This is a genomic window from Capnocytophaga cynodegmi DSM 19736 (assembly GCF_000379185.1).
GTDB classification, from domain to species: domain Bacteria; phylum Bacteroidota; class Bacteroidia; order Flavobacteriales; family Flavobacteriaceae; genus Capnocytophaga; species Capnocytophaga cynodegmi.
This window is the reverse complement of the sequence record NZ_KB900704.1, coordinates 57,672-246,458: the sequence shown is the minus strand read 5'-3', so window position 1 is coordinate 246,458 and position 188,787 is coordinate 57,672. Positions and strand designations below refer to the sequence as shown.

The 188,787-nt window shown below is 34.4% G+C and carries 168 protein-coding genes, 1 other RNA gene and 1 pseudogene (1 of these 170 cut by a window edge); 93 read left to right on the top strand and 77 right to left on the bottom strand.

All coding sequences use genetic code 11. The features are described from left to right. Positions 1–347 precede the first annotated feature (347 nt). The 20 genes from YW9_RS0102270 to accC all read left to right on the top strand — a co-directional run bounded on the left by YW9_RS0102270 (position 348) and on the right by accC (position 25,992). The gene (locus YW9_RS0102270; RefSeq protein ID WP_026193753.1) at positions 348–2,576 is read left to right on the top strand and encodes a TonB-dependent receptor family protein; all 2,229 of its coding nucleotides are present in this window, start codon (positions 348–350) and stop codon (positions 2,574–2,576) included. A gap of 158 nt (positions 2,577–2,734) precedes the next feature. Beyond that, entirely contained in the window at positions 2,735–2,833 is a 99-nt protein-coding gene (locus tag YW9_RS13240; protein WP_081615883.1) for a GIY-YIG nuclease family protein, read from the top strand. Between the two features lie 78 nt (positions 2,834–2,911). Then, a complete protein-coding gene (locus tag YW9_RS0102265; RefSeq protein WP_155848700.1) occupies positions 2,912–3,883 on the top strand; it encodes a leucine-rich repeat domain-containing protein in 972 nt (323 codons plus the stop codon). A 530-nt stretch (positions 3,884–4,413) separates the two neighbouring features. Continuing rightward, a complete protein-coding gene (locus YW9_RS0102260) occupies positions 4,414–7,776 on the top strand; it encodes a SusC/RagA family TonB-linked outer membrane protein (RefSeq protein ID WP_040353621.1) in 3,363 nt (1,120 codons plus the stop codon). A gap of 118 nt (positions 7,777–7,894) precedes the next feature. Continuing rightward, positions 7,895–8,023, top strand: coding sequence for a hypothetical protein (locus YW9_RS13770; protein WP_018278556.1), 129 nt, complete (start codon positions 7,895–7,897; stop codon positions 8,021–8,023). 155 nt (positions 8,024–8,178) lie between these two features. Beyond that, the gene (locus tag YW9_RS0102250) at positions 8,179–8,805 is read left to right on the top strand and encodes a class I SAM-dependent methyltransferase (protein WP_018278555.1); all 627 of its coding nucleotides are present in this window, start codon (positions 8,179–8,181) and stop codon (positions 8,803–8,805) included. 57 nt (positions 8,806–8,862) lie between these two features. Continuing rightward, positions 8,863–9,918 (top strand): LLM class flavin-dependent oxidoreductase, encoded by a 1,056-nt coding sequence (locus YW9_RS0102245; protein ID WP_018278554.1) that lies wholly within the window; start codon positions 8,863–8,865, stop codon positions 9,916–9,918. Between the two features lie 88 nt (positions 9,919–10,006). Continuing rightward, positions 10,007–10,411: an endonuclease domain-containing protein gene (locus YW9_RS0102240; protein ID WP_018278553.1), complete on the top strand. Its 405-nt coding sequence runs from the start codon at positions 10,007–10,009 to the stop codon at positions 10,409–10,411. Positions 10,412–10,689: 278 nt separating this feature from the next. Continuing rightward, positions 10,690–12,207, top strand: a complete 1,518-nt coding sequence (locus YW9_RS0102235) for a RagB/SusD family nutrient uptake outer membrane protein (RefSeq protein WP_018278552.1) — start codon at positions 10,690–10,692, stop codon at positions 12,205–12,207. Positions 12,208–12,262: 55 nt separating this feature from the next. Continuing rightward, positions 12,263–13,393 (top strand): putative zinc-binding metallopeptidase, encoded by a 1,131-nt coding sequence (locus YW9_RS0102230; RefSeq protein ID WP_040353637.1) that lies wholly within the window; start codon positions 12,263–12,265, stop codon positions 13,391–13,393. A gap of 3 nt (positions 13,394–13,396) precedes the next feature. Then, complete coding sequence (locus YW9_RS0102225) at positions 13,397–14,428, top strand: DUF4302 domain-containing protein (protein ID WP_018278550.1); 1,032 nt, start codon at positions 13,397–13,399, stop codon at positions 14,426–14,428. A gap of 25 nt (positions 14,429–14,453) precedes the next feature. Next, positions 14,454–15,047, top strand: a complete 594-nt coding sequence (locus tag YW9_RS0102220) for a hypothetical protein (RefSeq protein WP_040353634.1) — start codon at positions 14,454–14,456, stop codon at positions 15,045–15,047. 106 nt (positions 15,048–15,153) lie between these two features. Further along, positions 15,154–16,326 carry a DUF4856 domain-containing protein gene (locus tag YW9_RS0102215; RefSeq protein ID WP_018278548.1) on the top strand — a complete coding sequence of 391 codons (1,173 nt, stop codon included), beginning with the start codon at positions 15,154–15,156 and terminating at the stop codon, positions 16,324–16,326. A gap of 679 nt (positions 16,327–17,005) precedes the next feature. Further along, complete coding sequence (locus YW9_RS0102210; RefSeq protein ID WP_040353618.1) at positions 17,006–18,049, top strand: carbohydrate binding domain-containing protein; 1,044 nt, start codon at positions 17,006–17,008, stop codon at positions 18,047–18,049. A 126-nt stretch (positions 18,050–18,175) separates the two neighbouring features. Then, positions 18,176–19,090, top strand: a complete 915-nt coding sequence (locus tag YW9_RS0102205) for a hypothetical protein (protein ID WP_026193749.1) — start codon at positions 18,176–18,178, stop codon at positions 19,088–19,090. A gap of 238 nt (positions 19,091–19,328) precedes the next feature. Then, on the top strand, positions 19,329–20,828 hold the full coding sequence (locus YW9_RS0102200; RefSeq protein ID WP_018278545.1) for a leucine-rich repeat domain-containing protein: 1,500 nt from the start codon (positions 19,329–19,331) through the stop codon (positions 20,826–20,828). 16 nt (positions 20,829–20,844) lie between these two features. Then, entirely contained in the window at positions 20,845–22,575 is a 1,731-nt protein-coding gene (locus YW9_RS0102195; protein ID WP_231555512.1) for a leucine-rich repeat protein, read from the top strand. A 462-nt stretch (positions 22,576–23,037) separates the two neighbouring features. After that, entirely contained in the window at positions 23,038–24,027 is a 990-nt protein-coding gene (locus tag YW9_RS0102190; protein ID WP_018278543.1) for a beta-ketoacyl-ACP synthase III, read from the top strand. Between the two features lie 46 nt (positions 24,028–24,073). Continuing rightward, the gene (gene accB, locus YW9_RS0102185; protein WP_018278542.1) at positions 24,074–24,571 is read left to right on the top strand and encodes an acetyl-CoA carboxylase biotin carboxyl carrier protein; all 498 of its coding nucleotides are present in this window, start codon (positions 24,074–24,076) and stop codon (positions 24,569–24,571) included. Positions 24,572–24,642: 71 nt separating this feature from the next. Next, positions 24,643–25,992, top strand: coding sequence for an acetyl-CoA carboxylase biotin carboxylase subunit (accC, locus tag YW9_RS0102180; protein WP_018278541.1), 1,350 nt, complete (start codon positions 24,643–24,645; stop codon positions 25,990–25,992). A gap of 54 nt (positions 25,993–26,046) precedes the next feature. On the opposite strand, the gene YW9_RS0102175 is transcribed toward accC, so the two are convergent. The 6 genes from YW9_RS0102175 to YW9_RS0102145 all read right to left on the bottom strand — a co-directional run bounded on the left by YW9_RS0102175 (position 26,047) and on the right by YW9_RS0102145 (position 36,634). Then, positions 26,047–28,956, bottom strand: coding sequence for a glycoside hydrolase family 3 N-terminal domain-containing protein (locus YW9_RS0102175; RefSeq protein WP_018278540.1), 2,910 nt, complete (start codon positions 28,954–28,956; stop codon positions 26,047–26,049). 48 nt (positions 28,957–29,004) lie between these two features. Beyond that, a complete protein-coding gene (locus tag YW9_RS0102170) occupies positions 29,005–31,044 on the bottom strand; it encodes a hypothetical protein (protein WP_018278539.1) in 2,040 nt (679 codons plus the stop codon). 250 nt (positions 31,045–31,294) lie between these two features. Continuing rightward, on the bottom strand, positions 31,295–32,482 hold the full coding sequence (locus YW9_RS0102165; RefSeq protein ID WP_018278538.1) for a PNGase F N-terminal domain-containing protein: 1,188 nt from the start codon (positions 32,480–32,482) through the stop codon (positions 31,295–31,297). A gap of 190 nt (positions 32,483–32,672) precedes the next feature. Continuing rightward, positions 32,673–33,068: a DUF4112 domain-containing protein gene (locus YW9_RS0102155; RefSeq protein WP_052456961.1), complete on the bottom strand. Its 396-nt coding sequence runs from the start codon at positions 33,066–33,068 to the stop codon at positions 32,673–32,675. A gap of 120 nt (positions 33,069–33,188) precedes the next feature. Further along, entirely contained in the window at positions 33,189–35,633 is a 2,445-nt protein-coding gene (gene lon, locus YW9_RS0102150; RefSeq protein WP_041997365.1) for an endopeptidase La, read from the bottom strand. A 203-nt stretch (positions 35,634–35,836) separates the two neighbouring features. Then, positions 35,837–36,634: a Mur ligase domain-containing protein gene (locus YW9_RS0102145; RefSeq protein WP_018278534.1), complete on the bottom strand. Its 798-nt coding sequence runs from the start codon at positions 36,632–36,634 to the stop codon at positions 35,837–35,839. A 326-nt stretch (positions 36,635–36,960) separates the two neighbouring features. Between YW9_RS0102145 and YW9_RS13765 the strand changes: the two genes are divergently transcribed. The 4 genes from YW9_RS13765 (at position 36,961) to YW9_RS0102130 (ending at position 40,446) form a co-directional block, all read left to right on the top strand. Continuing rightward, a complete protein-coding gene (locus tag YW9_RS13765) occupies positions 36,961–37,092 on the top strand; it encodes a methyltransferase (RefSeq protein ID WP_081615882.1) in 132 nt (43 codons plus the stop codon). A 106-nt stretch (positions 37,093–37,198) separates the two neighbouring features. Then, positions 37,199–37,666 carry a hypothetical protein gene (locus YW9_RS0102140; RefSeq protein ID WP_018278533.1) on the top strand — a complete coding sequence of 156 codons (468 nt, stop codon included), beginning with the start codon at positions 37,199–37,201 and terminating at the stop codon, positions 37,664–37,666. Between the two features lie 364 nt (positions 37,667–38,030). Next, positions 38,031–39,674: a hypothetical protein gene (locus YW9_RS12405; protein ID WP_018278532.1), complete on the top strand. Its 1,644-nt coding sequence runs from the start codon at positions 38,031–38,033 to the stop codon at positions 39,672–39,674. A 22-nt stretch (positions 39,675–39,696) separates the two neighbouring features. Further along, positions 39,697–40,446 carry an LEM-3-like GIY-YIG domain-containing protein gene (locus YW9_RS0102130; protein ID WP_018278531.1) on the top strand — a complete coding sequence of 250 codons (750 nt, stop codon included), beginning with the start codon at positions 39,697–39,699 and terminating at the stop codon, positions 40,444–40,446. A gap of 74 nt (positions 40,447–40,520) precedes the next feature. Here the strand turns inward: YW9_RS0102130 and YW9_RS0102125 are convergent, their stop codons facing one another. Beyond that, the gene (locus tag YW9_RS0102125) at positions 40,521–40,916 is read right to left on the bottom strand and encodes an RNA-binding S4 domain-containing protein (RefSeq protein WP_018278530.1); all 396 of its coding nucleotides are present in this window, start codon (positions 40,914–40,916) and stop codon (positions 40,521–40,523) included. An 89-nt stretch (positions 40,917–41,005) separates the two neighbouring features. On the opposite strand from YW9_RS0102125, the gene YW9_RS0102120 reads away from it, so the two are divergent. Further along, positions 41,006–41,821 carry an FKBP-type peptidyl-prolyl cis-trans isomerase gene (locus tag YW9_RS0102120; RefSeq protein WP_026193748.1) on the top strand — a complete coding sequence of 272 codons (816 nt, stop codon included), beginning with the start codon at positions 41,006–41,008 and terminating at the stop codon, positions 41,819–41,821. Between the two features lie 69 nt (positions 41,822–41,890). Next, complete coding sequence (locus YW9_RS0102115; protein ID WP_018278528.1) at positions 41,891–42,610, top strand: CDP-alcohol phosphatidyltransferase family protein; 720 nt, start codon at positions 41,891–41,893, stop codon at positions 42,608–42,610. Here the strand turns inward: YW9_RS0102115 and YW9_RS0102110 are convergent. Both YW9_RS0102110 and bshC read right to left on the bottom strand, forming a co-directional pair. Beyond that, a complete protein-coding gene (locus YW9_RS0102110; protein WP_018278527.1) occupies positions 42,605–43,207 on the bottom strand; it encodes a SprT-like domain-containing protein in 603 nt (200 codons plus the stop codon). The genes YW9_RS0102115 and YW9_RS0102110 overlap by 6 nt on opposite strands. 29 nt (positions 43,208–43,236) lie before the next feature. Beyond that, positions 43,237–44,838, bottom strand: coding sequence for a bacillithiol biosynthesis cysteine-adding enzyme BshC (gene bshC / locus YW9_RS0102105; RefSeq protein WP_018278526.1), 1,602 nt, complete (start codon positions 44,836–44,838; stop codon positions 43,237–43,239). Between the two features lie 211 nt (positions 44,839–45,049). On the opposite strand from bshC, the gene YW9_RS0102100 reads away from it, so the two are divergent. Both YW9_RS0102100 and secA read left to right on the top strand, forming a co-directional pair. Continuing rightward, positions 45,050–45,271, top strand: a complete 222-nt coding sequence (locus YW9_RS0102100) for a DUF2795 domain-containing protein (protein ID WP_026193747.1) — start codon at positions 45,050–45,052, stop codon at positions 45,269–45,271. A 173-nt stretch (positions 45,272–45,444) separates the two neighbouring features. Beyond that, positions 45,445–48,804 (top strand): preprotein translocase subunit SecA, encoded by a 3,360-nt coding sequence (secA, locus tag YW9_RS0102095; RefSeq protein ID WP_018278524.1) that lies wholly within the window; start codon positions 45,445–45,447, stop codon positions 48,802–48,804. A gap of 58 nt (positions 48,805–48,862) precedes the next feature. Here the strand turns inward: secA and glyA are convergent, their stop codons facing one another. Further along, positions 48,863–50,137 carry a serine hydroxymethyltransferase gene (gene glyA / locus YW9_RS0102090; RefSeq protein ID WP_018278523.1) on the bottom strand — a complete coding sequence of 425 codons (1,275 nt, stop codon included), beginning with the start codon at positions 50,135–50,137 and terminating at the stop codon, positions 48,863–48,865. Between the two features lie 222 nt (positions 50,138–50,359). Here glyA and fahA point away from each other — a divergent pair, with 222 nt between their 5' ends. The 5 genes from fahA (at position 50,360) to YW9_RS0102060 (ending at position 54,307) form a co-directional block, all read left to right on the top strand. Next, positions 50,360–51,655 (top strand): fumarylacetoacetase, encoded by a 1,296-nt coding sequence (fahA, locus tag YW9_RS0102080; RefSeq protein WP_018278521.1) that lies wholly within the window; start codon positions 50,360–50,362, stop codon positions 51,653–51,655. Between the two features lie 91 nt (positions 51,656–51,746). Beyond that, positions 51,747–52,601 carry a YicC/YloC family endoribonuclease gene (locus YW9_RS0102075; protein WP_026193746.1) on the top strand — a complete coding sequence of 285 codons (855 nt, stop codon included), beginning with the start codon at positions 51,747–51,749 and terminating at the stop codon, positions 52,599–52,601. A gap of 32 nt (positions 52,602–52,633) precedes the next feature. Further along, complete coding sequence (gene gmk, locus YW9_RS0102070) at positions 52,634–53,203, top strand: guanylate kinase (protein WP_018278519.1); 570 nt, start codon at positions 52,634–52,636, stop codon at positions 53,201–53,203. 6 nt (positions 53,204–53,209) lie between these two features. After that, the gene (gene nadD, locus YW9_RS0102065) at positions 53,210–53,800 is read left to right on the top strand and encodes a nicotinate (nicotinamide) nucleotide adenylyltransferase (protein ID WP_018278518.1); all 591 of its coding nucleotides are present in this window, start codon (positions 53,210–53,212) and stop codon (positions 53,798–53,800) included. A 96-nt stretch (positions 53,801–53,896) separates the two neighbouring features. Further along, positions 53,897–54,307 carry a DUF2147 domain-containing protein gene (locus tag YW9_RS0102060; RefSeq protein ID WP_018278517.1) on the top strand — a complete coding sequence of 137 codons (411 nt, stop codon included), beginning with the start codon at positions 53,897–53,899 and terminating at the stop codon, positions 54,305–54,307. Positions 54,308–54,371: 64 nt separating this feature from the next. Here the strand turns inward: YW9_RS0102060 and YW9_RS0102055 are convergent, their stop codons facing one another. The 4 genes from YW9_RS0102055 to YW9_RS0102040 all read right to left on the bottom strand — a co-directional run bounded on the left by YW9_RS0102055 (position 54,372) and on the right by YW9_RS0102040 (position 58,620). Next, entirely contained in the window at positions 54,372–55,184 is an 813-nt protein-coding gene (locus YW9_RS0102055) for an undecaprenyl-diphosphate phosphatase (protein WP_018278516.1), read from the bottom strand. Next, entirely contained in the window at positions 55,184–55,426 is a 243-nt protein-coding gene (locus YW9_RS0102050; protein WP_040353614.1) for a DUF3098 domain-containing protein, read from the bottom strand. The genes YW9_RS0102055 and YW9_RS0102050 overlap by 1 nt, the downstream gene beginning before the upstream one ends. Before the next feature lie 24 nt (positions 55,427–55,450). Further along, a complete protein-coding gene (locus tag YW9_RS0102045; RefSeq protein WP_026193744.1) occupies positions 55,451–56,329 on the bottom strand; it encodes a cell division protein FtsX in 879 nt (292 codons plus the stop codon). A 197-nt stretch (positions 56,330–56,526) separates the two neighbouring features. Then, the gene (locus tag YW9_RS0102040) at positions 56,527–58,620 is read right to left on the bottom strand and encodes a carboxy terminal-processing peptidase (RefSeq protein WP_026193743.1); all 2,094 of its coding nucleotides are present in this window, start codon (positions 58,618–58,620) and stop codon (positions 56,527–56,529) included. Between the two features lie 349 nt (positions 58,621–58,969). Here YW9_RS0102040 and gldA point away from each other — a divergent pair, with 349 nt between their 5' ends. Then, positions 58,970–59,863, top strand: coding sequence for a gliding motility-associated ABC transporter ATP-binding subunit GldA (gene gldA, locus YW9_RS0102035; protein WP_026193742.1), 894 nt, complete (start codon positions 58,970–58,972; stop codon positions 59,861–59,863). Between the two features lie 5 nt (positions 59,864–59,868). Here the strand turns inward: gldA and YW9_RS0102030 are convergent, their stop codons facing one another. Both YW9_RS0102030 and pepT read right to left on the bottom strand, forming a co-directional pair. Then, positions 59,869–60,381, bottom strand: a complete 513-nt coding sequence (locus tag YW9_RS0102030) for a hypothetical protein (RefSeq protein ID WP_026193741.1) — start codon at positions 60,379–60,381, stop codon at positions 59,869–59,871. 185 nt (positions 60,382–60,566) lie between these two features. Beyond that, positions 60,567–61,790: a peptidase T gene (pepT, locus tag YW9_RS0102020; protein ID WP_018278509.1), complete on the bottom strand. Its 1,224-nt coding sequence runs from the start codon at positions 61,788–61,790 to the stop codon at positions 60,567–60,569. Positions 61,791–61,925: 135 nt separating this feature from the next. On the opposite strand from pepT, the gene YW9_RS0102015 reads away from it, so the two are divergent. Next, positions 61,926–63,401 (top strand): potassium/proton antiporter, encoded by a 1,476-nt coding sequence (locus YW9_RS0102015; protein ID WP_018278508.1) that lies wholly within the window; start codon positions 61,926–61,928, stop codon positions 63,399–63,401. A 15-nt stretch (positions 63,402–63,416) separates the two neighbouring features. Here YW9_RS0102015 and cls read toward each other — a convergent pair whose 3' ends face one another. Next, positions 63,417–64,859 carry a cardiolipin synthase gene (gene cls, locus YW9_RS0102010; protein WP_018278507.1) on the bottom strand — a complete coding sequence of 481 codons (1,443 nt, stop codon included), beginning with the start codon at positions 64,857–64,859 and terminating at the stop codon, positions 63,417–63,419. Positions 64,860–65,084: 225 nt separating this feature from the next. Between cls and rpsO the strand changes: the two genes are divergently transcribed. Next, the gene (gene rpsO / locus YW9_RS0102005) at positions 65,085–65,354 is read left to right on the top strand and encodes a 30S ribosomal protein S15 (protein ID WP_018278506.1); all 270 of its coding nucleotides are present in this window, start codon (positions 65,085–65,087) and stop codon (positions 65,352–65,354) included. A gap of 165 nt (positions 65,355–65,519) precedes the next feature. After that, positions 65,520–67,715 (top strand): polyribonucleotide nucleotidyltransferase, encoded by a 2,196-nt coding sequence (locus YW9_RS0102000; protein ID WP_018278505.1) that lies wholly within the window; start codon positions 65,520–65,522, stop codon positions 67,713–67,715. 49 nt (positions 67,716–67,764) lie between these two features. On the opposite strand, the gene YW9_RS0101995 is transcribed toward YW9_RS0102000, so the two are convergent. From YW9_RS0101995 to YW9_RS0101950, 9 genes are all read right to left on the bottom strand, one after another. Beyond that, on the bottom strand, positions 67,765–68,799 hold the full coding sequence (locus YW9_RS0101995; protein ID WP_018278504.1) for an o-succinylbenzoate synthase: 1,035 nt from the start codon (positions 68,797–68,799) through the stop codon (positions 67,765–67,767). A gap of 22 nt (positions 68,800–68,821) precedes the next feature. Then, positions 68,822–73,282: a DNA polymerase III subunit alpha gene (gene dnaE / locus YW9_RS0101990; RefSeq protein ID WP_018278503.1), complete on the bottom strand. Its 4,461-nt coding sequence runs from the start codon at positions 73,280–73,282 to the stop codon at positions 68,822–68,824. 48 nt (positions 73,283–73,330) lie between these two features. Then, positions 73,331–74,260: a WYL domain-containing protein gene (locus tag YW9_RS0101985; RefSeq protein WP_018278502.1), complete on the bottom strand. Its 930-nt coding sequence runs from the start codon at positions 74,258–74,260 to the stop codon at positions 73,331–73,333. Positions 74,261–74,351: 91 nt separating this feature from the next. Beyond that, positions 74,352–75,536 carry a hypothetical protein gene (locus YW9_RS0101980; RefSeq protein ID WP_018278501.1) on the bottom strand — a complete coding sequence of 395 codons (1,185 nt, stop codon included), beginning with the start codon at positions 75,534–75,536 and terminating at the stop codon, positions 74,352–74,354. Between the two features lie 89 nt (positions 75,537–75,625). Beyond that, positions 75,626–76,210, bottom strand: coding sequence for a metallophosphoesterase family protein (locus YW9_RS0101975; protein ID WP_018278500.1), 585 nt, complete (start codon positions 76,208–76,210; stop codon positions 75,626–75,628). Between the two features lie 61 nt (positions 76,211–76,271). Beyond that, positions 76,272–77,318, bottom strand: coding sequence for a hypothetical protein (locus YW9_RS12970; protein ID WP_018278499.1), 1,047 nt, complete (start codon positions 77,316–77,318; stop codon positions 76,272–76,274). Between the two features lie 266 nt (positions 77,319–77,584). Continuing rightward, the gene (locus YW9_RS0101960; RefSeq protein WP_018278497.1) at positions 77,585–78,730 is read right to left on the bottom strand and encodes a hypothetical protein; all 1,146 of its coding nucleotides are present in this window, start codon (positions 78,728–78,730) and stop codon (positions 77,585–77,587) included. A gap of 318 nt (positions 78,731–79,048) precedes the next feature. Continuing rightward, a complete protein-coding gene (locus tag YW9_RS0101955) occupies positions 79,049–79,990 on the bottom strand; it encodes a hydrogen peroxide-inducible genes activator (protein ID WP_018278496.1) in 942 nt (313 codons plus the stop codon). Positions 79,991–80,023: 33 nt separating this feature from the next. Continuing rightward, positions 80,024–80,947 (bottom strand): TIGR03571 family LLM class oxidoreductase, encoded by a 924-nt coding sequence (locus YW9_RS0101950; RefSeq protein ID WP_018278495.1) that lies wholly within the window; start codon positions 80,945–80,947, stop codon positions 80,024–80,026. 470 nt (positions 80,948–81,417) lie between these two features. Between YW9_RS0101950 and YW9_RS0101945 the strand changes: the two genes are divergently transcribed. The 10 genes from YW9_RS0101945 (at position 81,418) to YW9_RS0101905 (ending at position 91,378) form a co-directional block, all read left to right on the top strand. Beyond that, on the top strand, positions 81,418–81,921 hold the full coding sequence (locus YW9_RS0101945) for a c-type cytochrome (protein WP_018278494.1): 504 nt from the start codon (positions 81,418–81,420) through the stop codon (positions 81,919–81,921). 27 nt (positions 81,922–81,948) lie between these two features. Then, entirely contained in the window at positions 81,949–83,904 is a 1,956-nt protein-coding gene (nosZ, locus tag YW9_RS0101940) for a Sec-dependent nitrous-oxide reductase (RefSeq protein ID WP_018278493.1), read from the top strand. A gap of 61 nt (positions 83,905–83,965) precedes the next feature. Then, complete coding sequence (locus tag YW9_RS0101935) at positions 83,966–84,547, top strand: hypothetical protein (protein ID WP_026193738.1); 582 nt, start codon at positions 83,966–83,968, stop codon at positions 84,545–84,547. Positions 84,548–84,630: 83 nt separating this feature from the next. Then, complete coding sequence (locus YW9_RS0101930; protein WP_051074745.1) at positions 84,631–85,068, top strand: nitrous oxide reductase accessory protein NosL; 438 nt, start codon at positions 84,631–84,633, stop codon at positions 85,066–85,068. 433 nt (positions 85,069–85,501) lie between these two features. Then, positions 85,502–86,743, top strand: coding sequence for a nitrous oxide reductase family maturation protein NosD (gene nosD / locus YW9_RS0101925; RefSeq protein ID WP_018278490.1), 1,242 nt, complete (start codon positions 85,502–85,504; stop codon positions 86,741–86,743). 14 nt (positions 86,744–86,757) lie between these two features. Further along, on the top strand, positions 86,758–87,468 hold the full coding sequence (locus YW9_RS0101920) for an ABC transporter ATP-binding protein (RefSeq protein ID WP_018278489.1): 711 nt from the start codon (positions 86,758–86,760) through the stop codon (positions 87,466–87,468). Then, entirely contained in the window at positions 87,461–88,243 is a 783-nt protein-coding gene (locus YW9_RS0101915) for an ABC transporter permease (protein WP_026193736.1), read from the top strand. Before YW9_RS0101920 ends, YW9_RS0101915 begins: the two co-directional genes overlap by 8 nt. 221 nt (positions 88,244–88,464) lie before the next feature. Continuing rightward, positions 88,465–89,247: a TonB-dependent receptor plug domain-containing protein gene (locus YW9_RS13680; RefSeq protein ID WP_051074744.1), complete on the top strand. Its 783-nt coding sequence runs from the start codon at positions 88,465–88,467 to the stop codon at positions 89,245–89,247. Beyond that, entirely contained in the window at positions 89,132–90,904 is a 1,773-nt protein-coding gene (locus tag YW9_RS13675) for a TonB-dependent receptor domain-containing protein (protein WP_369073230.1), read from the top strand. The genes YW9_RS13680 and YW9_RS13675 overlap by 116 nt, the downstream gene beginning before the upstream one ends. Before the next feature lie 6 nt (positions 90,905–90,910). Beyond that, entirely contained in the window at positions 90,911–91,378 is a 468-nt protein-coding gene (locus YW9_RS0101905; protein ID WP_018278487.1) for a hypothetical protein, read from the top strand. Positions 91,379–91,555: 177 nt separating this feature from the next. Here YW9_RS0101905 and YW9_RS0101900 read toward each other — a convergent pair whose 3' ends face one another. The 7 genes and pseudogenes from YW9_RS0101900 to mobA all read right to left on the bottom strand — a co-directional run bounded on the left by YW9_RS0101900 (position 91,556) and on the right by mobA (position 97,033). Beyond that, entirely contained in the window at positions 91,556–93,553 is a 1,998-nt protein-coding gene (locus YW9_RS0101900; RefSeq protein WP_026193735.1) for a TonB-dependent receptor, read from the bottom strand. Positions 93,554–93,579: 26 nt separating this feature from the next. Continuing rightward, complete coding sequence (locus YW9_RS0101895; RefSeq protein WP_018278485.1) at positions 93,580–93,810, bottom strand: hypothetical protein; 231 nt, start codon at positions 93,808–93,810, stop codon at positions 93,580–93,582. 116 nt (positions 93,811–93,926) lie between these two features. Further along, positions 93,927–94,886: a hypothetical protein gene (locus tag YW9_RS0101890; RefSeq protein WP_018278484.1), complete on the bottom strand. Its 960-nt coding sequence runs from the start codon at positions 94,884–94,886 to the stop codon at positions 93,927–93,929. A 157-nt stretch (positions 94,887–95,043) separates the two neighbouring features. Continuing rightward, the gene (locus YW9_RS12390; protein ID WP_155848699.1) at positions 95,044–95,418 is read right to left on the bottom strand and encodes a hypothetical protein; all 375 of its coding nucleotides are present in this window, start codon (positions 95,416–95,418) and stop codon (positions 95,044–95,046) included. Positions 95,419–95,510: 92 nt separating this feature from the next. Then, complete coding sequence (gene ric, locus YW9_RS0101880) at positions 95,511–96,227, bottom strand: iron-sulfur cluster repair di-iron protein (protein WP_018278482.1); 717 nt, start codon at positions 96,225–96,227, stop codon at positions 95,511–95,513. A gap of 119 nt (positions 96,228–96,346) precedes the next feature. Beyond that, positions 96,347–96,646: a hypothetical protein gene (locus YW9_RS0101875; RefSeq protein WP_018278481.1), complete on the bottom strand. Its 300-nt coding sequence runs from the start codon at positions 96,644–96,646 to the stop codon at positions 96,347–96,349. Further along, positions 96,636–97,033, bottom strand: a pseudogene (mobA, locus tag YW9_RS12385) (conjugal transfer protein MobA). Before mobA ends, YW9_RS0101875 begins: the two are co-directional and overlap by 11 nt. 753 nt (positions 97,034–97,786) lie before the next feature. On the opposite strand from mobA, the gene YW9_RS0101865 reads away from it, so the two are divergent. Next, the gene (locus tag YW9_RS0101865; RefSeq protein ID WP_018278479.1) at positions 97,787–98,029 is read left to right on the top strand and encodes a hypothetical protein; all 243 of its coding nucleotides are present in this window, start codon (positions 97,787–97,789) and stop codon (positions 98,027–98,029) included. Between the two features lie 139 nt (positions 98,030–98,168). On the opposite strand, the gene YW9_RS0101860 is transcribed toward YW9_RS0101865, so the two are convergent. After that, positions 98,169–99,416 carry a site-specific integrase gene (locus YW9_RS0101860; protein WP_018278478.1) on the bottom strand — a complete coding sequence of 416 codons (1,248 nt, stop codon included), beginning with the start codon at positions 99,414–99,416 and terminating at the stop codon, positions 98,169–98,171. Positions 99,417–99,717: 301 nt separating this feature from the next. On the opposite strand from YW9_RS0101860, the gene kdsB reads away from it, so the two are divergent. The 6 genes from kdsB to YW9_RS0101825 all read left to right on the top strand — a co-directional run bounded on the left by kdsB (position 99,718) and on the right by YW9_RS0101825 (position 104,365). Further along, a complete protein-coding gene (gene kdsB, locus YW9_RS0101855) occupies positions 99,718–100,461 on the top strand; it encodes a 3-deoxy-manno-octulosonate cytidylyltransferase (protein ID WP_018278477.1) in 744 nt (247 codons plus the stop codon). A 118-nt stretch (positions 100,462–100,579) separates the two neighbouring features. Continuing rightward, a complete protein-coding gene (locus YW9_RS0101850) occupies positions 100,580–101,068 on the top strand; it encodes a hypothetical protein (protein WP_018278476.1) in 489 nt (162 codons plus the stop codon). An 84-nt stretch (positions 101,069–101,152) separates the two neighbouring features. After that, complete coding sequence (locus YW9_RS0101845) at positions 101,153–101,722, top strand: hypothetical protein (RefSeq protein ID WP_155848698.1); 570 nt, start codon at positions 101,153–101,155, stop codon at positions 101,720–101,722. Between the two features lie 13 nt (positions 101,723–101,735). Next, on the top strand, positions 101,736–102,518 hold the full coding sequence (locus tag YW9_RS0101840) for a hypothetical protein (RefSeq protein ID WP_155848697.1): 783 nt from the start codon (positions 101,736–101,738) through the stop codon (positions 102,516–102,518). 315 nt (positions 102,519–102,833) lie between these two features. After that, positions 102,834–103,364: a ferritin gene (locus YW9_RS0101830; protein ID WP_018278472.1), complete on the top strand. Its 531-nt coding sequence runs from the start codon at positions 102,834–102,836 to the stop codon at positions 103,362–103,364. Then, a complete protein-coding gene (locus tag YW9_RS0101825) occupies positions 103,364–104,365 on the top strand; it encodes an NAD-dependent epimerase/dehydratase family protein (RefSeq protein WP_026193734.1) in 1,002 nt (333 codons plus the stop codon). Before YW9_RS0101830 ends, YW9_RS0101825 begins: the two co-directional genes overlap by 1 nt. 21 nt (positions 104,366–104,386) lie before the next feature. Here the strand turns inward: YW9_RS0101825 and aroQ are convergent, their stop codons facing one another. Both aroQ and YW9_RS12380 read right to left on the bottom strand, forming a co-directional pair. After that, complete coding sequence (aroQ, locus tag YW9_RS0101820; RefSeq protein ID WP_018278470.1) at positions 104,387–104,806, bottom strand: type II 3-dehydroquinate dehydratase; 420 nt, start codon at positions 104,804–104,806, stop codon at positions 104,387–104,389. Next, positions 104,787–105,848, bottom strand: a complete 1,062-nt coding sequence (locus tag YW9_RS12380) for a glycosyltransferase family 9 protein (RefSeq protein WP_018278469.1) — start codon at positions 105,846–105,848, stop codon at positions 104,787–104,789. Before YW9_RS12380 ends, aroQ begins: the two co-directional genes overlap by 20 nt. A gap of 104 nt (positions 105,849–105,952) precedes the next feature. Here YW9_RS12380 and YW9_RS0101810 point away from each other — a divergent pair, with 104 nt between their 5' ends. The 5 genes from YW9_RS0101810 (at position 105,953) to YW9_RS0101790 (ending at position 110,400) form a co-directional block, all read left to right on the top strand. Further along, complete coding sequence (locus tag YW9_RS0101810) at positions 105,953–107,221, top strand: M64 family metallopeptidase (RefSeq protein ID WP_018278468.1); 1,269 nt, start codon at positions 105,953–105,955, stop codon at positions 107,219–107,221. Positions 107,222–107,330: 109 nt separating this feature from the next. Then, positions 107,331–107,906, top strand: a complete 576-nt coding sequence (locus YW9_RS0101805) for a MarC family protein (RefSeq protein WP_018278467.1) — start codon at positions 107,331–107,333, stop codon at positions 107,904–107,906. A 13-nt stretch (positions 107,907–107,919) separates the two neighbouring features. Further along, on the top strand, positions 107,920–108,114 hold the full coding sequence (locus YW9_RS0101800) for a hypothetical protein (RefSeq protein WP_018278466.1): 195 nt from the start codon (positions 107,920–107,922) through the stop codon (positions 108,112–108,114). Between the two features lie 14 nt (positions 108,115–108,128). Next, a complete protein-coding gene (gene kdsA / locus YW9_RS0101795) occupies positions 108,129–108,932 on the top strand; it encodes a 3-deoxy-8-phosphooctulonate synthase (protein WP_018278465.1) in 804 nt (267 codons plus the stop codon). Between the two features lie 58 nt (positions 108,933–108,990). After that, positions 108,991–110,400 (top strand): CCA tRNA nucleotidyltransferase, encoded by a 1,410-nt coding sequence (locus YW9_RS0101790; RefSeq protein ID WP_018278464.1) that lies wholly within the window; start codon positions 108,991–108,993, stop codon positions 110,398–110,400. Positions 110,401–110,458: 58 nt separating this feature from the next. Here YW9_RS0101790 and YW9_RS0101785 read toward each other — a convergent pair whose 3' ends face one another. Then, complete coding sequence (locus tag YW9_RS0101785) at positions 110,459–111,448, bottom strand: aspartate-semialdehyde dehydrogenase (protein WP_018278463.1); 990 nt, start codon at positions 111,446–111,448, stop codon at positions 110,459–110,461. A gap of 271 nt (positions 111,449–111,719) precedes the next feature. Between YW9_RS0101785 and YW9_RS0101780 the strand changes: the two genes are divergently transcribed. After that, positions 111,720–112,370, top strand: a complete 651-nt coding sequence (locus YW9_RS0101780) for a protein-L-isoaspartate(D-aspartate) O-methyltransferase (RefSeq protein ID WP_018278462.1) — start codon at positions 111,720–111,722, stop codon at positions 112,368–112,370. A gap of 7 nt (positions 112,371–112,377) precedes the next feature. Here the strand turns inward: YW9_RS0101780 and rnpB are convergent. Continuing rightward, an RNA gene (gene rnpB / locus YW9_RS12975) (RNase P RNA component class A) lies at positions 112,378–112,677 on the bottom strand. 113 nt (positions 112,678–112,790) lie between these two features. On the opposite strand from rnpB, the gene YW9_RS0101775 reads away from it, so the two are divergent. Together YW9_RS0101775 and YW9_RS0101770 are read left to right on the top strand one after the other, a co-directional pair. Beyond that, the gene (locus YW9_RS0101775) at positions 112,791–113,717 is read left to right on the top strand and encodes an ABC transporter ATP-binding protein (RefSeq protein ID WP_018278461.1); all 927 of its coding nucleotides are present in this window, start codon (positions 112,791–112,793) and stop codon (positions 113,715–113,717) included. A 44-nt stretch (positions 113,718–113,761) separates the two neighbouring features. Next, a complete protein-coding gene (locus YW9_RS0101770; protein ID WP_018278460.1) occupies positions 113,762–115,054 on the top strand; it encodes an ABC transporter permease in 1,293 nt (430 codons plus the stop codon). Positions 115,055–115,093: 39 nt separating this feature from the next. Here the strand turns inward: YW9_RS0101770 and coaBC are convergent, their stop codons facing one another. The 5 genes from coaBC to YW9_RS0101745 all read right to left on the bottom strand — a co-directional run bounded on the left by coaBC (position 115,094) and on the right by YW9_RS0101745 (position 118,675). Continuing rightward, positions 115,094–116,269: a bifunctional phosphopantothenoylcysteine decarboxylase/phosphopantothenate--cysteine ligase CoaBC gene (coaBC, locus tag YW9_RS0101765; protein WP_018278459.1), complete on the bottom strand. Its 1,176-nt coding sequence runs from the start codon at positions 116,267–116,269 to the stop codon at positions 115,094–115,096. A gap of 94 nt (positions 116,270–116,363) precedes the next feature. Next, the gene (locus YW9_RS0101760) at positions 116,364–116,675 is read right to left on the bottom strand and encodes a DNA-directed RNA polymerase subunit omega (RefSeq protein WP_018278458.1); all 312 of its coding nucleotides are present in this window, start codon (positions 116,673–116,675) and stop codon (positions 116,364–116,366) included. 25 nt (positions 116,676–116,700) lie between these two features. After that, entirely contained in the window at positions 116,701–117,501 is an 801-nt protein-coding gene (locus YW9_RS0101755) for an outer membrane protein assembly factor BamD (protein WP_018278457.1), read from the bottom strand. A 36-nt stretch (positions 117,502–117,537) separates the two neighbouring features. Next, positions 117,538–118,284, bottom strand: coding sequence for a 3-oxoacyl-[acyl-carrier-protein] reductase (gene fabG, locus YW9_RS0101750; protein WP_018278456.1), 747 nt, complete (start codon positions 118,282–118,284; stop codon positions 117,538–117,540). Between the two features lie 70 nt (positions 118,285–118,354). Then, positions 118,355–118,675: a translation initiation factor gene (locus tag YW9_RS0101745; RefSeq protein WP_018278455.1), complete on the bottom strand. Its 321-nt coding sequence runs from the start codon at positions 118,673–118,675 to the stop codon at positions 118,355–118,357. Between the two features lie 110 nt (positions 118,676–118,785). Here YW9_RS0101745 and YW9_RS0101740 point away from each other — a divergent pair, with 110 nt between their 5' ends. Further along, positions 118,786–119,793, top strand: a complete 1,008-nt coding sequence (locus YW9_RS0101740; protein WP_018278454.1) for a M28 family metallopeptidase — start codon at positions 118,786–118,788, stop codon at positions 119,791–119,793. Between the two features lie 58 nt (positions 119,794–119,851). Beyond that, the gene (locus YW9_RS0101735) at positions 119,852–120,376 is read left to right on the top strand and encodes a hypothetical protein (protein ID WP_018278453.1); all 525 of its coding nucleotides are present in this window, start codon (positions 119,852–119,854) and stop codon (positions 120,374–120,376) included. Positions 120,377–120,478: 102 nt separating this feature from the next. Here the strand turns inward: YW9_RS0101735 and lpdA are convergent, their stop codons facing one another. The 3 genes from lpdA to YW9_RS0101720 form a co-directional block, all read right to left on the bottom strand. Next, positions 120,479–121,885, bottom strand: a complete 1,407-nt coding sequence (gene lpdA / locus YW9_RS0101730; protein ID WP_018278452.1) for a dihydrolipoyl dehydrogenase — start codon at positions 121,883–121,885, stop codon at positions 120,479–120,481. Positions 121,886–122,002: 117 nt separating this feature from the next. After that, a complete protein-coding gene (gene uvrA, locus YW9_RS0101725; protein WP_018278451.1) occupies positions 122,003–124,831 on the bottom strand; it encodes an excinuclease ABC subunit UvrA in 2,829 nt (942 codons plus the stop codon). Positions 124,832–124,907: 76 nt separating this feature from the next. Continuing rightward, complete coding sequence (locus YW9_RS0101720; RefSeq protein ID WP_018278450.1) at positions 124,908–126,044, bottom strand: hypothetical protein; 1,137 nt, start codon at positions 126,042–126,044, stop codon at positions 124,908–124,910. A 182-nt stretch (positions 126,045–126,226) separates the two neighbouring features. On the opposite strand from YW9_RS0101720, the gene mnmA reads away from it, so the two are divergent. Further along, a complete protein-coding gene (gene mnmA, locus YW9_RS0101715; RefSeq protein WP_018278449.1) occupies positions 126,227–127,420 on the top strand; it encodes a tRNA 2-thiouridine(34) synthase MnmA in 1,194 nt (397 codons plus the stop codon). A gap of 97 nt (positions 127,421–127,517) precedes the next feature. After that, positions 127,518–128,279, top strand: a complete 762-nt coding sequence (locus tag YW9_RS0101710) for a lysophospholipid acyltransferase family protein (protein ID WP_018278448.1) — start codon at positions 127,518–127,520, stop codon at positions 128,277–128,279. A gap of 31 nt (positions 128,280–128,310) precedes the next feature. Here YW9_RS0101710 and YW9_RS0101705 read toward each other — a convergent pair whose 3' ends face one another. Continuing rightward, positions 128,311–128,754, bottom strand: a complete 444-nt coding sequence (locus tag YW9_RS0101705) for a GNAT family N-acetyltransferase (RefSeq protein ID WP_026193733.1) — start codon at positions 128,752–128,754, stop codon at positions 128,311–128,313. Between the two features lie 240 nt (positions 128,755–128,994). On the opposite strand from YW9_RS0101705, the gene YW9_RS0101700 reads away from it, so the two are divergent. Both YW9_RS0101700 and YW9_RS0101695 read left to right on the top strand, forming a co-directional pair. Further along, complete coding sequence (locus YW9_RS0101700) at positions 128,995–131,460, top strand: outer membrane beta-barrel family protein (RefSeq protein ID WP_040353627.1); 2,466 nt, start codon at positions 128,995–128,997, stop codon at positions 131,458–131,460. Positions 131,461–131,595: 135 nt separating this feature from the next. Next, positions 131,596–133,218, top strand: coding sequence for an ABC-F family ATP-binding cassette domain-containing protein (locus YW9_RS0101695; protein ID WP_018278445.1), 1,623 nt, complete (start codon positions 131,596–131,598; stop codon positions 133,216–133,218). A 452-nt stretch (positions 133,219–133,670) separates the two neighbouring features. Here the strand turns inward: YW9_RS0101695 and YW9_RS0101690 are convergent, their stop codons facing one another. Then, the gene (locus YW9_RS0101690; protein WP_018278444.1) at positions 133,671–134,420 is read right to left on the bottom strand and encodes a DUF4595 domain-containing protein; all 750 of its coding nucleotides are present in this window, start codon (positions 134,418–134,420) and stop codon (positions 133,671–133,673) included. 410 nt (positions 134,421–134,830) lie between these two features. Here YW9_RS0101690 and YW9_RS0101685 point away from each other — a divergent pair, with 410 nt between their 5' ends. From YW9_RS0101685 to YW9_RS0101670, 4 genes are all read left to right on the top strand, one after another. Further along, the gene (locus YW9_RS0101685) at positions 134,831–135,781 is read left to right on the top strand and encodes a DUF4300 family protein (RefSeq protein ID WP_026193731.1); all 951 of its coding nucleotides are present in this window, start codon (positions 134,831–134,833) and stop codon (positions 135,779–135,781) included. A 125-nt stretch (positions 135,782–135,906) separates the two neighbouring features. Beyond that, positions 135,907–136,494: a LemA family protein gene (locus YW9_RS0101680; protein WP_018278442.1), complete on the top strand. Its 588-nt coding sequence runs from the start codon at positions 135,907–135,909 to the stop codon at positions 136,492–136,494. Further along, positions 136,495–136,938: a TPM domain-containing protein gene (locus YW9_RS0101675; RefSeq protein ID WP_018278441.1), complete on the top strand. Its 444-nt coding sequence runs from the start codon at positions 136,495–136,497 to the stop codon at positions 136,936–136,938. Next, positions 136,938–137,699, top strand: a complete 762-nt coding sequence (locus YW9_RS0101670) for a TPM domain-containing protein (RefSeq protein ID WP_018278440.1) — start codon at positions 136,938–136,940, stop codon at positions 137,697–137,699. The genes YW9_RS0101675 and YW9_RS0101670 overlap by 1 nt, the downstream gene beginning before the upstream one ends. A gap of 234 nt (positions 137,700–137,933) precedes the next feature. On the opposite strand, the gene YW9_RS0101665 is transcribed toward YW9_RS0101670, so the two are convergent. The 6 genes from YW9_RS0101665 to YW9_RS0101640 all read right to left on the bottom strand — a co-directional run bounded on the left by YW9_RS0101665 (position 137,934) and on the right by YW9_RS0101640 (position 142,460). Next, positions 137,934–138,545 carry a fumarylacetoacetate hydrolase family protein gene (locus YW9_RS0101665; protein WP_018278439.1) on the bottom strand — a complete coding sequence of 204 codons (612 nt, stop codon included), beginning with the start codon at positions 138,543–138,545 and terminating at the stop codon, positions 137,934–137,936. A gap of 47 nt (positions 138,546–138,592) precedes the next feature. Beyond that, positions 138,593–139,210, bottom strand: a complete 618-nt coding sequence (locus tag YW9_RS0101660; protein ID WP_018278438.1) for a DUF4230 domain-containing protein — start codon at positions 139,208–139,210, stop codon at positions 138,593–138,595. Between the two features lie 77 nt (positions 139,211–139,287). After that, positions 139,288–140,055, bottom strand: a complete 768-nt coding sequence (locus YW9_RS0101655) for a 3'-5' exonuclease (RefSeq protein ID WP_018278437.1) — start codon at positions 140,053–140,055, stop codon at positions 139,288–139,290. A 372-nt stretch (positions 140,056–140,427) separates the two neighbouring features. Next, positions 140,428–141,084, bottom strand: a complete 657-nt coding sequence (locus tag YW9_RS0101650; protein ID WP_018278436.1) for a hypothetical protein — start codon at positions 141,082–141,084, stop codon at positions 140,428–140,430. A gap of 105 nt (positions 141,085–141,189) precedes the next feature. Next, positions 141,190–141,765, bottom strand: a complete 576-nt coding sequence (locus tag YW9_RS0101645; RefSeq protein ID WP_018278435.1) for a hypothetical protein — start codon at positions 141,763–141,765, stop codon at positions 141,190–141,192. Positions 141,766–142,088: 323 nt separating this feature from the next. Then, positions 142,089–142,460 carry an HU family DNA-binding protein gene (locus YW9_RS0101640; protein ID WP_018278434.1) on the bottom strand — a complete coding sequence of 124 codons (372 nt, stop codon included), beginning with the start codon at positions 142,458–142,460 and terminating at the stop codon, positions 142,089–142,091. Between the two features lie 189 nt (positions 142,461–142,649). Between YW9_RS0101640 and YW9_RS0101635 the strand changes: the two genes are divergently transcribed. Further along, positions 142,650–143,804, top strand: a complete 1,155-nt coding sequence (locus YW9_RS0101635) for a hypothetical protein (protein ID WP_018278433.1) — start codon at positions 142,650–142,652, stop codon at positions 143,802–143,804. A gap of 112 nt (positions 143,805–143,916) precedes the next feature. On the opposite strand, the gene YW9_RS0101630 is transcribed toward YW9_RS0101635, so the two are convergent. From YW9_RS0101630 to YW9_RS0101610, 5 genes are all read right to left on the bottom strand, one after another. Beyond that, positions 143,917–145,146 carry a glycoside hydrolase family 27 protein gene (locus YW9_RS0101630; protein ID WP_231555626.1) on the bottom strand — a complete coding sequence of 410 codons (1,230 nt, stop codon included), beginning with the start codon at positions 145,144–145,146 and terminating at the stop codon, positions 143,917–143,919. A gap of 236 nt (positions 145,147–145,382) precedes the next feature. After that, positions 145,383–146,066: a hypothetical protein gene (locus YW9_RS12375; protein WP_018278431.1), complete on the bottom strand. Its 684-nt coding sequence runs from the start codon at positions 146,064–146,066 to the stop codon at positions 145,383–145,385. A gap of 9 nt (positions 146,067–146,075) precedes the next feature. Beyond that, entirely contained in the window at positions 146,076–146,771 is a 696-nt protein-coding gene (locus tag YW9_RS0101620; protein WP_155848696.1) for a hypothetical protein, read from the bottom strand. A gap of 100 nt (positions 146,772–146,871) precedes the next feature. Further along, entirely contained in the window at positions 146,872–147,585 is a 714-nt protein-coding gene (locus YW9_RS0101615) for a hypothetical protein (RefSeq protein ID WP_018278429.1), read from the bottom strand. 13 nt (positions 147,586–147,598) lie between these two features. Beyond that, the gene (locus tag YW9_RS0101610) at positions 147,599–147,943 is read right to left on the bottom strand and encodes a PadR family transcriptional regulator (protein ID WP_018278428.1); all 345 of its coding nucleotides are present in this window, start codon (positions 147,941–147,943) and stop codon (positions 147,599–147,601) included. Positions 147,944–148,103: 160 nt separating this feature from the next. Between YW9_RS0101610 and YW9_RS0101605 the strand changes: the two genes are divergently transcribed. The 6 genes from YW9_RS0101605 to YW9_RS0101580 all read left to right on the top strand — a co-directional run bounded on the left by YW9_RS0101605 (position 148,104) and on the right by YW9_RS0101580 (position 154,505). After that, a complete protein-coding gene (locus YW9_RS0101605; protein WP_018278427.1) occupies positions 148,104–149,012 on the top strand; it encodes a DUF6268 family outer membrane beta-barrel protein in 909 nt (302 codons plus the stop codon). Positions 149,013–149,044: 32 nt separating this feature from the next. Continuing rightward, the gene (locus tag YW9_RS0101600) at positions 149,045–150,256 is read left to right on the top strand and encodes an RsmB/NOP family class I SAM-dependent RNA methyltransferase (protein ID WP_018278426.1); all 1,212 of its coding nucleotides are present in this window, start codon (positions 149,045–149,047) and stop codon (positions 150,254–150,256) included. 151 nt (positions 150,257–150,407) lie between these two features. Beyond that, the gene (locus tag YW9_RS0101595) at positions 150,408–151,271 is read left to right on the top strand and encodes a hypothetical protein (protein WP_040353605.1); all 864 of its coding nucleotides are present in this window, start codon (positions 150,408–150,410) and stop codon (positions 151,269–151,271) included. After that, entirely contained in the window at positions 151,264–152,643 is a 1,380-nt protein-coding gene (locus YW9_RS0101590) for a peptidylprolyl isomerase (protein WP_018278424.1), read from the top strand. The genes YW9_RS0101595 and YW9_RS0101590 overlap by 8 nt, the downstream gene beginning before the upstream one ends. A gap of 44 nt (positions 152,644–152,687) precedes the next feature. Beyond that, positions 152,688–153,404: a 16S rRNA (uracil(1498)-N(3))-methyltransferase gene (locus tag YW9_RS0101585; protein ID WP_018278423.1), complete on the top strand. Its 717-nt coding sequence runs from the start codon at positions 152,688–152,690 to the stop codon at positions 153,402–153,404. A 24-nt stretch (positions 153,405–153,428) separates the two neighbouring features. Then, positions 153,429–154,505 (top strand): AI-2E family transporter, encoded by a 1,077-nt coding sequence (locus YW9_RS0101580; RefSeq protein WP_018278422.1) that lies wholly within the window; start codon positions 153,429–153,431, stop codon positions 154,503–154,505. 10 nt (positions 154,506–154,515) lie between these two features. Here the strand turns inward: YW9_RS0101580 and YW9_RS0101575 are convergent, their stop codons facing one another. From YW9_RS0101575 to YW9_RS0101555, 5 genes are read right to left on the bottom strand one after another with little or no spacing between them, the layout of a single operon-like run. After that, on the bottom strand, positions 154,516–155,265 hold the full coding sequence (locus YW9_RS0101575; protein WP_018278421.1) for a Rossmann-fold NAD(P)-binding domain-containing protein: 750 nt from the start codon (positions 155,263–155,265) through the stop codon (positions 154,516–154,518). A 9-nt stretch (positions 155,266–155,274) separates the two neighbouring features. After that, a complete protein-coding gene (locus YW9_RS0101570) occupies positions 155,275–155,799 on the bottom strand; it encodes a DUF4252 domain-containing protein (RefSeq protein ID WP_018278420.1) in 525 nt (174 codons plus the stop codon). A gap of 11 nt (positions 155,800–155,810) precedes the next feature. Further along, positions 155,811–156,326, bottom strand: coding sequence for a DUF4252 domain-containing protein (locus YW9_RS0101565; RefSeq protein WP_026193728.1), 516 nt, complete (start codon positions 156,324–156,326; stop codon positions 155,811–155,813). Positions 156,327–156,356: 30 nt separating this feature from the next. Then, positions 156,357–156,794 carry a hypothetical protein gene (locus tag YW9_RS0101560; protein WP_018278418.1) on the bottom strand — a complete coding sequence of 146 codons (438 nt, stop codon included), beginning with the start codon at positions 156,792–156,794 and terminating at the stop codon, positions 156,357–156,359. A 10-nt stretch (positions 156,795–156,804) separates the two neighbouring features. Continuing rightward, positions 156,805–157,305 (bottom strand): RNA polymerase sigma factor, encoded by a 501-nt coding sequence (locus tag YW9_RS0101555; protein WP_018278417.1) that lies wholly within the window; start codon positions 157,303–157,305, stop codon positions 156,805–156,807. 77 nt (positions 157,306–157,382) lie between these two features. Between YW9_RS0101555 and YW9_RS0101550 the strand changes: the two genes are divergently transcribed. The 6 genes from YW9_RS0101550 to priA all read left to right on the top strand — a co-directional run bounded on the left by YW9_RS0101550 (position 157,383) and on the right by priA (position 164,078). After that, complete coding sequence (locus tag YW9_RS0101550; RefSeq protein WP_018278416.1) at positions 157,383–158,879, top strand: S41 family peptidase; 1,497 nt, start codon at positions 157,383–157,385, stop codon at positions 158,877–158,879. Between the two features lie 37 nt (positions 158,880–158,916). Beyond that, on the top strand, positions 158,917–159,957 hold the full coding sequence (locus tag YW9_RS0101545; RefSeq protein ID WP_018278415.1) for a 2Fe-2S iron-sulfur cluster-binding protein: 1,041 nt from the start codon (positions 158,917–158,919) through the stop codon (positions 159,955–159,957). Between the two features lie 15 nt (positions 159,958–159,972). Further along, complete coding sequence (locus YW9_RS0101540) at positions 159,973–160,338, top strand: rhodanese-like domain-containing protein (protein ID WP_018278414.1); 366 nt, start codon at positions 159,973–159,975, stop codon at positions 160,336–160,338. A 108-nt stretch (positions 160,339–160,446) separates the two neighbouring features. Continuing rightward, entirely contained in the window at positions 160,447–160,617 is a 171-nt protein-coding gene (locus YW9_RS13550) for a hypothetical protein (RefSeq protein ID WP_018278413.1), read from the top strand. Positions 160,618–160,709: 92 nt separating this feature from the next. Next, entirely contained in the window at positions 160,710–161,627 is a 918-nt protein-coding gene (locus YW9_RS0101530; protein ID WP_018278412.1) for a YihY/virulence factor BrkB family protein, read from the top strand. Further along, positions 161,628–164,078, top strand: a complete 2,451-nt coding sequence (gene priA / locus YW9_RS0101525; RefSeq protein WP_018278411.1) for a replication restart helicase PriA — start codon at positions 161,628–161,630, stop codon at positions 164,076–164,078. A gap of 551 nt (positions 164,079–164,629) precedes the next feature. Here priA and YW9_RS0101515 read toward each other — a convergent pair. Beyond that, complete coding sequence (locus YW9_RS0101515) at positions 164,630–166,075, bottom strand: SLC13 family permease (protein WP_018278409.1); 1,446 nt, start codon at positions 166,073–166,075, stop codon at positions 164,630–164,632. Positions 166,076–166,347: 272 nt separating this feature from the next. On the opposite strand from YW9_RS0101515, the gene YW9_RS0101510 reads away from it, so the two are divergent. From YW9_RS0101510 to YW9_RS0101490, 5 genes are all read left to right on the top strand, one after another. Beyond that, positions 166,348–166,710 (top strand): hypothetical protein, encoded by a 363-nt coding sequence (locus YW9_RS0101510; RefSeq protein WP_018278408.1) that lies wholly within the window; start codon positions 166,348–166,350, stop codon positions 166,708–166,710. A 76-nt stretch (positions 166,711–166,786) separates the two neighbouring features. Continuing rightward, positions 166,787–168,112: a tRNA (N(6)-L-threonylcarbamoyladenosine(37)-C(2))-methylthiotransferase MtaB gene (gene mtaB / locus YW9_RS0101505; protein WP_018278407.1), complete on the top strand. Its 1,326-nt coding sequence runs from the start codon at positions 166,787–166,789 to the stop codon at positions 168,110–168,112. Positions 168,113–168,255: 143 nt separating this feature from the next. Continuing rightward, a complete protein-coding gene (gene pta / locus YW9_RS0101500; RefSeq protein WP_018278406.1) occupies positions 168,256–170,340 on the top strand; it encodes a phosphate acetyltransferase in 2,085 nt (694 codons plus the stop codon). A gap of 99 nt (positions 170,341–170,439) precedes the next feature. Further along, entirely contained in the window at positions 170,440–170,952 is a 513-nt protein-coding gene (locus YW9_RS0101495; protein WP_018278405.1) for an isoprenylcysteine carboxyl methyltransferase family protein, read from the top strand. 184 nt (positions 170,953–171,136) lie between these two features. Beyond that, entirely contained in the window at positions 171,137–172,339 is a 1,203-nt protein-coding gene (locus YW9_RS0101490) for an acetate/propionate family kinase (RefSeq protein ID WP_018278404.1), read from the top strand. A gap of 61 nt (positions 172,340–172,400) precedes the next feature. Here the strand turns inward: YW9_RS0101490 and YW9_RS0101485 are convergent, their stop codons facing one another. Next, positions 172,401–172,874 carry a hypothetical protein gene (locus tag YW9_RS0101485; RefSeq protein WP_155848695.1) on the bottom strand — a complete coding sequence of 158 codons (474 nt, stop codon included), beginning with the start codon at positions 172,872–172,874 and terminating at the stop codon, positions 172,401–172,403. A gap of 178 nt (positions 172,875–173,052) precedes the next feature. On the opposite strand from YW9_RS0101485, the gene ettA reads away from it, so the two are divergent. The 3 genes from ettA (at position 173,053) to YW9_RS0101470 (ending at position 177,430) form a co-directional block, all read left to right on the top strand. Next, positions 173,053–174,744, top strand: coding sequence for an energy-dependent translational throttle protein EttA (ettA, locus tag YW9_RS0101480; RefSeq protein WP_018278402.1), 1,692 nt, complete (start codon positions 173,053–173,055; stop codon positions 174,742–174,744). 161 nt (positions 174,745–174,905) lie between these two features. Continuing rightward, complete coding sequence (locus tag YW9_RS0101475; RefSeq protein ID WP_026193726.1) at positions 174,906–177,011, top strand: glycoside hydrolase family 97 protein; 2,106 nt, start codon at positions 174,906–174,908, stop codon at positions 177,009–177,011. A gap of 125 nt (positions 177,012–177,136) precedes the next feature. Then, entirely contained in the window at positions 177,137–177,430 is a 294-nt protein-coding gene (locus tag YW9_RS0101470) for an HU family DNA-binding protein (RefSeq protein ID WP_255317870.1), read from the top strand. A 40-nt stretch (positions 177,431–177,470) separates the two neighbouring features. Here the strand turns inward: YW9_RS0101470 and trmD are convergent, their stop codons facing one another. From trmD to ansB, 11 genes are all read right to left on the bottom strand, one after another. Continuing rightward, positions 177,471–178,148: a tRNA (guanosine(37)-N1)-methyltransferase TrmD gene (trmD, locus tag YW9_RS0101465; RefSeq protein ID WP_018278399.1), complete on the bottom strand. Its 678-nt coding sequence runs from the start codon at positions 178,146–178,148 to the stop codon at positions 177,471–177,473. A gap of 3 nt (positions 178,149–178,151) precedes the next feature. Further along, positions 178,152–178,763 (bottom strand): V-type ATP synthase subunit I domain-containing protein, encoded by a 612-nt coding sequence (locus tag YW9_RS0101460; protein WP_018278398.1) that lies wholly within the window; start codon positions 178,761–178,763, stop codon positions 178,152–178,154. 246 nt (positions 178,764–179,009) lie between these two features. Beyond that, positions 179,010–180,188: an acetyl-CoA C-acyltransferase gene (locus YW9_RS0101455; protein ID WP_018278397.1), complete on the bottom strand. Its 1,179-nt coding sequence runs from the start codon at positions 180,186–180,188 to the stop codon at positions 179,010–179,012. A gap of 95 nt (positions 180,189–180,283) precedes the next feature. Then, positions 180,284–181,222: a bifunctional riboflavin kinase/FAD synthetase gene (locus YW9_RS0101450; RefSeq protein ID WP_018278396.1), complete on the bottom strand. Its 939-nt coding sequence runs from the start codon at positions 181,220–181,222 to the stop codon at positions 180,284–180,286. A 59-nt stretch (positions 181,223–181,281) separates the two neighbouring features. Continuing rightward, on the bottom strand, positions 181,282–183,054 hold the full coding sequence (locus YW9_RS0101445) for an AMP-dependent synthetase/ligase (RefSeq protein WP_018278395.1): 1,773 nt from the start codon (positions 183,052–183,054) through the stop codon (positions 181,282–181,284). Between the two features lie 202 nt (positions 183,055–183,256). Beyond that, positions 183,257–184,351, bottom strand: a complete 1,095-nt coding sequence (locus YW9_RS0101440; protein ID WP_018278394.1) for a BT_3928 family protein — start codon at positions 184,349–184,351, stop codon at positions 183,257–183,259. A gap of 40 nt (positions 184,352–184,391) precedes the next feature. Further along, positions 184,392–184,931 carry a DUF1599 domain-containing protein gene (locus YW9_RS0101435; RefSeq protein ID WP_026193725.1) on the bottom strand — a complete coding sequence of 180 codons (540 nt, stop codon included), beginning with the start codon at positions 184,929–184,931 and terminating at the stop codon, positions 184,392–184,394. 83 nt (positions 184,932–185,014) lie between these two features. After that, positions 185,015–186,022, bottom strand: a complete 1,008-nt coding sequence (locus YW9_RS0101430) for an endonuclease (protein ID WP_018278392.1) — start codon at positions 186,020–186,022, stop codon at positions 185,015–185,017. A 161-nt stretch (positions 186,023–186,183) separates the two neighbouring features. Next, complete coding sequence (locus YW9_RS0101425) at positions 186,184–187,317, bottom strand: porin (RefSeq protein ID WP_026193724.1); 1,134 nt, start codon at positions 187,315–187,317, stop codon at positions 186,184–186,186. Positions 187,318–187,552: 235 nt separating this feature from the next. Continuing rightward, positions 187,553–188,272 (bottom strand): DNA-binding domain-containing protein, encoded by a 720-nt coding sequence (locus tag YW9_RS0101420; RefSeq protein ID WP_018278390.1) that lies wholly within the window; start codon positions 188,270–188,272, stop codon positions 187,553–187,555. A gap of 199 nt (positions 188,273–188,471) precedes the next feature. Continuing rightward, positions 188,472–188,787, bottom strand: partial view of an L-asparaginase 2 gene (ansB, locus tag YW9_RS0101415; RefSeq protein WP_018278389.1) — the final stretch only. The gene runs 740 nt beyond the window's last position; only the last 316 of its 1,056 coding nucleotides appear in the window; its start codon lies off the right edge, out of view; its stop codon occupies positions 188,472–188,474.

The following is a 188,787-nucleotide window of genomic DNA, read 5'->3' as shown; positions in this document are numbered from 1 at the left end:
TAATCGTTTGACTATCAGAAGAAAAATTAATGATAAATCAAATTTTGTTTTAAATCCTCTTTTTCCGATACTCAAATGGGAAATAATCCATTTTTTTATTATATCTTTGCTCAAAGTTCCTTGATTTTCATTTTGTTATGCAAAACAAAAATGCTAAAAATTCTTGGAACTTTTACTTTTCCTTCAAAAAAGTTTAGACAGGTTTTTTGATAATAATTACATTATTCTTCTGAAATTTTTAAGTAAGCAGTTCATTTTTTCAAAGAAATTTATTTGGCTTTATTCTAAATAAATTTTACTTTTGTGCCTTATAAAAATAATCTAAATAAAAATCGTAAGAAGTTTTTATGTGTTACCAAAAGATAGGTTCTTTTTTATTTCTTCTGACGGCTATGAGTGTTTTCGCTCAGGAAAAGGAACAAAAAAAAGATTCCATTCAACAGTTAGAAGAGGTAGTTATCAGTGCCAACCAAATACTCGGAAGTAAATTCCAAGCTCGAAACAGAACAGGTTCAGCGTATTATATTTCACCTGCCGAAATCGTAAAATTGGGTTATACCGACATCAACCGAATGCTCAAAGCCGTACCTGGTGTAAACAGCTATGAGGAAGATGGTTATGGGCTTCGTCCTAATATCAGTTTGCGGGGAACCAAAGCCGAACGAAGTGAGAAAATCACATTGATGGAAGACGGCATTTTGGCGGCACCTGCTCCGTATTCTGCTCCAGCGGCGTATTATTTCCCCAATGCGGCTCGAATGACTGCCGTTGAGGTTCTTAAAGGAAGTAGCCAAGTGCAATATGGTCCTTTCACTACCGGAGGGGCTATCAATATGGTTTCCACGCCCATTCCCAATAAATTTTCAGGGAAACTCACCACTTCTTACGGAACAAATGCTACCTTCAAAAGTCATTTTAATTTGGGCGACAAACGCAAACATTTCGGATATTTGGTAGAATATTTGCGTTACCAGTCCGACGGATTTAAAAAGTTTGCCGATAATCAACACGCAGGTTTCAAACGTAATGATTTTATCGCCAAAATGATGACAAAAACCGATAAAGAAGAGGGCGTAAATCATTCTTTTGAGCTTAAATTTGGGTATGCCGACGAAAATTCCGATGAAACCTATGTAGGCGTTTCCGAAACCGATTTCAAAACAACACCCTTCCTTCGCTATGCAGGTTCGCGTATGGATAATATGAAAACCAAGCATCAGCAGTGGGTAGGGACGTACGTCATCAACATTTCTTCAAAGTTTAAGATAACTTCCAATGCGTATTATACAAAATTCCACCGAAATTGGTACAAACTCAACGACGTGAAAGCAGGAATTACTTCTGCCGAAAAGCGTTCTATCAATGCCGTATTGGAAGACCCCGAAACCAATCATTTGTATTTTGATATTCTGACAGGAAAAGTGGATTACATCGGTGAAGGGCTTATCGTTCGTGCCAACAATCGGGATTATTTTTCCAGAGGATTACAAACCAAAGCCGATTATCATTTCTATATAGGTGAAACTTTCATCGATGTGGAAGCAGGTTTACGCTATCACGCCGATGCAGAAGATCGTTTTCAGTGGGATGATAGTTATTCCATAAAAGACGGACAAATGCAGCTTTTCCTTGCGGGAATTCACGGTTCACAAGCCAACCGAATTACTTCGGCAACTGCTTTAGCCTCGTATTTACTGACGAAAATCACTCATCGTTCGCTTACCCTTTCTGCTGGATTGCGTTACGAAGATATCGATTTGCATAAAAAAGATTATACAAAGAATGATGTTCGCCGTTCGGGGAAAATCCGTCGTGAGGTAGATAATTACGCACGAGTTTTCATTCCGAGTTTGGGGATACATTACAAGATTTTGCCCGTTTGGTCAGTATTTTCAGGCATTCATAAAGGATTTTCGCCACCAAGTGCAGGAATGAATCAAAAACCTGAAAGTAGCGTGAATTGGGAATTAGGGACTCGATATACAACCAACAACTTAACTGCCGAACTCATTGGTTTTTACAACAAATATAGCAATATGTTGGGAAGCGATTTGGCAGCGGCTGGAGGTAGCGGAACATTGGAGCAATTCGATGTGGGAGAAGCCAAAGTAAAAGGAGCGGAATTTTTGGTACATTATCAGCCAATGCCCGAAACGAGCAAATTCAAATTGCCTTTACAGATTTCATACACCTACACCGATACCGAGATGCTTAATTCTTTCGAAGAAAATACGTGGGGACGTGTGTTTGTGGGCGATGAAATTCCGTACATCAACAAACATAGTTTCAATGCGAGTTTGGGGGCGGAGTACAAAGGTTTTGAGCTGAATATCGGGGTGCGTTACAATGGTGATATGCGTACCACACCTGGGCAGGGACGTATTGCGGAGCATAACAAAATCCCTGCACATACCATTATTGATGCATCGGCGAGGGCTCGTGTGAATAAGTATTTGACACTTACACTGAACGCTATCAACCTAACGAATAAAACTTATTTGGTGTCGCGACATCCTTCGGGCTTACGAGCAGGACATCCTTTTGGAATTTATTCAGGGGTAAATGTGAAGTTTTAGTTTGTTAGGCAGATTGATACTGAGTCTGTCAAGCTGAGCAAAGTTGGTTTTGTCAGGCTGAGCGAAGTCGAAGCCTACATAACACATAAGTTTTGTGACGATAATTTCTCGACTCCGATCGAAATGACAGAAAAGTTATCAAATATGAAGTGACGTAAATGAATTTATATTTTGTTTACATATTAAAATATGCTGATAATTCTTATTACACAGGAGTAACGAACAATGTGGAAGAACGTTTTGTTCAGCATCAATAAGGGATACAATGTAAATGCAAAGTGAAAAAAGTGATAACGAAAAACACAGAAAAAATAATTTTAAAACTAACTTTGATAATGAGAAAAGTATTTTTCCGCAGTATGTTGGCTATCGGTATGATAGCTACTACACAATTAATGAATGGTTGTAGTAAAGATGAGGGAGGAAATGACAATGATAGTAATACAACTATTAGTGAAGCCAAAATCAACCCAGAAGCGGCTAAGCAGGGGTATATGGTTTTGAAAACCGCCAAAGAAAAGGGGGAAGTATTGAAAATTGGAATTGAAGCCAAAATTCCTAATCGTCCTAATGTTTGGATAGACCTCAACAACGACGGAGAGCAACAACCCGAAGAAAAAGTAACCACTTTTCCTAAGTATGTTGAATATACGTTACAATCACAAACGGTAGTAATTTACGGAAAGGTATCACAATTACAATGTTTAGGTCAAAAACTGACTGCTTTGGACGTAAGTAAAAATCCCGCTTTAGAGATTTTAGAATGTTATATAAATCAGTTGAAAGGGTTAAATGTAAGTAACAATCCGCTTTTGTTCTATTTATCGTGCGGAAAGAATCAGCTAAGTAGGTTAGATGTAAGCAAAAATCCTGATTTGCGAAGATTATCCTGTGTCGATAATCATCTGACAACTATAGATGTAAGCAAAAATTCACGTTTGTGGGAGTTTGACTGTTCCAAAAATCAGTTAACTACTATAGATGTAAGCAGAAATGCAATGTTGAGTTACTTTAATTGTTCCGAAAATCAGCTAAAAACATTGGATATAAGTAAAAATCCAAAATTATTTCAGATAGTGTGTCATACAAATTATATAAAAGGGGCAAATATGAATTCCCTACTTATGGCATTACCAAAAGTAGTAAATGACGCGAATAATCCAGGGAAAATTGTTGTCATAAGTTTAGATGTTGAAGGAAAAGCTAAGGAGGGCAATGATATGCCTACTCAAGCACAGATTCGAGCTGTAAAAAATAAAAATTGGAAGGTGGGGAGGATTAAAAATCGCCTTTGGAAGGAGATATAATGGTAATTGGTTGTTAGCCTTTATTTTTTGTCAATTTCTTTTGGTTGTGTTATAAAAGAATGATGTGTTAAAAAGGAAGTGTTTTTGTCAGGCTGAGCGAAATCCGTGAAAAAGGGGTATATGATGAAGCTTCATAAACATACAAAGTTTTGACTTTGTTCAGCCTGACAGCACTAAACACTGATGAAACAATAAAAATAAAAAATTACATTGATTGAAACAGAGGTGGAATAGCTCGTGCAACATTGTATTTTTGTTAAAACACGAGTGAAACGCCGAATGTACGATTGTATTTTATTTAAAACACGAGTGAAATGCTGAATGTACGATTGTATTTTAGTCAAAACACTGATGAAACAGACAAATATCAATTGATATCTGAATAAAACACTGATGAAATAGATAAATATCATTTGATATTTTATAAAATATGTGAGAAAACCTTTTAATGATTTTTATGTACGAACAGGACACGTCCTGTCTGTACCTTAATAATTTTAAAAAATAATAAATTACAAAGATTATCATTTATGAATCAATCAATGATAAAGAAACTACTATATAGCGTACTTTTGTTATGTTCGCAGTGGGCATTGGCACAGACGGATATTAAAGGAACAGTAACTGATGCCAAAGGCGAACCGCTTTTAGGGGCAACCGTAATTCTCAAAGAAAGGAATGTGGGAGTTACTACCGATATGGAAGGAAAATTTACCATCAGAGGCGAACAATGGCAAACATTGGAGGTGAGCTATGTTGGTTTCCAGATGAAGAAAGTAAAAATAACGTCCAATAATCTGAAGATTACACTTCAGGAAGAAACTGAGCAACTCGGTGAGGTGGTTGTTACGGGCTATCAGAAGATAAAAAGTCGTGTTTTTACAGGGGCTTCGGCTTCGGTAAAAATGAACGAAATAAAAATGGACGGCGTGGCTGACGTTTCGCGTATGCTCGAAGGACGTGTAGCGGGGCTTTCCATTCAAAACGTGACGGGTACATTCGGTTCGGCACCACGCATCAACATTCGTGGCGGGGCTTCCATCATTGGGAATGTGCAACCGCTGTGGGTTATCGACGGAGCGGTGTATGAGGACTTAGTTTCTCTTAGTCTCGACCAATTGGTTTCGGGCGATGCCGTAACCCTTATAAGTTCTGCTATAGCCGGGCTTAATGCTACCGATATTCAGGATATTCAAGTACTTAAAGATGCTTCGGCGACTTCCGTTTATGGAGCGAGAGCCTTAAATGGAGTGATTGTTATCACAACCAAATCGGGCAAACGCGACACCCCAAATCGCATTACCTACTCCTACGAGCAAAGTTTTCGTCAGATACCTTCGTATGCAGATTTTGATTTGTTAAATTCACAAGAAACAATGTCCGTTTACCAAGAACTGGCTAATAAAGGATATTTCGGTTTACGCGATGCTCTTTATGGCAGACGCAGTGGTATTTATTATCAGTGGTACAAAGGCATCAACACGATTAATCCCAATACAGGAACATATTACTATGAAAATACGGAAGAAGGCAAACGAGCTTTTTTCAAAGAACGCGAATACGCCAATACCGATTGGTTCAACCATCTTTTTACGCTTAATCCCATTCAGAATCATACCATTACTTTTTCGGGCGGAGGCAAAAACACCACAACGTATGCTTCTATCGGATTTTATAATGATGGTGGCTGGACAATTACCGACAATGTACAACGCATAACGGCTAATCTCAAAAATACATTCTACATCAACGATAAATTCAAAACGACACTTTCCGCACAAGGAAATATGCGTCAGCAAAAAGCACCAGGAACATTCACGCAACGCAAGAATACTACCCTTGGTTCGTTCGAGCGTGATTTTGACATCAATCCTTTTTCCTATGCTTTATCCACTAGCCGAACGCTTCGTCCGCGTAGCAGTAATGACGAGTTGGAATACTATCGCAACAATTGGGCTCCGTTCAATATTCTAAACGAATACCAAAATAATTATCTAAATATAAATCTGTTAGACTTCAAAATACAAGGAGAAGCCTCTTACAAGTTTAATAACGATTTGGAAGCAACTGTATTGCTTTCTACACGACAAGCTTTTACAGCGACATCGCATTTCATCAAAGAGGGTTCGAATGTAGTTCAGGCTTTTCGTGCCAACGAAACTCCTTGGGTGGCTCAGCAGAACATCTATCTGATAAAAGACAAGGATAATCCGCTTTTGCAACCTAAAGTAGGTCTGACTCACGGCGGAATTTTCAACAAAACCGAAACCACCCTCAAAAGTTACCAAGCTCGTTTTGCGTTGGATTACAACAAACAATTGGGCGAACACGACATCAAAGGGTTTGGCTTTGCCGAAATTCGTTCGGCTGACCGCAGCGTAAATCCGTTTCAAGGATACGGCATTCAGTACGATAAAGGCAATCAAATCTTTACCAATCCGCTTATTTTCCAAAAATTATTAAATGAAGGAACAGATTATTTCTCGCTTTTGGAGCGATACGAACGCGGAGTAACCTTCTCACTAAGTGGTACGTATGGTTACCAAGGGAAATACATTTTCAACACGGTGCTTAACTACGAGGGGTCGAATACAGCAGGTAGAAACAGCCGTTCGCAATGGCTTCCTACTTGGAATATTGGTGGAAAATGGAACATAGACCAAGAAAGTTTTATGAAAGACCAAAACTATTTCTCAACTCTTGCTTTCCGTGCCAGTTACGGGCTTACCGCCAAGATGAACGAACAAGCCATCAACTCGAATGCGGTGTACAAAAACCAGATTTTAAATCGTTTCCGATTTGAAGACCGCGAAAATGCACTGCGTATTCTCCATTTGGAAAATCGTGACCTTACGTGGGAGAAAATGTACGAATTGAACATTGGTATCGATGCTGGATTTTTCAACAATCGGCTGAATGCGACCATTGACGTGTATCAACGTAATTCGTTCGACCTGATTGACCTTATCCGCACTTCGGGCGTGGGTGGACAGTACTACAAATACGCTAACTTTGGCGATATGCGTACGCGAGGTGTGGAATTGGCTTTAAATTCTAAAAACATTTTGACGGACGATTTCAAATGGACGACCAACTTCACCATAAGTTATATGAATCAGGAAATCACCCGATTGCTCAATACGCCCAACACCTTTGATATGGTTGCTGGGGCAGGACGTGGGAACATCGTTGGGTTTCCGAAAGGGTCGCTCTTTTCGTTCAACTATCAAGGTTTGAATTCGTACGGATTACCGACTTTTGATTTTGGCTTGTATCCGCTTAATAACCGAGCGTATGGTAACATTGCGGGAGCCGACTTTCTGGACGCCCAGTATTCTAAAACGTATTTGATTTATCACGGTTCGATTGAGCCAAATGTGAATAGTGGTTTGTCGAACACCTTTCAGTATAAGAATTGGGAGTTTTCGTTTTTCATCACAGCACAGGCAGGGAATAAAATTCGGTTAAATCCGTCGTTCGACCCAGCCTTTGCCGACCTAAATGTTTTTTCGACCGAATATTACAACCGATGGATTGCCCCAGGTGATGAGTGGCGAACAGAAGTTCCTGCGTTGCCTTCGCAAGATTTAATCCGACTTATTGGCGAGGAGAATATCGAACGGGCGTATAATACCTACAATTATTCGCAAAATAGGGTAGCCGACGGAAGTTTCGTGCGGATGAAAAACATTTCACTTGGTTACAACGTTCCAGAACATTATGCAAAGAAATTCGGCTTGAGTACCATCAATGTACGTGGGCAGGTTACCAATCCGTTTTTGATTTATTCGGACAAACGTCTTAAAGGTCAAGACCCCGAGTATTACCGTTCAGGTGGGGTATCGCTACCAACGCCAAAACAGTTTACATTGACGGTAAATGTTGGGTTTTAACGCCGTAGGGACGAGACACGACTCGTCTCACTAAAAAGGTAATGGCATTCACTTGTCAGGCTGAGTAAAGTCGAAGTCCTTTTTAAGAGAAATAGTAAGTTTCTCGACTTCGCTCGAAATGACAATGACAGAAACCACTCGTTTTAGAGCTTCGCCTAATTGGTTAAAGATAGAAAACACTCGTTTTTGGGGTTCACCTAATTGGTTGAAGTTAGAAAACACTCGTTTTGGGGTTTCGCCTAATTAGTTGAAGGTAGAAAACACTCGGATTGACGTTTCGGGGAAATCCTGAAAGATGAAAACACTCGGATTGATGCTTCGGGGAAATCCCGAAAGGTGGAAACACCCGTTTTGGAGCTTCGCCTAAATAATTAAAAGTAAAAAAATAGGAAATAGTAGAGAATGGATAGTCATATTTGGATAGAAAAGTGGAATAATCATTATAAAACTGATGATTTTGTGTATGGCAAGTCGCCCAATCGGTTTTTTAAGGAGGAAATCGACAAACTTCGTCCGCTTTCTATCTTATTACCAGCAGAAGGAGAGGGCAGAAATGCAGTGTATGCGGCTAAAAATCACTGGGAAGTAACCGCTTTCGATATTAGTGAAGAGGGAAAGAAAAAAGCATTGCAATTGGCAAAAGAAAATGATGTTTTTGTAAATTACAAGGTTGGCGAACTGCCTAATTTGGACTTTGACAAAGCCTCATTCGATGTAATTGCACTGATTTACGCTCATTTTCCGCCTCAAATACGTTCCGCCTATCATCAAAAGTTGATAACACTTCTCAAAAAAGGAGGTATTGTTATTTTTGAAGGATTTGGCAAAAAACATCTCGACTATCGGAAGAAAAATCCGAAAATAGGAGGACCAGCCGATGCAGAATCGTTGTTTTCTTTGGAAGAAATTCAATCCGATTTTGCTGATTTTAAGTTTGAAACATTGGTTGAGCAAGAAGTAGCACTTTCCGAAGGTCTTCTTCATAATGGAATAGGTTCTGTTATCCGATTTGTAGCACGGAAGCAATAAAATAACAATATATAAAAATAGAATAGTACAATAAATACTACAAGAAAGAATATAAAAATGAAGTCAAAAAAAATAGAATTAGGGATTACTTCTTTTGGAGAAACGACTCCGCTGGAAGCCACAGGTAAAGCCATTTCACACGCTGAGAGAATACAAAATATGGTTGAAGAAATGGAACTTGCCGATGCCGTAGGGCTTGATATTTACGCCATTGGCGAACATCATCGTTCCGATTTTGCTGTGTCAGTACCTGAAATGGTGCTGGCAGCAGGGGCAGTGAATACGAAAAACATTCGTCTGTCGAGTGCTGTTACGGTGCTTTCTTCTTCCGACCCGATTCGTATTTATCAAAATTTTGCCACCCTCGATGCTATTTCCAACGGAAGAGCCGAAATAATGGTCGGGAAAGGGTCTTTTATTGAATCCTTTCCGCTATTTGGGTATAGCTTAGATGATTACTACGGATTATTTCACGAAAAGTTGGATATGCTTTTGGAAATTTCCGAAAAAGAGCTTCTTACTTGGGAAGGACGACTAACGCATTCGGTGGACGGAAGAGGTGTTTATCCCAGAGCCGTGCAAGAAAAGTTACCCATTTGGGTAGCCACAGGCGGAAGCCCTGAAACAGCTGTTCGCACTGCCAAAATGGGATTGCCTATCGCCTTTGCTATCATCGGGGGAGAGCCTCGTGCATTCAAACAACTGATTGATGCATATCGCCAAATAGGTAAGCAGTGGGGACATACGGCAGAGCAGTTGCAAGTAGCATCACACTCGTGGGGATTCATCGCTGAAGATAACCAACAAGCCGTTGATATGTATTTTCACCCAACCAAACAAGTAGTTGATGCCATCTCGAAAGACAGACCCCATTGGCAACCGCTTACCAAAGAGCAATATTTGAATTCGGTAGGGGAATACGGAGCAATGTTTGTAGGCGACCCACAAGTAGTTACCGAAAAGATTATAAAAACTATTGAAACCCTGCAATTAGACCGATTTATGCTACATATACCTATCGGTTCGTTGCCTCATCAGGCGGTACTGAAAGCCATTGAACTTTTCGGGAAGGAAGTCGCTCCGAAAGTGAGGGCTTATTTTGAAGGGAGGTAATAAATAGGAATGTTTCTTTTGAAAAATGTAAGAATATAGAAACTTTTATTTTTGTTTATCTTTGAAGTAGGCATAAGAAAAATTATGTATGAATAATAAAATCATTCCATATAATCCAAAGCTGAAAGAATTTGCAAGAACATTACGAAAAAATAGTACTTTAAGCGAAGTATTACTTTGGAAGCGAATTAAAAATAAAGCTCTTGGCGTAGAATTTCATCGTCAGGTACCTATGTTGGAGTATATTGTTGATTTTTATTGTCACGAATTGAAATTAGCCATTGAAATAGATGGAAATATACACGATTTTAGCTATTTAGAAGATGCTCAAAGACAAGGAGAAATAGAAAAATATGGAGTTAAATTTCTTCGTTTTTCTAATGAAGAGATAAAATACAATATGTTTAGTGTTATTTTATCTCTCGATGAAAAAATTAAAGAATTACAAAAGGAACAGGAAGAAATTCCCTCACATCCAACAAAAGAAGAGTAGAAAAACATCCCCCTGCCCCCTTCAAAGGGGGATTTAGGGAGCTGTTCACATTCCTCTCTTGAGGGAAATTAAGTAGATAATAAAACAAGTGAAGAAAAACACACAGAACGAAACATATAAAAACAAGTAGAATCCAATCCCGTTTTTGGGGAGATTAGAGAGATGTAAAAGAATTAGAAAAATACACAACACGAATATACAAAAGCAATAGAGTCCAATTCCCCCTTTGAAGGGGGTAGGAGGGGGATGTGAAAAAATAAATATAATTACAAAAAGATATGAAATCAATCATAAAACTAACATTAGTAGGCTTGTTTCTGACCTCGTGTCAAGGTTTTTTAGACAAAGACCCTGATTCGTCGCTCAATGTGGCAATTGATTCGGAAGAAAAAATAGCAGAATTACTCACAGGAGCTTATCCTCAGGCGAGTTATTTTGCTTTTCTGGAAGCCCGAACCGACAATGTCGAGGAGCGAATTGGAGGGGTACACACGCGTCTGAACGAAGCAATGTACTTCTGGGAGGATTACGACCAAGAAGATTTGGACACGCCCTTAAACTACTGGAATGCGTGTTATGCAGGTATCGCACAGGCAAACAAAGCGTTGGAATTATTGGCTTCATATCCGAAAACGGACCGCGTAAAGGCTTTGTACGGCGAGGCTTTCTTGCTTCGAGCGTATTTACATTTTATGTTGGTCAACATCTGGGCAGAACCTTACGGAACGGAAAAAGCCAAGAATAGTGCTGGTATTCCGTACCTTACCAAATCCGAAAAACACGCTTTAGTCGATTACAAACGCGGAACGGTTGCCGAAGTTTACGAAAAAATTGAAGCCGATTTGAAGTTAGGAATTACGTTGGTTGATGATAATTTCTACAAAAAGCCCAAATTTCACTTCAACAAAAAAGCGGCTTATGCCTTTGCTTCGAGGTTTTACTTGATAAAAGGCGAATGGGATTTGGTTATTGAGTATGCCGATTACGTTCTGGGAAGCAACCCCAAACAAATCTTACGAAATTGGGAGCATTACGCCAGATTGCACGGTAACAATCGTAAATCTTTGTTCGCTACCTATGCTGCAACGGAAGAACCTGCTAATCTGCTAATTACTACTACCGAGTCGCGTTGGAAACGCAATTTACCCGTTGATAAATACGGATTTACTGACCAAAAAATCAGTGAGATATTCGCTTCAAAAGGAATTGATGGTTGTGATAGCGATGCAGGAAGAAAGCTCAATTACGTAACAACTTATCTATTTTCCGATTCGGAAAGACCTGTAAATAACGGAGCGTATATTGCCAAGTTCGATGAATTGTCTCTTTTGGGAAGTACAGGAACGAAGCCCAAAGATTTGTACGTAACCAATGTGCTTTTCACCACTGATGAAGTATTGCTCAACCGAATGGAAGCCTATGCAATGAAGCGTGAATACGAAAAATCGGTTGAAGATTTGAAAGAATATATACGAGGAAAATACGGAAATTTGGCTGTTCCGCCGTGTTCTAACGAGTCGTACACATCAATTAATAGTAGTTTTTATGAAGTGTATAGTCCTTTTTATGGGCTGACTTTAAAGCAATTGGCTTTGGTTAAAATCATTTCGGATTTCCGCCAGAAAGAATTTCTGCACGAGGGATTGCGTTGGTTTGATATTCGCCGATTTTACATTCCTATTCGCCGAAATTCCAAAAGCCCAATTTACCAACCGCTTCGCAAGGAAGACCCACGAAAGTTATTGCAAATTCCTGCCGAAGCCATCAATCGAGGTTTAGCACCCAATCCGAGATAATTTGTAGGGAATGGACACGTCCTTTCCGCTTAAAATAAAAAATAATCAACATACAATGAGAAGAATATACATAATATTAACATTGGTTTTGCTCAGTTGTAACAAAGAAAAACTATCCGACCAAAGCGTGGTGGAAGCCAACATTGTGCAACGTAATTATACCGAATTGGATACTTGGATACGCAATGAATTTACCTTACCTTACGGGATTGAGGTCAATTATCGTTGGGACGGAAATACGGCTCCAAAGGGAAGTTACACCTATCCGCCAGAGGCTAAAAATATTCAAAAAGTGTTGCAAACCATAAAGCATTTGTGGCTCGAAACCTATACATTGGCAAATGTGGGCGGAAAGGATTTCTTAAAAGGAAAAAATCCGATTAAGATTTATATGTATGGAGGGCAAAATGTTGATGAAAATGGAGTGGAATTATTGTCGAACACTGCGGCTACTTCGACAGAAATGCACTTGTACGATGTCAATAATTTCGATGGGAAGGATTATGCCAAAGTCTTTGCATTAATGCGAAGCGTACACCACCAATTTGCCAAACGATTGATGGAATTATTGCCTTACGATAGAGATAAATTTTTGAAAATCAGTTCAGGAGGATATGTGTCTAATACGAAAGAATTGCCTGAAAGAGAGCCCATTGCCAAATATATCCGTAAGGCTTCTGATTGCACAAGAGACCGAGATGTACAAGCCAACCAATCGTTTGCTTATGTGGTAAAAGCCGACCAAGATTTTCTGACACTTCGTATGGGATTTTTCAGCGTTGGAAAAAATGTAACCACGCAAGGAAAATTATATAAAGATAATTGCGAGGAAGTGTTGAATAACGGTAACTCGGTGTCGGAAGTGGTTAGTACCGAAGGAATTAGAGCCAATCGCAGAGGATTTTTCACCATTCATTCGATGCTTTCTCCTGAAGATGATATGGCTGAGGTAGTTAGCACTTATCTAACACATAGTGCCAAAGACGTTGAAAACGCTATCGCATTGGGAGGAATACCTTTTAATCCTTCCGACCCAGAAGACCAGCAAGCAGCTCAAGAGGCAGTAAAAAAACTTCGTCAAAAGCAAGAATTTGTAGAAGATTATTTCAAAAAGGAAATCAAAATCAATCTCAAACGAATGCAAACCATCAGCATTCAGCGACTTAAATCATACGTAAATCAATAAAATATGAAAAAATATCTTATTCTGTTGGCTATAATAGGACTTTTTTCTTGTAAAAAGGAAGATGATGGAATTTCTCCTTCGCAAAGAAATCTGCAAAATATCAATGAATTACGTAAGGAACTTACGGAGGCTCCTTATGGCTGGAAGGTGATGTATTTTTCAAAAACGGATTCATTGGCTTTTAGCAATAAAGACGAAGTTTTTAAGAAAGAAATTTTCTATTACAGAGACCAATACGGATACGGAGGGCATTATTTTCTGATGAAATTTACTCCCGAAGGAAAGGTGACAATGTTGGCTGATTTTGATGCTAATAGCAGTTCGAAACCACAAGAAAGCCAGTTTGAAATTAAGCAAAATACCTTTACCGAACTTAGCTTTACTACTTATAATTACATTCATCAATTGGTAAACGAACAATTGGAAGGCAAGTCTGATTTTTTGTATTTGCGTAAGGATTTTGACCAAAATTTGTTGTTCAAAACCACTAATTCTATTGAACCCGCTCGTGAATATATCGTCTTTGAAAAGTTAAAATCAGAAGAGGCGTGGAAGCATCCGTCAGAAAATAATGTTCAGAAAGCATTCGAAAATAGAACGTTTTTTGCAAAAATGAAAAATCCGCAAATTGTTATCCGAAAAGGAAGTCGTGTTTTTTTCCAAAGTGATGTTGTTATCAAAACCACAACGGGAACTCCTGAATACAATCGTTTTTTGAAATCGATGACTACCAATCGGTATTATGTGTTTTTGGCAGGTAAGAAATGGAATGCCAACCCGAATATTACAGTTCCCGATGAGAGTTACGCTTTGGGGTCAGGATATGTAGGAACAGAGCAAGGAATTACGTTCAGAACGGGAATTCGGTACGATAAGAACTATATTTTTTATGATTTTGAGCGAAAAAAAGATACATTTGTATGCGAATTGGTCAAAGTGTACGACCCTATTTATAAAAGATATATGTTTGTGAGCAAACATCTTTATCCTGATGGCGAACCGACGCATTTTGTTGCAGAAATAGTTGACAAATAGAAATAAGCAAAAAAATAATATAACAATGAATACAAAATATTTATTTTTGATAATATTATTGGGGATTTTTTCCTGTAATGTAAAGGATAACGACCCAGCGGAGGAAGATTATAGCAAATTATTTCCTTGGGAAGGAATTGAAAAACCTGAAAATGCCTACGAGGATATGAATATACGATTGTGCAATCCTAATGAGGCTTTGAGTAGTTATCGCTATCCTGGAGTTTCCATTGATAACCAGCGAGAGTATGATGTAACCATAAAATGCCAATACAGAGAAGCACCGCAAACTTCATCTCCCGCAAGATTTGAAGTCCGTTTTATTGATGACAAAAAGCAAATTGTTGCGGTAGGGTCAGACGCTTCGAGCAGCAATATAACTCACAAAATGACCGATGGCGTGGAATTTTCTAAAACGTTTAGAGTGAAGTCAGGCTATCCGATGTATTTGTTAGTCAACGGAATTGGTGATAGAGGTTCGAACATAAAAGCAAGTATCTCAGCCGTTTCAAAAGACGGACTTATTGTTGTTCCAACCCTTAGTACCGAGCAATCGCAAAACAATGAAGGACCTAACAGAATTCCGTCCCCGTATTGCGAGTATATTATTTTGCCATAAATGTGTTGGAGCATAGCGGAGCAAATTGTATCAAGAGCTAAGATAACACACAAAATTAAATAACCAACTGAACAAGGCACTTCTTGTTCTTACAAACAGAAAAAATATGTGGAAATATACAATTTTAATAGTGTCCCTTTTGGTGTTGGGGTGTAACAAAGGTGAGGGAGAGACGGTAGAGTCGGCGTACATAGAGCCTTTGCCTCCCGAACTCAAGTACAGCTTTTCCCGCAACGGAAGCAGTAGCGTTGACGTGTTGGAATGCGAACTGGTCAAAGAGCCTATCGACCGAATCTATAATTCTTATTTGAAAAGAGCTCAGATTTCAAATCAAAGCAATTACGATGAGGTAATGGGATTGTTTACCAACGGAATGTATCACCTAAAACCGAAAGAAGAGATAGCTACTTCGCCTTTGCATCTTGCTAAAAAATCGGTTATTGAACAAGATATAATAACGCTCATTGATGTATCGAGTGCGATTGCAGGAAGAGGAGAAGCCAATCCTTCTGACCACAGAAATCGTCCTGCTAACTACGGACGCACGGGATATATCGGGCAGAGTATCGGTGATGTAAATCTTTCCTTTGCAGATGAAAAAGGTTTGGTGGTAGCTGAAATTTTCAATAATTCGTTGTTGGGAGCTATTTATTTGGATAAAATCCTAAATTATCACTTGGACGAACAATTTTTTGACAATGCCGAGCTTATCGCCAAACACGAAAATGTGGAATTACTGGTGGGAAGGAATTACACCGAGCTGGAACATCATTGGGATTTGGCGTACGGATACTTCGCTTTCTTGCGTCCGCTGGTACAAGCTGAGGGAATTGCTTTGCTCAAAGATAGCGAACGAACCATCTTTAATGCTTTTGTTCAGGGGCGTATTGAGTTGGGAAGATATCGTTATGAGGATATGAAAAAACATCTGAAAATCATCAGAAGTGAGCTTTCCCGAGCCATCGCCATTCAGATTGTGGATATTCTGGTGGGTGAAAACACCTTAGTCAATATGGATGAGGGGACGGGCTATGCATTTCCTTTCATTTCTCGTGCGTACGGACTCATTTATACGATGCAATTTGCCAGAAACACAGAGGGAAAACCTTATTTCACGTATGAGGAAATCCAAAGTTTTCTGCAAGAACTTAAAAAAGATAAAGGTTTGTGGGATAAAGACAAGCTCCTTTCAGATGTCAATCATAAAGGTTCTTTGAAGAATATTGCTTCTGAAATAGGAAAGCCTTTCGGAATTTCAATCAATGATATAAAAAGATAAAGTAAAGTGGATTTTCTTTCCATCAAGAAGAAATTAGTAAAAAGGAAGTTGATAAATATTCAAAAACAGATAGATTGTTCTTATTTTTAACAAGGAAATTCAAAAAATTATCAGGGATAGGGTTTATCCTTACTGGGGAAGGATAAAAATCATTAGGGAAGGAATGTATCCCTGATGGAGAAGCGTAAAAATCATCAGGGATAGAGTATATCCCTACTGGGGAAGCATAAAAATTATCAGGGATAGAGTGTTTCCCTACTGGGGAAGGACAAAAATCATCAGGGAAGGAGTGTATCCCTACTGTGGAAGGATAAAAATTATTAGGGATAGAGTATGTCCCTGATAAAAAGCAATAAAAAATAGATGATTTAAAAGATTTTTATGGTTTTTTAGAAAGAAAACAAAATGATAAAAGAGTTAAATCATTTGGAATGAATAAATTTTTTGATGATATAGATAATAAAAAATAGTTTTTTGTACTGATTCCCCCTTTGAAGGGGGGTAGGGGGGGATGTAAAATCCAAAAGACATCCTCCGTCCTTCGGACACCTCCTTCAAAGGAGGATTTTGGAGTGTGACAAATTGTATAAAGTTGATGAGATTTTATTTAATTCATAAAACTTTATCAAGAAACTAAAAGCAATAAAATAATATCAAACAGATATAAATAGAAAAAGAGATGAAATACAGAATATTCATACTATTTTTAATCGTGGGACTTGTTGCTCAGGCACAAAGTAACTTAGTTCCTAACGGAGGATTTGAAAGAGGAAGTTCAAGCAGACCTGATAATTGGTATTTCCCTAATGGATTTGCTTATCAGCGATCTTCCGATGCTCATTCGGGAAGTTACGCAGCCAAAATTTATGCTAATTCAGGAACTTTTTATCTTCATCAAGAAGGAGAGACAAATGCAATTGATGTAGAGGCAAATGCCCAGTACGTTTTATCATATTGGTATAAAGGAGATGTATCTGACCGAAATATGGAGCTTTATGTATCTTGGTATGACGGTGATAGCAGAATCAAAAGGGAAGCTCTCGGAAAGGTTTCTTTTACAAGCCAATGGCAAAAGCGAGAAGTAACGCTTACCGTCCCTACAGGGATTAACAAAATGGGAATAGCTTTTTATGTATCACAAAGCAATGGTTTCATTAGCATTGATGATATTTCGTTAGTCTATCAGGGCAATGGCGGAGGCGGTAGTGTTTCAGTCCCAACAGGGGTTTCCACAAGGGAATATCAGCGAGAAATTGAAGTAAGATGGGATAAAGAAGCCGACAGACAGCTGCAATGGGAAGTTTTCGTGAATGACCAGTCCGTAGGCAAGACGCAAACAAATCGATTTCTGGTTACTGACTTAGAACCTCAGAAGAGTTATAGAATAAAAGTTCGTGCTTTAAGAGGAAGCGATGTGTCCGACTTTTCAAAAGAGATAAATGCCATTACCAACGATATGAGAAGAAGTCAGAACGATATGGAACGTGTTCCGCATCTGCGTACCCTTAACATTGATGGGGAAGTTTCTCAAACAATCGACCTATATTATAATGATTTGGCGAATAAAAATGCAAAAATCCAGTATTTTATAAACTCAAAACAGGTATTTCCGACCAATAATCAGCTTACTTTTCCTAAAAAAGGAAAGCAAACGCTAAAAATCATCATTGAAGAGGCTCCAAATATGAAGTGGGAGTTGGATTATTACTTAGATGTGAGGTAAAATATGTATAAAAATGCTTTAAATGATGTTTTCCATAGGTTGGGAAATGTTTTTTATTTGTTAGGAAAGCCAAATAAGATAAAAAGAAAAGTGAATAATAAGTTTGATAAGATAAATAATATTATTATGAAACATACTATAATAATGAGTTTGTTAGCTGTTTTTCTGGGATTGATGTCTTGTGAAAAAGGAAACAAAGATGAGTATCCAGAAATTAAAGTAGGGAAGGGGAGTGAGTCGCTCAAAGAGATTTCTATAAATAAACTTACGGAAAGGAAGATTGTTTTATCGGGAGGAAATGAGAAATTTTTGGCAAACGTTGAGAATTCAAAATTGGCTCAGGTAACTATTCATAAAGACACGCTAAAAATAAAAGGATTATTTGAAGGCGAAACGTTCGCTACGATTACCTCGCACGACAGAAAGGCACATCTTAAAATCAACGTGATTCCTCAGGAGATAAGCATTAGTCAGGACTATATTTTGCTTCATCCCCGCGATGAAAGTAAGTTTGTTAGCCTAACGGGCGGGGGGGATATTGTTAATTTAGATGTTGATGACCCTTACGGAATTCTAAACTTAAAATGGAACGGGAAGACTAACATTCTGGAGATAAATGCCCTACACGAGGGGGAAGCTACCATAACAGCTGTATCAAATGGAGTAGCTTCAAAGACACTTAAAGTAGTGGTTCGTTCAGAAGGAAATTTGGAAAAGTTAGGTTACTATTCGAGTTATTCACGCACACTTTCTCACATAGAACCTAAATTGGTTGTTAAACGAGCAGGAGTAGGAACTTGGTTTACTAATAGTACTGTTCCGTATGGTGTTAATGACGGATTTAATCAACGAAGTGCCGTTCGGGTAGGTGAGATATTCAATCCGCAAAAAGGACAAAATGTTCAGGTAGAAATAAAATCGTTTCCTTATCCTACAAGTTTTTCTATTGGTACAGGTATGTATCCTGTTTTTGTTGAAGAAGTTCGTGACACAACTTTCGTAATTCGTGGGAAAGGATTTAAGTTCGTTCTTCCGAAATAGATTTTTTTTCAGATAACATTCCAAAACGAAGATTGTTTTATACGATACAAATAATTTTTGTAACCATACGATGTTTTATAGAAGCATTATCAAAATGTAAGTTTTGGTAATGCTTTTTGTTTTATATTGATTTATAGCGTATTAAAAATATTTTTTTAGAATTATTATGTTAAATATTATTTTTATTCAGTTTAAATAGGTACATTTGCCCTGCTAAATTAATTAAAACCATTAATCAATGAGAAAAATAAAAGTTTTTTTAGGGCTGATACTTATGGTATCGGTAATGTTTGTTTCTTGCGGAAAAGATGACAACAAAGTAGAACCACCTGTTATTCACGAAATCAAAGTGGAGAATAACGCTCTAACCATTTTAGAGGGGGAGAGCAAAACCATAAAAATTGTTTCAGGAAATGGAGGTTACCAACTTAAATCGGATAATGATAACGTAGCGGTTACTGAAAAAGAGGGAGTAATTACCATTACAGGACAGAAAGCAGGGAAAAGTACTATTTCCGTGACTGATAGCAAAGGAAAGAAAGTTTCTATCAGTGTTACTATCAACGCATTAGTTTTGGATAAAGTGGAAGTTTCTCTTCAAAAGGCTGAAAAAGCAACAGTTGTAATACAATCAGGAAGTGGAACTTATTCCGTAGCTTCAGATAACGAACCTGTTGCAACTGCCGAGCTTTCAGGAACAAATATTACCATCACAGCTATTGCCGATGGTACAGCTACAATAACTGTTACTGATACCAAAACCAATAAGGCACAACACCTTAAGGTAATTGTAAAAACGCCTATTCCAGAAAGTTATTATAATTTAAGCAATGATAAAACAACCTTGGTAAAATGGCTTAATGATGAGCTTACAACTCTTGATATGGAAAATGACCCAGTGCTAAGCAAGGTAACTTCCATCGGAGCAAGAGCTTTTTTGGGTTCAAAATTGACAAGTATTACGCTACCCAAAGGATTGAAAACTATAAAAGAACGTGCCTTTGAAAATTCTCCATTAACATCGTTAGTGATTCCAGAAGGGGTAACTATCATAGAGGGTAGTGCTTTTTATAGTTGTAAAGCATTAGCAACCATAACGTTACCTCAAACACTAACAGAAATTGGAGAATCAGCTTTCAAATCCTGTCATAAACTTAACAATGTAGTTATTCCTGACGAGGTAAAACGATTGGAATCAGACGCTTTTTCAGACTGTAGAGGGTTGACTACCATTACATTATCAAAACAATTGACTCATATAGGAGGCACTGCGTTTAATGGATGCGGAAAATTGTCTTCTATTGAACTTCCCGAAACCCTTGAAGAGATAGAAATATCTGCTTTTTCAGATTGTAAATCTTTATCAAAGATTACAATTCCTAATAAAGTAACCGAGTTATCAACCTCTCTTTTCTGGGGATGTAGCAATTTGGCTTCAATCATTATTGGAGAAGAAGTAACAACCATAGGAGAAGAAGTTTTTCGTGATTGTTCAAAATTGACCACTATAACCATTCCGAGCAAAGTAACTGAAATAGGAGGAAACATTTTTTCAGGTTGTAAGAGTTTGGTTTCAATCACGATGAAACCTGCAACACCTCCTACATTAGAAGGTACTTTGTATGATGATGATGAATTAACAACTTTCAAACATATTTATGTGCCAACAGCAAGTGTGAGTTCATATCAAGAAGATGAAAGTTGGAGCGAGTATTCAGATAAAATAAGTGCTCAATAATTATAAAATGAATAAAATGAGAAAAATAGGTTTGATTTTAGGGCTACTTTGTTTCGGATTGGTAGCTATGGTTTCTTGTGATAAGGACGACAATAAACAAGTGGAAGTTCCTGCGAAAGAAATCAAAATAAGTAAAGAAGCTGTAAATGTTTTGGTTGGGAAGACTCAATTAATTGACATTACCGACGGGAATGGAGGTTATAAAGTAAAATCTTCGGACGAGAATAAAGCTGTTGCATCTGTAAAAGGTGAAAAACAAATAGCTGTGGAAGGTAAAAGTGCTGGGGAAGTTACTCTGACCATAACGGATAGTAAGCAGAAACAAGTTTCTGTAAAAGTGAATGTTTTTCAGTCTATTGCTTTGGAAACGAAAGCTATCATTCTAAAAAAAGGTGCTGAAAAAAGTATTGCTATTAATTCAGGTTCAGGAGCTTACAAAGTTGAATCAAAAGATGAAGCTATCGCTACAGCAAAGATTGTTGGTACGAACTCTATCGTTGTATCAGCAGTTTCAAAAGGAAATACTACAATTGTAGTAACTGATACACAAACCAATAAAACGGAGGAAATTTCGGTTATAATTTCTGAACTTACCTTGCAGAAGGAAAATATTCAACTGAAAATAAACGATTCTGAAAATGTAACTATTACAGGTTCAGGAGAATACTCAATTTCTTCAAGTAAAGAGGGCGTTATTAAAGCAGAAATTATCAATAATGAGTTGAGAATTACAACGGTAGCATCAGGAGAAGTCGTTGTTACGATAACGGATAATCAAACTTCTGAAAATAAAGAAATTACAATTGTTGTGATGGAAGAACTCCGAATGGAAAAATCTGAATTGACGGTAACTAACGGAGATTTTGAAATTATAAATATTCTTGGAGGAGATAATGCAAATGGCAATTACGAATTTGAAATTACCGCTACTCCTACTGATGTGGTAAATGTTGAGCCTCAATGGTATGATGCTACACAAGGACATCATTTAAAGGTAACAGGTTTAAAACCAGGGGAAATTACTGTAACAGTGAAAGATAAACAAACACAGCAAGTTACAACATTTAAGGTTACTGTGAATTTGAGCGAATTTTCTATCCCTCGTACTACGTTGGAACTTTCAGCAGGAGCAAGTACAACCATAAACATCAAAGGAAATGGCAAATATGAAGTTAGTTCGGCTAATTCTTCGATAGCAACTGCCGAAGAAAGTAATGGTGTGCTTACTATTACGGCTGTGGGAAGTGGCTCAACCGAAATCACGGTAAAAGATGTTCTGAAAGATGAAACTAAAATAATTTCGGTAGTGGTAAAATCTTCTTTCACGGTAGATGCTAACGGGGTTTTAACAGCAGTTGACCCTTCAGCTATTGTTGCTAATTTGGTAATTCCTGAAAATGTGAAGGAAATTAGTGATGGACATAAGCCTTTTGATAAAAATAGAAATACTATTCAAATTGTTGCAATGGAAAGTATTGAAAAAGTAGGTACTTTCGCATTTGCATTTCAATCCGAATTAACCACGGTTAATATAGGTAATAACATTAAGCAAATTAATAACTTCGCATTCGCTGTTTGTAAAAAATTGAACACTTTTAGAGTTAAGGCGACAACACCGCCTACTTTAAATGGAAAACCATTTCAAAATTCTTCTGATAATAAAACCTTGATTGTCCCCAAGGGGACAATCAAGGTTTATGAAAATTCCGATTGGAAAAAATATTTTACGAATATCGTTGAAGAATAAAATTTTTAATAAGCTGTCTGAAAAGGCAGCTTTTTTTGTGCTATAAAAATGTAAAGTAAAACCACGATTTTCGTAAATTAGCAACGTGAAATTTATAAAAATCAATATGTCAGACAAATATTTACTATAAATTATTGAAAAGAAAATCTTGCTGAATTTATTTTGTAAGGTTTTCTTTTTTTAGTTATTTTTAGTTCAAATTTTGCAATAAAATAGGTGGTTTGTTGGTAGATGATGTGTTTTTTTCATAACTTTGCGGGTCGGTTAATTCTTGGGAAATCAGCCAGAATAAATGATTTTCATTGTGATTTCGGCTAAAAATTTGGGAAAACAAGTTGTTTTTAGAACACATTTCCAATAAAAAAAAGTATTTTTTAGAAAACTAAACAATAATTGTGTATTTTTGCCCAAGTTTATTCAGTACTTTTTTCAAATAAGTATCATACAATTTTTTATATTATTATGACAAAAATAACTGCTGCAATAACAGGAATAGGAGGCTATGTTCCTGATTATGTGCTGACAAATGCAATGTTAGAAACAATGGTGGATACCAACGACGAGTGGATTTATACACGTACTGGTATTAAAGAAAGAAGAATTTTAAAAGAAGAAGCTCAAGGAACATCGTATTTAGCAATTAAGGCAGCTCAAGATCTTATCAATAAAAAAGGGTTGGATCCTAAAGAAATAGATTTGGTAATTCTTGCTACAGCAACACCTGATATGCCAGTAGCTTTAACTGGACCTTACGTAGCTTCAGAAATTGGAGCTACAAACGCATTTTCGTTTGACTTACAAGCTGCTTGTTCAAGTTTTTTGTATGGAGTTTCTGTCGCTTCAAGTTACATACAGTCAGGTAAGTACAAAAAAGTTCTATTAATTGGAGCTGATAAAATGTCCTCCATCATTGATTACACTGACCGAGCAACTTGTATCATTTTTGGAGATGGAGCTGGGGCAGTGTTGTTTGAACCTAATTATGAAGGGTTAGGAGTTCAAGATGAGATTCTGAAAAGTGACGGAATAGGAAGAAATTATTTACATATAAAAGCGGGTGGTTCAATGTTGCCCATAACTGAACAAGGACTTAGAGAAAAGAAACAATTTGTTTATCAAGACGGAAGAACTGTCTTTAAATATGCAGTTTCTGGAATGTCAGGTGTTGCAGCTGAAATTTTGGAACAGAATAACTTGACAAAAGAAGACGTCCAATGGCTAGTGCCACATCAAGCAAATAAACGTATCATTGATGCTACAGCTGAACGAATTGGTTTGACAGAAGATAAAGTGATGGTTAATATCCACAAATATGGAAATACTACTTCAGCTACTATTCCTTTGGCATTGAAAGACTATGAAAATCAGCTTAAAAAGGGTGATAATGTTATTTTAGCTGCCTTTGGTGGTGGATTTACTTGGGGAGCGATATACCTTAAGTGGGCTTACTAATTTTTAACAATAAACATATTACGATAACAACCTAATAACGAATATTATGGATTTAAAAGACATTCAAAATTTGATTAAATTTGTCGCAAAGTCGGGGGCAAGTGAAGTGAAGCTTGAAATGGAGGACATCAAAATCACTATAAAGACCAATCCAGAAGAAAGTGGCAAAGAGCAAGTGTTTGTACAGCAAATGCCTATAACCACAATTCCTCAAATTCCTGTGCAACAACCAGTAACATTACCTCAAACTACTGTTGCCGATACACCTGAATCAAAACCTACAACGGTAGAAGATGATAGTAAGTACGTGACTATTAAGTCTCCTATGATTGGGACTTTTTACAGACGTCCTGCTCCTGATAAGCCTTTGTTTGTTGAGGTTGGTACCACAGTGAAAAAAGGCGATGTGATTTGTATTATTGAAGCGATGAAGTTATTTAATGAGATAGAGTCAGAAATTTCTGGTAAAATAGTAAAAGTTTTAGTAGATGACTCATCTCCAGTTGAATTTGATCAGCCTCTTTTCTTGGTTGAACCAGCTTAAAAATCATATTGTTGGATTTGATTAGTATGTAGCAATACTAAATTATTTTGAATTTATAATTAAACAGACATATGTTTAAAAAAATATTAATAGCCAATCGAGGTGAAATCGCTTTGCGTATAATTCGTACGTGTCGCGAAATGGGAATCAAGTCTGTAGCAGTGTATTCAACAGCCGATGCAGATAGTCTGCACGTTCGTTTTGCTGATGAGGCTGTTTGTATAGGTCCTCCCGCAAGTAAGGATTCGTATTTGAAGATTTCTAATATAATTGCTGCAGCGGAAATAACAAATGCTGATGCAATCCATCCAGGATACGGATTTTTGTCTGAAAATGCGAAATTTTCAAAGATTTGTGCAGAGCACGGCATAAAATTTATTGGAGCTTCTCCCGAAATGATTGAAAAAATGGGAGATAAGGCAACAGCTAAGGCGACAATGAAAGCAGCGGGTGTACCAACCGTTCCTGGTTCAGACGGATTAATTGAGTCACTTGAACAAGCTAAAAAAGTGGCTAAGGAAATGGGATATCCTGTGATGCTTAAAGCAACTGCTGGAGGAGGAGGACGCGGAATGCGTGCCGTTTGGAAAGAAGAAGACCTTGAAAGGGCTTTGGAAAGTGCAAAACAAGAATCTGCAGCAGCTTTTGGGAATGATGGTATGTATATGGAAAAACTTATCGAAGAGCCAAGACATATTGAAATACAGGTAGTTGGATATCAGTATGGAAAAGCTTGTCACCTTTCGGAAAGAGATTGTTCTATTCAACGTCGTCATCAAAAATTAACAGAAGAAACACCTTCTCCGTTTATGACCGAAGAATTACGTAAACGAATGGGGGAGGCAGCAGTAAAAGCAGCTGAATATATAAAATATGAAGGAGCAGGAACAGTAGAATTTTTGGTGGATAAGCATCGTAATTTCTATTTTATGGAGATGAATACACGTATTCAAGTTGAACATCCAATTACAGAGCAAGTGATTGATTATGATTTGATTAGAGAACAAATTTTGGTTGCTGCTGGAGTGCCTATTTCTGGAAGAAATTATACTCCAAAATTACACTCTATAGAATGTCGTATTAATGCAGAAGACCCTTACAATGATTTTCGTCCATCACCAGGAAAAATTACTACATTCCACGCACCGGGTGGACACGGAGTGCGTCTGGATACACACGTATACGATGGATATACAATCCCACCTAATTACGACTCAATGATTGCAAAGCTCATCACTACGGCTCAGACTCGTGAAGAAGCAATAGCAAAAATGAAACGAGCCTTAGATGAGTTTGTAGTTGAAGGCATAAAAACTACAATTCCTTTCCATTTGCAGTTGATGGATGACCCAGATTATTTGGCAGGTAATTACACAACCAAATTTATGGAATCTTTTAAGATGAATCCACCGCAAGAATAGAATAAAGTCAAAAAAAATCCCTGAATTTTCAGGGATTTTTTATATGTCTTCTAATCAGTTTATAATGGCATTGTAGACAATTCGTTGAATTTTAGGTCGGATATTTTCTTTAATTAATAAGTTATTTTCAGCAGTTGGGAAGGTTCTGTTGGATAAAAATACAATAACTATTTCATTATCAGGATCTGCCCAGGCATATGTGCCTGTAAAACCCGTATGACCAAAACTAGACATAGGAACACAACCACAAGTGGGACCCTCTCCATCAATTTGTGGTTTGTCAAACCCTAATCCTCTGCGGTTATTTTCACTACAGAACATACACGTATTGAATAAATTAACAATTTGCGGTTGTAAATACCATTCCCCTCCATAATAGCCTTTTTGTAAGAACATTTGCATCATTTTTGCCACATCATCTGCATTACCGAAAAGCCCAGCGTGTCCGCCCACACCACCAAGCATTGCCGCTCCTTGGTCGTGTACGTACCCGCGTATTTCCTGCCTACGGAAATAATTATCAACCTCAGAGGGAGCAATATTTCCTAAAGGAAAGTGTTCCAAAGGGAAATAGGTAAGATGATACGCTCCCATATTACGATAAAAATCTTTTTGGATTGCTTCTGAAAGTGAACTATTTGACTTCTTTTCAATATACTTTTTGAAATAATAATAAGGCAAGTCACTATACAAATATTTTTTTCTTTTGATGAGGTTACAATCATCAATTTGTTGATAAATGAAATTATGATAATCTTTCTTTATGTAAAGATTTTTTGCTACCTGAACTGAAAAATCATCAGTTTTTACATTGCTATAAATTTCTTTTAGTGGCTTTTTTTGAACGTCGAGTGTCTTAAGATAGAAAGGTATCCACGAAGGAAACTGTGCATAATGAGATAAAACGTTCATCATTTTCAAATTTCCTTTATTGGTGTTTCTTAATTCAGGAAGTAAGTCAGAAAAGGAAGAATTTATGTTGAATCCTTCTTGGGCGTATATTTTCATTAATTCGGGTAAGGTAACCAAAATTTTGGTAAGAGAGGCAAGGTCATAAATGGAATTGTCCTTTACTAAATTTTTTTCGTTATAGTCAAGTGTGCCAAAATTTTTTCGATATACAATTTTTCCTTGTTTTGCTACTAAAATTTGCATTCCAGGAGCCATTCTTTTGTTAAGAACTACTTGAGCAATGCTATCAATAGAACTTAATTTTTTTGAACTCAGCCCTACACTTTCAGGTAATCCATAGGATAAACGACCAATTTTTGGTGTGCTAACAGACGTATTTACAGGTAGTTCGGGGTGTGCCGAGACTGGTAAAACGCCTTTTCCTTCAATAGCTCCAAAGATGAGTTGAGCGGTTTTTTCTTGGGCAACTTTGTGATTTTGGTATGAGACAATGATGCTTTCAATATTTGTTAAATTTTTTACATCTAACAAAGCATAAGGTCGGGTGAAAATAGAAAGAATTACTTTCTTTTTCTTAGCGATTTCTTCCAGCCAAATAAGTTCTTCCTTTGTGAATTTATAGGCGTCCCAAGGCGTTTTATTTGGTTTGTGCAGACCAATAACAATTGTTTGATATGGTTCGATATTCTTCAGTAATTGTTCTGTAGATTTTGGCTCAATAATTGCCACATCAGCATACTTTCGCAGATTGGTATAAAATGTCCAACCGCTATCATTTCCGAATTTTATATAAGCAATTTTTTCTTTATCTAAATTTCTGATAGGTAATAATTTATTTTCATTTTTGGCAACAGTCAAAGCGTTTTCAAAGATTTCTTCCAGAAGTAAATCATCTTCAAGTGTATGTAAATTCTGATGAAGAGTTTCTAAATTCAGAAGCTCAAATTTGTATAAACCAACTTTGTATTTTGCCATTAATATTTTTTTCACAGAATACGCCAAACGTTCTTCAGTAATTTTCTTATTTTGGTAAGCTTTCTTTATCGCTTCAAAACCTTTAACGAGATTTTCGGGCATTAGCAGAATATCATTTCCTGCCAAAAAAGCTGCCACTTCCACTTCACCTACAGGCAAATATTCTGAAACACCTTTCATTCCCAACGCATCGGTATAAACTAAACCTTCAAAACCCATCTGAGTTTTCAGAATATCAGTAATAATATGGTGAGATAGGGAAGAAGGAAGCCCTACTTTTGACTCAAGTGATGGAATATTCAGATGCCCAACCATTACACTGGCAACGCCATTATTTATTAATTCTCTGAAAGGATACATTTCTATTTCGTGAAGTCTTTCGGAAGGAAAATCAATTAGCGGTAGGGTTTTATGTGAGTCTTTTGATGTGTCGCCGTGACCAGGAAAATGCTTTGCACTTCCCAGAACTCCAGCAGATTGCATTCCTTTTGTGAAAGCAATTCCTTTAAGAGCCACATTTTGTTTGTCTTCTCCAAAGGAACGATTTCCGATGATTGGATTAGCTGGATTTGTGTTTACATCAATATCTGGTGCGAAATTAAATTGCATACCAAGTTGTCGGCAATGTTCACCAATACGGAAACCAGCTCGTTCAATAAGTTCGTTATTTTTCACAGCTCCCATAGTCATATTCCAAGGGTAAGCGAAAGTGGAGTCCAACCGCATTGCCAATCCCCATTCAGCATCCATGGCCATAAATAAAGGAATTTTTGACAAAGATTGATATTCATTTGTTATTTTTGCTTGGCGTTTTGGTCCTCCTTTTGAGAAAATAATGCCTCCTATGTGGTATTTTTTGATTAATTCTTTAATGTATTCTGTATTTTTAGTTCCAATTTGGCTTGAAAAAACGGAAATCATAAATAATTGCCCTATTTTTTCATCTAAAGACATATTTTTGTATGTATTTTCAACCCATTTTTTTTGTTCTTGTTCATCTTTTGTAACCAAAGGATTTATTTTTTGGGCAGAAATATTTTGAATGATAAAGAATAATATAAAAATTTTGTATTTCATTGTTTTTGTTTAACTTGTTGTTAAATAATTTGTTAAGTGATTAAAAAATTATTTCTGATTATCTTTTTCTCCATTACCTACGGGAAAGAAAAAAGCCATAGGGTTTTCTTTAAAACGAATCCAAACGGATTTAGTTAGGTTCTTTAACTCATAAAGAGGAACTTCACGTGAGCGTAAAGCTATCCACAGAGATAATGAAAAACTAACAATAAAATTCCCAAATCCTATGATGAAAATACCAATAATTGTCCAAACTAATATGTTTAAAGTTACCTCAAATCCAGCTCCGAACAAACCTAAAGCTAAACTTCCACTTGCGAATGTAATGTGACGAATATCCAAATCTAATCCTAAAAATGTTCCTACAACACCAGTACAACCCATAAAAAAACCAAACCAAATGTTAGAAATGATTCCAGGCCATTTTTTTTGCATCCAACCAGAAATTTTTATCATCTTTTCCTTACCAAAAACTCCTTTTAATACGGGGTGTTCCGATAATCGATAGTAAAAATTGTTGAAGTTATTAACACTTGCCACATTTCCTGCAATAATTCCAGAAAGAAATAGAAAAACCCCCGCAATACACGAATGCAGAAAAACAGGCGTTTGGCGTATATCCAATTCTGCCAGTAATTTATCACTTTTTGATTCAGCTAAGTTGTAACCTGTTAGATAAAAAAGCCCCCAAATAAGTAGTAAACTTACGGGAAAGGCTGCTAAAACGTTTCCTGCAAAGGCGATAAATTGTGAACGGAAAAGCTTTGTAAATAATGCCGAAAATTCTAAATATTGCTTTTCTTTTTTCTTTTTATCGTTCGTATTTAGGTTTTCTAAGGTTTTGGCAATAGTTGAAGCCGTCATAGCGGGTTGTTTGGTGGCTAATGTTGCTCCAGCTAAATAAATGATTACGAATCCAATAGCATAATTCAAACTATAATTCAATGCATAAATGAATTCACTTGTGTTTAATTTGGATAAAAATAATTTTGCTAAACACATAAATCCCACAATAACACCACCCCACAATGCCGTTTTGAACATACTGAAATATTCTTTGCTTCCAGAAGTAATGTAATGTTCTCCCGTTTTTCCTGTGTAATTTGTAATTTCGTAAGTGATATTGTAAACACTATCATTTATTAGTTTACGAACGTTATTTTTTTTAGCATTGGTCTTTACCAAATTCAAATAAAACTGAATTGTTTTTGTTCGTTTCTCTTCTTCGTTGCTGATAAACAAGAAATTATAAAGTTTTCGTATTCGTTGTATTTGCTGACGAATCAGTAGAAGAGTTTGATTAACACTGAACGAAATTCCGTATTTAGATGTGTTGTTAACTGCTTGTTCTACAAAGTTTTCACATTGCTCGGAAAGAATGTTAAGTTGTTTATAATCCAACTTGTATTCCTCCATATCCAAATAGGCTTTGTTTTTGGCTTCCATATTTCGATGTATGGCATTGAGCTCTTCATCAATGGCAATAAAAGGGCTTTCAAGTGATGAATATTCTGGAACCATACGCATTACATCAGTTTGAAGAGCAAATCCACCCATTCGTTGTGAGAGAATCATCATTGATAACAAAATCTCTTTGGAAGTGGCTTTGTCTTTGGAATCATCATAAAACGTTGGCAAAGAAAGCACATCGAAAAGAGTGTGCCAGTCTTCCATAGGAACAGACTTTAGCCAAACAAAATCTGAAGATTTGTAAAATATTTGATTCAGAACATATTGTATGCTATTGTGTGAAGGCTGGTCTGGAATAAGTTGATGAGAAAGTCGGCGACGAAGCTCTTTGAAGAAAGAAACGCTGCTGAGCAAACCAGCATCGATTAAAAGATTGGTTTTCTCTTTTTTTGAGAAAACAGAATACAACTTTTGAGTTAAAAACGTTGCCTTTGCTTTGTCTTCACGTATTTCAGAAAGTAATTCTTCAATTCGGACAATGGGTGTTTTGGGAGTGTATTTTGTTCGGTAATAATAGACTAAATCAAAGATGAAATCAATGTCTTCAAATTCAGTAGCAGACATATATTTTTCAAAGATTTCACGGATTGATTGATGACTTCGCTTTATTGTTAGCATATATTAAGATTTCATTTTTAGTTGGCAAATATAACAAAAAAAGTAGAAACTATAGTTGTTATAAACACACAGAAAAAATTGAAAATCTTTGAATTAAAACAGATGAACGATGGCTAATTTTAGAAGAATATCTTTTTATTATCGACAAAAAATAGTGTAACTTTATTGGCTATTTTAGTAAATAATCAATAAAAATAGAAGGCTGTGTAAATTCTTTGTATTTTTACACAGCCTTCTTAGGAATAAAATATTATTTATCAGAAACCAAGTAACACGAAACTAACCAGTGATTTTGTTGGTCGCCTGTGTTGGCTGTTGCAGGAATTACAATTTCCAAAGAGTGAGTTCCTTTTTTTAAATTGCCAAGTTTTACACTTTCAGGAACCACTGAAGAGCCTGGGCACCAATTGGAACGCGATAAATCGGAAGAAGCTAAACGTTCTTCAACAGCTTTTTTAACGCGTTCATAATTTTCATTGTAAGCAATTGCAGTGTCTTTCTTTGTCCATACTCCTGATGAAGGGTTAAAACGTCGGAATGAAGCACAATCATCACGCCAAGGGATAAAATCAATTACTTTTTTTGTGTCAAAATACACTGAATTATTAATTTTTATAAATTCGTCACCACCTGAATGCCCTCCGTGACCTGTAGTTATATAGTATAATTCAGTGTTTTTACTATCTTTTTTTAGATTTATAGTGTGTTTTAGGCTTGTTTTAGCAAAAAGGTCTGGTATTTTTTGTCCGTTTACATAATAAATTGTATTAATCAAAGGGGTTACTACTTTTTTAGGTCGAGGTCTACCAGAATATGTTAAAGAAACATCGGCAAGGTAACCTTTGTCAGTCCAAGTATCAATCCAAATTCCGATGTAGAATGTTCCTGTAAGCAGAGATTCCAATTGAGAAACATCTTGTGTCCAAACCACTTTTTCTTCCCATTTTGGAACAGAAACAGGACGATAATACCGCATTCTTGGATATTTTGTTTCATCACTGTAATGCCCTACGCCAAAAGGAGTCATAAATCGGAGTACCTCGATGGGTAGATCGTATCCAGTAACTGATTTAATTCCTTGATAATCATTATTGTGTCCGCTTTCGGAAGGAAGTTTTCTGCTGCCTTGAGCTACATTGATAACATTTATTAAATCTTCATTTTTAAAAACAAAACAAGAGCCTGATTTGTCCCAAGTATCTCCATTAGAACGAATTGTAACAGAAACGGAAACATCTGTACCTTTTCGATATTCAGGAACTGTAACTTTTTTTACTAACAATCGTCCTTGTTGTAAGCGAATAATTCCTGAGGAAACTTCTCCTTTTTCGGAAAAATTGACAAGTGCATTTTCAAAAACTTTGATAGTTTTAGCTTCCTGTGCGGAAGAAGAAATTGTAAAAAGTAAGGCTAAAGCCCTCAAAATAAGTTTTTTCATATGTAAATTAATTAGTTAATCAAAAATGATTGCCAAAATTACGAAAAAAGAAGTTCTTGTCGAAAAAAAGTTTTTATTTTTGAAGCAATTTCTTAATATTTTATATATAAGTAAAAAAATAAAAACACGACTTAACTGCCGTGTCTTTTTAGCTTTATCCGTAAAATGAACATTTAAAATCTCGGGTTTTTTAGTTGAAAATCCATTTATATAATCCTGAAAAAGTAGTTATTATAAGCCATATCAACACGAAAATTAATATTAATACGACAAAAACTCCAATGGTTGTCCATAATGCTCGTCTGTTAACCTGTTGAATGACTTTTTTATCATCATTTACAAATCCGACAATCAGTTCAAAATTGTGTTTATAAGAACGATGCACAAAATCAAGAACAATTCCTGCATACGGGATTAATCCTACAAGTATGTCAATCAGGGAATTAAGTAAAATAGCCATAGTCAATCGGTAAGATTTTACCTTAACAATAGCCACATACAGAAACGAATAGCTAAAAAACTGAGTTGCAATATCTCCCACGATAGGAATCAAGCCTATCAATCCATCGAGATGATAGTCATCCATCCATTTTTTTGTATTTTTAATGATTTGATAATGGGTACTTTTCTCTATCTCAAGTTTTTTTAATTCTTTTTTTCGCGTTCTATGATTTTCTTGCAAACTTAAACTAATTTTATTGTTATTTTATTGAAAATTCCTTTTATTTTTTACATCTTTATCAGTAAGTGCAATTTTTATTACTTCGTCCATTTCAGTAACATAATGAAAGGTAAGTCCTTTAAGATATTCTTCTTTGATTTCCAAAATATCCTTTTCATTTTCTTTGCAGAGAATAATTTCTTTTATTCCAGCTCGTTTTCCGGCCAAAATTTTTTCTTTGATTCCTCCAACTGGAAGAACTTTGCCTCGCAAGGTTATTTCTCCAGTCATTGCTAAGTGTTTTTTAACACGTTTTTGAGTGAAAAGAGACATCAAAGAAGTGAGCATCGTAATTCCTGCACTTGGTCCATCTTTTGGAGTAGCCCCTTCAGGAACGTGAATATGAATGTTGTAATTTTCAAATAATTTATAATCAAGTTTGTACGATTCTGAATTTGCTTTGATATACTCCAATGCAATGGTAGCAGATTCTTTCATTACTTGTCCTAAATTTCCCGTAATGTTCAGTGTCCCTTTTCCTTTAGACAGAGTAGATTCAATAAAGAGAATATCACCTCCAACACTTGTCCAAGCTAAGCCAGTCACCACACCAGCAACACCATTATCCTCGTATTTATCTCGTTCCATTCGAGCTGGACCCAATATTTTGGTTATGTCGTCGAGCGTAAGTTTTACATTATACTCTTCCTCTAAAGCGATGGACTTGGCTCTATTTCGAACTACTTTTGCTATTTGTTTTTCGAGTCCTCGAACTCCTGACTCACGTGTATACCCTTCTACAATACGCTCAATTTCTTTCTTTCCTAACTGAATATCAGAAGACTTTAATCCGTGTTCTTCAATTTGTTTTGGAAGTAGATGTCTTTTTGTTATTTCAATTTTTTCCTCAATGGTATAGCCTGTAACATTAATGATTTCCATACGGTCACGAAGAGCTGGTTGGATACTTCCCAAATCATTGGCTGTTGCAACAAACATCACTTTGGATAGGTCATAACCCATTTCAAGGAAATTGTCGTAAAATTCCTTATTTTGCTCAGGGTCAAGTACTTCTAACATAGCAGAAGAAGGGTCACCTGAGTGATGGTTACCTAATTTGTCAATCTCATCGAGTACAAAAACAGGATTCGAGGTTTTGGCTTTTTTAAGAAGTTGCAAAATACGTCCTGGCATTGCACCTATGTAAGTTTTCCTGTGCCCGCGTATCTCTGCTTCATCACGTAGACCTCCAAGCGACATACGCACATATTCCCTATTTAATGCTTTCGCAATAGACTTTCCTAATGAAGTTTTTCCAACACCTGGAGGTCCATAAAAACACAAAATGGGCGACTTCATATCATTACGCAACTTCAATACAGCCAAATATTCTATAATTCGGCGTTTGACTTCTTCCAATCCATAGTGGTCTTGGTCGAGAATTCGTTGAGCTCGTTTTAGGTCAAAATTATCTTTTGAGAATTCATTCCAAGGAAGCTCTAAAATTACTTCCAGATAGTTACGTTGAATTCCATAATCAGGACTTTGCGGATTTGTTCTTTGTAATTTGCTTAACTCTTTTTCAAAATGTTCTCCGATTTTCGTGTCCCATTTTTTTGTTTTAGCCTTTGCTCTAAGTTCATCTATTTCAGCTTCGTAGGATACGCCTCCCAATTCTTCTTGAATGGTTCGCATTTGTTGTTGCAAGAAATAGTCTCGTTGTTGTTTGTCCAAATCGAAACGTACTTTCGACTGAATATCATTACGAAGCGTTAATCTTTGAAGTTCTACATTCAGATATTTTAATACAGCTAAAGCTCTTTCTTTCAGGTCGTTTATCTGTAACACTTCCTGTTTTTCTTCAACAGAAGCATTCATATTTGATGAAACAAAGTTTATCAAAAAAGAGTTGCTTTCAATATTTTTGATAGCAAAAGTAGCTTCCGATGGCAAGTTAGGATTTTCGCGAATAATTTGGGTGGCTACATCTTTTACAGAATCAATAATGGCGTTGAATTCCTTATCCTCCTGAGGCGGTTTTGTTTCTGTTACTTCTCTGGTTGTAGCTGTTATGTAAGGTTTTTCTTCTAAAATAGTATCTATTTCAAAGCGTTTTTTTCCTTGTATGATGATGGTTACATTTCCGTCAGGCATTTTTAAAACTCTCAGAATACGAGCCACTGTACCCAGATGGTAAATATCTTCACCTTTTGGAAACTCCACATTTTCATTAATTTGAGCAACCACACCAATAGTTTTTGAGCCTTCATTAGCTTCATTAATTAACCTGATAGAAGCATCTCTCCCTGCTGTAATTGGAATTACAACTCCAGGAAATAAAACCATATTTCGCAAGGGCAAAATAGGCAACGATTGAGGCAATGATTCATTCTGTATTTCCTCCTCATCTTCAGGTGTCATTAAAGGAATGAATTCTGCATCACTATCTAAGGATTCTGGCGAAAAGCTGTCAAAATTTCCTATTATCATTTCTATATTATTTATACGTGTCATTATGTCAGGATTGTTTGAATGATTCTGACAAATGAAAATTGTTCTACTTAAATAAATTTCTGTACATCAGTTTGTTATTTGTGTTTTACTACAAATAAACATATATATCTTGCAATTGTTATGCCAATGATGAAAATAGAAAAAGATACGATTTTTTAAAGTTTTACTGTGGAAGAAAGTTAATAGAAAGAAGCCATAGCTTCATAGAAATCTACTTCGTCTATGCCCATATTTTGGCAAATCCATTTTGCTCCTTCTATGTTTATAACTTCTTGTGGTTGAATATTTTCTAATAGGAGCTGCCCTTCATCAGTTGTTAAGAATAATGATTTTCCATCTGTTTCATAATGAGGTGTTTTGTATTCCAACTTCCGAATTGGATTTTCAGAAGTTTCAACGATGTTTTTTAACGAAGAATCTTCCTTATTGTAGATTAAAATTCCTCCTTTGGTAATGCTATCAATAAAAGAGCTATATTTTTCAGAATTTTCTTCGAAAGAAATGTCTGAAATTAAGGCAACTGTAGGTTGATATGAGAGAAATTTTGCCTGAAGATTGTCATTTGTTATGCTATTTTCGTTACCTTCAATCAATGCAAATTCACTATCTTCTACAATTTGAAAATTCTTTTCATCTATCTTATTTTCAATAAAAAAGCTGATAGGAATATCGTGGAAATTCATTGTGTGCAACACCATTTTAAGAATGTTTTTCTTGCCTTCATTTCCTGCTATGACAACTCGAGTTTTATTTTTAAAATATTCACGAATAAACTCAGGATAAAAGATAGTTTTTAACCCTAAACTATTGGCTTTTAATATATCTGGGTGAATTTCTGGTAGTTCTGTACTTACAACAACAAGGTCAATTTTTGAGTTTATTTCCTCATTTTTTGATGTAACTATATCTGTTTTTGAAAGTTCAGACATTAAATTCTGTAATAAAATATCTTCATTAAATATGAAATGTACTCGCATTTTTGATGATTATAAAGAATAAAAATATTGGCAAAAGTAACTTTTATAATCTATTTTACAAAACAGGGTTTGTTATAAAAATAAACATATTGTTTTAAAGCTATTTTATTTGCAATTTTATATCTGTTTTTCAAAAGATAACCTATTTCTGTGTTTCAATATTCTTTAAATAAAGAAGAAAAGGATATGAAAATGGAAGATTTGCCTATAATGTGATATCCAATCACTTTGATTTTTTTGTTAAATTTACTTGAAGTATTTGGTTTTAATGTTAATTTTTATACATTTGCACCGCATATTAACTCAATTGAAAGCATAAAAATACTATGAAAAATTTGTGTAATTCACATAAAATCAGTATATTTGTACGTGCCTTAGCACAGCACAGCACAGCACAGCACAGCACAGCACAGCACAGCACAGCACAGCACAGCACAGCACAGCACATAAACAGCTAAATAATAATATAATATATAAAAGGTGTAAATCCGCTTGATGGAGAGGAATCTCTGTTGAGCGGATTTTTATTTTCTTCGAACTATAACAACGTAAAATCTACAAGATATGGCTTTTGAAAATTTAATTCAGGTATCTTTTACTGATGAGGAACTTGGTAAGATTGATGCAGCTCTTCAAACTATTGAAACCGTACTGAAAGGCAAAACGGTGAACCTAACCCCCGATGAGCGTAGGCAGTATGGCAGTATCGCTGAACAGAACAAACTTTTTGTAAACAAATGTAAGGAGTTGATGGAGCAGTACCCGCAATATGTGCCGAGTTTTTTAGATAAGGAAGAATACGACCGTGATTTTCTGGCTCGTACGCAGATTGAAACTCGTTTACAGCGACTTGAAAACCTTGCCGAACAGCTTTCGGATACCAAAGTGTTGCTTGACCACGATAATTATTTCAATTCGCTTAGTTTTTACCGAAATATTCGATTTTTAAGCAAAGAGAATATCCCAGGGATTAAATCCATTTGGGAGGCTTTAAGTCAGTTTTTTAGGTCTGGAAAACGCACAACTAAGTAATATAACTGCCAAAATAGGGTTTCTGGAGCTATAAAATGCGGTTCTGAACTGGTAATTTGGGGTTTTGTAGTAACAAAAAGAGCTTCTGGATTGCTAAATTGGAGTTCTGAACTACTGTTTATAGTTTTTTTTAGGGGGTAAATATGGTTTTTAACTGATTAAATGCGGTTTTGAACTGCTAAAAATGGGTGTTGAACCCTAAGAAATAGAGAAAAATAATTAAAAATTATATGATGAATAACACTTATTTATAAAAATTGTTCTTTATTCATTGTATAATTGTTCATTAAATATTTGTTCATTGAAAAAAGGCGTAATCCGAAAAGCCTGTAATAGAGTAGGGGTGATTTTAAATTTTTAACAAATGAAAAATATATCGTTTATAATTATTTTCTTCTTTTTTTCTTTAAATGTATTGAATGGACAGGAAAAAGAAGATGTTTTTCAAGAAATAAAAATAACTCCTGAAATGCTATACATAGCAATAAACCATCATAAATATCCTGATAAGATTTACTCAGCAACTATAAATGAAATGGATTATCCGAAGTATATAGAGGGAAAAGTTCCATCAAAAATTTATCAAAGAAGTTTAGAAGAACTAAAACCTTATGAGAAAGAATATCAGGAATATATGGTTCATTATGAGGAAAAAAAAGGTAAATATGATGAAATTAAAAAAATTTCACTAATAATTGATGAGTACTTGAATTTGAGTTCAAAAGACAAAAGAAATAAAAAAGAGGAGTATATGAAGAAAGTTCAAGAAATAGCTGATAAACATTCTTTTCCTTCTCAATTCAAAACTATGAATCCACAAACAGGGGGTTGGATTACTCATCTTCTAAGTCCCTTGTATGAAAATGGTAAAGTGAGAGGGAGTGTAAGTTTGTTAGGACTTTATAAAAGATACGTAGACCAACTAGAATTCAAGGCACCATCTGAAAATTATCAGGTTAAAACCTATAAAAGAAAATTGACAGAATTGGAGTCAATGAGTAAGACAGAGAAAGGGATTATACTGTCACCAACAACAATACGAGAAAAGGTTATTCAGGTAGATACTGTTCCTTTAAAGTATAACCAGCTAAATGGTACTTTCATTATTATAAATGACTATTGTAAAATTGTAGAACATTTCAAAGTAAAACCTAAATTGTATGAAGTACTTTCATCTAATGATATTAGTACATACAAGTATGATGTGAATCCACTAGTACGGTTGAATGATAGAGAAGTTTATCAATTAATACAAGAAAAGGAAACTGATAAATTTTATGTCATAGAAGGGGGGAGACTTTTGAATTTTATAGAGGGAGAACAAAAATCAAAAAAGCATGTAGTTTTTGTAAAATCAACAATTACAAAAATTGAGCAATTAGCAACAATGAAGCGTGATGGGCAATTTTCTGATGAATTATCCAGAAAAAGAATGATTGGAATGTATCCTATAGAGAGTATAGAAGATGAAGTAGACTATGAAAAGGGAAGTTATATGAAGCTAAGTTCTGTAGCTCCTACAGAAAAGTTCGAAATAATTATAAATTCTTCTTCTAATTATGATTCAGATATCATTGTTAAGAGTGTGAAAACTGGGCAAATGTACAGACTTTGGGGACAAGCTTATTCCTTTATCAACAGAGCTAAAACAGGAGATGAGAAGGAAGGTTTTGGTCGTCTAATGAAAGAATTACCCAAAGAGCTAAATGTTGAAGAAAAGAAAGTTCTACAAAACTATCGTTCTTTGCTAGCAAAAGCAAGTATAAAAATAGCTATTTTAGAGTCAATACAAAAAAAATACACAAAAAATGGAAGATTTTACTCTAATGCAGTAACTTCCCCTGATAAAGAGAAAATATCTAAAATACTTTTAGAAATACGTGAAATAATTGAAAACATTAAAGATATCCGTAAAAATCAAGACCCAGAATCTGAGGTACTTCAACATTTAACACGTAAGGAACAACAGACCTATTATGGTATCCAAAATGGATTGAGTCATTTTTAATTAACGTGAAAACAATTGAAAGGTGAATGTAACAGAATTTAAACCAGAAGTAGCGGAAAACTTAAATTACTATGTCTATCGGCTTATTGACCCTCGTAATAGCAAAACATTCTATGTGGGGAAAGGTAAAGGAAACCGCGTTTTTAATCACATAAAAACAGCTTTATCATTTAATGAAAAAGGGGATGACGCTGTTAGTTTGAAATATGATAAAATTAGGGAAATTCAAAAAGCAAAATTTCAGGTAAAGCACATTATTCATCGTCACGGAATGAGCGAAAATACAGCTTTTGAAGTGGAAAGTGCTTTGATTGATGCTTATGGTGAAGATGGTGAATTAACCAATTTAGTAAGAGGTCATAAGAGTGATGATTTTGGAATGATGACATCCGAACAAATAGAAGAAAAATACACTGCTGAAGAGGCTGTTTTTAAGCATAATATGATATTGATAACTATTAATAATTATAACCATGAAGTAGATGATATTTACCAAAAAGTTCGTTTTTCTTGGAAACTGAGTATTAAAAGAGCTAGAAAATCAGAGTATGTTTTAGCTGTGAAGAATGGTATTATTATAGGTGTTTTTAAGCCTTTGGAGTGGAGAGAGGCTACCAGAGAAAACTTTCCTGATTTTGATCACGAAGTCCCTGACAGAGTTGGGTTCGTTGGCGAAAGGGCTTCCAAAGAGGTACAAAATCTATATTTAAGAAAACGAGTCCCCAAAGGATTTAGTAAAAAAGGGAGTGCCAATCCCGTACGATATACGTAATATACAGCCTGAATATAGAAGGGACTAGTAAAATCATTGCCTCCAAATTGTATAACTTTTGGAGGTGTTTTTATTTACTCATCAAAAAAATCATCGTCATCATCAATTTCGTTGAGTAGATTGTCAATAGCACGGCGGTCTTTTTTAGTGGGTCGTCCTTCGCCTTTTTGTCGGTAATATTCTTGTGCAAGTTTTTGTATTTCAGCTTGTTCAAAGGCTTCTTGGGGAGTTAAATCGTGTCGGTATACATCCACTAACTTCGCTCCAACTCTTGAAAGGGGAATATCCAAAACCTTTAACTCATAGTTAATCTGATTTTTGCGGACAACAATTTTATCCCCAACGAAAACTTCTCGTGATGGTTTAACAGTCTCTCCATTAATTCGTATATGTCCTTTTTTACAGGCTTCGGTAGCGATATTTCGTGTTTTAAAATAACGTACACACCACAAGAATTTGTCAATCCTCATAAAAATCTTTGGTATTAAATATTTATAAAGTATGGTGCAAAAATAATATAATTTCGTATCTTGCACCCTCAAAAAAATATAATTTTTGTATGATAAGAAAAACTATATTAAGTATCAGTTTGTTATCAGTATTGATGGCAGTTTCTTGTAAAAAAGACGATGATAATGAGAAAAAGATAACTCCTCCTCGTGATGTGACGGAGGTACGAGACGAAAACGAGGCTTCAATCGTGTCGTATCTAAAAACACATTTCTATAAGTTTGAAAATAATGAAGTTATATTAGATACCATCGCAGGGAAGAATGCAAAAGAGGCTTCTTTGTTTGAGAAAGTTAAAAACATAGAGCTTGATGTTTATGATGCAAATAACAATAAAGTACGTCATAAGTTGTATTATCTGCCTGTACAAGAGGGTAGTGGACAAAAATCAACCGTTGCAGATTCTGTTTTCATAGCTTACAAAGGACAATTGCTAAACGGAAAGGAATTCGATAGAACTATAGGTTATACAAAATCCAATTGGTGGGATTTGCTTGGCACCAGAAGCGAAAGAAATAACGGAAGTGTTATGGGATTTAGAGAGGCGGTTTCATTGTTAAAAGATTCAAAATCAGGAGTGATTTCTAATACCGATGGAACACTAAACGTCCCAAAAGATGGTGGAGTAGGGGTCTTCTTTATGCCATCGGGTGTAGCTTATTTTAGTTCGGCAACTTCAAAAATTCCTGCATATTCTCCGTTGATATTTACAATACATTTAATAAAAACCAGAAATGCAGACCACGACGGAGATAATATTCCTTCTATTAAGGAAATCAAACGTGATGATTATGGGATAGTTACATTGCCAGACTGCGATAAAGATGGTATTCCAGATTATTTGGATAAAGATAAGTGTAAATAAAAAAAGTAGAATATAAACACATAAGATGAGAGTTTAGTCTCTTTTTCTTATGTGTTCTTTTTTAGAGAAATGAGAAAACAAATTCCTAACATTATTACGCTATTAAATTTGTTTTGTGGCACAATAGCTGTTGTTTTGGCTGTTCAGAACAAACTGGATTGGACTTTCTTTTTTGTGGCTTTAGGTATATTTTTTGATTTTTTTGATGGATTTTTTGCACGTCTTCTGAATGTAAAATCTGATTTGGGATTGCAGTTGGATTCTTTGGCGGATATGGTAACTTCAGGAGTGGTTCCTGGCGTGGGAATGTTTCAACTTCTTTCAAAAAGTAATTTTGTGCTTCAGAATAATGGTTTGTTTGCAGAAATATTTCCCTATTTTGGATTTTTCATTACTTTGGCTTCAGCTTACAGATTAGCAAAATTTAATATCGATACCCGTCAAACAACTGGTTTTATAGGTTTACCAACTCCTGCTAATGCGTTGTTTATCCTGTCTTTACCAGTAATTTTACAATATCATTCTACTGATTTTCTCGAAAATATTTTGCAAAATACGTGGATTTTGACTGGGATTACTCTCTTGAGTAGCTATATGTTAAATGCTGAAGTTCCATTGTTTGCATTGAAATTTAAAGATTATTTATTTCAGAATAATAAGATAAGGTATATATTTTTGATAATAAGTATATTAGGTTTGTTGTCTTTTAAACTTATCGCTGTTCCTGTAATTATTGTTTTCTATATTTTTATTTCTATCTTTCAGGACAAATATAGCAACAAGCTATGACTTTAAAGGTTCTATTATAGCGTGAGGCTGAAAAATATAAATTTTTCTCGTCTGTATTTCCATACATTCGTAACATTTAATTCTTTTTTTGCCTTTTTGAAAAACTCTTCCATCTTGTGTGCGAAATATAGCTCCCATAGGTAATTCAAAGACAAAATTTTCCATTTCCTCTTTACTGTCAAAATCTTTTAGAGCAATTGATAAAACGGGGTCAATATCACTACTTGCGGACGGATTTTTAAAATGATTGGCGACAATCCCTAATAGTTTCTGCGGAAAAATATCAGGAGAAATGAAAGGCAACATCAACATACGAAAAGTGTATTTCCACTCGTTTCCGTGGGGTTTTATTTGTTTACTAAATTTTTCAAAAGCTACTAAATGAGCAATTTCGTGAATAAGTGTGATTAAAAAGCGATACTTGTTGCTATTAGTGTTTATGGTTATAAGATGTTGTCCGTTAGGTAGTTGTCTGTAATCTCCGTGCCTTGTTTTTCGTTCATTTACAATTTTTAGATGTATTTTATGTAGTTTGATGAGTTCAAAACAAGGTAAAACCGCATTTTCAGGTAGATATTTTGCAAGTATATGTTCCATTTCGTTAGAAGAAAGATACAAAAAATTGATTAGTAGGTCATTACCAAGAACTTAAATTCAAACGGATTGAAGTTTTCAATCAAATTAGGGATAAAATCTGTACCTTGCTGTATGTAAAAATCTGAGAAATTACAATAACGTTCTTGTAATGAGTTATTTGGAAATAGCTCATTTTTCAGAAGAATTGTGCGTTGTATTTCATCAGAAAATTTTCGCTTTTGAGCTTTAAGTAGTCGTTTTTCAAGATTTTCTAATCCTTTTAGTTGCTTTACTTCTTGGGCTTTGACGGCATTTTTAAAAGAAGCATCTGTTTTTTCGGCAATTAAATATAAGTCTGAAAATTGTTTTTGTAGAGCGTTTTTCTGCTGAGTGAAATCAATCGGAAACTCGCTAAGTTCTCTGACTTTTTTATCTTTTAAATCTTCCGTTTTCAGAAATAAATCTGTTATAGAAACATTCAGTTTTTTTATTTTATTATACTGATTTTTAGATACTAATAAAGCTGAATTTCGAAGCATCAATATTGGAAAAGGAATCTTTTCTATTTCAAAAAAACGTTTGAGTTCCAGCCAATAAGCAATTTCTCCACCTCCGCCGATATAAGCCAAATTAGGTAAGATAACTTCTTGATACAGAGGTCGCATAATTACGTTTGGAGAAAAACGTTCAGGATAATTTTCTAATTCCTCAAGAATTTCACTTTTACTAAAAAAAATGTCTGTTTGATGAACTTCAAATCCATTTTCAGAGGCAACAATGCGATTTCTACCATTTTCAGTAAGGTAAAATAGATTGATTTCACGTGGATTTACTTGTATAGGATACGTTTTGTTTTTGTCTTCAAGTTCTGAAATAGTTTTTGTAACTTCTTGATAAGCAGTGTTTTTGAACAAATCGTTTTTAATGTAAGGAATAAAAGATTTTTTAAGTTCGTGATGATTTCCATCTACAACTACTACGCCATATTGTTCAAACAGAGCGTTTACTAAAAAACGAGTGGCACAAGCAATATTATTATGTTCTAAATAACTGGATTTGAATAGATTTTTCAGAAAATCAGCATTTTTTCCAACACCAATTGAACTTTCAAATACCTCAAAAACTTTTTCTAAAGAATCAGTTTTGAATGCTCCCGTCATTCCCTTTTCTGAGCTATTCCAGTACAGACTTTGGTTTTGTAAATGAAAATGATTAATTTCCTCAAAGTCGTGATCTTCAGTAGCCATCCAATATATTGGAACAAAATTAAAATCAGGATATTTTTCAGAAAGAATTTTGGCTGTATTGATTGTGGATACAATTTTGTATATGAAATAAAGATGCCCAGTAAAAAGACTCAACTGATGCCCCGTTGTAATTGTAAATGTATTTTTTTTACCCAAAAGCTCAATATTTTCCAATACTTTTGAAGAGGTTTTCATTTCAGAATACTGCTCTTTTATGGAATTAATCAACCGAACTCTTGCTTCATTGCTAAAGCTATTTTGCTTTTCTTCAATTTGTTTTTTGAAGTTTGAAACGCTCGGAAAGTGATTATAAAAGCTACGTAACTCCTCTTTTTCAAGTACATAGTCACTCATAAGAGAAGAAAAAAAGTGAGTTTGTTTCAACGGGATTTGGCTTACAATCATATATTTATTAATTATGTTGCAAAAATATTAAATTTATCAATACAGAGTAGTTATTTAAGAAATATTTTTACGTAAATCGAGATATTAGATGTTAATTTTTAATTTTTATCAGTATGTGAAAATAAAAAACTTAAAATGTTTGTATAATTGAAAAATAAAATTACTTTTGCAAAAAAATTCAATAGAACAAAAAATTAATACCAGAGGAATTATGTATTGGACATTAGAACTTGCATCATATTTGAGTGATGCACCTTGGCCTGCAACCAAAGATGAATTAATTGATTATGCAATCAGAACTGGAGCTCCAATGGAAGTTGTTGAGAATCTTCAATCTCTTGAAGATGAAGGCGATATGTATGAGTCAATTGAAGAAATTTGGCCAGATTATCCTTCTGATGAGGATTACTTTTGGAATGAAGATGAATATTAATGTGTTTTGAATATAAAGGAAAAGTCTCTTGAAAGATAAGAGACTTTTTTGTTTTTAATAAAATCCTGAATTTTTGTCAGTTTTCCTAAATATGGTACACTTATTGGGAAATTCTGGCAGAGATTCAAAAATAAATGTAGATTATTAATAATTTCGTTTTTAATTAAATATATATGAATATTGTAAATTCACTAATAAAAATTTTTGTAGGTGATAAGGCAAAGAAAGACTTAAAGGCAATTCAGCCTATTGTTGAGAAAATAAAGGCTTACGCCAGTCAGTTAGAGAATATTTCTAACGATGAGCTTCGTGCAAAAACTATTGAATTTAAAGAAAAAATCAAAGGAGCAAGGGCAGAAATAGATGCCAAAATCTTTGATTTACAGCAACAAGCAAATCAAACCGAAGATATTGATAAAAAGGAAGATTTGTATACTGAAATAGATAAGTTAAATACCGAAGCATACGAAGTTTCAGAGAAAACACTCAATGAAATTTTACCAGAAGCTTTTGCTGTTGTTAAGGAAACTTCAAAACGATTCGCTAATAATCAGATACTTACTGTAACTGCAACTCCTTATGATAGAGAACTTTCTGCAACAAAAAGTTATGTGAGCCTTGATGAAGATAAAGCCATTTGGAAAAATTCGTGGGACGCAGCAGGTAAGGAAGTTACGTGGGATATGGTGCATTACGATGTGCAACTTATCGGAGGAATCGCTTTACATCAAGGGAAGATTGCGGAAATGCAAACAGGTGAGGGTAAGACACTTGTAGCAACATTGCCTGTATATTTGAACGCTTTAACAGGAAATGGAGTTCACTTGGTGACCGTGAATGATTACTTAGCAAGAAGGGATAGTGCGTGGATGGCTCCGTTGTTTGAGTTTCACGGAATGCGTGTAGATTGTATTGATAATCACCGACCTAACTCCGAAGAAAGACGTAGGGCATACAATGCTGATATCACTTACGGAACAAATAACGAATTTGGTTTCGACTATTTACGTGACAATATGGCACATACTTCCGCTGATTTGGTTCAACGTGCTCATAATTATGCCATTGTCGATGAGGTGGATTCTGTGTTAGTTGATGATGCACGTACTCCACTAATCATTTCAGGACCAACACCTAAGGGAGAATATCACGAGTTTAACGAGTTAAAACCAATTGTTTCTGATTTAGTTTCAAAACAAAGACAATATTTAACAAAAGTTCTTGCTGATGCACGTAAACTCATCGCAGAAGGAAATACTAAAGAAGGAGGTTTCTTGTTGCTTCGTGTGCATCGTGGATTGCCTAAGAATAAGGCACTTATCAAGTTTTTAAGTGAAGAAGGAGTGAAGCAACTTCTTCAAAAAACTGAAAATTATTATATGCAGGATAACAATCGCGAAATGCCAAAAGTTGATGAAGAACTTTATTTCGTGATTGATGAAAAAAATAATCAAATTGAGCTGACAGACAAAGGGTTTGCTGATATTTCTTTTGATGGAGATAAAAATTTCTTTGTACTTCCTGATGTTAGTATCGAAATAACAAATATTGAGAAACAAAATCTTCCAATTGAGGAAGAAGCTGCTTTGAAAGAAAAACTTTTCCAAGAATTTAGTGTAAAAAGTGAGCGTATTCACACACTTAATCAATTGTTGAAAGCATATACATTATTTGAAAAAGATGTTGAATATGTGGTAATTGACAATAAAGTTTTGATTGTTGATGAACAAACGGGACGTATTATGGATGGTCGCCGTTATTCTGATGGATTACATCAAGCTATTGAAGCTAAGGAAAATGTAAAAATTGAGGCAGCAACACAAACTTATGCTACAATTACGTTGCAAAATTATTTCCGTATGTACAATAAACTTTCGGGAATGACAGGTACTGCAATTACGGAAGCTGGGGAGTTTTGGGAAATTTACAAATTAGATGTAATGGAAATTCCAACAAACCGACCAATTGCACGTAAAGACCAAAATGATTTGATTTACAAAACAAAGCGTGAAAAATATAATGCTGTAATTGAGGAGGTTGTGCGTTTGTCAGAAGCGGGGCGTCCTGTGCTTATTGGTACAACATCGGTGGAGGTTTCTGAATTGCTAAGCCGAATGCTTACAATGCGTAAGATTAAACATAACGTATTGAATGCTAAGTTACATAAAAAAGAAGCTGACATTGTGGCAGAAGCAGGGCAACCTGGTGTGGTAACAATTGCAACGAATATGGCTGGTCGAGGAACGGATATTAAACTTACGCCTGAAGTAAAGGCTGCTGGAGGTTTGGCAATTATCGGAACGGAACGCCACGATTCACGCCGAGTGGACAGACAGCTTAGAGGGCGTTCAGGTCGTCAAGGAGACCCAGGAAGTTCACTCTTCTATGTTTCTTTGGAAGATAATCTGATGCGACTATTTGGTTCTGAGCGTATTGCTAAATTGATGGATAATTTGGGACATAAGGAAGGCGATGTGATTCAACATTCTATTATGACCAAACGTATTGAAGCCGCACAGAAAAAAGTAGAGGAAAATAACTTTGGAATCCGTAAACGTTTGCTGGAATATGACGATGTGATGAATGCTCAAAGAGAAGTGATTTACAAACGTCGTCGTCACGCTTTGGAAGGAGAACGCCTTAAAGTGGATTTGGCAAATATGATTTTTGATACTTGTGAGGTAATAGTACAGGGGAATAAAGGTGGAAATAATTACAAGAACTTTGAGTATGAGTTGATTAAATATTTTGCTTTGAAAACACAAATTACTGAGTCAGAGTTTGCGAAAACCTCAGCTAATGATTTGGTTTTCAAATTATATAAAGAAGTCTTGGCTCATTATCATCAAAGAACAGAGAAAAGCGCAGAAATAGCTTTTCCTGTGATAAAGAATGTTTATGAAAATCCATCAAATACGTACGAGCGTATCGTAGTTCCTTTTACAGATGGTCAAAAAGCACTTAATATCGTTACGGACTTAAAAGAAGCTTACGAAACCAATGGTAAACAATTAATTAATGATTTTGAAAAGAATATTACTTTAGCGATTATCGATGAGGAATGGAAAATGCACTTACGCCGAATGGATGAGTTGAAACAATCAGTTCAGTTGGCAGTTCACGAGCAGAAAGATCCGCTGTTAATCTATAAGTTTGAAGCCTTTGAACTTTTCAAAACGATGATTGATAAGGTAAATAAAGAAATCGTTTCGTTCTTGTTTAAAGCAGAGTTACCACAACAAACACAACCTGTGGAAGAAGCAAGGATTTCTCAAGAACCCGAAAATTATCAAACTTCAAAAGAGGAAGTTTTGAATAGTGATGAAATAGCAAGTCGCCATCGACAGGCAATGGAGCAGACACAGCAACGTCCGCAAGTGGTTGAAACTATCGTTCGTGAGCAACCTAAAATTAATAGAAATGAACGAGTTACCATTCAAAATATCCGAACAGGAGAGCGTAAAGAAATGAAATACAAACAAGCTTTACCTCTTATCGAAAAAGGAGAATGGGTAGTTTTGCCTAATAGCTAATTACATTATAGATAAAAAAATAGTCCTGATTTTCAGGACTATTTTTTGTTTTTATATATTAATAAGTAAACAATGGTCTATCTTCCATAAAGTCATTTACTTTTTCTGCGATTTCTTCTAAATGTTCGTCGTTGTGGTGATTTTTAATAACTTCATCAAAAAGGTCTGCAATGATTTGCATATCAGCTTCTTTCAAACCACGTGTGGTAACAGCAGCAACTCCAAGACGAATTCCTGAAGTTACAAACGGACTTTTATCATCAAACGGAACCATATTCTTATTTGCTGTAATATCAGCTTTTACAAGTGCTTTTTCAGCATCTTTTCCGCTTATATTTTTATTTCTTAAATCAATGAGAATTAAATGATTATCTGTTCCTCCAGAAACAATATCATAACCTTTTTCGATTAAAGCTTTTGCTAAGGCTTTCGCATTTTTTTGTACTTGGATGGTGTAATGAAGAAACTCATCGGAAAGAGCTTCTCCAAAGGCAACTGCTTTCGCAGCAATTACGTGCATTAATGGGCCACCCTGATTTCCTGGGAAAACTGCTAAATCTACTAAAGAAGACATCATTCTGGTTTCTCCTTTTGGAGTTTTTAATCCGAATGGATTTTCAAAATCTTCACCCATTAAGATAAGTCCACCACGAGGTCCACGTAAGGTTTTGTGCGTGGTAGTTGTTACGAAATGGCAATGAGGAATAGGGTCGTTTAGCAGACCTTTTGCGATAAGCCCTGCAGGGTGAGCAATATCAGCTAAAAGAAATGCTCCAACACTATCTGCAATCTCTCTAAATCGTTTAAAATCAATATTTCTCGAATAAGCCGAATATCCGGCAACAATCATTTTAGGTTTTTCTTTTTGAGCAATTTCTGCAATTTTATCGTAATTGAGCATACCTGTTTCTTTCTCAACTCCGTAAGATACAGCACGGAATATTTTCCCAGAAAAGTTCACAAGAGAGCCGTGTGTTAAATGCCCTCCGTGAGCAAGGTCTAATCCTAAAATAGTATCACCGGGTTGCAAACAGGCAGAGTAAACAGCAGCATTAGCTTGTGAGCCGCTGTGAGGTTGTACATTGGCATATTCTGCACCAAAGAGTATTTTAGCTCTGTCGATAGCAAGTTGTTCTACTTCGTCAACTACTTCACAGCCACCATAATAGCGACGACCTGGATATCCTTCGGCATATTTGTTTGTTAGAACGGAACCTGCAGCTTCCATTACTTGTGGGCTTACAAAGTTTTCAGAAGCAATAAGCTCAATTCCACGTAGTTGTCTTTCTTTTTCGTCTTCAATTAATTCAAAAATGTGTTTGTCTCGTAACATATGGTTTCAAATTGTTTATATTATCCCCCAAAGGTAGTCTTTTTTGTAATATTTTGATGTGTTTTTTAGGAAAAGTTTTCTCAGTTATTTTACTTGTATGATTTGTAAAGAAATAAATTATTTGTAGTTTCATTTTTGAAATATTTTCATCAAAAATTTTATTTATATTCTGCAAAATAATATATTTGTTTCCTCAATTGTGGTAGCTATAAATTGTAATATATGTTTGAGAGTTCAGTTTCACCAGTGCTTCAAACTTGGATTGATGTTTCGGAAGACTCTGATTTTCCGATTCAGAATATTCCTTTTGGAGTTTTTTTAACCCCTGATGATGTTGTTACCATTGGAACGAGGATAGGCAACACAGCAGTTGATTTGGGAGCAATGCATCGTTTGGGATATTTCAAAGGAATTGCCTTGGCTGATGATATTTTCTCTCAAGATTGTTTGAATGATTTTATCTCAGATGGAAAGAAAACTTGGCGTTTGGTCAGAAATCGCATTGCTGAAATATTCGATGTGAACAATCCTTCCTTAAGAGATAACGAAAGGCATCGTAAGATAATTTTATTCAATTTAGATGAAATTGAAATGCAGTTACCTGTGCGAATAGGGGATTATACGAACTTTTATTCGAGCAAGAATCAGATGTCTTATATGGAGAATTTGAAAAAAATTAATCAATATGAAGATTTTTTAGTTTCTCCACTTAGTTTTCCTTTGGGATACCACGGTAGAAGCTCTTCCATCGTGCCTTCAGGAATTCCAATTCATCGTCCATACGGACAAATTCTTCCAAAAGATGCTTCGAAATTAGAGCTTTTGCCATCGAATGAAGTTGATTTTGAGCTGGAAATGGCGTTCATAACCACAGATGCAAACGTTTTGGGAGAAAGCATTCCTATTGAGGAGGCAGATGAATATATTTTCGGGATGGTAATTTTTAATAATTGGAGTGCGAGAGATATTCAGAAATGGGAACGGACACAGCCAACTTCTTCATTTTTAGCGAAAAATTTTGCTTCGTCTATTTCTCCTTGGATAGTTACAATAGATGCTTTGGCTCCTTTCAGAGTTAGAAAGGAAAAACAAATTCCTGAGCCTCTTCCATATCTTCAAAAGGACAAAAATTATACGTATGACATTCATTTAGAGGTGTTTTTGATAACTTCGGAAGCAAATACAACGATGATTTCAAAAACAAATTATCTGAACACTTTTTGGACGATGGAACAACAACTTACACATCATACCATCAGCGGTTGTAAGGTGAATAGTGGTGACTTGATGTCAAGCGGAGCTATTTCTGGAAATACAGATGAAAGTGGTAGTTCTTTACTCGAAATTACACAGGGAGGAACTAAAAAAATTGTACTGAATAATGGTGTTGAACGTACGTATCTTGAAGATAATGATATAATTACAATAAAAGGTTACTGCCAAAAACACAATCTTCGTATTGGATTTGGAGAGGTGAGTAATATGCTTTTGAAACCTTGTATAAAAAATGTAAGATAAACACTTAAGAATTATAAATAACTGAAAAACAAAAGAAATTAGTAAATATTTATTTTCTTTTTGTTTTTTGAACTACTAAATAAAAATTTTTATGATACAATCTATGACTGGCTTTGGTAAAAGTGTTGTCTCACTTGCCGATAAGCACGTAAGTATAGAAATTAAGTCATTGAATAGCAAGAGTATAGATATTAATACTCGTATTCCTTTGATATACAGAGAGAAAGAGTTGGAGTTTCGTAAAATCCTTGCAGATGAATTGCAACGAGGTAAGGTGGATTTTAGTATTTTTGTTGAGAATACGAATTCCCAGACTTCTGTTAAAATCAATGAAAATGTTGTGAAATCATACATTGCACAGATGAAAAATATAGTTGATGGTGACACAACAGAACTCCTGAAAATGGCTGTACGTATGCCAGATGCTTTGCAAACTTCCGTTGAGAATATTTCTTCTGATGAGTTTGAAACTATATCGAAGCATATTTTGTTGGCAATCAGTGATTTGAAAAAATTTAGAACTGAAGAAGGTTTTGTGCTTAAAGAGGATTTTACTCTCAGAATACAAAACATTCGAGATTTACTTAAAGATGTAGAGGCCTTAGATTCAGAACGTTTGATACTCGTTCGTGAGCGTTTGGAGAAGGCCATTGCTGAAATTCGCAATGTAGATGCTAATCGTTTTGAGCAAGAGTTAATTTTTTATCTGGAAAAACTGGACATCACAGAGGAAAAAATTCGATTGAAAAATCATTTGGATTATTTTATTGAGACACTAAATTCAGGAGAATCCAACGGACGAAAATTAAGTTTTATTGCTCAAGAGATTGGAAGAGAAGTAAATACATTGGGTTCAAAAGCTAATTTTTCACCGATGCAACAGGTTGTTGTACAAATGAAAGATGAACTCGAAAAGATTAAAGAGCAAGTTTCCAACGTTTTGTAATTTAGCATTATATTTTACAATTTTCTATTAAGATGAATAAATTAATCATATTTTCTGCTCCTTCTGGTAGTGGTAAATCGACCATTGTACAACATTTATTATCACTCGAAAAATTAAACTTAGCATTCTCTATATCAGCTACTTCAAGAGCTCCCAGAGGAAAGGAACAACATGGGAAAGAGTATTATTTTCTTTCTATAGATGAATTTAAAGAACGCATCGCTTTGGGTGATTTTTTGGAGTGGGAGGAAGTTTATGAAGGAAATTTTTATGGAACTTTGAAAACAGAGGTAGAACGATTATGGTCGTTAGGTAAAGCCGTTGTTTTTGATATTGATGTGGTTGGCGGATTGCGAATTAAAGAGCAATTTCCAGATCAGAGTTTGGCTATTTTTGTAAAGCCACCAAGTATTGAAGAACTGGAGAAAAGATTACGAAATCGGCAAACTGAAAGTGAAGAAAAAATAAAAATGAGATTAGATAAGGCTTCACAGGAATTGGCTCAGGCTGAAAAGTTTGATGTAATAATCGAAAATGATGATTTGCAGAAAGCTTTACAAGAGGCTGAAAACGTGGTAAGTAAATTTTTAAAATCAACATAGACTACAATGGGTAAAAAACAAGTAGGGTTGTTTTTTGGGTCTTTTAATCCGATTCATATTGGTCACTTAATCATCGCAAATCACTTAGTGGAACACAGCACGATGGATGAACTTTGGTTTGTGGTTACTCCTCAAAATCCTTTTAAAGAGAAACATTCATTATTAGATAATTATAGTCGTTTTGAGATGGTTCATAGGGCTGTTGAGGAGTATGAAAAGTTACGTCCTTCTGATATAGAATTTCATTTGTCCCAGCCCAATTATACGGTAAACACATTAGCTTATCTGGAGGAAAAATATCCTACATTTGATTTTGCTTTGATAATGGGGGAGGATAATCTTAAAAGTTTTCATAAATGGAAGAATTATGAGCATATTTTGAGAAATTACTCTATTTTTGTGTATCCCCGTATTTCTGAAGGAAATATTCCAGAAGAGTTTGAAAATCATTCAAATATAATAAAAATAAATGCTCCCATAATTGAGTTGTCGGCAACCTTTATCCGAAATGAAATTAAGGAAAAAAGAAACGTACGTCCGTTATTGGCTCCAAAAGTTTGGCAATATATAGACCAAATGGGATTTTACGAGAAGTAAAAAATCAAAATTCAGAAGAAAATAAGTGATTTTTTTGTTTTTTGTGTTCTTTTTTTATATTTGTTCTGTGTAATTTAAAAATAGAAGTATTAAAAAATGTGTATTGGCTTGTTTGTTCTTGTTTCTGCACTAAAGGCACATAGTGTTGTTGGTCGTTGGAAAACCATTGATGATGAGACAGGTAAAGAAAAATCAATAGTTGAGATTTACGAGAAAAATGGTTTGGTTTACGGGAAACTTGTAGAACTTCTGGAAGAAAAAAATAAAAATGCTACTTGTTCAGCTTGTTCAGGAAGTAACAAAAATAAACTTTATTTAGGATTAGTTATTATTACTGGTTTGAAGAAAGATGGAGATGAATGGAATGGAGGAAAAATTTTAGATCCCAAAACAGGAAAAGAATACAAATGTAATATGGCATTAGAAAATTCTGACAAATTGAAAGTGAGGGGGTATTTGGGAATTTCTCTCATAGGGAGAACACAATATTGGCAAAGAGTTCGATAGAGAAGACAACATATTAAAATAAAAAATCCGAAGTTAAAGCTTCGGATTTTTTTATGTTTTTTAATTATTTATTCACAAAATAGATGAGCAAAATTATACCAATGATAATCCTGTAATAACCCCAAATTTTAAATCCATATTTAGTTAGTAAGTGTATGAAAGATTTGACGGCAATCATTGCAACAATGAAGGCAACAAGGTTTCCAATGATGAAAATTAAAATATTTTGTTCAGAAGCTAAAATTATTTCGTAACCTTTTTGTTTTATAGTTTCAGTTCCCCAATCTTTAAGGAAAATGGAATAAACCGTGACAGCAAGCATCGTAGGTACGGCAAGGAAAAAAGAAAATTCAGCAGCAGCTTTTCGGCTTAATCCTTGTGTCATACCACCAATGATTGATGCAGCTGAGCGTGAAGTACCTGGCATCATAGCCAAACATTGCCAAAACCCAATGATGACTGATTTCTTTATTGAAATTTCTTTTTCATTAGTTATTTTAGGATTTTTAAACCAATTGTCAGCAAAAAGAAGAATTATCCCTCCTAAAATTAATACAATTGAAATTGCAATTTGATTGCCAAGAACAGCTTCTATTTTGTCGTCAAACAGTTTTCCCAGTATAAGTGCAGGGATTACGGCACAAATAAGCTTAATGTAAAAATTTAAGTTTGAAAAATCAAAAAATTTCTTCCAATACAACACAACTACCGAAAGAATAGCCCCAAACTGAATGGAAACCTGAAACATTTTCAGAAATTCAGATTCTTCAATCCCAAGTAAAGAGGCTGTAAAACCCATATGAGCAGTAGAAGAAATTGGCAAGTATTCTGTAAGTCCCTCAATAATAGCAATTATGATAGCTTCAATTGTGTTCATTATTTTTTAGATTTATTAGGATTTAATAAGATGGCATAAACTTCAACAGCAAAACCCAACAGAACTAGGGTAGGAGCTAAATGAATGCGTCTGAAACTAAAGATAGAAGCATCAAAAACATTGGGATCATCGCTTCCTCCTCCACTCATCAATATAAATCCTAATGCAATGATAGCTAATCCAATAAGCATAAAAATGTAACTTTTCCTTCCAAAAATTAATGTCGAATGATGTTTATTCATAACAATTTAGTATGTTTTATTTTATCAGTAATAAAGGTCGTTAGTATTCAAATTTAGGAACCGCTGGGCAGCAAAAAAGGTACTTATCCAACTAATCAATATCCCTATGATGAAGATAATTGAAAAAACAATAATCATATCATTAGTACTTGAAAATATCTCAAATTCAGCGGATATTGAACCAATGTATGTTAAACAACCATAAAGAAGTAGTATGGCAAGAATTGCACTCAAAATTCCTAAACGGATATTTGTTAAAATGAAAGGTCGGCGAATAAATCCGCGAGTAGCTCCTACAAGTTGCATCGTTTTGATAATGAATCGTTTGGAATATATTGACAAACGAATAGAAGAATTTATAAGGAGAATGGCTATAAAAGTGAATAAACTACTGAAAATCAAAAGTATTATTCCAATTCTGTTTACATTCTCGTGAATAAGTGTAATCAATGATTTATCATAAACTACCTCAGAAATAAACGAATTTTGGGATAATTCTTTTTCGAGTTCTTTCATTTTTTCAGGTTCTGCAAATTCGGCTTTTAGGCTCAAATCAATGGAGTTTTGTAGCGGATTATCACCAATAAAAGTAACAAAATCTTCGCCAATTTCTTCACTAAAAGTTTCTGCAGCAACTTCTTTTGGTATGAATTTCAATGATTTAACATATTCTGTGATGGAAAGCGTTTTTTGTAATTGTTCAATATCAGCCTCTTTAGCATCGTCTTTCAAAAAAATTGTCATAGAAACTTGCTCCTTAAAGTAATTTGCCAATCGTTTTGAACTCAAAATTAAAAATCCTAAAGTACCTAATAAAAATAATACCAAAGTGATACTTATTATCACTGAAAAATAAGAAGTTATTAATCTTCGTCTGTTAAATTTTTCGATTGATTGTGCCAATTTCTTATATTTTTCAAAATAGTTCCGTAAAGGTATAAAAAAGTTAGGAAAATGCAATAGGAAGTTATAAAAATTGATGATTAAATACTTTTTGATATTTAATCTTAGTTTTGTAAATGTCTAAAAAAGAGACAATTTAGAGACGAAATCATAAATCTTCATCTCTAAATTGTCTCAAAAAATATAAACTCTGTTACTTAGTTATTTGCATTCAAATCTTTTAAAACATTCACAGCTTCATCAATGTAAACATCTTGCTGTAAGGTTTCGTGCCAACGGTCACGACGTAATTTTAAATCTTCACTTCCTTGAATTTTAGCTTCTTCTGAAGGAAGAGACACAAATTTTAGATTTGATTTGTAATCTGAAATGGCTTTAAATCGTTTAGCTTCTTCTTCATCTTTTTCAATAATTTTTTTATAAGCTTCGTGATTTAGAGGGAAAACATTTTTATCTTGTTGTTGTTTTACCCATTTAGCATTTTCATCAATGAGTTTTAAATGAGCGTTTTCACTGATTCTTTTGTTACTATTTTGGATAGCTTTCTCGAAGTTTTTTTGATTTTCCCAAGATTCAAATTTCACGGCATCAATTTTGTCCCATTTCATTGCATTGATTAGGTCGCGTTCTCCAACATCAATGTATTTGTATTTATCTGGAACAACAATGTCACTTTTAACTCCTTCCAATTGGGTAGAGCCTCCATTAATACGATAGAACTTTTGAATTGTGTACTTCAAGGCTCCTAAATCTCCAAATGAATTTTGACGAACATAATTATTCAAATCTTCAAAACTCTGAACGGTACCTTTTCCGAATGTTTGTTTTCCTCCGATTACGATAGCTCTTTTGTAATCTTGCATAGCTGCTGCCAAAATTTCAGAAGCAGAGGCTGACAATTCATTAACAAGAATAACTAGTGACCCATTCCATTGGATACGAGAGTCCGTGTCTGATAAAACATCAATACGACCACGAGGTGATTTCACCTGAACGATAGGTCCATTTTTGATGAATAAACCACCGAGTTCAACCACAGCTTTTAATGAACCTCCTCCGTTGTTTCTCAGGTCAATAATTAAGCCATCAATATTTTCTTTTTTAAGTTTTTCAATTTCTAAAGCCACATCTGAAGCTGCATTTCTTTCCTTATGGTTTTTGAAATCAATATAAAACTTAGGCAAATTAATGATACCATATTTTTTGTCACCATCTTCAATGATTGCGGCTTTTGCAAATGTTTCTTCTAATTCTACCATATCACGAACAATTGGTACAACCTCGATGGTTCCGTCAACACGCTTCACAGTAAGGCGAACCTCTGTTCCTTTGGGACCTTTTATCAATTTTATAGCATCATCTAATCGCATACCTACAATATCCACAGGTTCTTCATCTCCTTGTGCCACTTTTAAAATATGGTCGCCAACTTCCAAAAGTTTTCCTTTCCAAACTGGACCGCCAAGCATTATACCTGTGATGCGAATACCATCTGCTTTCTTTTGTAGTTGAGCCCCAATCCCCTCAAATTTTCCCGACATATCACGGTCGAAATTATCTTTGATATCAGGAGCCATATAAGTAGTGTGTGGGTCGAAAGTTTCAGTCATTGCATTAACATAAACACTAAACCATTCTTCTTTTACCGTGTCATTGAGGAAAGAAAAAAGTTCAAGAAGTGTTTTTTCAGAAGTTTCAATAGCTTCTTTTTGTAATTCTTTATCCGATTTTACTTTGTAGTTGGCATCTTTTTCTTTTTTGTTTTTTTCCTCTTTCTCTTTTGTTATGTAATTAGAAAGGATTGAAAATGTGATGATTCGTTCCCAACGTTTTTGGAGTTCAGCCTTGTTTTTCACGTATGGAATCTTCTCAAAATCAGTATTGATAGTTTCCTTTGATGAAAAGTTGAAAGGCTTTTTGAAAATATCTTTTGTAATATCCTGAGCTTCTTTCATTCTTTGAGTTAATCTGTTGTAAGTTAGGTTAAAGAATGTAAGGTCGTCATTTTTTAAATCATCGTCCAAACGAGTTTCATATTTTTTGAATTCGTTAATATCTGATTGTAAAAAATAACGTTTTTGGCTATCCAAATGCTCAATGTAATTTTTGTACATTTGTTTGGAAAAGTCATCATTAACATCAATAGGATTGAAGTGTTTGTTTGTAAGAATGTGTTGGATAATTTCTACCAGAAGTTTGTCCTTTTCTGGGTCATCGAATTTTTTGCTCACGAAACTGCACGAAGCAAAGGAGACAAATAATAGTGTAAGTGATATTGAAAAATTTCTCATTGTGAAATAAATACTTTAAAGATTGATACATTAAATAATAATCACTATTTTTAATAAAAAAATATGGATTTTGAAAGCAAAATCAATGCCACATTTAATTAAAGAGGCAAACTTACGTAAAAAAAATCAATTTTTTGCATATAATCAGATAAATAAGTTGATAAGTCTTTTTTGCTGAATTAGTTAAGAAATATCTTTTTGAAAAGTTTATTATCAACCTTCTGATTATTAGATGCTTATTTTGAAGAGTAATTTTTTTCTTGCAAAGGAATCAAGCGGGTTGTGCTTTTTTGTTAAAAGTTTGCCATTTCATTCAAAATCTGTACTTTTGGACAAAAATTTTCAAAATATGTCAGTTGAAGTAAGGGAATTAACACGGCAATATGGAAGTCAAATTGCTGTAAATCAAATCAGTTTTAATTTGAAGAAAGGAGAAATAACAGGTTTTTTAGGACCAAACGGAGCTGGAAAATCTACAACAATGAAAATGATTACAGGTTCGTTAATCCCAACAAAAGGAGAAATAACAATTGATGGGAGCAATATGCTGAAAACACCTATATTGGCTCAGAAAAAAATAGGATATTTGCCAGAACATAATCCGTTGTATTTGGAAATGTATGTGCGTGAATATCTATCCTTTATGGCTGATTTGTACGGAAAAATTCCCCGAAGTAGAGTAGAGGAAGTGATTGAAATCACAGGACTTACGCCTGAAAGTAATAAAAAAATTGAGCAACTTTCGAAAGGTTATCGCCAACGTGTGGGACTTGCTTCTGCATTAATTCACGACCCAGAAATTTTAATTCTCGATGAACCAACTACGGGACTTGACCCCAATCAACTTGTTGAAATTAGGAGTATTATAAAAGAATTAGGGCAAAATAAAATAGTTTTACTTTCATCACATATTATGCAAGAGGTTCAAGCAATCTGCGATAGGGTTATTGTGTTGAACAAAGGAAATATAGTTTTAGATAAAAAGATGTCAGAACTTCAAGGAAAAGAGCAAGTTATAGAGGTAGCATTCGATTTCAGAGTAGAAGAACGTCTTTTAAAACAAATTCCAAATGTAAAGTCAGTTGTTAACGAATTTGAGTTTTTGTACAATATTTCATTTGATACAGAAACAGATATGCGTCCTGCTGTATTTGATTTTGCAAAAGAAAATGGACTTAAAATATTGCAAATCAATTATAAGCATAAAACTTTGGAACAATTATTTACAGAATTAACAAAGTAAGAAATTTACTTTTTAGTTTGGTATGTTCCAAAAACAAAATTAGAATCTACCAACTTATTACCTTCAGAATTCAATATCACTAAGTCAGTAATGGTTATAAGATGGTCATAACGAAGCACTTCTTGTGTAGTTTCATTCAAAACCGGTTTGGTTACGATTGATATTTTTCCTCCAGTGGCTTCAAACTGAGATATAACAGAAGGTGATGCAGGTGGGTAACTTCCGCAGAAATACGAGGTGTTTACAGCATCACTAAAAGTTCTGTAATATAGTTTGTAATCGTTTGAAATGATACCAGATAGATTATTTTCTTCGTTTTTTAGAACCCCTTTTGGTAGTTCTAAAACCAATGCCTGTTTTGAGTTGTATTTAAATAGGAATGTAGCAGTTGTATCACTTGTGCAAGACAAAACGTTAGAATTATCAAAAGAGATAGTTTCCACTTCCAAATCTCCATCATTACAAGCAATTAGACATAAAGCAAAAATAAAACTCAAAAAAAGCACTTTTCTTTTCATCATTTTTAATTTTTTTGCAAAAGTAAAAAATAATCTTAATGGGTAAAGAAAATTTTATTTTAAAAATGATTGTTAATGATTTTTGGTTTGAACTTTTATGTCATTTCAAGAAACTATTTTTTAAAACAAAATCCCTCCCAGAAAATTATTATTGCATTTAATTATGAGAGGGATTTATTTTTTTTCTATTTTTCCGCAACTAATTCTGCAATTTTTACGATAACCTGAGTGGCTTTTTCTAAACTTTGTACAGGAACATATTCAAACTTTCCGTGGAAGTTGTGCCCACCTGCAAAAATATTTGGACAAGGTAATCCCATATAACTTAGTTGTGAACCATCTGTCCCACCTCGTATTGGCTTGATAATAGGGTTGATACCTAATTCTTTCATTGCTCTTTCCGCAACTTCTACAATATGGAAAACAGGTTCTATTTTTTCTCTCATATTAAAGTATTGGTCTTTAATCTCTACCGAAACTGCATTAGTATATTCTTTGTTTAATTCATCTACAATTTGTTGTACAGTTTCTTTGCGTTTTTCGAATAATTTTCGGTCGTGGTCACGTATAATTAATTGAACCACTGTGTTTTCTATATCTCCTGCGACATCAGTTATGTGATAGAAGCCTTCGCGTCCGCTGGTACGTTGCGGAATTTCATTTTCTGGTAATGCACTAATGAATTGATTAGCAATTAGTAATGAATTAATCATTTTGTTTTTAGCATAACCAGGGTGAACGCTTTTTCCTTTGAAGTGTACTTTGGCACCCGCAGCATTAAAACTTTCGTATTCTAATTCACCAATTTGGCTTCCATCCATTGTATAAGCCCAATCCGCACCAAATTTTTCTACATCAAATTTATGTGCTCCACGACCTATTTCTTCATCAGGAGTAAATCCTACTCTAATTTTTCCGTGCTTAATTTCAGGATGTTGTATTAAATATTCCATTGCTGTAACAATTTCAGCAATTCCAGCTTTATCATCAGCTCCCAAAAGTGTTGTGCCATCAGTGGTAATAATGGTTTGTCCTTTGTACAGAAGTAAATCTTCAAAGTAAGAAGGAGAAAGTATTATGTTTTTTTCTTTGTTTAGGACGATGTCTCCTCCGTCGTAATTTTCGACAAATTGTGGATTGACATTTTCTCCTGAAAAATCAGGTGAAGTGTCAAAGTGAGCGATAAATCCGACGGTAGGAACCTCATAATCAACATTAGAAGGAAGTGTCGCCATTACGTATGAATTTTCGTCAATTGTAACATCTTCTAAACCAATAGATTTTAATTCTTCCACTAATAAACGAGCCAAATTCCATTGCTTATCAGTACTTGGAGTAGTCTGGCTTTCAGGGTCAGACTGTGTGTCTGTTTTTATATACGTTATGAAACGTTCTACTAATTTTTGCATAATATTTTTGAGTATTTTGATTATAAAATTAACGCCCAAAGATATAAAAAATTGTGAAATTTAGCGTTTAAAAAATCAAAAATCAATTGAAGTTTCAGCGTTTTTTTCTATATTCGCACCAAATTACTATTTACAATGAATTTAACTTCAGAAAATATACTATTAATAGGCTCTTTGTTGTTGCTAGTCAGTTTAGTGGCAGGTAAAACATCTTACAGATTTGGTGTTCCAACATTGATTTTATTCTTAGGAGTGGGAATGCTCGCTGGTACTGATGGGATATTAAAAATTCAGTTTAATGATCCTAAATTAGCCCAATTTATAGGTATTATTTCACTAAATTTTATCTTGTTTTCTGGAGGTTTAGAAACTCGTTGGAAGTCGGTAAAACCTATTCTTTTTCAAGGGATTATGCTCTCAACGTTAGGCGTTTTGTTAACGGCGGTCAGCTTGGGGCTTTTTGTATGGTATATTACTGATTTTACGTTATTTGAAAGTCTTTTGTTAGGTTCAATCGTCTCTTCAACTGATGCAGCAGCTGTATTCTCTATATTACGCTCTAAAAATTTGGATTTAAAGTTTAATCTTCGTCCAACTCTGGAGTTTGAAAGTGGAAGTAACGACCCGATGGCTTATGTACTGACAACCACATTTTTAGGCCTAGTTCAAATTCCCGAGCAATCTGTTTGGATGGTTATTCTCGTGTTTTTACGTCAGATTATTTTGGGAGGTGTTCTTGGTTTTGTTTTTGGGAAACTTAGTAAGTTGATTTTCAATAGAATACAATTAGGCTTTGAAGGGCTATATCCTGTACTAGCAATCGCTTTGATGTTTATAACTTTTTCAGGAACTGAAGCACTTGGCGGAAATGGATTTTTAGCAATTTACATATGTTCGGTTTTTCTTGGAAATCAGAACTTTATACACAAAGGAAGTGTTCTAAAAGTATTTGACGGATTGGCTTGGTTAATGCAAATCGTTCTGTTCTTAACTTTGGGTCTTTTGGTCGTTCCAACAGAAATAATTCCTTTAGCTGGTTTAGGACTTTTAATATCAGTATTTCTGATTTTGGTAGCCCGACCTTTAAGCGTATTTTTAAGTACGATTCCTTTTAGAATGTGCTTTGCTCGGCGTTCTTATATCTCGTGGGTTGGGCTACGAGGAGCCGTACCAATTGTATTTGCAACATACCCGCTTTTGGCAGAAATAGATAAAGCTCATATCATTTTTAATATTGTGTTTTTCATTTCTGTAACTTCGGTTTTGATTCAGGGAACAACACTTTCGGTGGTAGCGAAGTGGCTGAATATAGCTTCTGTTCAGCAAGATGTTGAAAATGATGAAAATCCTGCTGATGCAATCATTCGTGAACATCCAAAGGCTGTGATGCAAGAAATTTTAATACCTGCCGATAATCACATTATAGGCAAGAAAATAGTTGAACTTGAGTTCCCTAAAAATGCGATTATTGCAATGATAAAACGAGATGAAAAATATATAACGCCCAATGGTTCAACTAAAATAAATCCTAACGATATGCTTATTGTTATTTCTGATAATGAGTTGGCTATGACAGAGGTATATGATATGTTAGAAATTGTTAGTGAATAGATTTTTTTCTTTCCTTTACATAAAAGGAGAAGTTAGCCGTAATATTTTCTCAGCTAATTGTTTGTATTTTGGTCTTTTTTCCCATTTTTCTAATGTGAGAGTTTCAGCGTCAAGAAGGTCTTTGTGAAAAGTTTCTCGCAATTGAAGAGCAATATCTTGGTTGTAAATAAGTGCAGATACTTCGAAATTGAGGTCGAAACTTCGTGCATCTAAGTTGGCGGTACCCACTGAAGCCCATTTGCCATCAATTACAAAAGTTTTTGAATGGATAAATCCTTTTTTGTAGAGATAGATTTTCACACCTGCTCTCAATAATTCCTCAAGAAATGACTGAGAAGTGATATTTACTAAGAAGGAATCCCCTTCTTTTGGAAGCAATAATTTAACTGATATTCCGCTAAGTGAGGCTATAATAAGAGCTTCTTGCAGAGAAGTATCAGGAATATAATAAGGTGTAGTTAAAAGAATTTCCTCTTTAGCTGAATAGATAGCTTGAATTGTTGTGTAAAGAATTGTAGGTAAGTCAGAATCAGGACCACTATAGGCAATTTGAGTATAATAATTTTTTAGTAGATTTGAAAAATCAGTTGGGAAATATGTTGGTTGTATTGTTATGTTTTCATTACTACAGAAGTTCCAATCCGATAAGAAAACCATCTGTAATGAGAGAGATGTAACTCCTTTTATCATCAAGTGAGTATCACGCCAATAAAGTTCATTTTCTGCCGAATTGATGTACTTGTCACTAACATTAATTCCTCCCACGAAAGAAGTTTTTCCATCAATAACTACAATTTTCCGGTGGTTGCGATAGTTTATTCTATTAGCGAAATAAATAAAATTAATTTTATGGAACGGGAATACTTGTACTCCGTTTTCTTTAAGTTCTTTAACAATGTTTTTACGAATGCTTCTGCTTCCAAAATCATCGTAAATGAAACGGACTTCAACTCCCTGACGAGCTTTTTCTATCAATATTTCTTTTACTTGATTTCCAATTGTATCATTTTCATAAATGTAATATTCAATATGTATGTGTGATTTTGCATTTCGCATTTCACGAAGTAACACAGGGAAAAGATTTTCTCCATTATTTAAAATCTCTATTGAACTATTTGGAGCTACAAAAGTTTGTTCTGTTTGTGAAAGAAATCGAATAATTTCCATATTCTCACTCAAAGAAGGCTGTTCCAGATGATTTTTTCTAAGAATTTCGATTTTTGTTTCTAATTCGTTGCGAAAAAATTGGTCTATTTCTAGTTTTTTGTTATAAATTTTATGTCTTCTGTAGTTAATTCCGAAAGAAAAATAAAAAATTATACCTAAAACAGGTATAAAAATAACTAAAAGCAGATATGCTAACGTTTTACTTACTGAACGTGTGTCCCAAATAATCCGAAGACAAACAGCAATTAGTAAAATAATGTATACGATTTGAATGAAAGCCAAGAAACTCATCTCAATGGTATTTACAATTTTAGTTAAATAAGTTGGTTACAAAGCTACAAAATAAAATAAATTTTATCAAATAAAAGAAGTTTAATTTATTTATAATCAAAATTTTAATTGAATTTCAGAAAGAAAATAAATTAAAAAATCACATATTAACTTGTGGATTAAATATTTTTCCATACATTTGCAACTTCAAAAACTAGTACATAATAATCATTAAATAATATTGGAATGTATTTAACAAAAGAAGTAAAAGCAGAAATTTTTAAAAAACACGGTGGTTCAGAAACCAACACAGGTTCAGCAGAAGGGCAAATTGCCTTATTCACTTTCAGAATTAATCACTTAACAGAACACTTGAAAAGAAATAGAAAAGATTTCAACACAGAGCGTTCATTGGTGAAATTAGTAGGTAAACGTAGAAGTTTACTTGACTATCTGAAAACAAATGATATTGAGAGATATCGTGCAATTATCAAAGAATTAGGTATTCGAAAATAATCAAAAAGGGGCTTTTTGCCTCTTTTTTTAGTTATTACCAAAAATAAAAGTATTTCTTCTTAGGAAAATTTGAACTAAATTATTTAATAAGCCGTTGGTACAAACCAACCATTGGGAAGCCCAAACAACAACACAACGCCTAATGTTTAATTAAAAAATAACAAAATGATTCCAGAAGTTAAAAAAGAAATTATTGATTTAGGCGACGGAAGAACCATTTCCATTGAAACTGGAAAATTAGCAAAACAGGCAGATGGTTCAGTTGTTGTACGTATGGGAAATGCAATGTTGTTGGCAACAGTGGTTTCCGCAAGAGAAATTAACCCTGAAACTGATTTTTTACCACTAACGGTAGATTATCGCGAAAAATTTGCTGCTGCGGGGCGTTTCCCTGGCGGATTTTTCAAGCGTGAGGCACGTCCCAGTGACCAAGAAGTGCTAACAATGCGTTTGGTCGATAGGGTGTTACGTCCGTTATTCCCTAAAGATTATCACGCTGAAACTCAAGTGATGATTCAGCTAATGTCGCACGATGATAATGTAATGCCTGATGCTTTGGCAGGATTGGCGGCTTCGGCTTGTATCGCTGTGTCGGATATTCCTTTTGACGGACCCATTTCAGAGGTTCGTGTAGCACGAATTGATGGTAAATTTATCATAAATCCTAACAGAGAGCAACTTGCACAATCTGATATGGACATTATGGTAGGAGCTTCCAAAGATTTTGTGGCAATGGTTGAAGGGGAAATGGATGAAGTTTCTGAAAAAGATATGGCGGAGGCTATCAAATTTGCTCACGAAGCCATCAAACTTCAAATTGATGCTCAAATCCATTTAGCGGAAAAAGTAGGTAAAACCGAAAAACGTACTTATGAGCCAGAGCTTGAAAATGAAGAAGTTGAACAAAAAGTGTATGGTTTGGCATATCCGAAATGTTATGCTATAGCCAAAGAAAATACTTCAAAACAAGAGCGTGGTGAAAAATTCGCTGCTGTAAAAGAGGAGTGTTTAGCGTTATTCTCTGAAGAAGAGCAAGAAGAGTTTGCAACGCTAATCAGTAAATATTTTGGAAAAGCTCAAAAAGAGGCGGTTAGAAATCTTATTTTAGATGAAAATATTCGTTTGGACGGACGGAATACGACTCAAATTCGTCCTATTTGGTGTGAGATAGATTATTTACCATCAGCTCACGGTTCTTCTATCTTTACACGTGGTGAAACTCAGTCACTTACAACAGTGACTTTGGGAACTTCTCGTGAGGCTAATGTAATCGACTTGCCAACAGAACAGGGTGAAGAACGTTTCTACTTGCATTATAACTTTCCACCATTCTCAACAGGTGAAGCTCGTCCGCTTAGAGGAACTTCCCGAAGAGAAATCGGTCACGGAAACTTGGCACAACGTGCCTTAAAACGAATGATTCCTGCAGATTGCCCTTACACGGTTCGTGTAGTTTCTGAAATTTTAGAGTCGAATGGTTCTTCATCAATGGCTACGGTATGTGCTGGAACTCTGGCACTTATGGATGCTGGTGTACAAATGACCAAACCTGTATCAGGAATTGCAATGGGCTTGATTACTGATGGCGAAAAATATGCAGTGCTTTCCGATATTTTAGGAGACGAAGACCATTTGGGGGATATGGATTTCAAAGTAACTGGAACTAAAGATGGTATAACGGCTTGTCAGATGGATATCAAAATCAAAGGATTAACGTATGAAATTCTGGAAAAAGCCTTAGAACAAGCTCGTGAAGGACGTCTACACATTTTAGGTAAAATTACTGATACTATTGCTGAGCCAAAAGCAGAAGTGAAACCTCACGCACCGAAAATTGTTACTATGGAAATTCCGAAAGATTACATTGGTGCAGTTATTGGTTCTGGTGGTAAAAATATTCAAGGAATTCAACAAGAAACGGGTACAACTATTGTTATTGAAGAAGAAGGCGATTTCGGTATCATTGAGGTTCTGGGAACTGACCCAGAAGGAATGGAGAGAGCTATCAATGCTATCAAAGCGTGTATTTTTGAGCCTGTTGAAGGAGAAACGTATAGCGTAAAAGTTACAAAATTGTTGGATTTCGGTGCTGTGGTTGAGTTTGTTCCTGGTAAAGATTCTTTACTACACATTTCTGAAATGGCTTGGGAACGCACTGAGAAACCATCAGATTTAATAAAAGAAGGGGATATTATCGAAGTGAAATACATTGGTATTGACCCCAAAACGCGTAAACAGAAAGTATCTCGGAAAGCGTTGTTACCACGCCCTCCAAGAGAGGATAAACCTAGGAATGATAGACCAAGAAACGAGAATAAACAAAGACACCAAAAATCAGATAACAAAGAAAATAATCAATAAAACAAAAGAGGCTTATCATAGCCTCTTTTTTATTTCTATAAATAATTTTTTAAAATATTTCCTTCCATTTGGTATTAGGATTATATTTTAAAGTACCCTTTTCCACCAACAAAGGGGAGGCAATGTTATTGGTATATAAAGCTCCTGTCCCTAATCCTTGAGGCATTGGATTATTAAGTGTAAAAGTCCATTGGGCAATGGCATTCAGTCCGATATTACTTTCTAAGGCACTGGTTATCCACCAACCTATTTTCTGTTTCTCAGCGAGAGAAATCCATTCTTCTGAATTTTTATATCCTCCTAAAAGAGAAGGTTTTATGATGATATATTGCGGTTTTATTTTTTCCAAAAGTTTTTTTCTGTCAGAGAGGTGAACTACCCCAATAAGTTCTTCATCTAATGCAATCGGAATAGGTGTATTTTGACAAAGAGCTGCCATTTGTTCAATCTGATTTGCCTTGATTGGCTGTTCAATGGAGTGTAACTCTAATTCGCTCAGGCGTTTTAATTTTTCCAAAGCTTCCTCCGGTGCAAATGCTCCATTGGCATCTACACGAATTTCAATATCTTGTGACGAAAATTCTTTCCGTAGATTTTTCAAAATTTCATATTCCTGTTCAAAGGCAATTGCCCCAATTTTCATTTTGATACAATGAAAACCTTGTGCGAGTTTCTCTCGTATTTGCGATTTCATAAATTCGGGGGTACCCATCCAAATCAGTCCGTTAATAGGAATGTTAGACTTTCCTTGCGTAAAATCAGAAGGAAATAAAATATATTGATTATCAGATTTTAATGACCTAAAAGCTTGTTCTACACCAAATTGAATAGAAGGAAATTCGGTAAGTTCATTAAGTAAAGATGTTTCTCCTAATGCAATATTATCACAGACCCATTGCAACTTGTCTTCATAGTCGGGGCGGTCATCAAAGCTCAATGATTTTAGCAAACCACATTCGCCAATTCCTTTTTTTTCTCCATCAATAATTACTAAAAAATAGGTTTCTTTCTGGGTCAGTATTCCTCTTGATGTTCCCGACGGACGTTTGAAATTTAAAATATATTTTTCGTAAAAAGCGTTCATCAATTTTTTTGATTGAAAGGATTTAATTTTCGTCGATTAATTCAACTTCTAATTGTTCTTCTTCTTCGACTTCCTCTTTCTTTTTGGTAATCAATTTCTCCATTTTTCGGTCATTCAAGACGTATGAAACCGATTTTTGGTCTAGTTCTTCAAGAAATTCTTTTGAAATATCGACTTTCAGCTGTCCATTGTCCATATTTAGATGTATATTTTCTTCCATATTATGCACAATGAACGTAATTGGATAATCTCCTCGATATTTTTCAATGATATTTTTATAATTTTCGATTAAATCTGTTGAAATATCTTTGATATTTAGATGTAAAGCGATTTTTTTTGCTAAATTAGCAAGTACGTCTTGCAATTGCATCATCATTGTAAACTGAATGCGAGGTTCTGCCTTTTCGTTACTATCCTTCTTCTGCCATCCTTCTTTAACTACAAATTTACAATACAGAAAAGTGCCTAAAATGAGGTAGTTACGAAATTTTAAATAATCATCATTAAATAATTTGAATTCGTGCGACCCTTCATAATCTTCCAAAATAAATGACGCCCAACCTTTTCCGTTTTTAGAGGTACGATGCTGGACATCGGTAATCATTCCAGCAATACTTATTTCTCTGTTAATCAAGGGAGAAAGGTCTTGTAATTGTGTAAGTGATAAATTGCAGAAATTGTCCAATGAATGTTTAAAATCATCTAACGGATGCCCTGAAATGTAAATCCCTACAACTTCTTTTTCGCGACGTAATTGTTCCAAATTTCCCCAACTTTCACAATTCGGAATGGTAGGTTCAGGAATTTCAACTCCCGAACTTTCTCCAAATAAACTCATTTGAGGTGAGTTTTTATTTTCCTGATACTTATTGCCATAGCGGATAGCTTTTTCTAAAAAGACAATGCCATCGCCTTCATCGTGAAAATATTGAGCTCGATGTACTTTGGTAAAAGAATCAAATCCACCCGCCAAAGCAATGTTTTCAAAGGCTTTTTTGTTAATATTCCTGAAATCTACACGTCTGGTTACATCAAAAATAGAAGTATAATTTCCATCTTTTCGGCTATCAACAATGGTTTCTACTGCATTTTTTCCAACCCCTTTGATGGCTCCCATTCCAAAGCGAATGTTTCCGTCTTTATTTACGGTAAATTTATAAAACGATTCATTTACATCAGGGCTTAACACTTTGATTCCCATACGTTGACATTCTTCCAAAAAGAACGAAACTTGCTTAATATCGTTCATATTATTGGAGAGTACCGCCGCCATAAATTCAGCAGGATAGTTGGCTTTCAAATATGCAGTTTGGTATGCAATCCAAGCATAACAAGTGGAATGCGATTTGTTAAAAGCATAACTCGCAAAGGCTTCCCAGTCCTTCCAAATTTTTTCTAAAATATCCGCAGGATGCCCATTTTTGATGCCTCCTTCCACAAACTTAGGTTTTAGTTTTTCAAGTAAAGCGAAAATCTTTTTCCCCATTGCTTTACGAAGCATATCAGCATCACCTTTGGAAAAACCAGCCAACTTCTGAGAAAGTAACATTACTTGCTCCTGATATACCGTAATTCCGTAAGTTTCTTTGAGGTATTCTTCCATTGCATCAAGGTCATACACAATGGGTTCCGTCCCGTGTTTGCGTTTGATAAAACTCGGAATGTACTCCAAGGGACCTGGTCTGTATAGGGCGTTCATCGCAATTAAATCAGCAAAAACGGTAGGTTTAAGTTCTCTCATATATTTTTGCATTCCAGGCGACTCGTATTGGAAAATCCCCACAGTTTCACCACGTTGGAAAAGCTCGTACGTTTTTTTGTCATCAATCGGAATTTCATCAGGATTGATTTCTATGCCATTCCGCCTTTTTATAAGTTCGACAGAATCTTTAATCAGGGTGAGTGTTTTAAGCCCTAAAAAGTCCATTTTTAGCAGTCCAGCACTTTCTACAACGGAGTTATCAAACTGAGTAACAAATAAATCCGAATCTTTGGCGACTGAAACAGGCACGAAATTGGTAATATCATCAGGAGTGATAATAACGCCACAGGCGTGAATTCCAGTATTGCGAACAGAACCTTCCAGAACTTGAGCTTGTTGCAGCGTTTCGGCAGCCAAATCCGTACCTTCGGCTATTTGTTTGAGTTCGTTTACTTTTGGAAGTTCGTCGGAACGTAGCTTTTCTTTCAGCTGTTTGTCGTCCATACTGAAAATCTTTGCCAATTTCATATTTGGCACGAGTTTGGCAATTCTGTCGGACTCGTGCAAAGGTAAATCCAGTACACGAGCGGTATCCCGAATGGAAGATTTCGCCGCCATTGTTCCGTAAGTGATGATTTGAGCCACCTGATTTTTTCCGTACTTGTTGATAACGTAATCCATTACTAATGAGCGTCCTTCATCATCAAAGTCAATATCGATATCGGGCATATTTACGCGGTCAGGGTTGAGGAAACGCTCAAAAAGTAAGTCGTATTTGATTGGGTCTATGTTCGTGATTCCGAGGCAATAAGCTACTGCCGAACCCGCCGCTGACCCCCTTCCTGGACCTACGGAAACGCCCATTTCACGAGCTGCTGCGATAAAGTCTTGAACGATAAGGAAATACCCAGGATATCCTGTTTTTTCAATAATCATCAATTCAAAATCCAATCGTTCAATAACTTCTTCAGAAAGAGGAAGTTCGTAACGTTTTTCTGCTCCGAGATAAGTCAGATGTCGGAGATATTTGTTTTCTCCTTTTTTTCCGTCAGGGTCATCTTCTACCAGAAATTCATCAGGAATTTGAAATTTTGGCAATAAAACCTCTCGAGCTAAGTTATAAATCTCAATTTTATCGATGATTTCTTGAATATTTAAAATGGCTTCTGGAACGTCCTTAAACAAAGTTTTCATTTGCTCGGCGGACTTGTAATAATATTCCTGATTGGGCATTCCGAAGCGATATCCGCGACCTCTTCCGATGGGAGTTGCCTGTTTTTCTCCGTCCTTTACACATAGCAAAATATCGTGTGCGTTGGCATCTTTCTGGTTGATATAGAATGTGTTATTCGTGGCTACGAGCTTTACTTGATGTTTTTTGGATAGTTCTATAAGTACTTGATTGACACGGTTTTCATCTTCTTGATTGTGTCGCATCAGTTCGATGTAAAGGTCTTCACCGAAAAGATTTTTCCACCAAAGTAATGCTGTTTCGGCTTGTTTCTCTCCGATATTCAGTACTTTGGACGGAACTTCGCCATTCATTCCACCAGTTAATACGATGAGGTTTTCTTTATATTTTTCAACGATATTTCTGTCAATTCTCGGTACGTAATAATAACCATCGGTATAAGCAATGGAAGCCATTTTTGCCAAATTGTGATAGCCATTTTTATTTTTGGCTAACATAACAACTTGATAACCATTGTCTTGATGGCTTTTGTCCAAATGATTTTCACAGACATTAAATTCGCACCCGACAATGGGTTTAATTTCGATTTCGGAAGGAGTTTCGCCCTTTTCGATAGCTTCATCATTTTTGGCTTTGGCGGATTTGTTGTGCCCCAAAACTTCCTTGATGAAATGAAAAGCCCCCATCATATTTCCGCTGTCGGTCATTGCTACGGCAGGCATTTTCTCCTGAATGGTTTTCTTAACCAGATTTTGGATAGATGTAGTGGCTTGTAATACAGAGAATTGTGTGTGATTGTGCAAATGAGCAAACGGAGCTTTTTCCAACAAGGCGATATTTGCATCAAGCTCTTGTTGACTTAATCCGCTTCCTGATTGCTTTTGAATTTCTTTACGAATTTCTTCCGAGGCCTCTTTCAGGTTGATGTGTTTTAGCCCAATGGGTTGAATTTCGGTTGGGTTATATTGTTGAAATTCAGTAATGTATTCAGCCGAAATATCTTTTGTTTCAAATCCTTGTCCGATGCGTATCAATTCAAAGAAACAACGGGTAGTTGCTTCCACGTCGGCAGTGGCATTATGCGCTTCTGCAAAAGGAACATTGAACAGAAATTTGTGTAACTCAGTGAGTGTAGGTAATTTATAACGACCACCACGTCCCCCAGGGATCTTGCAGAGTTCTGCTGTGATTTCGGTACAAGTATCCAAAACGGGCATATTAACAAGCGGACTATCAACACCATAGCGATGAAATTCTGCTCCCATAATATTGATGTCGAAGCCAATATTTTGCCCAACCACGTAAGTTGATTTTTTTAGAGCTTCATTAAACTCTTCGAATACTTTTTGAATTGAAATTCCTTGTTGTTGAGCTAATTCGGTGGATATTCCGTGTACTTTTTCAGCATCGTACGGAATGTTAAAATCATCAGGTGTGATGAGAAAATCTTTATGCTCTATGAGCTTCCCGTGACGGTCGTGCAGTTGCCAAGCAATTTGCACAGCTCGAGGCCAATTATCTGAATCTGTGATAGGTGCGTCCCAACGTTTTGGTAAACCTGTGGTTTCGGTATCGAAAATTAAGTACATAATCGTAAAAATCTGAATTGCAAAAATACAATTTTTTTAACAAATAGGCTATGAGTAAAACTTATGCATTTCAGCTACAATTTTTTTGATTTCCTCACGAAACCAATTGGGTGAAATCACTTCAATTTCAGCTCCGTGAGAGAGAATTTCTTGTCGAAAATCATACGTTGGGCGTAAAAAATATTCAAAAAAGGTGTAATCATCTTCCGTTTTGATTTCTTTTTGAGAATGATGTAAGGGGAGGGATTTCAAAAAATTAGATTTTGATTTTTCAACCTTAATTGTTACTTTTTCGGCTGAAATAGATTCATCAACGATAATACCAAAACTGTTTTCAAAATAGTCTTTGGCATCAAAATCGTTATCTAATGAAAAAGATTCATCTGTGATTTTCAAATCTTTAATACGGTCGAGGGCGTAAATCCGCATTGCGTGGCTATCTTCTTTAAAAGCAATGAGATACCAGCGTTGTTTCAAAATTTTAAGGCAATATGGATGTATTTGAGCTTCGGTGGCAAAATCGTGTAAAAATCCTTGATAGTGGACAATCAATTTTAGATTTTCTTTCATTGCTTCAACGATTTGTCCCAAAAATTCTCGTCCTAAAGGCACATTTTCGGGCGAGATACGATGATGCAGGTTTTTTTGCTCTTGCAATAAATTTCCGACCGTAAAGGAATTTAATAACCAATTTTGAAGTGTATTTTGTTTAATATCAGCAATGTTGGAAATGTAATACTTGTAGCCGTTTTTGGTGTTGCACTCAATATCAATATCAAACATTTGAGCAATGGCTTCGCGGTGATTGTGAAAGGTACGCAACGGAAATTCTTTTTCGTCTTCGTTAAGAGAAGAATGCAACCAACGATTATTGATTTCTTCGTAGGTAATTCCTTGTTTTCTAGAGATTAAGTCGATTAGCCAAATATAACGCTTGAATAGACGAGAGGTACTCTCTTTTGCTGTTGTTCGTTTCATATTTCTTTTTTGACAAAGATAAATTAAATGTATGCTAAATCATGGCATGTGGTTGTTTTTATACTAATTCATAAAAAAATAAATAGATTCTTTAAGCAGATGGGGGTGGGGTTTTAGCTTTTGAGTCGTAATATTCCTTTTCCACTGTAACCTTTACTCTGTAAGGAACGGCATTAGCAACAAGGTGATTTATTGTAAAGTCACTCTTTTTAGTAATATTTCCATTTTTATCAAATTCATACTCATAAAATGTGGTATTTGAAGTTTCTACTTCATTATTTTGGTAGCTGTTAAAAGTTTCTTCAAGTAAAAAATCGGTTTTTGAGTCATATTTATACGTCGTGATAGAATAAAATTGGTAATCAGGTTTTGATTTTTTGTACCAAATAACTCGATTTTTACTGTCATATTTTCGTTTATGGATACGTGTTTTTCCGCAGTTATCAGTTATTTCCAAAAAATAGTGCTGACTGTCAAAAAAGAGGTCATTAGTTATGTTTAAAAATAAATATCTGCGTATTAGTTTTTTTCTTTCAAATTCAAATGTTTCGGTAGTGTTTTTTTTGTTATCGATAAAGTAAAATATTCTTGTAGTGGATTTTAAATAATCTGTATCTTTCCGAGCCTCCTGTTGTAATAACTCTTCTTTTTTGTTCTCTTGTAGGTCATAAAAATAAAACTTCTCATAGACTTTTGAAGAACCCGATTTGCAAACGCTTTTGACAATATTTCCATTTGAATCGTAATCGTATTTTGTTTTTGATATCTCTATTTTGTTTTCATGGGTAAATGTAAAATATTCTACATTTAATACCAATTGATTCAGATTGTTATAATAATTATACGAAACACTATTATTTAAAGGATCTAAGTTACTACTTATGGAATTCGAAGCAATTTCTTTACCTTGCTTATTGTAGAACCTTTTTTCTACATCGCCATTCATTGTTAATTTTGTTATTGAGGAGATTGTACCATTTGGAAAATAAGAAAAAAATATTTTTGAAAACAATGAGTTGGATTCAAAAATATTGATCATTTCTAAATTATCGTTTTTGTCATAGATATTTTCAAAAATTTTATTTACAACGGTGTGCACCTTATTTGGATTTTCTTTTGAAGTTTGTTTTTTAAGTATTTGGGTGATATTTCCGTGAATGTCATAGGTACAAAGATGTGTTTCATCGAATTTTTCAAATTTTCTAAATCCTCTATATTCAATAGGATATTCAACATCTCTAATAGTTTTCAGTTCTCTTTTTACTTGACTTGCCATCATGTTATTTTCATTTTTAACAAAATTAAACTTATGATACGCTAAATCACTGCATATGTAAATTATTTTTGAAAAAATTTAAATGCATTTTATGTTAAATATTGAGTATAAGAATTTTGCAGATGATTAAAATATGAAACATTACAAAAAGTTGTTTTTTCGTTTTGCCATTGTTGTAATCCTTGGCTGTGGATATGCCCGAAAATGTGATACTTAGGTGTGGATTCAGTAATGAGTCTACGCAAATTAGAACAACCAATATCATCATCTAAAATTCCTTTTACGGGAGCGTGTGTGATTAAAAAATCTACATTTTCAGAGATTTGTACCTCATTTTTCAGATACGGACGTGCTACTACCGAGCAGAAACGAATTCCCTCAAAATCCATTTCTTGATTTTCGAGTAAGACAATACTTTTGGGAATAAGAATTTTAGCCCTTTGTGGATATCGGTCGAAGAAAATTTCGTGATTTCCGGCTACAAACAATCGTAGTTTGGCAGGAATTGAGCCGTACCATCTTAAAAAATGCGGAAATTCATTTTCGGAAAATCCTTGTATGCCATCTCCTGCACAAATCAGAATATCGATGTTTTCTGGAATTTCTAACTTATGATGCATTCCGTGTGTATCGGAAAAAGCAAATATTTTATGATTTTTATAGTTAAAAAGCATTTTGTTTCTTTTTTAGAAAAATAAAGGCAGAAAAACCAAAATTTCTGCCCTTTAATTTATGTTACTTAACCTTATCAAAATCAGTTTTTAAACTTTCTATTTCGGCGATGATTTCATCAGCGATTTCATCATCCGAAAAACCGTCAAAATCCTTAAAATTCTTTTGTCCAAGCCAAGTAACAGCTGAAGTATATCCAAACTCACTCAAAATTTCTGAAAAACTATCTTGCTCATAATATTCTTTTTTTGAATAGTTTTCTTTTGGATTAAAATCCGTATGACGAACACCGATACTTCCTTTACCACTCTGTGTTATAGTTAGTTGTAATTTACTAACATCAGGAAAAGGAATGCGGATTGTTGTTTTATTTTCTTCCAAAATGGTTGAATCCTTAAAATTTTCTTTCAATAGATTGAAAATATTTTGCGGATTGATATTTGGCTGAAAATTAAAATCTTTCATATTTTTAGGTTGCGTTGTATTCTCTAAAAAACAAGATTTTAAGTATATTGATTTTGGTTTATATTTTCCTCTCCCTATCAAATACAGCGGATGATAAAAACTATTTACTTCAAATTCATTATGTAAATAACTTATATTCAATGACTTTGTTTTTTCAAAGAATTTCAAGGCAACGGGTTTGAATTGTTCATCGTTTCCTAAACCTCCCCAACCTAAATAAACAGGAGCTTTTAAGTTGTTCAAATCGACATCAGTAGTTTGGTAAAACAGCCGATTTTTAACATTTTGAGCAATTTTTAAGGCTTTACCTAAATCGGCTTCTATAACGTTAAACAGATTAAAAACTTGGATAACACCTTTAAAATCAGAATTGTTAAACTTTGAATATTCTCTAAACAATTTTTCAATGTTTTGCATCGTGTTATCTGCCGTAAATTCGTGCCATTTTTCGGAGGCGTCAAATTTATTTAGTTGCTCAAGGATTTTCTCATCGCTAACTACTAACTTTGATTTGGCACTACCTGGGTTTTTCATCACCACCGACCCGATAACTTCCCAAGAATCACCGAATTGCAATAGTGTTCTCCAACGATATTGAACTTCTTTTTCTCCTTTTTCAATAAAAAAATGTGCGTAAACTTTCATATTTTATATGTTATAAATTATTATTGTTTTTCGGTACAAAATTAAATTGTGGCTATGCTAAATCACGGCATAGATTTATTTCTTTTTGAATTTTTGGAAATAAAAAATACAGCTCTTGTTTTACTCTATCCATTTGGTTGGATTCTAGTAAACCTCAAATCAAAATAGGTAAAAAAATAATTTTATGGGACTAAAATATAAAAAATAGTAGAAATATTAAAGATATGTTAAAAAAATATGTAGATTGTGGAACAAAATTACAATTCCTACGGATAATATTGGATATGTTCTTCTTCAATAGAAGTGGTGATGCCATCGGTTTTAATATGCGTTTTTTTAATCAAGTTTCCTGTATCATCGTAGGTTTCCAGATATTTTTCAATCATTTCGGTGCTAATTATTTGTTCGTCTGAATTGTAGGTGGCTCTTTTACGTTCCGACGGATTTCCGCTGGGGTTATTGTATTGATAGGTTTTCAAGTAGTAATCTCCGTTTTGCTCAGTAATTTTGCGTTCTATAAGGCGGTTTTCAGTATCGAATTTTTGAGTACATTGTCTAACTACAACTCCATTTTCATAGTCAACGTTTTCTAAAAAATAGAAAAATTCGTTTGTATCATCGTTATCCGAAACGCACATATAAACGGTTCGGTTTTTAATTTCTTTTTTTCCTTTTTTCTTTTTGGTACGTTCATATTTTGTCACTTCTCCGTCGTCATATTCAACGCATTCCATAATATTTTCTTCTCTTTTAAAGTAGTGAAAACTCTTTTTATAGAGAGTGTGATTTTCCTTGTCCAAACACTCTATTTTGTGCATTATTTTTTGCCCTTGTTCGTAATAAGCAAACTCTTTTGTAATATCTTCGGCAGAACGATATTCTTTTTTCCATGAAATAAGTTTTTTGTTGTCATCATACTCAAAGTTTTCATAACCAATTAAATTTCCATTATTAGAGTACTCAATAGCTATTATTGTATCGTGTAACTCATCGTATTTATACTCGACTATTTTAGCTTCATTTGTTTCTCCCAAAGTATAGGATTCTTTTCGGATAATTTTTCCGGAACCGCAGTAAACTTCTTTTTCTATACGGTTGTCTTCTGAAATGATGGAAATATACTTTTGGCTAAAATGATGATAGAAAAAAGATTCTTGTCGTATCATTTTTTGATTTTGAAAAACTTTCACATTGGATAATTTGTTCCATATATTGTACTGATTTTCAAAAATTTTGCTTTTTGGAGAGACAACGAACTTTCCGTCGATGACTTCTTCAATACGGTGCAGGGTGATGTTTCCGTGCAGGTCGTATTCTTCTGTGATTATTCTTTTGGGTTTTTGATAGGTAATTTCGGTGGTGTTACCGTTTAGAAAATAGATTTTTCGGATTTTCTTTTTAACGTTATTCATATTTCAATCTTGTATCTTGGGGTCAAAAATAGTTTTTATATATGCGAAATTACAGCACAGGCGTTTTTTTTTAAATGAAAGTGATACATAAATTTCACGACCGAAAATTCTGTTTCAAGTACGAACGGTTGACTTATTAATATTTCCTTAATTGTTAAAATTTTGGTAGGAGGAATAGAACAGCTAACCTGTTTAAACTTTTAGAAAAGTAAAAGTTTAGACAGGCTTTAATCAAATATCTTAAAAATAAAATTTTTACAAATAAATTCTTCTTTAAAAGTATAAAAAAGAAGAGCAAATTAAAGCTAAGAAACTTTGCTATTTTCGTCGGGTGGGACTGATAATTTTCACGTTCTGAAAAGCAATTGCACCACGAATAACACCTGAAATTACTTCATATAAAGCTTTTACAGTTTGTAGTTTTAATTCATTTTTATGATAAATTAAGCTGATTTCTCGTGCGGGATATGGCTCGGCGAAGAGGTGTATATGTTTTTTTTCGCTTTCTTTCAACTCCAAAGAATGCAGGTACGGAATTAGGGTCATTCCTAAGCCTTCATTTGCTAATCGGATTAGTGTTTCAAAACTTCCACTTTTTAGTTGGAAATACTTTTTTGATTCAATAATATCTTGATTACAAATGTTTAAAACGCTTTCTTTGAAACAATGTCCGTCTTCTAACATTAGAATATCGTTTATATCCAAGTCTTCTGAATAGATGGTTTTATTGGCTTGTAGCCTGTGATTATCAGGAATATATGCTACAAAAGGCTCATAATAAAGTGGTTTCTCAATAATATTTGGGTGATTTAGAGGAGTTGCTAAAATAGCTGCATCATAAGAGCCTTCTTCAATCTTTTGTAAGATATTTTCAGTATTTTGTTCTTCTATTTTTAAAGAAACTTTTGGGTATTTATGAATAAAATTAGCCAAAAACATAGGTAATAATGTAGGAGAAACTGTGGAAATAATTCCCATACGAAATTCTCCTCCAACGATTCCCTTTTGTTGAGCGACAATATCGTTCATTCTATCCGATTCATTAACAATGACTTGAGCTTGCTTAATGATTTGTTCTCCAATTTCAGTAATTTGTAATGGTTTTTTACTTCTGTCGAAAATGATTACTCCCAATTCTTCCTCCAATTTTTGAATTTGCATACTTAAAGTAGGTTGGGTAACAAAACTATTTTCGGCTGCGGTGGTAAAATTCTTATATTTTGCAACGGCTAAAACGTACTGAAATTGGGTAATAGTCATAGTTTTTTATTTAAGTTAGAAAATTTTTATTTTTTAAAAAGCTCTTCTTAATTGAGGAAGTACTTCTCTTCCAATTTCATTCAAAATAACATCAACTGGACGTGAACTATGCTTCAAGACTAGTATTATATGATTAACACCTATCTTTCTCAAAGTTAAGAACATATCAATTAAATAGTTTCTTCCTAAGCGAAATCCCAAATCAATATTTACAGGTTTAAAGTTTGGGTCTTCCATAAGGTCAATGTATATGGGTTGAATGTAAGGTTTTCGAGCTTCCCCTCCCTGCTCTAATGTTTCTATCCAATTTTTAACAACTTTTTTTGTGAGGGCAAAGTCACGAGGATAATAAATCCATCCATCAGAATTTTTTGAAATCCATTCCAAGTTAACTCCGCCAATATGCCCTGTAACGTACATAGGAATATTCCCCTTTAGTGGTTTTGGAATCACATCGCCCGATTTGTTCATAAGAATGCCATAATCATTGTCATAGTGAGGAAATTCTTTTGACCAAATATTTCTAAGCATTTTCATATGTTCAAATACTCGGGTACTCCTCAATCCAAAAGGCTGATTGAAAGCAGGATACTCTATTGGACGGTCGCCTGAAGCTACTCCCATATGAAAGCGATTCGGAAAAAGTACGTCCAAACTTGCCGAAGCTTTCGCAACGTGAAGAGGGTGACGTAAAGGCAATACCAAACTGGCTATTCCTATTTTGATGGTTTTTGTGAGAGATGCTATGTGCGAAAGATATACCCAAGGGTCAAAAATCTGTCCTACATCTCTAAAATCAGGGTCTTTTAGGGGAATATCACGCACCCAAATGGTATCAAAACCATAAGATTCAGCCAGTTGTATCAAATGTATCTGATTTTCCATTTTTGGAACGCTTCCCTCGTAAGCCTCTATAGGAAGAAGTAGCCCGATGGATAGGTTATAGGCATCTAACATAGCATTGCTTTTTACGTATGCAAAGGTAGTTTTATTTTCAAAAATAGCAAAAAAAGAGCTTATATTTGTCTCGAAAAAAAACTATTTTTTCAAAATCTGTTAATATTTTTTATTTTTCAATTAAAAATCCAACTAATTTCATAACAGGTTCATTTTTAGGTGGTTGTTTATTTCTCAAAGTCTATGAGGTAACGATTTAGTAACGGAGCCAATTTCATTGATTTTATTTGTTTTGCGTTGTAACTCAATGTTGCAAAGGTACGAACTATTTACAAATTGGCAAATAGTGAGGAGGTTCCGTTCAAAACAATCAAAAGAAACGTTCGTAAGCTCTAATAAACAGATAATTAACATATATTCTTCTTTTAGATATTAAACTTTCTTAAAAAAAGATAAGAAAATCTTTTTATCTTCGATGTGTTTTTTATACTTTTGCCAAGAAATATACTAACAAACTAATAATAATTCGTATGAAAAGAATAACAACAACATTAGCAGCAGTTTTGCTCATTTTTGCAAGTTGTAAAAACAACAATCAGAATCAGCAGCAAACACAAGAAAGTACGCCTCAAACAACAGTAACGGAAAAAGAAACTCCTAAGGCTGAGGTGGTGGATACGTCTAATCCTTCGGATTTTATGTCAAACAAAGGAATAGGTCCAGTCAAAAGTGTAACCATTGGCGAAACAATCGACCAAGCTATGGCTAAAAAAGGGGAGGAGCATTTCAAAACATTATGCTCGGCTTGCCATAGACCTACAAAAAAATTCATTGGTCCGGCTCCGAAAGACATTTTAAAAAGACGTTCGCCGGAGTGGGTTATGAATATGATTATGAATCCGGAAGAAATGATTCAGAAAGACCCAATCGCAATGCAATTGCTTAAAGAGGCTAACGGAGCTCCGATGGCAAACCAAAATGTTTCTGAGCAACAAGCTCGTGAAATTCTGGAATATTTCAGAACCATCGAATAATTTTGGATAATATTAAATAGTTTCTATATGAAAAATGTAATTAAATTTTTTGGATGCGTTACTTTGTTGTCGGCAATAGTATCTTGCGGCTCTGACAAAAAAAACGGTCAAGGCGTATTGGATACCGATGTGGCATCAAAAGTATATGTAAAACCCGGTGAACACGACGAGTTTTATGCTTTTCTATCGGGTGGATTTAGCGGACAGGTGAGCGTTTACGGTTTGCCTTCCGGGCGTTTGCTTAAAGTGATTCCCGTATTTTCTCAGGACCCTGAAAAAGGATACGGCTACAACGAGGAAACAAAACCAATGTTGGAAACCACACACGGTTTCATTCCTTGGGACGACTCGCACCACCCTGAACTTTCTCAAACAAAAGGAGAAACAGACGGACGTTGGTTATTCATCAATGGAAATAATACACCGCGTATTGCACGTATTGATTTATCTACTTTTGAAACTGCTGAAATTATCGAAATTCCAAATAGTGCTGGAAACCATAGTTCACCTTTCACTACAGAAAATACTGAATATGTGGTAGCGGGAACTCGTTTTGCAGTGCCTTATCCGCAGGAAGATGTAGCTATCAATCAGTACAAGGGAAAATTTAAAGGGGTACTTTCATTCATCAAAGTTAATCCTGAAACTGGGCGAATGAATATTGAATTTCAAGTATTAATGCCTGGATTTAATTACGATTTAGCGCATTCTGGTAAGGGAGCCTCTCACGGTTGGACGTTCTTCACGACATACAATACTGAAGAAGCTAACACACTTTTGGAAGTAGAAGCTTCTCAAAATGATAAAGACTTCATCGCTGCCATAAATTGGAAAAAAGCAGAAGAATTCATCAAAGAAGGTAAATTCAAGGAAGTAGATGCAAACTATATGCACAACATTTACGATGAACATACACACATAGCGACTTCTACCAAACAAAACAAAGTGAAAGTTTTATCGCCTGAAGAATGCCCCGGATTGGTTTATTTATTACCAACACCAAAATCACCTCACGGAGTAGATGTTGACCCAACGGGTGAATACATCATCGGGAATGGAAAACTTTCGGCAGACCTAACCGTTCATTCCTTTACAAAAGTTTTGAAAGCCATCGAAGAGAAAAAATTTGAAGGAGAAGCCTACGGAATGCCAATCTTGAAAATGGACGAAGTTGTTGGAGGAATCGTGAAAGAAGCAGGACTTGGACCTCTCCACACAGAGTTTGATGACAAAGGTTTTGCTTACACTACACTTTTCATTTCTTCTGAAGTTATCAAATGGAAAGTTGGTACGTGGGAAATTGTGGACAGACAGCCCGTTTACTACTCACCAGGACACTTAATGATTCCAGGAGGAGACTCCAAAAAACCAGACGGAAAATATCTTTTGGTAATGAACAAAATCACTAAAGATAGATACTTACCAACAGGTCCAGAACTTACACAATCTGCACAATTATTTGATATTTCAGGAGATAAAATGCAACTTTTGTTGGATTTCCCAACCATCGGTGAGCCTCACTATGCACAAGGTATTCACGCTGACAAAATAGCTCCTAAATCTGTGAAATATTATCCGCTTAAAGATAATAAACACCCGTACGTTGTAAGAAGCGACGCAGAGGCAAAAGTAGTTCGTGAAGGAAACATCGTTCACGTGTATATGGGAATGATTCGTAGCCACTTCTCTCCTGATAATATTGAAGGAATTAAAGTAGGTGACAAGGTTTACTTCCACGTAACCAACTTAGAGCAAGATTGGGATATTCCTCACGGATTCTCAGTATTGGGTGCACGAAATGCCGAGTTGCTCATTATGCCGGGACAAACAGAAACTCTTTATTGGGAGCCTCTGAAAGCGGGAATTTATCCGTTTTATTGTACAGACTTCTGTTCGGCTTTGCACCAAGAAATGCAAGGATACATTCGTGTTTCAGACAAAAATGCGAATGTTGAACTCAAATGGAGCTTAGGTGAAGAATAAAACAAAATCCGTAAAGTAAGTACGTGAAAATGCGTACTTACTTTATTTAAAAACAGTTGTTATGAAAAATCTATCGCGCATATTGATGTTTATTGCCTCAATGTTAATGCTTTTACTTTTTGCATTTCCTATTTGGAATATTACATTGGAGGCTCCGCAGTATCCTGAAGGGATAAAAATGTATATTTGGATTAACAAAATAACAGGAAGTGACGAATTCACACTTCAAAATGTAAATATCCTAAATCACTACATTGGGATGAAAGCCATAACTCCCGAAAGTATTCCTGAATTGACTTACTTTCCATATATAATCATCGGATTGACAATTTTAGGGGTTGTTTTTGCCATTATAGGAAAGAAAATTCTTTATTTAGTGTGGAGCCTACTGCTTATGGTGTTAGGAGCATTAGGTATATACGACTTCTACTTGTGGGAATACGATTATGGTCATAATTTAAACCCTACGGCACAAATTAAAATACCCGGAATGAGTTATCAACCACCGCTTTTGGGAGAGAAACAATTATTGAATTTCCTTGCAAAATCATATCCCGATATGGGAACTTACGCAATGATTTTGGCAAGTATTATAGCCTTCGTGGCGTTTATGATAGTTTACAGGCGTAAGAACATCTCTTAAAGTTTTATAATAAGTGTTGTTGATTTGATGATAATCCTATAATTGGCAACACTTATTTTCTTTATAAATAAAATACTAAAAATATGAACATATCAAGAATAATTATTTTCATCGGAATAGTAACAAGTGTAATTAGCTGTAAACCCAAAGCACAACCCATCGATTACGGAAGCCATTTGTGTGATTACTGCCAAATGACCATTGTGGATAAGCAATTTGCTGCCGAAGTGGTAACCAATAAAGGCAAAGCTTATCGTTATGATGCCATAGAGTGTATGCTTCGTGACCAAAAGGAAGATGTAGCACTTTATTTGGCTTGTGATTATATGTCACAAGATAAGTTGGTCGATGCAACAAAGGCTACTTTTTTAATTTCTGAAAATCTTCCAAGCCCAATGGGAGCGTTTCTTTCTGCTTTTGAAAATAAAGCCGATGCAGAGAAAATGCACAAAGAAAAAGACGGAAAATTATACGATTGGGAAGCCATCAAGCAATATTTTTTGGAAGAAGAGTCGGAATAAATAAGTCAGTTTTGACTAAAAAAACTCAATAATTTTCTTCAAAAGGGTTTCTTTCTCTCCAAAATACGAAAACTTTACTACAAAATAGCCAATCCTTTCGGGGGAATGGCTAACTTTGTGCCTAAAATAAGCAAGTTGCTCCGGGGAAAATATAAATCCGGCAGTGGAAAATGTAAATCCGATGGGGAAATAATAAAGTCACAGTATTAAATAACTAAAAAAAGTGGGGGAATTAGAAAAATTTTCTGTACAAAATGAAATATAAGTCCAAAATAAGAAATATTTTCTGTTTGTACCGAAAAATGACATTTCAAAAGTATGGAATTTCTCGTACAATTTTCAAATTTTAATATCAAACAGAGAAATCAGAAACCAAATCACCTTCATTGCGATATTTTTTACTGAAAAATCATATTAAAAAACACTTTTTTTGATGCTAAAAAAATTACTTTTATATCACTTTCTGTTAATTGGCTTTTTTGTCAAAGCAAACACGATTACCGTTTGCCAAAATTGTCAAGTAAAAACCTTAAAACAAGCTGTTGAAATGGCTCAGCCCAATGACACTATTCTTGTTGAAAAGGGAACTTATAAAGTACACGATTTAACCATTGATAAGCCGCTGGTTATTTTAGGAAAAAATCGCCCAATTATTGACGGAGAGCGAAAAGGAGAAATACTTGTTGCCAAAACTTCTGACATTGTCATAAAAGGATTTCATTTTAAAGGTGTTGGAGAAAGTTTCACGAAGGATTTTGCAGCAATTAGACTTGTAAAAAGTAATAATTTCATTATTGAAGACAATAGTTTTGAGGATATTTACTATGGAATATTCTTAGAAAAGTCTAACGATGGCATTGTAAGGCAAAATCAAGTCGTTGGACGAGCAAAAGAGGAGTACAATTCCGGAAATGCTATTCACTTATGGTACTGCAATCGTGTAACCATTGAAAATAATGATGTATCAAAGTCGCGTGACGGTATTTATTTTGAATTTGTATCTGAATCTACCATCAAAGGCAATAAAAGTTATAACAATCTTCGCTATGGCTTACATTTTATGTTTTCTAACAATAATACGTACTACAAAAATGAATTTCGTGCCAACGGAGCAGGAGTTGCAGTAATGTTTTCCAAGTTCATTGAAATGAAGGAAAATATTTTCCAAAAAAACTGGGGAAAAACTTCTTACGGATTGCTTCTGAAAGAAATTTATGACTCAAAAATCATCGGAAATATCTTTCATCAGAATACGATTGGCATTAATGGAGAAGGCTGTACAAGAATTGATTACGAAGAAAACACATTTTCAGAAAACGGATGGGGAATCCGCATACGTGGGGCGTGTTATACGAACAATTTTTTCCATAATAATTTTGAAAATAATACTTTTGATGTTTCGTACAGCAATAAAGTTCACGATAACAAATTTGAAAATAATTATTGGAGCGATTATACGGGCTACGATTTGGATAAAAACGGCATTGGAGATGTGCCTTTCCGCCCTGTGAAACTGTTTTCGTACATTGCTAACAAAACTCCCGAAAGTGTTGTGTTACTACGAAGTCTTTTTATTGATATTATCAACTTTTCGGAAAAAGTAGCTCCGTCTTTCACCCCCGAAAACTTAATAGATCCGTCGCCTTTGATGCGTCCATATCCAATCAAGAAATAAAGTGAATATATACTATGATAGAATTTAGCAACGTACATAAAAAATTTGACAAATTGCACGTACTAAAAGGCATTGATTTCGCCATAGAAGGCAACGGAATCTTTGCCATATTAGGTCCGAATGGTTCAGGGAAAACAACTTTGATAAAAAGTCTCCTCGGAATGGTAATCCCCACCGATGGCGATATTAAATTTCAAGGAAAAACCATAAAAAATAAGTGGGATTATCACCAACAAATTGCGTATCTTCCTCAAATTGCGAACTTTCCAAATAATCTGAAAGTTAAAGAACTCATTAAACTCATCAAGCAACTAAAGGGCGAAAATTGCAACGATAAAGAGTTGATCGAGGTGTTCAATTTGGAAAAACATCTGGAAAAGAAGTTGGGAAATCTCTCCGGCGGAACAAAACAGAAGGTAAACATCGTGCTTACCTTTATGGCTGATACTCCGTGTATTGTACTTGACGAACCTACTTCTGGATTAGACCCCATCGCCACGCTGGAACTCAAAAAATTGATTATAAAAGAAAAGCAGAAAGGCAAAACCATTTTGATGACTTCACACATTTTGAGTTTCATAGAAGAACTTTCCGATGAGGTACTTTTTATTCTTGAAGGAAATATTTATTTCAGAGGAACAATTACCGAACTCATCAACAAAACCCAAAAAACAGATTTTCAGGAAGCCATAGCTCAATTACTTAAAGAACAAGCGTATGATTAAGATTATTCGATATACATTTTTTGACCTAATGCGCAGCAGTTGGTCGTATTTTTATTTGGGATTTTATCTTTTACTTAGTAGCATTTTACTTTTTTTAAGTAATGATGTTGCCAAATCTATCATTACTTTTATGAATATTGTAACTATTCTCATTCCGCTTATTGCTACGATATTCGGGGTGATGTACTACTATAATTCACGAGAGTTCATTGAGCTTTTATTGGCACAACCACTAAGGCGAACCACGCTTTTCATAGGACAATATATTGGGATTGCATTGTCTTTAAGTCTTAGTTTGCTTTTCGGAATGGGAATACCGTTTTTGTTATACGGAGTTTTGCTTTCTGGAGAGATATTTAATTTTTTAATGCTGATAATAACGGGGATTTTCCTAAATTTTATCTTCGCTGGTTTTTCATATTTAATAGCTCTGCACAATGAAAATAAAATAAAAGGATTTAGTTTCTCGATTCTTTTATGGCTTTTTATGGCGGTGATTTACGACGGTATTTTCCTGATTTCGTTGCTTATTTTTCAGGAATATCCACTTGAAAGATATTCGCTAATAGCTACATTCTTCAACCCGATTGATTTATCAAGAATACTGATTCTTTTAAAGTTAGATATTTCGGCACTTATGGGTTATACGGGGGCTATTTTCAAGAGTTTTTTCGGTTCAAAACTAGGGCTTTGGGCTTCAATGGCAATGCTTTTGACTTGGATTATGGGGCTGTTATTTTTCATCAATCGCAAAGCAAAGAGAAAAGATTTTTGATAAGAGGAATTCTATTTATTTCATTCTTAAACTTATTAATTACAGTTCCAAAATATGATTTTTGGTATTACAGAGTATATTCTAAAAATATATAATACATTTATTTTGAATAATATGAATTATATTTGAAAATAAAACACAAAAAAGTCTTTTATTTTCTTGCTGTCTTCACTTCAAATCATTACATTTGCATTTAATTATTCTAAATAAAATTAAGCATTATGGTAAAAGTTTTAGGCAGATACCTATTAATATTGTTAGGAACTGCAACATTGCAAGCACAGAATTTCCCGTATAAGATAAAAGGGAAAATCACGGATGAAAACAGAAATATTATTACTGATGTCATTGTTGAAGTAAAAGGAAATGGAAAAATTAGAGCTATCACCAATGAGAAGGGATTCTACAATCTTGCTGTACCCGTCCCAAAAGTAACTTTACGAATTTACAAAATGGGATTTGTAGAGAAAACAGTGGAAGTATCTGCCTCAAGTAACGAAAATAGGGTAACCTATTTGGATGCTATTCTTTTCAGAAATGAGATTGAATTACAAGAGGTTGTGGTTACGGATAATCCCAGCTTAGTAACTAATTCCAAATCAGCAATTCAAAAGAATTTAAATCGTATTCCTGGAGGAGTTATTCTTACCGACTTGTCAGCCTTGAAAACACAACGTTCTCAAACACTTAAAGACGCCATAGGAAACGAGCCTGGTGTGATAATTCAGGAGTTTTTTGGAGGAAATGACCAACCTCGTTTGAATATTCGTGGCTCTGGAATTCAAAGTAATCCGCAATCAAGAGGAGTTGCTTTACTACAAGATGGAATTCCGATTAATTTTGCAGATGGATCCTACATCATAGGGGTGCTGGAACCGCAAGCATCTCATTTGGTGGAAGTTTATAAAGGAGCAAACGCCTTGCAATACGGGAGCGCTACTTTGGGGGGGAGCGATAAATTTTGTAACCAAAAATGGATTCAACGCATCGCCTTTTGCTGTTAAATTAGAAAAAGGCAGTTTTGAATATTTTAACTCTAGTCTTTCCTCAGGGCTAAATGTAGGAAACAAAGATATTTTTGTATCAACAAGTTACAATCAAAGCAACGGATTTAGAACATACAATAGTTCTAAGAGATATAATGCATTGCTCAATATGGGGTATCGGTTTTCTGATAATTTTGAAGCCCGTATTTTAGCAAATTACACAAATTTGGCATTTGATGTGTCAGGTCCTATTACCAAAGCTCAAATGTATGCTGACCCTAAACAAGTTAATGGGAAGCCAACTCCTAAGAATTTGGGTCCTAATGTGTTGAGAGACAAGCCTAATCGTGCAAGTGAAATCTTCCGTATAGGGAACAAAAATACTCTTAAGGTAGGTGACAAGGCTTCATTTCATTCGGTAGTGTATTATCAGTATACAGATGATGTATTCACGTTTCCAATCTCGGGAAATATTCGTCAGAATTTCAATAATGATTTTGGAGGAAATATCGTGTTTGAGCATAAATCCAATAAAAATTATTTTTCAATTGGAGGAAGCCTTCATTATGGAAAAACCAATCAAACTTATTTTATAAACAGATTGGGAAGCAAGTCAATCATATTTGCTAATAATGATTTGGAGGCATTTAACAAAACTCTGTATTTCAATGAGGTATATTCTTTGACTTCTGAATTAGATTTAGTGGCATCTTTACAAACAAGTTGGGATTTGAGAAAAATTACAGACAGGAAAGACAATCCTAATCAGCGTCCCTCATTCAGTTTTCAGACAAATAAAATGACGATGAACCCTTCCAAAGCTATTGACAAGCAACACAATTTCTTTGGTTTAAATCCCAAAATAGGATTAGTATTTTCTCTTTCCAAAACAGTACAAACCTATGCGAATTTCAGCAGAAGTTACGAGCCACCTACTTTTTTAGAATTGATAAATCTTTCGGGAGGAAGTATTAACTCAAGTCCCACTAAAATAGAAAGTTCTGATTTATCCGAACAAACAGCTTCAATCATAGAAATTGGCTCAAGAGGTCAGATAGGGAATCGTTTACAATGGAATATTTCGTTGTATCACTCTTGGATAAAAGGTGAGCTTTTAACCATTACAGACCTTGTTGGAATAAGTGGCAATACCATCAATTCGCCTTCAAAAACCATTCACCAAGGAGCGGAAATAGGATTTACATCCCATATTTGGAATGGAATAGTAGAAAATAAAGATTATTTGCAAGTAGGAGCTACCTATAACTTCAGTAATTTCTATTTCAAAGAAGGATTGTATAAAGACAAACAAATTGCTGGAATTCCGCGTCACTATCTCATTGGAAAAATGGAATATAAACACTCTTCAGGTATTTTATTAAATATCAACACCGAGTCATCTTTGGAGAAAACATATACCAATCATATGAATGAATTACATCAAGACCCTTTCACACTCATCAATGCCAGAATAGGATTTCAACGTCATAAATGGGGAATTTTCGTAGATGCACGCAATCTTGCTGACAAAATATATGCTTCAAGTTATCTTGTAAGAGACAAAATCGTAGTTCCACCACCAATGAAGGCACAGGGGGCAACCATTGATAGTTTTACAAATTATATTCCAGGAATGGGACGTAACATAGTTGTAGGATTCAATTATAATTTTTAATATATTATGATAAAGAAATTAATTTTTGCAGGATTATTGCTTATTTCTTTAGGAATTAATGCTTTTCTTATCTCAAAGTTTGTAGGAGGAAGTACCCAGAAGATAGAAGGAGATGAGCGAGTGAGCATCGTGATGAGCAACGATAATCGAGAATTTGTTATGCGAGAGATGAGGCATTTTGTAGAAAGTGTACATCAGATAAATGCAGGGATTTTGTATGAACGTCCCGAGCTAATCATTGAGGCGGCACGAAAATCAGGACACGCTGTAACTGAATGTGCTCCACAGGGATTGGTTCAAACATTGCCCTTGTCTTTCAAACAATTAGGTTTTTCAACTCACGACCTCTTTGATGAAATAGCTGATGAAGCCGAGAAAAACTTTTCACCCAAACGAACGCAGGAACAACTCAATCAGTTATTAACCAATTGTGTATCTTGCCACAGAGGATTTAGAATAGATGCTCAGAAATAAACTTTAAACTTAAAACACAGAGGCTGTCCAGAGATTTGGACAGCCTTTGAAAAATAGTTCTATACAAAAGTTCAATGTTTGGACTTCTAAAAGTGATTTTGCTGAACTTTACAGGAAGTGTTTTTACGATATTAAGGGTGGCGGATAAAACTCCTTATTTAAGCACTTATCAAAAACCTAAAACTGATATTTCACTCCCAAAATGATATTTCGTCCCATTCGGGGAAAGTTTTTCCAGTCGGCATAGGTGGTGTAATAAGTGTCGAGTAAATTTTCTACTTCCAACTGAAAATCAATCTGATGCGAACCAAAAGGCAATACGTATGAAACTGAAAGATTTGTCAGCGTATATGCAGGAGTGGCGTCCTCGCCGTAAGCCGTACTGAATCGAGTTTGTTTCAAATCGCCTTCAACGGTAACTTCCGAAGAAAAACGATTTTTGCGAAAAGCCACAGACGATAAATAATAAGGCGGACGTACAAACGGAAGCGGATTTCCTTCAAAATCAGCTCCGTAAGCATAACCCAATGTGTTTTTCCAAAACCAATATTTCCCGAAATTGTACTCTGTTTGCAGTGAAACATTAAGCTGATTGGCGTGTAGCAATGATTCGTACATTTTCAAACCTCGTTTTTTAGCTCCGAGGGGCGTCATCTGCCAAGCAGGCTCGCCGAAAGGTTGCCCAAAGATGTAATTCTGAATATGGAAAAAACTACTTTTAAAAGCAACTTTCCACTGATTTTTAGCATATTGAGCCGAAAAATTTCCTTCCCACGAAGTTTCATTATCCAAATTCGGATTCCCGATGTAATCATATCCGTCCGAGCTGTTAAACAAATAAAAACCATAACTTTCTGAAACAGAGGGAGCTCGCTGTCCCCAACCTGCGCCTGCCGAAATTTCCCAGTTTTGACCCTGCCACAAGTACGAACCATACAAACTGGGTAAAACCCGATTTTTACTTCGCTCAAACCGATGAAATACTTGATTTAGATTGTAACCCACATCGCTTTTTACGTAATTGTTTTGCCAACCCAAATTCCCATTAAAAGTTATTTTTTGATTTTCAGTGATTTCCCATTGGTTTTCCACAGAAAAATTAGCATTTTTGGTCGATACCTTAGGCCAAGTGTAGGTAAACATCGTGCCACCGGTTCGGTAATGCATCGTCATTTCGGCAGTGGAAAGATTGTGAAAGGCATTTAGGCGAATATCTTGCGAAAAACGATTTTTCTTCCAACGAATTTTTGAAATCCCGCCAAAGGTTTCGCTTTTTCCGGGCATATCCATTTTCACCGGAAGTTTATCGCCTTCCTCCCGAAAAGAATCGTCCATTTCGTGATAAATATCATTGTAATACAGTTTCGTTTCCCAAAGTTCAAAGTTTTGATTTTCAAAATAATGTGTATGTGTAAGCATCGAAATCAAGGCTCTGGCTTTTGAAACGTCCATCGGAAGTGCCGGATAACCAATGTTTTTAGCCGAATCGTAAATTACACTCCCGCGAATCACATCACGATTGCCAATTTTAAAACCTACGTTTGTCGCAGCATTGCTTTTTTCGTATTGTGAATATTTTATAAGCTTCCGATTTCCGTCGCGATAATTATCTGCTTTTCGATGTGAAAATGAAATATTTGCCCCGAAATTTCCGGAAGAAAAAAGCGTGTTTCCCATCGCAAAACGTTCCAAATTATTGCTTTTTACACTGGTTTGCAATGTGTTTTTCCACTGAGGTTTTACCGAAAAATGCACTTTTTGAGGTTTCAGGTCGATATTTCCGCCAATGGTGGTGCCGTAATGACTGCCCTCTTGCCCCGAACTAATACTGATGTCGGATAAGTTATGCATTTCCACATAGGAAGTTACAGGGTCCATTTTGTCCGTACACGCCCCAAAAATTCGCATTCCATCGATGGTAACCACCGAACGCTCGCTAAACATATTATTCAGCACAGGCTCAAAAGCGTACGCCCCCCTGCGGATTAAGTTTACATTTTGCGAAGATTGCAGATAATCTTCCACAGAATGACTTATTTTCTGCTCTGGAAGATTTTCCTTCAAAGCTTTGATAATCACTTCCGAAAGATGAATCACACTGTCTTTTTCTTGTGTTTTTTGGGCAAACAAAATCCCTGATAACAAAACAGTTATGCCGAAAAGAAATTTTTTCATTCGTTGTAACATATTTTTAGAGGTCATTACTTAAATACATATTTTATTTTGTAATTAAGTGTTGATTTTGAGTATTTTTGTTGTGATTTTACTGGCATTGGAAACGGAGCGTTAATAAAATCAATGAATGGAACGTAGAAAATATCCATTGTTTGAACGTCAGCGAGTTTGGAGATTTTCAGTGAAATGATTTGATTTTTAGCAGAGTATCCACAGCCTTGAATTTTTGGTACTTTTGTTTTAAGACAAAAGTACATATATGAAAATAAATAATTAACTTAACACATTTTTTTAAAAATATGGTAAAATCAATTTTTATTTTGAAGATTTTTCAAGTAAAAAGAGACCTTACCATACTTTTCATACTAAAAAATTATTTTCCTTCCGGAATATCTATTCGTAAATGTACCTCACTAACGGCATCAAAATCTTCTTTGGTTTTCGGAGTTTTGGGGATTTCCGTTCCTGCAATGACTTCACCCTCAGTGTTTTTTATTTGGAAATTCAATTCCCAGTAACCACTCATTGAATAGTTAATATTGGCTTTGTGGAAGCCATCGGGTTGGGCTTTAAAGTCGTCAAAAGGTGTAGAATGATTTTGCATGTCAGCACCGGGCATACGTGGGTCTAACAAAAGTGAAAAACCTTTTGCCTGCGGAAAAGAAACCATCGATTCGGCCTTGAATAAACCGGCTATAACATTGTCATTACGTCCGTTACGGTGCTGCATTGGGCTAATAAGTGCCAGAATATACATTTTTCCGTCTTTTCCTTTAAATCTTGTAAATTTCAGATGACTTTCTTTAGGTTGTTTCTGAATTTCGATGCGTTGTTCCTTAACCTGAAATTCTTTGCCTGAAATGGTGTAATTCAAATTCAAATCCCAATGCCCAAGTTCGCCCGTATTCATCTGAAAGACAGCATATCCTCGGTAATGATTATTGTGTACTTGTGTTAAATTTTCGGTATGCGGACACGAATGTGAATGCTTGATTTTTTTCGAATCGCCATTGTCGTACATACGCATCATTGGCAGGAAATTGATTTTTTCAGCCGACAATGCTTTACCTGTTTTTACATCTGTAATGGTGAGGTAAACATCATTATATCCTGTGTATAAAGCTCCATTGACAGTTTTTACGGAAATTAAGTGATTATTTTCGGTGAAATTTGCCACTTCTTTGAGCTTATCCGAAGGTGTAGGAGCATCGGAAGGTGCAACAGGACTGATATTTTTTGTTTCTTCAATCGGTTTTTCGATGTTTTTATCATCTTTCGAGCAAGAAACAATTAAAAAAGTAAATAAAATGGTGATATATGTTGTTATTTTCATCTTAAATTGCTATTTAAATTAATAATTTTCGTTGCTTTTGGAATATAAAATCCCCTTGAAGATATTTTTTATCTCCAAAATACTAAAGATTGAATTTTGCAATGTTAAAACTTCTATTTTGCTTAGCTTGGCAAAAATCAGTCAAAAATGAAGAAAATTACACGAAAATAGGTGGATGAAAAATAGCAAAATGAATTTTTTCCCAATAAGGATTTTTGTGGTGAAATTTGTGTTGTGTGTCTTGTTGTTTTACAAAAATGGGATACGAAAAATTCTCGTGAGAAATCCAATTGAAGTCCGTGGCGAATTTTTCAAAGTTAAAGTCGTTATTTTTCTCATTTTCAGAAGCTACATCGGCAAGTTTACATTTTCCGTCGCAATGCATTTCGGGTTTGTCCTGATTCTGACAGAAATTTTCCGTAAACCCCTCATTATCCAAAAGATAATAGGTGAAATACACCCCCGTCCGTAAACTGCTATAAAGTACGGAAAAAGCTATAAATAAAATACCTATGTAAAATTTTCTTTTCAACGAGGACAGAAATAAGAAAAATATTGTATTGGTTTTATTAAATCCATAAATAAACATTGGAAATTTCAAAATTGAAATTTCCAATGTTTATTCTATTGCAATTGTTTTTCCAATGCAATAGCTTTTGGGAATAAAATGTTGTTTTCCAAATGAATATGTCGATGTAAATTATCTTCAAATTCTTGAAGCATAGCAAAGGTAACTCTGTACGTGTTGCAAGCGTCGGCAGGTGGGGTGTAGCCATCTGTCAGTGTTGCGATTTTTTCAAATCGGTCACCTTCTGCACTATGTTCGTACTCCATCATTTTGATGGGGTTGGCAACCGTTCCGAAGTGAGGCACAGGCGTTTTCCCACCATTTTGTGAGGCTTTTACCAATTCTTCAATGAAAGGGAATAGAATTTGCTCTTCTTTTTCCAGATGACTTTGCAAATCAAAAGCACTTTCCGTAAAAAGGTGATTGATTTCAAGCAATTCAGGATGTCTGTCTCCATGAACTTTACAAAGCTTATCTAAAAATTGTAGTAAATACGGAATTTTTTCCCGTACATAACTATGATGCATTCGTACGATATAGTTAGCCAAAAGGTCGAGAGGCCAATCACTTACGTTAAGATTTTCATTTCCTCCTTGCGGAATAGCTTTTAGTTCATTCATTAGCTGATTTTGATTGATTTCTTTTTTCTTGCAAGCCTCTGTAATAGTTCGCCCTCCTTTGCAACAAAAATCAATTCCGTACTTTTTAAATATTGCGGCAGCCCTAAAATCCTGAGCTACAATCTCTCCAATAGTGTTATTTTCTAAATTCATACTTGGCGTTTTAAATTTTGGTACAAATATATAAAATATAAAAGGATAAACAAATCTTTTTATATTTTATAAAGCAAATCCATTCAACCAGTAATGTTTCAGATGTGTTGTTACATTCTTTAACATATTTGGTTCTCTAAGAAAAATAGTGTATTTGTAATATATAACTTCATAAAATACAGATAATTACTTTTTCTAAAAAAAGAATACTTCACCCCATTGGGTTGCTTTTCGGTCTTTTGTTTGGCAAATAGATACAGAGCAAAAGAATGGGTAATTTTTGATATTCCTATGTTTCCATTGACAGGCGGAATAATTTTTTGAGTGTGTAAAATCGCAGCTTCTTGCTTGTCTAATTTGTTATGATTGTACAGAAGCACTCCCAAAAGATTGCTTCCTCGATGTATTTTAGCGACCATTTTTCGTGTTTTTTTCAGTGATATGTTGTTCTAATTGTTGTGAAATAGCAATAATTTCTTTGCAGATAGCTACCATTTGAGCGGTTTGTTTTTCGAGTTTAAACAGATAGGCAGCGGCTTTCTTTTCGGAAAAATTGCGATACAAAATCTTTACTATCTGATTGTAATTCACTCCCACCGCCCGAAATTGTCCATAGAGTTCGGTGAGTTTGATATAAAAATCCAATACTGATTTATTGAATTTTACACTTTTGATTTCTTTGGAAAATAATAACGAAGTGATAAAATGAGCTTTGATTTTCATTCCCGATTGTTCGAAAAGAGATAAAATCGAGTGTGTTCTACCTGATTGAAACTGATAGTATATCGGTAAATAGCCTTATCTATTTTAGGAACTCTTCCTAATTTTAGTTTTTGAGGTTGTAATTTATTGTCCGTATACAATTTTATTAGTAAGTAAAAACCACGACTTTGGAGGGGTTTTCAGCTCCCTGCAAGGGCAAGTGGTTTTGAGGTACTAATACGCCTTAGAGTGCCTCAAAACACAACTTGCTCTGTTCGGGTGAACAGAAAATACTCCCTATCGGTCGCATTAAAGTCAGCTTTAAAAAAGAGAGAAAAAACTTCCAAAATCATTGTCTTTTGTTTTTGTGCAAAACAACCGAATTTCAATCATTTAGCAGGTATATCATTCCTTGCCATTGAATGCCTTATAATGCCAAAGACTTCCTTATGTAAATACGTGTGTAATTGTGTATGTTTCTTTGTACGCACATACATATGTATGTAGCTACGTAGCTACGTACCAACGTACTTACATATGTACATACGTACGTAAACAAATACGATAATACCTATGTGATTATCTGCAAACGTAAATACTTACACACTTACTTGTTTGTGTATATATGTATGTAAATATGTAGGTACGTGCGTGTATAAGTAAGCATACAAATAGGTAAGTTTCTAAATATAAAAGAAGAAAGCACAAAAAACATAAGCATACTTGCTCATCTTAACTAAAATTTTTAATTCGGCAATGAGAGGAAGAGCGAAGTCGTTTCATTAAAACAAGTAGTAAGTAGTGCGTTCATTTTTATCATTTTCGACATTTTTTTTATTCGTATAAAGAGCCGGAATATGCGGTTGTCGTTTCGAGAGCCTAAAAGGTCTGTGTTTAGCGGCTACAAGGTTTTTCAAAAAAATACAACCCCTGTTGAAAACGGGTGTGGAGATTTTTTTGAAAACCAAAGGCTTGACCTTGTGGCAGCGTTACAAACACAGAAATACCTTTGCTCTCGAAAACGAACACCCATATCGGCTTCTTACCCCATAAATAAAACAGGAGAAAATCCCATAAACAAACGCACACACCATTACTAACTAAAATGAAATGAAGTAGCCTTCCTCTGCCGAATAAAATCCAATAAAAAAACCGATACAAAAATTGTAAACAATCTCTGTATCGGTTAATCTTAAAGATTAATATTTTATATTATCATATGAATTGCAGTGAATTACACTATAATGAAGCGACTAATCGCTCACCAAAGTCATTGAATTTACAAGCGATTTTTTCCATATTCTTACTGATTTTTTCATTGGTGATTTTAGCATAAATCTGTGTGGTTTTCAAATTCTTGTGTCCCATCATTTTACTAACACTTTCCAAAGGAACACCCTCTGTAAGGAATAAAGTGCCGAAAGTATGCCTTGCCCAATGAAAGCTCAATGACTTTGTTTTATCAATACCCGCCTCTAAGCTAATTTCTCTTAAATGAAGATTGCAAGAGGTATTACTTGGAACAGGAAATACAAACTCACCTCTGCTGATGGATTCGTATTTGTCGATGATTTTTTGAGCTATGGGAAGTATGCGAACATTGGAAGGATTGCTCGTTTTTTGCCTACGGGAAAGAATCCAACGATTGCCATCAAAAAAGGTTTGAATTTGGTTCTTTTTAAGCTGTTTGATGTCAATATACGAAAGTCCTGTAAAACAGCTAAACACGAACAAATCACGCACCAATTCACGGGTTTTACTCCTAAAAGTACAGCTCAATAACTGCTCAATTTCTTCTTTTAGCAAATAACCTCGGTTTTTTTCCTGCATTGTAATTTCGTATTCTCGGAATGGGTTCTTGTGAATCAAATCTTTTTCCAAAGCGATGTCAATCATCTTACACAAAGGCATCATATACACCCATATCGTATTGTGTGTTAAACCTTTATCAACACGAAGATAAAAATCAAAATCTTTAATAAAATCCGCTGTAAGCTCCCTAAAAGCTATATCCGTACGATGGTATTTGTAGTTTATAAAGTCCAAAAGATGTGTATACACGCTTTGATATTTCGCTAATGTCTGTTTGCCTCTTACTCCTTTTTGAACCATTTTTTCAAAATCAACGTTGAAATTTTCAAAAACTTTTAAAAGCGAATCGTCCATTGTTCCAATGCCTAAAAAGCTGTTTTTAAGCTTTTCGGCAGTGGCAAAGCCTTCTGTTTTCATCAAATGGTCATATTGATTGACCAAACGAGTTTTCAGTTCTTCCAATTTGCGATTTAATGAAAGAGCTTCTTCACTCTTACCTAAGACTTTGCCGAATTTCAAGTCCCATTTATCAGGAAAAATTTCGAGCTTGGTACTAAATTGGGCAATTTTACCATCAATGGTAATTCTACCCATAATGGCNACTTTTCCGTTTTTCTTAGGAGCATTNTTTTTCAGATAGANAAGCACTTTGAAGGTTGATTTTTTTACTTGCATAACTCAACTTTTTAAATTACAAAATTAATNTCTATTGAGTTACCATACGCTATGAAAAATAAGTGCAAAACACTGAAATATAGTCTTTTACTTAAAATATTTAAAACCACCATTAGGTAACGATTTAGAAACCTAACTTTGTTTTTACCCGTCAAATTACCCTATGCCTTGCTTTCCAACATTTCTCTGATAAAAAATAAAGTGGCTTATAATGTGTATATTACAGCTTTTTGCTTAATTTTGCCGTTTAGTTTTATTTTTCTTCTAAAAAATATATCTTTGCTACAAAAAGAAGTTATCTATGAAAATAATAGCAATGATTCCTGCTCGTTACGAGGCTTCTCGTTTTTCGGGAAAATTGATGAAAGATTTAGAAGGAAAACCAGTGATTGTTAGGACTTTTGAGGCTGTTTTAAGTACAAAACTTTTTGAACAAGTGTATGTAGTTACCGATGATGACCGAATTGAAGAAGCTATTACAGAGGTGGGAGGAAAGGTAATTCGCAGTAAAAAGGAACATCAGAGCGGAAGTGACCGAATTGCAGAGGCTTGTGAAAATCTGGAAGCAGACTTAATCGTAAACATTCAAGGAGATGAACCTTTTACAGAGAGAAAAAATCTTGAAATATTACTCAAAACGTTTGCGGAAGACATTGAAAAACAGATAAGTGTTTTTAGTTTGATGGAACGATTACACAATCCTGAAGATATTTCAAATCCTAATAATGTAAAAGTTGTGGTTAACAAAAAAGGCGATGCACTTTATTTTTCAAGAGCTTTCATTCCTTTCCCAAGAGATGAAAATTCAGAAGGAATTTATTTCAAACACATTGGTATTTATGCCTACAGAAAAGAAGCCCTGATGCAGTTTACACAATTAGGGGAATCTATTTTGGAAAAGACAGAAAAATTAGAGCAACTTCGTTATTTGGAAAATGGATTTAAAATTCGTCTGGCAGAAACCAACATACCAACTATAGGAATTGACACCGAAGAAGATTTACAGAAAGCACGACAACTTTGGAGAAAATCAAATCATTCGTAATTTAAATTTTTCAGAAAAATATTTTAGTCATAAAGGTTGTTTTTCTTTTGAAAACAACCTTTATTTTTTTGTAGTTTTAAAAAAGTACTATTTTTGCCCCTTAAAATAATGAATAACAATGAAAATACCTACTAAAAGATTGAAAGTAAAGTTATTTGCTTTAGCAGGGCTACTTGCGCTTGCGTGTACGAAAACTGAGCAAGAAGAGAAAATCGTTGAGGTTGAAGTTGAAAAACAAGTCGTTAAAGATTTTGACTTAGTTAAAGTCCCAACAATGACAGCTTTACAAATTCAAGAGTCTGGGAAAGAAAAGTTTACAGATGAAGATAACAAAGAAGTAAACGGCAAAGTAGTTCTTTATGATGATGATTTAAGAGCTTTCCGCGTAAATGAAATGTTGGAAGTACGTGCCATTGAAGGGAATAAGTATCGAATTCGTAACTTTTTGCCCCACACTTTCACTAATGTTGAACTTCAAATGTATATTGAAGGATTTAAAGCACCTGTGAAAATTGCTTTTTTTGAGGAATTTCCTCCTTTGTACGAGTATGTTGGTGAATTGCCTTTTTCTGCAAGAGAAATATTTTTCGAAGATGTCAATGGATAAAAGATTTCCGTAGAAAATATAAATAATCTTTCTACTTCTGATTTAAAATTTTCTTTGATAAGCAATGACCCAATGCTTGAAAAAATGAAAAAAATTAAGCTTAACACTTTCTACTGCTTCAGACCTTACGAAAAAGATACAAAATGGGGGAGATTAACAGCTGAAGATACTAGAAATTATCTGCCAGTTGTGTTGAATATGGCGTATATGCTTAGTTCAGAAGATTTTGAAAAAGCAATTAAAGAAACCCCGTATGAATTTGAGAATAAAAAAGGAGTTCCTTTGGATAGGGAACACGTAATGAAAAGTTTTATAAATATTCCTCGTCAGAATTTGGGAATAATTGTAGAACCTGGTTTGGGGGGCTTAGGCGGAGGCACTACCTTTGGGGTTCGTCGTGAGTACATTAATAATCCTAAAAGTGCTTACTATACAAAATCAGATTTGAATTCTCCTTGGCATAGTTCTTTGGTTATGAACGTTTGGATTCACGAATTTGGTCATGTAGCAGGTTATGGTCACGATGGAAATATGACGTATTTCTACGATAAAGGAAAAGACGCTAAAGGATTAGTTCCTGTAGGAATGGCTGTTTATCAGAAATTATTGCTGGAAGGACAGCTTCCTTTCTTAAAATATCCTTATGAAAAATAAAATAATACAATAAATGAAGAAAATATTTGCATTTATCCTACTAACCGCTTTGTTTTCGTGTGGAAAGCAGATTGAAGAAGTTATTGTAGAGAAAAAAGTTGAAAAAATAGTAAAAGTAGACCCTAAGGTTAAGTCGGAATCAACCATTGCATACTATTTTGAAGAGCAAAAGTCAATTTTAACCAATAAGAAGCAAAATGAAAGATTCATCGCGATTGATTGGTATGAAAATGAGCTTTTCTTGGGAGTGGAAGCCATTAATGGAACAAATAAAACATATTCTATCCAAAAGTTAGATTTACAAACGGGACAACTTACGGAATTGATTTCCAATTTAAAAGAAATAAAAGATGTGGCAATCAATAACGATTATTTATTTGTTACACAATTAAATACAATACAGGTATTCAACAGAAAAACGTATTCGTTGCATATGGTTATTGGTTCAGGTACAAAGGGTTACAGAAATAACGGAATGTTTCAGGCTTTGGCATTACTACCGATGGAAGATTATTTTTTGGTTCGTGACTTGCGGAGACTTCTTTTTTACAGAAATTCAGACATTACACCAGAAAATTCAAAGAGAATTTCTGCTCCTGTAAGAAGTGCTTTTTACCAGAGAAGTAATGCTTCACTGGCTCATATTGATAAAAAGTTATATTTATCAAATGGTACTTCGATAGAAACGTATGATTTGCAGGAAAATATGCTCATAAATAACGAACAAACTGTCTCTAGAAATATAAATTTTGGAACGAGAATATACCAATTAGTTCATTTTAGAGGGCTGAATTAGGATTTGCCAGAATTGATACTGAAAAAGGAATGATAGGACGAAAATATACAAGTTTTCAATCCAAACCAATTAATGTTACTTGTTTAACTTTTTCTGAAGATAAGTTATTTGCAATCAATAATGTAGATGGTTCTGTTGTTATTTATGACGTAAAAAATATTATATACAAGGAATATTAAAATACTTATTAAATATGTAAAAAACTGCCTTTTGTGGGCAGTTTTTTATTCAATAAAAAAATAATTTTAACAAAATATAAAAGCATTATTACAAAAAAAAGCATAGATTTGCGGAACTGATTAATAAAAAATTACTATGGCAAAACAAAAATACACCCGATTACAAACAAGTCTACATCCTGAAATTATTGATTTGTTAAATCAGCAAGTTAGCAAAGAAGCAGAGGCGAGTTCTATTTATTTGGCAATGGCATCTTGGTGTGAGGTCAATGGATTTCCGCGAAGTGCTGAATTTTTTTACTGCCACGCTGTGGAAGAGAGAGACCATATGATGAAAATTTTCCGTTTTTTAAATGAAAACGGAGCGAGGGCTTTTGCTCCTGAAGTAGGCAAAGTACAACAAGATTTCAAATCGCTTAGGGAAGTATATGAAAAAACCTTAGAGCACGAAATTGAAGTGACAAAATCCATTTTTTCTATTTTCCAAAAAGCACGACAAGAGGCTGATTATGCGAGTGAAAACTTCTTGCAATGGTTTGTAGAAGAGCAACTTGAGGAGGAGCGTCTGGTACATAGCATTCTTGATATGTTCCAGTTTATGGAAGGAAAAGACAATCCGTTGGCTCTAAAATTAATTGATGAACGCATCCCGTTAGAAGACGCATGATGATTTTAGTTACTGGCGGAACTGGACAGATAGGAAGCCATTTATTATTCTATCTTACTCAAAAAGAGGATAGAAAGATACGGGCAATTTATCGTTTTGCAAGTTCGTTGGAAAAAATTAAAAATATATTCAAAAGATTATCCCACACAGGAGAAAAGCAATTTTCTCAAATAGAATGGGTTAAGGCTGATATTAATGACATCCCGAGTCTGGAAACAGTTTTTCGGGATGTTTCTTATGTGTTTCACGCAACTGGGTTTATCTCATTTCAACCAATTGATTTTGAAAAACTTATCAAAATTAATGTAGAAGGTACAGCTAACATAGTAAATCTCTGTATTGATTTTAAAGTAAAGAAGTTATGTCACGTAAGTTCTGTATCAGCTTTGTCTTCGTCAGTTGGTAAAATTACAAATGAGTCAAGTGATTGGAATCCAGAGGATAATAATCACGATTACGCGATTAGTAAGCACGGAGCTGAAATGGAGGTTTGGCGAGGTTCACAGGAAGGTTTAAAGGTTGTGATAGTGAATCCATCTGTGGTTTTGGGAGCTTATTTTTGGAATTCAGGTTCAGGACTTTTATTTGAAAAAGTTGCAAAAGGACTTACTTTTTATCCCTCAGGTGGAACAGGTTTTGTTGATGTTGAAGATGTAGCCAAAGCGATGATTGCTCTTCAATTTTCAGAAGTTGAAAATCAGAGATTTGTGCTTAATGGTTCAAACCAAACATACGAGTATATTTTAAAGAAAATTGCTAATTATTTAGCGGTGAAATCTCCTCGAAAGAAGATAAGTCACAGAACACTTCGCTTACTTGCCTATTTAGATAGTTTTTTGAGTTTCCTTTGCTTGAAAAAAAGAACATTAACTCCAAGAAGTGCAGACTCATTGGGTCGTATAATTACATACGATGGAAGTAAGATAAGTGAATTTGTTGATTTTCAATATAAAAACATAGACAATTCCTTGAAAGAAATTTGTGAAAAATATCATAAATGAAGAAATTTGGAACTTAAAAATTTAGTTTTTCAAAAAACTCAACAATGCTAATTCATAACTTTTCATACCAAACCCTAAAATGATGCCACTAGAAACAGGTGAAATGTAGGATTGATGTCGGAAAGTTTCCCGAGCGAATGTGTTTGAGATATGTACTTCGATTACAGGTGATTGTATTGATTTTATAGCATCAGCAATAGCGATAGATGTATGTGTATAAGCTCCTGCATTGAGGATTATTCCATCAAAATCAAAACCTATTTCATGAATTTTGTTGATAATTTCACCTTCTATATTACTCTGGAAATAAATTAGTTCAACTTCTGGATATTTTTTCTGTAAATTATAAAAAAACTGCTCAAAAGTTTGATTTCCGTATATTTCTGGCTCTCTTTTTCCTAAAAGATTAAGATTAGGTCCGTTAATAATTGCTATTTTCATTATTTCTGTTGTTTGGGATAATGATTTCTTCTATTTTAATTAAAATTTCTTCTATTTTTATGGTTTTTATAGCTCTCTCGTAGCCTTTTGGGTATTTATTTCCGTATACTGATGTAGGAATAAGAGGAAATTGGTTTCGATCTGCCAATAAAGCATTTTCAAAAGGTTGCCCGTAAGGATAAAATCCTGCAAAAGGGTGCGTTACTCCCCAAATGGTAATAGTTGGGATTCCATACATTGCAGCCAAATGAGTATTTCCACTATCCATAGATAACATAACGTCAAGATTTGCAATGAGTTGTAATTCCTCCTCAAAAGAAAACCGATCAATCATATTTTCTACGTTTGACAAATGAGCAACTTCCTCAACAATTTTTTGTTGATGTTCTCCACCACCGAAAATGTAAATTTTATTTTTTGGGTAATTATTTGATAATATATAAATTAGTTCTTTAAGATTATGGAATGGATATTGCTTTCCCAAATGAGAAGCAAAAGGGGCAATTCCAATGTTTTTTTCTTCTGAAAGTAAATTCTTTATTTCTTTTGACAATTTAGGTTTTGGAGCAAAATAATTTTTATTCAACGAAATAGGAAAACCTAATTTTTTGAAAACATCAGCATAACGTTGATATGATGTTTTTAATTGCTTGAAAATCTTACTTTTATCCCTTGTTAAATCTTTTTTTTCTTTTCTTCCTTTATCAATTTGAATAAAAGGAATTCTTGAAAATTTAAAAAAAATCTTTATAATGTTGGTTCTTAATACGTTGTGAATATCAGCAACAGCTTCAACTTCTAATTTTTTGAGCTCTTTGAACAATTGGTATAATCCTAAAATTCCTTTGTGCTTACCTTTTAAATCAATCTTAAGTATTTCACAATTAGGTATATGCAAAAACATCGGAGCAAACATCGGTTTCGTTACTAAGGTAATTTTAACATCGGGGTATTGCTCTGCAAAAGCCGTCAAAATAGGAACGCTAATGGCAACGTCACCCATAGCCGATGTGCGAAATACCGCGATATGCTTGAAATTCATTTTATTGATTTGTTAAAATTTATTCATTATCTTTGGCTCCTTATTATCCTATATATTTGATAGATAATAAAAAGTGATTACAAATATATTGAAATTTTCAAAAAATGAACCGTATTTTATTAGTTTTTTTTAGTTTTTTTGTTTCTGGAACATTTTATTCGCAAGAGGCAATCTTTGATTTTGACAAAAGCCTCCGATTTGATTTTTATTTGAATGGAGATGCTCACACCTCGGAGGTAATTCTTACACAAATGAAAAAGGAACCACATTGGGGAGGTTCAAGAACGAATTTAATTTTTCCGAATTATGGTGAATTTCGTTTACAAATGATTGACGAAAATACACAAAAAGTTGTTTTTTCAAAAGGATTTAATTCTCTTTTGAGTGAATGGCAGCATATTGAACAAGCAAAATCAGAGAAAAGATTGTTTTCTCACGCAATTCAGGTACCTTTTCCTGTTAAAGAGCTACAAATGCAGATAGCAAAGCGTAATAAAAGTGGAAAATTCGAGAAAATATTTGAAAAAAAAATTAATCCTAATGATTATTTCATAAAAGAAGAGACTGTTTCGTCTTATCCTGTACAGAAAATACTTGAAAATGGTAGTTCTTCTCAAAAAGTAGATATTGCTGTTTTGGCAGAAGGTTATACTGAGTGTGAGATTGAAAAATTCTATACAGATGCTAAGAAAATGGTTGATTATATGTTTACAATTCCTCCTTTCGATAGTCTTAAAAAAGATTTTAATGTATATGCAGTTGGTGTAACTTCTGAAGAATCAGGTACAGACGTTCCAGGTCAAAATATTTATAAGAAAACAGCTTTCGATGCTTCTTTCTATACATTTGATATGGATAGATACTTGACAACCAATAATATGAAAGCAATCGCTGACGCAGCTTCATTAGTACCCTACGATCAAATTTATATTTTGGTAAATACATCAAATTATGGAGGGGGAGGATTTTATAATCACTTAAATTTGGCAACTTCTGATCATTTTTTATCCGAAAAAGTATTTATTCACGAATTTGGACACGGTTTTGCTGGACTTGCTGACGAATACTATGATTCTTCTACTGCTTTTGACTCATTTTACAATGTTTCAGTGGAGCCTTGGGAAGAAAATATCACTTCTTTGGCTAATTTCGATATAAAATGGAAGGATATGCTGAAAAAATCAACTCCAATTCCTACACCAAGAACTCCAAAATATGAAAAACAAGTTGGTGTATTTGAAGGAGGAGGCTATGTTTCGAAAGGAATTTATAGTCCAGTACAGGATTGCCGAATGAAGTCCAACGATCCGAAGGGATTTTGTCCTGTTTGTGAACGTGCTATTCGTAAAATAGTTAAATTCTACACGGAATAAAAAGAACTGTAAAGCAAATAGAATTCTACATACTTGGTTCCTCAAGCAATTTTTTAAATTGGTTTCTATATCCGACTTTTTTTCTATTTTTGCAAAAATTTTTCAGAAAATGAATTTTGACATTAGGGAAATTATATCCACTACAATGGTACTTTTTGCTGTGATTGATATCGTTGGTAGTATCCCTATAATCATTAACTTACGGCAAAAGGTGGGGCATATTCAGTCCGAGAAAACAGCTATTGTATCGGCAATGTTGCTCATCTTGTTTTTATTTTTGGGGAAAGAAATTCTTAATCTATTTGGAGTGACGGTAGAATCGTTTGCAGTTGCTGGGGCATTTATTTTATTTTTTTTAGCTCTGGAAATGATTTTAGGAATTACTCTTTATCGAGATGAGGAGCCTCAAACGGCTTCCATCGTTCCTTTGGCGTTCCCTTTAGTTGCGGGAGCAGGTTCGATGACTACTGTCCTTTCTTTACGAGCAGAATATCACCTTGAAAACATCATTGTTGGGATTGTTATAAATATCATATTTGTATACATCGTATTGAAATCTTCCAAGAAAATAGAAAAAATATTGGGCAAACAAGGAATAAATGTAATTCGTAAGATATTTGGTGTTATTTTACTTGCTATTGCTGTGAAATTATTTGCTACGAATGTTAAAGGTCTATTTGCTTAAAAATTAGTTTTTTATGAAAATATTTATTATAATATTATTTGTTTTATCTTTAGTTATAATCGGATTTAATATCTATTTGATAGATTTTTCAAATCCGTTTGAAGGGAGAAGCTTTGTAGCTTTGATTTCGGCAGGTGTGGCAGGAATTGCTTTGTTGTTGCTTTTGGCTTTTTATCTTTCAAGGCGAATTAAAGAAAAATTGAAATAAAAATATCTGAGGTTATGCTTGTTTCTAACAAAGAAAATAATTTTTTCCTTTTGGCAGGTCCTTGTGCTATTGAAGGAGAGGAAATGGCGATGCAAATTGCCGAAAGAATAGTTTCCATCACGGATAAACTAAACATTCCGTATGTTTTTAAAGGTAGTTTCAAGAAGGCAAATCGTAGTCGGATAGATTCCTTTACAGGTATTGGAGACGAAAAAGCTTTGAAAATTCTTGAAAAAGTAGGTAAAACATTCGGTGTGCCCACAGTTACTGATATTCACGAAGTTAGTGATGCTGATATGGCTGCCCAATATGTTGATGTACTACAAATTCCAGCTTTTTTAGTACGCCAAACCGATTTGGTAGTTGCAGCGGCTAAAACAGGTAAGGTAATTAACTTGAAAAAAGGACAATTTATGAGTCCTGAAAGTATGAAACACGCCGTTCAGAAAGTGATTGATAGCGGGAATAATAGTGCTTTAATCACCGACAGAGGAACTATGTTTGGCTATCAGGATTTAATTGTTGATTTTAGAGGAATTCCTGTGATGCGTTCGTACGCTCCTGTTATTATGGATGTTACGCATTCTCTACAGCAACCCAATCAAACAAGCGGAGTGACTGGAGGACGCCCAGAAATGATTGAAACTATTGCTCGTGCAGCTGTTGTTAATAACGTAGATGGATTGTTTATCGAAACTCATTTTGACCCTGCAAATGCAAAAAGTGATGGGGCTAATATGCTTCATCTTGATTTACTTGAAGGCCTTTTAACAAGATTAACAGCAATCAGACAAACAATTTTATCACTTGAGAATTAGTATTTTAATTTATTTGAGTTTACTAATTTTCTAATTTTTTCAAACTTTTAAAAATAATATGTATCATAAAGAAGCTCTTTCAAATCCAATTTTTTCGTTAATAAGTAAAGTTTCAAATGAAATTTCATTAGAAAGTTATGTAATAGGTGGATTTGTCAGGGATTATCTTCTGAAGAAAAAACTTCCGAAAGACATTGATATTGTTTCTATTGGGAGCGGAATTGCTTTGGCAGAAAAAGTAGCCGAAAAATTACCTAATAATCCTAAAGTATCTGTTTTTAAGAATTTTGGAACCGCAATGATAAAAGCAGATAATTTGGATATTGAATTCGTGGGGGCAAGGAAAGAAAGTTATGAGTCTAACTCTCGTAAACCTTACGTGGAAAGTGGAACACTTCAGGATGACCAAAATCGTAGAGATTTCACAATCAATGCAATGGCGTTATCTATTTCAGAACACAATTTCGGAGAATTAATCGACCCTTTTGATGGACTTTCTGACCTCAAAAATAAAATCATACGTACACCACTTGACCCAGATATAACCTATTCAGATGATCCTTTACGTATGATGAGGGCTATTCGGTTTGCTACCCAATTGAATTTTGAAATTGAGAAAAAGTCATTACAAGCAATCGCCAAAAACAAGGATCGATTAAAAATTATTTCGAACGAACGTATTGTAGATGAGCTGAATAAGATACTTTCTTCACCCAAACCTTCCATTGGATTGAAACTATTGTATGAAACGAAACTTCTTCATTATATTCTTCCAGAACTTGTTGAATTACAGGGGGTAGAGGAGCACGAAGGGCAACGACATAAAGATAATTTTTGGCATACATTGGAGGTTGTTGATAATATCGCTCAGAATACAGATGATTTGTGGCTACGTTGGTCAGCTTTGTTGCACGATATCGGAAAAGCTCCGACAAAGCGTTTTGATAAAAAAAATGGTTGGACGTTTCACGGTCACGAATTTTTGGGAAGCAAAATGGTTTTTCATATTTTTAAGCGATTGCGAATGCCTTTAAATGATAAAATGAAATACGTTCAGAAAATGGTTCGTATGAGTTCTCGTCCTATTATTATTGCAGAGGATATTGTTACGGATTCTGCGGTAAGACGTTTGGTTTTTGATGCTGGAGATGATTTTGAAGATTTGATGACGCTCTGTGAGGCAGATATTACCACAAAAAATCCAAAGAAATTCAAACAATATCACGATAATTTTCAGCTGGTACGCCAAAAAGTTGTAGAGGTAGAGGAAAAAGACCACATTCGTAATTTCCAACCTCCAATTTCGGGAGAAGAAATTATGAAAACATTTAATTTGAAACCTTCTCGTGAAATAGGAACGCTAAAAGATGCCATAAAAGAAGCTATTTTGGACGGAAAGATATCAAATGATTACGAGACTGCCAAAAAATTTATGTTTGATAAAGCTAAGCAGATGAAGTTGATATAAATAAAAAGGCTGAAGAACGTAATTATTCTTCAGCCTTTTTGTTTTAAACCAAATTTTATTATAACAGATTGTTTGTAATTAGATACTCAGCAATTTGGATTGTGTTTGTTGCTGCTCCTTTCCTTAAATTATCCGAAACAACCCACATATTCAGCGAATTAGGTTGGGATTCATCTTTTCGTAGACGCCCTACAAAAACATCGTCTTTCCCTTGTGCATATAAAGGCATAGGGTAGGTGTTTGTGTTGGTATCATCTTGAAGGACTAATCCTGAGGTTTTTGAAAAGATATCCCTAACTTCATCTAAATTGAAATCATTAATAAGTTCAACATTTATGGATTCACTATGTCCGCCAACAACAGGAATACGAACAGCAGTAGCCGTGACAGCAATGCTATCGTCGCGGAGAATTTTTTTCGTTTCACGAACCAGTTTCATTTCTTCTTTTGTGTAGCCATTATCCTCGAATACATCACATTGCGGAATAGCATTTCGGTGTATTTGATAATGATAAGCCATATCTCCTTTTTCTCCTTTGTACTCGTTTTCAAGTTGTTTTACCGCTTTTACTCCAGTACCAGTGATGGATTGATAGGTAGAAACCACAACCCGTTTGATTCCATATTTTTTTTGTAATGGAGCCAAAGCAATTAGCATCTGAATGGTAGAGCAGTTTGGGTTGGCGATGATTTTATCTTCTTTTGTGAGAACATCAGCGTTGATTTCAGGAATTACAAGTTTTTTGGTCGTATCCATACGCCAAGCGGAAGAATTATCAACTACAGTCGTACCCACTTGTGCAAATTTTGGAGCCCATTCCAAAGAAACACTTCCACCAGCTGAAAATAATGCAATGTCAGGTTTTAATGAAACTGCTTGTTGTAACCCGACTACCGAATACTCTTTCCCTTGAAAAGTTATTTTCTTTCCTACAGACTTTTCTGAAGCAACAGGAATTAACTCAGTTACAGGGAAATTACGTTCGTTTAAAACTTCCAGCATTACGTTACCGACCATACCAGTAACACCCACAATAGCTACTCTCATAAATGTTTAAAATAAAAAAATGACCAGCAAATTTACATATTATATTTTAATTGTGGAATCTATTGTGCCAAATTGTTCAATTTGTAACAAAATATATTTTTATTGATTTTTGAAAAATTCTCTCAAAAGTATACGAAAAATAGCTAATATGAAATGTGTTTTAAAATGATTCTTAATAATGATGGTATGGAAGTAATTTTTTCTCTTTTAAAATTCAAAAAAAATGATGAACTTTGTGCCCGTTTTATGATTTAAAATTCTAAAGAAAAGAATGCTTCTACTAAAGGATACATTGAAACACAAAGGATTGCGTAATCAATTAGCTGATTTGTTAAAAGAAAAAGGAATTACGGATACAAACGTTTTGAATGCTATTCGAACAATTCCCAGACATTTGTTTATGGATAGTAGTTTTGAGGCTCACGCTTATCAAGACAAAGCATTTCCTATTGGGGCAGGTCAGACCATTTCTCAGCCTTATACTGTAGCTTTTCAAACGCAACTATTGCAAGTTTCTGCTGGACAAAAAGTACTCGAAATAGGAACAGGAAGTGGCTATCAATCAAGTGTTTTGCTTTTTTTGGGAGTGAATTTATTTACAATAGAACGACAACAAAAACTCTTCAAACAAACACAATTATTACTTCCTAAATTAATGCCTCGTCTTGCAAAAATGTATTTTGGAGATGGTTACAAGGGGTTACCCAATGAAGCACCTTTCGACCGTATTTTGGTTACAGCTGGAGCTCCAGAAGTGCCAATTGCCTTACTGGCTCAATTAGCCGTAGGAGGAAGGTTGGTTATTCCTGTGGGAGAAGAAACACAAGTAATGACACTCTTTGAAAGAATATCTCAAAGTGAATTTCACAAAACAGAATATGGTGATTTTCAGTTTGTTCCTTTACTAAAAGATAAGGTTTAGAAAATAAAAAGAGAGCAAATCATAAGCCGGATTCTGTTTCTTGATGAACAAGATGCTTATCATTTATCTTGATTTGTAATTACTTACAAATTCGAACCGCTTACCCTCCAACATCGGACGAGCAATCCTAAAAAGCTGGTTTACATAGCGTTGCACCACATAGAGTTTACCTGATTTCACTACAGCCGAACTGTACTTGCTTTCTGTTGCACTTGTCCTCATCTCACGATGGACGGGCGTTACCCGTTATGCTGCTCTTTGGTGTCCGGACTTTCCTCTATAAAATAGCGATAAGCCAATTTACTCTCGGTGGCAAAGTTAAGAAATTATTTCGATTTTGGTTTCTGAAAATAATCAAAATAAACTTTTTGGGGTAATGCCTTTTTGTTTATATTTGCCCTCAAACATTTAATTTTTACAATGGTTCTCACAGAAAATATTTGCAAAAAATACGGAAACTACACAGCTTTAAATAATGTTTCAATCACAGTTCCTAAGGGAAGTATTTTTGGACTTTTAGGACCTAACGGAGCAGGTAAAACTTCTTTTATAAGAATACTTAATCAAATAACATATCCTGATTCAGGAAGGATATTTTTCAACGGAGAGCCTCTCAATCAACAACATATTTCACAGATAGGATATCTGCCAGAAGAGCGTGGACTCTACAAAACAATGAAAGTAGGCGAACAAGCAATTTATTTGGCTCAGCTTAAAGGACTTTCAAAGGAAAAAGCAAAGGAACGTTTGAAGTTCTGGTTTGAACGTCTGGATATTGGAAGTTGGTGGAACAAGAAAATACAGGAGCTTTCCAAAGGAATGGCTCAGAAAATTCAGTTTGTAGTAACGGTACTTCACGAACCCAAGTTGCTTATTTTTGATGAGCCTTTTAGTGGTTTTGACCCTATTAATGCCAATGTTATTAAAGATGAGATTTTATACCTTCGGGAGCAAGGAGCTACGATTATATTTTCAACACACAGAATGGAATCAGTGGAAGAGCTTTGTGACCATATAGCATTGATTAATAAGTCGGAAAAAATTCTGGAAGGTAATTTGTTAGATATTAAACGCTCTTTTAAAAGTAATATTTTTGAAGTAGGATTAAAAGTAAACGAAGACAAGCAAACGGAGCTTTTGACTGAATTACAAGAACATTTTTCAGTAGATAAGGCAAATTTTAAAAGCTTATATGATAGTTTAAAACTAAATATTTATAAAAAAGAATATCAAACAGCTAATGAATTGTTGCAATACTTGAATTCTAGAGCAGAAGTCACACATTTTGTTGAAAAAATACCTACTGTTGATGAAATATTTATGCGTTCTGTTGAAAAAAAGAACTAAAATGCAATATTTTTTTCACATTTTTACTTTTAGCTATATAGATAATGAAACATTTAGGAATAATAACAAAACGGGAATATTTGAATAAAGTACGAAACAAATCTTTTATTATTATGACTTTTGTGAGTCCACTGGTTGTAATAATATTTGGTTTGTTGATAGGATATTTAACTAATATTAATAATACAGGAAGCGTAAAAAAAATAGCTGTTTTGGACGAAAGTCATCGTTTTTCAAATAGTTTTGAGAATACTTCAGCAGTGGAATATTTCTTTCTAAAGGAAGCTTCATTGAACGAAGCAAAAACGATAATTCTGGCTGAAAGTATGTACGGGCTATTGTATATTCCTCCAGTGAAGGATGAAAATTGGCATCAACGGATTGAATTTTTTAGTGAAGAATCGCCTAATATTTCCTTACTGAATCAGCTTTTGGATAATATAGAAACAACTCTTTTTCAGAATAATTTGACCTCAAAAGGAATAGACAAAAAGCAAATTGACGATTCCAAAGTGAAGGTAAATATTTCTTTGCAGAATTTTAGCGGAGAAAAAAGCTCAGAATTGGATAGCATCATCAAAATAGCTCTTGGAGGAATGGCTGGTTATCTCATTTTTATGTTCATTATCATTTATGGAAATTCAATTATGCGCAGTGTAATTGAGGAAAAAACCAATCGTATTATCGAAATTATCATTTCATCGGTGAAGCCTTTTGAGTTAATGTTGGGTAAAATTTTTGGCACTTCATTAGCGGGGATTACTCAGTTTTTAATTTGGATGGTTTTTGGTGGCTTTCTGATGACAATTCTCACTTCTTTTTTAGATGTAAATCCTTCATCAACAAATGAAGTTTTGATGAATAAATCAGGAATGGATAAGCTCACTTCAGAGGTTTTGTTAGCATTTTTCAAATTTCCGTTTATGGAAATGTTTACTTCTTTTTTGTTGTATTTTGTGGGAGGATACTTGTTGTATAGCTCTTTTTATGCGACAATTGGAGCGATGGTTGATAATGAAACAGATACACAACAATTCTTAATGCCGATTTTAATGCCTTTGATATTAGCAGTTTATGTTGGTTTTTTTACTGTGATAGAAGAACCTCACGGAACGGTTTCTGTCGTACTTTCGTATGTTCCACTCACATCTCCCGTGGTAATGTTAATGCGAATTCCTTTTGGTGTTCCTTGGTGGGAAGTACTCATTTCCATATTATTACTCTACGGAACATTCTTTTTAGTGATAAAATTTGCTTCGAAAATTTATCGTATAGGAATTTTGATGTATGGCAAAAAGGCAACTTACAAAGAGATTTGGAAATGGCTTAAATATTGAAAATAAATAAGGGCAAAAGTTTTATTTTGCCCTTATTTGTTATTTGAGCTTCAGAATTTCATTTAAGATGTCTTTAGCTACTTCGGTTTTATCTTTCAAAGGAAATGAAGTTTCTTTATTTCGAGTAATGAATGTGATTTTATTGGTGTCAGTTCCAAATCCAGCACCTTTGTCTTTCAGTGAATTAAGTACGATAGCATCTAAGTTTTTGTTGTTGAGTTTTATTCTCGCATTTTCTGATTCATTTTCAGTTTCCAAGGCAAATCCTACGAGAAGTTGTTGTTGCTTTTGTTTGCCTAATGAGGCAAGAATATCAATTGTAGAAACCAATTCTAAATTCAATGAAGTTTCTTTCTTTTTGATTTTTTCTGGGGCTTTTATTTTTGGAGTGTAGTCAGCTACAGCCGCTGATAAAATAGCAATGTCTGACGTTTTGAACTGATTTACAGTAGCTTCATACATATCTGATGCACTAATCACACGCTGTAGATGTATTTTATTGTGAATATTTGTTTCCGCAGAAGGTCCTAAAATCAAATGTACTTCGGCACCCTGTTTTAGAGCCTCGTTTGCTAAGGCAATCCCCATTTTTCCTGTGGAAAAGTTACCTATAAATCGCACGGGGTCAATAGCTTCGTAAGTAGGTCCAGCAGTTATTAGTACTTTCTTTCCTTTCAAAGGAAGATTGTGAGAAATGTTAGTTTCTATAAAGTTTATAATGTCCTCAGGTTCTGCCATTCTGCCTTGTCCAACCAGTCCACTTGCCAATTCTCCATAAGCCGCAGGAACTATCTGATTACCAAATGATTTTAACCTATCCAAGTTATTATTCGCGGTTGGGTGAGCATACATATCCAAATCCATAGCCGGAGCTATAAATGTAGGAGCTTTTGCAGAAAAATAAGTTGCTAATAATACGTTGTCACACAATCCATTAGCCATTTTTGCTAAAGTGTTTGCTGTTGCAGGAGCGATAAGGAGTAGGTCTGCCCAAAGAGCCAGTTCTACGTGGTTGTTCCAGTTGTTATCCGTTGTTTTAAAAGAAGAAATTACTTCATTTTTGGAAACTGTAGCCAATGTTAAAGGCGTAACAAACTCTTTGGCACTTTCTGTTAAAATTACTTTTACATTATGCCCTTTTTTTACTAACAAACGCACCAAATGGGGTGTTTTGTAGGCAGCAATTCCTCCTGTAATTCCTAAAATTATGTTCATAAGATTGTATCAAATTAGAAAAGGTTTTAAGTAATAAACCATTAAGTTCACTGCTCAAAACCTATATTTTACAAATGATATAACAACTTGATTGTTAAGCTTCCCGATAATAAACTTTATTCTCTAACCATTCTTTAATGGCAATGGCTTGTGGTTTTGGAAGTTTCTCATAGAATTTAGATACTTCAATTTGCTCTTTATTCTCAAAAATTTCTTCCAAATTATCGTTATTAGTTGCAAATTCGTCCAATTTTTCAATTAATTCTTTTTTAATTTCGGAATTTATCTGTACGGCACGTTTTGCAATAATTGAAATAGCTTCATAAATATTTTCGGTGGGAGCTTCAATAGCACTTCTGTTATAGGTAATTGTAGAAGTTGGAGCATCAATCTTTTTAAAATCCATATTTCTGTTCTTTTTTATAAAATTTTTATGAGTAAATTTTCAATGATGTTTCAATTTTTTGAAGCATTCTTTCAGCTTCTTTTTTGTATGATGTTTCAGGAAACGATTTTACCAAAGTTTCGTATGCTTCTTTGGCAATTCTTAAACGCTCTCCCTTTTTATGCTCCACACTATTGATTGCCCATTCGTAAGCTGAATGTAAACGTACAAAAAGAGCTTCCTCCTTGAAAATAGTTCCAGGATTGTGTGCTAAGAAATTATCTAAAGACTTCATAGCAGCCTGATAATCACGAATCAAGTTATATTGTTTTGCTATTTCAAACTCTTTTTTCTGAAGCCGTGTTAGCAAATCCAGTGTCATCTCATTAGCTTCGTTTGCATATTCTGTGTTGGTATACCTGTCCAAGAATAGCTGTAATTTTTCAAGTGCTTGATGCGTAGGTGTTTGGTCAACGCTGTACTTAGGGGCTTCTAAATAGATTGATTTGGCTGCTAAGAAAGCAGCTTCAGCTACTTTTTCACTTTTTGGATATAGCTTATAGAAACGTTCAAATTGGTATGAAGCCTTGTTATATTGCTTAGTTTTATAAAAGGCATCTGCGTACATATAAAGCACTCGCTCCCCTTGAGGTTTTCCTGCGTATTGGTTTACAATGTTTTCAAACAATTGTATCGACCTTTTGTATTTTCCTTGTTTGTATAGTTGCTCAGCCATATTGTACTTAAGTGTAGCATCATCAGACTTTAACGCTTTCTGATATTCACCACAAGAACTCAATAAACTTGCACTAAATAAACCTATTACGATGTATTTCTTAATTTGCATTCGGCAAAAGTAAATAGTTTTTATGATTTATCAAAATTATGTGAGCATTCCGCCATCCACATTAAGCACTTGTCCTGTGATATACGCAGCCATATCCGACGCTAAGAATACACAAGCATTGGCAACATCTTCTGGCTGACCTCCTCTTTTCAAAGGAATATTATCTCGCCAACCTTGTACTACTTTTTCATCTAAAATGGCTGTCATTTCAGTTTCAATAAATCCTGGAGCTATTGCATTGCAACGGATATTTCTGGAACCTAATTCCAAAGCTACAGATTTTGTGAAACCTAACATACCTGCTTTTGAAGCTGCATAGTTGGACTGACCTGCATTTCCCTTTACTCCCACAACACTACTAATGTTGATGATAGACCCGCTACGTTGTTTTAACATAGTACGTTGCACGGCTTTTGTCATATTGAAGACAGATTTTAAATTTACCTCAATTACTTTATCAAAATCTTCTTCTGAAATTCGCATTAACAGGTTGTCTTTTGTAATTCCTGCGTTATTTACCAGAATATCAATACCTCCGAACTCTTTAACTACATCTTCAGCCAATTGCTGGGCAGCCTCATAATCGGCAGCGTTACTTTGATACCCTTTAGCTTTTATTCCTTTAGCTTTTAATTCGTCTTCTAACTTTTGTGCAGCTTCTACCGATGAGCTATACGTAAAAGCAACATTGGCACCATACGAAGCGAAAACTTCGGCAATTCCTCGTCCAATTCCTCTACTTGCTCCTGTGATGATTGCAGTTTTTCCTTCTAATAGTCTCATATTTTGTTTAAATTTTATTGTTGAAAATTATTATTTTGTCTGAATAGTTTTTTAGATATTCCTATGCACGTTATCCGCCAACACGCTTTACTTTGAATCCTTTTTCTTTGAGGAACTTCATAATTTTATCACGATAATCTCCTTGAATTAAGATACTTTCATCTTTAAAAGAACCCCCAACGCCTAAAAGAGTTTTGATTTCCTTTGCTAGAATTTTGAAATCATTATCTGCTCCTGAATATCCTTCAATGATGGTCACAGGCTTTCCTTTGCGTTTTTCATATTTACAAATCAAGGGTTCGTCCTGAAGCCAAATATTTGAAATATTTTCCACAGGAGCTTCTTCTTCAATATGGTCGGGAAATAAATTTTTTAGCTGTTCGCGTAGCATTTTAATTGAAATATTTTCAAGTTGCAAATATATAAATAAAATTTAATTTTTTCGGGTTGAGCGAATTCAATATTCTTTATTAAATTTGCCAAAATAAAAAGAAATAATAAATGAAAAGAATATTTTTATCCTTAATTACAATTTTTGCCTTTGGTTGTAGTGTTCAAAAGAATGATATTCAAACTGAAGATAAGGTACTTCCAGTTTTTTTGAATGAAATTTCTGAACAAAGGCTAAACGAAACACTAAAAGTAATTGCTTCTGATGAAATGGAAGGACGAGACACAGGAAGTGAAGGCATCAAAAAAGCAGCAGATTATATTGTGAAGCAATACACAAAAGAAGGCATTATGTATCCGCCAAAAGCTTCGGGGTGGTTTCAAACTGTGCCAAAATCTTTTTTCAGAAATAAATACAATGATTCTGATAATATTTGGGCTTTTGTTCAAGGAAGTGAAAAGCCAGAGGAAGTTATCGTAGTATCAGCACATTATGACCACGTAGGAATGGAAGGTGAAGAAGTGTACAATGGTGCAGATGACAATGGTTCAGGAACGGTTGCTGTTATGGAATTGGCACGAGTGTTCAATTTAGCGAAGAAAAAAGGATACGCTCCTAAACGTTCAGTGATGTTTTTACTTGTAACAGGTGAAGAAAGAGGACTTTATGGTTCGGATTATTATTCTAAAAATCCGTTATATCCTTTAAAAAATACTGTGGCTAACATAAATATTGATATGATAGGACGAGTTGATAATCTGCATAAGGACAATAATTATGTGTATGTTATTGGTGCAGACCGATTGAGCTCAGAGTTGCATACAATTAATGAAGAAATGAATAGAAAATATGTCAATTTAAAATTGGATTATAAATATGACGACCGCAATGACCCTTGGCAAATTTATTATCGTTCTGACCATTACAATTTTGCAAAACACGGAATTCCTTCGGTTTTCTTTTTCAATGGATTACATTCAGACTATCATCAACCAACAGATACTCACGACAAAATAGATTTTGAAGCAATGACAAAACGTACCAAACTAATCTTTGCTCTGGCGTGGGAACTTGCTAATCGTTCGGAACGTATAAAAGTAGATAGAGACGGAAAATAAATTTTTGTAGTTAGAACTTAATTTATTATCTTTGCGTTTCTTTAAAAAAATCAAGAAAATGAAATATTTACAAAATAAATATGTGAAAATTGCCCTTGCCATATTGATTAATGTTTATGCCATATATCAATTCACAGAAGGGAATATTGGTAATGGAATTGCTTTGATGTTATTGTCAGCAATTCCTATAGTATTGTATTTCAGAAACGAGTTTATTTTGTTGGCTTTCCTAAGATTGAGAAAACAAGATTTTGAAGGTACTCAAAAATGGCTAAGTAAAATAGTTGAACCTGAAACGGCATTGATTAAAAAACAACAAGGGTATTATAATTATTTGCACGGAATTATTTATTCGCAAATAAATCTTACTCAGGCTGAGAAATATTTTAGAAAAGCTTTGCAGTTGGGGTTAAATATGAGCTATGATGTTGCTATGGCAAAGTTGAGTTTGGCAGGTATTATGTTACAAAAACGTAGAAAGCGAGAAGCTCAAGAATTACTTGCTGAAGCTAAAAAGCTGGATAAACAGAATATGATGACAGAACAAATCAAAATGATGCAACAGCAACTCAAGCGTATATAAAATAATATTGTAAAAAAGAGAAAGGTGATAATTCTAAAAAAATTATCACCTTTTTTATATTCAAGTAAATTTTATTTTTGACAATCCACCAGATAGTGAAGATTATATATGTAAAGCCCGATTATCTGTGGCAGCCAAAGCAGCTTCTTTGATGGCTTCGGTAAAGGTTGGGTGTGCGTGACTGATGCGTGAAATATCCTCAGCACTTGCTCTGAATTCCATAGCTGTTACGGCTTCGGCTATCATATCAGCAGCTCTGGCACCAATCATATGAACTCCCAAAATTTCATCGGTAGAGGCATCAGCTAATATTTTTACAAATCCGTCTGTGTCCATACTTGCTCTTGAACGTCCTAAAGCACGCATCGGGAATTGCCCCGATTTGAACGTAACACCCTTTTCTTTAAGTTGTTCTTCTGTTTTTCCTACCGAAGCAACTTCAGGCCAAGTGTAGACAACTCCAGGTATTAGATTGTAATCAATATGAGGTTTTTGTCCAGCTAATCGCTCAGCAACTAAAACGCCTTCTTCCTCTGCTTTGTGAGCTAACATTGCACCACGAACCACATCGCCAATCGCATAAATGTTTGATACATTGGTTTGTAAATGTGAGTTTACTTCAATTCTGCCACGTTCATCTGTTTTGATACCAACAGCTTCCAAATTCAGTCCATCAGTATAAGGTTTTCTTCCTACAGCGACCAAGCAATAATCACCTTCAAGTACAACTTCTTCTCCTTTTTGAGTAGTGGCTTTTACAGTTACCATATTTCCATTACGAGAAACTTCTTTTACTTGATGGCTTGTATAGAACTTAAAACCTTGTTTTTTAAGCACTTTTGTAAGTTCCTTCCCTAAACCTTTATCCATAGTAGGAAGAATACTATCCATATATTCAACAACAGAAACAGAAGCTCCCAATCGCTTGTAAACTTGCCCAAGTTCCAAGCCAATGACACCACCGCCAATAACGATTAAATGCTTTGGAATTTCGGTTAATTTAAGAGCTTCAGTAGAAGTTATAATACGTTCTTTATCAATAGTTATGAATGGTAAAGAGGAAGGTTTAGAACCTGTAGCGATAATTGTTTTTTGAGCTTCAATTTCTTCAGAAGAACCATCTTTTGAAGTGATTTTGATTCGAGTTGAATTTACGAAACTTCCCAATCCGTGAAAAACATCAATTTTGTTTTTATCCATCAAGAATTTAATTCCTGAACAAGTTTGCTCTACTACAGAATTTTTTCTGTCAATCATTTTTTTAAGGCTAACTTTTACTTCGCCAGTAATTTCAATGCCGTGTGTTTCAAAGTGTTTTAAAGCATCTTCGTAATGATGAGAAGAATCTAATAAAGCTTTTGAAGGAATGCAACCTACATTCAAACAAGTGCCACCCAAAGTGTCGTATTTCTCAATAATAGCCGTTTTGAATCCTAACTGTGCTGAACGAATGGCAGCTACATATCCTCCAGGTCCTGAGCCTATTACAACAATATCATATGTTTTCATAACTTAATACTTAAATTTTATGATTAATATCGCAAACGTACAAATAAAAAGATATAAAAACAAGAACCGATATTCTTCTTTTTAAGAATTGTTGAACAAAAATATAGAGTAAGGAGTTTATTTCTGTATCTTCGTTTCTTTCAAAAATTCAGCTGTAAAACTTTTTTTGTCTTTTGCTACTTCTTCAGGTGTTCCAGAGGCGACAACTTCACCGCCACCTTTTCCGCCTTCATAGCCTATGTCGATGATGTAGTCTACTTTTTTGATAACGTCAATATTATGTTCGATGACAAGCACGGTATTTCCTTTATCGACCAATTTATCCAAAACGTCTAAAAGTACTTTTACATCTTCAAAATGTAAGCCCGTAGTAGGTTCATCAAGAATATAAAACGTATTTCCAGTATCCTTTTTTGAAAGTTCTGTGGCTAATTTCACTCGTTGAGCTTCTCCACCCGAAAGCGTGGTTGATTGTTGTCCCAAAGTGATGTATCCGAGTCCTACTTCTTCAATAGTTTTTAATTTTCGATGTATTTTAGGAATATTTTCAAAAAAAACAACGCTTTCCGAGATAGTCATATCCAAAATATCGGCTATTGATTTTCCTTTGTAACGAACTTCGAGTGTTTCTCGGTTAAAACGTTTTCCTTTGCAGGTTTCGCACTCCACATAAACGTCTGGTAAAAAGTTCATTTCGATAACTTTCAGACCTGAACCTTCACACGTTTCGCACCTACCGCCTTTCACGTTAAAGCTAAATCTACCTGGTTTGTATCCGCGTATCATAGCCTCTGGCGTCTGTGTAAAAAGAGTGCGGATTTCACTAAAAACTCCCGTATAGGTTGCAGGGTTGGAACGAGGCGTTCTTCCGATGGGCGACTGGTCTATAGCGATTACTTTATCAATGTTTTCAAGTCCTTCGATGCTTTCATAAGGCATAGGTTTCTTTACCGCATTGAAAAAATGAGCGTTTAAAATCGGATAAAGCGTTTCATTTATCAAAGTGGACTTTCCGCTACCCGAAACCCCTGTTACGCCAATCATTTTTCCCAAAGGAAAAGTTACCGACACATTTTTGAGGTTATTTCCCGTACAGCCACGCAAAATAATTTCCTTACCGTTACCTTTTCTGCGTTCTTTGGAGGTATTTATTTGTTTTCGTCCACTAATATAGTCAGCAGTAATGGTGTTTGAAGCCATCATTTGCTTTGGAGTCCCCTGAAAGATAATTTCACCACCATTTTTTCCCGCTTTTGGTCCTATATCAATTACATAATCGGCCTCCAGAATCATTTCTTCGTCGTGTTCCACTACAATAACTGAGTTTCCGATGTCGCGAAGAGCTTTTAATGAATTGATAAGACGTTTGTTATCTCGTTGATGTAACCCAATGCTGGGTTCGTCCAAGATGTAAAGTACGCCCGTTAGTTGTGAACCGATTTGGGTAGCCAAACGAATTCGCTGAGCCTCCCCGCCTGATAACGATTTTGAACTTCGGTTAAGAGAGAGATATGTCAAACCTACATCTACCAGAAATTGCAATCGTGTGCTTATTTCTTTGATAATTTCCGATGCAATTTTCTGTTGTTTTTCTGAAATTTTTTCAGGAAGAACAGCAAACCAATCCGAAAGCTCTAAAATATCCATTTTGGAAAGTTCGGCGATGTTTTTCTCGTTTATTTTGAAGAAAAGAGCCTCTTTGCGAATGCGAGTTCCTTCACATTCAGGGCAAGGAAGCGTGTCCATAAAGTCGGAAGCCCATCTTTTGATGGAAACAGAATCGGAATTGTCGTGCTGATTCTTTATGAAGTTTACAATTCCTTCAAAATCAATTTCATATTCTCTTGTTATTCCTAAAACGTCTGATTTTATGGCATATTTTTCTTTTGCTCCGTATAGAATGATATCGATGGCTTCTTGCGGAAGGTCTTCTACATTATCAGATAGTTTTGCACCGAATTTGTGAAGGATAATCTCAAGTTGTTTAAATATCCAAGTGTTTTTTTGTTCGCCTATAGCAACAATAGCCCCAATTTTTATGGACATTTTTGGATTAGGAATGATTTTAGAAAGATTGACTTCCTGCACTTCTCCTAATCCGTTGCAATGCGGACACATTCCTTTGGGCGAATTGAACGAAAATGTGTTTGGTTCGGGCATCGGATATGAAATTCCCGTGCTTGGACACATCAAATTACGACTGAAAAACTGAATTTTTTCCGTTTCTTGGTCTAAAACCATCAGCACTCCGTCGCCGTATTGCATTGCTACTTTTATGGATTCCTGTAATCGACTTTGGGTATCTTTATTTGAATCGATAAGAAGTCTATCGACCACTATTTCAATATCGTGCGTTTTGTATCGGTCGAGTTTCATTCCTTTTTCAATATCCCGAATTTCGCCATTGGTACGCACTTTCACAAATCCTTGTTTAGCAATTTGTTCAAAAAGTTCGCGATAATGTCCTTTACGTGATTGCACCACTGGAGCGAGAATATTTATCCTTTTTTCGTGATATTTTTCTGTGATAAGTTCCTGAATTTGAGCATCGCTGTAACTTACCATTTTTTCGCCCGTCTTGTAGCTGTACGCATCGGATGCACGAGCGAAAAGAAGCCTCAAAAAGTCGTAAATTTCGGTTATTGTTCCCACAGTAGAGCGGGGCGATTTGGAAGTTGTTTTCTGTTCGATGGCGATAACTGGCGAAAGTCCGTCGATTTTATCAACATCAGGTCGTTCAAGCCCTCCTAAGAACTGCCTTGCGTATGCTGAAAAAGTTTCGATATAGCGTCGTTGTCCTTCGGCATAAATAGTGTCAAAAGCAAGTGATGATTTCCCGCTTCCTGAAAGCCCTGTAATTACTACAAGTTGCTCTCTGGGAATGTCAATGTCTATATTTTTAAGGTTGTGAGCTCTTGCCCCTTGAACTTCAATTTTGTTTTCCATACGTTGTTATCGAATCTTTGCCGAAAAAGCAAACTTTGGCAAAAATAGTAATTTTTTCGTTGATTAAATTTATAAACTAATTTCTGGATTCTTCTTCTTTTACAAAAGGTTTTTCCGCAAGTATTTCCTGTAAAAATGTAAGCATAAAGGGAAGCGTCTTTACTGGAAATTCAAATGTTTGTGGCTCAGAAAGTTGTATATCAAGTTTCCATTCTTCTTTATAAAAATGATAATTACTTTGGGTAATAACTACGAGTTTATTGTCTTTAAAATACAGATTATCAACTTCAAAGCGTTTCCAAGTAGGAACGGCATGAATCAGAAAAAGTCTCTGCGGTGTATCTTCTTCAATTGATGAGAAGTGTTTTGCATTTCCTTTTTCATCAAGATTTCCTGCAAAAATATTAGTTCCAGTGCCTTCTGAGTACATCGAAATGATTTCTCCTTCAGCAGTGTAGTTTGAACTACGAAATTCGTACAATTTACCAAGCCTTGTTATTAAAGTGATTTGGGATAAGTAAGGAGGGATTTCTCCCGTAAAAATTTTATTTTGATGTAAATAAACTAATGTTTTAAACCAAATTGCATCTTTTGGGTGTTGGGAGATTAGTTTTATAACTTTGTATTGCCCTTCTGAAAGTACTTCGAAAGAAATTTCAGTGTGTTGAGAATTTATTTGGAAATTATAAATAGGTAAAAGATAGCAATCTCCATACGGATTTTCGTCGTACTCAAAACATTGATTGTTATTGTTATAGATTAAACTTACACTTTCCTTGCTGTCATTTCCAATGTATACCGAAAAATATTCAAATTGAAATTTAGGTGAATGTTTTAGGGAAAATACTTTGGTTGGAATACTTATGGGAGTAGGCAACTGATATCCAAAACCGAAAATGGCTTTACGAATGAAATTGCTAAGTTCTTGTGTGTAACCGTTGTACAAAAATCCGTGTAAATACTCGATTTCTTCATAATTTTGGTTGAAAGTTGCTAAATTTTTACAGATTTCATATATGATAGGTTCAAAATCGGTTTGTGAAAGTTTGTTTCTGTCTAAATTGCTTAGTCTTTCAATAAATTGAGTTAAATCATCATCACATTTTTGAATATTTTCAATTGAAAAATATCTGTTTTCTTCGGAAGTAGCCTCAAATTCAGCTTCCATCTGCTTAATGATAGCTTGTTTTTGTTTTAGTAATTCTGCTTTCATAATTTTTTGATTAGATACTTACACAAAAATTTATTGTGAATTAAATTAAGAAAAAATGTGTGCAAAGGTATGAATTTTAACCCAATGGAGAATCACATATTTTATTAATACAGATAAATCATAAAAAAATAGTAGCTTTGCACTTTAATTATTTCAATAAACGAAGTAGTATCGTAGAGAAAATGAAAAAAGTAGTAGTAGGACTTTCAGGCGGTGTGGATAGCAGTGTTGCTGCATATCTTTTGCAACAACAAGGTTATGAGGTAATTGGCTTGTTTATGAAGAATTGGCACGATGATTCGGTTACTATTTCCAATGAATGTCCGTGGCTGGAAGATAGTAATGACGCTCTTTTGGTCGCTGAAAAATTAGGAATTCCTTTTCAAACGATTGATATGAGTGAACCGTACAAGCAACGTATTGTGGATTATATGTTTCGCGAGTATGAAAATGGTCGTACTCCTAATCCTGATGTGTTGTGTAACAGAGAGATAAAGTTTGATGTGTTTATGAATTTGGCCCTTTCACTTGGGGCTGATTACGTGGCAACTGGTCATTATTGTAGGAAAGAGGAAATTGTTGTTGACGGCAAAAAAATCTATCGTTTACTTTCAGGAAAAGACACAAATAAAGACCAATCTTATTTTTTATGTCAATTGTCACAAAAACAATTGAGTAAAGCTCTTTTTCCGATAGGTGAACTGCAAAAATCAGAGGTTAGAGCCATTGCAGCACAACAAAATTTGGTTACTGCTGAAAAGAAAGATTCTCAAGGACTTTGTTTTGTAGGGAAAGTGCGTTTGCCTGAATTTTTACAACAACAATTGCAACCTAAAATGGGAGACATTATCGAAATTTCAAATGATTGGGAGGGATACAATTCGTTTGATAGTTTAAAACTCTTTGAAACTTATGAAGATGAATTAAAATATCTTTCAAAACGATTCAAATATCAGTTTTCTGATGGGAAAAAAGTAGGAACACATCAGGGAGCACATTACTTTACAAAAGGACAACGAAAAGGACTGCATGTGGGAGGTACACCTGAGCCACTTTTTGTAATAGAAACCGATGTAAATCATAATGTTATTTATGTAGGACAAGGGCATAATCACAGAGGTTTCTTTCGTAAAGCTCTCTTCATAAAGGAGTGTGATGTGCATTGGGTTCGTGAAGATTTGGCTTTGCAAGTAGGTGAAAAGAGGGATTTTATGGTAAGGATTCGTTATCGTCAGCCTTTGCAAAAAGCTATTTTGTACAAAACGGAAAATGGGCTTTTTGTTCATTTTGAAGAGCCTCAAAGTGCTGTTACCGAAGGGCAATTTGCTGTTTGGTATGATAATGATGAACTTGTTGGCAGTGGAGTAATTGCTTAGAAAAAAGAAAATATTTTATAAAAATCTTAAAAAAGAGAATTAAATAAGAAAAACTTTCAAATTGTATTTTCTATTTTGATTGAAGATTTATTAAAAGATGAAATTGTTTAAAAGAAGTCCTTTCGGACAGATATTGTGGATAAAACGCTGGTTAATAAGGATTTTTGGGGTTGTTACACATAGCCGTTACAACGGATTTAATCAGCTCAAGATAGAAGGTTCGGACGTTATTAGAAATCTTCCTGAGGCAAATGTTTTGTTTATTTCAAATCATCAAACTTACTTTGCTGATGTGGCTGCAATGCTTCACGTTTTTAATGCAAGTTTGAAAGGGAGAGTAAATACGATTAAGAACATAGGTTATTTGTGGAATCCGAAGCTAAATATTTATTACATAGCGGCTTCCGAAACGATGAAGTCGGGTTTGCTTCCCAAAATTTTGAGTTACGTTGGGGCTATTCCTGTGGATAGAACTTGGCGGGAAAAGGGTAAAGAAATTCAGCGTGAAGTCAAACAAAGCGATGTTGAAAACATAGGCATTGCCTTAAATGACGGCTGGGTAATTACCTTTCCGCAAGGAACGACATCACCTTGGAAACCCATTCGTAAAGGAACGGCTCACTTAATAAAACAATACAAACCCGTTGTTGTACCTATCGTTATTGATGGTTTTCGCCGTTCGTTTGATAAGAAAGGAATCAATATTAAAAAGAAGGGCGTACGACAATCAATGGTTATAAAATCACCCCTACAAATTGATTATGAGAATGAAAGTGTTGAACAAATTGTTGAGAAAATAGAAATGGCAATTGAGCAACACGAATCGTTTTTGAAAGTTAAGAATTTAGAAAAAGAATAGTTAGAATATTTAATTCTAACTATTCTTTTTTTTATTGTTTTGGATAAATTTCTTTCAGTGCTTTCACATATACCAAAACACCTTTGTCTTTAAATTCTTCTTGCTCATAGAGTTTTATAGCTCCAACCTTATCAGCAGAAGTGAAAAGAAGAATTTCTCCTAAATCCAAAGATTTCCCCTTTTCAATGAGAGCTTGAATAAGTTGTTTGCCTATCTTTTTTCCGCGTTGCGATTCACTGACAACCACATCCTCAATCCAACCCTTATGTCCAGAAATAACTTTGTAAACTGCCATTGAAGCCATTCCTAAAAGCCTTCCATTTTCAATGTAACAGGCAATAAAAGGAGCTTCTTTTTCATTGTTAAAAACTTCAGAAAGAGGAAGTTGTTTTCTTTTACTAAGTAGGGAGAATAAATCACGAGCATCTTGCTCAATTACGGGCGTAATGAGCTCTTTTGTTAAAAATGTAATCATAGTTTTCTTCTTTATTTTGTTGAGCAAAACTAATGAAAAAATGTAATAAACAATGAGTTTCATAAAAAATAATTCTAAATGAAGATTATTTAAAAAAATTAATATTTGATAAGTGTATGATTTTTAAGCTTTTAAGGTTGATGTTTTAAAAAATAAAAATTATTGTTTTTGTTTTCATTAAACCATTTATTTTTTTTGATGTCTAATGAGTTGTATTTTTATAAAGTGAAATTATTTATTATGAAGAAATTGGTATTTCTATTTACTTTTATTACTTTTTCGGCTTGGGGACAAGAGTTTTCCATATCAGGAAAAGTGATTGATAATGAGACTAAAACCCCTTTGGAGTATGCAACTATTGTATTGGAGTCATTGAACAATCCCAGCAAAATAACAGGAGGTGTAACTAATGAAAAAGGAGAATTTAATGTAAAAGCTCCCAAAGGAGTGTATCATTTGAAAGTTCAGTTTTTTTCATTCAAAACGTATGAAGTGAAAAACTTTAACCTAAACGAAAACAAAAAGTTAGGAAATATTATTTTGAAGATTGATGTGGAGGAACTAAGTGGAGTTGAGGTTGTTGCTGAGCGAACTACAGTGGAGTTGCATTTGGATAAAAAAGTGTACAATGTAGGGCAGGATATGACCGTGAAAGGAGGTTCAGTTTCTGATGTTTTGGACAATGTGCCTTCCGTTTCGGTTGATACTGAAGGAAAAGTAAGTTTTCGAGGTAATGAAAGTGTCCAAATTTTGATTAACGGAAAGCCTTCTGCCTTGTCGGGAGTGAATGACGAAGCATTGCGTCAGCTTCCTGCAGAATCCATTGAAAGAGTGGAAGTTATTTCAAATCCTTCTTCGCGATACGATGCGGAAGGAACAGCGGGAATCATCAATATTATCCTTAAAAAAGGAAGTGCAGTAGGGTTTATGGGCTCAGTAACGGCTTCGGTAGGAAATCCAGAAGCGTATGAAGTTGGTACAAATTTGAGTTTGCGTAAAAAAGATTGGACTTTTTTCACAAATGTATCGTATCGCGATAGAAATTCTCCTGGAAATACGAAGTTTAGTCAGCAAAATTTGAATGATTTGGGAAAAGTAGCCAATTTTCAAGATGAAAATCGTAAAACAAATCGTTTTAGAAATGGTTATAATTTCAATTTTGGAGCAGAATATCGTATTAATGAGCAATCTTCAATTACAAATAGCTTTGTTTTAGGCTCAAGTAAGGGAAAAAACACAACAGATACTGATTTTTTTAATTACGATGTTAATCGGGTGCTTACAGCAAAACGTTACAGAAATAATACAGAATCAGATGATGATTTTCGTTTTCAGTATTCACTCAATTTTGAGCATAAGTTCAATAATGATGGACATAAATTAACAGCTGATTATCAATTTTCTTCATCAAAAGAAGATGAAAATGCCATTATTAAGGAGAGAAATTTGACAACGAATACAGATTTAGAAACTGAACAAACCATTGGAAAAGAGAAAGGTATAAAACACTTGGCTCAGATAGATTATGTACTTCCGTTTGGTGAAAATAATAAATCGCAGTTCGAGGCAGGTTATCGAGGAACACTTGATGAAACCGATATTGATTTTACCGCAGGAATTTTTGATGCTGTAGGAAATTTAATTCGAAATCCAAACTTTAGCAATCATTTCTTTTACGAACAATACATCAATGCTTTTTATTCGCAATTGGGTACAAAATTAGGTAAATGGAATTTTATGGGAGGTTTGCGTTTTGAACATACCAAAGTTATTTCGTTGTTGAAAGATACAAATGAAAATTATTCCAAAAAATATTCGGGTTTATTTCCATCGGTTTATTTAGGATATGAATTTTCTGAAGAACAGCAACTTAGTGTAAGTTATAGTCGTCGTTTGCGTCGTCCTTGGTCACGTTTTATCAATCCGTTTGTATCTCGTTCAAGTAATACAAATTTATTTAGCGGAAATCCCGATTTGGACCCAACGTACACAAATGCCTTTGATGTTGCATATTTAAAAAGATGGGATAAAGTTAGTTTGAATACTTCTGTGTATTACAATCATTCTACAGAAGTTTTTGAAATGATTTCTTTGGAAACAGGTGATTTTATTACAGTAAACGGGCTTTCGGTTCCAGTTATGATGCGTCGCCCAATTAATCTTTCAGATGAAGATAGGGTAGGGGTTGAGTTTACCGCTAATTATACACCAAAAAAGAATTGGCGTTTTTCGCTAAATATGAATTTTTATCATTATAAATCAAGTGGTTCTTATACATATACAAACTATAAGAATATTACAACTACACAGAATTTTGATACAGAAGCTAATTCGTGGTCAAGTCGTTTTACGGCGAAGTTACCTTTAATATATAATATTGATTTTCAAATAAATGTTACATACAGTGCTCCCAGAAAATCAGCTCAATCTGAAATCGAAGGAAATTTATCAGCGAATTTAGCTTTAAGTAAGGAAATATTCAATAAGAAAGGAAATATTTCATTGAATGTGAGTGATTTATTCAATTCACGAAAGATGATTGCAGATACCCAAACAGCAAGAGTCATTACCCATTCCGAAATGCAATGGCGTCAGCGTCAAATAATGCTCAATTTTACATACCGATTTGGAAACATCAAAGGGCAACAAAAAGAACGCAAAAATCAACGTGATAACACAATGGAGGATACAGAGATGGAGTTTTGAGGAAAAAAGGTTATTCACGTATGAGAACGTTCTTTTTTGCCGATTTACAGTTACGTAAGTCGGCTTTTTTGTGTACAAACTTTTCTCTTTCATTTAATAATAATATCTTTGCACCCGATTTAATTTTTAAAGACAATGCTAACAGTTTCAAATTTATCGGTTCAGTTTGGGAAAAGAGTTTTGTTCGATGAGGTAAATGTAACCTTTACACAGGGCAATTGCTACGGGATTATCGGAGCAAACGGAGCAGGAAAATCCACTTTTTTAAAAATCCTTTCTGGAAAAATAGAGCCTACCAGTGGGCGTGTTATCCTTGAACCTGGCAAACGAATGTCAGTTTTGGAGCAAGACCACTATGCTTATGATGAATTTACGGTTTTGGAAACCGTGATTATGGGAAACAAAGTGCTTTCTGCCATAAAAAAAGAAATGGACGAGCTTTATGCCGATTATTCCGATGAAAATGCCGACCGAATTGGCGAACTACAACTACAATTCGATGAAATGAACGGCTGGAATGCTGAAAGCGATGCTGCTGCCTTGCTTTCCAACTTAGGAATTTCTGAAGATATGCACTATACTTTGATGGGCGAAATGGACGGAAAGTTAAAGGTTCGTGTACTTTTGGCTCAGGCTCTTTTCGGAAATCCTGACGTGCTTATTATGGACGAGCCTACCAACGACCTCGATTTTGAAACTATCGGTTGGCTGGAAAACTTCTTGGCAAATTACGATAACACGGTAATTGTCGTTTCGCACGACCGACACTTTTTAGATGCTGTGTGTACCCACATTTCTGACATCGATTTCGGGAAAATTAACCACTATTCCGGAAACTATACTTTCTGGTATGAAAGTAGTCAATTAGCTGCCCGTCAACGTGCACAACAAAACAAAAAGGCAGAGGAAAAAGCCAAAGAGTTGCAAGAATTTATCGCTCGTTTTAGTGCCAACGTGGCAAAGTCAAAACAGGCAACTTCTCGTAAAAAGATGTTGGAAAAATTGAATATTGAAGAAATCCGACCTTCATCGCGTCGTTATCCTGCTATTATTTTTGACAAAGAACGAGAAGCAGGAGACCAAATTTTGCACGTGGAAAACCTTTCAGCTTCTATCGATGGTGAAATTTTGTTCCAAAAAGTGGATATTAACTTGGCAAAAGACGATAAAGTGGCTGTCATTTCAAAAGATTCACGAGCTACAACGGCTTTTTATCAAATTCTGAATGAAAAACAACAACCCGATAGTGGAAAATTCCAATGGGGAGTAACCACATCGCAATCGTATCTTCCTGTGGACAATTCGGAATATTTCAATAACGATTATTCGCTGGTGGATTGGCTTCGTCAGTGGGCAAAAACGGAAGAGGAACGTGAGGAAGTGTACATACGTGGATTTTTGGGCAAAATGCTGTTCAGCGGTGAGGAAGCCTTGAAAAAATCATCGGTGTTGTCGGGAGGAGAAAAGGTACGTTGTATGCTTAGCCGTATGATGATGCTTCGTGCTAACGTACTGATGCTTAACGAACCAACGAACCATTTGGATTTGGAGAGTATCACAGCTTTCAACAACTCGTTGAAGAATTTTAAAGGAAATGTTTTGTTTACCACACACGACCACGAATTTGCTCAAACCGTTGCCAACCGAATTATTGAGCTTACCCCCAACGGAGTTATCGACCGTTATATGACTTTTGACGAGTATATGGACGATAAAAACATTCAAGACCTTCGCAAAACGATGTACGAAAGAAAATAAACGCTTTCAGAAACTAAAAAATAAGTACAATAAACAACTCCGAATGCATATTTTGTGTTCGGAGTTTTTTTATACACTGAAAGAAAAGCAAAAAAGAACTTAAAGAATTTAAAGAAGATAAAAAATAGGTTCTGGAATCTAAAATATTGTCTTTGGAATCTAAATTTTAGTCATCGGAAGCTAAAATATTGTCATCGGAAGCTAAAAAATAGTCATCAGAATCTAAAATATTGCTTCTGGAATCAAAAATATTGTTTTCGGAATCTAAATTATTGCTTTCTGAATCTAAAAAATAGTCATCAGAATTTAAAATATTGATTATGGAATCTAAATTTTAGTCATTGGAATCTAAAATATTGTTTTAAAAACAATTTTATTTTAAAAAAAGCTAAAAGAAAAAAGGTTATCATTCTTTCTGAATTGATAACCTTTTCCCTACTTTGATATTTTATTTAGTAATTGATTTCGATTGTAGTTACGTATTTTTCTTTATTCCGAGTATTTTCGTAATTTTCAGTGATTTTGGTAACATAGCCTTCCTTATCGAATTCGTATTCATAAGTGTAAGTATATACATCTGAAGAAACTTTAGTAGGAAGCATTTTTGAGTTTTTTCCTACAGGAAAAGGTAAATAAATTAAAAACATTTTATAATAATGAGAACGACTTAAAATTAATGAAAAATTATTTTTATTGACATTTTTTCCATATTCAATTCTTACAGCAGGATTATTTTTGTCCCCTAAAGCTACAAAATTACCATTTTCCCAATGATAATCATATATTTCATCTTTATCGATGGTTCCTTCAGCTGCTTTGTTGATTTCTTGAATCAATTGATTCTCAGCATTGTATTTATATTCATATTTTTTATCGTAAGTTTCTTTTTTTATTAAAGAAACGACATTTCCTTTTTCGTTAATTGTAGCTGATACCTTAAATACTCCAATCTCAATCTTATTTTTTGAGTAAGATATATCAATTACATCACCTATTTTAGTAATTTTATTTTCATTATTGTATGTATAATGAATTATAGCTTCTTTTAAATTCTCTTCTCCGCCGTTGATTTTTATTGACTTAATAAGTTTTACGGGAGTTGAATCATTTTCATTAGGTTTTGGACTATCGGTATCCTTTCCACAAGAAATAGTAGCTAATGACACTACTAAAAAAATCATTTTTAAAACACTTTTTTTCATTTTACTCAATTTTTATCTGTTGAAAGCACAAATGTATAGAATCTTTTTTAATTTTTCCCTTCTACTTTTAAGAATCGAAACGAAAAAAATAGTATGATAAAGCAATCAAATTAATTTATTAGACTTCAATTGATATGGAATATCTTTATTGAAGAATAAAAATACTAATCAAAATCTAAATTATTGCTTTCTGAATCTAAAAAATAGTCATTGGAAGCTAAAATATTGTTTCTTGAACCTAAAAAATACTCATCATAACCTAAAATATTGTCATTAGTATATTTTTGTATTGTTTTGAATGAAATAGGAATTAGTGAATATCTGGGGATTCTGTGGGAAATAATAAAAATATTGCTTTGAAAATCAAAAAAATAATTTACATTAGCACTTTAAATCTTAAGGAAATCATTATGAAAGGAAAAAGTATTTTAATTATGGGGTTGGCAGTTGCTTTTGTAGCTTGTAATCAACAAAATAAACAGACAACAAACATAAATTCACTTACCAAACAAGAAAATATTGAAAATCAGCCTTTTTTAAAACAAATGGAATATTCCAATTTGGTGGATAAAGCCAGTCAGGAAGAAGTAAAACAGGCACTTGCCAATGCTGGAATTGCTCAAGCTAATATTGAAGCTTTCTTTGAAAATGTGAACTATTTTAATAATTTGGTAGGCGATGTAGGATTGGTTCAGCAAGGGTTTTCTACTTCGGATAACTTAACTCCTAAGTATGACCAAGTTAGTGTTATAGAACGTTGGGATAAAAAACACCCTAATTTTCCTGGTTACAATTGTAGAATTACTTCTTTGGATTTATTACGTGATTTTGTGGAGGTTAAAGAGCCTAAAACTAACGTTGGTTTAAATCTATTTGTGGATAATGATGCATTGGAGAACAATCCTAAAAGGGTATTTTCTGAGAGGGAAAAGGAAGTTTTTATGAATTTATACACCAATTTCCCAACTCCGTACGTTTCTGATACTCAAAAGCATATTGAAAATGCACGAAAAAATTGGAAAGAGAAAGGCATCACGTTTCCTCATAAAAATGATAGAGCCAAAGCGTCGCTCATTTCGGTTTTTTTTCATTCGGCGATTACTCCTGAGGAAAGTGAATTATTTGTAGGTCACGTGGGGGTTTTAGTTCCAACAACGGATAACAAACTTATTTTTATCGAAAAATTATCTTTCCAAGAGCCTTACCAAGCGGTGAAATTTAACAATCGTACTGAGCTAAACGATTTTTTGATGCATCGTTACGATGTAGAATGGAATCAACCTACGTCAATTCCATTTATATTTGAAAACGATGATTTATTAGAAGGTTATCGCCCAAATGAAAATAAGGTAAAACAATAATAAATCAATTCTTTGAGTTGATTAGCTTTTTGTTTATTTTCTTTTGAAAATTTAAAATAAAATACAGAATATCATTAGGATTGTAAATTATATTTATTAGATTTGCCTTTTAAAATTGTAAACATATGAAAAAGTGGATTATTATTGTGGCAATACTTGCCGTTGTAGGATTTTGGGGCGTTAGTAAAAATAACCAAATGGTGCGTCTTAAAGGAGAAGCCGAAAAAGAGTGGGCAGATGTGGAAAGTTCATACCAACGTCGTTCTGACCTTATCGGCAATTTGGTAAAAACAGTTCAAGGAGCTGCCGACTTTGAAAGAGGAACATTAACACAAGTTATTGAAGCTCGTTCTAAAGCTACTTCTGTAAATGTAGATGCCTCTAATTTAACTCCTGAAGCCATCAATCAGTTTCAAGAAGCACAAGCTGGGCTTACTTCAGCTTTGTCTCGATTGTTAGTAACTGTGGAACGCTATCCTGATTTGAAAGCAAACCAGAATTTTTTACAATTACAATCACAAATTGAAGGTACTGAGAACAGAATTAATGTGGCTCGTAATCGTTTTAATGCTTCAGCTAAAGAATATAATGTATACATTGAGTTATTCCCTAACAGCTTGATTGCAGGATTTACAGGCCGCTCAAAAATGCCTTTGTTCAAAGCAAAAGAAGGAGCTGAAAACGCACCAGAAGTTAACTTTGATTTTAAATAAATGCCAAGAATTGAAGATTTTTTAACTTCGCAAGAAGAAAAAGAAATTATAGAAGCCATTCGTGTTGCCGAAAAAACTACTTCGGGCGAAATACGTGTGCATTTAGAAGCTAAAACTTCCACAGAACCTCTTGAAAGAGCTGTGGAGGTTTTTCATTTATTGAAAATGGACACTACAACCCAGCGTAATGGTGTGCTGTTCTATTTTGCTGTTCAGGATAAGAAATTTGCCATCTATGGAGATGAAGGCATTAACAAATTAGTTCCACCAGATTTTTGGGAAACTACAAAAAACCAAATGCGGTTGCATTTCCAGAAAGGACAATTCTGTCAGGGAATTATTGAGGGCATTCTTAAAGCTGGTGAAGAGTTGAAACGTTATTTTCCATATCAGAAAGAAGATGTTAATGAGCTTCCTGATGATATTTCAAAAGGAGAAATTTGATGAAGAAATTATATTATTGTATCATATTGCTTTTTGCCATTCAGCCATTGCTTTTGGCACAAGTTCCTAAGTTAAAGAATCCGAATGAAGCAGTGCAGGATTATGCCAACGTACTTTCCGATCAAGAAAGAATGTTTCTTAATACAAAGTTAGCTCATTACGCAGATTCTACTTCCACAGGAATTGTCATTGCAATTGTTCCAACAACCAATGATGATATTAATTTTCAGGCAGCTGAAATTCTTTCCGAATGGAAAATTGGACAAAAAGGAAAGGATAATGGCGTACTGATATTAATGGCTTCTGAGCAACGAAAGGTAGCAATATCAACAGGTTATGGGGTAGAAGAATACCTAACCGATGCACTGAGTAAGCAAATTATCACACAAGATATGATTCCTCATTTCAGGCAAGGGAATTATTATGCGGGTTTTGATAGTGCCACAACTTCGATAATGCAGGTGCTTTCAGGTACGTACAAGAATGACGTTACCTCAACGCAGGGCATACCTTTCTCGGTGATAGTTATTTTTGGAATTGCAATGCTTTTACTGATTATAGCTTTGTCAAAAGGAGGTAAAGGCGGAAATAATAGTCGTGGAGGCGGTGGTTTTGACCTTTTTGATATGATAATTCTTTCCAGTATGGGGCGAAACTCTGGCGGTTTTGGCGGAGGCTTCGGCGGTGGAGGAAGTTCAGGAGGTTTTGGAGGCTTCGGCGGTGGAATGGGCGGAGGCGGAGGAGCCAGTGGAAGCTGGTAACACCATTTTCGCTTTATCGCTGTTTGCTTTATAAAGAAATCCAAAAAAATCTGAATAAAAAGCAAGTGAAATTCGTAAAATTAGACTCAATGGTACGAAAAAGATTGAGTGTTGAGCGACGTAGCTTTAAGTTCTGTTAGGAATTTTCTGACGTACGTCTTTATATAGAAAACCTCGAAATGAAGTTTTTTCTTAAGAAGAAAAATTTCGTTTCGAGGTTTTTCAATTATCAAGTTACTTGATATTAACTTCAAACATCTTCTGATTTTCCAAAAATCCTTCAAGTACATCGTTGGGAGCTACACTGCCCACTCCAGCGGGTGTCCCTGTGAAGATAATGTCGCCTTTGCGTAGAGTGAAAAATTTTGATGCTTCTGAAATGATTTGGTCAAACTTCCAAATCATTAAATTTGTGCTGCTTTCTTGAACTTTTTGTCCGTTCTTTTCCAATCGGAAAGCAAGTGAATTTAAATCAGGAAAGCGTGACTTTTCGATAAAATTCCCTATAATCGCCGAGCCATCAAATGCTTTGGCTTTTTCCCACGAAAGTCCTTCTTTTCGAAGTTGTGCTTGTACATCACGAGCTGTAAAGTCAATTCCTAAACCAATTTCATCGTAATATTTGTGTGCGAACTTCTCCGAAATGTGCTTCCCGTTCTGATTAATTTTCAGGATTACCTCAATTTCGTGATGTAAATCGTTGGTGAAATCGGGAATGTAATACGGCATTTCAGGATTATGAATAGCAGTATCGGGTTTTAGGAATAATACCATATTATCGGGTTGTTTCCCATCAAATTCTTTAATATGGTCGATGTAATTTTTTCCTACACAGATGATTTTCATATACTATCAGGTTAATATGTGTGTTTTTGTTACGATATTTATTTTGCTTAATTCTTTTCGATGACTTTTAAATCGCTTGCGTTTTCAATAGGCAAACTGTTGTATTCCAACGTCCAACCGATGGATTTTGTTAAGAAAATGATGTTTGCTAATTCTGAAATTAGGCGATTTTCTGCATTTTTCTTTAGGTTGGATTGTGCAATCTTCTTCTCCAATTCGGCGTTCACTTGGCGTTGGATTTTATTAACATCATCAGTTCCGAACGGATTTACTGGGTTCTGACTAACATCGTAGTACTTCATTTTGGGATAAATCTTAAGTTCGGCATCAGGGATAGACTTGATAATCACTTTTTTATTGACCTCATCAATGTCGTAAACTATCTTATGCAAATCGTAAGAAACGGTAACATCTGCATTGACAACGATTAGAATCTTTTTATCGAATGAAAGCAAGTCCATAAAATACTTCTGGCTATCAGTGTAAGAAATCACCTCAGCAAAATGCCCTTCTGTTACTACAAGTTTGCTAACATTGGCTATTTGTGTTTGAATCAGAGCCGAATCTGCCTCCAATGTTTCCCTTGCTTCCTTTCTGTCCCAAAAGAACTTAACAAGTAGCAATACGGCTACAGCGGTGAGCATTCCAAAGATAAATTTTTTCATAGTAGGTTTATTTTTAGGTTTTTTATAGGACGTACGCAATAATTTTTGCGTTTTATTTGGAAAAGATTTCAGCTAAATTATTTTGAAAATCCTTTTAGTTTGATGGCTGTTAGTACCTTTTTGGTGTACAGCGGAAAGTCAGCATTCAAAATCCAGCCGAAGTAACCAGGTTCTTCTTCCAGTATTTCTTCTACTTTTCTGCCTTTGTGCTTTCCGAAGGTGAAAATGGTTTCATTTTTGTCGTTCAGTGCAATAAATCCAGCAAAGTCTACCGCTTGTTTTCGAGTGGTGAACTCGCTGAGTTTTTTCATATCGTTTTCGAGTTCGCTGTATCGGTCGAGTTGTGATTTTAGTATCTCATAGGTGGCATTGGTGTCCGCTGCTGCTGAGTGCGCGTTGTCCAATGTTTTTCCGCAGTAGAACTTATAAGCGGCACTCAGGGTGCGTTGTTCCATTTTGTGGAAGATGGTTTGTACATCTACCGTTACGCGGTTTCCTAAATCAAAATCGACGTCGGCACGGAGCATTTCTTCCGCTAAAAGAGGAATATCGAAGCGGTCGGAATTGTAACCTGCCAAGTCCGAATCTTTAATCATATTATGAATGGTTTTGGCAAGTTCCTTGAAAGTGGGTTCGTTGGCTACGCGTTCATTGGTAATTCCGTGTACATCACTTGCTCCTTTGGGTATCGGAATTGTAGGATTTACCAACCACGTTTTACTTTCTTTATTCCCATTAGGATATACTTTTAGTATGGAGATTTCAACAATGCGGTCTTTAGTAATGTCTGTTCCAGTGGTTTCCAAATCGAAGAAACAAATCGGTTTTGATAGTTTTAGTTCCATATGAATGTTTTATTTAAGCAGTAGAAATTAGTAATTGGGTAGTAAATATGTACGAAAATATGCTGTAAAACAGAAAAGCATTCTGTGTAAAGCTAAGTAAAATCAAAGTTTTAGGATTGTAAGACTTCGATTTCGCTCAGTCTGACAACTGCAATGATTGCGATACTTTTTACGGCATTTTTTATATATTTATCTCATAGATAAAGCATACTGATACGCTATATTTTTTGATTACTTCCCAATAAAAAATTTCTTTCTTATAGTTGTTTTTTGTATTTGGTTATGTAATTAATGTCTTTCTTATAGTGAGCAAAATAATTTATTGCTTCATTTGATTTTGATTACTTCAGTAGGAAAATTATAGCAGACTATTTATAAATCGTCATTTTCACTATTCAGAACTAAGGTGCGAACCCATTGATTCGTTTCATCAAACCCTTCAAGCCAAGCAATTTTCCATTGTCCGTCTTCTTTTTTTGCTCGGACTTTGTAAACAGATGTATTCCAAAAACGTTCAGCCCATCGCCACTGAAAACTGGCAGTATCCTCTTCAATCTTTATGTTTTCAATGGTCATTCGCTCATAATAATCGTATGAAGGAATGTCCCGACATAGGCACCAATCGTTCGTTTCCTTGTCAAATGGAGAAATATCACCCACTGCCCATTTTACGTGATGCTCTCGCAAAGCAAAATCTATATTGTGACCTATTTCGTCATACAGGTTGATAAAATCTCTTCCGAAGAAGCCCGATTTTTCAAGTTTGCGTATCTGTGCATCGTGGATAGCGAAATCTATACCATTATATAAGGTATCATTAAGGTTGGCAACAGGCACAAAATCTTCATAAGAATATTCCTTTTCCAACCATTTGTAGGCATTACGCGTGAGATTAAGCAGTGCCAAGCTGTCATTTTCTACGCTTTGGGTTTCATTTTCTGACCTATTACTCATCGCTTGTTTACGTTCATAGGATTGTTTACACGCTATCAGAGCCACAAAGGTAACAATTAAACTGAGTTTTTTCATCGTTTTTTTGTTTTTATTTTATAGGTGTGTGTTATGTGTTTTTGTAGTTTTTAATCTTTATGTTTAACTATGTATTTTTAACTTATGTAGTATTAAAAAACTTTTTTAAAACAAAACATATTTTAATTTTAACCCCAAAGTAGGAGCGAAAAGCCAGTATTTACTATTACTTTCTTGCTTAATGTACGATTTGCGATAATAATGCCCTATACCGATATGAAAGGTAAAAAGTAATTTTTTAATGAGTTGTGTTTGTACGCCCCAATGTACTTCGTTAATCATTCTTATGTCATTATCGCGAGTAGCTCCGTATAGTATTTTATTTTGAAAGGCAATGAAATTTCCTTTATTAAAGGAATTATCTTTTCCTTTACGTTCACGATGATTACGATTGTAATAATGACGAAGAGCAACTTTGGTATAGGGTGAAAATTTTTCAGTTAGTGAATTTATTGAGTATCCCGTTTCTGATTTAAAAAAATCAATAATTCCTGCGGACAATTCAGCTTCAGTATTTTTTAAAAGAGGTTGTTCATAGGCAATGCCTAACGATATTATTGAGGCTTCCAAACTGAACTGCCTTTGCAAATCAGATTGAGCGTATGTAAAGAAAGGTAATCCCCAAAAAATAACTCCTATTAGATAATTTTTTTTCGATAGGGTAAATTGTAATTTTTTCATATTTAAAAAATACTTTTTTTATTAAGTGTATGGCAAATATAACCCTTTTTTTAAGTAATGTGTTTTCAGTGCTATATTTTGTTTATAAATGATTGATTTATAGTTGTTTTGTATTTGATTTTTAAGAGGAATAGTTTTGCAATATTGTTATTTCCGTCAATTTAAAAATTTCTTGACGTGAGAAAAAAAATTTCTTGACGTTAAGAAATTTTTTTTCTCACGTCAGTTTTTTTCCTATCTACTGAAAGAAAATATTTTTCGTGCCAAAAGCTATAAAAAAACGGCTGTATAACAAATACAGCCGTAAGGTTCAAAAGTTTGTTTTACGATTTTTCAAAAGAAATTCCTTCAATAGCCTTTTTCATTTCTACCCCAGGGGTAAAGATAATACGTACATCTTTAATCATCGAGGCGTTGAAGTCCTTTTCATTTTCGACGCCTTCACTGCTAATGGAGATGCGGAATGTTCCGAAATCACCCAGCTTTACGCTGTTTCCTTTTACCAATTCTTTGGGCAATTCTTCAAGTAAATTCTGAATTACATTGGCGATGTCCCCAGCCGTGAGTGACGATTTGGACGAAATGTTCTTAGCGATATCCTTTTGTTCTACTTTACTCGAAATTACCGCATTGGCATACCATTTCTTTTTGGAGCGGTCTTGTGGATTTACTTTCTGTACTAAATGATACTTCATAGTTGTATGTTTTTTAAGTGAAACAATATTGTTTGAAAAGTAACTTTTCGCTACCAAATGTACTCATTTTCTGTAATAAAACAAAATAATTAACGTTTTGTTAGTTTAAAGCAGAGTAAAAGTTAAAAAATTTGGAGCATAATTATTTTTTCGTTTCTTTGCAACGTTTAATTATAATAAGATTGTAAAATGAAAAGAAATGTACTATTAACAATGACAGCACTGCTTACTTTGTGGGTAGCTTCGTGCGGTAAAAGCGATAGCGATACTCCTATCACACCAGAGGATAAAACGCCAATGAAGAGAATTAAAGAGGTGAATTTTACCTATATAGACAGTGATTACGTTCCTACTATTGACTTGATAACAAATCCGCACACTACTCAAAATTGGAGTGATATTTATAATGAAAAAATAAACAAAAGCTACACATTAAAAACGGCGAAAGTAAGTTATGAATACAACGAAGCAGGTAAAATTACAAAACTTACCGAATCAGATGAAGGTAGAGAAGACCGTGTAACACAGTTTTCATACGCAGAAAATGAAATGACCATAACCTCTAAAAATGACAAAGGAGAATTGGAAAGTTACAAAGTTCAATTTGATAAAGATAAAAATCCTGTGATTGAAGGATTTATTTTTAATAGTGAAGGTCAATTGATACAAAGGGAAGACGAAAAACTTACTTGGGAAAATGGAAATATATTGAAACTAGAGAAAGAGCGTATAAAACCAAGAGAAAAGGAAGTTTTTGAGTATCATTTTTCCTACTATACGGATAAGCCTAATAGAAATAAGTTCTTGCTTTGGGATGTAGAAGGAATGTTATATACAACATATAGCTTGTATTTTGATAGAGGTATAGGACTCCCTTACGGAATCGCTACCAAAAATTTGGTAAAATCAATTGTATTTAACTTGGATAAAGTAGAAATTTTCAAAAATGATTACACTTATGTGTATGATAACGAAGGTTATGTAACTGGTATTACAGAGCAAGGATATGGAAGGGAAGGGGGGACATCAGGAAATACTTATGTTGAAGGAATTACAAATTCAGAGATGTTTAGAAACTTTGTTGAACGTGTAAAAAAAGGAACAGAAAAAGGTTTTACGTACAAACTTGTAAGTGATAAAGATGGAAAACTAACTTTTGAAATTATACAATCAATGAAGATAACCAAAGATTCTAACGGAAAACCTATAGATTTATTGACAGATAAGGTGTATAAGCATACTATGAATTATACCGAAAATAACGGGGTGCGTACTTATGAAAGATTTGATTTGCATATCTTTTTCCGCTCGAAGATGGTTACAAATTACCAGATAAACTATTAGAAAATACATAACAAAATAACAAAAAAACACTGTAAAAGTTTTTTAACTTCTACAGTGTTTTCTTCTTTATAAAAGCTCTTATTTGCTAAACTAAGCGGTAAGAAAATAATTTTTATTTTGAAAGACGTAACAAAATTGTTTCGTGCGAGTCTGCCGTAATCTTCATTTGGTTGTTTTTAATAGCCGATGCTTTTTTCGTCCAAAGGTCTTTGGCGGTTGTTTTGCCCGTGATTCCTAATTCATCTAATTTCAGATTGAAGCTACGTTTATTATCAGCAGTATTTAAAATCCCGATAGCTATATCTCCATTTTGCAATGGTTTTAGGAATATTTGCCAGTCGTTGCTATTCACGATTCGTGAGGCTTGTTTACCAAGTTTATCTTGATTAATTTTAATTACATCGTGATTCATTAAGATTTTGTGTGTGGTTTCGTTCATATTTCTGACATCACAGGTAATCATTAGAGGGGCAGCCATTAAACACCAAAGCGACATTTGTGAACGATATTCTGTATCGGTGCAACCTACACCTCCTAAATCACCAGAAGGTCCTTTCTTGCCATATAATCCAATAACGAGCATATCGGCATCGTTCCAACCGTTGATTCCTGCATAAGAGCTGAGTTCTGCATTTCGATTCACAATGTCTAAAATACCTGCTCCTACTCTGTGAAGTTCTTTTGCATTCTTGTAAGGTTCTATGCTTTTCCATTTATCACGAACGTCGGCTGTGGTTCTCCAAAGTTGTCCTCCCGCTTTTTTCCCCCACAACCAAGGCTCTCGGTCACCCCATTCACAGATAGCAAAAGTGATTTCTCTACCACTGTTTTGTAAAGCGATTGCCATCTTTTCATAACGCTCAATAGCAACTTTCCAATCGGAAGGAGCGTGACAGTAATCATATTTCAGGTAATCAATGCCCCATTGAGCAAAAGTTTTAGCATCTTTTTCCTCAAAGCCATAACTTCCAGTATAACCTGCACAAGTAAGTTCAGCAGCGTTAGAGTAAATTCCCAATTTCATTCCTTTACTATGAACATAGTCGGCAAAAGCCTTCATTCCTGAAGGAAATTTTTTAGGGTCAGGAATAAGATTATTTTTAGCGTCTCTTCCTCCTTGCCAACCATCATCAATAAAAATAAAGTTGTACCCAGCATCACGTAATCCTGTACTTACCATTGCATCAACAACTTCTTTGAGTTGACTTTCAGAAATGTTCTCAGCAAAATAGTTCCAAGTCATAAACCCCATAGGTGGTATTTCGGCTGTAGCTCGTTGTGCGAGGGAGTTTGTAACCATAAGTAGTAACATAACTCCTAAAAATAGATGTTTTCTCATCATAATTTAAGTTTTTAAAAATTAATTATGTACTAATAAAAATTTGAATGCTGCGGTTAATGAAAGTCTGTCTTAACGCAAAGAAAGACCATACAAAGATACAATATAAATTTTGGAAAACGGTTTTTTTCTCCTAATATAAATACTTTTCCTACAGAAGAAAGCGTCTAAAAATTTCTTTATTGACTGTAGAAAAAGCAAACCAATCGTGAAGCAATTGCGAGAATTACAGTGTGAGGTTAATCGACGTACTGGGGATAAATTTCTGAAAGGTATTTTTCTCTGTTTTTTGGTAAGTACACGGCTGACACATACATCAAGACAATGTAAAAAGCAAAAAAGGCAGAACAAAAAGCGATGAATGTTTGGTTTTCAGGAAGATGCTTTGCAAATTGGATACTCATTTGCAAAGGAAAAAACATTGTAAAGCCATATCCGTTTGATTGCATAATAATATCTTCAAAAAGCCATCTCTTATTGGTACTTTTCTTAAAAAGACGTTTGTTTCTGATAAAGCTAATAACATAAACAATGAAAATAGTACATAAAATCAACGGAATAAGTATTTTTACGTGTCCTAACAAAGAAAGCAGTGTATAGAAAGCAAGTCCGATGCATAAGGTTAGCAGTACTTTCGGGATAGTGAAGAACTCTTTAGTTTTTTGCCAAAGAATGCGATTGTAACGTTTATTCATTTGTTTGGTTTTTTCTTCTAATATATCCATAAATCCAAACACCCCGAATTTTCGGAATTCTTTCTGCAAGGCCGTTTCAAAATCGTCGTCAGGAAATTCTTGCCAATGCGTTTCGATAGCATTTGCCAGATGGTCAACCAGTTCAGTTTGTACGTCAAAGTATTCCACGTAATGCTGACGTGTAAATTCATACAGACGTTCGATTTGTTTTGGGGTTACTTTTTTCATAGTAGAAACTTAGTTTAAGAGTTCAAATTTGTATTCGGGGAACATTTCCAGAAAGTAGCGGTCACTATTTTTCGGAATATGATAGCTTATAATATACGTGTAGATAAATTGAAGTGTAAAGCCTATAACAATAAATAAAATAGGGATATGCTGCTTTTGAACGAACAGCCAATAATAAGATATGGTGTGCACGGAAGAATGTAGCAACAAAGGATAATTATCCTGATACAGAAAGATGTTTTTAAAGAGCCATTGTTTGTTTGATTTTCTTTTGTAAATAGATTTAGTTTTCATAAAAATGGCACCTTTGAAAATATAAAACGCAATGATAATTCCTAAGAAAGGTATCCACATAGTATTGAAAGCGGAAAGTAATGTATATATTACAGCTGATATAAAAAGAGTAAGTAGTATTTTAGGAAAGGTGAAGAACTCAATTTTTTTCTTCCAAAGCACTCTTTTGTACAATTTTTCCATCTGTTTTGTTTTCTCCTCCACAATATCATTAAACCCAAACACCCCGAATTTACGGAATTCTTTCTGCAAAGCCGTTTCAAAATCGTCATCAGGAAATTTTTGCCAATACGTTTCGATAGCATTTGCTAAATGGTCAACCAGTTCAGTTTGTACGTCAAAGTATTCCACGTAATGGTGACGCGTAAATTCATACAGACGTTCGATTTGCTTTGGGGTTATGGTTTTCATAAAATTTTTCGATTTTAGTTTATGTGTTTTTATTTGGGTATTTCTATTCGGAATTACTTTTCATTGTAATTTTCTGACTTGTAACAAACTCGCATTACTTTTACGATGTAAGTTTTGCTACTTTGTATTCTTTATATGTTTCTGTAAGATATTTTTCACTCTTGAAAGGAATATGAAATAACACCAAATAGCAAAAAATATAAATAAGGACTATGACAAAAGAAAATATGCTTATAAAATATTTATTTTCAATATACTCAGTATGATGAATATTAGCCATAGAAAGTGTGTTAAGTATGATTACTAAAAGAGAAGCACACCAACCATTATTAAAAATAATATCCTTCAAAATCCATTTTTTGTCGTTTTGATTCTGTCTTTTCTTCCTGATATATTGTTGGATGAAGAAAGAAATAATTGTTAAATAGGTACTCATAAACAGCACATTAACAACGGTTCCTTTGTCAGAAGATAGGTTTAACAAAATAAATAATGACATTGTCAGAATTATTGTCATTATAATTTTGGGGAACGAGAAAAAAGCGATTATTTCTTTCCAAATAATGTTCTTATATCGTTTACGCAGTTGTTTTTCTTTCTCTTCTGTAATTTCCTTAAAACCAAAAGTACCAAACTTTTGAGCTTCTTGTATTAAAAGGATTTCAAAATCGTCATCAGGAAATTCTTGCCAATGCGTTTCGATAGCATTTGCCAGATGGTCAACCAGTTCAGTTTGTACGTCAAAGTATTTCACCTGACACTGATGCGTAAATTCGTACAGACGTTCGATTTGTTTTGGGGTTACGGTTTTCATATAAGGAATGGTTTTAGGTTAATTTTATTTCTGGTGTTATAATTCGTTGTAAAGATTCTATAAAAGTTTGTATTTCAGATATCTGCTTTTCAGTCTCTTTAATGCCACTTTCTGTGATTTTGTAATATTTTCGTATTCGGTTATCCACTTGTTCTATTTCGGGAGTGAGCAATCCTTGGGCTTCCAATTTGTGAAGTGTAGGATACAAAGCTCCTTCCGTTATGGAAATTTCACCCTGCGTTAGTTGTTTTACTTTTTGTGTAATTTCGTAGCCATACATTCGTCCGTTGTCCTGTAACAGCTTCATAATGATGGTACTCAGACTTCCTTTATAGAGTGCTGAATTTTGTTTTTTCATTATCTTATATATTTATGCTGCAAATATACATAAAATTCTTATGTATGTAAGTGAAAATTTAATTTTTTTTTTTGTCATTGTCGTACTTAACATTTATTTTTATTTGTGTATGTGCTTAAAAATATATAGGTTTGCGAACTAACTACTTGGCTTATAAATTATGGGAGAAAATTATTTTTTAAATCAGATAAAAATTGCTTTGTGTTTATTGTTTTTTTTAGTGTCGGGATTGATGAAGGCACAAATTCAGATTAAGTCGGAATATATTGGAGCTTCACAAGTGAAAGATAATCAAGGCAATAATTTGGCACAAGGCGGCGACTTAAAAGTTGCAGACGTAATGATTCGTGTTCCGTTAGCAATGCAAAAAAATGAAAATGATGAGACTATTAAAGCTACGTTTGTATCGCTTTGGGGAACATATGCGTCATTGAATAACAGACTCTTATCGAAAGAATATTCTATTTCGGATATCTCAAATGTTTCATTAACTTTCGGACAATTATTACCAATAACTAAAAAATGGTCGCTTTTGGTAATGGCAGGGGGAGGAATTTTCACAACCAATTTTCCGAAATTTTCTCAAAAATCTGCTTTTTTACAAGGAGGAGCGATGATGTTGAGGAAAGAAAGCTCAAAGTTTGATTGGGGTATAGGGGCTTCTATCAATAATTCGTATGATTATGCAATGATTACACCCGCATTTTTGCTAAATTGGAAGATTGATGACAAACATAAATTGAGTGTCTTTTATTATAATTATTTTGATTTTGAATTCAGTAGAAAAATCTCTGAAAACTTCAAATTGAGTTTGGTAGCTGAGGGAGAAGTACTTTTAGGGCTCTATAATAAAGAAGAAAAAGAAGCCTCTTTTGTGACTCAATTTGGTCACGGAGGGGTTCGTTCTGAATTTAAAATTGGGAAAAATTTTTATATTCCTATTACATTAGGGGTTTCTTTTTCAAGAAGTACATATTTTGACGAAAAAACATTCAAATTTTATTATAACGTAATAGGAGATAATAAACTTTCTTCGTACTTTGCGGCGGGTTTCCGATATGGAGGGTAGTTGTTTAACGATTAAATTTAGAAAAGGCAAAAATGCGATTACATAAAAATTTGACAGATGCAGTAATTGAAGGGTTGAGTTTTATTTTCAATGAGAATCATTATGCTGATAAAGTAGTTGAAAGACAGCTAAAAAAAGATAAACGTTGGGGAGCTCGTGATAGGGCTTTTATCGCCGAAACTACGTATGAAATTGTCCGTTGGAAGCGTTTGTATGCTGAGATTGCCGAAGTAAAACAACCTTTTTCTGTTCAAGATTTACGCCGAATGTTTGCCGTTTGGGCGGTTTTGAAAGGCATTTCTTTACCCAATTGGTCATACTTTGAAAACACCCCTCAACGTCGTATAAAAGGAAAATTTGATGAACTTTCAAAAGTTAGAAAATTTAGAGAGTCGATACCTGATTGGCTTGATAATCTTGGAGTTGAAGAATTAGGAGAACTTTTTTGGAATGACGAAATTCACGCACTCAATACATTAGCTCCTGTGGTTTTACGAGCTAACACACTGAAGATATCCGCACAACAATTAAAAAATGTGTTAGAAGATGAAGGTGTAGAGGCAAATTTGTTAAAAAATTATCCTGATGCTTTGGTACTTTCCGAACGGGTTAATGTTTTTTCCACAAAAGCATTTTCAAATGGTTTTTTCGAGGTGCAAGACGCTTCATCGCAAAAAGTGGCTCCATTTTTGCAGGTGGTTTCAGGTATGCGTGTAGTGGACACTTGTGCTGGAGCTGGAGGAAAAACTCTGCATTTGGCTTCTTTAATGAAGAACAAAGGACAAATAATTGCAATGGATATTTATGAAAATAAGTTGCAAGAACTTAAAAGAAGAGCTCGACGCAATGAAGCTTTTAATATAGAAACAAAGCTCATTGATTCCAAACAGCTAAAACGTATGCAAAATATGGCTGATAGAGTTTTAATTGATGCCCCTTGTAGTGGTTTGGGAGTTTTGAGGAGAAATCCTGATGCAAAATGGAAACTAAAACCCGAATTTTTAGAACAAATACGCAAAACTCAACAGGAAATTTTGCAAAATTACAGCAAATTGGTGAAATCAGGAGGAAAATTAGTATATGCTACTTGTTCAATTCTTCCATCTGAAAACCAAAAGCAAGTAGAAGATTTTTTAAAATCAGAAGAGGGGAGAGGATTTGTTTTTGAGGAGGAAGATAAAATTTTTGCCAGTCAATCGGGGTACGACGGATTTTATATGGTAAGAATGCGAAAAGATAATTAAATGTTGTATGTCATATTCAATTTTTTTGTTTAATTAAGATTTTTTCGATTTAATTCAAAAATAATCTGTAAATTGCACCTCTTTTGTTATTTTTCTCTTTTAGAGAAAGGTTTTTTAGTGCTATATTTCTGATATTTATGTTGTTATAGAAATGCTTAGGCAGATTAAAAATAGTTTGTATCTATCTTTTATAATGGTTTTGATATCTTCTTGTGAATATTTTTCAAAGGAAGTGCCTCAGTATGCCATTGCCCGAGTTGGCGAAAAATATCTCTATAAGGAAGATATAGCTGCCATTATGCCAGTCGATTACACAAAGGAAGATAGCATAAGCATAGCTGAAAAATACATCAATAATTGGGCAATAAAAGAACTGATGCTTGTAAATGCTGAACGAAACATAAACGACCAAGAAAAAGAAAATTTTGAACGTTTAGTGAGTGATTATCGAGCAGATTTGTATATTAATTTTTATAAAGAAGGGCTGATTAACAATGCGATAGATACTGTTGTTAATGAGAAAGAAATGCAATTCTTTTATGAGAAAAACAAGGAAGTTTTTAAATTGAATGAAACTCTGATGAAATTGAGATATATTCAAGTTTCATTGAATGAAAAGAAGAAAAAAATAAGTGCTTTTGAAGAAAAATTAAAGCGTTTTGAAAATTCTGATAAAAGAGAGTTAGATTCTCTATCATTACACTTTACATCTGTTTACTTGAACGATTCCACTTGGGTTAAGGCTGAAAGTGTATTGAAAAAGCTTCCTTTTTTGGAAAAAGAGATGGAAAATAACAGGCAATCATTTGTCAGTCATAGAGATTCTTCTGGAATTTATTTCGTGCAGATTTGCGATGTTTTGCGAAGAAATGAACAGGCTCCTATGGAATATGTTTTGCCTACTTTACAACAAATTATATTGAATCAGAGGAAATTAGAGTTTGTTAAAAAACTCGAAACAGATATTATAAACACAGGTATAAAGAAAAAACAATTTGAAATTATTTATGAATAGAAAAATTGTATCCGCTGTCGGAATGTTATTTTTAACTTTTGGGTTATATGCTCAAAATGATACAGTTGCTAGTAAAGAAGTAGTTCAAAAACGTTTGAAAGTTGATGGCGTTGCAGCTGTAGTTGGCGACCATTTAATTTTAGAATCGGATATAGACAAGACTTTTATTGAGCTGCAAAATCAGAATGTAGATACAAAGAACTTCACTCGTTGTCAAGTTTTAGGTAAATTGATGGAGGACAGATTGTATGCTCATCAGGCAGTTCAAGATAGTATTTCGGTTGCGGATAGTAGAGTTCGAGAGGCTGTAAATCAGCAAATAGAAGGTTTATTATCAAGACTGGGAGGCGATATGAAAAAGTTGCTTGAATTCTATAAGAAAGAAGATGAGCAATCAATGCGTGAGGAACTTTTTGATATTTTTAAACTGAATATGCTTTCCCAACAAATGCGTTCGAAAGTAGTTGAAAAAGTGGAAGTCACTCCAGAAGAGGTGCGTCAATTTTTTAATGCTATTCCTGAAGAAGAACGTCCAGTTTTTAATACAGAACTTGAGATAGCTCAAATTGTTATAAATCCTGTGGCTCCTAAGGAGGAAATTCAGAAAGTAATAGACCAGTTAAATGAAATAAAAGCCGATGTGGAGCAAAATGGAGTAAGTTTTGCTACTAAAGCAATACTTTACTCAAAAGACCGTGCAACTGGTGGGCAAACGCTTACTTTCAATCGTTCTTCACATTTTGATAAAGCATTTAAAGATGTAGCTTTCAGTTTGCAAGAAGGCGAAATTTCTAAACCTTTTGAATCAAGTTTTGGTTGGCATATCATAGAAATGGTTGATATTAGGGGAAAAGAAGTAACAGTGCGACATATCTTATTAATGCCTAATGTACCCCGCGAGTCATTAGTAGAAGCCAGAGAAAAGATTGATAAAATTCGTGAAAGAATAATCAATAACGAACTTACTTTTGATGAAGCTGCTCGTAGCTTATCTGATGAAAAAGAAACTCGAGGTGATGGAGGTCAGCTTGTTAATCCAGAAGATCTTTCTTCACGTTTTGAACTTACACGATTGGAACCAGCTATGTATAATAAAGTTGCAAAATTGCAAGATGGAGAGGTTTCTGTTCCGTATCTTGATGAAGATGAAACAGGGAAAAAGAGCTATAAAATTTATCAAGTAACAAATCGCCACGAGGAGCATAAAGCCGATTTTGTGAAAGATTATGTAAAAATTCAGGATTTAGCCTTAAAAGAAAAACAACTCAAAGTTATAGCCAAGTGGATAAGTGAAAATATTGAAAAAACACACATTATGGTTAATGGAGAGTACAAAAAATGTGAATTTTCTAACAATTGGTTAAAAAAATAGTATTACTTGTAGGGAAATTTGTGGCTTTTTGACGTTTTTCTGTAATGCAACTTTTTTATTATTCTGAGATAGACGAGAACTCAAAATCTTTCTTTTTCGATAAGGAGGAGAGTCAGCACATCGTAAAAGTTCTCCGTAAGAAACAAGGTGATTTTCTGTATGTTACAAACGGAAAGGGCTTACTTTTTCAAACGGAAATCACTTTTGCTTCTCCAAAGCAGTGTGAAGTTTCGATATTGAAATATGAACGCAAATCACCTCGTTCTTACTATTTACACTTGGTAGTAGCTCCAACAAAAATGAATGAGCGGTATGAGTGGTTTTTGGAGAAAGCAGTTGAAATTGGAGTAGATGAAATCACTCCAATAATTTGTCATCATTCCGAAAGAACTGTGATTAAGGCTGAACGTTTTGAAAAAATTATACATTCAGCAATGAAGCAATCATTACAATGTTATTTACCCAAGTTGAATCCTGCCATATCTTCAATGGATTTTTTTAAGCAATTAAATGATGATTCTGTGAAATTTATAGCTCATTGTCAGGAGGATACTAAATATTTGTTTTCGGAAAAACTTAGTCCATTTCCTAAAAAAATAATGGTTTTGATAGGACCTGAAGGCGATTTTTCATCAGAAGAGATAAAAATAGCTTTGCAAAAAAACTTTCAACCAATTTCTCTCGGAGACAATCGATTACGAACAGAAACTGCAGGAATTGTAGCTTGTGATTTTGTGGCGATTTGTTCCAATTTGAAATAAAATTACAATAAGAAATTGAAGAATATGAATTCTAAAATGATAGCTAATGGAATACTACGAGCCGTTGGGGTAATGGTGTTGGTAGTTTTGTTGCTGTATGCCTTATATTTGGTAAGGTCAATAATAGTTTATATAGTATTAGCGTTAGTTGTTGCTCTGATAGCCAAACCATTAAATTATTTTTTTGCAAAAAAACTGAAAATAAGGAATCAAACCATCAGAATTTTGATAACGATGGGTATTTTTGTTATTTTGAGTTTGGGAACATTTAGTTTATTTGTTCCATTGCTAATTTCACAGGGAAAAAATTTATCAGGATTGAACATAGAACTTTTACGTGCGAATTTGGACGGCTTAACTTCACAGTTTTTTGATAATTTAGGAATTAACAAAGAAAATTATGAAATGAGTGCTTCCGAAGTGCTTAATTTTATTGATATTCCCAACTTTTTGAATACGTTTATTTCTTTCATAGGTAGTTTTGGAGCAGGAGTTTTTTCGGTTTTATTTATTTCATTCTTTTTTATAAAAGATGGAAGTAGTATGTTTGGTTCAATACTTTCATTGGTTTCTGCAAAAAATGCTCGAAAAACAAGAGTTTCAGTTCACAAAATCAATGACTTGCTATCTCGTTATTTTGTTGGACTCGTTTTGCAACTTACCATTTTATTTGTAATATATACAACTACATTGCTCATTTTTGGAGTACAAAATGCCTTCATTATTGCTTTTTTATGTGCATTTTTGAACATAATTCCTTACATAGGACCTATTATAGGATTTGTTTTGATGACTTTTTTAACGATGAGTAGTAATATAAGTAGTGATTTTATGGCTGTTACGCTTCCTACTACAATTTATGTTCTGATAGGATTTCTGATAGGACAATTCATTGATAATGTTTTTTCTCAGCCTCTTATATTCTCTAATTCTGTGAAATCAAGTCCTTTAGAGATATTTTTGGTGATATTGATTACGGGAAGCCTTTTAGGAATTGTTGGAATGGTAATAGCAGTACCAGCCTATACAGTTTTGAAAGTAGTTTTGAAAGAGTTTTTACCTAATAATAAATTGGTTGAATTGATGACTAAAAATATATAAACGATTGATTTTAATTGAAGTAAATAGGATTAGGATATAGAAATTGGTAGCTTAATTCCGTTTTTAGTCTGTCTGAAAGTACTATCTTTCCAGAGGGAGTTCTATCAATCGCGATTTTCGTTCCTTTTTGATGATTAATGATTTCTTGTTTGGTAGGGTGCTTTGGAGCTACTACATTATACAATTTTGATTGTAAATTTAATGAAATCATTTTTTCAATTATCAAACAAATATCCTGATAATGAATGTGATTTACTATCTGACTGGTTTCTGAAACGTTGTATTTGCTAAATATGTGGTTGTCTCCCATTAACCCACCTAATCGTAAAATATTCGTTTGAGGAAATTGATTTTTCAGAAAATTTTCAACATATAGTAATTTTGAGTCTAATAGTTCGCAAGGAAAATCTTCATTTATTTCTGCGTTAATTTGTGGATAGATTCCTACGGAACTGGTGAAAAATAATTGTTTTTCAAAGTTTTCAATGAAAATACAAATATTTTTTAGTCTTTTATTTAAAATATTGCTGTCGAGATGTCTTCCAAATGGAATTGCTATGATGATACAGTCCAATTCGGTGAGAATTTCCCATTTTTTTACTTCAGAATCATCAAAATCTATAATAAAAGAATGAAAATAGGAGCTTAAAAACTTGTTTTTGTCTGTACTTCGAGTTGTTGTGTAGATTGTATTGTTTGTTTTTAAATGGTTTGCTAATCGAAAACCCAACCAGCCACATCCTATGATACCTATTTTCATTCTTGTATGTTATTGTTTTAAAGTAGTTGAAATTTTTTCTAATAAATTTTTTAAACCTTCTTCATCAACAGAATTGTCATTCAAAGCAGTTGAAATTTTTGAAAGTTGAGTCACATCTAAGCCATTAGCAAGAATTCTCATAAGAGCCATTTTTTCCTTTTTTTCAACTATCAGAACGATTACTTCTTTTATATTTTCTTCTGTACCAACATAATCAATCTGAAATTTAGTACCTTTATTAGTAGTTCGGATTAAATCTTGATACTTCTCATCTTTTAAAATTGAAGTTACCTTTTTGTATTCTTTTTTAAGCTCTAAACTATCATTTTTGTTAAATATTAGGAAGTTAACTCTGTTAATAATGTTGAATATGTTCTCTTTTTCAGTAGGAACATTTCCTAAAAAATCCTTTGGAGCGATGTTCATTGAAACAAAGTTTGGATTTTCTGAATTTTTAACGATGTACTGCTGTATACTTTCCTGCTGACAAGAAGCAAACGTAAGTAGCAATCCGAATAAAATCAAGATTCGCATTTTAATAATTATTATTTTGTTTTTACTTCTTTAATTTCTTCTGGCAAGTTTATATTTTTTGTCAGAACGCCTATTTTATTAAGGTCAATGTCCCCTACTAAGCTTAAAATCACTGCTTTATTTGAACTTCCTCCATCTTCAATAAACATTAATAGTTCAGAAACGTGATCAGCATTTTTTCCTTGCTTTACGTAAAACTTAACGTTGGTAGCTTTGTCTTTCACTCGCATCAATTCCGTTAATGTAGATTTACTCAGATAGTTTTGAACTTCTTTTTTCATACTCTGAGCTACGGTTTTATTTTCTGTAGTGAATACTTTTAAACCTGTTAATTTATTGGCAATTTCCATAAATTCCTTTGCTTCAGAATCTTTGCTGTCAATTTTGGAAAGCATTTGAAACATTTTCTGAGAAACTACTACAGTCGTTACCTCATCATTTTCTTCAAATTTGTCGAACGCAGATTGTCCGACTACACTCATTGATATCAAAAAGATATTTACTAAAAGAATTAATTTTGTCTTCATATGATTTACTTTTATTGTGATTATTATTTATTAAAATTCGTTCAAATTTATTATTTTGTTTGTTGTTGTTTCAAAATCTTTTAAGTATTCTATTTTTTTTGTTCCTTTATTATAATTGAAAGAAATCATTTGTAAGGCTTCTTTCACTTGTTCAAAGGCAACTTCGGCTTCTTGTTGTTGTTTTTGTTGCTTGAGATAGTAACTGACTCCAAATAAAATACTCAAAAATGTTGCCGCAATTCCAATTTTCCAAAATAATTTTCTTTTTTTAGAAACTTTTATAGGGAATTCTTTCTGCTTAAATTCTTCTAATCCAGCTTTTTGAAAGTATGAAAACATTGGTCTATATTTTTCTAAAGAAGCATCTACATTTTCAGAATTGAAATATTCTTGCAATTCTTTTTCTTCTTGCAGAGAAGTTTCTCCCTCAAAATATTTTTCTAATAATAATTCAATTTTTTTTGTCATATTTTTATTTTTAATATTCAAATGTTAATAATTTTTCACGCACTGCTTTCCTAGCTCTTGACAGAATTACCCGAATGGTAGCCTCTTTTATTCCAGTTATTTTTTCAATTTCTTCAAATTCATATTGTTCTATATCACGTAGTTGCATAACCATACGCTGTTGATCAGTCAGTTCATTGATTATATTTTTTACTTTTTCCAGCATATCGGTTGTTTCTATTTCTTTTTGTAATGAGATATGATTTTTAGTTTCATATTTTATACTTGTAAGAGACACATTTTCAGAACTTTTTGCTTTTAATTTATCATAACACAGATTTTTGGTTAGTGTCATTGTGTAGGCTTCTAAATTTTGTATATCTTTTATTTTTTGGTTTTGTTGCCACAATTTTAGCAGAATTTCTTGCGATGTATCTTCAGCTTCATCTTTTGAGATAAGCAACCGCTTTGCGAAACGATAAATCTTATCCTGAAACGGACGAATATGTTCTAAAAAAGCTTTGTGTGTCATACAAAAATCATAATTTTCTTCATACAAAAGACGAATATATGAAAAAAATGTTACATTTGTAGGAAAAATTTTATTTTATGAAAAGAATATTATTGCCTACTTTGTTGATTTTTAGTTTTTTATCTTGTAAAAAAGATAATGATGACACTCCAAAACCAGACAATGTAAAGGATAGAGAATTGTTAAATTTGCAAATCAAAGACTTCGTCTGGAAAGGGCTTAACACATTCTACTTGTGGCAGTCAGATGTGCCGAATTTGGCAGATACGCGTTTTGCTTCGAACGTACAACAAACTAATTTCACAAACACTGCCTATTCTGATTTTTTGAAGAATTATAAAACGCCTGAAGAATTATTTTATAATTTATTGAATAAATCCCAAAGAATACACGGAAGAGAAGGAGCTATTGACCGATTTAGCTATATTACAGATGATTATACAAAATTGGAACGTGATTTTCAAGGAATTTCTCTTAGTACGGGTATGCAATTTGGTTTGACAAGGTACGGAAAAGAAGGAGGTATTTTAGGATTTGTTCAGTATGTACTTCCTGGCTCTGAAGCGGAACAAAAAGGTGTACAAAGAGGAGATTTATTCTTAGCTGTAGATGGTACTCCCTTGACAGTCAGCAATTATGGCACGTTGTTGTTCAACGACAAAACATCAATGGCTATTGAAATTTACAGATTAGAAAATGTAAACGGACAACCAACTATCCAAAAAACCAATAAATCGGTAGTAATGGCGAAAAAAGAAATTACTGAAAATCCGATACTTGTGAAAAAGGTAATTGAAAAAGACAACCACAAAATAGGTTATTTGATGTACAACGGATTCGTTGCTAATTTTGACAAACAACTCAACGAAGCATTTGGAGAGTTTAAAAGTCAGGGAGTTACTGATTTTGTTTTGGACTTACGTTACAATGGAGGAGGGCGTATTTCTTCCGCAATTTACTTAGCCTCAATGATTACAGGGCAGTTTAAAGGGCAAATTTTTGCTAAAGAACGTTGGAACAGAAAGTTACAGCCTGTTGCTGAAAAAAGAGGAGGTGTGGATAATTTCTTTACAGATGAAATGGTTACAGAAAGTAAAGAAAAACTGATGATTAATAGTCTGAATTTGAGTAAGATATATATATTAACTTCAGGTAGAACAGCCTCAGCAAGTGAGTTGGTAATCAATGGTTTAAAAGCCTATATTGATGTAGTTCAGATTGGAGATGTAACTGTGGGGAAAAATCAAGGCTCTATAACGGTTTATGATTGGATTGATGATAATAGTAATAGAAATCCAAAACATAAATGGGCAATGCAACCATTGGTTTTGAAAATTGAAAATGCAAAAGGAGAAGGAGACTACACAAGTGGCTTACGTCCAACATTCCAAATGGAAGAAGATTTAGCAAACTACGGAGTTTTGGGCGATGAAAAAGAACCTTTGTTAGCAAAAGCAATTCAAACTATTACAGGAATAACAGACAAACGTTTGCCAAGTCAACCGGAAATACCTGCAAAAGGTTTTATTCACTCAAAATCATTCAATTTTGCAGCCAATGAAATGTATAAATAGTTGAAAATCAATTTTAATTCTATTTTCTGGTTTCAGGATGAGTAAATTTTACAGATTAACAGTATCAGAAATAAAAAAATTAACGGAAGATTCCGTTAAGATTACTTTTGCTTTGCCCGAATTTCTGAAAAAAATATTTTCGTATGAAGCTGGTCAATATCTTACCTTACAACAAGATATTGATAATCAGAAAATAAGAAGAGCGTATTCAATTTGTTCAGGTGTAGATGAAATTGAATTAAGTGTGGCTGTAAAGCGGATTCCGAATGGGATTTTTTCTACGTATGCAACTACGAAACTTAAGAAAGGAGATATTATTGAAGTAATGCCTCCAGAAGGAAGATTTGTTTTTCTTGATATTTTCGGAGATGGAGATATCGTGCTTTTTTCTGCAGGAAGTGGCGTAACCCCTATGATGAGCATAGCTAAAACAGCGTTGACCAAAACAAATGTGAATGTTGTGTTCGTTTACGGAAATAAAACGAAGGAAGATTCACTCTTTTTTGATGAAATTGAGCAACTTAGAGAAAGATATCCTAATAGATTTTGGGTACATTACGTTTTCAGTCAGCAAGTGTGGGGTGAACATATTTCGGGAAGAATTGATAATAAAGTAGTTGACTTTATTTTTCAAAAATACAGCAACTTTGATTTAGGATATTATTATCTTTGTGGTCCTAATCAGATGGTTTCCAACGTGAAAGAATACATTATCAATAAGGGGATACATCAAGATTATATTTTCACTGAACTTTTTGAAGTAACATCATCTGAAAGCACTAACTTTTCTCATTTGCAAGGAGAAGTTGTTGTCTCTTGTGTTTTAAAAGGAGAAGAGAAAGTATTTCAAATTCCTAAAAATCAATCACTTTTAGAAGGAATACGCTCACAGGGAATAGATGTACCATATTCGTGCTTAAATGGGGTTTGTAGTAGTTGTATAGGCAAAATTACAGAAGGGGAAGCAAGAATGGCGAAAAATGAAACTTTGGTTGAAAAGGAAATCTCGGAAGGATTGATACTTACCTGTCAGGCGTATGCTGTGACAGACAAATTGAAAATTGAATATGATATATAAAAAATGTAATTTAATATGAAACGCGTATTTATTTTAATGATGGGGTTATCTTCTTGTCAATTAGGAGATTCTTCTAAACATATTGCTATGGAAAAATATGAACCTAGTTCAGAGGGTATTCTTGTAGATATCCGAACTCCTGAGGAATTTTCTGAAGGGCATTTAGAAAATGCTGTAAATATAAATTTCTTTGATGAGGATTTTGTCTCAAATTTTGAAAAGGAGTTTGATAAAAATGATACCATCTATATCCATTGTAAAAGTGGAGGAAGAAGTACAAAGGCGGTTCAAATACTTGAAGGTAAGGGGTATAAGAATTTAATTCACTTAGATGGAGGAATCTTACGTTGGTTGGAGGCGGGTAAACCTGTCGAAAAATAGGAGATTATTATTTAAATTGAATATAAATTGAACTTACTGGTTGTAAAAAAATAATTTTGAAAATCAGAAGTATAGAAAAAAGATATATCTTTGGGCAAAATTTAAGTTATGTTTGAATTTGATCAATATTTAGGATTTTTAGTGTTTTTAGGTATTGCGATGATTGGCTTCTGGTTGATGGCTTTTTTGCTTACCTTCGTAGTTCCTTATTGGGTTGGTGGAGCCATTATGGAAGCCATTAAAGAAAAAAGAGAAGCCAGAAAGGCAAAACGTCAGTAATACTAGGTAGCTTTTTAAAAATATATTTTGATTAGGTCTCTATGAAAGAAAATCTTTTGTAGAGGTCCTTTTCTTGTTTTAATATTTTGCTTATGTCAGCGGTTATAGAAGAAAAATTACAGAAAATTCCTATCATTCGTAATGGAGTTTCTTTCCTGAAAAAAATTCCATTATCAAGTAATGCTTTTTCTTTATATGATTTGCTTGAGCTTTATATTGTTGGAATTATAAAAGGTGCTTTAACACACAGGGCAAGTGCTATTTCTTATAGTTTTTTCATTGCTATGTTCCCTTTTTTGTTATTCATTTTGAATCTGATTCCTTATATTCCTATTGATAATTTTCAAATAGATGTTTGGAATTTTATAAACAGTTTGTTGCCTCCTGGTACGAATGAGTTTTTTGCAGATATTTTCTTTGATATTGCTGACACTCCCAGAGGAGGACTTCTTTCTTCAGTTTTTTTGTTGTCTATCTTCTTGATGACCAATGGGGTTGTAGCTATTTTCGGAGGTTTTGAATTTTCATATCACGTTAAAATTACCCGAACTTTTATAAAGCAGTATATTGTATCCTTAATTGTAGCTATCGTGCTGGGATTGCTGATATTAGTAGTTGTTGCAATGTTCATTTCGTATGAAATTTATTTTCTTCCTTATTTGGAAGAATGGGGACTTTTGTACGATTATGAAACACTAATCAAATGGTCGAAAATAGGATTTATTTCTATAATAACGTATTTTGGAACATCAATTCTTTTCTTTTTTGGTACTCACGAAGGAAAGAAAAGCAGGTTTTTCTCAGTAGGTTCTATCTTTACGGTGTTACTTTTTGGTTTAACTACTTATTTCTTCGGTATTTACATTGAAAATTTTTCTCAATACAATCAACTTTATGGTTCTATTGGGGCTTTATTGATTTTTTTGTTTTATATTTGGCTTAATTCAAACATTTTATTGTTGGGATTTGAACTAAATGCAGCTTTATTACAATTAAAAAAATCAAACTAAATGTCTTATTTTGTTGATGTAATTCTTCCAATTCCTCTTCGGAAATTGTTTACCTATGGTGTGAATCAAGATGAGGCACATTTTTTAAAATCAGGAATGCGAGTTGCTGTATCTTTCGGTAAATCAAAGGTTTATACTGCTTTAGTTTTTCAAGTACATACTAATCAGCCAACATATCAAACTAAGGATATTGAATATATCTTAGATGAAACTCCTGTTGTAAATCAGTTACAATTACAGCATTGGCAATGGATTTCCGAATTTTATATGTGTTCACTGGGCGAGGTTTTTAAAATGGCAATGCCTTCTTCTTTTTTGCTGGAAAGTGAAACAATCATCGAAAAGATTTCCAGAGAATTGGAAATTAATGAATTAACAGATGATGAATGGTTGATTTATGAAGCTCTTAATTTTAAAACTGCATTAACAGGAAATGAAGTTGCTAAGATAGTAGGAAATAAAAAAGCCTTGAAAGTTCTGAAAGGATTAGTAGACAAAAATGCAATAAAAATTTCCGAAAAAATATTTGAAAAGTATGTTCCAAAGTTAGTGAAATATATTAGATTATCTACTGAATATCAATCTGATGAAGGAATAAAAAAAGCTTTTGACATTCTCTCGAAAACAACGAAACAAAAACAACTTATTGTTGCGTATTTCAATTGTATTAATAAAGAAAAAGGAGCTTTAAAAGCAGAGAAATTACTTTCACAAGCGAATGTTTCTGCGAGTGTTTTAAAGTCTGTGGTTGAAAAAGGAATTTTTGAAGAATATTTTATTCAAAAAGACCGCATCAATTTCACTGGAGATTTGTACGAAAAAAAAATATTGAGTGATGCTCAACAAGAATCTTTTCTTGAAATTCAAAATCAGTTTGAGGAAAAAGAGATTGTTCTTTTTCAGGGAGTTACAGCTTCAGGAAAAACAGAAATTTACATTGAACTTATTGACCAAGTGTTAAAATCAGGAAAACAAGTTCTGTACTTGCTTCCTGAAATAGGACTTACAATACATTTAATCAATAGATTAAAGAAATATTTTGGAGATAAAATGGGGGTTTATCATTCCAAATATACAACTAATGAGCGAGTTGAAGTCTGGAATAATGTCCTGAACGGAAATACTAAAAATCAGCTTGTTGTGGGAGTTCGTTCATCTGTCTTTTTACCTTTTTCAAACTTAGGATTAGTCATTGTTGATGAAGAACACGATACTTCTTACCGCCAATTTGAACCAGCTCCGCGTTTTCATACTCGTGATGCAGCAATAGTTCTATCTAAAATACATAAAGCCAAAGTGTTATTGGGTTCAGCAACTCCTTCATTGGAGAGTCTTTACAATGCAAAGCGAGAAAAATACGGATATGTATATCTTTCAAAGCGTTTTGGTGACTTTCAAGTTCCTGATATCGAAATTATTGATATTAAAGATAAGCATTTTAGAAAACAAATGACAGGGCATTTTTCTGATGAACTTATCGAAGAAATTGGGAAGACACTCCAAAAGGGAAATCAAGTTATATTATTTCAAAATCAGAGAGGCTATGCTCCTGTAATTCAATGTAAATCGTGTGCGACAGTACCTCAATGTCCTCATTGTGATGTTAGTTTAACGTATCATCAAGGAAGAAATCAATTGCGATGCCACTACTGCGGCTATGCTATAGCAAAACCTGAAGTTTGCATAGCTTGTGGAAGTACAGATTTAATAACAAAAGGCGTTGGAACGGAGCAAATTGCAAAAGAACTTACAGAATTATTCCCTGATGTGACCATTGATAGAATGGATCAAGATACTACCAGCGGAAAATACGGCTATGAAAAAATATTATCAAAGTTTGAACAGCGAGAAACACAAATTTTGGTAGGAACACAAATGATTAGCAAAGGTTTAGATTTTGAAAATGTTGGGTTGGTAGGGGTTATGAATGCCGATTCATTTATCCATTTTCCAGATTTCAGAGCTTATGAGCGTAGCTTTCAGTTATTGGTACAGATATCGGGTAGGGCAGGGCGTAGTTCCCAAAAAGGAAAGGTTTTAATTCAGACTTATAGTCCGAAACATCCTGTTTTGCAACAAGTTTTGCACAACAATTTTAAGGAAATGTTCCAAAGTCAAATTAAGGAACGTAAAGAATTTCATTATCCTCCTTTCGTTCGATTAATTAAAATAACGTTCAAACATTCTGACTTTAATAAAGTAAATGAAGGAGCGGAGTGGTTTGCAGAGGCACTACGTCAAGGGTTTTCGCAGCAGCAACTTTTGCAAGTGTTGGGACCTGAATTTCCGTTAGTTTCTCGCATTCGTAATGAGTATATAAAGGATATTTTAGTGAAAATTCCGCCAGAAATTTCCGTTGAAAGCGTTAAAAAATATATTTTGAGGACAGAAATCAGCTTTCAATCTGTTGCTAATTTTAGGTCTGTTCGAGTAATCTTCAATGTGGAATAAATACCGAAGATTTTTATTTAGTTATTTTGCCTTAAAATTTTATTAAAAAATATTTTCCGATTGCTTTGCCCAACGAGATTTCATTAAAAAATACTTTCTGGTTGCTTTGCTCAATGAGATTTCATTAAAAAATACTTTCTGGTTGCTTCGCCTAACGAGATTTTGCTAAAAAATATTTTTCGATTGTTTTGCCCAACGAGATTTTACTCAAAAATATTTTCCGATTGTTTTGCCCAACGAGATTTTACTAAAAAATATTTTCCGGTTGCTTTGCCCAATGAGATTTTACTAAAAAATATTTTCCGGTTGCTTCGCCCAATGAGATTTTATTAAAAAATATTTTCCGGTTGCTTTGCCTAATGAGATTTTACTAAAAAATATTTTCTGATTGCTTTGCCCAACGAGATTTCATTAAAAAATAGTTTTTGAAAGTGTTTTTCATTCAGTATATTGATGAAAAATTTTTTAAATAATAGTAGACAAAAAACAAAACCTCAGGAACAAAATCAAATGATTAACATTCCTGAGGATTTATTTTATTACAAGGATAGTTAGAAAATTACCATAAATATCAATATCGTGATAAGACAGGTAACCAAAGGACCTACAACTCCAGCGATTAATCCAATATATCTGAAATCTTTCTGTTGTAAGTAACCCGTACTATAAACAATGGCATTGGGTGGCGTGGATATTGGTAAAAATAACGCAGTAGATGCACTAAGCCCAATAACGATAGGCAAAACAATAGGATGTTGATGTGTCAAGATAGCCGCAATCGGAATTAAAATGGTAGCCGTAGCCGTATTACTCATCACGTTGGACATCAAAACTGTCAGTAGAGCAAAAACAATCACTAATACATAAAAATTCAAATTAACTTGCTGAAGTTTATCTACATAATGCTGTGCCAGTCCTGTTTCTTTAATCGCCATACCTAAGGCTAAACCTCCTGCTACGAGCATCAGTGTATCCCAAGGTAATTTGCGAACGTCGTGTCCGTTAACAATTCCTAACATCGTTAATAACATAATAGGAATGAAAGAAACGATAGCGGCAGGTATATTGTGTAATTTCTCGGTAAGCCATAACAAAAGCGTAACGGAAAGAATTGCCAGAACCACATTTTTTTTCATTTTCAAAATAGTTGGACTTTCCTGTTTTTCCTCTTCAGTTAGTTCATCGTCCAATTGTATGTGGATAGGCGTATTTACTTTAATGTACTTGATTTTTAATAGATACCACGCGGTCACTGTTAAGATAATGGAAACGGGCATTCCTACGTACATCCACTCAAGAAATCCGATACCTTTGTCAGAAAGAGCATCAACGGCGATAGCATTTGGTGGTGAACCGATTAACGTTCCCATACCTCCAAAAGAAGCCGCAGCGGCAATACCAATCAACAATGCTTTACTTAAGGTAGAATCTTTCGGAAGCGTTTTTAGGAAAGCCGCCACTGAAGCTACCATCATAGCCGTAGTTGCCGTGTTGGACATAATCATTGAAAAAGTAGCCGTAGTAAGCATCAGTCCTAAAAGGATTTTATCTGGAGTTTTTCCAAATCGTGAGATGGACATTTTAAATACGATTCTGTCCAGATGTGTTTTTTGCATAGCGTAGGCAATGAAAAAACCTCCTAACATTAACCAAATCACACTATTTGACCACGTATTTACGTATTCTTGATAGTACGATTTAGCATTTTCAGGGTCTAATTCTGAGTAATAACTATTGGTGGCAAAAATAAGAAATCCGAAGATAAAAAGCCCCGTAGCAAACGGTGGGATTGCCTCCGTTACCCATAGCCCAATGGCTAAAAACAAAATGAACAGAACATAAATTTGAGCTCTGTTAAGCTCTGGTTCGTACAGCCAATACGTAAGCCCAAAAGCCAGTATCGCACTTAGCAAAAAGTAAATAATTCTGCGCTGTATGTCAACTACTTTTTGAATACGCGACAAGATTTGAAACGAATAATGTCTAGAATCTGCCATAGTTTATAATTTAAAAAGATGGTTAAAACTTCCGCCAAAGCTACAAAAAGAAAAGCAAAGAAGATAATTTTTTATGTTAAATTTTAAAAGAATTTCATTGAGTTGAAAAAAATAAAGGCTAAAAATTTTTATATACGTATTTCTTTAGTTATTTTTTGATTATAACGAACAAAACGATAAATGCTCTCAATTTCTTTAAACAAAACTGAAAGAGTAGTTTAACCAAGAATTAATAAAAAAATCTTCATACTTTTGCAACTAAAATATAAAATATGGCAAGAGATGAAGTGTTAAAGGCTCGATGGGAAAAAGTAGTGGAAGAACTATCAAAAACCTTTGCCGATGGAGAGAAACTTGATTTGGAAGCGATTATATATCTTGTTGGTATTCAGGAATTAGGGCAAATAAAATCAAAATATAAGAAGGACGAAAAGGTAAATTTGATGCACATTGCTATTTGCAAACTGCTTGAGCCTTATGGTTATTACAAATTTGATTATACCGATTCTGATGGTTGGCCTCATTATTCTTTGGTAGAACAACTTCCAGCTTTGAAGGCGGGGGAGCAATCCATTTTAATGAAAGAAGCAATTGTTCAGTATTTTGAAAATATGGGCTTTTTTCAGGAAGAATAATACTTGTAATGAGGCTTATCTCTCCGAGATTGTGAAAAAAAACATATCTTTGCCACCCAAAAAACTAAAGATAAAAATGACTTCATCAGAAGAAAGAAAAAAGGTTGCATTCTACACATTGGGTTGTAAGTTAAATTTTTCAGAAACTTCAACCATAGCTCGTAGTTTTGAAACGGAAGGATTTGAACGAGTTGATTTTGAACAACCTGCTGATATATACGTAATAAATACCTGTTCTGTAACGGAAAATGCAGATAGGCAATTTAAGCAAATAGTTCGCAAAGCTCTGAAAACAAATGATAAGGCTTTCATTGCGGCGGTGGGCTGTTACGCTCAGCTTAAGCCAGAAGAATTGGCTTCTGTTGATGGTGTAGATTTGGTGTTGGGAGCAAAGGAAAAGTTCGATATAACACAATATATTGATGATTTGACCAAAAATAATGAAGGTCAGGTACATTCTTGCGAAATTTCGGAAACAGATTTTTATGTAGGGAGTTATTCAATTGGTGATCGTACACGTGCCTTTTTGAAGGTTCAAGATGGTTGTGATTACAAATGTACGTACTGTACAATTCCGATGGCTCGTGGTATCTCACGTAGCGATACGATTGATAATATTCTCAAAAATGCACAAAAAATTTCCGAACAGGGTATAAAAGAAATCGTTTTAACGGGTGTAAACATAGGTGATTACGGCAAAGGTGAGTTTGGTAATAAAAAACACGAACATACCTTCCTTGATTTGGTAAAAGCCTTAGATGAGGTAGAAGGTATTGAGCGTTTGCGTATTTCTTCTATTGAACCCAACCTGTTAAAAGATGAAATTATTGATTTTGTGTCAAAAAGTAATGCGTTTGTTCCTCATTTTCACGTGCCTTTGCAAAGTGGAAGTAATGAAATTCTCAAGAAAATGAAGCGTCGTTATTTGCGAGAAGTTTATGTTGATAGGGTTGAAAAAATAAAAGAAGCAATGCCTCACGCTTGTATTGGTGTAGATGTTATTGTAGGATTTCCTGGTGAAACTGACGAACTTTTTTTGGAAACATATCATTTTTTGAGTGAGTTGGAGGTATCTTATTTACACGTTTTCACATATTCGGAAAGGGATAATACTGAGGCTGTATTGATGGAAGGTGTTGTGCCTGATGTGGTTCGTGCAAAACGAAGTAAAATGCTGCGTGGGCTTTCTGCTAAAAAAAGAAATGCGTTTTATCAAAGTCAGTTGGGAACAGAACGAATTGTTCTTTTTGAAGGTGAAAACAAACAAGGATACATTCACGGATTTACAGAAAATTACGTAAAGGTAAAAACGCCTTGGAATCCTGAATTAGTTAATACACTGCATAAAGTAAAACTCACTAAAATTGATTCTGACGGAATAGTACGATTTGATTTTCTGTAATTAATTTCTACTAGAGATTTTTACCTTTTTTATAATAGAAAATTTGTGTTCTTTTTTCAAAAATCCCTACCTTTGTGCGATCGAATTTGAGAAATTCTGATGATTTTTAGATAATAACTTCTCAATCAATAAACAAATTAAATATGAACAAATCAGTATATATTATTACATCTGACACCTATAGCGGAAAGTCATTAGTTACTTTAGGAGTAATGCAGATGATTATGCGAAACACAACCAAAGTAGCATATTTCAAACCGATTTTGGAAAGTAAAACTCAGAAAGATAATCATATAATGACGATTCTTTCTCATTTTCAGTTGGATATGGAATATGATGATGCGTATGTTTTTTCACGCAGTGAGGTAGCAAGTCTTAAAAATAAGGGAAAGATAGGCGAGGTTTACGATACAATTATCAAAAGATACAAAGCATTGGAAAGCAAGTATGACTTTGTACTTGTGGAAGGAACAGATTTATTGGAGGAAAGCAATGTATTTGATATTAATTTCAATGCTTCTTTAGCTCAAAGTTTGAATATTCCAGCACTTATTGTATTGAAAGATAATTTCTCTTCGGAAGATGAGCTGATTAATCACATACAAATAGAGGTAAATTCTTTACTTGAACAAGAAGTCCAAATCTTGGGCGTATTTATCAATAAAGCAAAGTATTACGTTGATGGAATAAAACAAAAACTTCAACAAGAATACAAAAATATTCATTTCACGTTTATTCCAAAAGAAGGTGATTTGAGTCGTCCAACAGTGAAGGAGGTTGCCGATGAATTAGGAGCTCGTTTTCTTTACAAAGGAGATGAAGTGGATATAATTACCAAAAAAACTATTGTAGGTGGAATGCAGTTGCATAATTTTCTTAATCATTTGTCAGAGAGTTGCTTAGCTGTAATACCTGCTGACCGCTCCGATTTGATTATTGGAACATTGGCTGCTCACATTTCGTCCAACTATCCACGTGTGGCGGGGATAGTGCTTTCAGGAGCTCTTACACCTGAGAAATCTATTGTAAAAATTCTTGATGGAACACAAAAGATGATTCCTATTATGGTTTCGAAGTTAGGTACTTTTGAGACAGCTAATCGTATTGGGAATATTAAATCGAAAATCTATCCTGAAAGTTTTGAGAAAATCAAATTGTGTATGCAATTATTTGAAAAATACGCTGATGTAGAGGATTTAAACAAAAGAATTTCTTCTTTCAAGTCAGAAACCATCACGCCGCGTATGTTCCAATACAATATGGTTCAAAAAGCTCGTAATGCACAAAAACACATTGTTTTACCTGAAGGAACAGATGATCGTATTCTTACGGCAGCATCACAATTAGCTTCTGATGAATTGGTTTATCTGACTATTCTTGGAGAGCCAGAGAAAATAGTTGCACGAGCCAATGAGCTTGGTTTGCGTTGGGACGAAAATCGCATATCAATTGTCAACCCAATAGAAAGCCCTAAGTATAGTTTATATGCGGAGAAATTGTACGAACTTCGTAAATCCAAAGGGATGGAACTTTCACAAGCACGTGATTTAATGCTTGATGTTTCGTATTTTGGTACAATGATGGTATTTTTAGGTGATGCAGATGGAATGGTTTCGGGGGCAGTAAACACAACGGCACACACAATTCGGCCTTCGTTACAATTTGTAAAAACGAAACCCAACGTTAATACAGTTTCTTCAGTATTCTTTATGTTGCTCAATGACAGAGTTCTTGTTTATGGAGATTGTGCAATTGTTCCGAACCCAACGGCAGCACAATTGGCTGAAATAGCCATTTCGTCAGCTGAGTCAGCAAAAGCATTCGGAATTGAGCCAAAAGTTGCTTTACTTTCGTATTCATCAGGAAGTTCTGGAAGCGGTGCTGATGTGGATAAAGTGCGTGAAGCTACTGAAATTGTCAAATCACAACATCCTGAATTACTTGTTGAAGGACCTATTCAGTACGATGCTGCGGTTGACCCTAAAGTAGGAAAAAGCAAAATGCCTAATTCAAAAGTAGCTGGACAAGCAAATGTACTTATTTTCCCTGATTTGAATACTGGAAATAACACGTACAAAGCGGTGCAACGTGAAACAGGAGCATTAGCTATTGGTCCGATGTTGCAAGGGCTTAAAAAACCTGTAAACGATTTGAGTAGAGGGGCGACCATTCCTGATATTTACAATACGGTGTTGATTACAGCTATTCAATCAGTTATGGAGGAATAGAATTAATTTTGAAAAAATATGTTTTTTGCCAAAGTCCAAAAGCTTTGGCAAATTTTTTGACCAATTATTATTTTTAAATTTTAAATTATAATTCATTGTATGAAAGAAGTTATTATTATTTTTGTTTGTTTTTTTGCACTAAGATTAGTTTCCTTGGCGATTTCAATTAGAAACGAAAAAAGAATTAAGGAAATGGGAGGAATTCAATACGGAAAATTTAATTCGATGTTGCTCACATCAGCTCACGTTTCCTTTTATTTTTTATGTTTGTTTGAAGCCATTTGGAAAGAGCATTTTTCTTTAGATTCTACCTCAAAAATGGGAGTTGCTTTGCTTGTTTTTGCCTATTTAATATTGTTTTATGTGATTTACCAGCTCAAAGAAATTTGGACACTAAAAATATACATATTGCCTAATCATAAAATCAATAAGTCTTTCTTATTCAAATGGATAAAACATCCTAATTATTTTTTAAACATTCTACCTGAACTCGTAGGAATCGCTCTTCTGTGTAAAGCCTATACAACACTTTGTGTTATGTTGCCTATTTATGCAGTAATTTTAACTATTCGGATTCGACAGGAAGAGGCAGTAATGAAGCATTTGCTATGATTTCAGTTGATGATTTTTAATTGTAGTTATAAAGTAAAAATATATTTGTAATTAAATGAAAAAGTTTCCGTAGCTTTGTGGTTTGTTTTACGATTTTCTTTTACTAAGAGATTGTTTACGGAAAGAAAGAATGTCTGAAAAATTTTCGAATTAATTTATGTAATCGTTTTTAATAAAAATACATATGGAAATATTAATAATAAATTCAGGAAGCTCTTCATTGAAGTATCAATTAATTGATTCAAGAGAAGGAGTTTCAAAAGTAAAAGGACTTGTTGATAGAATCGGGATTGATGGAAGTACAATCAAATATGTTGCATTGAAAAATGGTAAAGAAACAGAAATAAAGAAACAATTACCTATTCGTAACCACGAGGAAGCAATGAAACAAGTGACTGATTTGCTTACAGACACAGAGGTTGGAGTTATCAGTAACCCAGATGATATTAAAGCTGTGGGGCATCGTGTGGTTCACGGAGGGGAGAAATTTGTACAGCCAACACTTATAAATGAAGAAGTTAAAAAGGAGATTGAGAAACTTATTCCTTTGTCGCCTTTGCACAATCCAGCTTGTTTGGAAGGTATTCGTAGTGCAGAAAAGATTTTTAAAAAGGCGAATCACGTAGCTGTCTTCGATACTGCTTTTCATCAAACTATGCCTTCCAAAGCATTCCGATATGCAATTCCGAATGAATATTATAAGGATTATGGTGTAAGAGCGTATGGATTTCACGGAACCAGCCACAAATATGTTGATGCACAAGCACGTAAATATTTGAATGAAAATATAAAAAATATTACGATACATTTAGGGAATGGGTCAAGTATGGCTGCTGTAAATGAGAATGGTAGCTGTATGGATACAACAATGGGGCTTACACCTCTTGACGGATTAGTAATGGGAACACGTTGTGGAAATATTGATGCAGGAGTAATTTTTTATCTTGCTGACCGATTGAACCTAACTTCCGATGAAATTAGTACAATTCTCAACAAGAAAAGTGGAATGTTCGGACTTACAGGTAGTTCCGATGCACGAGATGTATCAGATAAATATTTTGCAGGAGATGCAAATGCAATCCTTTGTTATGAGATGTATGCCTACCGAATTAAGAAATTTATTGGTGCATATGCCGCTATTTTGAACGGATTGGATAGCATCACTTTTACGGCAGGTTTAGGCGAAAACGATGATTTAATTCGCTTACTTGCGTGTCAAGAAATGGATTTTTTAGGAATAGAAATTGATGAGAATAAAAACAAAGAACTTAACCGTCCTAAAGGAGTTGTTGAAATTCAAAGGGATAAAAGTCGTGTAAAAATTCTTATCATTCCTACCAATGAGGAGTTACAGATAGCCAATGAAGTAGTAGAATTGATTGGTTAGGAGTTGATAATAAAAAAAACAGCCAAATTTTTAAAAATTTGGCTGTTTTTTTGCCTGATTATCAAAATCCAATTTTTAACTTATCATAGAATTTTCCTTCAAAAGGAGAAATAAAAATTCTAACCCCAAAAACTATCCCCTTTAAGTTCGTGTTAGTTTTATCAAAAGGAAAGCTATATCCACTATAAAGGTGTAAAGCATTCATAAAATTGACTCCCACAATGGGTGAAAAATTCTTTGTAGAAGATTGAAAACCAAATATAAGTCCACTTTTCCGATAAGTCAATTTCACTTCTGGGACAAAATATTGATGACCGTCTTTTCCTTTAAAATAACGAACAGCCAAGCCGAAGTTATATCCGTGCCAATTATTACTGTCAATTGGTAGATTGTATTCAAGCCCAGCGGCAAGGCTATTTCTTCCCTGATAATCATATCCTACACTTATAGCTGTGTGGTTAGCTATTTCCTTAATTTTCTGAGCGTTTATATTAATTGAAAATATCAAAAGCATTGTAATAAAAAAGAATCTCATTATGATTTGATTTGGCGTTTATATGACAGAGATAGTGATTTTATTAATGTTTGTGGTTTAATAACTATCATTTACCATTGATTTGTACAAAAATAAATTTTATAATCTGTTATGAAATAAATTATATTTTTCTTTTTCAATATTTAGCTGTAAATTTGAGCCTTAAAGTTTTAAAAATATGTCAGACGATAAGAAAGTAATTTTTTCGATGTCAAAGGTGAGTAAAACTTACGCTTCGACGAATAAACAAGTGCTTAAGGATATTTATTTGAGTTTCTTTTATGGGGCTAAAATAGGTATTTTAGGGCTTAATGGCTCTGGAAAATCTTCTCTTTTGAAAATAATTGCAGGAGTTGATAAAAATCATCAAGGCGATGTGGTGTTCGCTCCTGGCTATACGGTTGGTTATCTGGAACAAGAACCTCAATTGGACGAAAATAAAACGGTGATCGAAGTGGTTCGCGAGGGAGCTGCTGAAACAATTGCCATTTTGGAAGAGTTCAACAAGATAAATGATATGTTTGGGCTTGAAGAAATCTATTCCGACCCCGATAAAATGCAAAAATTGATGGACAAACAGGCTGAATTACAAGATAAAATTGATGCTTGTGGCGGTTGGGAGATAGACAATAAGCTGGAAATAGCAATGGACGCCCTCAGAACGCCAGAACCGGATACGCCTATCAAGGTTTTATCAGGGGGAGAGCGTCGTCGTGTGGCGTTGTGTCGTTTACTATTGCAACAACCTGATGTTCTGTTGCTTGATGAGCCAACCAACCACCTTGATGCTGAGTCTGTATTATGGTTAGAACAACATTTACAACAATATGCAGGAACTTTAATTGCTGTCACTCACGACCGATACTTTTTGGATAATGTTGCGGGTTGGATTTTGGAATTGGATAGGGGAGAAGGAATTCCTTGGAAAGGAAATTACTCTTCTTGGCTCGACCAAAAGGCAAAACGATTAGAGCAAGAGGAAAAAACGGCTTCCAAACGACGTAAAATTCTTGAAAGAGAGTTGGAATGGGTGCGTCAGGGTGCAAAAGGACGTCAAACCAAGCAAAAAGCACGTTTGCAAAATTACGACCGACTTTTGAATGAAGATCAAAAACAATTGGATGAAAAGTTAGAAATCTACATCCCGAACGGACCTCGTTTAGGAACCAACGTAATTGAAGCAAAAGGAGTTGCCAAAGCTTTTGGAGATAAACTTTTGTATGATAATTTGAATTTTGTATTGCCACAAGCGGGAATTGTCGGAGTGATTGGACCTAACGGAGCGGGTAAATCGACCATTTTCCGTATGATTATGGGAGAGGAAAAACCTGATGCTGGGGAATTTATCATCGGGGATACGGTTAAAATTGCGTATGTAGACCAAACGCATAAAAATATCGACCCTAACAAATCCATCTGGGAGAATTTCTCTGACGGACAAGACTTAATTATGATGGGGGGACATCAGGTGAATTCCAGAGCTTATCTGAGTCGTTTTAACTTCAGCGGAAGTGACCAAAACAAAAAAGTGGCTACACTCTCAGGTGGAGAACGCAACCGATTACATTTAGCAATGACCTTAAAAGAAGAAGGAAACGTACTTTTACTCGACGAGCCGACCAACGATTTAGATGTGAATACGTTACGAGCTTTGGAGGAAGGCTTGGAAAACTTTGCAGGTTGTGCAGTGGTCATCTCACACGACCGATGGTTCTTGGACAGAATTTGTACGCATATTTTAGCTTTTGAAGGAGATTCTCAAGTATATTTCTTTGAAGGAAGTTTCTCTGAATATGAGGAAAATAAACGTAAACGTCTTGGCAAAGAAGTTACCCCAACCAGAATTAAATATAAAAAATTAGTGAGGTAATAATTATTTTGATATGTACCTACAAAAATTAATATGTTATAGGAGAAATGAATTATTCATTTCTCCTAATTTTTTATAAATGTAGGTAAGCAAATGCATATAAATTCTTAATTTTGTATATAATTAAAAAAGAAAAGAATGATTTTAATAAATGTATAAATATGAAAAGGGTATTAATATTTTTTATGCTTTTTTTATTTGTAAAAATGGCATTTGCACAAGTAGTTTATTCTCCAGATAAACATTTAAGACTTTCTTTTGTGTTAAAAGAAGGAGGAAAGCCAGTATACGAACTCAATTATAAGGGTAAAAAAGTAATTGAAGAAAGTAAAATGGGCTTTATCCTAAATGATTTTTTGTATTTTTCAGAAAATTTTTCGGTAATCAGAACAGAAAATACGTCTTCGGATACTATTTGGAAGCCCGTATGGGGAGAAAATAGTGAAATACGGGATAATTATAATGAAATGCTGTTGTTTTTAGTGCATAAAACTAATAACTGGAAAGTAAATATTCGTTTTCGATTGTTTAATGACGGACTTGGGTTTCGTTACGAATTTCCAACACAAAAAGAACTTCGACATTTCATAATAAAAGAGGAACTAACGGAATTCAATCTTACGGGTAATCATAAAGTTTTCTGGATTCCTGCTGATTATGATACAAACGAATTTCCAATTACTACATCTCAGTTATCAGAAATTGATGCTTTGATAGAAAATGTTCGTAAGGAGCCATTAGCTGCTAAAGCACCTTCGCCAAATGTAGCCGTACAAACACCTCTGATGCTAAAAACTAAGGATGATTTGTATATCAATATCCACGAAGCGGCTTTGATAAATTACTCTGCAATGTTTTTAAATGTTGATGGAAAATCTTTTTCTTTAAGTGTACACTTGACTCCAGACAAAAACGGCAATAAAGTTTATTTTCAAACAGGAAACACAACTCCTTGGCGTACAATTATTGTCAGTGATGATGCTCGTGATATTTTAGCTTCTAACTTGATACTAAATCTCAACGAACCTTGCGATTTTGAAGATACTTCTTGGATAAAACCAATGAAATATTTGGGTGTTTGGTGGGAATATTTTATCGGGAGTGGGTCTTCTTGGGCTTACACTGATTTTAAAGATATTACTATTGGAAAAACTGATTACTCAACACTTCCATCAAATGGGCATCACGGAGCAAATACCAGTCACGTTAAAAAGTATATTGATTTTGCTTCTAAAAATGGATTTGATGCTGTATTAGTTGAAGGTTGGAATGAAGGTTGGGAGGATAATGTAGCATATCATAAAGAGAAAATTTATAGTTTCACCAAATCATATCCTGATTTTGATGTTAAAGAACTGCAAAATTATGCACAAAGTAAAGGAGTGAAAATCATAATACATCATGAAACTACTTCTTCTGTAATAGATTATGAACGTCAGTTGCATAAGGCTTTCAAGTTTATGGTAGACAATGGATATAATTCAGTAAAAACAGGATATGTGGGACCTATTATTCCACGAAGCGAATATCACGATGGACAATGGATGGTAAATCATTATAATTATGTCGTAAAAACGGCTTCGGAATATAAGATTATGGTCAATTCACACGAAGCAGTTCGTCCGACGGGGCTTTGTCGTACTTTTCCAAATTGGATTGCTCAAGAGTCGGCTCGAGGTACAGAGTTTGAGTCCTTCAACGGAAATCATCCTGACCATACAACCATATTACCTTTTACCCGATTGAAAGGAGGGCCAATGGACTATACACCAGGAATTTTTCAGGGGGATTTGTCCGTATATGGTTCCAATAAAGCCAAATTGAGTACTACACTCACCAAACAATTAGCACTTTATGTGACGATGTATAGTCCGTTGCAAATGGCGGCAGATTTAATTGAGAATTATGGGCGTTTTTCCGATGCCTTTCAGTTTATAAAAGATGTGGCAGTGGATTGGGATAAAACGTATATTTTAGAAGCAGAACCAGGTGATTATGTAACTATTGCTCGGAAAGCTAAAAATAAGAATGAATGGTTTGTAGGAGGAATCACTGATGAAAACTCACGTGAAGCATATGTTGATTTTAGCTTTCTTCCTTCGGATAAAACGTACGAAGTAATAATTTATGCCGATGCGAAGGACGCCCATTGGCAAACCAATCCTCAAAGTTATGTTATTAGTAAAAAGAAGGTTAATAGTGGAAAAAAGATGAAAATTTGGTTAGCCCCTAGCGGAGGATTTGCTATGAGTATTAAAGAGAAATGAAGTTTTTTATGAATCTTTTAGTGAAATACAATTAATATGTTAATTTTTATTTAAAATATAGTCTTTTTATTAAAAAGTATATTGCGTGGTTTAAATATATTATTATCTTTGTCCTTATTAATTGTATTAAAGTCAATACTATGAATAAAACAGAATTAATTGATGCTATTGCTGCTGATGCAGGAATCACAAAAGTAGATGCAAAGAAAGCATTGGAATCTTTTTTTGCGAATGTAGAAAAAACTCTGAAAAAAGGGGACAAGGTTTCAATTGTAGGCTTTGGTTCTTGGTCAGTTGCTAAAAAAGAAGCTCGTGAGGCAAGAAACCCTCGTACCAATGAAATTATTAAAGTAGCCGCTAAAAATGTGGTTAAATTCAAACCTGGTTCTGAGTTATCTGATGCAGTAAATACGAAGTAAGAAAGTGAAAAGGCTACCTTTTGGTAGCCTTTTTATATGATTAATTTTCGAGTAAATCGGGTCTCCTATTTTTGGTGTGTTTGTAGGCTTCATCTTCTCGCCATTGTTCTATTTCAGGAAAGTTTCCACTGAGTAATATTTCAGGTACTTCCCATCCTTTGTAGGAGGCAGGACGTGTATAAACGGGAGGTGCTAATAAATTATCCTGAAAAGAGTCAGTCAATGCAGAAGTTTCATCTCCTAAAACTCCAGGAATCAGCCGAATAATTGCATCACAAATAATCAAGGCTCCCAATTCGCCTCCTGAAATAACATAATCTCCTATTGATATTTCTTTGGTAATGAAGTGGTCACGAACGCGCTGATCAACTCCCTTGTAGTGTCCGCAAAGAATTATTATGTTTTCCTGAAGAGACATTTTATTTGCCGTTTTTTGGTTGAATGTCTCCCCATCAGGCGTCATATAAATGATTTCATCGTAATGGCGTTGCGACTTTAGTCCAGAAATGCACTTGTCAATAGGTTCAACCATCAAAACCATTCCAGCTCCTCCACCAAACTGATAATCATCTACTTGTCGATAACTTCCTGTACTATAATCTCTTAAATTATGAAAATGAACCTCAACTAATCCTTTTTCAATGGCTCTTTTCATAATTGAAGCATTGAAAGGGCTTTCCAAAAGTTCAGGAACTACTGAAATAATATCAATACGCATCAATTACCTATGTTTGTTGATTTCGTCCTGAAGTTGGCGACGTACTTTTTGCTCTCTTTCTATAGCTGATTTTCTATAATTTTCGTACTCTTCCTGAAGTTCACGTAAATCCTGAAGTGATTTTTTAGTAATTGCACTTCCGTTTACATATTTATATACATAGAAGAATAACAAGCAAGCCAGTACTAACAAAAAGCTCCACATCATTAAAGAATAAGTTGATTTTGGAAGTAAAAAGCCTAAAAAGTTTACACTATCTTTCTCATTTTGAGTTTTTTCAAGGTTGTTTTCTAATTCAGATATTTTTTCATTTAACTTTTTGACTTCTTCTTCGTGTCCGTTTATAATATCTTGTTGAGCTTGTATTTTAGACTTGATACTTTGTAGGCTGTCGATAACATTCTTTTGATAACTACCTAATTTAGCTCGGTCAATAATTTTGTAACTTTGCCAAGAGTTTGCTTTTTCAACCAAAGTTTCAAACTGTTCATTAAGTGTATTTTGTTTTTTCTTAACTTGAACATTTACACTATCTAAACTTTGCTCTTGAGCATTTATTGCAGATGTAAACGAAAAGAAAACTGTTAATGCTCCTACAACTAATTGTTTCCTCATTTTTATATTTTTACGATTAAATTATTTTCAAAAAACAAAAGTAAAAAAATTAATGATAAAAAGGGAGTAAATCGTAAAAAATATTGTGCAATATATGTTTCAGCAAATTTTGTACTGAAAATGGAAATATTTAATTCTATGATTTTATTGTCTTTTTAACAATTAAAGAAAGGAATTTACATTTGTTGATTTGGTAAAAAAAATAGACCGCGAGAGCCTATTTTGTATTGTAATATTTTGATTTTGTCAGAACACTTCGTAAATCCCTGCAGCTCCCTGTCCCGTTCCTACACACATTGTTACCATTCCATACTTTTGGTTACGCTGCTTTAACTCATCGAAAAGTTGTACTGATAATTTTGCTCCAGTACATCCCAAAGGATGTCCCAAAGCTATCGCTCCTCCATTTACATTGATTATTTCGGGATTTAAGTCTAATTCTCGAATAACAGCCAAGGATTGTGAAGCAAAAGCTTCGTTTAATTCAATAAGTTGGAGGTCATTAATGCTCATTCCTGCTTGTTTTAATGCTTTAGGTACAGCTTTTACAGGTCCAATGCCCATTATACTTGGCGGAACTCCAGCTACTGCATAAGTCATCAGTCGTGCGATGGGTTCAAGATTCAATTTCTTTACCATTTCTTCACTCATTAATAGCAAAAAAGCTGCTCCGTCGCTAGTTTGTGATGAATTTCCAGCAGTAACCGTTCCGTTCTGAGCAAAAACGGGCTTGAGTTTGGCTAACGCTTCCAATGAAGTGTCAATACGAGGACCCTCATCAACTTTGAAAGTGTACTTTTTAGTTGTGCGTTTTCCGTTTTCGAGTAATATTTCTTCTATTTCGATGGGAACAATTTGTTTTTCAAATCTATTTTCTGCTAAGGCTTTCAAAGCTTTTTGATGTGACTGAAAGGCAAAAAAATCTTGATCCTCACGTGAAATCTTGAACTGATTGGCAACTTTTTCAGCAGTAAGTCCCATTCCCCAATAAAAATCTTCGTTACCTTCTTTAACAGCTTTGTAATCTGGAGACGGTCGATATCCTCCGAAAGGAATGTAACTCATACTTTCTACTCCACCAACAATTATGCAATCTGCCATTCCTGATTGGATTTTAGCCATTCCCATAGCAATGGTTTCCAACCCTGAAGCACAATACCTGTTTACAGTTACTCCAGGAACTTGGTCAGTTTGGAGCCCCATAAGTGAAATGATACGACCAATGTTCAATCCTTGTTCGGCTTCGGGCATAGCATTTCCTACAATAACATCATCAATCAGAGTTTTATCGAAATTGGGTAATTGTGCCATCATATATGCAATGGTTTCAGCTGCCAATTCATCGGGGCGTTTGAAACGCAACAATCCACGAGGGGCTTTCCCCACAGCCGTGCGATATGCTTTTACTACATAAGTTGTTTTCATAGGCTTTTGTTTTTAGCGAATAGAAAAATACTTACTATTCAAAGGGTTATTAACTATTTTTTATTTTCAAAAAGATATTTTTACAAAGAATTATATTAATTCAAGAAATTTTCTTTTATAAGTTTCCTTGAAGTGATTTCATCAATTTGTAATTGTTCTTTAAGTTTTTCAACTGATTCAAACTTTTGCTCATCACGAAGATGTTCCAAAAAATATATTGTTACGTTGTTTTCGTATATATCTTGTTTAAAATCAAAGTAGTATACTTCTATGGTCGCTCCCTTTCCTTCAATAGTTGGGTTTTTCCCAATGCTCATCATTCCATAAATTTTCTTTTTGCTAAAGATGCTATAAACTAGGTAAATCCCATCTTTTGGAATGATTTTGTAAGATTCTTTGACTTGAATATTAGCTGTTGGAAATCCGATGGTTCTGCCTATTTTCAATCCGTGTACCACCTTTCCTTTGATGCAAAAAGGAGTTCCTAGATATTCCCAAGCCTTTTTAACATCTCCTTCGTGTAAGGCTTGTCTTATTTTTGTAGAACTTACTGATACTTCGTTGATTTCTTGTGCAGGAATTTCTTCTACTTCAAAGCCAAATTTTTTCCCGAACAGCTTCATATCATTGATGTCAGCGTTTCTGTTTTTCCCAAATCGGTGGTCATATCCAATAATAACTTTCTTCGCTTTCAGCCTGTTAACTAAAAGTTCTTCTACAAACTTTTCTGCAGACATTTTTGAGAACGATTCATTGAAAGGACAAATTACCAACTGGTCAACTCCTAATGACTCTAACATTTGTTTTTTTTCTTCAAGTGTGTGAATTAACTTTAAGCTGTCATCTTTTTGGATAATCATTCTTGGATGTGGAAAAAAAGTAAAAATAGTAGCTAATAAATCCTGTTTTTTTGCATTTTCTACAAGTTTCTTTATAATTTTTTGATGTCCTAAATGAATTCCATCGAACGTACCGATAGTAACAACACTGCCTTTTTCTGCCGTAAAATTAGAGATGTCTGTAATTTCTTTCATTTATGAAATAAAGCGTTTTTAAAGTTGAATTCTCAATCAATTTTTGTTTAAGGTTTCGACTACTGATTGTAAAAAGAGTTATAAATATGAATATATTTTTCCTTGATATTACGGCGTTTAAGCTTTAATGTTGGGGTAAGTTCTCCCGTATCAATGCTCCATTCATCGGGTGTGAAGGCAAAAAGTTTTATTTTTTCCCATTTTCCTAAGTTATTGTTTACCTTTTCTACTTCCTTTTCAATTCTTTTGAAAAGTTCTGGGTTTTTGATGACTTCTTCGTTTGATTCTCCCAAATTGATGTTACGTCTTTTTGCCCATTCTTTAACAAAAGAGAAATTTAGTTGTATGATGGCTGCTGGCATTTTTTCTCCTTCGCCTACCACCATTGCTTGCTCAATAAACCGAGATTGTTTTAGTAGATTTTCAATTGTTTGTGGGGCGATATATTTTCCTCCTGATGTTTTGAAAATTTCTTTTTTTCTATCCGTGATTTTTAAAAAACCGTCGCTGTCGAGTTCGCCTATGTCTCCTGTATGGAAGAAACCATCTGTAATAGAATCTTTTGTGAGCTCAGGGTCTTTGTAATACCCTAACATAACATTTGCTCCTTTACATAGTATTTCGCCATCTTCAGCTATTTTTACTTCGATATTATTGATAGGTTTACCAACAGTTCCTATTTTCCAGTATTTACCTGATTTTCTGTTAACAGCAATAACGGGAGAAGTTTCTGTAAGCCCGTAACCTTCCATTATATCGAGCCCCGCAGCCGAAAATACTCTTGCCAGTCGAGGTTGTAAGGCGGCACTCCCTGATACCATCATTTCGAGTTCTCCGCCAAGGGCTTCTTTCCATTTTTTGAAAATTAATTTTCTTGCGATTCCTAATTGGAAACTGTACCACCAGCCATTAACTCCGTACGGTTCATATTTCAACCCTAATTCTAATGCCCAAAAAAACAAACGTTTAGATATTCCTTTTAATTCTGCTCCTTTAGCATAAATCTTATCATATACTTTTTCAACTACTCTGGGTACAACTGTCATTAAGTGAGGCTTAACTTCTTTGATGTTTTCACCCATTTTATCAATAGATTCAGCAAAATAAATTCGCATAAAGTTGTATTGGTAGAAGTACGTCAGCATTCTCTCAAATATGTGACATACAGGAAGAAAGCTCAAGCAACGAGAACCTTGGGCAACGGGTAGTCTATCTTGGCAATCAATTACATTTGAGATGATATTATTATGTGAAAGCATCACTCCTTTTGGACGAGCAGTAGTTCCTGAAGTGTAGATAATTGTAGCTAAATCATTGGGTTGAATGCTGGTTTTGAGTCTTTCTACTTCCTTTTGATTACTGCTATCTTCTCCCAAATCTAATATTTCTTTCCAGCTATGGGCATAAGGGACATCATCAAATGTATATACACCTTTAAGATTTGGAAGTTTATCTTGAATTGAAGTTATTTTGTCAAGCAATTCTTTATCTGAAACAAAGCAATATTTGCATTCAGCGTGATTGAATATATACTCATAATCTTCTAAAGAAATGGTAGGATAAACAGGAACATTTTGAGCTCCAATTTGCAGAATTCCCATATCAAGAACGTGCCATTCTGTACGATTATTTGACGAAATGACAGCAATTTTATCGTTTTTTTCGACACCCAGACGCAACAACCCACGACTAATTTTATTGAATTTATCGATATATTCCTGAGTTGAAGTTTTTTCCCATTTTCCGTTGTATTTTGTAACGAAAGCCGCTTCTGATGGAGAATTTTTCAATTGATGATAAGGAATATCAAACAAACGCGTAACAGCATTCATAGCTTTTCATTTAAAATTACAACGCAAATTAAGAATTAAAAATAGAATAAACAAAATTTCTTTCGAATATGTTAAAATAGATTGTTATGACTGATGTGTAAAAATCTTATAATTAGTGTTTTGTGTCAAAATAAGAAAGGGAAACAATTTTGTATTGCTTCCCTTTATGTGTTAAATTGTATGTTTGTGATTTGCAAAAATATTAATGTAATTGCAATTTATCCACATCGTTAAAGTGCTTTTTGTCCGTGATATTCCCTTTTTTGAGTGTAATAACTCCAGGATTAGAACGAATCATTGTTTTTAAAGTAGTTTCGTCGTTAAAATAAAAGTCGAAATTTAGTTCGTAATCTTTTTTAATTTGTTCAACTTGTTCAATGATAGAAGTTAAGCCGATTACGGTGTATCCCTGTTTTAATGCTTTATCTGTTACCTTTTTGATGGCTTTAAATGCTTCTTTGTCAGATTTATCAATACGATAAGAAGTCACTACAAGTAGCTTTTCTTTATCCATCATTTCGTCAAAGTAACTTTCACCATTTTTTTCTATGAAGAAATCGTGAATGGGAGGCGTATAGCCAGGATCTATTAATTTTGTATCAAAAGACACGAACTCTCCATCTACTTTTGGGTAATTACCTTGTGTTACAAATACTTCCTCTTTTCCGTTTACGTTGAATTTCCAGTGATAATCATACTTTGGTAGGGGAGCCCCTTCAGGAACAATCATCCCCTCGGGAATGTTTGTGCCTATCTTGTAAGCTCTGAAGTCTCCCACAGGCAAATGATTATAAACGTGGTGTACAAAAGCAATACAACCTATTAAAGATAATACACTGATAACTAAAGGAGTGTTCCCTTTTATGATGGGCGTAATATACTTTTGACCAATAAAGAGGATTAAAGTTAATACCAATAGAAACACATCTTTTCCGAAGGATTGCCAAGGAGTGAATTTGATAACATCACCAAAGCAGCCACAATCTGTAACTTTATTAAAATAAGCAGAGTAGAAGGTAAGGAAGCCAAAGAATATCAGCATAGCAAGTAATGACCACAACGTAAGTTTTGTTTTGTAGCCAACAAGTAACATTACCCCTAAAAGTACTTCTACTATACAAACAGCAATTGCTAACCAAAGAGCGAAAGGTTCTAAGAAAGGCAGATTTAGTACAGGTTCGCTAAAGTATTCTTCTAACTTAAATGAAAACCCGATAGGGTCATTGAGTTTGATAAGTCCGCTAATGATAAATAGTACGCCTACGATAAAACGGACAAAATGTGTAATATATCTCATATTCAGATAATAATTAATGATAGTGATTGATTGTGTAATTCTATGATTCAGTTAGGTGGATTAATGCAAAAACAGCGTAGTTAAGCATATCTTGGTAGTTTGCTTCGATGCCTTCACTAACAAGTGTTCTACCTTGATTATCTTCTATTTGCTTCACTCGCAACACTTTCTGTAATATAAGGTCAGTTAGTGAACTTACTCGCATATCTCGCCACGCCTCACCATAATCGTGATTTTTGCTTTCCATTAGCGAACGAGCTTCTTTAATTTTCTGTTCATAAAGTGCTACGGCTTGTTCTGTGTCCAAGTCAGGCTGTTGAGCAACGCCACATTCAAGTTGAATTAAAGCAATGGCAGAGTAGTTTATAATACCAATAAATTCGGATATTTCATCTTCATCTACCTTGCGAATACCATTTTGTTGCAAACTACGGATACGTTGTGCTTTGATGAAAATTTGGTCGGTAAGTGAGGGTAACCTCAGGATACGCCAAGCACTGCCATAATCTTTCATCTTATTGACAAACATACTCTTGCAAGTGTTGATAACATTATTATATTGTTCTATAGTTCTATTCATTTGTTATTAGAAATAGTTGGGCAAAGATACTACTTTGTGCCAAAATTTAAAACATTTCATCTAACTCTTTGTTTGAGGAATAGCTACCAACGATTCTGAGCTTTATCCTTTCCCCATATTAGGGTAGCCAAATAAGGATTATCAATGAACGGATTGCGATTGCCTTGAGCTTGTTGAATTACCTCATTGCGATTGATTTCAATAGCAGACACAGGGTCTTCAGCATTCCATTTCAGGAACAAATTAATTCCCTCTCTCGAGATATCTTCTCCTAAATCCTCGTTGTAGCGTAAGTTCAGATATAGTACCATTCGGGCTACATCACCCTTCCACTCATCACCAGGGTACCAGCTGTTGCCGTTTACTAACCTTGCACTGCCACTGCCACTAATGAACGGATAGTTAGCACGTTTTGAGTTTACGTTAGAGTCGCAATACCTTAGGTGATGCAAGTCTCCTTTGGCAGTATTACCAATTTTAGATTGCGGGTAGACGTGTTCCGTATTCACATTATTGTTTCGGGAGCTGCGTACTTCACCAGTGTAGATTAACACTACTTTGTTAGCATCGTTTGCTGAGCGGTCTGCTGTGGGTAAATATTTGTGTCGGCTACTATATTCCAGAAAAGTAGAGTGTTTCTCAATGGTTAGTGTAGCCAATTCATTGAATAAAGCCTGTCCTGCTTTGGTAAAATCTACTGACTTATAGTAATCCTTCAACATAGGCGGAATAGCAAAGGACGTATTGTTATTAGGTTCTTTTTCGGTAGTGAAGTGATGCTTAAGGTCTGTTGCTCCTCCTTTGCCATCACGTGCGGTGATAGTAATGTTATAAGTAGTGTTAGGCTTCAGATTAATGATTGTATAATGAGTTGCTTGTATGCTTCTAACATCAATATTATCTCCTGAAATAGAATACGTAACATAGTCACCGTCTGGGTCAGTGGCTTCTGTCCAAGCAATTGTTGCTGTATTGGTAGTGACGTTCATTACCCGAACAGCAAAGCTATTAGGTGGTCGGTTGTTGGTATCTGTTGATTTGGAACTACAGGCAGCAAGGAAGCAAGTAGCAAGGAATATAATCTTATTCATAATACATATTATTTTTTGGGTGTCAAAGGTATAAAAAAATATACGAAATAGAATCATTATACCGAAGCTAAATGTGTATGCCATTCAAACTGACAAGCATAAATATAAAAAACCTTCACTTTAAAGTTGTAAAGTAAAGGTTTTTTATTCATAAGCTCCGATTAAAATGCTTTAATTCGGTACATCATTCCAATACTGAAGCGATTGGTGTGCGTATTCAGTGCGTCTGTTACATAAGTGTACTTACGACCGACATAAGTTGCAAAGAAGCGTAAGTCTTGGTCTTTAAACGGCAGGTACTCAACCCCTACGAAATACCCGAAAGAATTACGTTCACTATCTTTGAAGTTAGCAGGAAGGTCACTCTTACCTACACGAGCTGTCTCATACATAAACTTTCCGAATATGTTCCAGTGTTCGTGTGGCTGATACTCGGCTTTGGTAACAAAGGAGTTATAAGTGGTTCCTTTAAGAGCCCCCTTGTGTTCTATTCCAAGAGCTTCAGGATAGATAGAAGCATACCCAAATCGGTCAAGCCCCTGATTAGCCATCATATAGTCGAAGAACATCTGGAACTTAGGTAAGTTTAACATCGTACCAAGCATCACCATAGTTCCGCTGTGGTTTTTAGCTTCTTGCTCGTACCCAACACCCCAACGCGTTTTGATGAGTCCGTCCCACATTGAGCCGTTCCAATTGAAGATATAAGCAAGTGGTGCGGTAGTTGCTTTTATATCCTTATTCTCAGGGTAGAGGTCATCAAACTTGTTTGTTCGGCTGTTCGTTACCTGAAAGTTCAATTCGTGGTTTTCATTAGGGGCGTACGTAAGCATACCACCCACCATAAAGTTATCCATATGCTCTACAAAGTCAGAATACTCATAGATGTTCATCGGGTTGAGGTCAAACTCAAATCCGCCCCACGCTTGACACATCTTACCGGCAGTAAGTGTCCACTCCTCATTCAAACGGAAACCTGCATACATCATATCGGTAGCACGTGCAAGGTTATCAAGAGAAGCTCCTCCGTTCGAGCGGTTTAATCGGTGACGAAGACGATAGAATATGCGTTCGTTAATGTTTCCTCGAAACTCCAACCGAAGTTGTCGTGCCATAAAATTAAAGTGTGTGTCTGCATCTTTTGCAGTCGTAGCATCAAAACTTGACTGAAAATTCAAATACACATTAAACTTATCTGACTTGGTTTTCAGCTCATCAATTTGCTCCTGAAAGCCTTGTTGTGCTATTGCAACACTTCCTATCAAGAAAGTCATTGCCGTACATAAATGTTTCATAATTAGTATAATTAAATATGATATTGGTCTGTTGTACTCCTAAAGCTATTCCATATATGTGTGCATTAGATTGGTTTTACATATATATTATATTGCTTATTAGAGTGTTTAATTTTTGTTCTACTTAAATAAATAACGTAGAATATTCGTTATAGATAACTACACTCGGTTGTGTGTGATACTCTTGCTTGGTTGTGTGTTTGCATAACACACGGACGAGTGTGAGTTACTTGCTTTATCCGACTGTGATAGTTCCTTCAAAAGTAGTCTTTCTTGGTTCTTTAAGGAGTGATTTTCCTTGACTAAATTGAGTGACTATACTTAGTTCGTATGACCCTGATTCTAAATCTGCAGGAACAAGAATAAGCAATCTCGAAGGCTCATTGAACACGATGTCTTCCTCAGGAAGTTTTGTTTCCTTACCTGTGTCGATGTTTCGTAGGTATACGCCATTGTTCGGTGAACTACCTGCAATTTTAAGATATGCCCCTTTGATTTCAACATTCTTTCCTTTGGTTATAGAACCATCAGTCTTCTTAGTCGCACTATCGGTGACGCTCAGTATGGTCATCGGGTCTGCCTGTACACCAAGTATTTCCACGGCGGTTTGTGCTACTTCCTTGCGTAGTTCAGCACCTTGTGTTATACTAATTTGCACATTATGTATTTCTGGATTCCACGCTTTTTCACGGAACACGCCACGTATGGTAGGACGCATATACACCAATCCAGTATTCACATTGTAACCCTCTAAGACCATTTCTGCTACTTTACGATTGAAACGGCTAATAATGTCCTGAGCTGTTTCTGTGCGTATCTCCATACCCTCTTCCTTCAGGCTTTGGATAATGTCTTGCATCGAAACGCTCCCTATTGTTACTGGGACTGCGATAAAATCAGTCGTATCGCCTTTTGTTAAAAGGTTAGGCTTAAGCCAAGCTTTCATCTTTCCCATAATCATAGTATTTTTAATAGTTAATAATTTCTTTTTGCACGTCGTACTTCTGTGAAAGACACTTTGCAGTGTTAGAATATTGTTGTTTGAAATTAGCTTACACCATATATATTATATAGGTATAGTGTTTGTATGGTGCAAAGATGTCTTTCTCAGCTGTACGTTGGTAATAATATCCTATTGAATATATTGCTTTGAACTAATATTCATTAAAGTACTGTTGTATCTGTTTCCAGTCTTTTGTTTTAGTAAGAGCAAGTAACAGTAACACACGGGCTTTTTGTGGGTTGAGGTTTTGTGCTGCTACGAAATGATACTTAGCATCATCTACCTCTGCATCTAATGTGGTTGCTCCGAATGGTACACGAGATGAACGCACCACTTGAATACCTTTCTCCTGAGCTTTAATAGCTAAATCGAACAAAGTGTGGTAGAAGTTACCATTACCCACTCCAGCATATACGATACCATCAAACTTAGCATCTATAAAGGCTTTCATTGGTAGCTCGGACATA

Excerpts from the sequence above, each read along its gene's own strand:
- YW9_RS0102270 (WP_026193753.1), top strand. The coding sequence starts at position 348 with ATGTGTTACCAAAAGATAGGTTCTTTTTTATTTCTTCTGACGGCTATG.
- YW9_RS13240 (WP_081615883.1), top strand. The coding sequence starts at position 2,735 with ATGAATTTATATTTTGTTTACATATTAAAATATGCTGATAATTCTTAT.
- YW9_RS0102265 (WP_155848700.1), top strand. The coding sequence starts at position 2,912 with ATGAGAAAAGTATTTTTCCGCAGTATGTTGGCTATCGGTATGATAGCT.
- YW9_RS0102260 (WP_040353621.1), top strand. The coding sequence starts at position 4,414 with ATGAATCAATCAATGATAAAGAAACTACTATATAGCGTACTTTTGTTA.
- YW9_RS13770 (WP_018278556.1), top strand. The coding sequence starts at position 7,895 with ATGACAATGACAGAAACCACTCGTTTTAGAGCTTCGCCTAATTGGTTA.
- YW9_RS0102250 (WP_018278555.1), top strand. The coding sequence starts at position 8,179 with ATGGATAGTCATATTTGGATAGAAAAGTGGAATAATCATTATAAAACT.
- YW9_RS0102245 (WP_018278554.1), top strand. The coding sequence starts at position 8,863 with ATGAAGTCAAAAAAAATAGAATTAGGGATTACTTCTTTTGGAGAAACG.
- YW9_RS0102240 (WP_018278553.1), top strand. The coding sequence starts at position 10,007 with ATGAATAATAAAATCATTCCATATAATCCAAAGCTGAAAGAATTTGCA.
- YW9_RS0102235 (WP_018278552.1), top strand. The coding sequence starts at position 10,690 with ATGAAATCAATCATAAAACTAACATTAGTAGGCTTGTTTCTGACCTCG.
- YW9_RS0102230 (WP_040353637.1), top strand. The coding sequence starts at position 12,263 with ATGAGAAGAATATACATAATATTAACATTGGTTTTGCTCAGTTGTAAC.
- YW9_RS0102225 (WP_018278550.1), top strand. The coding sequence starts at position 13,397 with ATGAAAAAATATCTTATTCTGTTGGCTATAATAGGACTTTTTTCTTGT.
- YW9_RS0102220 (WP_040353634.1), top strand. The coding sequence starts at position 14,454 with ATGAATACAAAATATTTATTTTTGATAATATTATTGGGGATTTTTTCC.
- YW9_RS0102215 (WP_018278548.1), top strand. The coding sequence starts at position 15,154 with ATGTGGAAATATACAATTTTAATAGTGTCCCTTTTGGTGTTGGGGTGT.
- YW9_RS0102210 (WP_040353618.1), top strand. The coding sequence starts at position 17,006 with ATGAAATACAGAATATTCATACTATTTTTAATCGTGGGACTTGTTGCT.
- YW9_RS0102205 (WP_026193749.1), top strand. The coding sequence starts at position 18,176 with ATGAAACATACTATAATAATGAGTTTGTTAGCTGTTTTTCTGGGATTG.
- YW9_RS0102200 (WP_018278545.1), top strand. The coding sequence starts at position 19,329 with ATGAGAAAAATAAAAGTTTTTTTAGGGCTGATACTTATGGTATCGGTA.
- YW9_RS0102195 (WP_231555512.1), top strand. The coding sequence starts at position 20,845 with ATGAGAAAAATAGGTTTGATTTTAGGGCTACTTTGTTTCGGATTGGTA.
- YW9_RS0102190 (WP_018278543.1), top strand. The coding sequence starts at position 23,038 with ATGACAAAAATAACTGCTGCAATAACAGGAATAGGAGGCTATGTTCCT.
- accB (WP_018278542.1), top strand. The coding sequence starts at position 24,074 with ATGGATTTAAAAGACATTCAAAATTTGATTAAATTTGTCGCAAAGTCG.
- accC (WP_018278541.1), top strand. The coding sequence starts at position 24,643 with ATGTTTAAAAAAATATTAATAGCCAATCGAGGTGAAATCGCTTTGCGT.
- YW9_RS0102175 (WP_018278540.1), bottom strand. The coding sequence starts at position 28,956 with ATGAAATACAAAATTTTTATATTATTCTTTATCATTCAAAATATTTCT.
- YW9_RS0102170 (WP_018278539.1), bottom strand. The coding sequence starts at position 31,044 with ATGCTAACAATAAAGCGAAGTCATCAATCAATCCGTGAAATCTTTGAA.
- YW9_RS0102165 (WP_018278538.1), bottom strand. The coding sequence starts at position 32,482 with ATGAAAAAACTTATTTTGAGGGCTTTAGCCTTACTTTTTACAATTTCT.
- YW9_RS0102155 (WP_052456961.1), bottom strand. The coding sequence starts at position 33,068 with ATGGATGACTATCATCTCGATGGATTGATAGGCTTGATTCCTATCGTG.
- lon (WP_041997365.1), bottom strand. The coding sequence starts at position 35,633 with ATGATAATAGGAAATTTTGACAGCTTTTCGCCAGAATCCTTAGATAGT.
- YW9_RS0102145 (WP_018278534.1), bottom strand. The coding sequence starts at position 36,634 with ATGCGAGTACATTTCATATTTAATGAAGATATTTTATTACAGAATTTA.
- YW9_RS13765 (WP_081615882.1), top strand. The coding sequence starts at position 36,961 with ATGAAAAATTTGTGTAATTCACATAAAATCAGTATATTTGTACGTGCC.
- YW9_RS0102140 (WP_018278533.1), top strand. The coding sequence starts at position 37,199 with ATGGCTTTTGAAAATTTAATTCAGGTATCTTTTACTGATGAGGAACTT.
- YW9_RS12405 (WP_018278532.1), top strand. The coding sequence starts at position 38,031 with ATGAAAAATATATCGTTTATAATTATTTTCTTCTTTTTTTCTTTAAAT.
- YW9_RS0102125 (WP_018278530.1), bottom strand. The coding sequence starts at position 40,916 with ATGAGGATTGACAAATTCTTGTGGTGTGTACGTTATTTTAAAACACGA.
- YW9_RS0102120 (WP_026193748.1), top strand. The coding sequence starts at position 41,006 with ATGATAAGAAAAACTATATTAAGTATCAGTTTGTTATCAGTATTGATG.
- YW9_RS0102115 (WP_018278528.1), top strand. The coding sequence starts at position 41,891 with ATGAGAAAACAAATTCCTAACATTATTACGCTATTAAATTTGTTTTGT.
- YW9_RS0102110 (WP_018278527.1), bottom strand. The coding sequence starts at position 43,207 with ATGGAACATATACTTGCAAAATATCTACCTGAAAATGCGGTTTTACCT.
- bshC (WP_018278526.1), bottom strand. The coding sequence starts at position 44,838 with ATGATTGTAAGCCAAATCCCGTTGAAACAAACTCACTTTTTTTCTTCT.
- YW9_RS0102100 (WP_026193747.1), top strand. The coding sequence starts at position 45,050 with ATGTATTGGACATTAGAACTTGCATCATATTTGAGTGATGCACCTTGG.
- secA (WP_018278524.1), top strand. The coding sequence starts at position 45,445 with ATGAATATTGTAAATTCACTAATAAAAATTTTTGTAGGTGATAAGGCA.
- glyA (WP_018278523.1), bottom strand. The coding sequence starts at position 50,137 with ATGTTACGAGACAAACACATTTTTGAATTAATTGAAGACGAAAAAGAA.
- fahA (WP_018278521.1), top strand. The coding sequence starts at position 50,360 with ATGTTTGAGAGTTCAGTTTCACCAGTGCTTCAAACTTGGATTGATGTT.
- YW9_RS0102075 (WP_026193746.1), top strand. The coding sequence starts at position 51,747 with ATGATACAATCTATGACTGGCTTTGGTAAAAGTGTTGTCTCACTTGCC.
- gmk (WP_018278519.1), top strand. The coding sequence starts at position 52,634 with ATGAATAAATTAATCATATTTTCTGCTCCTTCTGGTAGTGGTAAATCG.
- nadD (WP_018278518.1), top strand. The coding sequence starts at position 53,210 with ATGGGTAAAAAACAAGTAGGGTTGTTTTTTGGGTCTTTTAATCCGATT.
- YW9_RS0102060 (WP_018278517.1), top strand. The coding sequence starts at position 53,897 with ATGTGTATTGGCTTGTTTGTTCTTGTTTCTGCACTAAAGGCACATAGT.
- YW9_RS0102055 (WP_018278516.1), bottom strand. The coding sequence starts at position 55,184 with ATGAACACAATTGAAGCTATCATAATTGCTATTATTGAGGGACTTACA.
- YW9_RS0102050 (WP_040353614.1), bottom strand. The coding sequence starts at position 55,426 with ATGAATAAACATCATTCGACATTAATTTTTGGAAGGAAAAGTTACATT.
- YW9_RS0102040 (WP_026193743.1), bottom strand. The coding sequence starts at position 58,620 with ATGAGAAATTTTTCAATATCACTTACACTATTATTTGTCTCCTTTGCT.
- gldA (WP_026193742.1), top strand. The coding sequence starts at position 58,970 with ATGTCAGTTGAAGTAAGGGAATTAACACGGCAATATGGAAGTCAAATT.
- YW9_RS0102030 (WP_026193741.1), bottom strand. The coding sequence starts at position 60,381 with ATGAAAAGAAAAGTGCTTTTTTTGAGTTTTATTTTTGCTTTATGTCTA.
- pepT (WP_018278509.1), bottom strand. The coding sequence starts at position 61,790 with ATGCAAAAATTAGTAGAACGTTTCATAACGTATATAAAAACAGACACA.
- YW9_RS0102015 (WP_018278508.1), top strand. The coding sequence starts at position 61,926 with ATGAATTTAACTTCAGAAAATATACTATTAATAGGCTCTTTGTTGTTG.
- cls (WP_018278507.1), bottom strand. The coding sequence starts at position 64,859 with ATGAGTTTCTTGGCTTTCATTCAAATCGTATACATTATTTTACTAATT.
- rpsO (WP_018278506.1), top strand. The coding sequence starts at position 65,085 with ATGTATTTAACAAAAGAAGTAAAAGCAGAAATTTTTAAAAAACACGGT.
- YW9_RS0102000 (WP_018278505.1), top strand. The coding sequence starts at position 65,520 with ATGATTCCAGAAGTTAAAAAAGAAATTATTGATTTAGGCGACGGAAGA.
- YW9_RS0101995 (WP_018278504.1), bottom strand. The coding sequence starts at position 68,799 with ATGAACGCTTTTTACGAAAAATATATTTTAAATTTCAAACGTCCGTCG.
- dnaE (WP_018278503.1), bottom strand. The coding sequence starts at position 73,282 with ATGTACTTAATTTTCGATACCGAAACCACAGGTTTACCAAAACGTTGG.
- YW9_RS0101985 (WP_018278502.1), bottom strand. The coding sequence starts at position 74,260 with ATGAAACGAACAACAGCAAAAGAGAGTACCTCTCGTCTATTCAAGCGT.
- YW9_RS0101980 (WP_018278501.1), bottom strand. The coding sequence starts at position 75,536 with ATGGCAAGTCAAGTAAAAAGAGAACTGAAAACTATTAGAGATGTTGAA.
- YW9_RS0101975 (WP_018278500.1), bottom strand. The coding sequence starts at position 76,210 with ATGCTTTTTAACTATAAAAATCATAAAATATTTGCTTTTTCCGATACA.
- YW9_RS12970 (WP_018278499.1), bottom strand. The coding sequence starts at position 77,318 with ATGAAAGTTTACGCACATTTTTTTATTGAAAAAGGAGAAAAAGAAGTT.
- YW9_RS0101960 (WP_018278497.1), bottom strand. The coding sequence starts at position 78,730 with ATGAATAACGTTAAAAAGAAAATCCGAAAAATCTATTTTCTAAACGGT.
- YW9_RS0101955 (WP_018278496.1), bottom strand. The coding sequence starts at position 79,990 with ATGACTATTACCCAATTTCAGTACGTTTTAGCCGTTGCAAAATATAAG.
- YW9_RS0101950 (WP_018278495.1), bottom strand. The coding sequence starts at position 80,947 with ATGTTAGATGCCTATAACCTATCCATCGGGCTACTTCTTCCTATAGAG.
- YW9_RS0101945 (WP_018278494.1), top strand. The coding sequence starts at position 81,418 with ATGAAAAGAATAACAACAACATTAGCAGCAGTTTTGCTCATTTTTGCA.
- nosZ (WP_018278493.1), top strand. The coding sequence starts at position 81,949 with ATGAAAAATGTAATTAAATTTTTTGGATGCGTTACTTTGTTGTCGGCA.
- YW9_RS0101935 (WP_026193738.1), top strand. The coding sequence starts at position 83,966 with ATGAAAAATCTATCGCGCATATTGATGTTTATTGCCTCAATGTTAATG.
- YW9_RS0101930 (WP_051074745.1), top strand. The coding sequence starts at position 84,631 with ATGAACATATCAAGAATAATTATTTTCATCGGAATAGTAACAAGTGTA.
- nosD (WP_018278490.1), top strand. The coding sequence starts at position 85,502 with ATGCTAAAAAAATTACTTTTATATCACTTTCTGTTAATTGGCTTTTTT.
- YW9_RS0101920 (WP_018278489.1), top strand. The coding sequence starts at position 86,758 with ATGATAGAATTTAGCAACGTACATAAAAAATTTGACAAATTGCACGTA.
- YW9_RS0101915 (WP_026193736.1), top strand. The coding sequence starts at position 87,461 with ATGATTAAGATTATTCGATATACATTTTTTGACCTAATGCGCAGCAGT.
- YW9_RS13680 (WP_051074744.1), top strand. The coding sequence starts at position 88,465 with ATGGTAAAAGTTTTAGGCAGATACCTATTAATATTGTTAGGAACTGCA.
- YW9_RS0101905 (WP_018278487.1), top strand. The coding sequence starts at position 90,911 with ATGATAAAGAAATTAATTTTTGCAGGATTATTGCTTATTTCTTTAGGA.
- YW9_RS0101900 (WP_026193735.1), bottom strand. The coding sequence starts at position 93,553 with ATGAAAAAATTTCTTTTCGGCATAACTGTTTTGTTATCAGGGATTTTG.
- YW9_RS0101895 (WP_018278485.1), bottom strand. The coding sequence starts at position 93,810 with ATGTACTTTTGTCTTAAAACAAAAGTACCAAAAATTCAAGGCTGTGGA.
- YW9_RS0101890 (WP_018278484.1), bottom strand. The coding sequence starts at position 94,886 with ATGAAAATAACAACATATATCACCATTTTATTTACTTTTTTAATTGTT.
- ric (WP_018278482.1), bottom strand. The coding sequence starts at position 96,227 with ATGAATTTAGAAAATAACACTATTGGAGAGATTGTAGCTCAGGATTTT.
- YW9_RS0101875 (WP_018278481.1), bottom strand. The coding sequence starts at position 96,646 with ATGGTCGCTAAAATACATCGAGGAAGCAATCTTTTGGGAGTGCTTCTG.
- YW9_RS0101865 (WP_018278479.1), top strand. The coding sequence starts at position 97,787 with ATGCGGTTGTCGTTTCGAGAGCCTAAAAGGTCTGTGTTTAGCGGCTAC.
- kdsB (WP_018278477.1), top strand. The coding sequence starts at position 99,718 with ATGAAAATAATAGCAATGATTCCTGCTCGTTACGAGGCTTCTCGTTTT.
- YW9_RS0101850 (WP_018278476.1), top strand. The coding sequence starts at position 100,580 with ATGAAAATACCTACTAAAAGATTGAAAGTAAAGTTATTTGCTTTAGCA.
- YW9_RS0101845 (WP_155848698.1), top strand. The coding sequence starts at position 101,153 with ATGAAAAAAATTAAGCTTAACACTTTCTACTGCTTCAGACCTTACGAA.
- YW9_RS0101840 (WP_155848697.1), top strand. The coding sequence starts at position 101,736 with ATGAAGAAAATATTTGCATTTATCCTACTAACCGCTTTGTTTTCGTGT.
- YW9_RS0101830 (WP_018278472.1), top strand. The coding sequence starts at position 102,834 with ATGGCAAAACAAAAATACACCCGATTACAAACAAGTCTACATCCTGAA.
- YW9_RS0101825 (WP_026193734.1), top strand. The coding sequence starts at position 103,364 with ATGATTTTAGTTACTGGCGGAACTGGACAGATAGGAAGCCATTTATTA.
- aroQ (WP_018278470.1), bottom strand. The coding sequence starts at position 104,806 with ATGAAAATAGCAATTATTAACGGACCTAATCTTAATCTTTTAGGAAAA.
- YW9_RS12380 (WP_018278469.1), bottom strand. The coding sequence starts at position 105,848 with ATGAATTTCAAGCATATCGCGGTATTTCGCACATCGGCTATGGGTGAC.
- YW9_RS0101810 (WP_018278468.1), top strand. The coding sequence starts at position 105,953 with ATGAACCGTATTTTATTAGTTTTTTTTAGTTTTTTTGTTTCTGGAACA.
- YW9_RS0101805 (WP_018278467.1), top strand. The coding sequence starts at position 107,331 with ATGAATTTTGACATTAGGGAAATTATATCCACTACAATGGTACTTTTT.
- YW9_RS0101800 (WP_018278466.1), top strand. The coding sequence starts at position 107,920 with ATGAAAATATTTATTATAATATTATTTGTTTTATCTTTAGTTATAATC.
- kdsA (WP_018278465.1), top strand. The coding sequence starts at position 108,129 with ATGCTTGTTTCTAACAAAGAAAATAATTTTTTCCTTTTGGCAGGTCCT.
- YW9_RS0101790 (WP_018278464.1), top strand. The coding sequence starts at position 108,991 with ATGTATCATAAAGAAGCTCTTTCAAATCCAATTTTTTCGTTAATAAGT.
- YW9_RS0101785 (WP_018278463.1), bottom strand. The coding sequence starts at position 111,448 with ATGAGAGTAGCTATTGTGGGTGTTACTGGTATGGTCGGTAACGTAATG.
- YW9_RS0101780 (WP_018278462.1), top strand. The coding sequence starts at position 111,720 with ATGCTTCTACTAAAGGATACATTGAAACACAAAGGATTGCGTAATCAA.
- YW9_RS0101775 (WP_018278461.1), top strand. The coding sequence starts at position 112,791 with ATGGTTCTCACAGAAAATATTTGCAAAAAATACGGAAACTACACAGCT.
- YW9_RS0101770 (WP_018278460.1), top strand. The coding sequence starts at position 113,762 with ATGAAACATTTAGGAATAATAACAAAACGGGAATATTTGAATAAAGTA.
- coaBC (WP_018278459.1), bottom strand. The coding sequence starts at position 116,269 with ATGAACATAATTTTAGGAATTACAGGAGGAATTGCTGCCTACAAAACA.
- YW9_RS0101760 (WP_018278458.1), bottom strand. The coding sequence starts at position 116,675 with ATGGATTTTAAAAAGATTGATGCTCCAACTTCTACAATTACCTATAAC.
- YW9_RS0101755 (WP_018278457.1), bottom strand. The coding sequence starts at position 117,501 with ATGCAAATTAAGAAATACATCGTAATAGGTTTATTTAGTGCAAGTTTA.
- fabG (WP_018278456.1), bottom strand. The coding sequence starts at position 118,284 with ATGAGACTATTAGAAGGAAAAACTGCAATCATCACAGGAGCAAGTAGA.
- YW9_RS0101745 (WP_018278455.1), bottom strand. The coding sequence starts at position 118,675 with ATGCTACGCGAACAGCTAAAAAATTTATTTCCCGACCATATTGAAGAA.
- YW9_RS0101740 (WP_018278454.1), top strand. The coding sequence starts at position 118,786 with ATGAAAAGAATATTTTTATCCTTAATTACAATTTTTGCCTTTGGTTGT.
- YW9_RS0101735 (WP_018278453.1), top strand. The coding sequence starts at position 119,852 with ATGAAATATTTACAAAATAAATATGTGAAAATTGCCCTTGCCATATTG.
- lpdA (WP_018278452.1), bottom strand. The coding sequence starts at position 121,885 with ATGAAAACATATGATATTGTTGTAATAGGCTCAGGACCTGGAGGATAT.
- uvrA (WP_018278451.1), bottom strand. The coding sequence starts at position 124,831 with ATGGAAAACAAAATTGAAGTTCAAGGGGCAAGAGCTCACAACCTTAAA.
- YW9_RS0101720 (WP_018278450.1), bottom strand. The coding sequence starts at position 126,044 with ATGAAAGCAGAATTACTAAAACAAAAACAAGCTATCATTAAGCAGATG.
- mnmA (WP_018278449.1), top strand. The coding sequence starts at position 126,227 with ATGAAAAAAGTAGTAGTAGGACTTTCAGGCGGTGTGGATAGCAGTGTT.
- YW9_RS0101710 (WP_018278448.1), top strand. The coding sequence starts at position 127,518 with ATGAAATTGTTTAAAAGAAGTCCTTTCGGACAGATATTGTGGATAAAA.
- YW9_RS0101705 (WP_026193733.1), bottom strand. The coding sequence starts at position 128,754 with ATGATTACATTTTTAACAAAAGAGCTCATTACGCCCGTAATTGAGCAA.
- YW9_RS0101700 (WP_040353627.1), top strand. The coding sequence starts at position 128,995 with ATGAAGAAATTGGTATTTCTATTTACTTTTATTACTTTTTCGGCTTGG.
- YW9_RS0101695 (WP_018278445.1), top strand. The coding sequence starts at position 131,596 with ATGCTAACAGTTTCAAATTTATCGGTTCAGTTTGGGAAAAGAGTTTTG.
- YW9_RS0101690 (WP_018278444.1), bottom strand. The coding sequence starts at position 134,420 with ATGAAAAAAAGTGTTTTAAAAATGATTTTTTTAGTAGTGTCATTAGCT.
- YW9_RS0101685 (WP_026193731.1), top strand. The coding sequence starts at position 134,831 with ATGAAAGGAAAAAGTATTTTAATTATGGGGTTGGCAGTTGCTTTTGTA.
- YW9_RS0101680 (WP_018278442.1), top strand. The coding sequence starts at position 135,907 with ATGAAAAAGTGGATTATTATTGTGGCAATACTTGCCGTTGTAGGATTT.
- YW9_RS0101675 (WP_018278441.1), top strand. The coding sequence starts at position 136,495 with ATGCCAAGAATTGAAGATTTTTTAACTTCGCAAGAAGAAAAAGAAATT.
- YW9_RS0101670 (WP_018278440.1), top strand. The coding sequence starts at position 136,938 with ATGAAGAAATTATATTATTGTATCATATTGCTTTTTGCCATTCAGCCA.
- YW9_RS0101665 (WP_018278439.1), bottom strand. The coding sequence starts at position 138,545 with ATGAAAATCATCTGTGTAGGAAAAAATTACATCGACCATATTAAAGAA.
- YW9_RS0101660 (WP_018278438.1), bottom strand. The coding sequence starts at position 139,210 with ATGAAAAAATTTATCTTTGGAATGCTCACCGCTGTAGCCGTATTGCTA.
- YW9_RS0101655 (WP_018278437.1), bottom strand. The coding sequence starts at position 140,055 with ATGGAACTAAAACTATCAAAACCGATTTGTTTCTTCGATTTGGAAACC.
- YW9_RS0101650 (WP_018278436.1), bottom strand. The coding sequence starts at position 141,084 with ATGAAAAAACTCAGTTTAATTGTTACCTTTGTGGCTCTGATAGCGTGT.
- YW9_RS0101645 (WP_018278435.1), bottom strand. The coding sequence starts at position 141,765 with ATGAAAAAATTACAATTTACCCTATCGAAAAAAAATTATCTAATAGGA.
- YW9_RS0101640 (WP_018278434.1), bottom strand. The coding sequence starts at position 142,460 with ATGAAGTATCATTTAGTACAGAAAGTAAATCCACAAGACCGCTCCAAA.
- YW9_RS0101635 (WP_018278433.1), top strand. The coding sequence starts at position 142,650 with ATGAAAAGAAATGTACTATTAACAATGACAGCACTGCTTACTTTGTGG.
- YW9_RS0101630 (WP_231555626.1), bottom strand. The coding sequence starts at position 145,146 with ATGATGAGAAAACATCTATTTTTAGGAGTTATGTTACTACTTATGGTT.
- YW9_RS12375 (WP_018278431.1), bottom strand. The coding sequence starts at position 146,066 with ATGAAAAAAGTAACCCCAAAACAAATCGAACGTCTGTATGAATTTACA.
- YW9_RS0101620 (WP_155848696.1), bottom strand. The coding sequence starts at position 146,771 with ATGAAAACCATAACCCCAAAGCAAATCGAACGTCTGTATGAATTTACG.
- YW9_RS0101615 (WP_018278429.1), bottom strand. The coding sequence starts at position 147,585 with ATGAAAACCGTAACCCCAAAACAAATCGAACGTCTGTACGAATTTACG.
- YW9_RS0101610 (WP_018278428.1), bottom strand. The coding sequence starts at position 147,943 with ATGAAAAAACAAAATTCAGCACTCTATAAAGGAAGTCTGAGTACCATC.
- YW9_RS0101605 (WP_018278427.1), top strand. The coding sequence starts at position 148,104 with ATGGGAGAAAATTATTTTTTAAATCAGATAAAAATTGCTTTGTGTTTA.
- YW9_RS0101600 (WP_018278426.1), top strand. The coding sequence starts at position 149,045 with ATGCGATTACATAAAAATTTGACAGATGCAGTAATTGAAGGGTTGAGT.
- YW9_RS0101595 (WP_040353605.1), top strand. The coding sequence starts at position 150,408 with ATGCTTAGGCAGATTAAAAATAGTTTGTATCTATCTTTTATAATGGTT.
- YW9_RS0101590 (WP_018278424.1), top strand. The coding sequence starts at position 151,264 with ATGAATAGAAAAATTGTATCCGCTGTCGGAATGTTATTTTTAACTTTT.
- YW9_RS0101585 (WP_018278423.1), top strand. The coding sequence starts at position 152,688 with ATGCAACTTTTTTATTATTCTGAGATAGACGAGAACTCAAAATCTTTC.
- YW9_RS0101580 (WP_018278422.1), top strand. The coding sequence starts at position 153,429 with ATGAATTCTAAAATGATAGCTAATGGAATACTACGAGCCGTTGGGGTA.
- YW9_RS0101575 (WP_018278421.1), bottom strand. The coding sequence starts at position 155,265 with ATGAAAATAGGTATCATAGGATGTGGCTGGTTGGGTTTTCGATTAGCA.
- YW9_RS0101570 (WP_018278420.1), bottom strand. The coding sequence starts at position 155,799 with ATGCGAATCTTGATTTTATTCGGATTGCTACTTACGTTTGCTTCTTGT.
- YW9_RS0101565 (WP_026193728.1), bottom strand. The coding sequence starts at position 156,326 with ATGAAGACAAAATTAATTCTTTTAGTAAATATCTTTTTGATATCAATG.
- YW9_RS0101560 (WP_018278418.1), bottom strand. The coding sequence starts at position 156,794 with ATGACAAAAAAAATTGAATTATTATTAGAAAAATATTTTGAGGGAGAA.
- YW9_RS0101555 (WP_018278417.1), bottom strand. The coding sequence starts at position 157,305 with ATGACACACAAAGCTTTTTTAGAACATATTCGTCCGTTTCAGGATAAG.
- YW9_RS0101550 (WP_018278416.1), top strand. The coding sequence starts at position 157,383 with ATGAAAAGAATATTATTGCCTACTTTGTTGATTTTTAGTTTTTTATCT.
- YW9_RS0101545 (WP_018278415.1), top strand. The coding sequence starts at position 158,917 with ATGAGTAAATTTTACAGATTAACAGTATCAGAAATAAAAAAATTAACG.
- YW9_RS0101540 (WP_018278414.1), top strand. The coding sequence starts at position 159,973 with ATGAAACGCGTATTTATTTTAATGATGGGGTTATCTTCTTGTCAATTA.
- YW9_RS13550 (WP_018278413.1), top strand. The coding sequence starts at position 160,447 with ATGTTTGAATTTGATCAATATTTAGGATTTTTAGTGTTTTTAGGTATT.
- YW9_RS0101530 (WP_018278412.1), top strand. The coding sequence starts at position 160,710 with ATGTCAGCGGTTATAGAAGAAAAATTACAGAAAATTCCTATCATTCGT.
- priA (WP_018278411.1), top strand. The coding sequence starts at position 161,628 with ATGTCTTATTTTGTTGATGTAATTCTTCCAATTCCTCTTCGGAAATTG.
- YW9_RS0101515 (WP_018278409.1), bottom strand. The coding sequence starts at position 166,075 with ATGGCAGATTCTAGACATTATTCGTTTCAAATCTTGTCGCGTATTCAA.
- YW9_RS0101510 (WP_018278408.1), top strand. The coding sequence starts at position 166,348 with ATGGCAAGAGATGAAGTGTTAAAGGCTCGATGGGAAAAAGTAGTGGAA.
- mtaB (WP_018278407.1), top strand. The coding sequence starts at position 166,787 with ATGACTTCATCAGAAGAAAGAAAAAAGGTTGCATTCTACACATTGGGT.
- pta (WP_018278406.1), top strand. The coding sequence starts at position 168,256 with ATGAACAAATCAGTATATATTATTACATCTGACACCTATAGCGGAAAG.
- YW9_RS0101495 (WP_018278405.1), top strand. The coding sequence starts at position 170,440 with ATGAAAGAAGTTATTATTATTTTTGTTTGTTTTTTTGCACTAAGATTA.
- YW9_RS0101490 (WP_018278404.1), top strand. The coding sequence starts at position 171,137 with ATGGAAATATTAATAATAAATTCAGGAAGCTCTTCATTGAAGTATCAA.
- YW9_RS0101485 (WP_155848695.1), bottom strand. The coding sequence starts at position 172,874 with ATGAGATTCTTTTTTATTACAATGCTTTTGATATTTTCAATTAATATA.
- ettA (WP_018278402.1), top strand. The coding sequence starts at position 173,053 with ATGTCAGACGATAAGAAAGTAATTTTTTCGATGTCAAAGGTGAGTAAA.
- YW9_RS0101475 (WP_026193726.1), top strand. The coding sequence starts at position 174,906 with ATGAAAAGGGTATTAATATTTTTTATGCTTTTTTTATTTGTAAAAATG.
- trmD (WP_018278399.1), bottom strand. The coding sequence starts at position 178,148 with ATGCGTATTGATATTATTTCAGTAGTTCCTGAACTTTTGGAAAGCCCT.
- YW9_RS0101460 (WP_018278398.1), bottom strand. The coding sequence starts at position 178,763 with ATGAGGAAACAATTAGTTGTAGGAGCATTAACAGTTTTCTTTTCGTTT.
- YW9_RS0101455 (WP_018278397.1), bottom strand. The coding sequence starts at position 180,188 with ATGAAAACAACTTATGTAGTAAAAGCATATCGCACGGCTGTGGGGAAA.
- YW9_RS0101450 (WP_018278396.1), bottom strand. The coding sequence starts at position 181,222 with ATGAAAGAAATTACAGACATCTCTAATTTTACGGCAGAAAAAGGCAGT.
- YW9_RS0101445 (WP_018278395.1), bottom strand. The coding sequence starts at position 183,054 with ATGAATGCTGTTACGCGTTTGTTTGATATTCCTTATCATCAATTGAAA.
- YW9_RS0101440 (WP_018278394.1), bottom strand. The coding sequence starts at position 184,351 with ATGAGATATATTACACATTTTGTCCGTTTTATCGTAGGCGTACTATTT.
- YW9_RS0101435 (WP_026193725.1), bottom strand. The coding sequence starts at position 184,931 with ATGAATAGAACTATAGAACAATATAATAATGTTATCAACACTTGCAAG.
- YW9_RS0101430 (WP_018278392.1), bottom strand. The coding sequence starts at position 186,022 with ATGAATAAGATTATATTCCTTGCTACTTGCTTCCTTGCTGCCTGTAGT.
- YW9_RS0101425 (WP_026193724.1), bottom strand. The coding sequence starts at position 187,317 with ATGAAACATTTATGTACGGCAATGACTTTCTTGATAGGAAGTGTTGCA.
- YW9_RS0101420 (WP_018278390.1), bottom strand. The coding sequence starts at position 188,272 with ATGGGAAAGATGAAAGCTTGGCTTAAGCCTAACCTTTTAACAAAAGGC.